Genomic DNA, 230,686 nt, shown 5'->3' on the forward strand with positions numbered 1-230,686 from the left:
CACGCCCCGAGATCGAGAACACGTCTTCGATCGGCAGCAGGAACGGCTTGTCGGTCTCGCGCGGCGGTTCCGGAATCCAGGTGTCGATCGCGTTGTACAGCTCTTCGAGCTTGGCAACCCATTCGGCTTCGCCGGCGATGGCCTTGGTGGCCGAGCCGCGGATCACCGGGGTGTTGTCGCCGTCGAAGTTGTACTTGGTCAGCAGGTCGCGCACTTCCATCTCGACCAGGTCCAGCAGTTCGGCGTCTTCGACCAGATCGCACTTGTTCAGCCACACCACGATCTTCGGAACGTTGACCTGCTTGGCCAGCAGAACGTGCTCGCGCGTCTGCGGCATCGGGCCGTCCACCGCCGACACCACCAGGATCGCGCCGTCCATCTGCGCGGCGCCCGTGATCATGTTCTTCACGAAGTCGGCGTGCCCAGGGCAGTCAACGTGCGCGTAGTGGCGGTTGTCGGTTTCGTACTCGACGTGCGAGGTCGCGATCGTCAGGATCTTCGTCGCGTCGCGACGGCCCTGGCTTTCCGACGCCTTGGCAACCTGATCGTACGGAACGTAGTTCGTGCCGTACTTGTCCGCCGACACCTTCGTCAGCGCCGCCGTCGTCGTCGTCTTGCCGTGGTCAACGTGGCCAATCGTGCCCACGTTCACGTGCGGCTTCGTGCGTTCAAACTTACCCTTTGCCATCGCGAAGTCTCCGTCTTGCTCAAATCACGTTGAAACTTAGGGCCCGACCACGGCCTCGAAAAAACACTCAGGCGCCGGGCGCGGCGCCTTGTCTGGTGCCCACCACAGGAATCGAACCTGCGACCTCACCCTTACCAAGGGTGTGCTCTACCGACTGAGCTAGGTGGGCGAAACTTTTTCAACAACCGCTACTGCGAATTCCGGTGCCCTCCGGCCCTCGCGCAAGCGCTCAGGCGTTCGGCTCGTGCAAAGCTTCGCTTCGCGCACAACACTCGCCTCACCCGCAGGAATCGAACCTGCGACCTCACCCTTGCCAAGGGTGTGCTCTACCGACCGAGCCAGGTGGGCGAAACGTCTCGGTCGTCTGGAGCGGGTGAAGGGAATCGAACCCTCGTCAGTAGCTTGGAAGGCTACAGCTCTACCATTGAGCTACACCCGCCTTGACCCACGACATCGACAGAGATTTTGGTGGAGGGAGGTGGATTCGAACCACCGTAGACGTTAGTCAGCAGATTTACAGTCTGCCCTCGTTGGCCGCTTGAGTATCCCTCCGCCACGGCCTCACCGGACCACGGGTCCGGAAAGGGCCGCGTATTCTCGTCGCCGAACTGCGCCCCGTCAAGAAGCTTGAGGCGATGATTTTGATGCTGCGCGTACTTGCAGCGGGCGCGCACCGCAATTGAGCCGATATTCCTCTTGCACGGGTGGAAAAATCGCGTTCTGCTACGGATGTGCGTCCTCCCGGGCGCCGACGTGAAATCTCAAAGAATCGCCCAAGGCGATCGTTCGGGGGAATGACCAATGCTGAATCCTGCACTGCGGCGCACAGCCGCCTTTTCGCTGCTGTGCGTCGCGACACTGTTGATGGCCGCCTGCGGCAGCTCGTCGTCGTCGAGCAAGCTCTCGGCTGGGGACTCCGCGCCGCCGCCCGAACAGGATTCGATCGACAACGAGCTCGGCACCTCGATGCTGACCGCCGGACGCTGCGATCCGCTCGATCCGCAGTACTGCCTGTTTCCCTGGCCCAACGACTATTTCTCGGTCGACGACTCCAGCTCCGATACTGGCAAACGGCTCGATCTGAAGCTGCTGTCGATGCCGAAGAACGTGCTGGCCAAGCCGATCACGCCGACCGAGTGGAACCGCAACGACGGCTTCTCGCCCGGCCAGCTGATTCTGGCGCGCGTTCCGGGGCTGGATCTGAAGCAAACCGGCGCGGTGCCGATCACCGATCTTGCAGATACCTACCGCAAGGATCAGCCGATCATCGTCATCGATGCCGACACTCTGGAGCGGCACCTGATCTGGGCCGAACTCGACGCCAACATCACCAAGTTCACCATCTGTGACAGCCCCAAGCCGGTCGAAGCGCTGACCAGCCTGCTCAGTGCCGACCAGCTCAACGGACTGCTGAGCGCGATCACCACGGTCTGCTCCGCCTTGCCTGTGCCGGACAACCCGCTCGCCGACCCTGGTCCGGCGCTGATGATCCGTGCCGGCAAGAACTACGAGGAAGGCCATCGCTACATCGTCGCGCTGCGCAATTTGAAGAATGCCGAGGGCGAGACGCTGGAGGCGCCGGCCGCCTTCCGCGTATTCCGTGACAACCACCGCAGCGATCAGGACGCCCTGAACGCGCGGCGGCCGCACATGGAGCAGCTGTTCGCGACGCTCGGGAAAGCCGGAATCGCCCGCGACTCGCTGTACCTGGCTTGGGATTTCACGGTCGCCAGCGAACGCAATCTCAGCGAACGCGCACTGCATATCCGCGACGATGCGTTCGCCAAACTCGGGGATGCGGCACCGACCTACACCATCGACTCCGTCACCGACCACACCGCCGCGGAGGACGCGGACATTGCCCGCGAGGTGACCGGCACGCTGACGATCCCGTCGTACATGACACTGCCGAACGGGCGCAGCGGCTCGCGTTTCTACTACGGGTCGGACAACAGCCTCGACGCCCTGCCGCAGGTCAACCCGCACAATTCGACGATGACTGCCCCGTTCACCTGCATGATCCCGCGCGCAGCGTTCGCCGACGCCGACAGCGCGGCAAACGCGACGCAGGCGGTGCCGGCCAGACCGTCTCTTTACGGCCATGGCCTGCTCGGCAGCCATGACGAAGTCGGTGCCGGCAATGTCCGCGACATGGCGCAGGAGCACAACATGACGTTCTGCGCAGTTGACTGGATCGGCATGGCCTCGGACGATATCCTCAACGTCGCCGAAGATCTGCTCGACATGTCGCACTTCCCGACGCTGCCGGATCGCGGCCAGCAAGGTTTCCTGAACTTCATGTATCTCGGCCGCCTGATGATCACCGCCGACGGCCTGTGCGGAAATGCCGCCTTCCGGGTCGGTGGCAAATGCGTCATCGATCGCAGCGAGCTCTACTACGACGGCAACTCGCAGGGCGGCATCATGGGCGGCTCGCTGGTCGCACTGTCGCCGGACATCCGCGCCGGCGCGCTCGGGGTGCCCGGCATGAATTACTCGACCTTGCTGCAGCGCAGCGTCGATTTCGACACCTACGCGGCCTTCCTCTACGCCTCGTACCAGAACTCGCTCGACCAGGCGATGGTGCTGTCGCTGATCCAGATGCTGTGGGATCGCTCCGAAGCCGACGGCTACGCCGCGCATCTGCGCGCTGACAATCCGCTGCCGAACACACCGGCCAAGCGGGTCCTGATGCACGTTGCCTTCGGCGATCATCAGGTCAGCATGTGGACGGCGGAAGTCGAGGCACGGACGATCGGTGCGCGAATGCACTGCCCGGCGGTGGTCGGCGGCCCCGATCCGCAGCGCGGCAACAAGGTGCAGACCGGTGTCAACGCTGCGGTGGCTGCCGAGATGGCGGCATATCCGGCGCTGAGCTTCGGCCGGCGCCACCCGGACGACGAGCCGTACTACGGCATCCCCTGTCTCGGCAGCGGCGCCAACAGCGGTTCCGGCCTGGTGATCTGGGACAGCGGTCCGCTCGTGCACGCGGACGGCTCGCCGTCCGACACCGGTGTCGCGCCGCCGCCGATCGACAATCGACCGCCGCGCCCGGAGCTCGGCTACGGCGCCGATCCACACAGTTTCCCGCGCTCGACCGCCGAGGCGCGCGCGCAGAAGTCGGAATTCCTCAAGCCGCAGGGCAAGATCGTCGACACCTGCGGCGGAAGGCCCTGCGCGACACGGGACTTCGACACCTCGCCGCCGTAATCGCCGCACTGCGGCCGTCGCGCACGTCCCTTGCGGACGTGCGCGACGCAGGCCGCTGTTTCAGCTTTCGCGCGCGATCGCGCGGTAGCCGATGTCGCGTCGATACTGCACGCCATCCCAGTCGATCGCCACGACCGCGGCATAGGCCTGCTGCTGCGCCGCGCGCACCGTCGCGCCGCGCGCGACCACGCATAACACACGACCGCCGCTGGTGACGACACTGCCGTCGTCGCGCAGCTGCGTGCCGGCGTGAAACACCTTGGCGCCGTCGCCGATCGCATCGAGTCCGCGGATCACGTCGCCCTTGCGAATCGGCCCCGGATAGCCCGCTGCCGCCATCACCACCCCGACACTCGGCTGCGGATTCCATTGCACCGGCGCGCGATCGAGTGTGCCGGCGACGGCCGCTTCAAGCAGATCGAGCAGATCCGAATCAAGCCGGAACAGGATTGGCTGGGTCTCCGGATCCCCCATGCGCACGTTGAACTCCAGCACGCGCGGCGCCCCTTTGGCATTGATCATCAGGCCGGCGTACAGAAACCCCGTGAACGGCGCGCCCTCGGCAGCCATGCCGCGCAGGGTCGGCTCGATCACCTCGCGGCAGGCGCGCGCGTGAACCTCGTCGGTGACGACCGGTGCCGGCGAATACGCCCCCATGCCGCCGGTGTTCGGGCCGATATCGCCGTCGCCGATGCGCTTGTGATCCTGCGAGGTCGCGAGCACCACATACTGCTGGTCGCTGGCAACGACGATGAAACTCGCCTCTTCGCCGTCGAGAAAATCCTCGACCACGACCCGCGCACCCGCCTGGCCGAGCAGGCTGCCGCCGAGCATCTCTCGCACCGCGGTCTGCGCCTGATCAACGGTCTCGGCGACCACCACGCCCTTGCCCGCCGCCAGGCCATCGGCCTTGACGACGATCGGCGCGCCGCGTTCGGCGATGTACGCCAGCGCCGCTTCGATCTCCGTGAAGACGCGGTACTGCGCGGTCGGGATCGCGTGGCGCTCCAGAAAATCCTTCGTGAACGCTTTCGAGGCTTCAAGCTGCGCAGCGGCGCGGCTGGGACCGAACACGCGCAGGCCGGCGGCCTGGAAGCGATCGACGACACCCAGCGCCAGCGGCGCTTCGGGCCCGACCACGGTAAAGGCAATGCCCTCGTCCTGCGCCAGTTTCAGCAGGCCGTCGATGTCGTCCACGGCAACATCGGCATTCCGGCATTTGCCTTCGCGCGCCGTGCCGGCATTGCCCGGCGCGACGATCACCTCGGCGACCCGGGCCGACTGCGCGAGCTTCCAGGCCAGCGCATGCTCACGGCCACCACCGCCAATCACCAGAACCTTGAGCACCTCGGCCATGAGCTGTCCCGCTGCAAAAAAGGGGCGCTAGGGTACCGGAAAGAAAAAACCCGCGGCAGCACCAGGGCCACCGCGGGTGAGGGAGTTTCCGATTGCAATCAGCGCGGCACGATCGTGTTGCCGTCGATGCGCACGCGCTCGCCGACCGTCAGGCCGCCGAGATCCGGCACGTTGATGACACGCGTACTGCCGGTTTCCATGCTGACCGTGACGTCATAGGCGGTGGTCGCGCGTATCTGCTGCTCGGCCATGTGCCCGCCGACCGCACCGGCCAGCGCACCGAGCACGGTCGCGGCATCGCGGCCCTTGCCCTTGCCGAACTGGTGGCCGATCACGCCACCGGCGACGCCGCCGGCGACGGCGCCGGCGCCAGAGGCCTGACCTTTCTCGCGCACCTCGGCGATATTGCTGATCGTGCCGCAGTCATAGCAGACCTGAGGCGGCGGCGGCGGTGTCGGTTCAACCGGCGCCGGACGCGGTTTCGGGCGCGGCTTGGGCGCCGGCGCAGGCGCCGGGGGCGGAACCGGCACGGGTTCGGCCGGAGCCGGCTGTTCGGCGGGGGCCGGTGCGGGCTGCTCGGCCGGCTGGGTCTGCGCCGGGTCGGTCACCGGTGGCGGTTCGGCCGGCTTGCTGCAGGCAGCGAGCACCATCGAGAACGCCATCGCCACGATGGCAGTACGCAGAATTCCGTTTTGCATGACCAAGGTCCCCTCAGCAATCACGTGGATGTTGCGGCGGACTCTAGAATCCGGCGCTGAGCCGAAACTGAATCACAGCCTGTGACAAGGATCGGCGCTCGGCGTTCGGCGCGCAAGCTCAGGACAGCGCCGACAGCCGCGCACTGGTCAACGACAGCCGGTAGATCAGCGTCTCGGTGAAGACCTTGTAGAAGCGCAGCTGGCAATCGCGCGATACCTGATCGAGCAGTCTTGCGTTGATCTTCAAAGCCAGAACCCGGCTGACGGCGACGACCGTCGCCGTGCGCTTCGCCATTGTCAGAAAACCGATTTCACCGACACAGTCGCCCTTTTCGAGCTGGTGCAGCAGCTTGCCGTTCTTCTGCACGCCCGCGGTGCCGAGCGCGATGATGAAGAACGAGCTGTCGAGTTCGCCTTCATACATCAGCACGTCGCCGGGCCTGTAGCTGACCATCTGGCTGGCCCCGAGAATCTCGTCGATCTCCTCGTCGCTGAAGCTGGCGAAGAAACGCAGACGCCGCAGCGAGTCGCGCGACTCCCTCGGCGTGATCGGCTTGTCGCCAAGCCGCAGCTGATCGAACAGGCGGCCGATGCAGATCGCCAGCTCGCGCCCGGATTCGAAGCGCTCGGCCGGCTCCTTGCGCAGCAGGCGCGCAACGATGTCGGCGACCGCCTGCGGCAATTCGGGTCGCAGCGCGCGCACATCCGGCGCCGGCACATTGCGGATTGCCCGAAACAGCAGCGGCAGCTCCTGGGCGTTGAACGGCGGCGCGCCGACCAGCAGCTGGAACATCACTGCCCCGAGCGAGTACAGATCGCTGGCCGGCCCCAGCGCTTCGCGCTTGATCTGTTCCGGCGACATGTACAGCGGCGATCCCAGCACGCTCTGCCCGGCCTGCGAGGTCGCACGTCCGGCCGTGCTGATCTCGGCGATCGAGAAATCCATCAGCTTGGGCACGCCATTGCGCGTCAGCATGATGTTGCTGGGCTTGATGTCGCGATGCAGGACGCCCTTGCCGTGTGCAAATTCGAGCGCCTCGGCGCACTTGAGAATGATCTCCAGCACCTGCGCCAGCGACGCCCGTTCGCCGCCGGCACGACAGAGCGGCTGCAGGGTTTCGCCGTCGACGTATTCCATGACGATGTAACTGATCTCGCCTTCGACGCCGGCGTCATGCAGCGCGACGATATGCGGGTGCTGCAACATGCCCGCCGCACGCGCTTCGGCGAAGAACGCGCGCTCGTGCAGGGCGTCGTGCCGGAACTCGGGATCGTGCAGGGAGAACTTCAGCGCCACTTCGCGCTGCACGAAGGGGTCGAACCCCTTGTAGACCACACCGCAGGCGCCGCGACCGATCTCCTCGCGCAGCTCATACTTGCCGATCTGCATCGGCATCGGTCCCGCTCCTGCGATATCCCCCGGCTGCATCGTCGTATCGGTCCAGCGCCCGTCCTGCGTCTCTGCAGCATAGCGAGCCGCCGCCCCGGCAACCAGCGGCCCTGCACCGGCAGTCAAGCGAGGGCGTCGTGAAACGCCAGGAATGCGCGCAAGGTGCGATCCGGCGCCTCCACATGCGGAAAGTGGCCGATTCCGTCGAGCAGCACGATGTCGGCTTGGTCAATCAGCTGTCGGTAACGCTCGGCCATCTCGCGTCCGGCAACCGGATCGTCGCTGCCGCAAATCAGGCGCAGGGGAATGCGCGCCCCGGCAAGCGCCTGCAGCCAGCGCGCGCGCTGGCTGCGCCGCTCCTCCACGAAACGGAACAGGGCGCCGAGCGCCCGTCGCCCGCGCTGCTGACCGATCAGGGTCCAGTAATCATGCAGCTCGATCAGACCGGGCTTGGTCTGCGCGCCGAACAAGGCCGAGAACACGCGACCGAATCGCCGCGGCCCCGCGAGCTGCAGGTACAGCGGCGCCAGCGGTCCAAGCAGCAGTCGCTGCATCAGCGACGGGTGATAGGCCTCGGGGAACAGCGCCGCGTTGAGCAGGACGCAACTGGTGATCGGCACGATGTCCGGCGGATCGCCCCGACCGCCCTGCCGCATTCGCGCCAGCAACTCCTGCGCGACGCAGGCACCGTAGTCGTGCGCGAGCAGCTGGACGCGACGGATGCCCAGCGCCGCGAGCAGTTCGGCAACCAGATCCGCCTGTTCGCGCACCGAATAGCGGTAGCCCGGCGGCTTGTCGGAAAACCCGAAGCCGAGCAGGTCGAGCGTGACCACGCGCGCAAAGCGCCGTGCCAAGCCCGGCCACATGGCCTCGAAATCCCAGGAGGCGGTCGGGAACCCGTGCAGCAGCAGCACGGCCTCGTCGCCCGATCCGGTATCGCGAATGAAGATGCGATGCGCTCGGAAGCGGAACTCACCCCCGGTTTCGCGCCACCGCGTCAGGCTCATGCCGGTTCAGGCCGCGTGCGCGTGGCGGACGATGAACCGGGCAATCTCATGCAGTGCTGCGTCGGCCTCGGGCATTTTGCCGGCGAAGATCTGCCAGACATGCCAGAGATTCCTTGCAACGCTCAGCTCGGCGCTTCCGCCGGCCGCCTGCACCCGCTCCACCAGGCGGCGGGAATCGTCGTACAGAATCTCGCCATCGGCGACCTGCACCAGCATCGGCGGCAAATCATGCAAGTCGGCAAACAGCGGTGAAGCCAGCACCTGTCGCGCGTCCTGCCCGCCCAGGTAGTCGCGAACGGCTTCTTCCAGCATAGCGGGATCGAGCAGGATTTCACTCGACGTGTTGTCCCGGATCGAGGCGCCGCTGAGCGTGAGGTCCGTCCATGGCGACAGCAGCACCAGAGCGGCCGGCATCGGCAAGCCTGCATCGCGAATTTTCAGTATGCAGGCCAGCGTCAGCCCGCCGCCTGCCGAATCGCCGGCCAGGACAATGTCGCGGGCGGCGATGCCACGCTCGAGCAAGCCGCGATAGGCATCCAGCGCGTCGTCCGGCGCGGCAGGAAACCGATGGTCCGGTGCCAGCCGGTAGTCGACGCATGCGACCCGCGCCTGCGCCCATTGCGCGAGACGCGCCGCGATCCCGCGATACACGCTCGGCGAACCGACCAGATAGGCACCGCCATGGAAATACAGCAAGACCCGCCGTGCCTGCTGGTGCGTGCCGACCGACCATTCGATCGGCACGCCGCGCAGCGTATCGGCGCTGACCTTGATGCACGGCACGACCGGCAATCGGGTCAGCGCCGCCACCCGCAGCAAGGCGCGGCGACGCACGATGATCGAACGGCCGGCACGGAAGATCGGGGCCAGCATCCAGCGGACCGATTGCCGGCAGGCCCGGGCACGCAGGGAGAGACGCGAATTCATGGCCGCAGCATAACCAAAAGACTGCGCGCTGCCGCGCTCCACGGCGAATTCTTCGGATTCGCAGCAACGGCATAATAGACGCCCTTCGCCGTCAACCGCGCCGATTCGTCGTGAATAGTGCTGTCGTGTTCCAAGTCCGTGCCGCCGACCTGCGCGCACACCTGTACGAAGTCCGCTGCCGGGTCGCCGCGCCGAATCCGGGCGGTCAGCAGTTCCGCATGCCGGGCTGGTTGCGGGGCAGCTATCTGGTTCGCGACTTTGCCAAGCATGTCGTGCAGCTGCGCGCGGAAAGCAACGGCGTGCCGCTGACGTTCGAGCGTCTCGACAAGCGGTCGCTGCGCTGCGCGCCGAGCGACGGGCCGATCGATCTGATCTACAGCGTCTACGCGTTCGACGAGTCGGTCCGCAAGGCCTGGCTCGATATGCGTCGCGGTTTCTTCAACGGCAGCTCGCTGTTCTATTGCCCGGTCGGCCGCGAGCAGGCCGCGTTCGAGATCGAATTGCAGACGCCGGACGATCCGCTGGCCTCGGCCTGGCGCGTCGCGACCACGCTGCCGGCCGTGCAGGTCGACGCACGCGGTTTCGGCCGCTATCGCGCGCAGACTTACGAGGCGCTGATCGACCATCCGGTGGAGATGACCGACTATCAACGTATCGACTTCGACGTCGACGGCATTCCGCACGGGCTGGTGCTGTCCGGCCGCGTCGAGACCGATCTGCCACGCCTGGCGCGCGATCTCACGCGCATCTGCCACGTCGAACGCGAATTGTTCGGTCAGCAGCCGAAACTCGATCAGTATCTGTTTCTGACCAACGTCGTTGCCAGCGGTTACGGCGGACTCGAACACCGCGATTCGACGGCACTGATCTGCGGCCGCGGTGATCTGCCGCGCCCCGGCGACGACAAGCTGAGCCGCGACTACCGCAGCTTCCTCGGACTCTGCAGCCACGAATATTTCCACCTGTGGAACGTCAAGCGCATCACCGCCGCGAAGTTCCTCGAGTCGGATCTCGGCAGTGAGGCCTACTCGCGCGATCTCTGGCACTACGAGGGCATCACGTCGTATTACGACGATCTGTTCCTGCTGCGTGCCGGCGTGCTGGACGCAGCCGGCTATCTCGATGTCGTCGCGGAAAATGCGACGCGCCTCGAACGCAGCCCGGGTCGGCACCGGCAAACGCTGGCCGACGCCAGTTTCGACACGTGGATCAAGTACTACCAGCCGGACGAGAACACGCCGAACAGCGCGGTCAGCTACTACGTGAAGGGGGCACTGGTGGCACTGTGTCTCGATTTGATCCTGCGACGCGACAGCCATTGCACGCTGAACGACGTAATGCGCGCGAGCTGGGCGCGCTGGGGCGCCAGCGGCAGCGGCGTGCCGGAAGGCGGACTGGAGGCCCTTGTGCAGGAACTTTCCGGGCTCGATCTGCGCGCATTCTTCGATACCGCACTGCGCAGCACCGATGAACTGCCGCTGGCGGAACTGCTGGGCGACTTCGGCGTGCGTGCACAACGCCGCGCCGCGATTTCCGACGCCGATGCCGGCGGCTGGGTGTCCGGTGAAGCGCCGAAAGCCTGGAGCGGGCTCAAGCTGCGCGCCGGCGATACCCGCGTGCAGCATGTGCTGAGCGACAGCCCGGCGATGCGGGCCGGCATCTCGGCAAATGATCAGCTGATCGCCATCGACGGGCTGCGCATCACGGCCGCCAACTGGCCGGCACGGATCGCGGCGCTGCACGCGGGTCGTCGCTACGTCCTGCAGCTGTTCCGCAACGACGAACTGCTGTCGGTCGAAATGGAACCCGGCGCGCCGCCGGCCGATACCTGGAGCCTGACGATGACGGATGCCGATCCGGCCATCGAGGCACGGCGCAAGGCCTGGATTGGCGCATGATGGCGCGTACGCTCACGGCCCGAAACAGACAACACGCATGATCGACCTGATCGTCAAAACCCTGCTCGCCTATCTGCTCGGCAACCTGATGGGCGGCCAGTTGATGGGCTGCCTGCGTGGCGGCATCGATCTGCGCACGGTCGGCAGCGGCAACGTCGGTGCGACCAACGCCTTGCGCACCCAGGGCAAGGGCTTCGCGCTCGGCGTACTCGCGATCGACGTGCTGAAGGGCGTGATCGCGGCGCTGCTGCTGCCGCGCCTGCCGTCGTTGGGTACGCTGCTCGTGACAGCCCAGGAGCAGGCTTATGCCTGCGGCGTTGCGGTCGTGCTCGGGCACTGCTATCCGGCCTTCGCCGGCTTTCGTGGCGGCAAGGGCGTGGCCACCCTGGCCGGCGTATTCGCCACACTGCTGGGCGCCGCGCTGCTGTGGATGCTGCTCGCCTTCGTGCTGGTAATCCTGCTCAGCGGCTACGTCAGCCTCGCAACGCTGACCGCCGCTGCAACCGCGATTGCCTGGCTGGCGATTTGCGAACCGCAGCAGCTGTTCGCGGCGACCGGCCTGTTCGTGCTGGCAATGGCGGTACTGGTCACCTGGAAGCACCGCGAAAATATCGTGCGCCTGGCGCGTGGCGAAGAGCACCGCTTCGAAAAAGCACGAGTACTGGGCCGATGGCTGCAGCGCTAAGCGAGACCGAGCTGCTGGCACTGGTCGACACGCTCGCCGACGGCGAGTGGCATTCCGGCGAAACGCTGGCAGGCGGCTTCGGAATTACGCGCGCCGCGCTTTCGAAGCGCATCGAACGACTGCGCGAATGGGCCATCGATGTGGAATCGCGTCAGGGACTCGGTTATCGCCTGGCGGCAGCACTCGAGCGCCTCGACGCCGATCGGCTTGCATCCGCCGCGCCGATGCAGATTTCGGTCGCCGCGGTCGTCGACTCCACCAACACGCGGTTGCTGGACAGCAGCGCCGATCACGACCCGCAGGCACTGCTCGCCGAGATGCAGACCGCCGGCCGTGGCCGGCGCGGACGCGATTGGGTGTCTCCGTTCGGCGCCAATCTTTATCTCTCGATCGCCTGGTCGTGGCCCGCCTGGCCAAGCGAACTGAGCGCGCTGTCGCTGGCCGTCGGCGTGGCCTGCGCGAACGTTCTGGAAGCGCATGGCGTCACGGATGTCCGCCTGAAGTGGCCAAACGATCTGCTGGTCGATGATCGCAAGCTCGGCGGCATCCTGATCGAGCATCGAGGTGAAGCGGGTGGCGCCTGCCGCGTCGTGATCGGCCTCGGCCTCAACCTGCAAATGGCGGCGGGGCAGGCGGACGCCGTGACGCAAGCCTGGATCAATCTCGACGAAGCGCGTGCACGACACGGGCTTGCGCCGGTCGGCCGCAACGCGTTCGCGGCCGCATTGCTGCGCGAACTTCACGGCGCGCTGCAGGCCTTCGATCGCGCCGGCTTTTCCGGGGTCGCCGACAACTGGGCACGCTTTGATGCCACGCGCGACACTGAGGTGCGCATCCTGAATGGCGAGCACATCCTTGTCGGCGTTGCGCGCGGGGTCGACGGCAGCGGCGCGCTGCTGGTCGACGCCGGCGATGGTCGGCATCGCATTCATGCCGGCGAGGTCAGTCTCCGTCGCGCATGAAGCTGCTGATCGACATCGGCAACTCGCGCGTGAAATGGGCATTTGCGACCGGCAATGTGTTAGTTGACGCGGACGCGCTGGCGCATGACGGCCGGCCGGCGCTGACGCTTGAACGGATACCGGCACACCCCGTGCAGGCGATCTGGCTGACTCACGTTACTGGCGCCGCTCACGAAGCAGCGATCGTCGACATTCTGCGGACGCGCTACGGCGTGCAGCCGCAACTCGCGCGCGCCGCCCCGCACTGGTGTGGGCTTCACAATGGCTACCGCGAGCCGGAACGGCTCGGCGTCGATCGCTGGCTGGCGATGATGGCGGCATGGCGGGAAGCCCAGCCGGGCGCGCAGGCCAGCTGCGTCGTCGATGCCGGCACGGCACTCACCGCCGACGTGATCGCCGGCGATGGCCGACATCTGGGCGGTTTCATCGCCGCCGGCCTGCAAACCCAGCAACGCGCGGTGCTCGGTGCCACACGCTTCGCGACACGCGAGACCGAGACGCCGTTCCTGAGCGGCCTCGGCATCGATACCGAGAGCTGCGTTCGGCAGGGCGCCCTGCTCGCCTGCCTCGGCGCAATCGAGCGTGCGGCGAGGCAAGCCGGCGCCAGCGCGCGTTGCGTCATCACGGGCGGCGACGCGCCGATCCTGCTCGCACACCTGCCCGCGCACTGGAAACACGATCCGAATCTGGTGCTGCACGGGCTGCGGGCCTTGTCCGAAGCGTCCTGAGGCCTCACTGTTCATCGGCCGGACGCCACCGCTGGGCGGCGCTGGCCTTCAGCAGCACGGCAGGCTGCCATGCTGGGGCGTCGAACTTTCCGGGGGATGGGCATGCACCGCACGAGCAATCGCTATCGCAAACAGCAGGGCGCGACAGCCGTGTTCGTCGCCATCACTCTGGTGCCGCTGTTGATCGCGACGATGTTCGCGATCGAAGTCGGGCGCGTCTATTACGCACATCGTGGATTGCAGAAGCTGGCGAACCTTGCCGCATTGGATGCGGCCAGAGTCGTGAGTGGCTGTGACAGCCAGAGCCTGCCAACACAAGCAGACCTGAATGCTGCCGCTCAAACCAGCATTGCGAACAACGGTGCCACCGGCATTGTCCAGACCGTGACCGTGGAGCCGGGCGTCATCACCACCGACAAACTCGCCGGCTCGGGAAGCGGTGTCATTCGCTATCTGACCCCGGTCAGCGCAACGAATACGACCGCCATGCAGGACGCGCACGGGGTGCGCGTGACACTGACGCGAAAGTTTCCGACATCGTTGACCCCCTTCCTGTCGAAAAATGGCTCGACGATGATCGCGTCGGCCACCGCGGAGCAGCCGGCACTCGCCAGCTTTCGCCTGGGCACGACGCTGCTGACACTCGATCAAGGCGGCCTCAATCAGCTCTTGACGGCCCTGCTCGGAACCAACGTCAATCTGTCGCTGGTCGGCTACCAGGGAATCGCGCAGGCGCGTGTCAATATTGCGAACCTGATGGTCGCAGCCAACGTCACCAACGTGAACGATCTGCTCGCCCTGAAGACCAATCTGCCGGGCGCATTGAAAATCCTCGGCAATGCGCTGTCGCTGGCGAGCGATGCCACGTCGGGAACCGCCGGCGGCCTGATCAGCGGCCTGGCGACGCAAAGCTTCACCGGATCGAGCCCGGTTACCAATTATTTCGGACAGGCACTCAACGGCCTCGGAAGCGCACTGAATCCGACCGTCTCGACAACCCTGAGCGCGATCCCGTTCGTCGACGGCCTCGGTTTGCTGACCGCGCTCGGGACCACGGCCAGCAAGGGCAACACGATCCAGGTTCCGGTGACAACCACGGTGCCCGGCGTCGCCTCGCTCGGCGTGTTCCTGAAGGTGCTGCAGCCTGAACAGCCGTCCAATCTTCCCGGACGGGCAGGTTACAGTTCGTCCGGCACGCCGTTCACGACCGCGTCGTCGTCGCAGATCGTGACGCAGATACGGATTCTGCTGAACGGCATCGATCTCGGAATCATTTCACTGGCGAATGTTCGCCTGGCCATTGATGTACAGGCGGCCAATGGCAATTCGATACTGACACGCGTCAGTTGTCCATACGCTGGCAATCCGGCGAGCGCCACGATTCAGACCACTGCGTCGCTGTTGACGGCGACCGTCGGCACGTTCAGCGGTTCCGCTACCGCACAACCGGTCAACGGGCCATCGTCAGGCGCCGTGATCACCGCCGTCAACATCCCCCTAGTCCTCAGCCTGAGCATCACGACAACCGTCGGCACGCGAACCTTTGGCACGACGGTGACCCAGACCGGCTCCGGCCCCACGTTCCCGGTGGCGCTGCCTACGATCTCCAGCGCCCAGAACCTGACTACAGTCGTCAGTTCGCTGCTGTCATCCAATCTGAGTATCACGCTGAACGTGCTCGGCCTTCCGATCAGTCTTTCTGTCGGCAACATTCTTTCGGCCATTTTGACTCCGGTCGTGTCGCTGCTCGACGGCGTGCTCGACCCGCTACTCAACGCACTGGGCGTCAAGACCGGCGTTGCCGGCGTCACGCTCGATTCCATCACGACCGCGCAGCCACAAATCGTGACGACGGCATTGCCGGCAGGGCAATAGCGCCGCTCGGCTTCCGCGCCGCGTGGCAATTCCAGGCCGAGTCGGGGCGGGCCGGTGTTTGTAGAATGTGCGGCCGCATTTCCAGCCGCGATCACCCATGCGCCCGCCTCTGCCGCCGCTGCCGGTTCTCGAAAGTGTCCGCGCAATCCGCGAGGCGCTTGCCGGAAAAGGGTGTGCGGTTCTGTCTGCCCCCCCTGGTTCCGGCAAGACGACGCTGGTGCCGCTGACGCTGCTCGACGAACCGTGGCTGGCTGGCAAGACGATCATCATGCTGGAACCGCGCAGGGTCGCAGCACGCGCGGCGGCACGGCGAATGGCGTCACTGCTGGGTGAGGGCGTTGGTGAAACCGTCGGCTATCAAATTCGCTTTGAGCGCCGCATCTCGAATGGAACGCGGATCGAGGTCATTACCGAAGGCTTGTTGACGCGACGCCTGCAGGCCGACGCCGAGCTTCCCGGCGTCGGCCTGGTGGTCTTCGATGAATTTCACGAACGCAGCCTGGACACCGATCTTGCCTTGGCCTTGACGCTCGACATGCGCGCCACGCTCAGGCCGGAGCTTCGTGTGCTGGTGATGTCGGCCACGCTCGACACCGACCGTGTGCGCATGCTGCTCGACGACGCCCCCCTGATCGAAAGCGGCGGCCGTCTGTTTCCCGTCGATATCCGCTACGGCTCATCTGCCGCATCGAGCAACGCACACGGAGAAGCCGTGGCGGCCGGTGCGCTGCGTGCTTTTGCCGAGACGGGCAAGGACATTCTCTGCTTTCTGCCGGGTGCGCGCGAGATCCGCACGGCACATGGCCGGCTCGCGGAGCGCCTGTCCGGACAAGCCGTGATCCGGCCGCTGTACGGCGAGCTCGCTTCCGACGAGCAGGATCTGGCCCTGCGGCCCGACGCTGACGGACGGCGAAAGATCATCCTTGCAACCAATATTGCGCAGACCAGCCTCACCGTCGAAGGCGTTGATACCGTCGTCGACGGTGGCCTCGTTCGGGTTGCACGCTTTGATCTCAGTGCCGGTGCCAACCGACTCGAAACCCTGAACGTCTCACGTGCTTCTGCCGACCAGCGTGCCGGTCGCGCGGGACGACTCGGGCCCGGCGTCTGCTACCGCCTGTGGACGCGCGATCAGCACACCGGTTTGCAGGCACACGACCAGGCCGAGATGGGATCGGTTGACCTGAGCCGTTTTGCATTGGAGCTGTTTGCCTGGGGCGCGCCCCGCCCCGACGTTCTGCGCTTTCTCGATCAGCCGACACCGGCGCACTGGCGCTATGCAGTGGATCTCCTGCTCGAAATCGGCGCGGTCTCGCCAGACGCTCGCATCACGGAACACGGCAGAGCGCTGCTGCGTTTGCCGGCGATTCCGCGCATTGCGCACATGCTGCTGACCGCCAAAGACGCCGGCATCGGCAATACGGCGGCCTGGACTGCCGCCGCGCTGGAGGAGCGTGACGCGTCCGGCCGTCGTGATCTCGCGGAATTCATGCGGCAGCTCGCGCAGGGCAGGGCGGACGCTGCACAAGTCCGTCGCGCGGCAGAGTCTGCGCGCCAGTTCCTGCGCGCGGCGGAAATGGGCACGGCCGGTGGATTGTCGCCCGAAGACGTGGACGTCGCACGCTGTGTGGCCTGGGCCTACCCGGAACGCATCGCGATGCGTCGCGACGGCCTCCGCGAAAGACAGGAAACCGCATTTCTCTGCGCCGACGGCGTCGAAGCGCGAATCGACGAACGGGATCCCGCCGCCGTTTCGGAATGGCTCGCCATTGCGCACTGGGATCCCGGCCCACCACGCCGCATACGCTCCGCGATCGCGCTGACGCGCGACGAGGTGCTGCGCGATCAACATCATCGCCTGCAGTGGCAAGACGTGGTCCGCTGGAGCGACAAGGACGAGATGGTCGTTGCCGAACAGCAGCGCCGTCTCGGGGCCATCGTCGTCGAGCGCAGACCGCTGTCGATTCATCAAGCCGGCCCCGCGATCACGGCTGCCATGCTCGAGGGCTTGCGTTCGATCGGCATACAGGCCTTGCCGTGGACTGGCGCCGCACGTCAGTTGCAAGCCCGTGTCGAGTCGCTCCGCCAGTGGCGCCGCGATGAGGACTGGCCGGACTTCAGCGACGAAGGGCTCTGGCAAAGTCTGGATCTGTGGCTCGCGCCGAGCCTCGCCGGCATCTCGCGCCGCGACCATCTCTCACGACTCGACGTGGCGGCGCTGCTCGACGCGCAGCTGACATACGATCAGCAACAGCGCTTGAACAAGCTGGCCCCCACGCATCTCGTGGCTCCGACCGGCTCGCGCATTCAACTGGAATATCGGCCACCTGAACCGCCGAATCTGGCAGTCAAGCTTCAGGAGATGTTTGGCTGCCAGGAGACGCCGACAATCAATGCAGGTCGTACGAAAGTGGTCCTGCATCTGCTGTCGCCGGCGCAACGGCCGCTTGCGATCACTCAAGATCTGGGCGGCTTCTGGCAGAACAGCTATGCCGACGTGCGCAAAGACCTGCGCGGTCGCTATCCGCGTCACCCATGGCCTGAAGATCCGGCGACGGCCGTCCCCAGCAGACGCGTCAAACCTCGCGGCCAGTAAGTCCCGGCTGCGCAATCGCGAACGACAAAAAACCCCGATGCTCGCGCATCGGGGTTCGTTGTGTTTAAGACCCTGGCAGTGTCCTACTCTCACATGGCAGCTGCCACACTATCATCGGCGCTGAGTCGTTTCACTTCCGTGTTCGGGATGGGAACGGGTGGTTCCAACTCGCTATGGCCGCCAGGGAAACTGGCTGACAAAACGCGCATCTGCGCGTTTCATCGAATTCGGTTTGTAGTTGAACACTGAAGCATTTCAATGCCTCAGATACGTAACGGTAAAAATGCTTGAGCGTTATATGATCAAGCCGCACGGGCAATTAGTACGCGTTAGCTGCACTCATTACTGAGCTTCCACATCGCGCCTATCAACCTTGTGGTCTACAAGGGCCCTTCAGGGGACTCAAGTCCCGCGAGATCTCATCTCAAGGTGGGCTTCCCGCTTAGATGCTTTCAGCGATTATCCCGTCCGTATATAGCTACCCAGCGATGCCACTGGCGTGACAACTGGAACACCAGAGATACGTTCCACCCGGTCCTCTCGTACTAAGGTGAACTCCTTTCAAATCTCGAACGCCCACGGCAGATAGGGACCGAACTGTCTCACGACGTTCTGAACCCAGCTCGCGTACCACTTTAATCGGCGAACAGCCGAACCCTTGGGACCGACTACAGCCCCAGGATGTGATGAGCCGACATCGAGGTGCCAAACACTGCCGTCGATATGGACTCTTGGGCAGTATCAGCCTGTTATCCCCGGAGTACCTTTTATCCGTTGAGCGATGGCCCTTCCATACAGAACCACCGGATCACTTAGACCTACTTTCGTACCTGCTCGACTTGTTTGTCTCGCAGTCAAGCTAGCTTATGCCTATGCACTCAAAAGCGCGATTTCCGACCGCGCTGAGCTAACCTTCGCACTCCTCCGTTACTCTTTGGGAGGAGACCGCCCCAGTCAAACTACCCACCATACAATGTCCCTGTCCCGGATAACGGGACGAGGTTAGAACTTCAAGTTTATCAGGGTGGTATTTCAAGGTTGGCTCCACCACAGCTAGCGCCATGGTTTCAAAGCCTCCCACCTATCCTACACAAACAAACTCAAAGTCCAGTGTAAAGTTATAGTAAAGGTTCACGGGGTCTTTCCGTCTTGCCGCGGGAACACTGCATCGTCACAGCGATTTTAATTTCACTGAGCCTCGGATGGAGACAGTGGAGCCATCGTTACACCATTCGTGCAGGTCGGAACTTACCCGACAAGGAATTTCGCTACCTTAGGACCGTTATAGTTACGGCCGCCGTTTACTGGGGCTTCGATCAAGAGCTTCGCCTTGCGGCTGACCCCATCAATTAACCTTCCAGCACCGGGCAGGTGTCAGACCCTATACGTCCACTTTCGTGTTTGCAGAGTCCTGTGTTTTTGATAAACAGTCTCAGCTCCCTCTTCACTGCGGCCCGCTTGCGCGGGCGTGCCTTCTCCCGAAGTTACGGCACTAATTTGCCGAGTTCCTTCATCCGAGTTGTCTCAAACGCCTTAGGATACTCTCCTCGCCCACCTGTGTCGGTTTAGGGTACGGATTCTTGGTGCCTGAAGCTTAGAGGTTTTTCTTGGAAGCGGGGTATCAGGTACTTCGCCGCAAAAGCGGCTCGTCATCACCTTTCAGAATTGACCTCCCGGATTTGCCTAAGAGATCTTCCTACGGGCTTAAACTGCCATCCAACAGACAGCCACCCTAACCTTCTCCGTCACCCCATCGCAGCACCAACAAGTGCAGGAATATTAACCTGCTTTCCATCGACTACGCCTCTCGGCCTCGCCTTAGGATCCGACTCACCCAGCGCCGATTACCGTTGCGCTGGAAACCTTGGGCTTACGGCGAACGGGTTTTTCACCCGTATTGTCGTTACTCATGTCAGCATTCGCACTTCTGATACCTCCAGCAAACCTTACAGTTCACCTTCACAGGCTTACAGAACGCTCCTCTACCACGCACATTGCTGTGCATCCGCAGCTTCGGTACACCGCTTGAGCCCCGTTACATCTTCCGCGCGGGCCGACTCGACCAGTGAGCTATTACGCTTTCTTTAAATGATGGCTGCTTCTAAGCCAACATCCTGGCTGTCTTAGCCTTCCCACATCGTTCACCACTTAGCGGTAATTTTGGGACCTTAGCTGGCGGTCAGGGCTGTTTCCCTTTTCACGATGAAATTTAGCTCCCACCGTGTGTCTCCCGTGCTGAACTTGCAGGTATTCGGAGTTTGCAACAGTTGGGTAGGAACTTGTGTTCCCCCCAGACCGTAACAGTGCTCTACCCCCTACAGTTATACACGAGGCGCTACCTAAATAGCTTTCGAGGAGAACCAGCTATCACCCGCCTTGATTAGCCTTTCACTCCTATCCACAGCTCATCACCGTCTTTTTCAACAGACGTGTGTTCGGACCTCCATTGTGTGTTACCACAACTTCATCCTGGCCATGGATAGATCGACGGGTTTCGGGTCTACTCCCAGCAACTAATCGCCCTATTAAGACTCGGTTTCCCTACGGCTCCCCTATACGGTTAGCCTTGCTACTGAGAAGTAAGTCGCTGACCCATTATACAAAAGGTACGCCGTCACCCTTGCGGGCTCCGACTACTTGTACGCATCCGGTTTCAGGTTCTATTTCACTCCCCTCTCCGGGGTTCTTTTCGCCTTTCCCTCACGGTACTGGTTCACTATCGGTCGACAACGAGTATTTAGCCTTGGAGGATGGTCCCCCCATATTCAGACAAGGTTTCACGTGCCTCGCCTTACTCGATTTCATTCTCTACGCCTTTTCGCATACGGGGCTATCACCCACTATGGCCGGCCTTTCCAGACCGCTTTGCTAAAGCGTAAAAAACTTAAGGGCTGCTCCGCGTTCGCTCGCCACTACTTGCGGAATCTCGGTTGATTTCTTTTCCTTCAGGTACTTAGATGTTTCAGTTCCCTGAGTTCGCTTCCGCAACCTATGTATTCAGTTACGGATACCGCCGAAGCGGTGGGTTGCCCCATTCGGAAATCCGCGGGTCAAAGCTTGTTTGTCAGCTCGCCGCGGCTTATCGCAGACTACTACGTCCTTCATCGCCTGTTGTCGCCAAGGCATCCACCAGATGCGCTTATTCACTTGATCATATAACCTCAAACATTCTTTCGAATGACGAAGTTACGACCTCGACAATCTCTTACATTCGCCGTTAAGCACCTTTGGCATTGATTCAACCAGCTTTCGCCAATTGACTAATGATTACAGTGTTCAACTACAAAACCGTATTGTTAAAGAACAGATCCACTAATCGTGGATTCGGGAAAACATTCACGAGAATGCTTTCCTGAATCGCGTGGTGGAGCCAGTCGGGATCGAACCGACGACCCCCTGCTTGCAAAGCAGGTGCTCTCCCAGCTGAGCTATGGCCCCGGATACCCGAACGAACTGCTCAAAGTGGTGGGTCTGGCTGGATTTGAACCAGCGACCCCACGCTTATCAAGCGTGTGCTCTGACCAGCTGAGCTACAGACCCCCAGGTTGAAACATACCTGACTCGGGCAGAGCTGACGCTCTCGCGCAGCTCTCGATTGTTCTAGCAAGTGACTTGTGTTGGATGCTCCCGTAGCGCTTAAGAAGCGTACTTGAAAGGAGGTGATCCAGCCGCAGGTTCCCCTACGGCTACCTTGTTACGACTTCACCCCAGTCATCGGCCACACCGTGGTAAGCGCCCTCCTTGCGGTTAGACTACCTACTTCTGGTGCAACAGACTTCCATGGTGTGACGGGCGGTGTGTACAAGGCCCGGGAACGTATTCACCGCCGCAAATGCTGATCGGCGATTACTAGCGATTCCGACTTCATGAGGTCGAGTTGCAGACCTCAATCCGGACTACGAACAGCTTTTTGGGATTAGCTCCACCTTGCGGTTTGGCGACCCTCTGTACTGCCCATTGTAGTACGTGTGTAGCCCTGGGCATAAGGGCCATGATGACTTGACGTCATCCCCACCTTCCTCCAGTTTGTCACTGGCGGTCCCTTTAGAGTGCTCAACTAAATGGTGGCAACTAAAGGCAAGGGTTGCGCTCGTTGCGGGACTTAACCCAACATCTCACGACACGAGCTGACGACAGCCATGCAGCACCTGTGTCTAGGTTCCCTTGCGGGCACTCCCTCATCTCTGAAGGATTCCTAGCATGTCAAGCCCAGGTAAGGTTCTTCGCGTTGCATCGAATTAAACCACATACTCCACCGCTTGTGCGGGCCCCCGTCAATTCCTTTGAGTTTCAACCTTGCGGCCGTACTCCCCAGGCGGAGAACTTATCGCGTTAGCTACGACACCGACTTGCAGAGCAAACCGACGTCAAGTTCTCATCGTTTACGGCGTGGACTACCAGGGTATCTAATCCTGTTTGATCCCCACGCTTTCGTGTCTCAGTGTCAGTACAGGCCCAGGTGGCTGCCTTCGCCATTGATGTTCCTTCCGATATCTACGCATTTCACCGCTACACCGGAAATTCCACCACCCTCTACCGTACTCTAGTCATTCAGTCTCGGAAGCAGTTCCCAGGTTGAGCCCAGGGATTTCACAACCGACTTGAATAACCACCTACACACGCTTTACGCCCAGTAAATCCGATTAACGCTCGCACCCTCTGTATTACCGCGGCTGCTGGCACAGAGTTAGCCGGTGCTTATTCTTCAGGTACCGTCAAGACTTCACGTATTAGGTGAAATTTTTTCTTCCCTGCTTAAAGTGCTTTACAACCCGAAGGCCTTCTTCACACACGCGGCATTGCTGGATCAGGCTTGCGCCCATTGTCCAATATTCCCCACTGCTGCCTCCCGTAGGAGTCTGGACCGTGTCTCAGTTCCAGTGTGACTGATCGTCCTCTCAGACCAGTTACTGATCGTCGCCTTGGTGGGCTATTACCCCGCCAACTAGCTAATCAGACGTAGGCTTCTCTTAGAGTGCAAGGCCTTGCGGTCCCCTGCTTTGGTCTTTCGACATCATGCGGTATTACTCCAAGTTTCCCTGGGCTATCCCCCGCTCTAAGGCAAATTCCTACGTATTCCTCACCCGTCCGCCACTAGGTGTATTGCTACACCTCGTTCGACTTGCATGTGTTAGGCATGCCGCCAGCGTTCAATCTGAGCCAGGATCAAACTCTCCACTTTAAAGGTGTAAAGCTAGATCCAAAAATGCCTCGACGTGGCTAAACGTCTTCGGCATCGAAGAGTGATCTTCGCTCGCTCAAAATAAATTGGCTTACGTTGATACTCTCGTGTTGCGTTGGCTTCGCCACGCACACGGGAGCACCCACACAAATCACTTGCTTGTTCTTAAAGATCAGGCTGTTCGGGCTTCGCTTTTTGCGTCGGCGCCGTGCAGCGGGGAGGCGAATAATAGGGGTTTTCAGAATCGGGTCAACGACTTTTTGCGGGTCATTTATCAAGTCAATGAATTGAAACGTTTTTTAGTTTGAAACAGATACCGCGAATGGGGCGTGATGCGCTGGAATTGATTGATTTATAGCCAAATTTCGGTGATTTTTTGACCCCGCTGCGCGACTGCCACGATCCGAATCGAACCGCTCGCCGGCGACAGGCGCAAAAAAGGCGGGGAATCCCCGCCTCTTCGTCACCATTCGTTCAGACCTGCTGGTCACCACCGACAACCGGCTCGACGCGAGCGTACCTTCGGGAACCGACCTGCAGCAGATACTGCCGGCCGGGCAGCAGCAACAGGCCGCGATCCTCTACCCGCTCCTGGTCGACCCTGACCGCGCGCTGTTCGATCATGCGATTGCCTTCGGCGTTGCTGGACACAAGGCCCGCCTCCCTCAGCGCCCGCGCGATCGCCAAGCCGCCCTCGGCCGCGATCCCGATGCGGATTTCCGGGATGTCGTCCGGCAGCGCACCCCGCGAGAACTGTGCGACGAAGGCGGCTTGCGCCGCGTCACCGGCCTGCGTCCCGTGAAAGCGGCTGACGATCTCGACACCCAGCTGCATCTTGATGTCGCGCGGATTGGCACCGTCGGCGACCGCCGCTCGCAGATGGGCGATCTCCGCCAACGGCCGAAACGACAGCAGGTCGTAATAGCGCCACATCAAGGTGTCTGACACCGACATGAGCTTGCCGAACATTTCGCCCGGGGCGTCGTTGACGCCGACGTAGTTGCCAAGACTCTTGGACATCTTCTGGACGCCGTCGAGTCCTTCGAGAATGGGCACGGTCAGGATGCATTGCGGCTTTTGCCCGGCAGCGGACTGCAGATGCCGCCCGACCAGCAAGTTGAATTTCTGATCGGTACCGCCCAGCTCGACGTCTGCCTGCAAGGCCACCGAGTCGTAGCCCTGCAGCAACGGGTACAGAAATTCGTGCACCGCGATGGGCTGGCCACCGGCATAGCGCTTGGCAAAATCGTCCCGTTCCAGCATCCGCGCGACGGTATGCTGCGCCGACAGACGAATCATTCCCTCGGCGCCCAGCTTGTCCAGCCAGTGCGAGTTGAACGCGATCGTGGTCCGTTCCGGGTCCAGGATCTTGAACACCTGCTCACGATAAGTTCTTGCGTTTTCCTCGACTTGCTCTCGAGTCAGAGGCTTTCGCGTCTCATTCTTGCCGGTCGGGTCGCCGATCATTCCGGTGAAGTCACCGATCAGGAAGATCGCTTCATGCCCAGCTTCCTGAAAGGCACGCAATTTGTTTAGCAATAGCGTGTGGCCAAGATGAAGATCTTTGGCTGTCGGGTCGAAACCGGCCTTGACCCGCAGACGACGACCTTCCCGGCGAGCTTGAGCAAGCCGGGCGCGAAATTCCTCTGCAGGAATGATCTCTTCGGTGCCGCGTTCGATTTCGGTGAAGTCCATAGACGGCGGAGGCTGAGCGATGTCGGGAAAAATGGAAGGAAAGTCGGGCAAGCTGTCGCTTGCAATGCCCTGGAAACTATGTTTCCTTTACACCTTCAAGCGGCACACAAATTAATACGGCGACAGCACCGCGTCGCTGCTGGACCGCGCGACACAGCGCGGCCTGAACATGTATTTCGGGTTGAGAAGATGAAGATTGATTATAGCCCAGCCGAACTGGCACCCCGCCGTTCGGCTCGCCGCTCCGTATGGCTTGCCACCGCCTGCATTACCGTGCTGTCCGTCGTGGCCATGCGCGAAGGCATCGCGACCCGCCACAGCGCGCTGCAGGATGCTGCCGGCAACGAGGTCGCCTCGGCATTCACGCCAACCACGGAAAATGCCTTTGACGCTGCCGTGCAGGGCGCAGCGGCTGACGACAGTCTGGCGACACCGGCTCCGAGCGAATGGACGACGGTCGTCGTTCGCCCCCGGCAAACGCTTTCGGACATCTTCGCCGAAGAAGGCCTCGGCTTCTCGGACGCAATGGCGATCGCCAATCTCGGCGGCGACGCCTCGCAGCTGAAGACGCTGCGGCCCGGCGAGAAGATCAGCCTGCGAAAGACCGATGACGACGATCTCGACGAACTGAACTACGAGATCGATGACACGCACACACTGCAGGTTCGCCGCACCGATTCCGGGTTTGATGCCGTCACGATCGAAGCCGAGATCGAGCGCCGTCCGACCCAGCTGACCGGCACGATCACCAGCTCACTGTTTGCCGCAGCGCAGAAGGCCGGCCTTTCGAATCGTCTGGTGATGGAGATGGCAGACATCTTCGGCTATGACATCGACTTCGCTCTCGACCTTCGCGACGGCGACCGCTTCTCGGTGGTCTACGACCAGCTCTACAAGGACGGCAAGAAGCTCAAGGACGGCGACATCGTCGCAGCCGAGTTCATCAACCAGGGGCACACGTATCGCGCGATGCGTTACGTCGACGCCGACGGCAATGCCACCTACTACACCCCGGATGGCAATTCGCTGCGCAAGGCCTTCATCCGTACACCGGTCGCGTTCACGCGCATCAGCTCCGGCTTCACGACCGGTCGCCTGCATCCGATCCTGAATGTCATTCGCGCACACAAGGGCGTCGATTACGCAGCACCGATCGGCACCCCGGTCAAAGCCACCGGCGACGGCATCATCGAGTTCGCAGGCGTGCAGCACGGCTACGGTAATGTCGTCGTGATCCGCCATGGTCCGAAGTACTCGACGCTCTACGGGCATTTGTCGCGCTTCCGCAAGGGTCTGAAGGTCGGCGCTCGCGTCCGCCAGGGACAGGTCATCGCTTATGTCGGCATGACGGGTCTGGCGACCGGGCCGCATCTTCATTACGAATTCCGCATCAACGGCGTGCACCAGAATCCGGTGACCGTCGCCCTGCCACGTGCCAATCCGCTGCCGCACAGTGTGGTGGCCAGCTGGCGGGCCGCCAATGCCGACGTTCTGGCTCGTCTTGACGCCGTCTCGAACTCGCGCACCGCGATGGCCGACCCGAACGCAGCAACCGTACCACCGCCGGCGCTGCACGACTGATCGGCAGCGTGGTGCCCGGCACCCTCTGCATCGGCTTGATGTCGGGCACCAGCATCGACGCGATCGATGCCGTGCTCTGCGAATTTGATGAGGAGGGTCGCCCGCGCGGCGTGCTCGGCACTCATAGCGCACCCTATCCGGACGCCCTGCGACTGGAGCTGCTGGACCTGCAGCGGCGACCGGACGGGGCGATAACGCTTCGCGATTTCGCGCGGCTTGACGGGGCTGTCGGGGACCGTTTCGCCCTCGCCGCAAATGCCTTGTTGCGGAAGCTGCAAGTTACCCCGGAACGCATTTGCGCCATCGGCTCGCACGGCCAGACTGTCTTCCACGATCCGAACGGCATATCGACCAGTCTGCAGATCGGCGACCCGAACCGGATCGCCGCGCAAACCGGCATCCTGACCGTCAGCGACTTCCGGCGTGCCGACATGGCGCGTGGCGGCCAGGGTGCACCCCTGGTTCCTGCATTTCACCACGCCGTATTCGCCGCGAGCGAGCACGCGCGAGTGGTACTCAATATCGGCGGCATCGCCAATCTGACGATCCTTCCCGGCCTCCACGGTGAAGCGGCGAGCGGCTTCGATACTGGACCGGGCAACGCCCTGCTCGACGAATGGATTCAGCGCTGCAAAGGTGAAGCCTACGATCGCGACGGGCAGTGGGCAGCATCCGGCCAGGTACTGGCGCCGCTGCTGTCGGCCTGCCTGACCGATCCTTATTTCGCCGCGGCAGCCCCCAAAAGCACCGGTCGCGACCACTTCAATCTCGACTGGCTGTTCGCCCGTTTTCCGGGGCTCGCCGCGTGCGCGGCCCACGACGTGCAGCGTACGCTGCTGGAGCTGAGCATCGAGAGCATTGGCAGAGCGATCGAGTTGATCGCACGTCCCGGAACGATCGAACTGTTCGTGTGTGGCGGCGGCGCCCGCAATGCCCGCATGATGGCCGGTCTGGCCACGCGCCTGCCAAGAATGCAGGTGCGAACCACTGAACACCTGGGCGTCGATCCGGCCTGGGTCGAAGCCAGCGCCTTTGCCTGGCTGGCCTGGCAGACCGTACATGGCCGCCCCGGCAATCTGCCTGCGGTCACTGGTGCCAGCCGTGCCGCCGTGCTCGGCGGCCTGTACAAAGTCTAGGGAGAAGGGCGGCCAGCCGGTCCGGCTCGACGCAGACCGGCGCCCTTACACCGAGAACGAGTTGCCGCAGCCGCAGGTCGTCGATGCGTTGGGATTGCGTATCACGAATTGAGCGCCTTCGACACTTTCCTTGTAGTCGATCTCGGCGCCCATCAGATACTGCACACTCATCGGATCAACGAGCAGGGTGACGCCATTGCGGGTCACGACGGTGTCGTCCTCTTCCTGACTCTTGTCGAACTTGAAACCGTACTGGAAGCCGGAGCAGCCGCCGCCAGTGACGAAAACACGCAGCTTCTGCTCGCGATCATCCTCGTCGTCCAGCAGCTCGCGGACCTTGTCCGCGGCCGCCGCCGTGAAGATCACCGTTGCTTCCTGCTCGACCGTTTCGACATCCGCCATGACACTTATCCGTTGGTGAACCCTTTCACGCGCCGGGCCTCGCTCAGCTCGTCGAACTCGCTGCCGCCCGATGCAAGATCAAGCGGCTGCGCCAGCGACGGATTGGCTTCATGCACCAGTTGCCCGTTGACCTGCGCGCCGCCTTCCATTTCGATGATCTTGTAGTACACGTTGCCGATCACGCGGGCCTTTGCCGCGAGCGTGATTTTTTCCGACGCGTGCACATCGCCGATCACCGTCCCGTTCAGCACGATATGGGGCACGCGCACGTCACCTTCAATAGCGCCGCTCTCGCTGACCGACAGCGAGGACGACTTCTCGCTGGACGTCAGCACCTTGCCCTTGATCTTGCCGTCGACATGCAGGCCGCCGGAAAAACGCACATCGCCGAGAACTTCCGTCTGTCGTCCGATCAGGGTATCCACGCTGGTGCTCGCCGTTGTGCCTTTCGTAACGTTATTGCCGAACTTCATGAGTTTCCACCCCGTGGTCGATGATGCGTTGCCATTCGAAACCTTCCTCGGTTTGCGGCGCGCCGTCCGATGCAGGAATCAGGCTGACGACGACCCTCTGCGGCACGAAACCTTCTGGCAACTGGAACTGACCGCTGAATTCTTCAAAGTACTTCAGGGAAAATAGCAGATTCTTGGCAGCATCAGGGGCGATGTCGCTCAGCGCCAGTTTGCGCACCGTCGCGCCACTATGCCCGGCGATCGCGATCTCGATGCGACCGCCAACCCGTTTTTCCTGGCGAACGGACTGAATCAGCGTCAGAAAGAATCGGTAGCTGTTCCTCGCGCTGGTCACCCTCGTCAGATGAATTTCCTGCACGCGGACGCCGGCTCGCGCCTGGTCCGGCGCCGCAATACCGCGATAGAACGCCACCTGCTCGCGCAGTTCGGAGGTTTCCGCCTGCAGGTCGGTCAGCGACTTGCGCACCGTGTCGCAAGCCTGCGAATCGATTTCGGTCGAACGTTTGGTGTAGACCACCTGCGCCTTGAGCTGCTCGATTTCGGCATGTGCGGCGCGCAGATCATGCGAAAGCTGCCGCCGATCCGCACGCAGCCGCTCCACTTCCGTCTGCGTGCGTTCGAAATCGCTGACCGTCGTCGCCCGCGTGAAGCTGTACAACGCCCAGGCGCCAAGCGCCAGCGCACCGGTGATGGCAGCAATCAACGCCGGCCTCAACCACGGCCGATGCCGATGAATGACGATCTTGTGCTGCATCGGTCCGTGTCGGCGCCAGGCTTAGGGCGCCAGCGGCAGCGCCTGCAGTCCAGCCTGCTCGTCGAGGCCGAACATCAGGTTGAAATTCTGCACCGCCTGCCCCGAGGCGCCCTTGACCAGATTGTCGATCACCGACAGGACGATCACCGTCCTGCGATCCGGTGCAAGGTGAACCGCGATCCGGCAGGTGTTGCCGCCGCGCACGCCGCGCGTCTCGGGGTGATCCCCGGCGGGCGCGACATCGACGAACGGCTCGCTCGCGTAGCGCTGTTCGAACAAGGCCTGCAGGTCGACTCCAGGCGTGGTCAGCCGCGCGTAAAGCGTCGCGTGTATCCCGCGCACCAGTGGCAGCAGATGCGGCACGAAACTCAAAGCGACCGGCTTTTTTGCAATGTCGGCGAGACCCTGTTCGATTTCCGGCAGGTGCCGGTGACCGGCGACGCCATACGCCTTGAACGAATCGGAGACCTCGCTGAAGAGTGAGCCCACTTTCGCCTCGCGGCCGGCACCGCTGACGCCGGACTTGCAGTCGGCAACAATGCCTTCGAACTCGATCACGCCCGCTTCCAGCAATGGCAGCAAGCCGAGTTGCACGGCCGTCGGATAGCAGCCCGGATTGCCGACCACACGCGCCTTGCGAATCGCGTCCCGGTGTACTTCGGGCAGCCCGTAGACCGCTTCGTCCAGCATGGACGCCGCGCTGTGATCAAGTTTGTACCACTGCTTGAAGACGCCACGATCGCGCAAGCGAAAATCAGCCGACAGATCGACGACCTTGACTCCCTTGTCGACCAGCGATGGCGCCATCTCCATAGCGGTGCCATGCGGGGTCGCAAAAAAAACGGCATCGCAGCGTGCCAGCGCAGCCGCATCCGGTTCGCTGAAGCTCAGATCGCAGTGTCCGCGCAGATGCGGGAACAGCGCGTCGGCGCGCTGCCCGGCCTCCTTGCGGGATGTCAGCAAGCTCACTTCAGCCTGCGGATGCTGCGCAAAAAGCCGCAGGAGTTCGGCGCCGGTGTAACCCGTGCCGCCGACAATACCGACCTTGATCATGGTGCGCCTGTCATGTCGTCAATCGCTTGGGGCGGCGATAATAGGCCGATCCGCCGCAAACGCAAACGCGGTCTGCCGTTGTCAACCGGTCCCTGCCATGCTCTGGTTAAAAGCGCTGCACATTTTCTTCGTCGTCGCCTGGTTTGTCGGCTTGTTCTACCTGCCACGCCTGTTCGTGTACCACGTCGATGTCGTCGAACAGAGTGCACATCAGCGATTCTGCGTGATGGAGCGCCGCCTCTACACGATGACGACGATCGGCATGATCGGCACCTGGATTTTCGGTCTGGCGACGCTGATGGCCGCCCCGGAGATCTACATGAAGTCCGGCTGGCTGCATGCCAAGCTGCTGCTCGTCGTGCTGCTGTCGGGCTATCACGGCTGGCTGAAGACGCGGCTGCGGGCATTCGCCGAGCAGCGCAACAGCAAATCGGAACGCTTCTATCGGGTGATGAACGAGGTTCCGACCGTGTTGCTGCTGGCGATCATCATCCTGGTTGTCGTCAAGCCATTCTGAGCCGCGGAAAAGCCCCGCACCGCGGGGCTTTTCCGGCCCGGCGTTCACGAGCCGCCGATTTCGCCCATGCTCGATTGCAGATAATTCTGCTCGCCCAGCTTCTCGATCAGGCCGAGCTGCTCCTCGATCCAGTCGATGTGTTCCTCTTCGCTCTTCTGGATATCGACCAGCAACGCCCGCGTCACGTAGTCGCCGACCGATTCACAGTACGCGATCGCATCCCGATAGATCGGGTGCGCTTCCTTTTCGCGCTTGAGATCGCACTCGAGCACTTCCTTGACATCCTCGCCGATATACAGCTTGCCGAGATCCTGCAGATTCGGCAGCCCCTCGAGAAACAGGATGCGCGCGATCAACCTGTCCGCGTGCTTCATTTCGTCGATCGATTCGTCGTATTCGTGCTTTTCCAGCCGCTTGAAGCCCCAGTGCCCGAGCATGCGGGCGTGCAGGAAGTACTGGTTGATCGATGTCAGCTCGTTCTTGAGCCCGAGATTGAGAAATTCGAGGACCTTGGGATCGCCGCGCATGTCAAATCTCCGTTTTCTGGACGAATGCCAGTATAGGGATGGACAAAACGCTGCGGCGAAAAATGGCGGGCGCCGCCATTCAGGCGGCCTGATGCGCCTCGACAGCCGCTGCAAACGCCGACAGGCTGCGGGCCGACGCGAGCGTTTCGCCGAGCAGTTCCCGGGCTTGCGGCACGCACTTGCCGCAGCACGTGCCGACACCATGCAATCGCGCCAACTCGCGCAGACTGGTCACGCCGTCCTCGCGCACGGCGCGGCGAATCTGGCGATCGGAAACCGCTTTGCAGACGCAGACGAACATGGCCGCATCCTAGAACTTAATGAGAATCCCTGTCAACTGGATAGAACTCTCGTTCTCGAATGCAATGCGCGATTCAGCCGTCGCGAGGTTCAGCACGCCGCTTCGGTCCCTGCATGACCGACAACAGCGGTGCCAGTTCCCGCAACGCCGCGTTGTAAACCTCCCGCTTGAAATCGACGACCTCGTCGAGCGGTAGCCAGTAATCGACCCAACGCCAGCCGTCGAATTCCGGCTTGTCGCAGGCATCGAGCTTGATCGCCGCTTCAGCGGCCGTGAGTCGCAAGGCAAACCATTTCTGCTTCTGGCCGACGCAGACCCGACCGCGGGAACGACGCAGGTAACGCTGTGGCAGGCGGTAGCGCAACCAGCCGGACGTAACGCCCAGTATCTGCACATCTTCCGGACTCAGGCCCAGCTCTTCGTTGAGTTCGCGGAACAGGGCCTGCTCGGGCCGCTCGCCGCGCTGGATGCCGCCCTGCGGGAATTGCCAGGCCTGCTGGCCGATTCGCTTGGCCCACAGCAGCTGACCGTCTGCATTGCACAGGACAATGCCGACATTCGGACGAAAACCATCGGCGTCAATCACTTGGGATGACAGGTGAACAAGGTTTGAAATGATTGTTTCACAGCCATGGCGCGTCCAGCAACGCGAGCCGGGACACCGCTGCTATTCTTCGCGACCTTTTGCTCGCAACCGTTCCTGAATCGCCATGCGCCGCCTCGCCGTCTTCGATCTCGATCACACCCTGCTCGCCGACGACAGCGATCATCTCTGGGGCTGCTGGATGGTGGAGCAAGGGCTCGTCGATCGCGACCGCTACGCGCGCGAGAACGAGCGCTTCTACGGTCTCTATTCGGCCGGCACGCTCGACATCCACGAATACGCCGCGTTCAGCATGCAGGTGCTCGTCGAGCAACCGCCGGCCAGGATGCTGGCGCTGCGCGAGCGCTTTGTTGCCGAACGGATCGCACCGATCGTCGCGCCCGGCACGCCCGCACTGCTCGAGCGGCATCGTGCGCAAGGCGATGTGCTGCTGATCACCAGCGCGACCAATCGCTTCATCACCGAACCGATCGCGGCGCTGCTGGGCATCGACCACCTGCTCGCCACTGATCCCGAACAGCGGAATGGCCGCTACACCGGCAGGATCGCCGGCATTCCGAATTTCCAGGGGGGTAAGGTGCACCGTCTGCGCGAGTGGCTGGCCTCGCAGGCGCCACCATTCGATCACCTGACGGCCTACAGTGACTCGCGCAACGATATTCCGCTGCTCGAAGAAGCGCACACGGCGATTGCCGTCGACCCGGATCCGGTGCTGCGTGCCACCGCCGGAGCGCGCGGCTGGCAGATCATCAGCCTGCGCTGACCGATCAGGCCAGTGCGAGTCCGGCGAAGGCGTCGTGCAGGCGACCATTGGTTGCCAGGACGGTACGCGTATCAAGCGTCAGCTCGCCGCCGTTGAGATCGCTGAAGCGGCCGCCCGCCTCGCGCACGATCACCGCCAATGCAGCAATGTCGAGGATGTTGACGTCGGATTCCACGACCGCATCGAGCTTGCCGGCCGCCAGATAGTGATAGTGCACGAAGTCACCGTATCCGCGAATGCGGTGCAGCTGCGGAATCAGGCGGCCGAGTTCCGACCATTGCGGTGATCGCGCAAGCGTCGCGATATTGCCGGTCGACAGCGTCGCCTTGTCGAGCCGTTCCGTCTGCGAGACGTTCAGCCGCTCGAACTCGGCAAGCGGCGTCTCGAGCAGGCCGCGCCAGGCCCCTGCATCCTGCTCGGCCCACGCGATCTCGCCCAGACCCTCGTTCCAGCACGGTGCGCAGGACAGACCGAATACCAGCTTGCCGCGCCGCATCAGCGCGATCTGCACCGAGAAGATCGGATAGCCGCGAACGAACGCCTTGGTGCCGTCGATCGGATCGACCAGCCACAGATGCTCGGCATCCGCATGGTCCTTGCCGGTCTCCTCGCCGTAGAAACCGTAGTCCGGAAATGCGGTACCGAGCGCCGCCTTGATGGCGTGTTCGGCGGCGATGTCCACCTCGGTCACCGGACTCGCGTCGGCCTTGTAATCGACCTGGAAGTTGCCGCGATACGCCTTGCGGATGATGTCGGTGGCGGCGCGGGCGGCTTGCAGCGCGGCGCTCAGGTGCGGACTGGCCATCGTCTGGACTCCATAAGGGGTGCGCATGATAGCTGCGCCGCGGCGGCAATCGAAGCGTCGCGGCCTGCCCGGCTTGCGAACGCCGCAGTCCGCCGCGATAGTGCCGAGCCCGCCACCATCACCGGAATCCACGCATGGGGAACCGACTCAGCAAGATCGTCACACGGACCGGCGACGCCGGCACCACCGGCCTCGCCACCGGCGATCGCGTTGCCAAGACGCACCCGCGCGTCGCCGCCATGGGCGATCTTGACGAGCTGAATTCCCATCTCGGCGTGCTGCTCGCGCAGCCGTTGCCGGAGCGCTTCCGTGACGCACTGGGCGTCGTCCAGCATCGCCTGTTCGACGTCGGCGGCGAACTGGCGATGCCCGGCCACGTCGCCATCGCCGACCGGCACGTCGAGCAGCTGGAAAGCTGGGCCGAGGCCTTCAATGCCGATCTGCCGCCGCTCAAGGAATTCGTGCTGCCGGGCGGCAGTGCGGTCGCCGCGCAGGCTCATCTGACGCGTGCCGTCGCACGTCGCGCCGAACGCAGTCTGTGGAACGTGCACGCCGAGACGCCGCTGAACCCGGCGGCGCTGCGCTATCTGAATCGTCTGTCCGACCTGATGTTCATCATCGGCCGCCTGCTGGCGCGAGCGGATGGCGGCGCCGAAGTCACCTGGCGCCACGCCTGACGCGATCGAGTCCGGCGCAGAGTTCGGCAATGCCGTCGAGCACGCGCGGCGACTGTCGCGTCAGTGCGTTCGCATCGACCGTCACCTGTCGCGCCGGATCGGCTGCGCGCGCCGGCGCCAGCCGCGCCCAGTAGGCCGCCATGCCGCGCCTGTCTTCGTCGCTCGTGTAGACGACGACGTCCGGATCGGCGGCAAGCACCGCCTCGGGGCTGACAATCGCCGACAGCGAAGGCAAGGACGCGAACACGTTGTCGGCGCCGCAGAGATCGAGCGCAGCGCTGATCGGGCTGTCGCCGTTGACGGTATACGCGGGCCCGGTTTCGATCTGATAGAACGCCCGCAGCCGTGGACGATCCCGATAGCGGGCACGCAGAGCGTCGAGCCGCCTGCGATAGTCCGCGGCCGCCGCCTCACCATCCGCCGCGTGTCCAAGCTCCGCGCCCAGGCTTTCCAGCGCAGGCGCGATCTCGTCGAGATCGCGAATCGCGATGCTCTCGACCGGCAGGCCAAGCTCGCGCAACCGCGCAATCGTGGTTGCCGGCGTGCCGCCATCCCAGGCCAGTATTCGCGTCGGCTGCAGCGCCAGAACCGCTTCGGCGTTGATCGCCATGGCGCTGCCGACCTGAGGCAGGCCGGCCGCTTGCGGCGGCGCGTCGGTATAGGCGACGACGCCGACCAGGTCCGTACACGCATGAACTGCGCAGACCAGTTCCGCCAGATGCGGCGCAAGCGTGACGATGCGCTCCCGCGCCCAAGCCGCGTTGGCACATCCCAGCAGCAGCATCGCCGCCACCAGCCGCCGTGTCATCAGAACATGCCACCGGTCGCGAATATGGCAAACAGCGCCAGCAGGATCAGCAGGGCACGCCACTGCATGCGCAGCACTTCGCGCAGCGCCGAGCCGAGATTGACGGCCTCGGTCGCACCGTCGGCGCTCTCGACCCGCAGGGACGCCACGGAAATTTCTGCGAGCAAGGCCCAGGTATGCGAGCGCCAGCCATGCTGCGGCTGCCGCAGCAAGCCGCGCCAGGCCAGCATCGCGTCGTCGAGACTGCCGGCAAGACCATAGAGCAGTGTCGTGACGCGCACCGGCACCCAGGCCAGCAGACTGTGCAACCAGTCCGCCGTGATCTCGGCCATCGAAGCCGGCGCCGTCTCGCGCATCAGCCGCGGCAGGCGGCTGGCAATGCGGTAGGCAACCGCTCCGGCCGGACCGAAGATGAAGAAGAACAACAGCACGCCGAACAGCTTTTCGTGCGACTGGATGAACAGCGTGCCCATCAGCGAGCGATGGCTTTCGTCCGGCTGCGGGCCGCGCTGCAAATTCCGCGCGATCTGCTGCACGCGCGCGATGTCCCCGGCTTCACGTGCCGCCAGCAGATCGTGCACGTCTTCGGCCAGATCGCGAGGGCCGAGACACAGCAGCAGGACGGCCGCGGACGCAAACAGCGCGAGCAGCGGACTCCAGATCTGGCCGTAGGCCCACCAGACCAGCGCGACTGGTGCGGCGACCACTGCCAGTGGCAACAGCGGTGATGCCCAGATCACCGCCGGGACCAGGGCGCGCAGCATGCGCATCAGTGACAGAAAGATCACCGGCCGCCCCCAGCCAGGAGCGTGGCCAAGCACTCGCTCGAGTCCGAGCGCGATCAGAATGCCGATCAAGGTCATGCGCGTGAGTGTGCAGGAGCCGACAGCGCAGCGCGATAGCGGAGCCAGTCGAAATGCGGGCCCGGATCGGTCTTGCGGCCGGGCGCGATGTCGGAATGGCCGGCAATGCGCTCCGGACGCAGCCGCGGAAAGTGCTGCAGCAACTGTCGCGTGACCGTCACCAGCCGCTGGTACTGCCGCTTGGTGAACGGTCGATCGTCGCAGCCTTCCAGCTCGATGCCGATCGAGAAATCATTGCAACGTTCACGTCCGCCGAAGCTGGACACGCCGGCATGCCAGGCACGCGCCGACAACGGCACGTATTGCGTCAGGCGGCCGCGCCGATCGATCAGCAGATGCGAGGACACGCGCAGCGCGTGAATGCCGACGAAGTACGGATGCGCCGCCGGATCCAGCGCGTTGGTGAACAGCTGGTCGATGTAGGGGCCGCCAAAACGCCCCGGCGGCAGGGAGATGTTGTGAATCACCAGCAGCGAGATGTCGCGCACATCGGGGCGGGCATCGCAGTTCGGCGACCGGCAGACGCGCACGCCCCGCAGCCAGCCGTCGGCAGCGATCACCGGCATGGAACCTTTGCGTTGCACAGGCGTCTGTTCAATCATCGCTTCGTTCCGCTTACTGCTTTCGGGGATTCAATGAAACGTCTCGTCCTGGCCGCCTGCGCCGCAGTCGCGTTGCTGGCGGTCGTCGCGCCGGTCGCCGCCGACACCGATGCATCGGCCTTTGGTGATGTCCGCATCCCTTATCAGCGCTTCGTCCTGTCGAATGGCCTGACGCTCATTATCCACGAGGATCACAAGGCGCCGGTGGTTGCGGTGAATGTGTGGTACCACGTCGGCAGCAAGGATGAGCCGGCCGGCCTGCATGGCTTTGCGCATCTGTTCGAGCACCTGATGTTCAACGGTTCCGAGAACTACAACGACGAGTTTTTCCGGCCGCTCGAACCGGCCGGTGCCACCAAGATGAACGGCACCACCGCTTACGACCGCACCAATTACTTCGAGAATGTGCCGACCAGCGCGCTCGACCGCACACTGTGGCTGGAATCCGATCGCATGGGGCATCTGGTCGGCGCGATCGACCAGGCGCGGCTCGACGAACAGCGTGGCGTCGTCCTCAACGAGAAACGTCAGCGCGAAAACGAGCCCTACGGCAAGGTGGACGACTTCATCGCCCGCGAAACCTACCCGGTCAGCCATCCGTACTCGTGGACACCGATCGGGTCGGAGAAGGATCTGAACGCGGCCTCGCTGACCGACGTCAAGAACTGGTTCAAGACACACTACGGCGCCGCCAACGCGGTACTGGTGATCGCCGGCGATGTCGACACCGCGGCGGTCAGGAAAAAGGTCGAGCTCTACTTCGGAGACATTCCGTCGGGTCCGCCGCTCGAGCACCAGGGCGCCTGGGTAGCCAAGATGCATGGCGTCAAGCGCGCGACGATCCAGGATCGTGTCCCGCAGGCCCGTATCGATGAAGTCTGGAATATCCCCGGCTTCTGCGATCCCGAAGCCAACCAGCTGTCACTCGCGGCAGCGGTGCTCGGCGACGGCAAGAACAGCCGCTTGTACAAGCGTCTGGTGTATCAGGACCAGAGCGCGACCGACGTCCAGGTTGATGTCGCTCCGACTGAAATCGGTTCGCAGTTCAGTGTTTCGGCCACCGTCAGGCCGGGCGGCGATCCGTCCGCCGTCGAGCGGGCGATCGATGACGAAATGCAACGCTTCCTGCGCGATGGCCCGACAGCGACGGAGCTGACGCGCGTCAAGACCGCGGTATTCGCCTCGGCGATCCGCGGTCTGGAACGCATCGACGGCTTCGGCGGCAAGTCCGCCCAGCTCGCCGAGTACCAGGTCTATTGCGGAACGCCGGAACGCTACACCGAGGAATTGCAGGAAGTGCGTGACGCCACCCCGAAGAGCCTGCGCGACACCGCGCGCAAGTGGCTGGACGACGGCGTCTTCAAGCTGGAAGTCGATCCCTTCCCGGACTATCAGGCCGCGAGCAGCGGCGCCGATCGTTCGCATCTGCCCGCGCTCGGCAAGCCGCCAGCGCTGACACTGCCGCCACTTCAGCATGCGACGCTGTCGAACGGCATGAAGATCGCCCTGGCGGAACGACATGATGCGCCGGTCGTCCAGTTCAGCCTGATCGCCGACGCCGGCTACGCCGCCGATGCCGACGTCAAGGCCGGCACCGCGAAGCTGACCCTGAACATGCTCGACGAAGGTGCAGGAAAATATGACGCCCTGGCGCTGGCCGCCGCCGAGGACGATATCGGCGCCGAGATCAGCAGCGGCTCTTCGCTCGACACCTCGTTCATCGATCTCGATGCGCTGAAGGCCAAATTGCAGCCGAGCCTGGCCTTGTATGCGGACGTGATCCTGCACCCGAACTTCCCGGCTGCGGAGCTCGAACGCGAAAGGAAGATGCAGCTCGCCGCGATCGAGCAGGAAAAAGCGCAGGCGGTCGGCATCGCGCGGCGGCTCTATACGAGGCTGTTGTACGGCGAGCAGCACCCGTACGCGAATCCGGCGTCCGGCAGCGGCACGCCGGCGAGCGTCGCCAGCCTGCAGGTCGATGATCTGCGGGCCTTCTACCATCGCTGGCTGCGACCGGACAACGCGACATTACTGATCGTCGGCGACACCAGCATGGCCGAGATCCGGCCCCTGCTCGAAAAGCAGTTCGGCAGCTGGCACGCACCGGACACGCCGCTGCCGCACAAGGATCTGGCGACCGTGGCACTGCCGAGCGCGCCACGCCTCGTTCTGATCAACAAGACCGGCGCCGAGCAGTCGCTGATCATGGCCGCTGAACTCGCGCCGCCGAAATCCGATCCGGACGATCTGGCGATGCAGCTGGCGGCAACCACGCTGGGCGGCAACTTCGTCTCGCGCCTCAACATGAATCTGCGCGAGGACAAGCACTGGAGCTATGGCGCGTTTGCGGCCATCGGCGGCGCCAAGGCGCAGCGTCCGTTCTTCGCTTATGCACCGGTGCAGACCGACAAGACTGCCGAATCGATGACGCAGATCGACCAGGAGCTCGAAGATGCCCTCGGCAAGAAGCCCGTGACGCCGGCCGAGCTCGACTTCGCACGTGACAGCGTGGTGCTGTCGCTGCCCGGCGACAACGAAACGGCATCCGGATTGGCCGCCTCGTACACCACGGTGCTGACCTACGGTCTGCCGGACAGCTACTGGAACGACATCGTGCCGAAGTCCGAGGCGCTGGACGTGCAAGCCGTCAACGCCGCGATGCACAAGCTCCTGCACCCGCAGGCGCTGACCTGGATCGTGGTCGGCGATCTGGCGAAGATCGAAGCACCTGTCCGCAAACTTGCGCCCAGCCTCGGCATCTCCGACATCAGCGTGCTCGACGCCGACGGCGTGCGCCTGCGCTGACGATCGCGTCACGCGCAAACGACAACGCCGGCAATTGCCGGCGTTGTCGTTTGCAGCGTCGGGTCTGAACCCGTGCTATTCGAGATCGCCGAGCGGCCGGCTGAACGTGAACTGCGCCGGGGCGACGATCAGCTTGCGCGCAGGATCCGCCGGCGGTTCGCCCTGCACGACCGACAGCGGCAGCTGCAGCACGAACAGGCCGGTACCGAGCACGGTGGCAACCAGACCGAGCGGTCGCACGATCAGCAGATCCGCGGCCATGGCAACAGCCGACGGCGACGTATCGACGTCCTGCGTGACCTGCGCATGCGCGCTGCCGATGGTCATCGCCAGCACGGCGGCGACGGTGAACGAATGGAGACGCGACATGAAACCCCCTCAAGCTTGCGACCGCGAAACGGCAGCGTAGGCGGCACCCCGTCGTGTGTCAACGCATGCCGCATCGTCGCAGGCGCGAGGAACTCCATACAATCTGACCACATGCACACCGTCTATGCCGCCGCCGATCCGATCGAGGCCGAGATTCTGCGCAGCTATCTGGCGGAGCATGGCATCGTCGTGCAGATCTTCGGTGCCGGCATCTGGGGTGGTCGTGGTGATTTGCCGGTCGACGCCTGGCCGCGTCTGGTACTCGACGACGCAAGCCAGCTCGACGATGCGCGCGAGCTGTTGCGCCGCTATGAACACCGCCGCCACGCACAGGCCTCGTGGCCCTGCAGCTGCGGCGAGCGTTCGCCGATCCACTTTGAAATCTGCTGGGCCTGCGGCAGCGAACGCCCGCCTGCTTGAGAACCGATGATCGAAGTCGCCCTTTACCAGCCGGAAATTCCGCCGAACACCGGCAATGTCATCCGGCTCTGCGCGAACACCGGCGCTGCCCTGCATCTGATCGAGCCGCTCGGCTTCCGCATCGACGATGCGTCGGTCAAACGTGCCGGACTCGATTACCACGAGATGGCCCGTGTCAGTCGGCACGCATCGCTGGACGCCCTGCGCGCCGCGCGGCCGGAGGCACGCTGGCTGGCGTTCTCGACGCGCAGCAGCGTCCGCTATGACGAGTACCGGTTTCGCGACGGCGACATCCTCCTGTTCGGCCCGGAAACGCGCGGCCTGCCGCAGGACGTACTCGACGCCATCCCGCCGGACCAGCGACTGAAGCTGCCGATGCGGCCGGGCAATCGCAGCCTCAACCTGTCGAACACGGTCGCGATCGCGGTATTCGAAGCCTGGCGGCAATCCGGCTTCGCCGGCGCCGCGCCGATCAGTCCGTGATTTCGGCGCGCGCCGGGCGCGTTGCCAGCACGCGCACCGCCTCGACCGCCGACAACTGTCCCGACAGGACGCCGTTCACCGCCTCGGTGATCGGCATGTCGACGGCAAAGCGCTGCGCCAGACGCCGCACTTCCGGCGCCGCCTTCACGCCCTCGACAACCTGACGGATTTCGGCGATCGCTTCTTGCACGCTGCGGCCCTGCGCCAGCAACAGGCCCATGCGCCGGTTGCGTGACTGGTTGTCGGTGCAGGTCAGCACCAGATCGCCCATCCCGGCAAGACCCATCAGGGTTTCGGCCTTGCCGCCCATGGCGATCGCGAGACGCATGATCTCCGCGAGTCCGCGCGTGATCAGCGCCGCGCGCGTGTTCGCACCCAGCGACATGCCGTCGGCGATGCCGACACCGATCGCCATGACGTTCTTCGCCGCGCCGCCGATCTCGACGCCGGTCAGATCTTCGCTCCAGTAGGCGCGAAAGCCGTCGCCGTGCAACAAGTGCGCGAACTTCTCGGCGAACGGTTCGTCGGCCGACGCGATCGTCACCGCGGTCGGCAGGCCGAGGCCCAGCTCCTTGGCGAAGGTCGGCCCGGACAGCACACCGAACGGTCGATCGTGCGCGAGTACTTCCTCGATCACTTCGTGCACGAGCTTGCCGCTGTGCGGCTCCAGGCCCTTGCACGCAGCGATGATGCCTTGCCCGTCGCGCAGCAAGGGCTTGAGCTGCTCGAGCGTCGCCCGCAGCACGTGCGAAGGGGTCGCGATCAGCAGGTCGTCGGCGTCGCGCACGGCGGCAGCGAGATCGGCGTGCGCATGCAGCTTCACCGGAAAGTGACAGCCCGGCAGGTATTGCGCGTTCTCGCGAGCCGCCTCCATTGCGGCCAGCTTGTCGCCGTCACGCCCCCACAGCAGCGTCGGCGAACCACGGCGCGCGAGCTGGATCGCCAGCGCCGTGCCGAACGATCCCGCACCGATGACGGCGGCGGCGCTGTTCATCGGTGGATCGCTTCGGACGAGTTGAACATGGGCATACGGCGGCGCGAGGCCGCCGCCGCTTCAGTTGACGCTGTTCGACGCCGGGCCGTTCGCGCCGGCCGCCTGCGCGCGAGCACGCTGGACGTGTTCCAGATACAACGCGTCGAAGTTGATCGGTTGCAGCAGCAACTGCGGAAAGCCGGCGCGCTGCACCAGATCGGCGATCGTCTCGCGCACGAACGGAAACAGCAGGTTCGGGCAGTACGCGGCGGCAACCGCGGCGCGCTCTTCGTTCTGAACGAAGCCGCGCACCGAGAAAATGCCCGCCTGCTGGACTTCCACCAGAAACGCGACGTCCTCGCCGAGCTTCGCGGTGACCGTCACGGCCAGGAGCACCTGCAGCGCGTCGCCTTCCAACGCCTTGGCTTCGGTGTTGACCTGCACGTCCATCTGCGGCTGCCACTGGCGCGTGAAAATCTGCGGCGCCAGCGGCACTTCCAGCGACGCGTCCTTGACGTAGATCTTCTGCAGCAGCACCTGGCGCTGCTGGGCATCGTTGCCGGCGGCCGGCGCTTCAGGTGTTTCGATATCGCTCATAACAGGTGAATACTCGTTCTTGAAATCGGTTCAATCCCGCAACAGGTCGTCGAGCTTGCCGGCGCGATCAAGCGCCTGCAAGTCGTCGCAACCGCCAACGTGCGTGTCGCCGACAAAGATCTGCGGCACGGTGCGGCGGCCTGTGGCCCGCATCATTTCGTCACGCCGCGCAGCGTCCTCGTCGACCCGCACTTCTTCGACCGTCGCGCCCTTGATGTTCAGCAGACGCTTGGCCATCACGCAGTACGGACAGACCCGCGTCGTATACATCAGTACCCGTTTCATTTGCTGGTCACGGGCAGGTCCGCCATCGTCCAGGCGTTGAGGCCGCCGCGCAGCGGATAGACCTCGGCAACGCCGGCCTTGCGCAGCTTCTCGACGATCGCCGTGCTGCTGCTGCCGAGCGCGCAGTAGACGATCACCGGTCGCGATTTGTCCTTGCTGATCTGCCCCAGGTAGTCGTCGAATTTTGAAGCAGGGGCATGGAACGCACCGAGCAAATGGCCGCGCTTGAATTCGGGCAAGGGCCGGATATCGACGACCAGGGGATCCCGGTCATTGATCATGCGGACCGCTTCGGCCGCGGACAGGCGCTTGCCACCGGTCAGATTGCCGTGCAATTCGTTGCCGATGAACAGCGCAATTACCACCGCTAGCGCGATGAACAGGCCGACATGCGCCTGGAAGAATTCAAGATACTGGGACATTGACCGTCGAACCGACCTGAAAGCAGCAAATCAAGGAAACAAACGGCTAGCATTATCGCATGTTCCGCCGCCCGCTCCTTCGTGCCATGCTGATCGCCGCCGTGCTGGCGACCGCGGTGACAGGCGCTGCGCGGGCCGATGATGCCGCCCTCGACAAGAACCAGAAGGCGCTGGCCGAGGTCCGCTCGCGCATCGGCGATCTGCAGCAGAAGGTCGAGGCCGACCAGAACGAACACGACGCGCTGGCGCGGGAGATGCAGACCGTCGAGCGCAAGATTGCCAGCGCCACGCAAGCAATACGCAGCATCCAGCGCAAGCTCGACGAGCAGCAGCGCAAGATGCGCGACACGCAGGCCGATCAGAAGGAGGCGCTGGCGGCGCTCGATGCAGGCCGCGCCGGCCTGGCGCGCCAGATCCGTGCCGCCTACGTGCTCGGCCGCCAGGGCGAAACGCAGCTCTTGCTCAATGTCGACAATGCGCAGACGGTCGGCCGCATGCTGACCTACTACGACTACCTGCAGAAGGCCCAGCTCGCGGCAATCGCGGCGATCCGCGCCCACGCGCAGGAACTGGACGAGCTGGCCGACCGCCTGCAGGAACAGCAGTCGCAGCTGGAACAACTGCGCAAGGACCAGCAACAGACGCTGTCCGACCTCAAGGACCAGCGCGCGCAGCGTGCCGACGTGCTCCAGCAGCTCAAGGCGCGTCTGTCGGGCGAAACCGACAACCTCGCCCAGCTCAAGGAAGACGAGCGCAACATCCGCGAACTGATCGAGTCGTTGAAGAAAACGCTGGCCGATCTGCCGCCGGATGTCTCGCCCAGCGACAAGCCGTTCGCGACTCTGAAAGGCAAGCTGCCGTGGCCGGTGCGCGGTGCACTGCTGGCACACTACGGGGAGGCCAAGGCCGGCGGACGCCTGAGCTGGAACGGTCACTGGATTGCCGCCGGGGACGGCGCAGCGGTGCACGCCGTCGCTCACGGTCGCGTGGTGTATGTCGGCTGGATGCACCGCTATGGTCTGATCGTGCTGCTGGAGCACGAAGACGGGTATTTTTCACTGTACGGGCATTGCCAGACCGCTACCGTGCAGGTCGGTGACAGCGTGCGCGCCGGCCAGACGATCGCCGGCGCCGGCACCACCGGCGGCTACGACCAGTCCGGCGTCTATTTCGAGATTCGCAAGGGCGCCGACGCGATCGATCCCGACCGCTGGCTCGCGCACTGAAATACCGTCCATGAACGACCGCAAGGGAACTGACGCTTTGATGCGCAGTCCTAGCCTTGCTATCGTGCTGTCACTTATCCGCGTTCGACTCCGAAAAATGCCCCGTTCCTATCGTGTTCCGCTGGCGCTGGCCGCCGGCGCCCTTATCGGTGCCTCCATCACGCTGACTCAGGGGGTCTTGGCCGACAAGGCCAAGCCGACCGCCGACACCCTGAACTTCAAGGACCTGCAGACTTTCGTCGAGATTCTCAATCGCGTGAAGTCCGACTACGTCGAACCGGTCGACGACAAGACCCTGATCGAGAACGCCGTGCGCGGCATGCTCGGCGGCCTGGATCCGCACTCGGCCTATCTCGACAAGGACGAGTTCAAGGACATGAACGTGATCACGTCCGGAAAGTTCGGCGGGCTCGGCATCGAGGTGCAGATGCAGGACGGCTTCGTGCGCGTGGTCTCGCCGATCGACGACACACCGGCGGCCAAGGCCGGCGTCAAACCGGGCGATCTGATCGTCAAACTCGATGACACGCCGGTGAAGGGCCTGAGCCTGTCGGACGCGGTCGACAAGATGCGCGGCGATCCCGGCACCAAGATCAAGCTGACGATCGTCCGCGAAGGCGAAACCGCACCGCTGGTGCTCGACCTGACCCGCGAAACGATTTCGGTGGCGAGCGTGCGCGGCCACATGATGGACAACGGCCTCGCCTATCTGCGCATCAGCAGTTTCACGACCGAAACGGCAGCATCGCTGGACAAGGTTTTCGCCAAGCTCAAGAAAGACAGCAAGGGCGACATCAAGGGTCTGGTCCTCGACCTGCGCAACAATCCGGGCGGCGTGCTCGACGCTGCGGTCAAGGTCGGCGACGACTTCCTGACCCAGGGTCCGATCGTCACGATCAAGGGCCGCGATCCGGACGCACAGCGCGAATTCGACGCCACCGCCGGCGACATCCTCGATGGCGCGCCGATGGTCGTGATGATCAACGGCGGCTCGGCCTCGGCCTCGGAAATCGTCGCCGGCGCCCTGCAGGACCAGCATCGCGCAGTGCTGGTCGGTTCGCGCTCGTTCGGCAAGGGTTCGGTGCAGACCATCCTGCCGCTGTCGAACGAAGGCGCGATCAAGATCACCACGGCGCGCTACTACACGCCGTCCGGACGGTCGATCCAGGCCGAGGGCATCCAGCCGGACGTGCCGATCCAGCCCCTGAAAATCGCCAAGGCGGATGACAGCGACACGCCGAGCTTCGACCCGATCACCGAAGCCGACCTCAAGGGCAGCCTCGCGAACAAGGACGACAAGACGTCCAAGGAAGAACTCGAGAAAGCCCAGGCAGAGCGCGAGCGCCAGGCCAAGGACGCGCAGGCACTGGCCGAAAGCGACTACGGCCTGTACGAAGCCTCCAACATCCTGCGCAGCCTGACCCTGACCGCCAGGCAGCGCTGAGGCCGGACGCCGACATGCGCAGTCGGGGGCGACTGCTGCTGGCCCTGCTTTGCGGGTTCGCCGCCGTGCCGGCACATGCCGGTGCGGCGGCGGCGATCGCCATCGTCATCGACGATCTCGGCGATCGGCCCGCCGAGACGCGTCTGGCGACCGAGCTGCCGGGCCCGGTCGCCTGTGCGTTCCTGCCGGAATCGCCGTACACGCGCGCGTTCGCCAATGCCGCGCACGCGGCCGGCAAGGAAGTGCTGCTGCATCTGCCGCTGCAGCCGATTGCCGGCAAGGCCCACCCGCTGACGCTGGTCACCAGTGCAGCCGACCCGGCCCGCGATGCGGCGCTGGACCGCCTGCTGGCGTCGGTGCCGCATCTCGACGGCGTCAACAATCACGAGGGCAGCCTCGCGACTTCCAGCCACTCGGCGATGCACTGGTTGATGGGCGAGCTGGTTGCGCACCGCGTGGGCTACTTCATCGACAGTTACACCAGCGCGAGCAGCGTCGCCTATCCGATCGCGCGCGCCCACGGGCTGCCGACGACACGGCGTCGCGTGTTTCTCGACAACGACCCCGGTACGGCGGCGATCAATGCCCAGTTCGACGAACTGCTGCGACAGGCGCGCATTCACGGCTACGCGCTCGCCATCGGCCACCCGCATCTGACGACGCTCGCTGTATTGCGCGAACGCTTGCCGCAACTGGCGGCGCAGGGCGTCGTCCTGCTGCCACCGTCGCAACTGATCGCCCGCTATGAACCGAAGTCGTATCTGATGCCCGTGCGGCTGCAGCTCAGCGAGCAACTGGGCAGCGCCCGCACGCTGAGCGCATCAGCGGCGGCGCAGGGCGCGCCACAGGCAAACTGAAGACACCAGCGCCGCGGCGATACCCAGGCCGTGCAGGCCGAGCAAGCGCGAGTCGGGCTCCGCAAACCAGGCCGCCATCGCGACCGCCGCCAGGCCGAGCGCCGCCAGCATCTGCAGGATGCGCTGGTTTCCGGCGCGGATTTCCTCGCGCAGGGCGTCCAGCTCGCGGCGGCTGTGGCCGAAACCTTCTCCACGCCGCAGCTGCTGCAGAGCATGCTCGGCGATTTCAGGCAGCGAAACCGCCAGTGACGGTGCCTGCGCGCGCATCCGCTCCAGCGTGGCCGCCGGACCCAGGCGCGAACGCATCCACTCTTCCATGATCGGCTTGGCGGTTTTCCACAGATCGAGGTCCGGATTGAGCTGCCGCCCCAGACCCTCGATCTGCAACAGGGTCTTCTGCAGCAGCACCAGCTGTGGCTGCACCTGATAGTTGAACCGTCGCGCCACCTGGAACAGACGCAACAGGAAGAAGCCGAAGGAAATCTCCTTCAGCGGTCGCTGGAAGATCGGCTCGCAGATGGTGCGGATCGCCGCCTCGAAATCCTCGACACGCGTGCCTTCCGGAATCCACTCGGACTCCAGGTGCAGTTCGGCGACGCGCTTGTAGTCGCGATTGAAGAAGGCGTAGAAATTCTCCGCCAGATAGCGCTGATCGGACGCCGTCAGTGTCCCGACAATGCCGAAGTCGACCGCCAGATAGCTCGGCCGTTTCGGATCGGACACATCGACGAAGATGTTGCCCGGATGCATGTCGGCATGAAAGAAATTGTGGACAAAGGTCTGCTTGAAGAAGATCTCGACGCCGCGCTCGGACAACACACGGAAATCGACATCGAGCGCCCGCAGCTTGTCGAGTTCGCGGATCGAGATGCCGTAGATCCTTTCCATCACCAGCACCCGCGTGCGCGTGCAGTCCCAGAACACCAGCGGGTGGTAGATCAGATCCGAACCCAGCCAGTTGCGGCGCAGCTGGGCACAGGAGGCGCCTTCGCGCATCAGGTCCAGCTCGTCGAGCAGCACCTTCTCGTATTCGGCAACCACCTCGCGCGGCCGCAGCCGGCGCAGGTCGGCCGAGAAACGTTCGGCGAGTGCGGCCAGCGTGTGCAGCAGTTCGATGTCGCTGCGCATGATCGCGTCGATGCCCGGACGCAGCACCTTGACCACCACGTCGATCGTCTCGCTTTCGCCTTCGACCCTGAGTCGTGCCGCGTGCACCTGCGCGACCGAGGCCGACGCCATCGGCACATCCTCGAATTCGGCGAATACCGCGGCGATCGGTTTGCCGATTTCCGCTTCGACGATCGCGCGCGCCTCGGTCGACGGGAACGGCGGCACGCGATCCTGCAGACCGGCCAGTTCGCTGGCGATGTCGGCCGGCACCAGATCAGGTCGCGTCGACAGCGCCTGGCCGAACTTGATGAAAACCGGCCCCAGTTCCTCCAGCGCCAGCCGCAGGCGTTCGCCGCGCGGTCGCGGATCGTTCGCCGGTTTGCGGCCGGCGAACTCGTACAGGCCGTAGCGTCGGGCGACGCTACGAATCTGCCAGATGCGACGCAGGCGACCGAACGAGATCATGCTGCCGACCCGCGCGATTCGAGGCCCTGCAATCGCGCCTCCAGCCGTTCGACGCCATCGCGCAACTCGTCGACCGCGTCGGCCCAGTCGGCGACATCGGCGGCTCGCGCCAGATCGCGCGTTTCCTCGCGCAGGTATTCGGCGGCATCGAGCGCCAGCGTGTCGGCGCTGCGCCGCCCCCAGCCGAACAGCGTCTGCAAGCCCTGATGGAGCCGGTGCGCGGCGGCGTCACCGATGAAGCGTGCGGCAAACTCCTCGGGATCGAAGCCGACCCGTGCCAGCAGGCGGTTGAAGCGCTGCAGCAATTCGACGTCACCGTCGATCGTCAGCCCCTGCGGAATCCCGGATTCGCTGCGACTCACCGTCCACGCCAAACGCATCAGGTTCGTGAGCGTGCCGCGCACGCTGACATCGGCGTCGAGCATGTCGTCAGCCAGCACGCGCACGCCACCGCCGTGAAACTCGACGACAAAGACCCAGGCCGGCGCCTCGACCGCAAGCGCGATGCTGCGGCCACCCAGGGCCGCGCACTCGGCGAGGGCGTCGGCTTCGAGACCGAGATAGCGATTGAGCGCGACTTCCAGGGCTGCGGACAGCAGTGGCGGCGTGCTCACGGCCACACCATCAAAACGTCCGATCGCGGTGCCGCGCGCGCGGACAAACGCCGTGTCGGCGCGCGCACGGCGACACCGTCATTGTTGCTGCGGGGCTGGTCGGGTGCCGTGAGGGAGCACGCCTCCCGTACCCATTGTTCGCGCGGTTGCACGAACAAACGCCGTGTCGGCGCGCTCATTCCAGGCGAAAGCCGCGATGCACGGCGACGATGCCGCCGCTCAGGTTGTAGACCTGCACGCGCGCCAGTCCGGCGTTCTCCATCATGCCCTTCAGCGTCTGCTGGTCCGGATGCATGCGAATCGACTCGGCGAGATAGCGGTACGAATCCTCGTCACGCGCGACCACACGCCCCATGAACGGCAGCAACTTGAACGAATACTGATCGTAGGCCTTGCCAAGCAACGGGTTCAGCGGCTTCGAGAATTCCATGACCAGCAACCTTCCACCGGGCTTCAGGCAGCGCGTCATCGAGCGCAGCGCAGCGTCCTTGTCCGTGACATTGCGAAGACCGAAGCCGATCGTGATGCAGTCGAAGCTGCCGTCCTCGAACGGCAGCTGCTCGGCATTGGCCTGCACCAGCGGCACGTTGAGCAGGCCGTGATCGACCAGCCGCTTGCGGCCTTCGCCCAGCATGGCGGCATTGATATCGGACAGGATGACCTGCCCCTTCGGGCCCGCCGCCCGGGCGAATTCGCGCGTCAGGTCGCCGGTGCCACCGGCCACGTCGAGTACCCGTTCACCGGCGCGCACACCGGCGAGATCGACCGCGAAGCGCTTCCAGACACGGTGCACGCCGAGCGACATCAGGTCGTTCATCAGATCGTACTTGTGCGCAACCGACGTGAATACGCCGGCGACGCGGCGGCGTTTGTCGCCGAGCGGGACCTGCTCGTAGCCGAAGTGCGTATAGCTGCCGTCGGCGGAATCTTTTCTGGTTTCGCGAGACATATGAGGCCGTTGCGTTCAGCCGGCATTGTAGCCGCAAGCCACCGGCACGCGGCGTCCTCGCCACCGCAAGTCGGGCGCGCCAGCGCGCGCTGGTCGGCCCACAGCTGCCCACCATCCCGCTCGACAAAACCCTATCATCGCGCTTCGGTACTCTGGCCGAATGCCGAACGCCGACCGCCCATCACGCCTCGATATGCCGCCGACCCACCCTTCAGACGCCGTACCTGCTGCAAATTCCCTGCTGGACGCGCTCGACGGTCACGGTCAGGGTCTGTGGGACTGGAATCTGAGCAGCGGCGAGATTTCATACTCGCCGGAATATCGTCTGACGCTCGGCGGCCGGGACGGCAGCGCCGTCGTCAGCGAACCGGACTGGCAGGCACGCCTGCATCCGGACGATCGGGCGGCGGCGCTCGAGCGCCTCCAGGCACATTGCCGCGGCGAGTTGCCCTTTTTCTACAGCGAGCATCGCCTGCGGCGCGACGACGGCCGCTACTGCTGGGTTGCAGCGCGTGGCCGCGTCATCGCCCGCAGCGAAAACGGCACGCCGCTGCGAATGCTCGGCAGTCTTCTCGACATCGACGCCAACAAGCTCGATCAGTCGGCGCGCAACGAAGGTGAACGCCGCTTTCGCCTGCTGTTCGACAATGCTCCGATCGGCCTGTCACGGCAGTCGCTGCAGCGGCGCCTGCTCGACGTCAACCAGGCGTACTGCGAATTGCTCGGCTTCAGCAAGGCGGCACTGCTGAACATGCACTCACACGAGTTCACTTTCGCCGGCGACCGTGGGCAGGATGAGCTGACACTTCGCGCCCTGATGAATGGCACCGCACGCACCATTCGCCAGCAGAAGCGCTACGTCGCGGCGGACGGCAGTCTGGTGCCGGTGCAGGTCGATGTCTCGCTGGCCCGTGACGAGCATGGCGAGCCGCAGTATTTCATCACCCAGGTTCAGGACGTCCGCGAACGGCATCGCCACGAGCGGGAACTGCGCGAGGCGCAGGAACTCGCGCAGACGACACTGGCCTCGATGACCGACGCCGTGCTGCGCATCGACATCGACGGTCGCATCGATTTCTGCAACAACGCCGCCCTGCGCCTGCTCGGGCACGAACGGACCCGTGACATCGAAGGCCGGCAGTTCGGCGAGGTCGTCGCCCTGTTTGCGGAGCACAGCGCGACACCGCTGGCCGATCCGGTGACACAAGTCCTGCGCGGCAACGGTGACACCCTGCCGCCCGTGGCACATCTGCGCAATCTGCACGGCGATCGGCTGCCGGTCGACTGGTCCCTGTCTCCCCTGCGCACCGATGACGGCCGGCTGCTTGGCTGCGTCTGCGTCCTGCACGACCTGTCGCACACGCGCCTGCTGTCCGAGCAGCTGATCCATCAGGCCAGCCACGATGCCCTGACCGACCTGCCGAACCGGCGTGAACTCGAAGCCGAACTGGCGCACTGGCTCAGCACCGCGCGGCTCGGCGTGAGCCGCCACACGCTGCTGTATCTCGACCTCGATCATTTCAAGCTGATCAACGAAACCGCCGGGCACAGCGTTGGCGATCGTCTGGTTCGCGAGCTGGCCGGGCAGCTGCGCAGGGCGCTGCCGAATCAGGCCGTACTGGCGCGCACCGGCGGCGACGAATTCGCCGTACTGCTGCCGAACTCGAGCCTGGATGACGCGCGGCAGATCGGCAGCGAGTTGCTGCGCACGATCGCAGCCGCGGACTTCGAACACAACGGGCGCAGTTACAAACTCGCCGCGAGCATCGGCATCAGCATCATCAACTCGGAGACTGTCGACGCCAACACCGTCCTCGCGGAAGCCGACACCGCCTGCTACATCGCCAAGCGCCACGGCGGCGATCGCTGCCAGATCTACGCGCCGGGCGATGCCGCCGTACGCCAGGCGTTCACCGACAGCAGCTGGGCGTCACGGGTCCAGCAGGCCCTGGAAGCCGGCGACGTCCTGCTCTACGGCCAGCACATCGAGCCGATGCGCAGCGACGAACGACCCGGCGTCGAAGTCCTGATTCGCGTCCGCGATGCCGCCGGCGCCTTGCAGCGTCCGATCGAGTTCCTGACCGCAGCCGAGCGTTACGGCTTGTCCGGGCATGTCGATCGCTGGGTCGTCGAAAACACCCTCGCCGCACTGGCTGCCGGCTTGCAGCGGCGGGGCGAACTGCCGTTCGCCTACGCGTCCGTCAACCTCACCGCGCACAGCGCGTCCGATCCGGCCTTTGCGGACTTTCTGTTCGACGCGCTCGCCCGTCACGCCTTTCCGCCGCAGCAGCTGCGCTTCGAAATCACCGAAGGCACGGCACTGCGCAATTTCAGCGCGGCGCGCACCCTCGTGGCACGCCTGCGCGCCTACGGCTGCCGCATTCTGCTCGACGACTTCGGCAGCGGCTTCACGTCGTTCGATTATCTGCGGCAGATGCCGGTCGACGGCCTGAAGATCGACATGGCCTATACCGATCGGCTCGCCGACGATCCCTTGAATCAGACCATCGTCGAATCGATCTGCCGCATCGGCAAGGCGCTCAAGCTGGAAATCATTGCCGAAGGGGTCGAGGAAGCCTCGACGCTGGAGACCTTGCGTCGCCTCGGCGCCGACTACGCGCAAGGCCACCTGTTTCACGCCGCCTCGCCGCTGGACGCCCTGCTCGCCGGCTGATTCCCGCGTACCTCAGCGCTTCGGTGGTGGCGTGTAATGTCCGACCAGCGCCGCCAGCTTGACGACATCGCGTTCCCGCGACATGCCGACCTCGGCGAGCCGCTGCAGGTATCGCTGCCAGTTCGCGCGGTATTCCCGGGCGAGCTCGTCGAACGCGTCCCAGGAGTAGAGACCGCTGTCGTGGCCGTCGTCGAATACCAGCCGCACGGCGTAGTTGCCGACCGGCTCGATTCGGGCGATGCCGACCTCGCGCTTGCCACCGATCAGCATCGGCTCCGGCAGACCGTGTCCGCGCAGTTCCGCACTCGGCGAAAACACACGCAAATACTCGCAGGGCAACTCGACCCGGCGGCCGTCGCCCCAGCCGAGTTCCAGTACCCGCGATTTGCGATGCAGGCGGATCAGCGTCGGCGCAGTCGTTGCCATCAGAGGATGTAGCGACTCAGGTCTTCGTCGCCGGCAAGCTTGCCGAGCTTGTCGTTGACGAAGCCCTGGTCGATCGTCAACTCCGAACCGGCTTTGTCCGGCGCATCGAACGCGATGTCTTCCAGGAGACGCTCCATCACCGTGTGCAGTCGCCGCGCACCGATGTTCTCGGTCTGCTCGTTGACCTGCCAGGCGATCTCGGCAATACGCTTCAAACCGGAGTCGTCGAATTTCACGGTCACGCCTTCGGTTTGCATCAGCGCCTTGTATTGCTCGGTCAAGGCATAGCTCGGCTCGGTCAGGATGCGCAAGAAGTCCTCGGACTTCAGCGCGTCCAGCTCGACGCGGATCGGCAGGCGGCCCTGCAGTTCCGGCACCAGATCCGACGGCTTGGCGAGATGGAAGGCCCCGGACGCGATGAAAAGCATGTGATCGGTCTTGATCGTGCCGTACTTCGTGCTCACCGTGCAGCCCTCGATCAGCGGCAGCAGATCGCGTTGCACACCTTCGCGCGACACATCCGCGCCACCGGCGTACTCCCCGCGCTTGCAGATCTTGTCGATCTCGTCGATGAAGACGATGCCGTTTTCCTCGGCATTGCGAATCGCCTCGGCCTTGATCGCCTCCTCGTCGACCAGTTTTGCCGCCTCTTCCTCGGTCAGCTGCCTGAACGCGTCCTTGATCTTCATCTTGCGCGCGCGCGTCTGGTTCTGGCCGAGATTGGCGAACATGCTCTGCAGCTGCTGGGTCATTTCCTCCATGCCCGGCGGTCCCATCAGCTGCATGTTGGCGGTCGGCGCGGAAACCTTGAGCTCGATCTCCTTGTCGTCGAGCTTGCCCTCACGCAGCTGCTTGCGGAACACCTGGCGCGCCGCGCCGCTTTCGCTCTGGCGCTGGCTGCTGGCTTCACCGAAGTCCTTCGGCGGCGGCAGCAAGACATCGAGCACGCGTTCCTCGGCCGCAGCCTCGGCACGATCGCGCAACTTCTTGATCGCCTGTTCGCGGGTCATCTTGACGGCCGTGTCGACCAGATCGCGGACGATCGTCTCGACATCCTTGCCGACGTAGCCGACCTCCGTGAACTTGGTGGCTTCGACCTTCACGAACGGCGCATTGGCCAGCTTGGCGAGCCGCCGCGCGATCTCGGTCTTGCCGACACCGGTCGGCCCGATCATCAGGATGTTCTTCGGATGGATTTCGCCGCGCATGGGTCCGTCGATGCGCGAGCGTCGCCAGCGATTGCGCAGCGCAATGGCGACGGCACGTTTGGCGCCGGCCTGGCCGACGATGTGCTGGTCCAGTTCCTGGACGATTTCACGCGGCGTCATCACCGAGGTCGTGGCGGGGGAAAGATCGTTCATGCCGTTCTCGAAAGCAGGAGCCCGCACGCCTCAGGCGCGCAAGGTCTCGATCGTCAGATGGTGATTGGTGTAGATGCAGATGTCGGCTGCGATATGCAGGCCTTTTTCGACGATCTCGTGTGCGCCGAGCGACGTGTTCTCGACCAGCGCACGGGCTGCCGCTGCCGCAAAGCTGCCACCCGAGCCGATCGCCAGCACGCCATGTGGTTCCGGCTCCATGACATCGCCGTTGCCCGACACCATCAACGTCGCCTCGGTGTCGGCGACGATCAACAAGGCTTCAAGCCGACGCAGATAGCGATCGGTCCGCCAGTCCTTGGCCATCTCGACGGCGGCGCGCACCAGCTGTCCGCCATGTTTTTCGAGCTTGCCTTCAAAGCGCTCGAACAACGTGAACGCATCGGCCGTGCCGCCGGCAAATCCGGCCAGCACGCGGTCGCCGTACAGGCGGCGCACCTTGCGGGCATTGCCCTTGACGCGCGCGTTGCCCATCGAGACCTGGCCGTCACCACCGAGCGCGACCTCGCCGTCGCGGCGCACCGCGAGGATGGTCGTGCCATCGAACTGTTGCATGGGGATTTCCGGAATGGCGGAGATTCCGCGATGGTGGGGACGCGCAGCGCCGCTTTCAAGGCACGCCCCTCGGTACAAAAGAAGAAGGCGCCTCGCGGCGCCTTCGTCACACAGCTTCTGGCAAAGCCCGGCTTACTGCGCCGGAGCCGGCGCCGGCTCGGCCGGGGCAGCAGCCGGAGCGTCCGAGTCCATCGCGGCCGGAGCCGGATCGCACTTGGCCTTCGGATCGGCCGAGCAGTCGCAGGTGGCGGTTTCGCCCGCCGCGCACTGGATCGTCGCCGTCACGCCGTTGCCGCAATCCTGCGTGCACGACTGCGCAGCGGCAGCCGCGTCGGCGGCCTGCTGTTCGGCAGGTGCAGCGGCATCCGGCGCAGGCGCCGCGTCCTGCATCGCCGGCGCTTCGGCCGGAGCTTCTTCGTTCTTGTGGCAGCCAGCCATGGCGAGGGCGGCGGCGAGGCCCATCGCGATCAGTACATTGCGCGTCATTTTCAACTCCCGGGGTAAATTTTCATGAACAGTCTCTGCTTGTTGAAAGCGGCAAGGCTTCCTTCAAGGCGGCTCATGATACTGCCTTTCCGGCACCATACAAGCGTGTTCATAACGCGTTCAGACGGCATTCAGAGCCGATTCATGCGCCCGGAAATCCGGCACCGAAAATCGGGAATTTTTCCGAAATGAGGCACGTTCACGATATCGCCACGAAACACCCGGCCTTTTTCAGCGCTCCGCTACTTTCCGGCTTTGACCGGCGCAGATTTACGGCGCGCCCGCGGATGGCTGTCATCATAAACTTTGGCGAGATGCTTCCAGTCCAGATGCGTATAGATCTGCGTCGTGGAGAGGTGCGCATGCCCCAGCATTTCCTGCACCGCGCGCAGATCATGACTGTTTTCGAGCATATGCGTCGCAAAGGCGTGGCGCAGGCGATGCGGGTGCAGGTGCACACCGAGCGCATTGCGTCGAGCCCAGTCGCGTACGCGAACGGCGATCGTCGCTCGCGACAGACGGGTGCCGCGACGCCCGACAAATAGTGCATTTTCTCCAGCCGCGGCATGGTTCGGGCGCAGCTTCAGCCAGGCCGCAAGCGCGATGCGCGCCTTGCCGCCGAGCACCGCGACCCGTTCTTTGCTGCCCTTGCCGCGCACCGTGAAAGACGGCTGACGCTCGTCGAAGACATCGACATCCAGTTGCTGCAGCTCGGCCAGACGCAGGCCGGCGGAATAGAACAATTCGATGATGGCACGATCGCGGACCGCGAGATCGTCGTCCGCCGAATCATGGTCAAGCGCCGCGCCGAGCGTGTCGGCATCGACGGTGGCCGGCAGCTTGCGCACCAGCTTGGGCGCACGCACGGCAGTCGCCGGGTTGGCGGCTACGCGCTGCTCGCGCAGCAGATGACGGAACCAGCCGCGCAAGGTCGACAGATAGCGATGCAGGCTCGCAGGCTCGCGGCCGGCGCGACGTTGCCTTCCAAGCCAGTCGCGAATCAGATGTGCGTCGATCTGTTCAAGCCGGGCAACATGGGCAGCCGCGCAATATTCGGCGAATTGCTGGAGATCGTTGCGCGCGGCACTGACCGTGTGCGCCGAGTAGCGCTTCTCGTCGCGCAGATAATCGAGGTAGCCGGCGATCAGCGGCGCCAGCAGCGCAGGCGTCGCCGAAGCGCCCGGATTCACGTGCGTGCGCGCACCGCGGCGGCGACCAGATCGGCCGTCAGCTCGAGAAACAGCTTGCCCTGGCGTGGCGCGAAGCGTTCCGGATCACGCGAACCGAGCGCGACGAAACCCAGGCTTTTTTCCTTCTCCAGCGGCACGATCGCCGCCGAACGAATGCCGTCCGCCTTGGGAAACAGCAGCTGCGCCCTGGCCGCCTCGATCGGACCACACTCGATCAGGCGGGTGCGGAAGAAGTCCTCGAACGCGAGCGCCAGCTTGCCCTTGGCGTCGATTGCGACGATGCCGTCGATGTCATGGTGCTTGTAATGGCTCGCACCGATGCCGATCAGCGCTGCGTCGATGTCGAAATCCTCGCGCATGCACCTGGTCAGCCCGGCGGCGACCCCGGCCAGCGACGGCGCCCGGATCAGGGTTCGCGCGAGACGATGGACGTTGTCCTGGCGGCGCTCGTTGTCGCGCGCCGCTTCGAGCAGACGCTCGAGCCGGTCTTCGAGGCGCTGCCCTTTGGCGCGCAGCAGTTCGACCTGCTTTTCGATCAGCGAAACCGCCGAGCCACTGCGATGCTTGAGCTCGATGGTTTCGAGCAGGTCCGGGTGCCGGGCGAGAAAGTCCGGATGCTGCTTCAGATAAGCGACGATCTCGCGCTCATTGAGTTTCGGCGCCGCTGGCTCTTTGCTTTGTGTACTCAATTCGGCCATTCGATATCCCCCTCGAAGACGGTTACTGCCGGTCCGGTCATCAGCACCGGCTGCCCTTCGCCCGCCCACTCGATCGTAAGCTGCCCGCCGCGAACCTGCACGTCCACGACCGGGTCGAGTTGACCCCAGAGCCGGCCGACGACCACCGCCGCGCAGGCCCCGCTGCCGCAGGCGAGCGTCTCGCCGGCGCCGCGCTCGTAGACGCGCAGACGCACATGGCGCGGATCGACGATCTGCAGGAACCCGACGTTGACGCTCTGCGGAAACGCCGGATGGCTTTGCAACGCCATGCCGAGCGTCGCGACCGGCGCGGTGTCGACGTCGGCGACCGCGATCACGGCATGCGGATTGCCCATGCTGGCGACGCCGATTTCCAGTGGCGTGCCTTGCGCCAGCGTCAGCGTGTAGCGCTCGGCGCGGGCGGCTGCCGCGAACGGCACGGCGGCCGGCTCCAGCTGCGGCACGCCCATGTCGACCCGGTAGCGATCGCCGTCGACGTGGCGCAACTCCAGCACGCTGGTCTGCGTGCGCACGCGGATCACGTTCTTGTCGGACAGGCCGCGTTCGCGCACGAAGCGCGCAAGGGCGCGCGAGCCGTTGCCGCACTGCCCGACTTCGCTGCCGTCGGCATTGAAGATCCGGTAATCGAAGTCGACGTCGGGCGTCGACGGCGACTCGACGACGAGCACCTGATCGCAGCCGACGCCGAAGCGCCGGTCGCTGAGGCGTGCGAGCAGCGCCGGCAGCGGCTGGAAACGGCGCGCGGTCGCATCGATCACGACAAAATCGTTGCCGGCGCCATGCATCTTGGTGAAGTGCAGCTTCATCGGTGTATTGTAAGCCGGGCGTGGGCCGACAGCGGCGCGCAGGGGAAATCGTGAACCGAAACATCCATCACATCGGCGGCCGTCGCGCAGGCTTGCGCGCCGCCGCAGGCAAGGGCCGGCGATGAACGGCGTCTACGCGATCGTCACCACGCCGGAAATCCAGGCCTGCTGCGACTTCTATCGCCGCGCCTTCTCTGCGCGCATCGTGTTCCGTGCCGACTGGTACGCCCATATCAGCTTCCGCGACTGGGAGCTCGGCTTCATCAAACCGCATCAGGACACCCGGCTGCCGGTGTTCCAGCACACCTCGACGACGCGCGGCCTGTGCATCGCCATCGAAAGCAGCAACGTGCAGGAGGACTACGACGCGCTGATCCAGCGCGGCCTCGCACCGCTGGGACCGATGCGGCAGTTCGCCAACGGCGAGCGCTCGTTCGCCCTGCTGGACCCGGCCGGAACCGTCATCAATTTTCTCGAACACCGCGCCGACGTGGTCGACGGACCGCTGTTCTGAACCTGCGCGACCGCCGGCTCGGCGCTTTGTCTTTTCGAAAACCGCATGCTATTGATTCGGCTGCACAGGCGCCCGGACACGGGCCCGACCACGCAAGGGGCAGCATGTGAAAGTACTGGGCGCAGATATCGGCTTCGGCTACACCAAGGCAAGCGACGGCCGCCAGTCTCAGGTTTTCAAGTCCGTCGTCGGTGAAGCGACCGAAGTCCAGTTCAGCGAGAGCCTGCTGCCCGGCGCGGCGACACAGCCGCGACATTTCATCATCGGCAACGACAGCTATTTCATCGGCGAGCTCGCCGAAGCGCAGTCGCGTGGGCGCGGTTTCACGCTCGACCAGACGCAGTTTCTCGCCAAATACGCCAAGACCCTGGCGCTGGCCGCGCTGACGCCGTTCGCCGACAGCGGCGAGCCGATCCGCCTGGTCACCGGCCTGCCGATCAGCTTCTTCCGCAAGCACAAGGATGCGCTGACGGCGATGTTGCAGAACCGGCACGCGCTGACCGTCGTCAAGCCCAACGGCGAGCGCGAAGAAAAGACCCTGCACATCGAACGCGTGCGGGTCGTGCCGCAGCCGTTCGGGTCGATGTTCAACCTGATGCTGAACGACATCGGCAAGGCCGCCAGCCAGCGTTTCATCTCAGAGAAGATCGGCATCATCGACATCGGCTTCCGGACCGCCGATTACACGATCAGCGAGAAGACCAGGTATTCCGAGCGTGGCTCGCAGAGTTCCGATGCCGGCATTGCCGCTGCCTACCAGGCGATCGCCAACGTCCTGCATGAAAAGAGTGGCGTCAGTGTCGAGCTGTATCGGCTCTACGACGGGGTCAGCCGCGGCTCGATCAAGATCAAGGGCAAGCGCTACGACCTGACCGGCATCGTCCAGGCCGCGTTCCAGCAGCTGGCCGGGCGCATCGCGCAGGAAGTGAACCGACTGTGGGCCGACGACTGGGATATCGACGCGATCGTCATCAGCGGTGGCGGTGGCGCGGTGCTTGCGCAATACCTGCAGCCCCTGCTGGAAGGCGAAGTGCTGCCGATGCCGGCCGATCAGGACGCGCGCCTCAACAACGTCCAGGGCTACTGGAAGTACGGCACCCATCTCTGGCCGGCCTAGGGCCTGTTTGCGCGGCAGCGTCGCCGTGGCGCGACTGCTGCCGATCTTCCGGCGTGGCCGCTATTCGCCGTCGCCGCCGAGCTGCCGCTCCAGATCGGCCAGCGCCTCGCCGGCATACACCGACAGGCGCTGCATGCTCGGCAGCGCGTCGCGACAGCCGGTGAAGCCGACATTGAATTGCCCGGCATAGCTGACCGCGGTGATGTTCAAGGCCTGACCGTGCGCCAGCAGCGACACCGGATACATCTGTTCCATCTTCGCACCGTTGAAATACAGCACGCGATCGGGGCCGGGCACGTTGGACACCGTCAGATTGAACATCGGCCGCAGATGGCCGCCGAGCCCGGACAGCAGCTGCGCCATGAACGGCGCCATGAACAAGGCCGTGTAGTTGTCGATATCGGCCTTCGGCAGCTGCTGCAGATGATGCTTGGCACGCTGCGCCGAATCGTGGATTGCATGCAGGCGCTGCAGGGGGTCGGCGATGTGCGTGTTCAGATTGGCGATGATGAAGCTGATTGCGTTGCCGGCTCCCTGATCGTCGGCCGGACGCACCGAAACCGGCACGCCGGCGGTCAGCGGCTTGTCCGGCAAGGCCTTGATCTCGTCCAGATAGCGGCGCATCGACGCCGCGCAGATTTCGAGAAACACGTCGTTGACGGTGACATTGGCGGCCTTGGCGATCTTCTTCACCCGGTCCAGCGAATAGTGCTGTGTGGCGAAGCGGCGCTGGCCGGAGACCTTGCCATTGAACGCCGAGCGCGGGCCGGTGAACGGCAGCGCCCAGTCCTTGTCCTCCTGGCGCAAGGCTTCCTTGAAGATGTCGCCGAACGCGCGCGCCACGCCCGGCACGGTCTTGAGCTGCGTGCGCACGCCGTCGATCGCCGTCTGCAGCGGCGTCGCCACCTCGCCCTCGGGCCTCGGTTTGCGCGCCCGTGCACCGACCGCCCACGGCGGACGCTGATCGCGCGATGTCGGGTCGGGCGAGAGCATGCGGGCGAGCATGCGCATGCCGCCGATGCCGTCGACCAGCGAATGATGCATCTTCATGTACAGCGCGAAGCGTCGGTCCTCGAGACCCTCGATGAGATGGCATTCCCAGAGCGGGCGATTGAAGTCCATCGCGTTCGAATGCAGCCGCGAGATCAGCACGCCGAGTTCACGTTCGCCGCCGGGCAGGGGCAGCGCCGAATGGCGGAAGTGATATTCGAGGTCGATCTGCCGATCCTCTTCCCAGGCCGGCAGCAGGAAACGGAAGCGCGGCGCCGTCAGGCGCAGATTGAACGGATACGCGAAATCGCGCGTGGCGCGGAATTTCTCGACCAGCTTCTTCAGGAACTGCGGTCCGGCTTTCGGCGGCAGCGAGAAGATCGCCAGACAGCCGACCTGCATCGGCGTCTCGCGCGTGTCGACGTACAGCCAGGCGGCATCCAGCGGCTTGATCGGTGTCATGCGTCCCCTCCGGACGGCTTCAGGCGTCCTTGTTGTCCGTGCAGTGTAGGTTGCGCCGGTGCCGCGTGACAGCGCCGCAAGTGGCAGCCCACTTGTCGCATCGGTCAAACGGGTAGTGCCCTGCCCCGCCGGGCGCCCTATACTCGGCAACAAACCGGGCGTTCAATTCCTCCCGGACGAGATCCTCAATCGGACTGATCTGGAGCGCAGCTCATGAACACTGTCGTGTCTTTTCTGCCGAATGCCGGTGGCACCCAGGCCGCTGCCGGCGACGACATCCACCGCGCGTTTGCCGCCCAGCACGAAACCGCGCTGCGCCTGCGCACCTCGACCGCGAAGGAGCGCATCGCCAGGATCCAGCGCCTGCTGGATGCCGTGCTGGCGAACCGCGAGGCAATCTACGAAGCTGCCTATCAGGACTTCAAGAAACCGCCGGCCGAAGTCGATCTGGCCGAGATCCTGCCGGTCGTGTCCGAAGCCAAGCACACGATGCGCAGCCTCAAGGGCTGGATGAAGCCGAAGGGCGTCTGGCCGTCGCGAATGACGATCGGCACCAAAAGCTGGGTGCAGTACGAACCCAAGGGCCGCTGCCTCATCATCTCGCCTTGGAACTATCCGGTGAATCTGACGCTGGCGCCGCTGGTCTCGGCGATCGCCGCCGGCAACACCGCAATCCTCAAACCGTCGGAAATGACGCCGCACCTGTCGGCGCTGATGACGCGCATGATCCGCGATCTGTTCCCGGCCGATGAAGTGGCGATCTTCGAGGGCGATGTCGCCGTTTCGACGACTCTGCTGTCGCTGCCTTTCGATCACATCTTCTTCACCGGCGCACCGGCGATCGGCAAGGTCGTGATGGCTGCCGCCGCCAAGCATCTGACCTCGGTGACCCTGGAACTCGGCGGCAAGTCGCCGACCATCGTCGACGCGAGCGCCGACATCAAGGGCGCCGCGCGCACGATCATGTGGGGCAAGTTCACCAACAATGGTCAGACCTGCATCGCCCCCGATCACATCTACGTGCACGAAAGCGTCAAGGACGCGTTCGTCGGCGAATGCATCGCAACGCTGAAGACGAGCTACGGCAGCACCAAGGCCGAACAGATGAAGAGCGACAGCCTCGCGCGCGTCGTCAACCAGCGACACACGCAGCGCATCGGCGGCCTGTTGCAGGATGCGACCCAGCGCGGCGCGCGTGTGCTGTTCGGCGGCGAGACCTCGGAGAACGACTGCTTCATCCAGCCGACGCTGCTCGACAACATTCCGGACGACGCCAAGATCCAGAGCGAGGAAATCTTCGGACCACTGCTGCCGGTGATCGGCTACCGCGATCTCGATCAGGTGATCGCCGCCATCAACGCCCAGCCAAAGCCGCTGGCCCTGTACATCTGGAGCAAGAACGAGCACAACATCGAACGCATGCTCAAGCGCACGTCGGCCGGCGGCACCTGCATCAACCACGTCGTCATGCACTTCGCCCAGGGCAATCTGCCGTTCGGCGGCGTCAACAACTCCGGCATCGGCTCGGCACATGGCGAGTACGGTTTCAAGGCTTTTTCGCACGAGCGCGCCGTGGTGCGTACGCGCTTCAACATCGCCACGCTGCTGTTCCCCCCGTACACCGGCATGACAAAGCGCATCCTGAACATGATGGTCAAGACGCAGTAGCGCAGAGCGGCAAGCCAAAAGGCCGGGCGATGCCCGGCCTTTTTCGTTGGTGACGCGGCGCCGTTATAGTGCGGCCATAGCAACACATTAGACAGGGGAGAAACATGAACACGATCCGGTTCGGCATCGCCGCAGTCGGCCTTTTCGCGCTCGCCGCCTGCGGACAGAGTCATGTCGTCGGCAGCACGGCCGGCAGTGGCAGCAACGGCGATGGCCACTACGACGTCAGCATCACCCGCACCGAGATGGGCGTGCCGCACATCAAGGCCGCCGACTATCCAAGCCTCGGCTACGGTTATGGCTACGCATTTGCCGAAGACAACCTCTGCGTGCTGATGGACGACCTGGTGACGATACGCGGCGAGCGCTCGCGCTATTTCGGACCGGACGGCAGTTATTCGATACCGGCAGTGCCGGTCACCGCCAACAACGTCGACAGCGATTTCTTCTGGAAGCTGATGGCGACCGATGCGGTCGTCGCCAGACTGAAGGCGGCGGCGCGTCCGGAAGTACAGGAACTGACGACCGGCTACGTCGCCGGCTTCAACCGCTACATGGCCGAACTGAAGGCCGGCGAACATCCGGGCCGCCACGCTGCCTGCGCGAACGCCGACTATCTGCAGCCGATCAGCGAAGCCGATCTCTATCGCCGTTATTTCCGTCTGTCGGTCATCGCCTCGTCATCGGTGTTCACGACCGAGATCGCCACGGCGACGCCGCCGGCGCTGTCGCTCGGCAACACCATGCCGGACGCCGCTGCGGCCAAGGCCGCCCTGGTCGCGCAGCCCGGTCCGTTCGCGTTCTTCAGCCGCGAGAAAAAGCTCGGCAGCAACATGTACGGCCTCGGCGCCGACGCCACTCAGACCGGCCAGAGCATGCTGTTCGGCAATCCGCACTTTCCCTGGGAAGGCACCGAGCGCCTGTACATCGTCCATCTCACCGTGCCCGGCAAGATGGACATCATGGGCGCCTCGCTGTACGGCGTGCCGCTGGTGCTGATCGGCTTCAACGACCAGCTGGCCTGGAGTCACACGGTTTCGACCGCGTATCGCTTCACGCTGTATCAGAATCCGGTCAATCCGCTGAACCCGATGCAGTACTACTACGACGGCAAGGCCACCGATGTCACGGCCGTGCCGTTGAGCATCGACGTGCTGCAGAGCGACGGCAGCATCAAGCAGCAGAGCCGCACCTTGTACCGGACACAGTACGGGCCGGTGCTGGAACTCAGCGTCAGCGGGCTGCCGGTGCTCGGCTGGGATCGCACACGCATCTATTCGATGCGCGATGCCAATGCCGAAAACGATCGCCTGATGAACCAGTTCTTCGCATGGAACACGGCGCCGAATCTCGGCGAGTTCAAGGCCGACCACGCCAGGGTACTCGGCGTGCCCTGGGTCAACACGGTCGCCACCGGCCCGAACCAGAGCGTCTACTACGGCGATCTCAGCGTCGTGCCGAACGTGCCGGACAGTCTGGTCAGCAGCTGCAAGGCACCGCTGCTGTCGCCGATCATCGGCAGCGTCGCGCCCGGCCTGCCGGTGCTGCAGGGCAATCGCGCCGACTGCCAGTGGCTGAACGACGCCGACGCGCCACCGGGCATCTTCGGCGCCAGCCACTTGCCGAAGCTCGAACGCAGCGACTGGGTCGCCAACATGAACGACAGCTACTGGCTGACCAATCCGGCACAGCCGCTGACCGGCTACGCGCGCATCATCGGCGACGAAGGCACGGCGCGCACGCTGCGCACGCGGCTCGGCATCCTGCAGATCCAGCGCCGCCTCGACGGCAGCGACGGCCGTGCCGGCACGAAGTTCAGCTACGACCAGCTCAAGGACGTCGTCCTGTCGAGCCATATCTACAGCGGCGAGCTGGCGCAAGGCGCCGTGCTCGGTGATCTCTGCGCCAACGGCGGCAGCAGCAACACATCACAGGCCTGCGCGGCGCTGGCCGACTGGAACGGCAGCGCTAATCTCGACGCGACCGGCGCCCATGTCTGGATCGAATTCTGGGAACGCGTCAACGGCGTTTCGAATATCTGGAAGACGCCGTTCTCGGTCGACGATCCGGTCAACACGCCGAATACCCTGGACACCTCGAAAAGCGGCGTCCAGCAGGCACTGGCCGATGCGCAGACCGCGATCAGCGACGCCGGCCTGCCGTTCGACGCCGCCTTCGCCGATGTCCAGCACTCCGGCGTGCACGGCGACAATGGCCCGTCGATCTTCGGCAGCGAAGGCAGCATCGGCGCGTTCACCGTCGCCGACAGCGATGGCCTGACGCCGACCGGCTACCACGTCAATTACGGCAACAGCTATATCCAGGCCGTCACCTGGAACGACGGCAAGGTCCACGCCGAAGGCTTCATCACCTACTCGGAATCGACCGATCCGGCCAATCCGCACTTCAAGGATTTCACCGAACGCTACTCGCAGAAGCAGTGGCTGCACTTCCCGTTCAGCGCCAGCGACATCAGCAGCGACGCGATCAGCACCCTGCATCTGAGCGAGTAGTCCGGCCGCGTGTGCCGGCCGCGCGTTCAGGCGCCGGCGCGATCGCGCCGCTCCATAATGGCGGCATGAGCCCGATCAGCCGCGAATCCGTCCCCGTTGCCGACAACGGGCGGCTGCGCGTGCTGACGCTGAACATCCAGGTCGGCCTGCAGACCGCGCATTATGGCCACTACGTCACCGGCGCCTGGCGTCATGTGCTGCCGTCGCGGCGTGTACGCGCCAATCTCGACCGCATCGCCGAGCTCGCCTCCGGTTTCGACCTGGTGGCCTTGCAGGAGGCCGACGCCGGCAGCCTGCGCACGGCGCAGCTCAATCAGGTCGAGTATCTGGCGCGACAGGCCGGCTTCACGCACTGGCAGGTCGCGGTCAATCGCAACCTCGGTCCGTTCGCGCAGCACTGCCTGGGCTTTCTTTCGCGGCACCCGCTGCACGACGTTCGCCATTACGCGCTGCCCGGCCGCGTGCGCGGGCGCGGCGCCCTGACGGCGACGATCATCCCGCCCGGCAGCGCGGCGCTGCACGTGATCGTCACGCACCTCGCGCTGAGCCGGGCTTCGCGCCAGCGCCAGCTCGATCATCTGGCGCGTATCGCCCCGGCCGGTGTCGAACTGCTGATGCTCGGCGATCTGAACTGCGAAGCCGACGAGCTGCTGCAGCACGCGCTGCTGCGCGAACGGGCGCTGCAACCGCTGCGCGGCGCGCCGACCTTCCCGAGCTGGAAGCCGCAGCGCCGTCTCGATCACATCCTCGCGACGCCCGGCCTGCACATCGCCCGCAGCCATGTCGTGCCGACGCCGCTGTCCGATCACCTGGCGGTTGCCGCCGAACTGCAGCTGCCGCGCGCATGAACGACGTGATCGGCGCGGCGCGACAGCTGTTCGCCGGAATCCACCTGTGGACGCTGCTGCTGGCGCTGTGGCCGCTGATCGCGCTCGGCACCGCCGGGCATGCGCTCATGACCAAGCGCGATGCACGCGCCGCCTGGGGCTGGATCGCCGTCTGCTGGCTGTTTCCGTTCGCCGGGCCGGCGCTGTACTACGTGTTCGGCATCAATCGTCTGCATACGCACGCACAGCGCTTCGCGATCGATCGCAGTGGTCGCCACATCGGCTCGGCACATGCCACCGACATCCGCAACCGGCCACCGACATCGCCGGCCGTGCCGGGCTGGCTCGACGAAGTCGCGCGCACCGCCGATGTGCTGACGCGGCGACCGCTGCTGGGCGGCAACTCGGTCACGCCACTGCACAACGGCGAGCAGGCGTATCCGCGCATGCTCGCGGCAATCGCCGCCGCGCAGGACACGGTCTGGCTGGCCACCTACATCTTCGACAACGACGAAATCGGCCAGCAGTTCGTCGCTGCCCTGGCCGCCGCGCAGGCGCGCGGCGTGCAGGTCAAGGTGCTGATCGACGACACCGGCGAGCGCTATTCCTGGCCGCGCATCGGCCGCTCGCTGAATGCCGCCGGCATCGCCTTCGCCCGCTTCAATCCCCTGCGCCTGCTGCCGCCGGCACTGCATCTGAATCTGCGCAATCACCGCAAGTTGCTGCTGGTCGACGGCTGCATCGGCTTCACCGGTGGCATGAACATCGGCGCTCGCCATCTTGCCGAAGATCCGCAGAATCGCCGGCCGACGATCGACCTGCACTTCGAACTGCAGGGCGTGATCGTGCGACAGATGGCCGACGTGTTCGCCGAGGACTGGGCGTTCGCCGCGCACGAGAAGATCGGCGTGCCGGAACCGCGCACGATCGGCGGCGGCACGGTGATCTGTCGCGCCATCACCGACGGCCCGAACGAAGACTTCGAGCAGCTGAATTTCGTCCTGCACGCCGCGATTGCCGCCGCACGCCGCGAGATCCTGATCATGACGCCGTACTTCCTGCCGTCCGCCGAGCTGATCGCCGCCTTGCAAGGCGCAGCGCTGCGCGGTGTGCGCACGGTGATCCTGCTGCCCAGGCACAACAACCTGCCGTACGTCGGCTGGGCGGCGCAGCATTCGCTGGCGCAACTGCTCGAGCGCGGCGTGCGCGTGCGCTTCCAGCCCGGCGCGTTCTGCCACAGCAAACTGTTCGTCGTCGACGGCATGTACGCGCTGATCGGCAGCGCCAACTGGGACCCGCGCAGTCTGCTGCTCAACTTCGAGCTCAACGTCGAAATCTACGACGCGGCCGTCGCGCAGGGCCTGGCCGCGCATTTCGCTGCCAGCTGGCAGGAGTCGGACGAATTATTATGGCGCGATGCCCAGCACCTGCCGTTCTGGCGGCGCCTGCGCAACGCCCTGTTCTGGCTGTTCTCGCCCTATCTCTGAACCGATGCGCATCCCCTTCCTCGACGGCTTTCTCGCCTCGATGCTGATCGCGATCGCGATCGCGCTGCTGATGCCGCAACTCGGCGCCAGCGGCGGCGTGCTGCATCTGGACACGCTGACGCACATCGGCGTCGCGCTGGTGTTCCTGCTCAGCGGCGCCGGGCTGTCGACCGAGCGGCTCAAGGCAGGTGCTGCCAACTGGCGTCTGCATCTGTTCGTGCAACTTTCGACCTTCGCGGTGTTCCCGCTGGTCGGCCTGCTGGTCAATCTCAGCGTCGGCCACTGGCTGCCGCGCGAACTGATGCTCGGCTTCTTCTATTTGTGCGCGCTGCCGTCGACGGTCTCGTCGTCGATCGCGATGACGGCGATGGCGCGCGGCAATATTGCCGGCGCTGTCTTCAACGCAACGCTGTCGAGCCTGATCGGCATGCTGCTGACACCGCTCTACGTCAGCCTGTTCCTCAGCGCCGCCAGCCATGGCGCGCCGCTGCTGGATCAGTTCATCAAGATCGGAGAGCAGCTGCTGTTGCCGTTCGTCGTCGGCCAGTGCCTGCGACCGTGGATCGGCGACTGGATCACGCGCAACAAACCACATGTCGGCCTTGTCGATCGCGCCGTGATCGTGATGATCGTCTTCAATTCATTCTGCGACGCGACCCGCGCCGGCGTCTGGACGCAATACGGCGCCGGCCCCCTGCTGATCACCGCGCTGCTGACCGGCGCACTGCTCGCCTTCGTCCTGACGCTGACGCATTTCATCGCAACCCGCTTGCGCTTCGCCGTCGACGACGAAATCGCCGCCGTGTTCTGTGGTTCGAAGAAGAGCCTCGCAGCCGGTGCGCCGATGGCGGCGCTGATCTTCGGCAGCGGCGGCGCGCTGGGATTGATCATGTTGCCGATCATGATTTATCACCAGTTGCAGCTGATCACGTGTTCAGTGATCGCGCGGCGCTATGCGCGGCGGCCTGCCGAGATCGGGGAGCAGGCAGCTCATTCTGCATAGGGCTTTACGCCTGATTCGATCTTTGTTTCGCCTGACAGGGCGAAACAAAAGGTCAGACCAGGCCACCAAGCGCGAGCCAAACAACAACACCGCTACTCCGCGCCCGATATCCGCACCAAGGTTCTCCCCGTCACCGTGCCCGCAATCAGATCCGCACACGCCGCCGGCAACTCCTTCAACGTCACCTCGCGCGTGACGATCCTGTCCAGCACGCGCGGCTTCCATTCGCCGGAGAGCCTGGCCCAGATATCCTCACGCCAGGCGCGCGGGCATTCCACCGAGTGGATGCCGAGGATCGAGACGCCACGCAGGATGAACGGCATCACCGTGGTCTGCAGTTCGTGCGACTGCGCCAGGCCGATGCTGGCGATGTTGCCCCAGGATTTGACGGTGCGCGTCAGCATCGCCAGCGTGTCGCCGCCGAGATTGTCGACCGCGCCACCCCAGGTCGCCGATTCGAGCGGCTTGTTGCCGATCGTCAGGGACTGACGCGAAATGATCTCGTCGGCACCGAGGCTTTTCAGATAGCCGTCGGCCTGTCCGGCCTTGCCGGTGATCGCCTGCACCGTGAAGCCGGCGCGCTTGAACAGATCGATCGCGATCGAGCCGACGCCGCCGGTCGGCCCGGTGATCGCGATCGGGCCCATCGCAGGCGCCTGGTGATTTTCCAGCATGCGGCGCAAGGCAAACGCGGCGGTGAAGCCGGCGGTGCCGATCGCCATCGTCTCGCGCAAGCTCAGGCCATCCGGCTTGCGGATGATCGAATCGGCGGCGACGCGTGCGAACTCGGCGTAGCCGCCGTCGAACACTTCGCCGATGTTGCAGCCGGTGACCAGTACTGCATCGCCCGGCCTGTAGCGCGCATCGCTGCTCGATTCGACATGCCCGGCGAGATCGATGCCCGGCACTTTCGGATAGGACTTGAGGATACGACCCTTGCCGGTGACGGCGAGCGCGTCCTTGTAGTTGATGCCACTCCACGCCACGCGCACGACGACGTCGCCAGGCGACAGCGCCTCGACATCGAGCCGCTCGAAGCGTGCCTCGGTACGGTTCTTCTCGGGCGAATGGACGCGCAGGGCTTCGAAGCTCGACATGGGGTTCTCCGGTCTGTGGGATCAGCCGTCGCCGACGGCGGTTTGCGGCGATGGCCGAAAGCGGGACAATGCCGGAATTCTGCCAGAGGGCCGCGCCGGCCACCGCCCATGCCGCAATTCGATGCCAACCCGCCGCTCGATATCGACGATCTCGATGCCGATCCGCTCGCGCAGCTGCAAGCCTGGCTTGACGATGCGATCGCTGCCCCGATGCATGAGCCGACCGCGATGACCTTGGCGACCGTCGATGCGCAGGGCCGACCATCGGCGCGCGTGGTGCTGTTCAAGGGCTTCGTCGACGGCGGCCTGACGTTCTATACCAACTACGACAGCCGCAAGGGTCGCGAGCTGGCCGACAATCCGAATGTTGCGCTGGTGTTCTGGTGGGACAAGCTCGAACGTTCGGTCCGCATCGAGGGGCGCGCCGCGAAGGTCTCGCGCGAATTGTCGGAACGCTATTTCCATTCACGACTGCACGACTCGCAGGTCGGCGCGGTCACGTCACGCCAGAGTGCCGTCGTGCGATCACGCGCGGTGCTCGACCGGCGCTTCGCTGACGCGCAGACCCGTCATGCCGATGCTGAAGTACCGTTGCCTGACTTCTGGGGCGGCTATGGCGTGATGCCGGAATCGATCGAGTTTTGGCAGGGTCGCCACGGCCGCCTGCATGACCGGCTGCGCTATCGCCGCGAAGGCGATGGCTGGATCGTCGAACGACTGGAACCCTAGAAGTGGCCGAATAAGCTGCTGCGCCCGACATCTCGCACGCGGGCGTTGCTTGCACTGCTCATGTGCTGATGTACGTTGCGCTTTCCGCGCTCCGTCTTCGCGCGATCTGCCTTCGCTCGCAACGCTTCTTCGGCACTTCTACAACCGGAATGCTGATTTCTTTTTCTTTGCAGGAGCGCACACCATGTCCGTCACCTTCGACTACCGCGGCAAATTCGTCTTTGTCGCCGGCGGCACCAGCGGCATCAATCTCGGCATCGCCCATGCGTTCGCACGCTGCGGCGCGCGCGTCGCGGTGCTGTCGCGCTCGCAGGACAAGGTCGATGCGGCGGTCGCCGAACTGAAACGCCATGGCGGCGATGCGGTCGGCTTTTCCGCCGATGTCCGTGACTACGCGAAGACCGAAGCGGCGCTGAAGTCGGCGCACAGTCGTTTCGGCGACATCGATGTGCTGGTTTCCGGCGCGGCCGGCAATTTCCCCGCGCCGGCGCTCGGCATTTCGTCGAACGGCTTTCGCGCGGTGATCGAGATCGATCTGCTCGGCACGTTTCATGTGCTGCGCGCCGCCTACCCGCTGCTGAAGAAGCCGGGCGCGAGCGTCGTCAACATCTCGGCGCCGCAATCGGTGCTGGCGATGGAAACCCAGATGCATGTCTGCGCCGCCAAGGCCGGCGTCGACATGATCACGCGCGTCGGCGCGCTCGAATGGGGTGCGTCCGGCGTGCGCGTCAATTCGATTCTGCCGGGACCGATCGAGGACACGGAGGGCATGGCGCGCCTGGCACCGACGCCCGAACTGAAGCAGGCGACGATCGACTCGGTACCGATGCAGCGTTACGGCAGCAAGCAGGACATCGCCAATTGCTGCCTGTGGCTCGCGAGCGACGCGGCGAGCTACGTCAGCGGTGCCCTGATTCCGGTCGACGGCGGTTGGGCGCTGGGCGGCGCGTCGTCGATGGGCAGCAACATGAAGAAGCTGCTGGCCGGCTGAAGGCCGTTGACGCGACGCGTGACCGGCACGCGTCGCGCAGCGATCTTCAGCGGGCCAGTCCGAGAAAATTGCGCAGCGGAGCAATGCGCCGCAACAGCAGACGCTCGCCGAACAGCACGGCGATCAGGGAAGCGCCAAGCAGCGGCAGCAACAGGCTGAAAAGCAGGACGAGCACGATCAGTCCGGCGCCTGGGCCGGCATCGCCGACCACCGCCGGCGCGCCCAGCTTGCCGTGTGGCCGACGCTGCCACCACATCGTCAGCGCGCTGAGGCAAAGCGTGATCAGACCCAGAGCGGTCAAGAGCCCGAGCAGCTGATTGAGCCAGCCGAACAGCTGACCTTCGTGCGCAGCGACGCCGGTGCCGATGATGCGATCGAGCAGCGCACGCTGCCCGAACGCGGTGCGCTGCAGCAGCGTGCCGCTGTCACCATCAAGCACCAGCTCGACGCGTCGCGGCCGGTTCTGCGTATCGGAGCGCGCCGTCCAGTGCGTCGCGGCCGCCGACGGTGGCGCGATCAGCACCGGCGGCGGCAATTGCCGGGCCGCAACGACCGGCACCAGACGATCGAGCGCCGCCGCATCGAAGCCCGGCCGCATCGTCGCCGACATGCCGATCATGCCCGGTATGTCATGCGCGCCACGCACAGCATGCATGCGCATCTCGTGTCCGGCGTGCCCGGACAGATCGACGCCCGGTTCGTCGCGTCGGGTGTTGCGCGCACGGTTTCGCGCCGCCTCGTCGGCCGATCCGGTGGTCCAGTCCTGCTGCGCCGGCGCCGGTGCGAGCAGGCTGCGCACGGTCTTCAGATTGCCGCCCCAGAACGTCGCCCACGGCAAACCGCTGACCAGCAGGAACAATGCGAATGCCGACACCCAGACACCGACCACTGCGTGCAGGTCGCGCCAGAACACACGCCCGCCGCGGCGCAGCCGCGGCCAGGCGACGCCGGCCAGTCCCTGCGCATCGCGCGGCCACCACAGATACAGACCGCTGATCAGCATGACGATGGCCCAGGACGCCGCAAGCTCGACCAGCATCGAGCCGCCGCGCCCGAGCAGCAGTTCGCCGTGCAGACGGAAGATCAACCGCGTGAAACGCCGCTCCTCCTCGACGTGGCCGAGCACCTGCAGGGTTTGCGGATCGACGTAGACCCGCGTCACGGTGCTGCCGTGCCCGACCAGCACGCGCACTGCCGCACGCGGGGTGCGCGGCAGCTCGTAGGCATTGAGTACCGAACCCGGTTCGCTCGCCAGTGCCGCGGCGACCTGTGCCGACGGCGCCGCGCGCGGGCCGTCGAGCCGCAGATGGTCATATGAACGTTCCAGCCACGCGTCGATCTGCGGCTTGAACAGATAGATCGAGCCGGTGCTCGCCAGCCACAGCACGAACGGCATGCAGAACAAGCCGGCGTAGAAATGCCAGCGCCAGATCAGGCGACGGCGCGGGTCGAGCGCGGGTGGAGACGGGTTCGTCATCGTCGATCTCCTCAGAAGCGCAGGCGCACGCCGCCGTAGTACAGGCGCGGATTGCCGGCGTAGATCGCGCCGCCGCTGCTTGCGAGGCTGGCACGGGTCGAGTCGAGTCGGTCGCCGAGGTTCGACGCCGAACCGACATACGTGCGATCGAGCAGGTTCTGCACCGCCAGATAGAAACTGACGCGCAGCGGTGCCGGCGGATCGTAGTGCAGGTTGAAATTGACCAGGCTGTAACCGGGCGCCTGGATCAGATTCGCGTTGTCGAGCCAGAAGCCTTCGCGTGCATTGAGCTCGACGTAGGCGCCGAGCCCTTGCAGCGCGCCGCTCGGCTGATCGTAGGCCAGGCGCGCATTGACGGTCTGCGGCTGCACGCCCGGAATCTTCTGCCCGCCGCGATCGAAGACCTGGCTGTCGCTGCTGTTGCTGATGCGTTCGTCGTAGCGCCTGTAGATCTGATCGTCGCAGGTATAGGCGAGCGAAATCCTGGCGCCGGGCAGCGCCTGCGGCAGCGGCCGCCAGTCGACACCCAACTCGACGCCGCGATGTTCGGAGCGCGGCGCGTTGAACGTGTAGTTCTGCCTGCCGACGCCGGGCGACTGCGACACCAGCTCGTCGCGGAACCATTCGTAGAAGCCGGTCAGCTCGACACGCAGCGTGTCGTCGAGATGCCAGTCGGCGCCGAGATCGACCCCGTAGTTGCGCTGCGGATCGAGGCCGGTGTTGTTGCCGGCGTTGCCGTCGGCATCGACGAACAGATTGCCGATCTGCGGCGTGCCATAGCCGCCGGCGACGCGCAGGTGCAGCAGCCAGTTGTCGTCCGGTGCATAGCGCAGCGCCGCTTCCGGAGCGACATCGAAGAATTCTCGCCGTGCGGCGACGCGCGCCAGACTCGGCGTGGCCGCCGACGGATACGCGTAGGCCGTACTCTGACCGCTCAGCCGGGTGTACTCGCCGCCGAGGCCAAGCACGCCGGTCCACTGCGGCGCCAGCTGCAGCTCCTCGCGCAGACGCAGACCGCCGTTCAGATGCCGGCCGGTCATGTGCTGCGTCACGGCGCCGCGCGCCGCGTGTCCTTCCGGCGTGACGTTGAAGACATCCGAGTTCTGCTCTTCGTCGTTGTAGAACACTCCGGCCGCCGAACGCGCGGCGAGACCGAACAGCGTGCCGTCGTGGAACAGATCGCCGCGCAGGTTGAAGGACGGATAAGTACCGTCGTAACTCGCCGAACCGGTCGGCTGCTTGATGTCGCGGTTGTCGAACACGAACTGCGTCTGCATGCGCGTCACGGCGTCGAAGACGTGCTCCCAGCGCGCGCCGAGGATGGTACGGCGATCATGACGGCCCAATCCGGCCTGCGCCGGCGTCAGCGCCGTACGGCCGTCGTCGGCGTTGTAGCCGTTGTCGAGCAGACTGGTCGTCGCGCAGCCGTTCGCGCCGCTGGCATCGCAGCCGTGCTGATACGGGTTTTCGCGGAACTGGGCGAGCGACAGGCGCAGCGGCAGATCGGCGTCGAGCTCGTTGTCGATCAGCTTGAACGTCAGACGGTCGCGCGCGCTCGCCTGGATGCCGGCGATGATGTTGGCCGTCGTCGTGATGTAGTTGCTGTGCGCGGTATGCGAAGCACCGCGGGCATTGCTGATGAAGGCGGTGTAGTCGTAACGGGCACCGGCATCGCCGGCCAGCGCGTACGCGTTCAGATAACCGTAGCTGCCGGCGTCGAGCCCGCTTTCGATGCCGCGAATATCGGCACCGTCGCGCAGACGAAAGTCGATCGCGCCACCGCTCGCATAGTTGCCGAACCACGCCGACGACGGTCCGCGCAGGACATCGATGCTGCCGTAGGCATGCGGGTCCGTCAGATCGGTGCGCGACAGGCCATCCGGCTGGGTGACGTCGAAGCCGTCCTCGAACACCTTGATGTTGCGCACGCCATAGGTCTGGCGGTTGCTGGAGCCGCGCACCGATACCGCGACATCGCGCGGCCCGTTGCCCTGCACGAAGCTGACGCCGGGGCTCAGCGACAGCGCTTCGGCGATCGACGTGCCGGGCTGATATGCGAACTGCGCACGATCGACACGGGTCGCGGTCTGCGCGGCGGGCGCCTGCGGATGGGCCGTGACGACGATGGTTTCGAGCCCGTCGCGCGGCGCGGCGCTGGCGCCTGCCGGGTCGGTTTCGGTAGCCGTTTCCGGCGGCAGCGCGTCGAGCCGACGCAGTTCGGCATCGATGCGTGCGCGCTCCTGCAGCAGCGCGGCGCGACGCGCGGCCGCGGCGCCTGAATCGCCCTCGGCGGCGAATGCAAACGAAGGGGACAGCGACAGCAGACTGGCGCCAAGCAGCAGCCATGACGAAGCTTGCGGCGCAGCGAAGCACCGCGAACGCGGCGAGATGCGAGACATTGAAAACTCCTGGGGGTCGCGTAGCGACCATGCGGGATTCCGCGCAAGGCGGATCGGACCGTCAGCGGCAGGCCGCGACGGCGGGGCGCATCAGGAGGACTGCGGCGGCCCCTGCGACGGCGGCGGCCGCGTGGCGCGCGGGATCACCGTGGCGACTGCGGCGAGCGGCAGCACCACGATCGAGCTGCGCAGCAGCAGCGGCAGCTCGATGACCGGCGATACCGCCAGCTGTGCGGCGTGCAGGCTGGCACAGATCGGACAGCCGGCTTTCAGCGGATGCTGGCTCTGGCTGACGTCCGTATCGGCCTGCTGCGGGCTGACGGCCAGCTGCTGCCGCAACACAGCGAGTCGCTGCGGCGCGACTTCGCCGCAGAACGCCGCGTACAGCGGATTGCCGCTGCGCTGCGCAAGATTCTGCGCATGCACCGTCGGCAACATCAGCTGCCCGATCAGCGCGAAGACGCCGAGGTAGACGAGCAGCCAGCGGTGGGCAAGGGAGCGGGGCACGGCGTGCATTCTGCCAGTCCAGCGATACGCCGACGATAAAAAAACCCCGCGTATCGCGGGGTTTTTCAGGCTCGCCGGAACCGGCGGCGCTTCAGCTCTGGACCGTCACCTTCTCGGCCTGCAGCCCCTTCTGCCCCTGTGCCACTTCAAATTCGACCTTCTGTCCCTCGGTCAGCGACTTGTAGCCTTCTCCCTGGATCTGGCGGAAGTGCACGAACACGTCTTCCTTGCCTGGGCGCTGAATGAAGCCAAAACCTTTGGCGCTGTCGAACCACTTCACGGTGCCGGTCTCGCGGGTAGCCATCTGTCAACCTTCCTTTGTCTCAGCGGCCTGCCAGCCGCAACGATGATCAGCGAAGTCGTGCTTCGCCTGCCACGGACTGGAGGGCCTCGCGGCGCAGCGGATGCCTTCCCTGGCACGCCATGTCGCGGGTCTGCAGCCCGTTCCTACTGTACCCGAACGGCGGTCGTCGACAAGTCGTTTCGGGTGTCATCTTCTTTTGACTATGATCGTCGGCCCATGGCCCTGGAATCGCCGATGAATCGCCGCCTGCTGACGAGCTGCGCCGCCTTGCTGCTGAGCGCCTGCGCGGTCTCACCGACCGGGCGCCACCAGCTGCGCCTGGTCTCCGATTCCGAGGTTTCGCAGATGGGCGTGACCGCGTTCCAGCAGCTCAAGGACAAGACGCCGGTCACCAAGGACCCGCGCGAATCGGCGTTCGTGCAATGTGTGGCGCACGCACTCACCGCGCAGGTGCCGAACTCGGCGCTGACGCCGGCGAGTTGGGAAGTGCAGGTGTTCGACTCCAAGGAGATCAACGCCTTCGCGCTGCCGGGCGGCAAGATCGGCGTCTACACCGGGCTGCTCAAGGTAGCGACCACGCAGGCGCAGCTCGCGGCGGTGCTCGGTCACGAAATCAGCCATGTGCTGGCCGGCCACTCCGCCTCGCGCGTTTCCAACCAGATGGCTTCGCAATTCGGCGCCGTGCTGATCAGCGCCGGCACCGGCCTGCCGGCCGATGCAATCGGCGCCGGCGCCCAATACCTGGTGCTGCTGCCGTTCTCGCGCGGCGACGAATCGGAGGCCGATATCCTCGGCATGGACCTGATGGCGCGTGCCGGCTTCGACCCGGAGCAGGCCATCACCCTCTGGCAGAACATGTCGAAGCAGGCCGGCCAGACGCCGCCGGAGCTGCTGTCGACGCATCCGTCGAACGCCACGCGCATCGCCGATCTGCAGAAGAACCTGCCCAAGGACATCCCGATCTACGAGCAGGCGCGGGCCGCCGGCCGCAAACCGAACTGCGGTTCCACCTGAGGCGCCACACGCTGCCGCGGCGGCGCGCGAGAACGCGGAGTTCAGCCGGCAGACAGTCTGCCGCGACATTTCCTGACGTAGCGGCAACGTAGTGTGCGTGGCCTGGATCGATGATGGACTCGCCATCACCGACAGGAGTATTCCGATGCGCAGGTTCAGAACGTCTACCAAGCTCGTTGCCGCCGGCCTGCTGGCCGCCACCGCCACGCTGGCCATGCCGTCGGCTTTTGCCGACGACCACTATCGCGATTCGGACCGCGGCCAGATCCGGCAGCAGCCGTCTCATGCCGATGATCACGATCGGGACCGCGGCCGCGGCAACGACGACCATCGCGGCCATGACAACGATCGCCACGACTACCGCGCTCACGACCGCCACGGCTACACGCAGACGCAGTCCTGGCATGACAGCCGCGATCATGGTCGCGTCGTCTACACGCGCCAGCCGGTGTTCTACCGCGGCAGTTCGATCCCGGTCGGCTATCGCCACGCGATCCAGCCGATGCCGGCCGCCTACCGCTACCGGGCGCAGGTCGTGCCGCGCGGCTATCGTGTCGGCTACTACCAGGGCTACAGCGTGGTCTATGACCCGGGCACGTTCCTGATCCTTTCGGTCATCGACCTGCTCGCCAACAACTGAGCTCGGCCCGGACCGTCGGCATGCGACACGCGCCGACGGTCCGGCTCAGTAGAATGCGGCCATGAATCTGATCATGGTCCTTCTGGTCGCCGTTGTCGGCGCATTCGTTGGCGGCGCCCTCGCCACGCTGCTGCGGCGCCCCGCGGATGCCGGCAAGGCGTTCAAGGCCGAAGCCGAACGGCTGGAACGCGCGCTGCGCGACGAAGCCGCACAGACGCGCCGCGATGCCGCCGAGCTGACGCGCGGCCAGCGCGCCGAGCTGACGGCAACGCTGACACAGTTCGGTCAGCAATTGCAGCAGCAACAGGAAAGCCTGCGCGCCACGCTCGCCGACACCCAGCGCCAACTCGCCGAAGATGCGCAGAAGGCACGCGGCGAACAGGCGCAGACCCTGGCACGCTTCGGCGAACAACAGAGTATCGCGCTCAAGACGCTGGTCGATGCACAGATGCAGGCCGCCGAAAAGCTGCGCGCCAGCGTCGACGACAATCTCAAGACTCTGCGCGGCGAGAACGCCGAAAAGCTCGAACAGATGCGCCGCACGGTCGACGAGAAGCTGCACGAGACGCTGGAGAAGCGACTCGGCGAATCCTTCAAGCTGGTCAGCGATCGCCTCGAACAGGTGCACAAGGGACTTGGCGAAATGCAGACGCTCGCCAACGGCGTCGGCGATCTCAAGCGCGTGCTCAGCAACGTCAAGACGCGCGGCGGCTGGGGCGAGGTGCAGCTCGAAAGCATCCTCGAACAGATTTTCACGGCCGAGCAGTTCGCCAGGCAGGTGGCGACCAAACCCGGCAGCCGCGAGGTCGTCGATTGCGCGATCCGCCTGCCCGGCCGCGGCGAACACGACTCGACCGTGTGGTTGCCGATCGACGCCAAATTTCCGAGCGAGGACTATGAACGCCTCGTCGATGCGGTCGAACGCGCGGACCTCGAGGCGATCAAGATCAGCGGCGCACAATTGCAACGCACGGTGGAGATCCAGGCCAAATCGATCGGCGACAAATACATCGCGCCACCGGACACCACCGATTTCGCGGTGATGTTCCTGCCCACCGAAGGGCTGTACGCGGAAGTCATCCGCCGACCCGGCATCGTCGAAAAACTGCAGCGCGAACATCGTGTCGTGCTTGCCGGCCCGACCACGCTGACCGCGCTGCTCAACAGCCTGCAAATGGGCTTCCGCACGCTGGCGATCGAGAAGCGCACCAGCGAAGTCTGGCGCGTGCTCGGCGCGGTCAAGACCGAGTTCGGCAAGTTCGGCGAGGTGCTCGACAAGGTCAGCGAAAAGCTCGATCAGGCGCAGAAGCAGATCACGCAGACCGGCGTGCGCTCGCGCGCAATCACGCGCCAGCTGCGCGAAGTCGAGGCCTTGCCGGCCAGCGACACCGACAAGCTGCTCGGCAGCGTCGGCGATGACGAAGCGGCGGATTGACGCATGGAATGGTGTGCCGGCTCGACATGGAAAAATCCCTTCATCGCGAGACCGCGAAGCGCTCGCGGCGATCCGGATGCGCCTTTGGCGTAGCGCAGAACCGGATTGCGTCGTCACCTTCGGCTCCTCGCACTGACTGAACAGGCGCAAGCACTCGAATGAACGGACGATCCGCTCCGCTGTGGTCGCGACTTGGCGTCGACCATCCGATCATCCAGGCACCGATGGCCGGCACCTCGACTCCGGCGCTCGCCGCGGCGGTCTCGAATGCCGGCGGTCTCGGCTCGATCGCGATCGGCGCGGCGAGCGTCGAACAGGCGCACGACATGCTGCAGGCGACTCGCGCGCTGACGCAGCGGCCGTTCAACGTCAATGTCTTCTGCCATCGTCCCGCGCAAGCCGACGCAGCGCGCGAGGCGGCCTGGCTGGCCCACCTGCAGCCGCGGTTTGCCGAGTTCGGCGCGCATCCGCCGCCGCGGCTGCACGAGATCTATCGCAGTTTCGTGACCGATGCGGCGATGCGCGATCTGCTGCTCGCCGAGCGGCCCGCCGTCGTCAGTTTCCATTTCGGTCTGCCGCCGGCCGCCAGCATTGCGGCGCTGCAGCGCGCCGGCATCGTGCTGCTGGCAACGGCAACCCGCCCCGGCGAAGCACGCGCCGCCGAAGACGCCGGCATCGACGCGATCGTGGCGCAGGGCGCCGAGGCCGGCGGCCATCGCGGCGTGTTCGATCCGGCGGACGATCCGCGAATCGGCACGCTGGCGCTGACGCGTCTGCTGACCGCACAGACGTCGCTGCCGGTGATTGCCGCCGGCGGCATCATGGACGGCGCCGGCATTCGCGCGGCGCTGGCACTCGGCGCGGCCGGCGTCCAGCTCGGCACTGCCTTCGTCGCCTGTCCGGAATCGGCAGCGGATGCGGCTTATCGCCGCGCACTGCTCGCCGCGGATGTCGAAACCGCGATCACGTCGGTGATCTCCGGGCGGCCGGCGCGCGGCATCGTCAACCGCTTCATGCGCGAAGCCGGCGCGACCGGCCATCCACCGGTTCCCGACTATCCGATCGCCTACGACGCCGGCAAGGCCTTGCACGCCGCTGCGCGGGCGCGGGGCAATGCGCAGTTCGCCGCGCAATGGGCGGGCCAGGGCGCGGCGCTGGCGCGCGCCATGCCGGCCGCCGCGCTGTTCGCCGCGCTGCTCGCGGAAATGCAGTGACCGCAGGCGGCGGCTTGCGATCGCAGGACGAGACGTTAGACTCGCGCCCCGCTTTTTGACGCAACGGACCCGCGCGGTCCGCGCGACTCGCCATGACGCCTTACGCCGCCATCGATTTCGGTACCTCCAATTCCGCGGTCTGTACCGGCTTCGATACGCATTGCTCGCTGGTACCGCTGGAAGCCGGCAGGGACACGATGCCGACCGCCGTGTTCTACAACGCCGACGAGCGCACGACCGTGTTCGGCCGCCAGGCGATCGGCGAATATCAGGCCGGTTTCGATGGCCGCCTGCTGCGCTCGCTGAAAAGCCTGCTCGGCAGCGAACTGCTGTCGGAGACCACGCTCGTCAACGGCCGGCCGCTCGCCTACCGCGAGATCATCGCCGGCTTCCTGCACCATCTGCGCGAGACCGCGCAGACACATTGCGATCACGCGCTCGACCGCGTCGTGCTCGGGCGGCCGGTGCGCTTTGTCGACGAACACCCGGAGCGCGACCGGCTCGCGGCGACGACCCTCGCCGACATCGCGCGCGACGTCGGCTTCGAAGACGTGCATTTCCAGTACGAGCCGATTGCCGCCGCGCTCGATTACGAAGTGACGCTGGACCGCGAAGCGCTGGTGCTGGTCGCCGACATCGGCGGCGGCACCTCGGACTTCTCGCTGATCCGGCTCGGCCCGCGGCGCACCGGACGCGTCGATCGCAGTGCCGACGTGCTGGCGAACTGCGGCGTGCACATCGCCGGCACCGACTTCGACCAGCAGCTCAGCCTTGCCGCGGCGATGCCGGCGCTGGGGCTCGGCACGTTCAGTCCCGGAGGCAAGCCGGTGCCCTCGCATGTCTACTTCGAGCTCGCGACCTGGCATCGCATCAATTTCCTGTACACACCGCGCGCACTCGCCGAGGCTGAAACCCTGCGCCCGTTCTTTGCCGAACCGGCGCTGCACGATCGTCTGATGTCGGTGCTGCGCGGCCGCGAGGGTCACCGCATCGCCGGCCTGATCGAGGACGCGAAAGTCGCCGTCGCCGATGGCGGCACGATGGCGCTGGACCTGTCGTTCATCGACACGGCGCTGCGTGTGGCGGTCGACGACGCCCTGCTGCATCGTGCGATCGGCGCGCCGGTCGAGCGCATCGTCGCCGCCGCGTTGCAGACCGCAGCCGATGCCGGCCTGTCACCGGGCGCGGTGGACGCGATCTATTTCACCGGTGGCTCGACCGGCGTCCGCTTCCTGCGCGAGGCGATCGCGACCGCGTTCGCCGGGAGCGTGCCGGTCATGGGCGACAAGTTCGCCAGCGTCGCGCGCGGCCTCGGCGTCTACGCCGGCGCGCTGTTCGCCTAGGAATGCTCTGCACGGCGTAGCGAGCGGCTGTCTGGCACTCGCCCCGAAAAGTGCCGCAAACGCCGTCCGGACGCGGTTTCGGCAAACCGCTAGAATGCGCACCCTTCGCTGTCACCGCCTCTGCCGTCCATGGCCCGTACGCCCGCCGCCCGCCGTTCCGCCGGCGCCGCCAAGAAACCCGCCGCCCCGAAAGTCGGCTTCGTCTCGCTCGGCTGCCCGAAGGCGCTGGTCGATTCCGAGCGCATCCTGACGCAGCTGCGCGCCGAGGGGTACCAGACCACGCCGACTTATGACGCCGCCGATGTCGTCGTCATCAACACCTGCGGCTTCATCGATGCAGCAGTCGAGGAATCGCTGGACGCGATCGGCGAGGCGATGGCGGAGAACGGCAAGGTCGTCGTCACCGGCTGCCTCGGCGCCGGCCCGAAGAGCAACATCATCCGCGACAAGTTTCCGGACGTGCTGTCGGTCAGCGGCCCGCAGGACTACACGTCGGTGATGAATGCGGTGCACGCCGTGGTGCCACCGGCGCATGATCCGTTCCTCGATCTGCTGCCGCCGCAGGGCATCAAGCTGACGCCCAAGCACTACGCGTACCTGAAAATTTCCGAAGGCTGCAATCACAAGTGCAGCTTCTGCATCATCCCGTCGATGCGCGGCAAGCTCGCGTCACGGCCGGTCGGCGAGGTTCTGCGCGAAGCCGAAAAACTGGTGAAGTCCGGCGTGCAGGAACTGCTGGTGATCTCGCAGGACACCTCGGCCTACGGCGCCGATCTGAAATACGCGAAAGGCCAGTGGCGCGACCGCGATTACGAAACCCGCATGCTCGGCCTTTGCGAAGGCCTGTCGGACCTCGGCGCGTGGGTGCGTCTGCACTACGTCTACCCGTACCCGCACGTCGACCACATCATGCCGCTGATGGCCGAAGGCAAGGTTCTGCCCTACCTCGACGTGCCGTTCCAGCACGCCTCGACGCGCGTGCTCAAGGCAATGAAGCGGCCGGCGGCCAGCGAAGACACTCTCAAGCGCATTCGCGCCTGGCGCAACATCTGCCCGGACCTGACGATTCGCAGCACCTTCATCGTCGGCTTCCCCGGCGAGACCGAGCAGGATTTCCAGTTGCTGCTCGACTGGCTCGACGAGGCACAACTCGATCGCGTCGGCTGCTTTCAGTACTCACCGGTCGAAGGCGCGACCGCCAACGCACTCGCCGATCACGTGCCGGCCGAGGTGATGGAAGATCGTTATCACCGATTCATGGAAAAGCAGCAGGCGATCAGCGCCGCGAAACTGCAGCGCAAGATCGGCCAGACCATCGAAGTGCTGGTTGACGAGATCAACGAAGACGCGGCCAGCGTCGGCCGTTCATGGGCCGATGCGCCGGAGATCGACGGCAAGGTCTACATCCAGGGCAAGCTCAAGCCCCTGCCCGGTCAGCGCCTCAAGGTGAAGGTGGTCGACGCCGACGAATACGATCTGTTCGCAAAGCTGGTGTAGCAAGTCGCCGCTTGCGCGGCTCCTGCAGAATCCGAGCCGCGATCCTCGTCACGGCAAAACAAAATTCCACAGCGGCACGGTGATGAAAGCCAGCAAGGTGCCGGCACCGAGCAGGGTGTTGGCGACCGGCGGATCGAGCTTGTACTGATCGGCGAGGATCGTCGCCGACACCATCGGCGCCATCGCCGCCTGCAGCACCGCGATCGTCAGCGGCAGGCCGTGCATGCGCAGCAGCGCGCCGATGCCCAGCACCACGGCCGGAATCAGGACAAGCTTGTAGAGCAGGCCACCGCCCACCGCGCTGATCTGGTCGCGACCCAGATGCAAGCGAAAGCGCAGGCCGACGACGAACAGGGCGATCGGCGTCAGCGTGCCGGCGATGCGGCCGAGCAGCGCATCGGCGAGCGGCGGCCAGCCACCCAGCGCGCCGATGATGATGCCGCTGACCAGGGCAACGAAGGCCGGAAACATCAGCACGCGACGCACGATCTGCGCCGGATGCGGTTTCTGGCCGGAATAGACCGACGCGACGATGATGCCGCCGACCGCCAGGGCGATGAAGCAGCCGCCCTGATCGGCGATCACCGCGTAGGCAAGACCCTCCTGTCCGCGCAGCGCCTCGATCAGCGGATAGCCGATGAACGAGGTGTTGCCGAGTCCTGCCACCAGCGTCAGCGCACCGATGCGCGCGCGCGACCACTGCAGGCGCCGGCCGAGGCCGGCGAACAGCAGCCATGCAGCGACGAACACCAGCCACTGCGACATCGCCAGATACAGAAGGTGCAGATCGAAATGCAGGCGCGGCACCAGCTGCACGACCATCGCCGGCAGGGCGATATTGATCAGCCACCAGTTCAGGCCGGGCGCCAGGCCGATCGGCGGATGCGCGTAACGCGCGATCAGCATGCCGAGCGCAAGACAGACCAGCAGCAACAGGAACGATTCCACGCAAAAACCCGATCGCGCGTCCAGACTTGGAGCGGCGGCGATTGTACGGGGTCCGGCCGGCGCCATCACCGCCGGCGCTCGGACAGCCATCGTTCAGCACACGGCGCCGGTGACGCTGAACTTTATGCGGTACCGCCGGCCTAAAGTTTCAGACGGCGGATCGACGGCCCCGCAGCGTGACGAGGGGTCCCTTGAGGTCATCGCGGATCGGCCGTTCTCCGGGAGGTGCGACCGGGTCGCGCCTCCTCTCTCGCACCCAAGGAGATGGACATGGCCAGGAAGCCGTCGCAGACCGAACAGAAAGTGGACACGATGCTGGAAGGGACCTTCCCGGCCAGCGATGCGCTGTCATGGGGCGGCAGCGGGGCGGAACGCGAGCGCCGCGCGCGCAACAGCTCGTCTGCCGGCCGCGCGCTGCGCAAGACCGGCGGCCTGCACGGCAAGACCTTTGCCATCCTCGCCACCCACGGCTTCGAACAATCCGAGTTGATGAAACCAAGACAGGCCTTGCTCAAGGCCGGCGCCGAGGTCGAGATCGTCTCGCTCGGCAAGAAGCCGATCAAGGGCTGGAAAAAGCAGGACTGGACCGAGGCCATCGAGGTCGATCTCGATCTCAATGCGGCCAGCCCCTCACGCTACGACGGTCTGGTTCTGCCGGGCGGCACGCTCAACGCCGACACACTGCGCAGCGAGCCGCGCGCAATCACCTTCATCAAGGATTTCTTCGACAACGGCAAACCGGTCGCGGCGATCTGCCACGCGCCCTGGCTGCTGGTCGAAGCGCGCGTCGTCGACGGTCACCGGCTGACCTCGTGGCCGTCGCTGAAGACGGATGTGCGCAATGCCGGCGGCGAATGGCTGGACGAGGAAGTCGTGGTCGACGATCAACTGCTGACCAGCCGCAAGCCGGACGACATTCCGGCGTTCACCGACGCAATGATCGGCCTGTTCGCACAGCACAAGCGCCGCGACAACGCGCGCACGACGATCGGTCCGACCGACGTCTGAGTCGCGCGCATGACGTGTCCCGCGTCGCGGCCCGGCCAGCGCGAGAGACCGCGCGGAACCGGTCCTACTGCGCAGCGTGCTCGCGGGCGATCAGCTGATCGGCATTCTTCAGCAGGTCCTCGCGCGTCTTGCCCTTGACCAGATACTTGCCGTCGATGACCAGCGACGGCGTCTGGCGCACCTGGCTCTGCATCATGAACTGATGCGCCTTGTTGACCTGCGCGTCCACCGTGAAGCTGCTCATCAGATCCTGAAACTGCGCCGGGTCGGCGCCGTACTTGGCATAGAACGCCGCGATCTTCGCCGGGTCCAGCGTCATGCCCTCGCCCGGCAGCGTGTGTTCCTCATGAATCGCCGCGTAGACCGCCTCGTGCGTCTTGTCGACCAGACCGAGCGCATCGGCCGCGTAGTACGCACGCGCGTAAGCCTTGAAGTCGGGTCGGAAATCCGCCGGCACGTAGACGACGTGCACGTAGGCCGGCAACTTCTTCTTCCATTCCTGGAACATCGGGTTGAAGCCGGCACAGGCCGGGCAGACGTAGTTGAACACCTCGGCGACCTCGACCTTGCCGGCGCCGGTATCGAAGGGCTCGCCGCCGCTGATGCTGACGTAATCATCGCCGGCAACCAGACTGCCGGCCGGTGCCGAGCCGTCCTTTTTCGCCGCAGCCGACGTCTCTGCCGGTGCGGGTGCGGGTGCAGGCGCCGCCGCTTCGGCCGGCGCCGGCGCGGTTTCGGCATCGTCGGCGGCTGGTGCATTCGCACTGGTGTCGGGCACCGGCGCTGCCGTGGCCTCGGCCGGCGCGGGGGTCGACGCGGGAGGTGTCGCTTCGTGGGACTTCGAACAGGCGCCCAGCATCGACAGCAGACCCACGGCCAACAGATAACGCAGCTTCATTTCAGGCTCCGGAAACGGGCGATCCGGCCACTGCCGTGGCGGAACCGGCGACGCGCGCCGAGCGCGCTCAGTACGGGAAAAGTGGACCCGGCCGCGGCCCGACCACCGCCGCGCAACCGGGGCCAAAGTCTGGGACAAGGCGGCGGCGGACGCAATTGCAAACGGCAGGCGGCGGCGCAGCGGCGCCGCGATGAGCGCATCTGCGGCCAATGCACATCCGTGCGGAACCGCTAGCATGCCGACGTACTCGAAAGAAGCCCGACGAGAATCCGCCATGGCCATCGTGAATCGCCGTGCAAAAGCCAAGGTCGCGGCACCGCTGCCCGCCGAGACCGAGAACTTCGCGTTCGCTGCCGAAATCCCGGTCGGCGAACGCGAGCCGCTCTGGAAACTGCAGCTGCAGGTGCACAGCACGCCGCAGGCCGATGGCGAACACACGCGCCTGCGCGCGCATCTGCAGACCAACCTCGGCAGCGCGCTGCGCCCGGCGCTGGCTCGGTCGGCGCCAGATGTCGCCGCACTGCCGCGCCCCGATCCCTCGTCTGCCACGTCAGCACGCGCACTGCGCCTCGCCGAGCGTGCCGGTCATGCCGCGCAGAATCTGGCGCAGCGCGCGCTGCGCGTACCCGTGCTGCGGCGTCTCGCCGAACCGCTGCTGCAACTCGACTTCAACACCTGGATCGAAATTCAGGCCTCGACCGCCTCGCTGGACCGCGGCAGCCACAGCCTGCTGCCGCAGGCAGAGCGTCTTCACACGCTCGGCATCCGTCCCAGGCGCGCGGGCGACGAGCCGCTGGCCGAAACCTGGGCCGGCGAAGCGCCGGACGGTTACGCTCAGGTGTCCGTGCTGCAGATCGACAAGCGCCATTTGCCGGAGCGGTTGCTGCGCCTGCTAGGCAATCGCCCGTTCGGACTGGCTGCGACCATCGTCAACACGGTGCAGCAGAAGAAGGCCCAGGGCCATTAACGCCATGGACGATCGCTGCGTTGCTGCCAGCAATCACGCCAGGCAAGGCAGGAGCCGCAGGGCTTGGTGGCGCCAAGCGCAAGGCTCGTAACGTCGCATGGCGCGATTTCTGGCGCCACCCGAATGGGGCGGGGCTTCCCCGTCAGACCGCGAGCGCCGCGCGAATCCCGGTCACGAGGCTGTCGCTGTCATGTGCGACGAGCAGGCCCGCCCGATGTTCGGCCCGGATGAAGCCCTCGCCGACGGCGTGGTCGAGGAAGCCGAGCAGACCGTCGTAGTAGCCGTCGACGTTGAGCATCGCGCAGGGCTTGCGGTGCTGCCCCAGCCGCGCCCAGGTCCAGATCTCGAACAGCTCTTCGAGCGTGCCGAGTCCGCCGGGCAAGGCGACGAAGGCATCCGCCAGTTGCGCCATCAGCGCCTTGCGCTCATGCATGGAGTCGACCAGATGCAGCTGACTCAGGCCGTCGTGTGCGAGTTCGCGATCGGCCAGCGCGCGCGGCATCACGCCGATGACCTCGCCGCCGCGCGCCAGCGCCGCGTCGGCCAGCGCGCCCATCAGTCCGACCGAAGCGCCGCCGTAGACGATCGCGATATCGGCGTCGGCAAGCTCCGCACCGAGTCGCGCCGCCGCAGCCGCATGCAGCGGCCGTGCGCCTGCGCTCGAACCGCAGTAGACGCAGATGCGCATCACAGCCTCACGGTCAGCAGCTCGCGCGAGCGGCGCCACATCCAGACTACGACGCCGCAGGTCACCGCCGCGCCGGCGATCACCGACGGCACCGTGCCGAGCAGCCTGGCGGCGAGTCCGGACTCGAACGCGCCGAGTTCGTTCGAGGAACTGATGAAGATGCTGTTGACCGCCTGGACGCGGCCGCGCAGGTGATCGGGCGGCACCGACTGCATGATCGTGTTGCGGATGATGACGCTGACGCTGTCGAACGCACCGGTTGCGAACAGGGCGACGATCGACAGCCAGAACAGCTTCGACAACGCGAACACGAAGGTCGCGAGACCGAAGCCGGCGACCGCCAGCAGCAGGTTGCGCCACGGCTTGTCCAGCGGCGGACGGTAGGCGCAGATCATCACCGTCAGCAGCGCCCCGATCGCCGGCGCGGCGCGCAGCACGCCGAGACCTTGCGGTCCGACCGCGAGGATGTCGTCGGCGAACACGGGCAACAGTGCGACCACGCCGCCGAACAGCACCGAAAACATGTCCAGCGAGATCGCATAGAGAATGATCCTTGCCTTGAACACGTAGTCGATGCCTTCGCGCAGGCTCGCCCACAGATTGCCGGCGTTCGGATTCGGCAGCACCGGTCGCGGCTTGACGAAGGAAATCAGCACCAGACTGCCGCTGAACATCACGACCACCACCAGCAAGGTGCCGGACAGGCCGCCGATTCCAAACAGCAGGCCGGCCGACACCGGACCGAGGATCGCGCCGGTCTGGAAAAACGTGCTCGACCAGGTCGCGCTGTTGCCGTAAATCTCGCGCGGCACGAGAAACGCCCGCAGCGAAGAGGCCGCCGGCGCATAGAACCCCCGCGCGAAACCGACCAGGCTGATCAGGCCGTAGGCGCTGAGCAGCCAGACCTGCGGAGCCAGCCGTGCGCGCAGCGACGGCCATGACAGTGCTGCCAGCACCACGGAACCGAGCAGCACGACGGCGATGGCCTTGCGGATGATGCCGCGCTTTTCGCGGCGATCCGCGAGATGTCCCCCGAACAGTGCCAGCGTGATGAACGGCAGCGCTTCGGCGAGACCGATCAGGCCGAGCGACAGCGGATCGTGCGTGACCTGATAGATCTCGTACGACAGCGCAACTTCCTGGATCAGCAGCCCGCAGCTGAGCAGGAAGGCAGCGAACGCCAGCGCCCGGAATTCCGGGTAGCGCAGCGCCGCATAGGGGTCATGCCGCGCCGGCAGCGGTGCTGCCGGCTCCGCCTCAGGCATAGGCCGGAACCGCTTCCAGGCGGGCGATGACATTGCTGGCGATCAGCTCGCGCGCGCGCGCGACGATCTCTTCCAGGGCCGGGCTGCGCGCGAAACGGCGGCGCGCGTGGCGATAGAGCTGATCGAGGCTCGGCAGTTCGGCGTGCACGTTCTGCAGCAGCTGCTCGCGGCGGACCACGAGCTGCTCGGCCCAGTGCCGGCGCCAGTCGGCGATCGCATGGCCACGATTCAGTTCCACCCAGCGCTGCTGCATGCGGCGCACGATGCGATCCGGACAGAAACGGTGCGCCACCGCCTGTGCGATACGCTCCTTGATCTCGGCCGAGGTCGGGCGGCTGCCGTCGAGCACGTGTGCCGGCGGCGCGCGCAGTTCGGAAACCACGCCGATGCGGTCCAGCCCGCACAGCGCGTAATAGGTGATGTCCACTTCCCACCACTTGAAGCCCTGGCGCGCCGAGGCCATGTAGTAGTGGTGGTTGTTGTGCCAGCCCTCGCCCAGCGACAGCAGCGCGAACAGCCAGTTGTTGCGCGAATCGTCGCCGGTCAGATAACGCTGACGGCCGAGCACATGCACCAGCGAATTGATGCAGAACGTGGCGTGCCATAGCAGCACGGTGGACCAGACGAAGCCGATCACGAGCGCCTGCCAGCCACCGATCGCCCAGACCGCAACGCCGAGCACCGCACCGGGAATCCAGTGGTGCTTGTCGAGCCAGCGCAACTCCGGGTACTTCGAGAAATCGGCGATGCGCGTGTAGTCGGCGGCTTGCGCCTGCTTGTTGAAGATCCAGCCCAGGTGCGCGAACCAGAAGCCGTACTGGCGCGGCGAATGCGAGTCCAGCGGCGTATCCGAATGGCGGTGATGGGCGCGGTGCTTGGCCGCCCACCACAAGGCACCCGACTGGAACGAGGCCTGCGCGATCCACGCCAGCACGAACTGGAAGACGCGGCCGGTCTTGTAGGCCTTGTGCGAGAAGTAGCGGTGATAGCCGGCGGTGATGCCGAACATGCGCACGCCGTACAGCGCCAGGCACAACGCGAACGTGCTCCAGCTGATGCCGGTCCAGATCGCAGCGAAGCAGGCGATGTGGAAGGCCGCGAACAAGGCCAGCATCGGCCAGTTGGCGGGATCGAGACGGCGGCTTTGCAGCGGCTTTTCCATGTTGCGGTTCTTCCGGTCCGGCGCGATTGCGCCCGTTGTCGATTGCGTGCGGCGCTTCCTACTGGACGCCGTGTTCGCGGGTTTCAAGAAAACGCACGTCCGGGAAACGCTCCCGTGTCATGCTCAGGTTGACGGAACTCGAGGCCAGATAGACCAGCTGGCCATAATGATCGTGCGCAAGCCGGGTGTCGTTCTTGTCGCGGAATTCCTTGAGCTTGCGCGCATCGTCGATCTCGACCCAGCGCGCGGTATGCACCTGCACCGGCTCGAACACCGACTCCACCTTGTACTCGTCGCGCAGGCGGTACTGCACGACGTCGAACTGCAGCACGCCGACCGCGCCGAGAATGATGTCGTTGTTGGTGATCGGTCGATACACCTGGGTCGCACCCTCTTCGGAGAGCTGATCGAGGCCCTTGTTGAGCTGCTTGGCCTTGAGCGGGTCCTTGAGAATCACGCGGCGGAACAGCTCCGGCGCGAAGTTCGGGATGCCGGTGAAGTTCAGCGCTTCCCCTTCCGAGAACGAATCGCCGATCGAGATCGTGCCGTGGTTGTGCAGGCCGATGATGTCGCCGGGATACGCCTCTTCGACCGATTCGCGGTCGGCGGCCATGAACACCAGCGCATTCGACACCCGCACATTGCCGTTGAGGCGCACGCTGTGGATGTCCATGCCCTTGCGGTAGACGCCGGAGCACACGCGCAGGAAGGCAACGCGGTCACGATGCTTGGGGTCCATGTTCGCCTGGATCTTGAACACGAAGCCGGTGAACTTTTCCTCTTCGGGCTGCACGTCGCGTTCGCTGTCGCCGACCCGCGCGTGGCGATGCTGCGGCGGCGGCGCCCACTGCGTGAAGCCGTTGAGCAGCTCGCGGACGCCGAAGTTGTTGATCGCCGAACCGAAGAACACCGGCGTCTGTTTCGCCGCCAGATACTGCTCGCGATCGAACTCGGTGCCGGCCATCTGCAGCAGTTCGATCTCGTCGCGCAGCTGCTGGTACACGCGGCCGAAGCGCGCCTCCAGGCCGGGCGACAACAGACCGTCGACGGTCTCGATGTCCGACACGCGGTGCTTGTCGCCGCTGTACAGATAGAAGCGGTCTTCGAGCAGGTGATAGACGCCCTTGAAGTCGCGGCCCATGCCCAGCGGCCAGGTGATCGGCGTGCACTGCAGGCCGAGCACTTTCTCGACTTCGTCGAGCAGCTCCAGCGGCGGCCGGCCTTCGCGATCGAGCTTGTTGATGAAGGTGACGATCGGCGTGTCGCGCAGCCGGCAGACTTCCATCAGCTTGATCGTGCGCGCTTCGACGCCCTTGGCGGCGTCGATCACCATCAGCGCCGAGTCGACCGCGGTGAGGGTGCGGTAGGTGTCTTCGGAGAAGTCTTCGTGACCCGGCGTGTCGAGCAGATTGACGATCTTGTCGTTGTACGGGAACTGCATCACCGAAGTGGTGATCGAGATGCCGCGCTGCTGTTCGAGTGCCATCCAGTCCGAGGTCGCATGACGGTCCGCCTTGCGGCCCTTGACGGTGCCGGCGAGCTGGATCGCGCCGCCGAACAGCAGCAGCTTTTCGGTCAAGGTGGTCTTGCCGGCGTCGGGATGCGAAATGATGGCGAACGTGCGGCGGCGCGCCGCGCGCTCGGCGATGACACTCATGTGGTCCTCCGGGGTGGCGCGCATTGTACCCGCTGGCCCTGCCGCTGCGGAGGCCCCGGCCGGGCCGGGCGCCCCGTCGGCACGCTTTTGTCACCGCGCGGAGAAGCGGGACCGGAGGCAGAATCCCGCGGCGCGGACCGGCACGGTCGCGTCGCAGGCCCAGCTTCGGGAACGATACGGCGAGGCGAAGCAGGAGGCTGCTGCGGACGCTTCAGGCAGCCAGCACACCAGCCTCGTAGGCGCGCAGCCATTCGAGAAACTGCTCCTCGGGCATCGCGCGGCTGAAGTGGAAGCCCTGCATCAGGCGGCAGCCCAGTCGCTGCATCAGCAGCACATCGTCCGAGGTTTCGACCCCCTCGACGATCAAGGTCATGTCCAGCCTCGCCGACAGCGCCACCATGCTGCGGACGATCTCCTGCGCACGTTCGCTCTCGCAGGCGGCGCGGGTCAGTACCGGGTCGATTTTCAGACCGTTGACGTCGAAACGGTACAGGTGCGCCAGCGAGGAATAGCCGGTGCCGAAATCGTCGAGCGCGAGGCGCACACCGAGCGCGCGCAGGTCGGCGAGCACGACGCCGACGTCGTCGATATTGCCCATCAGCGCCGTCTCGGTGACTTCGGCACACAACAGTTTCGGATCGATGCTGCTTTGCTCCAGGGCTTCGCGCACGATTTCCAGCACGTTGCTGGACAGCAGCTTGGTCGACAGGTTGAACGACAGGCTCAGCGCATGACCGCGGTCGTTCCAGCCGGTGAAGGTCTTGCAGGCACGCGCCAGCACGGCGCGCGTCATGTCGGCGATCAGGTCCGAGCCTTCGGCCACGAAGATGAATTCGCCCGGCAAGGTCACCCGGCCGTCCGGCTGGCGCCAGCGGGTCAGGGTCTCGGCACCGTAGACCTTGCGCCGCGCGACATCGACGATCGGCTGGAAGTACGGCACGAACTGCCCTTGGCGCAGACCGTTGCGGATCTGCTCGGTCAGCGCCAGATGCCGGCGCAGGCGATGCGTATGGCCGCGCTCGCCGAAGCGCAGATGGCCCGGCCCCTCGCTGCGCGCCAGACGTTGCGCTTCCATGCAGACATTGACGTATTCGTCCGGATCGCGGGCGTCATCCGGATAGATCGCGCCACCGACGCTGGCGGCGAGCAGGAAGCGCTGCTCGTCGACCTCCACCGGGCGCGTCAGGCGCTGCAGGATCTCGGCGGCGATGCGCTTGAGGTCGACACGCGTCACCGCTTCGCTGTTGCCGCGATCGATCAGCACCGCGATCGTTTCGGCATCGATGCGGAACACCATCGTCGGCAGCACATCCAGTTCGGCGAGCCGTTCACCGGCGGCGCGCATGGCCGCTTCGGCGAGGCGGCCACCGAAGCCGCTGCGGATCGCGACATAGGTCTCGATGCCGAGCAGCAGCAAACCGTGGGTACCGTCGATCGGCCGCAGGCGCCGGACTTCGCGCAACTCCGCTTCGAGACTGTTGCGATTCGGCAGATTGCTGCCCGGATCGAGATAGGCGATGCGGCGAATATGCTCGGCCTGCGCCTGGATGCGCCGCATCGCTCGGACGATGTCGCCGAACTCGTCTTCGGTCTCGACCACGTTGGCGACCGGCTGGCGACCGGTCAGCACCGCATTCAGGCTGCCGGTAACGGCGCCGAGCGGCCGCAGCAGGCGCCGGTATGCGAACACCGACAGAGTCAGCGACAACAGCAATGCCCCGAGTACGGCGCCGATCGCGACCCCGAGCCGGCTGTGCAGACGGGCGAATTCGGTCGTCGTGTCGCGCAGGCCCTGGGTGTTGTCGCGTTCCAGCTGCGCGGACAGCTGCTGCATCGCACGGGCTTCAAGGCCGCGGGCAGTCGCGACGATCGCCGTCGCGCTTTCGCTGTTGATCGGCGGCGTGAGCAGCGTGTCGAAGCGGCCGTCCTCGGTCGCGACGAATGTGCGCAGGGCTGCAACCGTTGCGTCGTCGCGTACCGGCAGGAAAGCGAGCTGGTTGCGGACGATCGCCCGCGCCGACTGCAGCGCCGCAACCGCCGTGGCCGGGTCACGACCGGATTCGACCGCCTGCTCGATGGCCACGGCCGCGCGTGGCATGTCGACCAGTCCGCGCTGCAGGACCACGGACATCGAAATGCGGTTCGTGCGACCAAGCAGATCCGACTCGAGTCCGCGATCGACATCGAGCGAAGGCGCGATCACCAGCCCCGCCAGCACGATGGCGAGGTTGACCAGGATCATGACCGCCAGCAGTTTTGTGCGAACGCTCATCCGGCCCATACCGCTCGTTCCATAAGCCTTGTTCAGACACCTTGCCTGATTCTACGCCGCATAAAAAGGTCCGCCACGATCAATGGTTACTATTCTTTACAAAGCGCATCGCATCATTGCAGAGCCCGGCCGTATAACGTGTTCGTCACATCCTGTGGCTTTGCAATCGGAGTCCGCATCATGAAACTCACCGTGAAAATCGCCGCGCTGGCCGCCATCCTGGCCGCCGCCGGCGTGCAGGCCGCCACGCCGCAAGGCGCAGCCGCCGCACCGCAGCAACTCGCCTGGAACGGCCCTGCCGACAACGACCGCGGCCCGCCGCCGGGCGACGACGAAGGTCCGGGCAACCATCATTTCCGCGGCCCCGGCATGCACCGCGGCGGCATGCACGGCTCGCCGCTGATGCACGAGCTGCATCGCCTGAATCTGAGCGACGCGCAGAGCGATGCGGTCGACGCGATCATGGTCAAGCATCACGCCGAGCAGCGCGATCTGTTCAAGCGTCGCCGCGATCTGCACCGCGGCTTCGCCGCGCTCGACCCGACCGCCACGGACTACGCCAGCCAGAGCAGCAAACTGGCCGATCAGACCGGCAAGCTCGCGCACGACGAAGTGCTGCTGCGCAGCCGGATCGCCGGCGAGGTGATCGCGACACTGACGCCCGAACAGGTCCAGCAGCTGAAGGCGGATCGCGCCGAGCACGAAGCACGCCGCGAGCAGCATCGCCGCGGCCCGGCGGCCGATGACGCCGGCTAGGCCCGTCGCGCAAACGGAGCGCCCTCGCGGCGCTCCGCTTTTTGTTGCGGCCACCACACGAATGCGGCGGCCTGCGTAAAGTGACGGCATGAATCCCGAATCCGAGCAGATCCAGGTGTTGCTGGCGGACGACGACGTCGGCTTCTGCGAGCTGCTCAGCGAATACCTGCGCAATCAGGGCTTTGAAGTGAGCGCCGTACACGACGGCCTGGCGGCGATCGAGCAAGCCGAGCGCGGCATCTACGACGTGATGGTGCTCGACGTGATGATGCCCAAGGCGGACGGCTTCCGCGTGCTGGAACGCCTGCGCGCCAACCAGCGCATCCCGGTCGTCATGCTGACCGCGCGCGGTGAAGACATCGACCGCATCGTCGGCCTCGAACTCGGCGCCGACGACTACGTGTCCAAGCCCTGCAATCCACGCGAACTGGCGGCGCGGCTGCGCGCCGTGCTGCGCCGCTCGCAGCCCAACAGTGCCGAACAGACCAGCCTGCGCTGCGGCGACCTCGAACTGCTGCCGGCGTCGCGCAGCGTGCGACTCAACGGTCAGGCGATCGAGCTGACCGGGGCCGAATTCGACGTGCTGCGCACCCTGATCGAAGACGCCGGCCAGGTCATCGCCAAGGAAGACCTCTCGCGCCGAGCGCTCAACCGCCGTCTCGGCGCGTTCGACCGCTCGATCGACATGCACATCAGCCGCCTGCGCCAGAAGCTCGGCGCGCATGCGGACGGCACGCCGCGGGTGCGCTCAGTGCGCAACCGCGGCTATCTGTACGTCGCGATCGAATAGCCATGCGTCTGCGCACGCGTCTGGTGTTGTGGTTCGTCGCGGCGATCGTCGTCACCGTGCTGATGAGCTTCACGCTCGGCTCCCAGGTCTGGCGGCTGTTCTACCGCGACTACGACGCCGCACAGGACGCGCACGCCGCGGTGGTGGCGTGGCAACAGGGTGGCAGCGAGCAGCTGCGCCACTGGTTGCACGAACGCCGCCGCGAAGACGGCCTGTTCGGCATGCTGCTCGACGAACAGGGCGAGTCGCTCGCGGGTCGTGGCCGCGAGGGCGGCCCACCACCACCGCCGCGTCTGCGTGAAGCAATCGCCGCCGCGGAAGCCGGCAATCACCTGGTCCTGCTGCCGGGCGGCGGGACCCTGCGCACAACCGTTGTCGTCAGCAATGACGGCCGACGCCTGCGATGGGTGGCTGTGCTGCCGCCACCGGGCGGACCGGACGTGCGCCGCATCGATACGCTGATGCTGCTGGCGATCGGCGTGATCGTCGTCAGCCTCGCTGCGTGGCTGATCGCCCGCCGCATCACGCGGCCGATCGCCGCGCTGCAGCAGGCCAGCCGCGCCGTTGCCGAGGGCCGCCTCGACGTGCGCGTACCGGAGGAGACCAGCGTGCGCAGCGACGAGATCGGCGCGCTCGCCCGCGACTTCAATCACATGGCCGAACGCCTGCAGCGCCTGCTCGAAGCGCAGCAGCAGCTGCTGCGCGACATCTCGCACGAGTTGCGTTCACCGCTCGCGCGCCTGCGCATCGCCACGGAACTGGCGCGCGACACACAAGCCGTCTCGCAATTCGACCGCATCGAGCTGGAAGCCGACAAGCTCGAAGACCTGATCGCGCAGCTGCTGCTGATCGCCCGTCTCGAACACCGCGAGACGCCGCTGACCAGCGAAGTGTTCGCACTCGACGAAATCGTCGAATCGGTGTGCGAGGACGCGGGCTTCGAAGCGCAGGCGCGCGGTATCGCCGTGCACAGCGAACTGACACCGGGCTTGCAGATCCGCGGCCAGCCGACGCTGCTGCACAGCGCGATCGAGAATGTCGTGCGCAACGCCGTGCGGTACACCGGCGACAACAGCACCGTAACGGTCCGGCTCGTCGCACGCGGCACGCACTGCGCGGTCGCGGTCGAAGACCGCGGCCCCGGCATTCCGCAGGATCGACTCGAAGCGGTGTTCCAGCCGTTCGTGCGCATCTCCGAGGCCCGCGACCGCGCAAGCGGTGGCTACGGTCTCGGCCTGGCCATCGCCCGTCGCGTCGTCAATGCCAGCGGCGGAACGATCCGCGCCCGCAATCGCGAGGGCGGTGGCCTGCAGGTGAGCATCGAACTGCCGCTGGCAAACGCCTGAATCGGCTGCGGCAGAAGGCACGCTTGGATTAAGATGGCGGCCCGCCGCGCGGGCCTATAGCTCAATTGGTTAGAGCAGAAGACTCATAATCTTTTGGTTCCAGGTTCAAGTCCTGGTGGGCCCACCAAAATGTCGCAACTCATTGTTTTTAATGAGTCGTTACCCATAAGTTAGGCGGAAAACTCAGCTTATGGGTGAATAGACGATCGGGCGGTTTATGGGTGAACGGACAAAGTAAGTCTTGGCGCACATGGCACCGTTCTATGCTTCCAGCACAGCATGATGTGTGGCCGACGACCGAGTATCGTCTGGCCACCATCCCGATCAGCGTGTGGCAGATGCCTTCCGCCGCCTCGTCAAAGCTGCCGGTGCTGTCGGTTTGCCCCGCCCCGACTAAGCCGGGGCGACGAAAGCTCACAAAGCGCTGGTCTGTCACGAAGGGAGCCCCGGATTCCAAATCCGCCTGCTACTGAACACGGGGGGACGTCGGGTAGGCCGTAATGACGAGGGCACAGTGCATGACGCGTACTGAGGGGCTGAGGAATAGCCTTCCCGTAAAGTAACTTATTTGTTACCATAGACAATGAAGATCAAGGTTGAGGAGTACATCCGGCCCGACGGCCGCTCGCCGTATGCCGAATGGTTCGACGACCTTGATGTGCAGGCCGCCGCCAAGGTGTCTGTGGCCAAGCTGCGCATGGAGATGGGCAACACCTCCAACGTGAAGTGGTTTGAGGGAATCGGCGAATGCCGGATCGACTGGGGTCCGGGTTACCGCATCTATCTCGCCCACTATGGAGAAACGCTCATCGTGCTGTATGGCGGGGGCACCAAGCGAACGCAGACCAAGGACATCGCTACAGCGAAGACGCTGCATGCGGAGTACAAGGCCCGGAAACAGGCAGCGGCAAAGCCTAAGGCCAAGCCCGGCAGGACGAGGTAAAAGCGATGGCACTCACACGAGACTTCAAGCAAACCGTGGTCAGCCGCGTGCAGCGCGATCCGAAGTTCGCCAAGGCACTGCTCGATGAAGCGGCAGGGCTCATGCTGAGTGGCGAGCCTGAAACCGCGCGACTCGTCCTGCGCGATCTGGTCAATGCCACCATCGGCTTTGAAGCACTGGCGAGCGAAACCCACAAGCCGGCCAAGAGCCTGCACCGCATGCTGTCAGCACATGGCAACCCCAGCATGGACAGCCTCTCCGCGATCTTCTCCGCGGTTCAGCAGAAGATCGGGACGAAGGTACGCGTCGTCCACGTGTAAGCAGCAAGCAGGGAATCCCGTCCGCGATCCGGCGCTGCCCTGTTCTTCTCGCAAAAATTCCCTATTAGGCCGAATAGGGAATTTCTTCGCAACCCACGGTATTTATTTAATTTTTTGACGTGGCCGCACGTTGGAAGAGCCGGAATCGCTGGAATTCCCTGTTTATTTCCCTGTTAGCAGCGAATTCCAGCCGAGCTGGGTTCGCTGAAGACTGACAACACCACCACTCAATCGTCGCCAAAGGCCGACGCTTGCGGACAACCAGGGCTTGATACGCGAGCATTCGCGGCTGGAAGCAACGATGGCGCCGGCAACACGGTGATCAGCGGTCGCGTCGGCAGCGCGCCACCCCATTCCGACGGCGGTTTCGTTGCGACCTGCCCGGACAATCTATACATTATGTATTCCATTTGCCGCGTGCATGGACGTCGACGCGTGCACCCCGCAGCGGCGATGCGCATCGCCGCCCCGTGCTTCTCAAACCCGTTTCTGACAAATCGCAAACGACCATGCAAAGACTGATCGCCTTCCTGTTCGAGCGCCTGTTCCGGAAAGTCCGCCTCGCGTGGTGCAGCAGCATCGAGGCAGCTGCGGTTCCGGGCATCGGCGGGATTGCATTCGTCGGCGACAGCATCACCCACAACGGTCGCTGGGATCTGATCTTTCCGCACGCCGCCACGCGCAACTTCGGCATCAACGGCGACCGCACCGACCAGGTGTTGAGCCGGCTGGACCCGGTGATCCGCATCGATCCGAGCAAGATCTTCGTGCTGATCGGCACCAACGACCTCGGCCAGGGTGTGGACATGGAGACCATCGTTGCCAATCTGGAGCAGATGCTCGAGAAGCTGGGGACGGCCCTGCCTGATTGCACGATCTACCTGCAGACCGTCATGCCGCGCGCCGCGAAGTTCGCGGCCAGGATCCGGGCCCTCAATGCCCGTTACGCGCAGATCGCAGAGCGGCGCGGGCTGGTCCTCGTCGATCTGTACCCGGCGTTCGACGACGGCGGCGGCAAGATGCGCAGCGAATTCACCTACGACGATCTGCATCTGAATGGCGCCGGCTACACGCACTGGCGCGACGTGCTGGCGCCGCATGTACCGGATCGGCGCTGAGAACGCTCAGTCGGCGGCGCGCGGGAGCTGTGTTTCGTTCCAGCAGGTGACGGCAAGTTCGCACGGCGATATCGGTCCGTGCGGATCGGTCACGATCACGTCCCGCACTTCGCCGGCTCGCAGATCGAAGTAGTTGTCGCTGTACCGCATCCCGGGGCGCTCGACGACAAGCTGGACAAACAACAGATAGGCGTCGGCGGCAAGCCGGACATGCAGGCTGCAGGGTCCGGACTGCACGACGTCGAGCCGGGGTTTCGCGCCGGCAGCAAGCTGAAGCGACTTGATCGGCGCCAGCATCAGGCGGTTCGCCGGGAACAATCCGTCCGGCGAGTGCACACACAGGGCGCGGTCGCGCGCGCCGGTCGGCGCGTGACCGCGCCAGACCACGGTGCTGCAGTTCGCCGGCACGTCGACCTGCAGCGACACGGACGCTTCGCAAGCGCCCTGCAGGCGAACCAAATCGATCTGCACCGCCCCCGACACGGCGGACAAGCCGTCGTTGACGATCCACAGCTCCGCGGTGTCGTCGGCCAGCGGCTTGAACGAGGCGAGCACGGGCGCGTACGCACGCGCGACGGCGTGGAATCCGGCCTTGCCGGTGCCGTCGTAGTCGATCAGGCTCCAGCTCACGCAGGGCCAGCAGTCGTTGTACTGCCAGATCAGCGTGCCGGAGCAATGCGGTTTGCGCCGACGGAAATGTTCGAGCCCGAACTTCAGTCCTTCGGCCTGCGTCAGCATCGTGAAGTCGACGTATTGCTGCAGCGTCGCCGGCATACCGACAAGCGGCTCCATCAGCGCATCGATCTTGTTTTTCGGATCGTCCTTGATCCGGTTGAGGAAGGCCGCGCTGTCCAGGCGCAGGTCGTCTGCATCCAGCCAGCGTCGCAACGTGGTCATTGCCGGTCCGGCGTGGATGCCGAATTCGCTGATGAAGCGCCCGCTGTTCTCCGCGTAGCGTCGGTAGTCGACACCGGAGGGGCTGCGATCGATGCGCCCGGCAAAGTCCCGGTCCGGCACCGGCGGCAGACCGTGCCAGACGGTCCAGTCGTGCACATCGCCGGCACGCATGCTGTTGGCACTCGGCCCGCCACTCGGGCTGCCCGGCCAGTACGCCGTATGCGGATCAAGCTCGGCGAGCGCTTCGGGGAGCAGTCGGTCGTAGTACAGCGCGCCGGGCAGCGGCGCAACACGGCCGCTGATGTGATCCGCCATGAACTGGAACAGCTGACACTCATTGTTGCCGCACCACAGCGCCAGCGACGGGTGGTGGCGCAGACGTCGTACCTGGTCACGCACTTCCTGTTGCACGCTTGCAACGAAGCGCGGATCGTCTTCGGGATAGGCGGCGCAGGCGAACATGAAATCCTGCCAGACCAGCAGCCCCAGTTCGTCGCAGAGCGAGTAGAACGCATCGTGTTCGTAGATGCCACCACCCCAGACGCGCAGCATGTTCATGTTGGCGCGCAGCGCGGATTCCAGCAGCTCGCGATAACGGGGCGGCCCGAGCGTACCGACGAAGGAGTCGGCCGGAATCCAGTTCGCGCCGCGCGCGAAGATCGGCACGCCGTTCAGCACGAAACGGAAGAAATCGGTACCGGCTTCCTGCGCGTCGGCTGATGTATCGAGCGTCAGGGTGCGGATGCCGACCGCGCGCTGCTGAACGTCGAGCCGCGTGTCGCCGTCGAAGAGTTCGGCCTTCAGCGTGTAGAGCGGCTGCGCACCGAGATCGCTCGTCCACCATCGCTGTGGCGCGGTCACGATCAGAACCGCCTCTGTTGCCTGAACAGGGTCCAGCGTCCGGCGTGCCGCCAGCGCACCGTCGGGCGCCAGCAGCTGGAGTTCGCAGCGCAGCACGGGAGATCCCGGCGCGCATGAAAGCTCGAAGCCGGCGCTGACCTCGGCCAGCGCCTCGCTCGCGGCCAGCGTGGCAAAGCTCAGCGCCTCGATCCGCGCCTTGCGCCAGCGCTCGATCCGTACCGCCTTCCAGACACCGACCGTCGGCAGGTTCGGCCCCCAATCCCATCCCCAGCCGAACTGGGCCTTGCGCATGAGATTGCGCTTCATGTCCGCCATGCCGGTGAACAGCTGGCCCCAGTTGTTGAGCTCGCGCGCCGGAACATCGGCCGGCGAGAAGACCACGGTCAACACATTGCGGCCGTCCTTCGACAGATGGCGGCCGACCTCGAAGCGGTAGCGGCGGAACATGTTGTCGCAACACCCCAGCCGTTCGCCGTTGAGGTGAATCGTCGCGAAGGTATCGAGACCGTCGAACACGAGTTCGACCTGTTCGCCCGGCTCCGCTCGCGGACAGGTGAAGGTGCTGCGCCACCACCACTCGCGCGTCGCGACCCACGCCGCGTCGCATTCCTGGTTTCCGCGGAACGGGTCGGCGAGCCGGCCGACGGCCATCAGGGCCGCGTGCGTGTCGCCCGGCGCGGAGGCGGTGACCCAGCCGGATTCGGTCGTCGGCGCGGATATCGCGCACGAGGCAGCACCGGCGCCCGGATCGAAATCCCTGATCCGCCACTGCTCGAGGGCTTCGGTCTGCATGCGATGGCGGCGTCGTCGGCGCAGGCCGCCTCAGGCCTTGCGGGGCCTGAAGGCGATGCCGTTGAACAAGGCGACGAGATCGCCGGCCTTGACGATGTGTCGCCGGGTCTGGAATTCCACCGTCGACAGACCGTTGAGATGTGCGACGACATGCGAAGCGATGATCTCGGGCGTGGCGCGCAGACGATCGCCGGGATCGAGCCTGGACGCGCGGATCGCGTCGGCGAAATCCTTGATGATCTCGTCGGCCCCCCTGCGCAGCTTTTCGGCAATGTCGGGACGACTCAGGGCGATCACCTGCACGACGTAGAAGAGACTTTCTGCTCCGTGGCCTGCGTCGCTGTGGGTCGACACCAGCCTGGCGAGCTGCTCGAGATTGCGGCGCAAGGAAACGTTCGGCCGGATCACGCCGAGCATCGTCTGCTTCAGCTCCGTGACGAACGTGCGGCTCAGTTCGTAATAGAGATTCTGCTTGTCGCCGAACAACGAATTGATCGGCATGCGCGAAATGCCGGCCTGCTCGGCCACGCCTTCCATGGTGGCCGACTCGTAGCCCTTTTCGCAGAAGACGATCCAGGCCGCCTCCAGAATCTGCGCAGTGCGGACCTCCCGCTGCTGTGCGCGATTGAGACGGGTCCGCTTCTTGATGGCGCTCTTGAACATGCTGCTCGAAACCGGTCGCGATGGTCGGCGCACTATAGGTCACGAAAAAACAATACACAATGAATAAATATCGGATTCGTTTGTATTTCGCCTTGCCGGTATTGCGTGCCGAGACAAACATGCGCTATAGATATAAATACAAAATGTATAAATACCGATTTCGTTTTTTTGCGACGGATCGGCATGAGCGGCAGGCGAGGAGAAGCCATGAAGTCGATCGTCGGGGTACTGTTGCGTGTGGGCGGTGCGATTGCGCTGCTGTCGTCGAGCGCGGTCGCGTGGGCCGGCCCGGATCCGGCCGGCTCTGCCGGCGATGCCTCGAGCGCGGAAGCGATGCCGTCGGCCGACCCCGCGGCGCCCGTCGGATCGCCGACGTCCGCAGCCCCGACGGCGGTGATCGCGGTGCCCGGGCCACAGACCCAGACCGCGGAAGCGCCGCAAGCCGCAGCCGCGTCGGCGGTGACGCCCTCGGGCAGCGAAATTCCGGAAGTCATCGTGACGGCGAACTTTCGTGCCGAGAATATCCAGGACGTCAGCGGCAGCACCCAGAGCTTCAGCGGTGCCGATCTCGACAAGTCCGGCGCCGCCGGCATGCAGGACTACCTGTTGCAGGTGCCGAGCGTCTCCCTGCAGCCATCGGGCAACGGCATGATGAAGATCGCGATGCGCGGCGTCTCGAACATCAACGCCACCGATCTCGGCTTCAATGACGGCTCGCCGACGGTCGGCGTCTACCTCAACGACGTCGCCATCCAGGGGTCGGGCGTTTTTCCAGATTTGCGCATCTTCGATCTCGACCGCATCGAAGTCCTGAAGGGGCCGCAGGGTACGCTGTACGGCGAAGGGTCGATGGGCGGCGCGATCAAGATGGTCACCGTGGCGCCGGACCCGAACAACTGGGCGTTTCGCACCGACGGCATGTATTCGTGGACTGCGGGCGGCGCACCGAACCACGAGCTTCGCGCCGCGGTCAACGTCCCGCTGATCAACGATACCCTCGGCGCCCGTATCGTCGGCACGACCCGCCACGAAGGCGGCTTCGTCGACTACACCGACCTCGATCGTCCGGACGCGAACGTCGACCGCTCGGACTCGCTGCGCAGCATCCTGAGCTGGAGCCCCCTCGACGGCCTCGACCTCGGTTACATGTTTCTCTACAACTACGACGACCGCGACCAGTTCCCGGTGGTGGACGTCGGCAGCCAGAAGGAGATGACGAATTCCCAGCCCGAGAACCAGTACGCCCTCACCCGCTTCACCATCAATTCGCTGACCGCCAAGGTCGAGCTTCCGTTCGCGAGCCTGGTCTCGGTGTCGTCGTTCTTCCAGACTTTCCGCGACGACCAGCGCAAAGTGCCGTTCGTGCAGACCCTGATCGACCAGGAGTTCGGCATGCTGAACCTGACGCCGCCGACCCTGTTCGGCAATTCGCCGACACGCATCGTCACCGACCTGCATTCGTTTTCGCAGGAGTTGCGCCTGGTATCGAGCGGTGAGCACACGGTCGACTGGATTGCCGGCGCGTTTTTCCGCACTCGCAAGCAGGATTTCGAGCTGTGGGAATACGAGAACAGCATTCCCGACGTCAGCGCGCTCGACAATCTGCTCGCGCTGACCGGACTCGAGGGCCTGAACCTGCTGTCGCCGCTGCAGGAGCATGGCGTCGGCTCCGAGAAGTTCCGGCAGATCGCGCTGTACGGCGAGGCGACCTGGAACCTGATCCCGTCGGTCCTGACCATCACCGGCGGCCTGCGCTTCTATCGCGAAGTGTTCGACTTTGCCGACGACACGCAGTACTACGGCATCCAGGCCCTGCTGATCGGCCTCAGTCCGCAGAACATCGACCTGAGCGACGGCAGCATCAGGACCGGTCTCGACACCACGCTGATCGCCAGCGGCGTGCTGCCCAAGCTGTCCATCGGCTGGCACGTCACCGACGATCAGCTGCTCTATTTCACCGTCAGCCGCGGCTTTCGTTCCGGCATGGCGAACACCGGCGCGGGCTCGGACAACGGGCCGCCCGTGGTACAGCCGGATACGGTCTGGAACCGCGAGCTCGGGTACAAGGGAACGTGGCGCGAGCAGGGCCTGATCACCAACCTGTCGCTGTTCGACATTGCCTGGGACCAGCTGCAGGGCACGCTGGAAGGCAATGCCAAGTTCGGCCCGGTGTCGGTACCGTTCCCCTACGTGGCCAATGCCGGCAACGCGAGGATTCTCGGCGCCGAAGCGAACGTCACCTGGGCCGCGACCTCATTCATGATCCTGTCGCTCAACGGCGGTTACAACTACGGCGTACTCACCGATCCGAAGGACGGCAGCAATGCCGTACCGCACAGCCTCATACCCAACACACCGCGCTATACAGGCAGCGGCACGGTCACCGTGAACTACCCTTTGCCGGATGATCTGGCGCTCGATTTCTCGACCACCTACACCTATACCGGCAAGCAGCTCACGACGTTTCGCGTGCGTACCACCTCGACGCTGGGCAAGGTCGAAGACAGCGACGGCCTGCCGATCGATGCCTACGGCCTGTTGAAGGTCTCGCTCGGACTGAGCCGCGGCACGTTTCACGCACAGCTGTTCTGCGACAACCTGAGCAACCGTCACGCGATCATCGGCATCTCGGCGCCCATTCCGCAGTACACCATCGTGACGCCACGCGTCGTCGGGCTTCGCGCGAGCTACGACTTCTGATGACCGCGCTCCCGCTGGGTGAATGGGAAATCCTCGATCTGCCTCCCGGCGCCGGCGTGTGCGCGGAGCTGGCCGGGCGCCCTGACGGCTGGATCCGCTGCCCGGCGCCGGGCGACACCTACCTCGCGCTGCACGAGGCCGGCCGCCTCGCGCATCCGCTGGCCGATGAGAACGAGGTGGACTGCGCCTGGGTCAAGGACCGGGAGTGGTGGTGGCGCACGACGTTCGCCGCAGCGCCGGCCGCCGCGAACGAACGCGTGCTGCTCGATTTCGCGGGTCTCGATACCTATGCCGACATCTGGCTCGACGGCGAGCGGCTCGGCAGCAGCGACAACATGTTCGTTGCGGCACGCTTCGACGTCGGCCGGCATCTTCGCGACGGCGCGCAACATGTGCTGCTCGTGCGTTTCACGCCGCCGGCCGTGGCGGCAGCCGACAAGTCGATGCCGTCCTGGCCGATTGCCGATCCGATCCGGGAATCGAAGCGGAACTTTCATCGCAAGGCACAGTTCGGCTGGGGCTGGGACTGGGGCCCGCAGCTGCCCACCGTCGGCATCTGGCAAGCGGCAAGGCTGATCCGCCAGCGCATCGCCGCCATCGACGACGTCGGCTTTTCCACCATCGCCGCGGATGCCGATGCCGCGGAAGTCGCTGTCACGGTGTCGCTCGATGTCTTCGCCGCGGGCGCCGCAGCGGTGACCGTGCACGCCAGGCTCGTCGCGCCCGATGGCAACTGCGTCGCCGAGGCCAGGCTCGACGACGGCGATCGACATGCGACGCTTCACGTCGATCGGCCGCAGCTGTGGTGGACCCCGGAGCTTGGCGCGTCGGTGCTGCATCGCCTGGAAGTGACGGCGTGGTGCGGCGACGCCCTTGTCGATTCGAGCGTTCTGCAGGTCGGCATCCGCCGCATCGAACTCGACACCTCGCCGGACCCGGGCGAGCCGGGATGCGACTTCTTCCGCTTCGTGCTGAACGGCGTCCCGCTGTTCGCGCGCGGCACCAACTGGATTCCGGCGAGTTCGTTCGTCGGCGCGGTCGGTGCCGCGGATTACACGGCACGGTTGCAGTCCGTCGTCGACGCCAACATGAACATGGTGCGCGTCTGGGGCGGCGGCGTCTACGAGGGCGACGCGTTCTACGAGACCTGCGACCGGCTCGGCCTGCTGGTCTGGCAGGACTTCATGTTTGCCAGCGCGCCCTACCCCGATCACGACGAGGATTTCGTTCGCAAGGTTCGCGAGGAGGTGGCGCACCAGGTCCGCCGCCTGCGCCATCACGCCAGCCTTGCCCTGTGGTGCGGTAACAACGAATGCCAGTGCGCGCACGAGCTGCTGGACTACATGGCCGGAACCACGACGCCCTACGCTGGCGAGTCGCTGTTCGCCGAGATCATTCCCTCGATCCTGCAGCGGCTCGACCCGGCGACGCCGTACTGGCCGAGCAGTCCCTATGGCGGCCCGATGCTCAACAGCATGCGCAGCGGCGACGTCCACAACTGGACGGTCTGGCACGGCCTGCCGCCGATCCCGGACGACACGCCGGTGGGCGAGTTCAAGCGATCGCCCGCCACGGTGCAGTACTCGCGCTACGCCGAAGACCGCGCGCGCTTCGTCAGCGAGTTCGGCATCCAGGCGAGCCCGGCGCGCAGCACGCTGGCGCGATGGGTTGCACCCGAACGCCTGTCACTCGACAGCCCCGCGTTCCTCAATCGCATCAAGGATCACCCCAAGGACAAGATCAACGCGATGCTGCTGCCGATGACCGGCCTGCCGGCCGATCTCGACCAGTACGTCGAATTCACCCAGCTCGTGCAGGCGGAGGGGCTGAAGTTCGGCATCGAGCACTATCGCCGGCGCAAGCCGCATTGCTCGGGCACCCTGATCTGGCAGCACAACGACTGCTGGCCCGGTGTCAGCTGGAGCCTGATCGACCACGACGGCGTGCGAAAGGCGAGTTGGTATTACGTTGCCCGCGCCTATGCGCCGCTGATGGCGGCGTTCAGGCCGCTTGACGGCGGCGAGGTCGAGCTGTGGGTGACCAACGACACGCTTGGCGCGGTGCAGGTCGAAGCGACCGTATCGCTGCTGCGGCTCGACGGCATACCGCTGTGGCGGCGCGAGATCGCCGCCACGGTAGCCGGCAACGCCGCGGGCATGGTCTGGCGCATCGACCGTGCGACGCTCGCCGCGTCGGCCGAGCATGTTCTGGTCGTGCGCAGTCCGCAGTTCCCCGCGAACCGCCTGCTGTTCGCACCGTTCAAGAACCTTGCGTTGTCGCCGGCCGATCCGACGCTCCGGCTGCGACCGCTCGCCGGCGGCGGCATCGAAGCCGTGCTCGAGGGCCGCGGCTACCATCATTTCGTGCACCTGCTCGTGCAGGACGCAAGCGCCCGCTTCAGCGACAACTATTTCGATCTGTGCGCCGGCGAGACGCGAACCATCGAGATCACCGCGCAGCACCCCTTGCACCTCGACGACGTCTGCCTGCGCGCATTCCACCCCAAGGCAGGGGGACCATGAGCGACGAGATCGCTGCGAGCCGCACCCGGATTTCCGTGCCCGTCAAGCTCGCCTACGGGCTGGGCTCGGTCGCGTTCGGCATCAAGGATCATGGCTTCAGTGCACTGCTGATGCTGTACTACAACCAGGTCATCGGCCTGCCCGCGTCGTGGGTCGGCGCGGCGATCATGGTGGCAATGATCGTCGATGCCGTCGTCGACCCCCTGATCGGACACTGGTCGGACTCGTTTCGCTCGCGCTGGGGACGGCGCCATCCGTTCATGTACGCCTCCGCGCTTCCGCTTTCACTGGCCTATCTGCTGCTCTGGTCGCCGCCGTCCGTGGACCAGGGCATGCAGTTCGCCTACCTCGTGGTCATGTCCATCCTCGTGCGCATCTCGATCAGCTTCTTCGAGATCCCCAACACGGCGTTGATGAACGAATTCACCAAGGACTACGACGAGCGCACGAGTCTGGCGACCTATCGCACAATGCTCTATGCGATCGGCATGGTCGGCATGGGCGTCGTGACGTTCAAGCTGCTGCTGCGCCCGGATGTCGCCGGCACCGTCGGCCAGCTCAATGCCGCCGGCTACATCGGCTACAGCCATGTTGCCGCGGCCCTCATGCTTGCCTGCGTGATGCTGTCGAGCTGGGGCAGCCACCGGCACGTCGCACGCGTGGCATCGGACATCCCGGCGCAGGAACGCGTCGGCCTCATCGGCTTGTGGCGGGGCCTCGGCGCGATCCTGCTCGATCGCGTCTATTCCAGCGTGCTGCTCTGCTGCTTCTTCTTTGCCGTCGCCACCGGCATGAACACCGCGCTCGGCACTTACTTCAACACCTACTTCTGGCGCATGAGTGCCGACCAGATGGGCACGCTGGCCGCTGCCGCATTCGTCGGCATGCTGCTGGCGCCGCCGACGGCGATGCTGGCACGGCGCTTCGGCAAGAAGAAGGTCGCGATCGGCCTGCTGCTGGTGGCCCTCGCGGCCTGCACCGGCCCGATCGCCATCGTGCTGGTGCTGGGACTGCAGCCGAGCGGAAGCCGCCTGATGGGCTGGCTGATCGTGCAGAGCGTCTTCAGCGTGCAGTGCATCCTCGCGGGCATGATCCTGCTGACCTCGATGGTGGCGGACGTCGGCGAGCATCTGCAGCTGAAGACCGGCCGCCGCATGGAGGGCCTGATGTTCGCGGCGCTGATCATGCTGAACAAGGCGGTTTCCGGGATGGGCGTGTTCACCGCCGGTCTGATGCTTTCCGCCATCCATTTTCCGGAGAAGGCACGACCAGGCGAGGTGGCGGTTCCTCTCATCCACCAGCTCGGCTGGATCTATATCGTCAGCCTGTCGGTACTCTGGCTGCTCGCGGTCCTGTGCCTGCGCTTCTATCCGATCACGCGCGAAGCGCACCTGCGCATGGTGGAGCGGCTTGAGAATTCCTGAGCCGACATCGCTGCACAGCGCCGCGCCGTTCACCCTCGCACTCGACGCGGCGGCCTCGCGACTCGACGGCATCGAACGATTTCCGGCCGCCGAGCTTGGCAGCGCCGGCATCGTGCGGCTGAGCGTGGCGACGCCGACGCGTCGCACCCGCGGGCGTCGCCGCCGTTACCCGCTGCTGATCCTGCTGGACGGCGAAGCGATCTTCGGCTCGGCCGTCGAGATGTCGCGCCTGATGGCGCAAACCCGGGAGCTGCACGAATGCATCGTCCTTGCGATCGACTGCGCCGCTGACGAACGCGAAACCGCTCGGCGCGTGCACGAGCTCCTGCGCTGGAGCGGTGAACGCTATCGCATCGCGGGAAACGACGTCGCGCTGTTCGGCGCCGGGCGTGCCGGCGGGCATGCGATCCACGCGCTGCACCACGTCGCCGGACTGGCGGCGGCGATCGCATCGGCGCCGGCGCATTGCGAATCCGCCGAGCAACAACCGGCGGCCGACGCGCAGACGCGGCGCCTGTTGTTGTACGCGCCCATCGGCTCGTCATGCCGTGCCTTGATCGACGGCATGAACGCCGAGGTGGCAATCAGCCATGCGGCGCCCGGCTGGCCGGTGGCGGACCTGGTGCGCGGCCTGCGCACGCTGTGGAGCACCGGCGTGCAGGGCGGCAAAGGCTACGAGGTCTTCGGCCGGGCCTGGTTGCGCCCGGTGCTGCTCGCCGCGTCCGCGCCCCTGAGCCTCGCGCGGAAATGGCAGGGTCGGCCGCCGAGCGCCGGCAACCCGCACCGTATCCGCTCACGATCACTGGAGCGCGACTTCGAACTGCTCGCCGTACTGCCGGAGCCGCGCGCCGTCGGCCACAGGCATGCGCTTCCGGCGGTGCTCGTGCTCGACGCCAATCTCGAATTCTCCACCGCCGCGGAAGCGGCGCACGCGCTGGCGGCCGCCGGCGTCAGCGACGATGCCGTGGTCGTCGGCATCGGGGTGCCGCGCAGCGAAAGCACCGCCGAGTTCGCGTTTCGCCGCTTCGAGGAATTTTCGCCGCCGTTGGACGGCTATGACTTCAGCGACGGCATGGGCCGCATCATGCGCGGGCTGTTCGCGCTGCGCGGGCAGGACGCACGCGAACGCCTGGGCAAGGCACCGCTGCTCTATCGCTTCCTCTGCGACGAGGTGCTGCCGCTGCTGCATCGGCACTATTGCATCGACCCGCAACGCATCAGCCTGCTCGGCCATTCCGCCGGCGGCGCGTTCAGCTGCTATGCGCTGCTGCAGCAGGACTCGCCATTCTCGGGGTATGCCGGCATCAGTCCGGGCATCGGCATGAGCGGTTTCTGGCTGCGCCGGCAGCTCGCCGCCGGCGCCGCGCCGGCGCCGAGCGCGCGCACGATTGTCCTGTCCATCGGCGAGGAAGAGGACGAGGGCGAGTCGCAGGGCTCGGGCATTTCGCAAACCGCGGAGTTCGCGCGGCAGCTGCGCGCGCGGGCGCGCGCCGAGATCAGCTATCACTGCTACGACGGCGAATCCCATGCCAGCACCTACCCTCGCGCCGTGACGCAGGCACTGCGCAAGCTGCTGGGAAGAGCGGGCGACTGAAGGCCGGCCGACGCCCTCAGGGCTGCGGCGCGATCTTGACGAAGCTGTCGGCGCGATCGAAGAGATCCGAACGGATCGAGAACAGGTCGAGCACGGTATCGAAAACATCGGGCTGGTGATATTCGACACGATCGACGATGTCGATCGGAACCGAGGCCTTGACGATGAGCGGAATGTGCGCCTGCTCTTCCGGCAGCGACACGCCGGGCGGCATGCCATGGAACATCACGCCGTTCTCCATCAGCGACTCGCCGTGGTCCGACAGATACAGAAAGACGTATGGCGCGCCGGAGCGGTCGAGCGTGTGGATGATTTCGCCGACGACATGATCGACGTAGAGAATGGTGTTGTCGTAGGAGTTGTAGATCTGCGCCAGGCTGCACTTGTCCGCGATGTCGGCGTCATTGCAGGTCGGTTCGAAACGCTGGTATTCCGGCGGAATGCGGTCGCGGTAGACCGGTCCGTGACTGCCGCCGCCCAGATGCAGGACCACGAACGAGTATCCCGAGCGATACGTCTGCAGCCTGTTCGCCAGCATGGGGATGACGTCCTCGTCGTAGCAGTGCCCGCCATGTCCGCAGTGATCGACGGGCGTTTCGCCCACCGACGCACAGTTGTCGTACAGGGTGTAGTTGACGTAGCAGGCCGTCGGGATTCCGGCCTTCGAGACGATCTCGGGCAGCGTCACACGGTTCTTGCGCAATATCTCCGGCAAGGCGTAGAGCGTCGAGCCGATGCGCGCCACGCCGTTCAGAACATGCAGTCCGTTCACCTGCCGCAGCGTCGGCGTCGTGTCGTTCCGCTGATAGCCGTAGATGCCGAAATTCTTCTGTCGCGACGACTCGCCGATGGCGAGAACAACCACGAGATTGCCCGGCGACGCGACGGTGGCCGAGAACGTCGGCGGCGCGCGATGAAAGCTCAGGTACGGCGCCAGCGCCTTGCCGGCGGCGCCGATCGCGCCTGACACCACGTTCACCGGAACCAGCGAATAGACGATGTACTTCCTGGAGACATTGCCGGCACGCTGGATGGGATTGCGGTTCAGGTAGAGGCAGGCGGTCGCCAGCGGCAGACTGATGCCGACGATCATCAGCGACGCGATCAGGTAGCGGCCGGAAGACGGAAAGCCGATGTCCGCGCGCAGCACGATCAACACCGGCACGAACACCAGAAACACCGCATAGGGAATCATCTGCGGCGACAACAGCTGCCCGACCTCGGTGCGGTCCGTGTGCCACACGTTCTGGACCATCGAGCTGTCGATCGCGACGTTGTACTTGGCGATGAAGTAGGTCGCGACGGCACTGGCGACCGTCAGCACGATCGCCACCGGCTTGATCGTCCAGCGGTGCGCCAGCAGGGTGAAGAATGCCGTGAACAGGCACAGTCCGGCCAGCAGGTAGGCCGCCAGCGGCAGATAGTCCACACCGCTCCTCGCCGGGAACCACCTGGCGATCTTGTCGATGTTGATCGCGTTGCAGCCGACGTAAAGCGTCGCCGGATAGACGACGCAGAAGGCGGCATGCGAAATGTTGTACTTGCGGTAGAGGCGCGTGGCCATGCTTGTCATCTGCGGTTCCTGCCGTCACTGCTGTGGCGCTGGCAATACGTCACCGGCAGACGATGGTTTCGCCGCCGGCCATGCATCCTTTTCCGCACCGCGGCGCCGGCGCCACCAGAGTCCGCGCAGCAGGGCCAGCCCCCAGACGTAGCTGGCCCAGGAGAATCGCTCCGCCGCGCTCAGCGACGCGTCCAGGTTCCAGAGCATCACCGGCACGGTGGCAATGGTCTGCCAGCCGCTCAGGCTTCCGGCCGGTGGACGCAAGGCCACCACGCTTGTCGCCTGCCTGCCGTCGCGGTGCAACTTGTCTTCGATGGCGCGCGCCAGTTCCGGCGGACGCATGCCCTGCCAGCCCGGCAAGCTCATCAGCGTCCACGCCGCTGCGGTCCGACCCCAGCCGTGATTGTCGGACGCCGCCACCAGCGCAATGTTCATCGTGTCCGCCCATGCCATCAGCGCGTCATGGTACTGCCGTGACTGGCCGAGACCCCGGGGACTGGCATCGCTGATTTCGATGGCCGTCAATCCGGGGATGTCCGGCGGCAGCCGGCTCCGAAGCTCCCGGACGGACTCCGGAACGGTGTAGATCAGGGTCGCGGCACGATGATCGGCGGCGGCGATCGCGGCAAGCGCCGTGCGGTCCAGCTGGCCGCCGCGGAGCGCCGACGCGTAAGTCGACTGCGGCCCCAGCGCGATCACACGCGTGTGTCCGATGCCTGCTTCCATCGCGCTGAGCAGGACCGTGCCGCCGGCGCCCGCAGGCGTTTGCCGATCGGCATCCTTGATGGCGTTCCAGCTTGCGTGGTCGGAGACATAGGCCGCATTGAACCCCGCTGCGGCATGCCATGCCCGGTTGTGTCCGAGGTCGAAGCCCGGCCGGCCGTCGTGCGAGGCGCTGGTATGGCTATGGAAGTCGATCTTCAGAACGTCGGGCGCGTCGACCGCGAGCGCCAGCATCGGCCGTGGTGCCAGAGCGCCGGCGAAGTAGGCGAGCGCAACGGCCAGCGCGGTGATCGCCGCCGGGCGCCGGGCATGGCGCCAAACGGACATCCGGTGCTGCCGCCGGGCAGCGAACAGTGCCCGGAGCAGGATGCCGGCCAGAAGGGTCGCGCACAGCGCCAGATGCTGCGGCAGCGTCAGCAGCGACACGGTATCGAGCAGCCGGCAAACCGGGTCGAGAACCAGGTACGCGGTCGGCAGCACCAGATGAACGCCGGCGCCCACCACAGTCGATGCATCGAGACGTTCGAGCGGGACACGGGTGTGCAGGGCGCCGACGAGAAGCAGAGCGCTGACGGCAGTCGGGACGAGCAGCCCCTGAAGGAACGTCCCCTGCACCCGCAACCGCTGGTCCGGGACCTCATCGTCGGCACTGCGCGCCGCATTCGGCAGGACGATGTCAGGGCGTGCGGCGGACGAATCCGCCGAGCCGGGGCCGACCATGAGCAGCGGCCGGTGCGCACCCCGTGCGAATCTTCGTATGGCCACGATCGGGGGAATGAACAGTAGACGACGGCAGTCGATGGAAGGGCGCGTTCCGCCGTCGCCGGCGTGACACCCCTGCGCCGCGGCAGCAGCCGCGAGAACCGCAGGTCGACGCACGGTAGCGGGCAATACTTAGGGAATACTTATGGCGGCGCCGAAACGCCGCAGTCGACTCCGCACGAGGATCACCGCCTGGGTGCGCCGGGCATTGCCGTCGACCGACGCGCTGCCCCACGGGCTGGCGGCGAAGGGGTTCGCCGGCGCGCAAGATGTTCTCGGCGCACGCGCGGTTGGCACGCGCGCCGGGAGCCACGCCGGTCCTCGACGGCCCGAGGCGGCCGACGACGTCGATCTTGCGGAACGGCAGCGATGGACGGTCGTTCGGCCATCGGCCGCCGTCGCGGCACTCGCGGGTCGACCGACAAGGCGTCGGCTAGGGATCGGCTCGTGAAGACCGCTGCGGCTTGAATGCGGCCGCCAGGAAGATGTCGGCGACATCGCGCTGCTTGGCGAACGACTTGCCGGTCTGAAAACCGACGGTGGACATGCCATTGAGGTGCGCAATGATGTGCGAGGCGATCACTTCCGGCGTCGCGCGCAGGCGGTCACCCTTGTCGAGTGCCGAGCTGCGCACGATGTCGGCGAAATCCGCGAGCACCTCGTTCGCCCGCTGTTTCAGACGCTCGAAGATGTCCGGCCGGCTCAGGGCGATGGTCTGCACGACGAAGAACAGGCCTTCCGGCGCCAGCGTGCTGGCCCTGGGCGGCGTCGGCGCCGAAACCGCGGTCGCGGCCAGCTGCTCCAGCTTTTCGCGCAGCGTCGCCTGCGGACGCAGCGGACTGCGCAAGGCCATGCTCAGATCATCGATGAACTTGCACCAGAGCGCGAAGTAGAGATTCTGCTTGTCGCCGAACAGCGAGTAGACCGGCATGCGCGAAACCCCGGCATACGCGGCGACGTCGTCGATCGTCGTCGCCTCGTAACCCTTCTCGCAGTAAACCGCCCAGGCGGCTTCGAGCAGCTGCCGCGTTCGCGCCTCCCGCTGTTCCGCACGGTTCAGACGCGGCCGTTCCCGCTTCCTCGCATTTGCCTTGAATGTAGGCTGATTCATACAAATTGTATGCGTCCAATGATGCTACATAACCAATTGATCCCGCCAGGCCCGCGAAATCGTAACGTCGCGGAAAATCCTGTCCGCAGGCTGAGCCTCTTGGAGTCGCTCAGGCCATATGGCGCGCGGCGCACGACTACGGGCTGCCAGGAATCCAGCGCGGTTCCCCGGAGATTCAATCCCGTTGCAACTGCCTAAATTCGAACACAGAGACAGGTCCTCCAATGCCGACTGGAATCGTAGAATCGGCACGGCCCTTCCACTGTGCCAGACGCTTGTCCCCGTCGAGCGCACGGCCGATTAAATTGTTGCGGGGCATCGCTTGATACAAAATTTCGATCTGGTTGCTGCCCTCACGCACGAGCGCAGTGATATCGACGTCGCCGGGCGGAATGCTCGCCGACCCAGCCGGCTTGCCATTCACGTTTACACTGGCAACACCGGGCACCAGCCCCACATCCAGGTGATACTCGAAACCTGCATCGATGTGGTCCAGGTTGATCGTCGCCCTGTAGATCGCAACTGATCCGAAATAGCGAAGTGCAGGGTCTGCTCGCCAATCGAAGAGCGGTCCGACCCTCTTGATCTCCCCCGCTTCGAGACTCCACCGGTCGATGGTCGAGACCTTTACTTGCGCTGCGCCGGCAATCATCGACGACGCTGCAGGTGGGCCGAGCGAGTCAGGCATTGGCTCGCCGACGATCAGAAAGCGCGATTCATACGGCCGAAGTTCGAGCGTGATTCGCCGTCCTTCCGATGGCGGGACTGGCGATGCAGTTCCCGTCAAGGCATCAAACCACCACATGCTTTCGTGACTCGGGACTTCCAAGGCGACCTGATTTGTTGCTTCGCGGAGATTCGAGAAGAATTCAATGCTGCTACCTGAGTCGAGGATCCGCTCGATGCGCCGAATGTCGCTTCCATGGGAAAACCGGACTCGGCTGGATTGCGCAGCCACGATGTCGTCCACCAATTCGGCAACGTTTGTCTCTTCTTTACGCCGCCTCAGCAACCTGGATACCGAATCGCGCACCCGAACATCGCCGATCTTTGCGTCGAGATAACCCGGCTGATGATCCGGAATTTTTCCGAAAAAATGCACTGGAATTCCTTCAGCGGCGAGGCGCTCGGCCGCCGCGATATCGTCCGGCCTCGCGGCATCAGTCTCTGCAAATAGAATCGATCCGTATTCCGATCCCCCGCGAGTGCGGCCATTCGGCAAGAGCTGATTCCGAAGTCCGTCCGGATTCACCCATTGCCACGTAACGCCCCGACGATCCAGCTCCGCGATGATGGGTTTCAATTTTCCCAACCATTGCTTCAGCGGATCACTATCGGGGGCGACATGAATCAGCGACCTGAATCCGGCACTCGGGTCGGTCAGGGGAAAGTGCCCTTCCTGCAAAGGCTCTGACGGCACCTCGGAAAACACCGGTGTCGTGACGCCAAACGCAGGGTAATAGATGAGAACATCGGCCTGTAGCTTGCCCTGCCTCAGCAGGTTCTGCGCGCGGGCCACATACAAATTGATGCCCTTCATGTCCGCCCAGAGCGGAACGCGCGGGGAGTAGTTTTCGGAAAAAGTAAGATCGCCCGCACCAGCAAACGGTTGCCAACCTTGTGGTCCCAGACGATCCAGGTGACCCGCTGGCCGCCAGTTGTAGGGAAATCCGTGATACACAAGTTGGTTGATGCCATCGAGGAAGAGCAGGTCCGCCGAAGCCTTCATCTTGGCTGCGTTGGTGGTGTATTCGGCTCCTGGAAAGCCCATGCTCTCGGCGCTGACGATATCCTTGCCGTACAACAGCGCGGCCGACGTTGCGGTCTTTAGAAACGTCGAATCTCCACGGCTTTCCAACTGCTCCGTTTCCGGAATGTCCGCGATGCCTTCGGCTTTGATGACATCCAGATCGAATCCATAAGGCTGTGCTCTGGATTGCAGACCGTGCGAGTGCGCCCAGTTGGTCGTTGTCTCGAAGAAGCGCTCGATCATCAAATCCGACAGCGTCTGTTGATAGTCGTGCCGGATTCGACTGTCTGCTGCAGTGAGGTGGAATATTGGGCGATCCGCCAATCGTTTCCCGATATAGGTGTTGTCTGCAGCATCCAGAAAGATCGCTGGAAGCAGCGGTCGCAAATCATATCCCCGCCGTTTCTGGAACTCGTCCAGAATGTCCGCAGCGCCCAGCCTGTCGGCCGTGAATTCAAGGCTGTCGTTGAAAATGGCGCGAAACGGACCGCCATAGTACTCACTGAACCTGGTCCGATCACCGAAGACGTAGTTGTATTCGGCTCGCACTCGCGCCGAATCGACTGGATTGACCGCGTACGCAGGCGACGGGAATGCAGCGCCGACCGGACGTTGACCCGAAGGCATCAACCAAAACGTGAGCAGCACCCAATTACCGGCAGGGGCATCCCAGGAAAACCTTCCATTGCGAACGCTCGCATCGACAACGCGGATGCTTGCCGTATTCAGCCTGAGCGGACCATCGATAGACAATTGCGCACTGCTTCCACCGACGGGCACGGCGACAAGAGCGCTGAGAAACGTCGCGGGGCTCGCGTCAAACTCCGCAAAATTCGACTTGGCAAGCGAGCTCAACAAACCGCTGGCGAGCGCATTGATGCGCGGGCAGGGTCGAGGAAGATCAATATCGATATGCCTTCCGCCACTGAATGTTGCCTGGCCCCAAACAACATTCTGAAGGCCGTCTGCGGCAGATACGGCAGGGCTACCGCCCGGCCACCCGCTGTAGTGGGTCAGGTCGATCTGCAGGCCGAGGTCCTTTGCAGTGGTCAGTGTGCTGCGAACGGCTGCAAGGTAGGTTGGCGAGTCAACCTTGTACACTCTGGCATGCAGGGCAGCATCATCGCCTATTACATCGCTGGTCCCGGCAGCGAATGGCTGAATTTCAGCACCGCCAAATCCGGCATCATGAAGTTGCTGCAATTCCCGATTCAATTCGGCCGATTGCACATCGGCGCCAGGCCACCACCAGCGAATCCACGGCATTGATGTTCGTGGCGGATTCGCGATCTGATTCCAGGAGAATTGGGAGGCAATGGCAGCCGGTTTGATCACCGGATCAGGTTCGGCGGCATACGACAGCAGAGCACGTTGCGGCTTGTAACCGGTAGGCTCCAGAGTTGTTTGAATCCGGGTCCAGAGGAAGGTCGCTCCGACCGCGATTGCCAGTACAAGTAACAGCGCGACGACCAGCGCTATCCGTAGCAGCGTGCGCGACAATCTCCTCGCAACCTTTGCGCCTGATCCTGCGCGAGCATTCATGACGTTCTCCGCCGATCTGACTGGATGCGACCGTTGCCATAGGCCACCTGGCAGTCCGTTTCTGGCTTTCCCGAACGTTAGCATTGGAGCACCGGCTTTCCACCCTCCGAAAGATGGGGGCGTTCTGTCGCGCGCAGTTTGAACCCCCGGATCGATTTCACGGCGACCAATCTGCTCGACAGGCAAGTCCTTGCTTTGCGCGTCAGGCGGGATCTCGCTACGGATGCCACCTGCACTTCATCGCCCGCTTCAATGGCAATTTCGAGGTTCCGAAACCGGAGATTGTGCACGCAGCGCCGGCCAGGCGCTGCGTGCACCCCTACAAAACGACAGGTTTGCCAGCGCCGGCAATCGTCTATACGTGGGGTATTGACCAGACTTGTGCGGCACGGCTTCGTCGTGTCTCACGAGATAATCCAGCGTGGAGGCCGGATAGTGCGAACATTCAGACGGATCCTGATGTGGCTGTTCGGCAGCGTCGTCGTCACGCTCGTGGCACTCGTGGGCTATGCCATGTCCACCGACACGTTTCGGCAGACGGACCCGCAGCTGCTGCTCGGCATTCCGCGCGCAATGTGGTCCATGAGCAAACCGACGCCGACGTTCGCCGAGCTTCAGGCGCAGGCATCGGACGTTCGTTACACGGAGAAATTCATTCCCGGCATGGCGGGCGATCCGTCGGTGCGCATCATCATCGTCGATCCCGGGCATCCAGCCGCTGGACGACCCGGAATGCTCGACATGCATGGCGGCGGCTACATGTACGGCTCGCCGGAGCTGAGCATGTCCTACCTTGGCAAGTGGGTCGGCAAATACGGGTTTACCGCGGTGTCGGTGGACTATCGTTTGGCGCCGGGCACCCACTATCCGGGCTCGCTGCACGACAACTACGCCGCACTCAAATGGTTCCACGACCACGCTGCGGAAATGGGCGTGGACCCGGCGCGCATCGCGATCATGGGCGTCAGCGCGGGTGGCGGTCACGCAGCGGCGCTCAGCATCTTCGATCGCGATCACGGCGACATCCCGATCCTGTTCCAGATGCTGATGTGTCCGATGCTGGACGACCGCACCGGCTCGAGCTTCGAGCCAGGCGCCTCTCTTGGGCACCTGGTGTGGACGCGTGAGGACAATCGAAAGGGCTGGACGGCACTGCTCGGCATGCCGCCCGGCGGGGCGGACATTCCCGACGACGCCGTGCCGATGCGCGTGAAAGATCTTTCCGGCCTGCCGCCGACTTTCATCTCGGTCGGCTCGATCGATCTGTTTTCAGTCGAGGACGAGCGCTTTGCGCAGAAGCTCAAAGCGGCTGGCGTCCCGACCGAACTTCACGTCTATCCCGGCGGCTTCCACGCCTTCGAGCTCATCGTTCCCGACGCGAAGATCTCGCAGCAGGCAATGAAGGCGGAAGAGGACTACCTCGTGCGCGGCTTCGAATTGCCCGCGATGCCGTAGCCGATCGCGACAACATCGGCAACCGAAAGCGCGCGGTGACGCAAGCGTCGCCGGCCTTTCCGCGCGGGCGCTGCTCCCCTTCAATCGGCAATTCCCTTCCCGGACCCGACCCTCACGGTAGGGGACAGTCTCCTTACACATTCCTAGCCTTGCACCGAGATTGCCGAAAACGGCAGAAGATCGTCGCCCGTCGTCGACCCCATAGCCGACAGTGGCGTCGTCGAATAACTATTACGGTGAGGAGCAGCAGGTGAGGAAACACGATCGGACACGCTCAAGGGGGCTACCCTTTTTCCTGCCTCTGGCAACGGCACTGTACTTTGGGAATTCGGCGCCGTTGCTGGCGCAGGATACGCATCCCGAACCCGGAACCGCGCCTTCGCAGGCGCGGGAAAACCCGCCCTCGGATCCGCAGGGTACCGATGCGCCGCCACCCCCAGCGCGCGACGTATCGAGCGACTCCCTGCCTACGATTCCCGTGACGGGAGATGTCGCGACCGCCCCTCCGGTCGCGGCGTCGAAGCCGCATGAACAGATCGCGGAGATCATCGTGACTGCCACCAAGCGTGAACAGGCTTTGAGGGATATCCCGGCCAGCATTACGGCGCTCTCGGGGGAAGACCTTGAAAAAAGCAACGCACAGGGCATCGAGGACATTGCCAGACTGGTACCCGGCCTCTCGACCACGACACCCGGCGACAGCGGCACCCGCGTCACCATCCGCGGCATCGCCGCACCGGCGGCGACGAATTCGACAACCGGCGTGCTGTTCGGCGACGTGTCGTTCAATGATTTCTATCTGCCATTGGTCGTTCTGGATCCCAATCCCTTCGACATCAAGTCGGTTGAAATCCTGAAGGGACCGCAAGGCACGCTGTTCGGTGCCGGTGCGCTCAACGGAGCGGTGCGTTACGTCCCCGAGCCACCGAAAATGGACGAATGGGAAGCCCGGTACTTTCTGCAGTACACGCGCGTCGACCACGGAGACACGGCGCCCATCTACGGCGCCGTGGTCAACGCTCCGATCCTCGATGACGACCGCGCTGCAGTGCGCATCATGGGATTCAAGCGGCACTCGCCAGGCTACATCGACAATGGTCAACTCGGACGAGACGTCAATCGTGTCGATCAGAAGGGCATTCGCGCGATCGCGGCCTGGAACCCGGACGAAAATTTGGAGACGACGCTGACGTACGCCTATCAGGCGACCGACAACGCAGACACCAGCGTCGCCGACAACGACGCCGGCGAACTGAATACCGACAACCGGCCGCGGCACAGTCCCCAGAAAAACGACTATCGACTCGCCGATCTGGCCATCAAATGGCACCTGAACTGGGCCGATCTGGTGTCGGATTCGGCGTATGTCGGCAAGCACAGCGACTCGTTCTTCGACGCATCGTCCCGCCTGCCGGGCAACGGTCAGACCCCGCTGCAACTGGCACAGATCTCCGCCGGACACTCCGACACGTACAGCCAGGAGTTGCGCCTCGTCTCTCCGCCGAATCCGGACTCGCCGTGGCGATGGCTGGGTGGCGCGTTCGGCTGGCGGCAGAAGATCGATGTGGAAACCGCCATCCCGCTTTCGGCGGCCCTGCCCGGTGGCCTCAACGACCTGCCGCCTGTGCTGGGCGGCCTCCTTGACTCGATCCTCCCTGGCGCAAGCGGCATCATCGACGAGCAGGGTCAGATCAATCTGGCTGGTGGAGCGTCTAACGTCCGTATCGAGGAGCTGGCGTTGTTCGGTGAAGTGACGCGCGAACTCGGTGAGAACTGGGAGCTGACGATGGGCGGACGCCTGTTCCAGACCCGCTCCGGTGGCACGAAACTGAGCGACGGCGCGCTCACCGCGGCAGCGAGTCAGCAGCTTCAATCGAGCTACACCGCTGACATAAAGCAGCAGGGTTTCAATCCCAAGCTTTCGCTGCTGTGGCATCCGAACAAGATCGTCACCACCTACGCCGCCGTTTCGAAGGGCTTTCGCGTCGGCGGCCTGCAGCCGGGCGCCAAGGTCCTTCCCGGCGGCCAACAGCCGCCCAAGGCGTTCAAGTCTGACTCGATCTGGAACTACGAAACCGGTGTCCGAACGAACTGGTTCGGCGGCGCCATGCATTTCGACGTCACGGCCTATTACCTGGACTGGAAGAACCCTCAGGTCTTCCAGAACGGTGCAGACGGACTGACGATCTACGTCGACAACGCCGGCGGGGTCGCAAGCAAGGGGATCGAGGCGGCGCTGCAGACGCTGCTGCCGTACGGATTCCTGTTCAACTTCGCGGGTTCCTGGAGCCGGACCGTCACGACGTCGCCGTTCACCGCGTCCGACGGCAGCGACGTGGCCTCCGGCCGTCGGTGGCCTTTCGCACCGAACCAGCAATATGCGATGACGCTGGGACACATGGCATCGATCGGGAACTGGTCTCTCGACACGAGTCTGACCTATACCTATCTTGCCAAGGCGACCACCGATCTCAGCGAAAAGCTGTCGCAGAACATCTTCGACTTCGCACAGGCCGATCTGCAGATCGGCCTCGAGAATCCGGCCCTGCGCTGGCTCCCGGACATTGGCTTCGTCGTCAACAACCTTGCCGACAAGCGTGGCGTCACGAATCGTTTCGTCGGCAATCTAGAAGGCACCGTCCCTCTCTACGAGGACGTGACCTACATCCGACCGAGAACCTACACCCTTCGACTGAGCGGCAGCTTCTAGCGGCGCCGTGGCGTGGGCAGACTCGCGGCTGCGGCAGCAACCGTCACGACGGCGAATCCATCTGGTGACGTTCGGGTCGTGCAGACCCGCTCGGGTCCTGCATCGTCTTTCCAGGGCACACAGCGACGCCCTCGGCCGACCCCGTCAGCCGATCATCGTGCGTGTGGCGCGTCCAGGTCGCGGATGCGACAGGCGACCTCATCCGTCATCTGCAGGGTTTGCCGGGAAAGGGGCAGCTACTGGATGTAGACCGGTCCCTGCAATGCGACACCGAGGGGCTTGCCACCCTCGCTGCTCAGCGCCGGATCAATATGTACCGTGTAGCGTCCCGGCGTCACGCCCTGGTAAACCAGAACATAGGGATTGCGACCGACGGACCAGAGGCCATTCGCGCTCACGCCTTTCTCGTCGAGAACGCGAATGTGCTGCGCAGCGGCGCCTGCGTCGGCAAGGCTCTTCGAGAAACGAATCACCATGGCATCGGCATGGCTTGCCTGACCGACATACTGGACGCTGAAACCGCGGGCGGCGGGTGACTGCCACCACGGCTGCAGTGCGTCGATCGCCGCCGGCGGTGGTTCGCGCACCGCAGAGCGCGGCTGTGAGTGCTTCGGCGAGGGGGGTGGTGCCACACGACCAGCATCCGCATCCCGCGTCGCGGCATCGGTCGAGAACGGCTCGTCGACGATGGCGCTGGCTGTCGGCTCGGCAGTCGATGCGACCTGCGGCGCGACAGATGCATCGTCAGTGTTCGCGAAAGCACGCGTCGCGAATCCGTTGTCGGACTGCACCGCAACACTGGTCGCCGATGTCGATGCGTCCACTGCTGTATCGACCGATGATGCCTCGACGGAGGGCATCACCGCTGTGTCCGTCCGGCTGGCACCTGCCGGCGGCGGCGTGGCCGGCGCGTCTGCATGCGCCACGAGTGCCACTGCTGGTTGCTGGCTGACAGGCGCCTGGTCCGCCGGTGCGCTCGCCTCGGAAACGAGGGCATCCGTACCGGACTCCGCGGGCAAGGTATGCGCGTCTGCGGACGTCGCCGCCGTACCCGGCCGCATCATGAAGGTGATCGCCGCGGCGAACACCAGACCGATCACGCCGAGAATGACGAATCTCAGCTTGCCGGGACCGGAGTCCATCATCAGTTGATTGCTCATTGCCACTCCTTCGAGTTCGTGTCTCGATCGCTACCCGTGTCGCGTTGTCGGCTGATCGAAAAGCCGCTCGGGACGACGAGTTCCGTGTCTGAATGCGCCTTGCCCGTGAAGCCGACCCCGGCAACGGACGGACGGGATGTCGACGATCACGGCTGGCCCGAGGTGCCCGGAGCCGTTGCCTTGGGACCCGGAACGGATTTGCCATCCGACGCCGGCGCAGGCGGAACCGGAAGCGTGGCCATCGCAGCGTCGGGCTCGGACGCCGGCGCATCGTCGGACGCAGGACCGGTGCCGGCCGTCGCGGAGGCACCGCTGCCGACGATCTTCAACTCCACCCGCCGATTCAGCTCGCGGCCTGCCTCGTCGTGGTTGTCGGCGATCGGTTCGATTTCGCCAAACCCGCGGGTCGTCATGCGTTCACCCGCCACGCCGCGTTCAACCAGATACTGCATCACTGCGTCGGCGCGTTGCTCGGACAGAGCCTGGTTGTAGGCATCGCTGCCACGCGAGTCCGTGTGCCCGTCAATCTCGACCTGCAGATCCGGCGACTTGCCGAGCGCATCGGCGACGCCGTCGAGGATCATTTTTGCGTTCACCGTCAGTCGTGCGCTGTTGTCCTCGAAGTTCACGCCGCGCAACAGCACGCTGTCGCCGACACCGCAACCCGACAGATCGACACGCTGCCCGGCCTCGGGCGGCTTGCACGGCGGCGGCAGCGGGCAACCACTCGCATCGACCTGTGCGGTCGCCGGCGTCTTCGGGCACTGGTCCTGCGGATCGGCAACACCATCACCATCGCTGTCGACCGGCGAGGCAACGGGCACGACCACTGGCGGCGGCGCCACGGGCGCCGGTTCCGGCGCCGCTGCACCGAGCGGAATCTGTACGCCGAGATTTGCAACATAGTCGGTGAATCGAAGCGTGTTGCCGGCACCAAAATCATCGGGACGATGATGCTCGCTATACCGCGCAAGGACTTCGGCGCGAATCGCGAAGCGGTGGCCGGCGACATTGAAGCCGAACAACTGACCAAACCCACCTTGCGCATACATCGCATTGAAGACATCGTTCGCGACGCTGGCGCCGGGCGGTAGCAGTGGTCCGTTGGGATCGGCGACTGCGCGCGCGTAGTCGTCGGCATGCAGCATGCCGACACCGCCGATCGCGTAGAAATTCGGTGCAAAATCGAACGGCAAGACCAGAAGGTTGGCGCCGATGCCGCCGGCGACTGTACTGCGGTTTCCGGTCGAAGCGCCGAGCACGGCCAGCGAAGCCTGCACTTCGGCGGCCAGCATGCCGGCGCGATAGCCGGCAAACAGCACAGCACCCGGCCCATTGTTCGCGTGCCAGTGATCATCGGCGACGACGTAAGAAGCCATCGGGCCGGCATACCAGCCATCCAGCGCATCGGACTGCGAGGCATCAGCAGCAGCTTGCACAGTCACACCACCGCCGGCAAAGCAGACAAGCGCGATCAGCAGAAACCGCACTGGCAAGAATCTCATCCCTCTCCTCCTGGAAAATTGCAGCCGCAATCTAGTTATGGGCACGCCGAGCGGCGACGCTCGCAATTCAGGACACCGCGTCGGCCACGCTCGCCGCACGACTTCCCTGCACGTCATCCCGTCGTGCGGAACAGTCCTTGCAAAGCGATCGGTGTAAGGGTGCCCGTCGGACGATGTCGAGTGACTGACGGCGCGCCGCCGCGCACATCAATGATTGCGACGTCGATTGCAAGCAAGGCAACAGCTGCGCGACGTGCGATCGTGCGGCAAGCTAGCGGATGCCGCCGGCACAGAGCAGCGTCTCGCCGCTGATGTAGTTCGATTCCGGGAAACAGAACAATGCAACCGCGGCCGCAGCTTCCTGCGGCGTGCCGGCGCGACCCAGTGGAATCTGTGATTCCGCCGCCTTCAGGAAATCGGGATTGACCCCGACCTTGATTTTGCGCCCCTCGATGTCGACCATCGCTCCCGAACCGGCCGGCGCCTCCGTCAGGCGGGTCTTGATGAGGCCGAAGGCAACCGCGTTGACGTTGACCTTGAAGCGCCCCCATTCCTTGGCCATGGTCTTGGTCATGCCGAGCACACCGGCCTTCGCGGTGGAATAATTGATCTGCCCCGCGTTGCCGCTGGTGCCGGCGATCGAGGAGATGTTGACGACTTTGCGGAAATTCTCGATGCCGGCTTCGGCTTCCTTCTTCGACGCTTCGCGGATGAATCCGGCGGCGGCGCGAAGCACGCGAAACGGTGCCGTCAGATGCACGTCGATCATCGCGTACCACTGCTCGTCGCTCATCTTCTGCACAACGTTGTCCCAGGTATAGCCCGCGTTGTTGACGATGATGTCGATCCCGCCGAATTGATCGAGGGCGCACTGCGTGAAGCGTTCTCCGAAATCCGCTTCGGTAACGCTGCCGACACAGGCGACCGCCTTGCTCCCGAGCGCCCGGATCGCGTCGACGGTTTCCTCAGCAGGGCCGGCATCGAGATCGTTGACGACCACGACGGCACCCTCCGATGCCAGCTTCAGCGCAACCTCACGGCCGATGCCGCGGCCTGATCCCGTGATGAGCGCAACCTTGCCTTGCAACTTTCCCATTCCAAATTACTCCTGATTGCTGTTGAAGCCACGAAACGCAACCCGCCCGGATCCCCGCGGTCTGGCATCCGGCATGATCTGCATTCTCTCTGTCTGCTTCGACCGACTGCCCTGCCCGAAAAGGGAGGGGTTGACGCCCGAAACTTTTTGGCGTCGCTGCGATGCAGAACCGTCAATCGCGGCGGTACATCGTCACCACGCAAGCGCCGCCCAATCCGAGATTGTGCTGAAGGGCGACATTCGCACCTTCCACCTGGCGGTGCTCGGCTACACCACGCAACTGCCAGACGAGCTCGGTACATTGCGCAAGCCCGGTCGCTCCGAGGGGGTGTCCTTTGGACAGCAGGCCGCCCGAGGGGTTGGTCACGACCTTGCCGCCGTAAGTGTTGTCGCCATCCCAAATGAATTTCTCGGCGCCACCTTCCGGACAGAGCCCCAGTCCCTCGTAGGTCAGCAGTTCGTTGGCGGTGAAGCAGTCGTGCAATTCGACAACGCTGACATTTTCGGGCCCGATGCCGCTGGCTTCATAGACCTGCCGCGATGCTTCGCGTGTCATGTCGAAGCCGACCATCTTGATCATGCTCTGCTCGTCGAAGCTGCTGGCGTAGTCGGTGGTCATTGCCTGAGCGGCAATGTAGACGGGCTTTGAAATTCCCTGCTTCTTCGCGAATTCGTCAGAACACAGGATCGCGGCGCCGGCGCCGCAAGTCGGCGGACAGCACTGAAAGCGGGTCAGTGGATCGAAAACTTCTTCGGACGCCATGATTTCGTCCAGGCTCAGTCTCTGGTTGAACAGGGCGTAAGGATTGCGGCTGGCGTGATCGCGAGCCTTTTCGGCAATCTTGCCGAAGGTTTCCTTTCTGGTGCCGTGCTGGAAGCGATATTCGCGACCGGCGCCACCAAACATCTGCGCCGCCGGCGGTGCGCTGTTCATGCCCTGCACGTCGAGCATCACCTGCACATGACGGCTCATTGGCGTCTCGCGATCGTCATACTTGTTGCCCAGTGCGCCGCGCGACATTTTCTCGAAGCCGAGTGCCAGCACGCACTCCGCCGCACCGCTCTCGATCGCCTGACGCGCCAGCCACAGCGCCGTGGAGCCGGTCGAGCAATTGTTGTTGACGTTGACCACGGGAATTCCCGTCAGCCCGAGCTCGTATACCGCCCGCTGTCCGCAGGTCGAATCGCCGTAGACGTAGCCGACGTAGGCCTGCTGCACATCCTTGTAGGCGACGCCGGCATCGCCGAGAGCCTTGCTCCCGGCTTCCTTCGCCATCTCGTGGTATTCCGGGCTGGCGCCGGGCTTGGCGAACTTGGTCATGCCGACACCAATGACATTGACGCGACGTTTCATTTCGGGTTCCTCGATCTTCGGTTGGTGAAACGGCTGGACAATGGCGCGGGTCGCTCAGATCAGCCTGTCGAACATCGTCAGCTGATACGCAAGTCGCACATCACCATCGACGCGCAAACGGCCGCGCTGGTAGAGATCACGAATGCCGGCCTGACCGGTGGCCAACGCGACCAGATCGTCGTCGGCGATGCCGAAAACCGCCTGCGCTGCATTGCAGGAACCTGGTTCGATCATCGGCGTCTTGCCGGAGAAATCCACGAACCAGCTGGCCGCTGGCGCTTGCAACTCGAATCTGAGGGCCTGCCCCTGGAGGCCGTCGGCCGCTTGCGGATCGCGGCTCAGGCGCTTGCGCAGTGCATCGAAGATTTCGCCTGCACGGCCAGGCTTCGGAGCTTCCGATGGCACGTCGATGGCCTGCGCGGGCGCGCCGCCCTGCCCCAGCCGGGCCTGCACCACTTCGTCGATCAGCCCGGCTTCGAGCTTCTGCAGAAAGCCGAGCTTCTGGGAGGCCATGACATTGCCGCTCACTTTCATCTTGCCGCCGAAGTACAGCTTGTTGGGGTCGGCACGTCCGGTGGACATCGCGACGAAGTCGTTTTCATTGAGCTCCAGCGTCACGTCAGCGCTACCCTTGATGCCGGACACGACGAGGCCGTCGCCGGATTTCATGTCGAGCGTCCAGGCGCTCTCCGGCGATTTCAGCTTGAATTGGAAGACCGTCTTGAGCTGATCGCCGAGACCTTTGCTGGTTGCGAGGTATCGACCGATCGCGGCGAAGATGTCCGCCGCGATCGGTCCTTTCGTGGGCGTCGCGCTTTCGCCGGTCGCTGCGCCGCTCGTGGCCGGCAGAGGGATCTGTTCGAACAGCTCGACAGCAGCGTTACGGATCACCACCTTGTCCCGCTCCTTGACACGCACTTCGCAGACGATGCGCAGCTCGGACTCCTTCCACATGCGCGTCTCAAGCGTCTCGCCCGGAAAGACGGTCTCGGCGAAGCGCACCTTGATGCTCTTGAACTTGCGCGGGTCGTTGCCACAGAAGGCCTTGACCACTTGCCGGCCGAGGATGCCGTAGGTGCATAGTCCGTGAAGGATCGGCCGGTCGTAGCCGAAGGCCTTGGCAAATGCCGGATCGGCATGCAGCGGGTTCCAATCGCCGCAAAGTCGGTAGAACAGGGTCTGGTTCGGCAGCGTTTTTTCTTCGATCACGAAATCCGGATCACGCGGCGGCGGCTGGTTGATATCGCCGCTCGGGCCGCGATCGCCACCCCAGCCGCCGGCACCGCGCACGAACGAAGTGGACTCGTTGTACGCGATCTCCTGGCCGCTCTCATCGGTTGTCGTGATCGAAGTCACCACAACGGCGTGCGGATTCTTGTCGTAGGCAGCCTTGAGTCTGAACGTGTGCTTGAAGCGACCACGACGCGGCAGCGGCCGCCTGATCTCCGTGTACTGCTCGCCATGCAGCAACCGGTCGAAGCCGAAATTCAGACCAGGCAGCGGCAACTTGCCGTCCTTGCTCATCGCCAGCATCACGTTCGACGGCGGCATCACGGCGTAGGTGGGCAAGGCCGCGAACTGCTCGTCAAGTTCATAGACGTATTTCAGTTCGTCGCCGTCAACCGGGTTTCGCGCTGCGCCGACGCCGAGCGCATACAGCGCCAGATCGTTTTCGTCGTAAGCCGACTCCAGCGTGTTCTCGGCGGCGTAAGCCACGTCCAGATCGAGAAACTCGTTGCCACCGTAGCTCCTGGCATTGAGCGCCGTCATGATCGCGGAGACCGTGTCGTTGACGGACTGCGGGTGTTCGGCATCGTCGAAGTCGATGACCTTGGGCCACTTCGCCGCCACCTGCTCGACGTCCCACTTGAGCCCCTGGCCAAAGGTGTGCCCACGGGTTCTCTCCCAGCGCAGCTTGGCCATGTAGCCGGCACCCACCTCGAAGAGTCCGCCGGTCTCCGTGCACTGCTCGTGGCAAAGCCAGCCGACCAGCGGACTGATGTAGTCGGGTTTGAGAACGGCCAACAGCTCTGCCGGCATCACTGTCTCAGTGAGCCGCGAGGCCGCGATCGGCGCGATGGTGTTGACCAGGATGTTTCGATTGCGGCCTTCCAGCGTCAGGGTGTTGGCCAATCCCAGCAGTGCCAATTTGGCTGCCGAATAGTTGGCCTGACCGAAGTTTCCGTAAATGCCGGCACCGGAGGTCGTGAAGATGATGCGGCCGTAACCCTTGTCGCGCAGGTACGGCCAGGCGGCATGGGTCACCGAGAACGCACCGTTGACGTGCACTTTCATGATCAGGTCCCAGTCGTCCCGGCTCATCTTCTGGAAACTGACGTCGCGAAGGATGCCCGCGTTGTTGACGACGATGTCGACGGTCCCGAATGCGTCGATGGCGGTCTGCACGATACTGGGCCCGTCTTCGACGGAATCGTGATTGGCGACCGCTTCGCCACCTGAACGCCTGATTTCCTCCACGACTGCGTCGGCGGACGCGGAGGATTTGCCACCGCCATGGGCGCCGCCACCGAGATCATTGACGACAACCCTGGCGCCTCGCGCAGCGAACATCAGGGCGTGCTGGCGGCCGAGGCCGTTGCCGGCGCCGGTGATGATGACGACTTTGCCGTCGAATCGAAGTTGTTCGCTCATATGAGTATTTCCGTGTTCTCGAATGTCAGGCTCAGATCGACATCGAACGCGCGATGAGTTCCTTCATCACTTCATTCGATCCGCCAAAGATGCGCGTCGGCCGGCAGTCGACGTACGCGCGCGCGATGGGGTACTCGAGCATGTAGCCGTAGCCACCATGCAGCTGCAGACACTGGTCGACGACGCGACAGTACAGATCGGAGCACCAGTACTTCGCTGCTGCGGCGTCTTCAGGGCTCAGCTGCCCCTTGAGCAACAGCTCCAGGCAGCGATCGACGTATACACGGCCGAGGCCGATCTCCGTGTTCATCTCGGCAAGGCGAAACCGGGAGTTCTGGAAACTGGCGACCGACTGCCCCATCACCTTTCGGCTTCGCGTGTAGTCCATCGTGTTCTCGAGCGCAGCCTCTGCTCCGGCGATCGAGCCAATCGAGATGATCATCCTTTCCCAGGGCAATTCCTTCATCAGCGCGACGAACCCCTTGCCGGCGGCGCCAAGCAGGTTCGCCTTCGGCACCTCGACGTTCTCGAAGAACAGCTCGCAGGTGTCCTGCGCCTTCATGCCGATCTTCTTCAGCGGAGCCCCCTTGCTGAAGCCCTTGCGGTTCGCTTCGACGATCAGCAGAGAGATGCTGTGTGCGCCTTTGTCAGCCTCCGGTGGATCGGTTTTTACTGCGACGATCGCCATGTCGGCGAGATAGCCGTTGGTGATGAAAGTCTTGGAGCCGTTGACCAGGTAGTGGTCGCCCATGTCGAGCGCGCGTGTCTTGATGTTCTGAAGATCCGTGCCGACCGCGGGCTCGCTCATTGCGATCGCCGTCACGATTTCCCCGGTCGCCATTCTCGGCAGCCATTCGAGCTTCTGCTCGTGGCTGCCGAAGTTGTTGAGATAGTTGGAGACGATATCGGTGTGCAGCGAAAAACCGAGGCCGCTCGCGCCCGCCCGCGACTGCTCCTCGATCAACACGGCGCTGTAAAGCCGGTCGGCACCGCCACCACCGTATTCCTCCGGCATCGTGATGCAGAGCAGGCCGAGCTCCCCGGCGCGCTTCCAGATGGCACGATCGACCTGGTTCTGTGCCTCCCAGGTGTCGTGTTTCGGAACGACTTCCTCCTGCATGAAACGCCGCACGTTGCGACGGAACTCCTCGTGCTCGGGCTGGAACAACGCTCTGGGTATCATCGAAATTTTTAGGACACGGCATGTGGCTGGACTTGCCTTCAAGTTACCGGCAGACCGCCTGGCCCGGACCTACCGCCGCGGTAGGGTGCCGTGGAACGTGCCCCTCCAGACCTTGCGGGTCTGACTGCGCGCTACGGTCTGCGGCGTTAATCCGCGCCGACCGGGCGCACATTGCAGAAGCGCCCATACGCTGCGATCCCGCCATAGCACAGGAACGGCACCAGGAGCGCCGCACGAAGTGTCGAGACATCCGCTACGGCGCCGGCGATGACCGGCACGATGGCACCGCCGACGATCGCCATGCAGATCAGTCCGGAACCGCCGGGCGCGCGATCCCCGAGCCCCTCGGAAGCCAGCGAGAAGATCGTCGGAAACATCACGGAGTTGAAGAGACCGACCGAGATCAAGGCCGCACCCGACAACGCACCCGTGCCGAACCCCGAGAGCAGCAGCAGGCCCATCGCACCCAGCGCCGCAACGGTGAGCACTTGCGGCGGACTGAAGCGGCGTAACAGTTCTGCTCCTGCAAATCGGCCGAACAGCGCGCCGCCCCAGTACAGCGCGACGCGCTTGCCGGCAGTTTCGGCTGTCAGCGCCATGGTGTCGGCCTGCATCAGATAGCTGACCAGCATGCTGCCGATCGCCACTTCGGCACCGACATAGACGAAGATGCCGAGGGCACCCAATGCCAGGCGTGGTCGGCGCAGCAGGGTCAGTGCGCCGGACAGCCCCGAGCCGGACTCGTGATTTTCCGTCAGGCGGTTTCTTTGCAGCCACACGACTGCAGCCACCAGCAGCAGGAACAGCGCCAGCGCGAGGTAGGTATGCGACATCATCGCGGCCTCTGCAGGGTTGAACGCACCCTCCGCAGCACTCGCTGCCGGCGCGCCGTCGGCGAGCGGACGGAGGATCAACAAGGCGCCAAGGTATGGAAACAGCGTAGTGCCCAGCGAATTGAACGCCTGCGCGAAGTTGAGCCGACTATGCGCGGTTTCAGGGGCGCCAAGCACACAGATCAGCGGATTGACGACGACCTGCACGATGGTGATTCCCGACGCCAGCACGAACAGCGCAACGAGGAACGCGGCGTAGAGCCCATAGGCGCAGGCTGGAATGAACAGCAGGCACCCGAGCGTCATCGTCATCAGACCCAGAACGGCGGCGCGCAGGTACCCGATCCTTTGAATGAGCGCACCAGCTGGCGCGGAAACAAGAAAGTAAGCGAGGAAGAAGGCAAACTGCACCAGCATTGCTTCTGCGTAGTTGAGAGAAAACAGACTTTTAAGCTTTGGAATGAGAACGTCATTCAAGCTGGTAATGCCGCCGAAAACGAAGAAAAGGGCGAACACGAACGGACGCAGGCCGGGCGCCGAGGAGGCGGCCTTGGGCTCTCCGAGCGAGGAACTTCCGGAAGCGATTTGCATGTCTATCCCTCAGTTGATTGTCTGGTGGGCGATCCCGACGCGTGCTCGGTGCCCCTGCGCTCAGGGGTCTACGACCGGTCGGTAGGCCGGCGCGACACCGGCATTCGCGATGATCTGGCGGTAGACAGGTACCGCTGCCGTCGGAATGCGGGTCAGCGCCGGATCGGTCAGTACGTTGACGGTGTACAGGCCGAAGCGCGGTGAATAGCTGCCCCATTCGAAGTTGTCGGTCAACGACCACACCATGTAACCGACGACGTCGATGCCGTCGGCGCGCGCGCGCTGCACCCAGTACACGCTGTCGCGCAGGGCATCCTCGCGTCGCACGCCGTCACGACGCGGCGCAGCGTTGTCGGTCGCCATGCCGTTCTCCGTGACCAGCAGTGGCAAACGCGGATAGTGTCGAGACAGCTCGTGCAGTGCGCGATAGAGCCCGGCCGGCTCCTGGCGCCAGTCCCAGTCCTTGCCGGCCAGACCGCTGATGTCCGAGGTGTAGTAGTCGAGCCCGATATAGTCGATGCGGTCCGCGATCTGATCGAGGAACGCCCAGTCCAGAAGCTTTTCGACGAGCCGGCTCGCGAAGGTGTCGCCCGCCCAGGCGATATTCGACGACACCATGGCATCCGGCTGCAGGCTGTGAATCAGTTCGTAACTGCGGCGGTGCGCGTCGATCAGGTTGTGGCGGATTTTCGCGGCACCGCCGAGACCGTGGCCGGCACGGGCGGCGGCGGCAATCATGTACAACGAGGTTTCGTTGAAGCTCAACCACCATCGGACATCGGGGTCGTAACGCTCGACGATCAGTTGGACATAAGCAAGAAAGTCGTCGACGGTCCGCGGATTGCCCCAGCCGCCCTGATCCGCGATCCATCCCGGCTGATCGAAGTGCTCCAGCGTGATCAGCGGGCGAATCCCGGCGTCTTTGAGGGCGCGAATCACATCGTCGTAGTACGCAAGTTCCCGCGTGTCGATCTGACCTTTCCTTGGTTCAACACGCGCCCAGCTGACTCCCAGGCGAAAGGTGTTGACGCCCAGATCGTGCGCGAGTGCGATGTCATCGCGATATCGATGGCGAAAATCGACGGAATGACCGAGCGGGTCCTCGGGGTTTTCGGCAGCTGAGACGGCTTTCCTGTTCAGGCGCAGAACAGCCGAATCGACGGAGCCGCCTTCGCTCTGCACGGCGGACGACGATACCCCCCAGATGAACCCGACCGGCAGCGGCTTGGCAGCCGCGACGTCGGGCGCCGCTGGCAACTTCAGCCAAAGCCAGAGGCTCACGACGAGGGCAAGCACGCCAACCAGGATAGCGGCTGTGATCTTCAGGAAGGTGCCCATGACGTGACTCGATTTCCAGGTGCGGCCAGCAAGGCATCGCGGCAACGTTCGCGTACGGCCTAGAAATGGCCACTCAGTCGCAGGCTGATCTGGCGGGGCTGAATGAAGGTCAAGTCGTCAAAAGGATTGGCGCCAGCCGAAACGTTGTGGTTCACGAGGCCGCGTTCATCGAGCAGGTTGCTGACGGTCAGCGTCAGTTCCGGCATCCAGCGCCAGGACTTGCTGTCGAGACTGACGTTCGCGTCCCACTGCTGGTATCCGAAAATCGGCAACTGCTGCTGGAGATTGTTGACGGCCTTGCCGAGGTAGGTATGCGTCGCCGCACCGTAGACGCTCCAGTCGCCGATGTCGCGTGTGTACGCCAGCGTGGTCGCGGTCTGCCAGTGCGGCGCGAACGGCCATGGTGTGCCGGCCGGTGCGGTGCTGCCATCCGGGTTGTCGAACGGCTTGGTCGTCACGGTATCGGCGTAGCTGCCGGACACGCTGAACATCAGGCCGCGCACCGGCAGCAACACTTGCAGCGCCGCCTCGGCACCGACGCTCTTCACGCCGCCGACATTGGTCATGAAGGAATTGAGTCCCAGGTTGTCGAACTCCTGGTACTGCGGATCGCTCCAGCGTTCGTAGAACCCGGTGACATCGAAGCGCAGAGTGCGATGGAACCATTCGGTACGGACGCCGCTTTCATAGTTCCAGATCGAGTCAGACTTGAAAACGGGCGGCGGTGCTGCCTCTCCCGGCAAAGTCGAGCCGGTCTGGAGCCCGCCGACCCGGAAACCCTTCGACGCCGCGACATAGGCCATGAATTCCGGGGTGACGTGCCAGCTCAGCGAGACTTTGGGATTGAATCCGGTTTCGCCGACAGCACCGGATCGCTTCTCGACCACTTGCTGGTTTTCCGCGACGCTGGCGATCACCAGCGGTCCGTATGCGACGCCGTTGCCCGAGGACTTCGTGTTGTAGAGACGGCCACCCAGCGACAGCTCGACTTCCTTCCACAAGCGCCGTGTGACGTCTGCGAACAGCGCCAGCTCCCGCACCTCGGCGTCTACCGCCGAATGCTCGCCGTTGACGATGCCACCCTGCGCCTCCCCGCCCGTGATCTGCGGGAAGAACTGCTGGATCAGCGGCAGGAGATCACCGAACGGAATGGATGCATCTCCGATGGGCGTGTCGAGGGATGTCACGGCATGCTGGCGTGAGCCGAAGACTCCGGCCACCCACCGCCAGGGGGAATCCTTGTCGTCCGGGGACACCAGCCGGAATTCCTGGCTGATCGTGTTCGAATGTGCGTTGACGACCAGCGCGATCAAGGGAATCGAGCCGTCCGGAATGATGTCGGGCGCCAACCCCTCCAGACGATTGGATTCCTCGGAATAGAGGTAGCTGCGCTTGTGAACGTAAGCCGTGTCGGAGACGAGGCGCGCGAACCCGAGATTGAAGCCGGCGTTCAGATCGGCCAGTGAGTAGCCGACATGCGTCGGACTTGCTCGCGGATTCACCGTGTTGTCGAGATTGGCGTCGGTGGCGACGGCGGTGTCGGCGACGTGGGTATTCTGCCAGGCGTAGGTGAGCTTGACGTCGATATCGTCTTGCGGTTGCCAGCCGAGGATGGCGCGCGTGCCGTCCTGATCGGTCCTGTTCGCGGCATCAACGCCCGTGCGGGTATTGTTGATCCATCCCGGCGCATGACGATCGAACCCCATGAAGCGCAGCGCCAGCGTATCGCCGATCGGCACATTGACGACCGCGCCAATGTTCGGCTTCCAGTCGCTGTCCACGTAGCGGCTGTAGCTGGCGTAGTAATTGAACTGCCACTGATCGAAATGTGGCGGCTCCGGCACGTAGCGAATGGCGCCGTTCAGTGCGGATGCGCCGAACAGGGTACCCTGCGGCCCCTTGAGCACGTCGACGCTCTGCAAGTCGAAGGGATTGGGGTCGAGTGCCGAAACCGGGATGTATTCGTCGATGAACGAGACATCGCCGAACAGCACGCCGGTCGTGAAGCCGGTGCTCGGGGCCGCCGAAATGCCGCGCACCGTGATATGCCCCGGCGTCACTGCATCCTGTGTGTAGTTCACGCCAGGCACCAGCTTGACGATGTCCTGCATGTTCTGTGCATTTCGCTGTGCCAGCTCTTCGCCCGGAATCGACGTGATGCTGGCCGGAATGTCGCGCAGCGATTGCTTGCGCTTGGTTGCCGTCACGATGACCTCGGGAATTTCTGCCCGAGAGCTGTTGGTCACCTGCCCTGCCGACGCATCCGGAGCCTGCGCCGGCGCCGCCACGTTCGAATCCGACGGCGTTGCCGGCCCGGCCTGTGCGATCGCAGGCGACTGTTCCTGCGGCCCCTGTGCATCATCGGCTCGCGCGCAGACGCACACCGACAGCCCGAGCGCGACGACAACAGCGGCCACCGCACCGCAGCGCTGACGCGGATTCCCGACTTGCTGATGCCGCATGTGCTCTCCTCGGCTTGTGTCCGCTGCACGGATCTTTCGGGTGATGCGCACCGGCATCACGATGAGGAGGAATTCTAGGTTTCCGGACTTGTCCTTCCACCTACCGCGAAGTAGGGGATTCCGAGGGGGCGGCGGACGCGAGAGGCGGCATTCACCGATCTGCCCCGCGCCAACTCGCGTCACTGCAGGATGTGCAGGCTCCGGGCTTTCGACAATGCCTCTTCGCGCGAGTTTGCACCGAGCTTGCCGTAGACGTTCCGCATGTGCCACTTGACGGTGCCAACACTCAGGTCCAGCGAGCGCGCGATCGTCTTCGCGGACAGCGCACGGCTCAACAGTACAAGTATCTCGGACTCGCGCGCCGAGAGAATTTCGGTCGTCGCCGTCGGCAGCAAGACTGCCGATGCCGGCGGCCGCCGCTCGTTCCCGTCATGACGCCCGAGCTCGGCCTGCGCCGATTCGAGCAGCGTCCGTCGCCCGACGTCCCGCTCGCCATCGAGCAGCCGATCGACCATCGGCAGTACCGACACACCGATATCCGGTAGCACGCGCCGCATGCACTTTACAGCAGCGTCGTCCAGCGCCTGGCGCGCTTCGTCAAGTGCGGCGTCGACGCGACCGCTGCGATGAAGGACAAGCGCACGCATCAAGACCAGGCGCGTTACCGACAGTTGCCGACGATTTCGTTGCGCCGCCACCAATGCCGCTTCGATCGCGGCCCGGGCCGACACATCACTTTCCAGCGCGCAGGCTGCATTCGCGCGTGCCAGCAATGCAACCAGGCCGATCTCTGCCCGGGCACAGTCCACGCAATCCGCGTAGCGTTTCCCGATTTCCTGCAAGCGTGCCAGCAGATCCGGAACGGCCGCGTGCTGCTTGACGTGCAGTGCGATTTCGATCCGCTCGTGAAGTGACCAGGCAATCAGGCGGTCGAGCTTTCTGCGGTAGCCGAATTCTTCAATCAGCGACAGCGTCTTCTCCGCCGCGACGACCTCGCCACCCAGCAATTCAATGCGAGCGCGCACGCGGTAGGCGTGGAGAAGCCCGTTGTGATTGCCGACGGCGTCGATGGCATCGATATGCTGATCGAGAAGATCGCGCGCCTCCTGGATTTCGTTTTCCTGATACAGAGCTTCGAGCAGATATCCGGAAAACAGACCAACAGCGTCGAAGGCAAATTCGGTGTGCGGTTCGATGTCCTTGATGAAGGCCGTCAGTGCCGTTTTCGCGATCGCGATATTGCCTTCGATCAGATGACTGAATCCGTCGACGACATCGATCAATGGACGGGGCCGATCGGGACGGCCGCGGATGTCGATCTGGCGGCGCAGCCGCGCAACCTCCCGTGCGCGCTCGAACTGCCCGGCATAGACCAGACAAATGCTCGTGATGTTGCTGGCGATCAGGGTCTGAAATGGATTCAGTCCGCTGGCGTCCTGCTGTGTCTGCTCGAGTATCTCCAGGGCCGCAGCACCGTCATCGGTGGAAATCAGGAAATACGCGCGCAGCAGCCTGGATTCCGCTTCGGCGCTGGCGGTCTCGCGGCCAGGATGTGCGGCGATGGTCGACATTGTGCGTTCGAACTCGTCGATACGCCCGCAGGACAGCTGGGCCCAGGCCATGCACAGCAGAACATTGAGCTGACCGGCCAGGCTTTCAGGCGGCAACGCATCGCACCACTTCAGCAGTTCGACGAAATTCGCGCCATTCACGAAGCGCCGCGCCGTGCGATCGACCAGGGTGACGGCGAACGCAGTGTCATCCGCCAGCATGGCATGACGCATCGCTTCGATCAGCAGATCGCGACCCGCGAACCAATGACTTGCGCGTGTATGGATACCGGCAATTTCCGTCGCGCCCAGGCGCGCCAGGCGCCGATGCAGGAAGGTCGCGAACAGACGGTGGAAGCGGTACCAGGGCTCAGCGTCACTGGTGTCGATCGGCAACAAGAACAGGTTTTCCCGCTCGAAGCGCTCAAGCAGTCGGCCCGATTCGGCATTGCCGGTCACTTGTTCACAGAGCTCGCGATTGAAACGTCGGCAGGCGGAAATGCGGACCAGGAAGCTCAGCTCGTCGGCACCGAGATGCTGGTTGACGGTGCTCTCCAGATACTTTTCCAGAGAATCGACGCGCGACACCAGCAGGCCGGGCTGGTCCTCGAAGAATTGCTCCGGGCTTTTGTGCTGACGCAGCGAATAGGCAAGCAGCTGCAGGCCCGCAGCCCACCCATCGCTCATTTCATGCAGACGCATCTCCTGCGCGCTGCTGAGTCCAGCCAGGTTCTGCGACCTCAGGAAGTGGCGCGTCTCGTCGAGGCTGAAGCGCAGATCGCTGAACTGGATTTCGGTCACGCCATCAGCCATGCGCAGGCGCCCGAGTTGCAGCGGCGGACTGGTTCGCGAACCGAGCACAAGATGAAAACGCTCCGGCGCCATTCCGAGCCAGACGTCGAGCATCTGCAACAGCCTGAACGACGAGATGTGGTGCAGATCGTCGATGACGACGAAGACATCGCGATCTTCGTCGAACAGGTCGTCGATCAGGGACGAGATCAGCGGGCGCCACGCCTTTCCGCCCGAACGTCGGTAAGCCTGCAAGGCCTCGGTATCGATATTCACTTCGGCCTGCATCAGGCCTTCGATCAGGTATTCGATCACCAGATCGTCACTGTCGTCGGCCGACGCGTTGTACCAGGCGACCTTGGCGCCTTGCAGCGCAAGACTCTTGCGCCATTGCGTGAGCAGCATGGTCTTTCCGCAGCCGGCCGGCCCGGTCACCAATGTCAGGCTGCGGCTGCGCTGGCTCTCCAGCCGCTGCAGCAGAGACTGACGCGGCACCGGAGAACTGCCGATGCGCGGAGGAGCGAGTTTCGTCCTGATCAGCGGCAAATCGCTGTGAATCATGTCCGACTGCTCTCCTCCACGTCTTCTGCCTCTTCGGCCTTTTTCGGCTCTTTCGATATTGCAGGATTACAGACTACCAATCGCGTTCTGCAACGTCGACGCGAGGCCGGCAGCCCGGAGTTGCAAGAAACGGTCACCGCCGCAGGCCGCCACACGTACGGCGAGGGCAGCGTTCAAATGCCCGCATCGCCGCCGTCCGGCGATTTGTCTCGCCGCGCGCGACCATACTGCAATAACGGTCGAGGTGTGTCCCCTACCGCCGCGTGGGGGCGCCGCGCGATCCGAAGGCGGAATGGTTGCGCCGAACGTGACGCCGGCGATCGAATCCCTCACGAAATGGTAGGGGACAGGTTTCGCGCCCCGGCACAGACTGCCGACGGTGCGCACCTGCGAATCGTGCCGCGCATTTTCGATGTGGTCGCCGCACGAACGCGTCGCGTTCCGGCGCGAGTCCGTTGCGTGCGCAACGGGTCGAATCGGTCAGAGGGTTCACGGTCACCGGAACCCGCAACAGAGGGGGAACAAGCATGACCCGTCAAACTAGCCGCTGGATCTTTGCGGTGCTCGCCGGGGCCCTCGCCGCGTCGAACGCCGTCGCCGGCGACGTCGATGCCAAAGGCCGCGATGCCGCTACGCTCGACGTCCCGGCCATGCAGGTTCCGTTCTCTGTATATGCCAGCGCTGAAGCAAGAGCCGCATTCCTCCACAATCTGCAAACGCGGAACGACGCACCGCCGCTGGGCGGCGACATCGCGGCGTCGCGCGCGTACTACGACAAGTACAACCGCGACCTGCTCGAAAAGGCGCGCCGTCTTTATGATGTGAAGATCGAGCATCGCCGGATCGGCGGCGTGGAAACCGATGTGGTCACGCCTGCCGCCGGTGTTGCCGCCGCGAACCGTCATCGTGTGCTGATCAATCTGCATGGCGGCGCCTTCCTGTGGGGTGCTGGCGCCGGAGGTCAGCTCGAGGCCACCCCGATCGCGGCACTGATGGGTGTCGAGGTCGTGACCGTCGACTACCGCGAAGGTCCGGAGCACCATTACCCGGCGGCCAGCGAAGACGTGGCAGCCGTCTACCGGGAGTTGCTGAAGACGCACGATGCCAAGAGCATCGGCATCTACGGTTGCTCGGCCGGCGGAATCCTCACGGCGGAATCCGTTGCCTGGCTTCGCCACGTCGGTCTGCCGACACCAGCGGCGATCGGCGTGTTCTGCGGCGCCGGCGGCGGCATCGACGGCGACTCCCTGTACATGTCTGCGCCGCTGCTCGGGGCGCCACCGGTAGCGCCTGGCAACCCCATGTTCATGCTTGGCAATTGGCCGTACTTCAACGGCGCCTCCGTGGATGATCCGCTGGTGGCGCCAGTGCGTTCGCCGGAAACCCTGCGCCACTTTCCACCGACCCTGCTGATCAGTGGCACCCGCGATTTCATGATGAGTGCGGTGATCCATCAGGACAACGAACTGGTGAAGGCCGGCGTCGATACCGAGCTGCATCTGTGGAACGGCATGTGGCACGCCTTCTTCATGGATGCCGACCTGCCGGAGTCGCGCGAAGCCTACGCCGTGATCGTGACGTTCTTCGAGCGTCATCTGCGCTGAGATCAGGCAGGACGTGCCGGACACACCGGCGGCATTCCAACCCGAGGAGAATGAAATGCGGAGAACCACAGCCACTACCCTGCTCGCACTGGCGGCAGCCGCCAGCGTCCTGCCGGTCCGAGCGAGTGTCGTGCCCGATCTGCCGGTTGTGACAACCGAGGAAGGCCAGCACGTCGCATTCGACGAATACACCTGGAAACGACGCGAGCTCGACAAACGGCTGCCGATCGAACAGCCGTGGCCGTCGGATGCCGATATCGACACCGCGTATGCGAAGCTCGGCCCGAGGTCCGCTCCGCCGTTCCTGACAGCGCCATCGCGCATCCTGCCCGATGTCTATCTCGTCAATACCGAGCCGAATCTCAGTTATGTGATCGACGCCGGCGAGGCGGGCCTGGTGCTCGTCGACCCGGGCATGACCAATACGGTCGAAAGCGAACGCGCCAACATCGCCAGGCTCGGCCTCGGTAATCGTCGCGTGCGCTGGGTACTCAACACGCATGCGCATTTCGATCATGCGATGGCAGACGAGGAATTCCGCAAAACCGGGGCCGAAGTCATGATCGGCGCAGGCGACGCGGACGCCATCGAGAAAGGCACCGCGGTCACGGCGCTCTACCTGATCATGCCGAACCAGCCCTATCCTTATACCAAGGTGGGCGACCGCCTGGCAGACGGCGAAATCCTGCATCTCGGCAACAAGACGATTTATGTCATCGCAACGCCGGGACACACGCCCGGCTCGTCATGTTTCCTGCTGCAGGTGGGCGGACGCAACGTACTGTTCGGCGGCGACACGGCTCTCTACGACAATCGCCTCGGCAACCAGAGCACCTCGTTCACCGACAATCGGGAATACTTGGCCTCACTGCGCAAGCTCGCCGGCTTTCATCTCGACCCGCGTCTGCCGTTTCAGTGGGACGTGCTGTTGCCCGGCCACGGCGCGATCGTGATGGATCATGCTTACATGGATGTGGAGAAGGATTTCCGCACGACGCAGATCGATCTTCTTGAGGGCTACCCGATCGAAGCGCTGCCCTTCGCGACACCGCTCTACCGCAAGATGATGGCCGGGCGGCCTTGAAGCCGACACTCGCGTTTACCGTGTGTCATGGACATCGCGCTGCCCCCGGGCGCCATTCAGGGCGCGCGCAGGATAAAGGCGACGGCTCCGCTGTCCGCTGACTTCGCCTCCGGAACAGGCGCCAGCATCCAGTCGTGGAACATGTTCGGAACTTCGCGGTAATCCAACTGCGCACCGTCGTGACGGGCTTTTTCCACAAGTTGCCGCGCATCGGCATTGAGCAGATCCATCGTGCCGCTGAACAGCAGGATCGGCGGCAGGCCGCGAAGCGACCCGAGTACCGGACTGATATGCGGATCGCCCAGCGGGGTGCCGTTTGCCCATTGCATCGCCGCCCACTCCAGCCCGACCCGCGACAGGGCCGGATCTCTTTCTTCGAGCGCGGCCTGCGCCGGATTGTCTTGCACCAGGTTCAGCCACGGCGACATCAGCACGAGACCACCCGGCATCGGCTTGCCCTCGTCCCGCAGCGCCTCTGCAAAGCCCAGCGCGAGGCCGCCGCCCGCCGAATCGCCGGCGATCGTGATCGACGAGGACGGTCCGTCGGCCAGTAGCTGCGCGTACAGATGCCCGAGCATGGCATATGCCGGTTTCCAGTCGTGCTCGGGAGCCAGCGGATATTGAGGCAGCACGATACGAACGCCGGTCCTTTCACCGATTTTCCCGACGAAGTTCCAATGTCCGTCGTTCGTGGCGCCGCAGTACGCGCCACCGTGGATGAAAATCAGGCTGCGTTCCGGGTTCGGCATCGCGCGCGGCACAAGCGTGTAGACGGCGCCGCCATCGAGCGCTTGCCGTGAGATCAGATACCGACGCCGCAGTGCATCCGGTGGCGGCGCTTCACCGCGGCGGCGGTCCTCTGCAACTGCGGCCTCGAAGGCCGTCACCGTCTGCATGCTGTGCCTGGCGCCGATTGCGCGCAGCAGCAGAACGATCGCGCGGGCCTGCATGCTCTGCCCTTCGTGCACGCTCGAAATCCACAGCGCGAAGATCGACAGCACGACGAGCCCACACAGACCGCCCAGAATGCGCCATCGCAGGCGCCGGAACATGAAAGGAATTTTCATAGTGCCCTTGTCATTGATGGCGAGACGCAATGGGATCGCAACCGATCCAGCCAATGCTCACTGAGCGACGTCGGTGCAGCGAAAATTTTCGGCAAGGTCGGTGCTGCCCACGCCGGTCCAGCGCGCCACCTGCGGATAGGGGCATAGCGGGCGCGAGCGCAGCCGTTTCGCCTTCTGAGGCGCAAAGAACGGCTGGATATCGTCGTCGTACTTCGTCGCGATGATCGCGTCGGGCGCGGATCCGTTTTCAACCCAACGCTCGAGCGCGGCTGCCATGTCGCGATGCGGATCGGCGCCGGCAGCCGGCGGCATCGTGCCGAAAAAGTTCGGTCCCGGTCCGCCGACGCAATGTTGCATCCCAGGCACCATGTAGAGGCGCGCGAAGTCGGCAACTTGCTCGGCACCCATGCGTTCGCGCACGCTCTCGTAGAAATCCACCGTGGTCTGCGGCGTGACCGCCGGATCGCTCCAGCCCTGATAGAGGATCAGCTTTCCGCCGCGCGCCGCAAACGCGCTCAGGTCGGGATCGCTCGCGTCTGAGCCGTACTCGATGCCCTTGTTCAGCATCAGTGCACTGTCGCGGGAAAAATCGAAGCTTTCGAGACTCCAGCTCGCATCGCCGTAGACGGTATACCGATAGAAGTCCTGCACGTAGGCATACTCGAAGTTGTCACCGGGCTTCTTGCCGGTGATCCAGGTCAGCCAGCCTCCCTTGTCGCCCAGTTCGCCCCCCGGCTCGAACCCGTGAAAGCCTGCTCCAGGTCCGCTGTAGATATCGCGCAGCGACTGCACCTGGCCCGGCGTCAGACAGTCAGCCCTGTCGCCAGCCTTGCATTGCAGTATCGCCGGATCAAAGTGGCAACGGCGCGGGTCATCAATGATGCCGTCGGTCACGCCGTCGCGAGCGTCGCAGGCAGCGAGCGTCGCGGCGGCGACGGTCGGAATCTTCTGCGGCGGTATGAAAGCCCCCGCCCGCTTGATGCGCAACTGGATCCACGCCCAGGCAGGCAGGATGTTCAGGCCCGGCGCGCCAGCCATGATCCCGTCGTAATCCTGTGGAAAGCGCTCCGCCTCAACCAGCGCCTCGCGACCGCCGCCGGAACATCCGGTGAAGTAAGCATGCTCGGGCGGGCGTCCGTAGTACGCCTGGATGAGCGACCTGGCGACAACGTTGGATACGTGGACGGCACGCCACGCGAAGTCTTTCATCTTCTCCGGATGCCCCAGCGCCCAGGTACCGTCACGATCGTTGCCCTCGTGCCCGGTGTCCGTGCCGACACCGACACTGCCGTTCTCGAGCGAGAAGCGCAGACTGGTCGTATCGATGCTGCCCCCGAAGCCACCGACGCCGACGCCCTGCAGGCGTCCGTTCCAGTGTTCAGACGGCAACCAGACCGCGGTGCGGATCTTCGAATCGGCACTGGGCGTCAGTTCAAGCTCGACGCGACAGGACGCGGGCTCATGGAAGAACGGTCGGCCGAACCAGGCGCCGGCCAGCGAGAACTCGCGGCCGCCGCGGTGCGGTTCGGCGGCGACCACGCGCGCATGGTCGAGCGGCAGTCCGGCCAGCCGCTCGCAGCGTTCGGCGACGTCCTTGCTGACGCAGCCGACGAGTGCTGCCAGCAAGGGCAGCAGCAACATTCCCAGATTTCTCGCCTTCACTTTTCACTCCCTGTCTGCCAGGCCACGCGTAACCCGGCTTCGCGCCAGCGACCAGTGCTCCTCGCCGCATCGCCGTCTGCGGACATGCGCGACTCACATCGCGCGCGCGATGAGCTCCAGCATGACTTCGTTCGCGCCGCCGAATATGCGATGCACGCGAGAATCGACATACGCGCGCGCGATGGGGTACTCGAGCATGTATCCGTTGCCGCCGTGAAACTGCACACAGCGATCGACGACGCGCCCGAGCAACTCCGAGCACCAGTATTTGGCGATCGCCGCATCGTCGGGCGCGAGCCGGTGTTCGAGCAGCATGCCGATGCACTGATCGACGAAAACACGACCGATCGCCACTTCGGCCTTGAGCTCGGCGAGCCGGAAGCGCGTGTTCTGATAGTCCGCCAGGGGGCTGCCGAAGATCTTGCGATTGCGCGCGTACTCAAGGGTGCTGCGCAGCGATTCTTCCGCACAGGCGATGCCGGCAATGGCGATGGTCAGGCGCTCCCACGCAAGCTCCTTCATCAAAGCCTTGAAGCCTCCGCCCTCCTCGCCGAGCAGGTGGCTGCGCGGCACGCGGACGTTCTCGAAGAAGAGCTCGCATGTGTCCTGCGCCTTCCAACCGACCTTCTTCAGCGGCTTGCCCTTAGAAAAGCCCGGCGAATTTGCTTCGACCAGCAACAACGAGATGCCCCTGGCCCCGTCGCCGACAGCGCCGGTCTTGGCGGCGACGACGACCAGATCACAGAGATAGCCATTGGTGATGAACGTCTTCGTGCCGTTGAGAACGTAGTGGTCACCGTCGGGCACCGCCGTCGCTTTGATCGCCTGCAGATCCGAGCCGGCGCCCGGCTCCGTCATCGCGATCGCGGTGATCAATTCGCCGCTGGCCATGCGCGGCAGCCACTGAGACTTCTGCCGGTCGTTGCCGAAATGGTCGATGTAGTTGGCAACGATGTCGCTATGCAGGGAGAAACCCACCCCGGTCGCGCCTGCCTTGGTCAGTTCTTCGAGCATGATCGTGCTGTACAGGCGATCCGCTCCGGCGCCGCCGTAGGCCTCGGCCATGGTGACGCAGAGAAAGCCCAGCTCGCCGGCACGCGTCCATATCTTCCGGTCGACGTGCTGATCTTCCTCCCACTGCGCATGAAACGGCACGATTTCCTCGTCGACGAAGCGACGGAACGAGCGACGGAAATCCTCGTGCTCGGCACTGAACAGGCTTCTTGGTATCACAAGCATCTCCACTGTAAGGGGTTCACGAGCGCCGCCATCGGGCCGGCGACATCGCGGCTGCGCCACTCGCGCGGAAAGCGGTGCCGCGACGAGCGCTGGCACATGCCGCGCGACGTTCAGTCAGGTCTTCTCGCGTCCGCGCTCGTAACCGCTTGCACGCGCAGGCTCCCCGCCTCCTGCGCCAATCGGACTTTGGCGAGGACGGCCGGCGGCAGTTGCGAGGTGTCGACTGGATAGCCGTGCACAAGCAGGTTGTGCAGGTGGCCGATGGTGTGCAAAGCGTGTGCGTGCTGCAGATATTGGCGCCGCCCTTGCGCGTCCTGCGCGGCATTGATCGATTCCTTCATCAGCTTCAGCGAGAACAGCGGCTTGGCGGCAATCGTCTTCGCCAGCTCCAGTGTCGCTGCCGACAACTCCGCACGCGGCACGACGCGATTGACCATGCCGCAGGCTCTCGCCTCCTGCGCGCTCAACCAGCCACCGGTGAACGCCCATTCCTTGGCGCGCCGCACGCCCATCTCGTAAGGATGCATCGCGAACTCGGTGCCGGGAACGCCAAGTTCGGCACCGGTGTTGTCGCGGAATTTCGCATCGTCGGACGCGACGATGAGATCGCAGGCCCATACCAGCATGTTGCCCCCGGCGATGACGTTGCCCTGCACCTCCGCAATCAACGGCTTCGGCGCATTGCGCCAGCGTTCCGTGATGTCGACGTAGATCTCTTTCTCGCGTCCGTAGAAGCCTTCCGCCCCCGGCGCCGCGAACTGCCCCCAGAGTCCGTTCGTCGATTCGGCGTCGGTGTGCTCGTTGAAATCCTCGAGACCTAGATCATGCCCGGCGTTGAAGTGCTCTCCGGCACCGGCGAGGATGATCGCGTGTACGCCGTCGTCGAAGCAGGCCCGTTTCAAGGCGGCGTCCAGTTCGTATATCAGCGTGATGTTCTGGGCGTTCCGCTTCTCCGGCCGGTTCATCAGGATACGCACCACCCGGTCGGCCGCGCGTTCGTAGACGATATGACGATAGTTCGTGTTCGTATTCATCCGTGGAGCCTCGCTCAGTGCGTCGACGTCGCGTTGTTCGCGGCAAGATGCTGCTCGAAGAAGCGCGCCTGCAGTTCGAAGGCTTCCCTGGACTCCGGCAGATCGAGGTAGGCCCAGTGCGCATGCATCATCCCCTCGAACACGACCAGCTGCGCATCGTCGCCGGCCTTGTACATTGCCATCTGCATCATGATGGTCTGGCTCAGCAGCAGATCGCGAGTTCCCGACATCAGCAGCGTTGGCGGCAGGCCGGCGAGATCGGCGAACAGCGGCGACAGCATCGGGTCCTTCAGATCGTTGCCTTGCGCGATCAGGTCCTGCTTGCCCTGGGCGAGATCTTTTTCCGGCGGCGGCGGGATCAGCGGGTTGAGTCCCATCATCGACTCGCCGTAGCGGGAGAAATCGCTGATCAGCGAGAACATGCCGAGCGCGGCGGGCATTGGCAGACCGTCTCGCTTCAGTCGCACCGCGAGCTGCGCGGTCATCGTGGCGCCGGCCGAAGTGCCGTAGACGATGATGTTCCGCGGCTCGTAAGTCTCGAGCAATTTCTTGTACACGGCCATCGCATCGTCGATACCGGCCGGGTACGGGTGCTCCGGCGACAATCGATAGCGCACAGCGACGATCTTGCGGCCGGTCAGTGCGGCGATCGGGATGTTCTCGGTCTGCGATCCGGCATCCAGCGTGAAGCCGCCGCCGTGCAGATTCATCAACACCTGGTTCGGTTGCTTGAGCGTCGCCGGTTGTACGATCAGTACCGGCACACCGGCCATCTCGGAAGCCTGCGTCGTCACATCGGCCCCGTACTTTTCCTTGAGTTTGGCGCCGAATTCGTCCTGATACTTGTTGATGGCGATGCGTTTGAGCGTCAGCGGCAGCGCGTCCATCGATACGAAGGTGTGCGGTGGATGCGCGTAGAACTGCTGTGCCTCCGGGCTGATGGTGTCGACCACGGTCACTGGCGTCACCGGTGGTTTGCCGCCGGTCGGCGCGTGCGTGCACCCGACGGCCAACAGGCCGCTCATCAGCGACAGGCGCACTGGGATCTTGAGTTTCACGTCGGGGCTCCTGGTGTTGAACTGTTTGCATCACCGGTGCGACTCGCGGGAGGACGTGCACCGCCTGCGCTGCTGCCGCAGTGCGGATAGTCGTCGAGCAAAGCGGCGGTCACACCGTTGGTCCAGCCGAATCCGTCCTGCAAGGGATACTCGCCGCCACCCGCGGGGGCGCCGCTCTCGAGGTTGTATTTCTCGACGAGCTTGTGCTCGCGCTCGTAGTTGCGGCCAACCGTGGCAAGCCAGCGGCAGGCGATGTCGCGTGCCAGATCCGGCTGCTGCCGCGCCCGCAGGCCGACCACGGCAATCCACTGCAGTGGCGCCCAGCCATTCGGTCGATCCCATTGCTGCCCGGTCGCCACGGTCGTGGTGGCGAGCCCGCCCGGCATCAGCAGGCTTCTGCGGACGGTCCCGGCGACGGCCGCCGCCTGACGGGTGTCGGCAACACCGACGAACAGCGGGAACAGTGTCGCCGCGCTGAGACGCTGCGTCGGTTCATGCTTGCGCCACTGATAGTCGTAGAAGCAGTGGTCGCCGGTATTCCACATCCAGGTCTGGATCGCGGCTCGCCGTTGTGCGGCACGTTGCGTGTAGAGGTGAGCGCAGGCCTGTTCGCGTCGGTGCCGGCACCCGTCGGCGATGGCGCGCTCCATTCCGTAGAGCAGACTGTTGAGATCGACCGGCACGATGGCCGTCGTCTCGATCGTTGTCAGATCGTGACCGTCGGCGAACCAGCGCGAACTGAAGTCCCAGCCGCTTTCCGCTGCCGATCGCAATTCGCGGTACAGGATTTTCGGCGGACGAGACGAATGCGCTGCCAGCGCGACGTCCTCCACATAGGATTCATCGCGCGGGTGATCGTCGGCATCCCAGTACCGATTCAGCAGAGCCCCATCCTGCATGCGCACGACATGGCGTGCAGCGTGGCCTCGCCGGAGCCCTTCTGCGCCGCGCATCCACCAGGCATATTCAGCCTGCAGGGCCGGCAGATAGCGGGCGTAGGCGACGGCCGGATCCCGCGGTGAAAGCAGCCCGACCATCAGATAGAACACCGGTGGCTGCGATCGGCTCAGATAGTAAGTTCGAGTACCGTTTGGGATGTGTCCGTAGCGGGCGATCAGACCGGCGAAGCCGTCGACCATGTCCTTCGCCAGATCGGCGTGCCCATCACGAACGACGCCGAGCAGGCTGAAATAGCTGTCCCAATAGTAGAGTTCCCGGAATCGGCCGCCAGGCACAATGTGACGAAAGTCCACGTCGAGCGCGGACGAGCCCGGGCTCGATTCCTGCGCGGGTCGTACGAGCTGTGGCCACAATGCGCTGATGTGACGACGCAGCGGCAGCGTCGGGCCGGCAGGCGCTGTCGTGTCGGGCGTGCCCGGAATGTCGAAATGCGCTGCGACGAAGTCGGCCAGCGCCTTGTCATCTGCCGGACGCTCGCGATCAAAGTCGGCCAGGATCGAGCCTGGCGTCTGCTTCGGGATCGCATCGGCGAAGGTCTTGCTGTCCGGATAAAGTCTTGCGTTCTCGACGCGGACGAACAGGTCCTTCCAGAGCGTGCTCGGCGTCGGCGGCGCCTCCGCGTGCGCGAGCCCGATGCTTGCCAGCAGGCAAATTGCCAGCCAGGCCGTCCGCACGCCTCCCCCTCTCCGCGAAACGCGCATGGGCGGCTCAGCCAACCTTGCGTTGTTGCGTGCGCCAGTGCGGCTCCCTCAACGTGTTCTTGAGAACCTTGCCGGCGCCGGATAGCGGCAGCGTGTCACGAAATTCGACACTGCGAGGACACTTGTAGCCGGCGATCAGCTTCCCGCAGTGTGCGCGCATTTCTTCCAGCGTCGGTCGTGCCACGCCGGCATGGCAGACGATCACCGCGTGCACGGCTTCGCCCCAGAGCGCGTCCGGGATGCCGATCACCGCGCAGGCCGCGACTGCCGGATGCTGGGCGACCGCATTCTCGACTTCGGCCGAGTACACGTTTTCCCCGCCACTGACGATCATGTCCTTGACCCGATCGACGATGTAGAGAAAGCCGTCTTTGTCGACGTAGCCACCGTCGCCCGTGTGCATCCAGCCGTCGCGCAGGACTTCGGCAGTGAGCTCCGGCTTGCCCCAGTAACCCTGCATGACACCGGGACTGCGTGCGACGATTTCGCCGACCGTGCCAATCGGCACTTCCCGGCCGTCGGTATCGACGATCTTCAGTTCGACGCCGGCCATCGGTCGGCCGGCAGAACGCAGACGACCGGCGCTGCGCCCCTCCGCACCATGCCAGGATGGTGCGAGAAACGTCACGCTCGGCGACATCTCGGTCTGTCCGTATGCCTGCATGAAACTGACGTTCGGCAATCCATGCATGGCGCGATCAAGCAGCGCTTCGCTGATCGGCGAAGCGCCATAAACCACGGAACGCAGCGAGTCGAGCCTGAAGCTGGCGAACTGGGGATGATCCACGAGCATCTGGATCATGGTCGGCACCAGCAGAATCGACGACACGCGCTCCTGTTCGATGGTCCGCAGCACGGCTTCCGGCTGGAACATCGGCAATACCACCTGCGTACAGCCGTACATGAACGAGACGATCGCGTAGAAGCCATCGGCCAGATGAAACATCGGCGCGACGTGCAGCACGACTTCGCCGTCACCCGACACACCCTCGGCCATGCCGCTCAGCGCCGTCGCGAACAGGTTGGTATGCGACAGCATCACGCCCTTGGGGAAGCCGGTGGTGCCACCGGTGTAGAAGACGCCTGCCAGATCGCCGTTGGCGCGTTCGGCGTCGGGCACTGGCTCGTTTTCCGCGATCAGTTGCTCGATCGGGAACATGCCGCTGCGAGCCTCGCCGTTGCCGAGGTACACGAGCGTCCGAAGCGAGCGTGAATGTTCGGCGAGGGCCGGCACGACATCCGCGAACGTGTCGTCGACCGCGAGGATCTGCGTGTCGCAGTCGTCGAGCGAATACGCGATCTCGCGCGGATTCCAGCGTGTATTCACAGGGTTCACTGCGCCGCCGCCCCACCAGACGGCGAAATACAGTTCGAGGAAAAAGTCCGAATTCAAGGACAGGATGCCGACGCGATCGCCAGGCCGCATTCCCAGCTGCTGCAGGGCGCCAGCCAGACGTGCGACCCGCTCGTGGAACTCACCGAAGCTGCGGCGGCGATCACCGCATACCGTCGCCAGCCGCTGCGGGAACTGCCGCTTGGCGCGGTGCAGCGCCTGGGTCAGATTCATCGTGCTCATGGGCTCCCCGTATTTGGCCGGCCTCCATCTGGATGGCCGATCCGGTTATTCATCCGTCGACGACAGCTTAGAAGAGCAAGCAGCACGGCAACCCTACCGAAACGTAGGGCACCGGCATCCGTTGTCGCTCATATCCGGCGCCCCTCGCCCAGGCAGGGGACAAGAGGGTACGACGCGTCTATGTTGAGACCCTCAGGGAAGATGGATCGCCAAAGGATGTGCGATCGCAATGCATCGAATCGCAATCGACCACGAACACGCCGGCGATCCCCCGCGCGTGACGGAGACCGAATCATGAACAGCCAGAGCCGGCACCTTGTCGACCCGGAACTGTGGAGCCTTCTGGACACCCTGCCCGACATTTCATTCGGGGCAGAAGTCCTCGGTGCGCTGCGCGAAGCGCCGACGCCGGCGTACCCGATGGATACCACGGCCGTGTCGGTCGACGTCCGCTCGTCGATCGAGCATGCACCCGGTACCGGGGACGCGCCGCCGGTGGCGGTCCGCATACATCGGCCGATGGCGGTGGAGCGTCCCGTGGGCTGCCTGTTCCACATTCACGGTGGTGGCTTTGTGCGCGGCAACTCGGAGGCGCACGTCGAACAGCATCGCATGCTGGCAGCGACGCTCGGCTGCGTGGTCGTGTCGGTCGATTACCGCCTCGCGCCGGAAACCGCGTTCCCCGGCAATCTCGACGACTGCTTGGCGGCGCTGTCGTGGGTCTTCCGCGATGCCGAGGCATTGTCCGTCGATCCGGCGCGCATCGGTGTGGCCGGCGAAAGCGCCGGCGGCGGTCTGGCGGCCTGCCTGTGTCTGGCGGCGCGCGATCGCGGCGAGATCCGGCCGGCCTTCCTGCACATGATGTATCCCATGCTTGACGATCGCACCTGTGTCGAAGCCGAACCCAACCGTTATGCCGGTGACTACGTCTGGAACCGCACCAGCAACCGCTTCGGCTGGTCGTCGCTGCTCGGCGCCCCACCCGGAGCGGATGGCATCTCGCAATACGCCGCCGCCGCGCGGGCAGACGATCTGGCTGGCCTGCCGCCGACCTTCATCTGCACTGGATCGCTGGACCTGTTCGTCGACGAGAACCTGGAATTCTCCAGGCGACTCATGCGTGCCGGCGTGCCAACCGAGCTTCACGTCTTCGCCGGCGCCGTACACGGCTTCGACTACCATCCGACCGCGAAGATTTCCGCCGCCGCACGCCGCGCAAGTCTGGCGGCGCTCGGGGCGTTTCTGGCCTAGAACCGAGCGGCAGTGGGGTATACCCGGCCATCCCGGTAGGGACGAAGACGGCACCTGGCGCGCCAGTTTTGTGATCCTGGCGTCGGAACACATGTGAACGGCGGCCGCCCTGATCCATCAAGACAATCGGGTGTGTCTTGGCGTAGATCTCAGACGCTTCTTATTGGAGCTGGACGCATACTATTGTTCCTTTTCAAGGCTGACTCCGAACAATAAAATCCGTCGATAGCGACAGCGCAACTCATTGAAAATATTAGCCTCGACATTATCGACAGTTTTTGCAAAATCTGTCGAAGATTTCGACGAAAATCGACGTGCTAGCCCTCTACCGCCAGCCGTCGTCCCTGACAAACCAGCCAGACCGCACGACATGCCGAATCAGGCACACGGCGTTGCGCGCTTGACGCTGGTCGAACATTCCCCTTGCATAGAAGTCGACAGCATGTAGCGAAGCACGACAACCGCTCAGCCTCTCGAAGGCGTGCCGTCACGCATAATTCATCAGCTTCCGTTCCCACTATGTTTTTGGGCGCGGGTCACGCGTAACTTCCGTACCAGCCGCGCGCTGCTGCATACCGACAGAGACCCACGATGCTCTGTACGCCCAGATAGATGCCGGCGAAAGTGCACTGCGGTATTGACACTCACTTGTCGCTATAGCCGACAACTGCTATCGTATTCACGGAATTTAATGATTCCAAAAAGTTGTCGGTTAATTCCGGCGACGCACACTACGAGAGTAGACCACAGCCACCGTCAGGTGGCTGTTTTCTTTTGGGGGCCAGCCAGGTGACTGATCCGACTTGGCGCAGCAAACGAAGTCTAGTCGATAGACTTTGCCTTCGATCGCATTGCCTCTGGTCGCGCGCTCAAGTGCCTGGCCATTGCCGAGCATGTCAATAAGATAGTAAGCGCGACCTAAGGTATCGTCACGCGCAAAGCGTCGTAAGCGTCTGCCGCGGTCACCTTGAAGCCGGATTGACGCTTAATTAGCCCGTTTTGTCTGGCGACCGTCAGCGATGCGGCAGCAGCTCACCGATGCGGCGATTGAGAAGGGCCGGCAGACGCGTGAGCACGTCCGTGAACAAAGCGTGCGGATCATGGCCGTTGGCCTAGGCGGCTGCGATCATGCACATGATCGCAGCCGCGCGCCGGCCGGCCGATTTGGAGCCGGCAAACAGCCGGTTCTTGCGGCCGAGCGCAATCGGCCAGATCGCGCTTTCGATCGGATTGTTGTCAGTCGGGTAACGGCCGTCGTCGAGATAGCGGGTCAATGCCGCCCAGCGCCGCGGGGTGTAATCGATAGCCTTCGTCAAATCCCTCTGGCGAAGGGTGGACTGTTGCAGATGAATCAACCAGTCCTTGAAGGTCGCCAGGTGCGGCGCGGCGTGTTGTTGGCGCCAAGCCTGTTTGGCTTGTACATCCAAAGCGCTGATGGCGTCCTCGATGCGGTACAGTGCACCGATCCCGGTGATGGCTTCCATCTCGCCGTTCTCCTCGTCTGTGGGTGAGAACAGCGCAACTCGGAAGGTGTCTACGACAGACGCTTACGATATACGCGCCCTATGAATGTTCGTTGTGAATTCGAGACATCCGGCGCAATGCTTTTCGGTTATTTCGCCCTACGGCTCCGGCGGGCGCAATCCCGTCAGCTCGACCCGATCGCGGGCTACGAGTCCCTATTAAGATACGAGCGAAATAATCGATAAATAGCGAACACCCCGGCCAAATACACAATCCACCCAAAAATCGTGATCGGCGACAGCCACACCGTAGTTGCTTCTAGGACCCTCACGCCTGATCTCGCGCAAGCGTTTAGAAGCAGCCACCAGACGACGAATGATGTCACCGCCGCCGCAAGCAAAGTAGTTAACGTCCTCATAGAATAGCTCAGGGCTAGTGATTGGTCGCTGGAGAATTTGGCGTTCCGTTGCCTAGCGGAATTCCCAACGGATTCACACTCGGATATCGGATGGGTGAAACGCCGCACTGGCTGTAGCACTGCTTGTGATAGTTGTCGATTGTCGAATCTGTTGGCGCGGTGTAGCAGTTCTTTCCAGAACTATCACAAAACGTCCCAACTTTACTTGGGTCTTTGCGCGCATTCTGGTCCGAATCGATCAAGCAACTTCTAACGTTGTCCACTTTATCCTGCGGCACCCCCCACAGCAACGGGCTGGCGTATGGGTAGTTGCACATCATGGGAGCCGTGTAGCAGTAGTAACTCGACTGACCGTGGCTCGCTGAGCAGGCTTGGCTGTAATATGCGCATTGTGTTGCTAGACCTTCTGGGTCCACGAAGCTCAGCGGATTGCCCTGGACATAGGCATAAGTGTTGATTCCGCCCTGCAGGCCGATCGGATCTGATTCGATATATCGACCTAGGGCTGGATCATAGTCCCGCGCGCCGTTATGGAATAGTCCGGATTCAGAATCATAGTATTGGCCCGGATATCGAAGATTCCAGGTAAATTTGAAGAGCTGACCATTCGGCCGTTCATTTGGCGCACCACCGCCGAAGGGAACGGGGTCCCAGGCCCAGACTGCCTTCTTATTCGCATCGTCAATCTGCCGCGTCGCGTTGCGCCAGTCTGCATGGATGGCATAGACAAGATTGCCCACGGACAAGACCACGGGCATGTCACCCAGATAGATAACCTCGGCGATGATCGTTCCTGAGCCGTTGTACTCAGCGATGAAATGACCTTCGCTGTCGTAGACGTAGTGGCTCGTGCTTCCGTCCAGCACCTTCTCCACACGCTCTCCCAGGCCATCGTATTTGTAACTGGCACTGTGGCTGCTTGAAGTAAAGGCCGACAACCGGCCGCCGGCATCGTAGGTATACGCGCTTGACCCAGAGCTCGACGCGCTGCGACTGCCGTTGCTGTCGTAGGCGTAGCTGAGCCCCACACTTTCAATCACGGCCTGGCCAACTCGGTTGCTGTTCGATTCAACCGTAAAATTCGTTGTTATGCCTGCAACCGTCTGTTGATCGCGGTTTCCGTTCGCATCGTACGAATAGGCAAAGTTACCAAGTGGATCGGTATAGCCCGTGACGCGATCCAATGCGTCATAGTCCAGCGTGTGCGAGTCCGTCAGTACCGAAAGGTTCCCGAGTGAATAGCCGGTGATTCGCGAACCGGCGTCGTACGTAATCGACGAATCGACCGGATCTGATGTGATGCGTCCATCCAAATCATAGCTGCGCCCAGTGGTTTCTCCGTTGGCGTGCGTCCAGGTTTTCGGGCCTCCGAACGGTTGGTATGCAATATTGCTGACAACAGTTTTTGTCGTTGATCCGCTCTTGAGCGACAGGCCAGTTATCTGCCCTTGGCTCCACCCGTAAAGAACGACCTTCCCGGACGGGAGCGTCATCGAAACCAACTGTCCCGTCACCGCATCGTAGCTCCAGCTCATGCTCGACGAAAAACTGCCGAGGACAAGCGATTTCTTGACGACGCGGCCGTGCTCGTCGTAGGCGAAGTCGAGCGTAGACCCACTCAAGCTGTCGACGACACGCGTCAGATGACCGATCCCCAGCCCGTGCGCGGAATCATGCAGATCCCACGTCAAGCTTACGGTACTGCCGTCAGCACGTGTGACCAGCACGAGACGATTCAGAGCGTCGTACTGATAGTTCGTGAGTTGGCCCTTGGCATCCTGGCGTTGCAGCACATTGCCGGCGCTGTCGATCTGCCCCTGCGTTGTGATTCCGGTGTCCGGACTATTGATCTGGCCGACACTGCCGAACGCATCACGCGCGTAGCTCGTATTCAAGCTGCGCGGATCGCTGATTCCGGTGATCTGGTCCAGGGCATTCAACGCATACGCGGTATCGTTCTGGCTCGGATCAGTCACCCGATTCAGTCGATTCAGCGCGTCGTACCAGTTGGTCGTTTGATGCGAAAGCGGATCGCTGACGGTCTTTCGATTTCCGTTGGCGTCATACCCGAGAACCGTGGTTTCCCCGCTGTATGCACCAATGTCCTTCCACAGCCGATTCAGCGCGTCAAAGAGCTGCTGGTGGGTTTGTACCAACACACCGCCGGCATCATGCACGTCCGTCTGCACGGCATTTCCCATGCTGTCCAGGGTGTAGTTGATGTGGTTGCCGAGCTGATCGCTGATCTGAGTAACGTGATGCGCGGAATCGTAGATGTAGCTGATCGCGCTGCCGTTAGGGAAGCTGATAGTCTTCAGATCGCCGGTCGGCCAATATGCAAGACTTGTCGTTTCAGAGGCTACCTGGATCGATTTAAGCCAGCCCCTTGGCCAGTAGGTCAGTTGTGTCACGACCCCGTTGGGATCGGTAACCATGGTCGGCCGGGCACCGTCGTCGTAGCTGTTGAAGGTCGTGACGTGCCCAAGCGCATCGGTGAGAGCGTGTAGCTGACCCGACTTGCCGTCGCCGGCTACGATCGGATAATAGCTGCGCGTCGTGACGTCGGCGACATCAGTGCGCGGACCATCGGTGATTTGCGCCTCACCGAAAGACGTGTAGTTTGAATACGTCGAGGTACGGCCGGCCCCTGTAGCCGTATCCGTTACGGCCTTGCTCACCAGATTGCCGTCCGAATCGTACTCGTAAGTCGTACTGCGACCAGGTTCGTTGATGATGTGCGGCAGTCGGAAATTCGCGTCCCAGATCGTGGTGATTTCGCGCTGCTGAGGCGTGCCGAATGCCTCGATTCGGCTGGTCTGAAGTTGCCGGTCGTAGTCCCAGTCATACTTCGTAACGTTGCCGTTGAAGTCCGTGCTTTGGGTCATCAGGCCGTACTGGCCCAGGGTACGACTCTTGATTCCGGGCCCACACTCCTGGCACGGCTTGTCCACGGCCTTCAACACGAATCCGCTGGCGCCGGTGTCTTGATAGGTCAGCGTACGCTGAGTGCCTTTTGGATCGGTGACGACGATGCTCTCATCGCTCGCATAATCGAAAAGGTAGTGCGGCGGCGTCGATCCAGACTGTGATCCGAGCTGAACGCTCGTTACTCGTCCTTGCGCGTCGTATGTCCAGGCCCGATACAGATCGCCATTTTGGTCGTAATAGGCGGTCGGCTTATCAGGGTTTTGGGAATCTGCGTAGACGTATTTTGCCGCGGCGCCATCAGGTGACGTGAAAGTTTCGTTCATTACGCCATCGACAAAGGTAATGGCGTCCGAGTAGTCACCGCCACCACCGGGGTACGTAGCTGTCGTGGTCCAGCTATTTAACGTGTTGGTCTGTGAATCAATGTCGATCTCGCTATCGAATAACATCTCATGGCCAGCGCCGTCTTCGACCTTGGTCAGCGTCAGGAGTGACGCGCCGTCGGGGCTCGGGGCCCACGAATAGTGGAGACTTCGCCCGTTCTGGGCGCGATATAGAATCATTGCGCCACGGTCGTCGAATTTCTCCACCGAGCCATCGATCGCGCTCAAGATATAAGTGGCGCCGTCACTATCGGGCGCAGCCAAATGTTCAAATGTGGAGCTAATGTTCGCAGGAGCGATCCACTGTGCCGTTCCGCCGCTAAAGTCAGGTGCGCCGAATGTCACGACGCCGCCATCTGGCCAGCACACATCCCATTCGACCCAATCCAGATGTCGACCTGGACCTCGCGCTGCGCACAGCCTCGGAAGCGTCGGCAAGGGCCACGCCAGATATCCTGTTGCCTGCATGATATTTGGCTGAAATGACGATGACCCGAGTGGAAGGTCGACGTCGGCCACAGCGGACTCGTCGCCGTTGTTTTGCCTGACGCATTTTGTACAGTCGGTTCCCGGAGTTTCAGGAAGCACAGTTAACTCAATGTGATGCTTCTCAGCCACGCAGTCGCCGTTTGCCGGGGCGAAGGTCACCGTCACAGTCGATGTCGCCCCTGCCTGTGCATCGGGTCCAGCAAAAAAATCGACGTGGCCGACACCATCTGGCACCGGAATCGGATTCTGGTCTACCGTGTAGTGGACGCCCGGCGGAAGACCACCATCTACAACGACGGACACTGGGCCACAGGTACCGCCATCCGATATTCCAATTGTGCCTCGCGAGTTAAAGGCGTCCGTATTTATCGGAATTCCATAGGCTTCATTTACTTCGTGGAGCCCCGATTTTGCGGTCGTTCTGCGTACCGCCGTTGACGCTATTGATCCTGCGTGCGGGTCGGATACTCGCGTGCCGATCAGTTCCGGCATTGGCTGTACATACTTGCCTAGCGAGGTAGCGGCAATTAATACGCCAATCGACTGATCGGAACGTTTCTCCACCTTGGAGACATCATTATCGGTTTGCGAACAACCCGAAGCAGCAATAAAAAGCAAGGCGGTAAGCAGCCGACAGGCTTCGCGAGCGGTCAACATGCGGATCATCCTCAGATCAGGTGCCGCATTGTCATGACTCGTCGAATGCAGTGTGTCCGGAAGCGGACAAAAGGCGGGTAAGCGTCTGACGGCCGGCTCAGTAGCTCCCCTGGGACCTTGCCGTCGAATCAGGAGGGGGTCAGCTTTCAACGAGCGGAGAGAACATTATCTACGTCAGCTTCTTACAGGCGCCATCTCTGCTCACAAGAGGCCGAACAAAACAGCCCGCACTAATCAACCTCGCACGGGCATCAACACTTAATCGCTATTCAGCTTCTCCAACAAGAAGAAGCGCTGCCATCCCGATCCCCTTTGTGATCTATGTCACGCTGAACCGAGCCTTTATCCAGGCTATTCGACTGGCTCTTAAGCATCTATGACATGGTCTCGTTTGCGCTTAGCAACGAGCAATTGCCGGGCGCGGCCCTGTAGACCTGAAATACTAGAGTCCCCGCGGGGTGAGTGCCGACGATGGGTCTACTTGCACTGAGGCCGTGAGCGGCGCTCGGGCAGATCGGAGAGGGATATGGATATGGATAACTGTGGCGACCGTCGGACATCGGAGCTATTCAGGGAGTTCCTGGACAACGTCAAAAACACCAACGAACTGAAACAAGGCGACGTCACTGCAATCCGCTTCGGCATTTTTGGCGAGGTCGGCGGCATCGTGGCGACCGCCAAGAAACTGCGCCGCGACGAGAAGGCCTTACCAGGCCCTCGGGAGGCTGCGATCGAAGAGTTTGGCGACGCGCTCTGGTACGTTGGAGCGCTCTGCCTCAACCGTGATGTTGGGCTTGACCAGGTATTCAGCGAGGTCATGCACGTAATTAACGAGTCGTACACCTTCGCAGGTTCTGCCGCACCGACCCCGAGCGCACGAGACCCTTTGCTCGTCGCACTGGATGCTCGCGACGAATCCTTGCTCACACTAGGGAAGGCCGCCGCTGACCTGCTCAATGTTGGCGAGGATCGCGAGGCCGAGCTGCGGCACCTACGTGCCTTTGGCTGGGCCTACGCTGGCGCCCTGAGTTCCTGCGAACTCAATTTCGAGGTAGTGGTTCGGGAAAATATAGCCAAGACCAGCGGCGCTTTCGGCAAACCTGTCTTCAAGAACCTTCCCCGTTTCGATAATGATTACCCCGCGCACGAGCAGCTGCCCGACGTCATCGAGATCTGGTTTGTAGAGCACGACAGTGGCGTCAGCTATATGAGCTGCAATGGCGTGTTCGTCGGCGACCCGCTGACTGATGCCATCGAAGACGAGGACGGCTACCGTTTCCATGACGTTTTCCACTTGGCTAACGCCGCCTTCCTGAATTGGTCGCCCGTCACGCGGGCCCTGCTGAAACGAAAGCGCAAGAGCAAGAAGAGCACCGATCGCAATCAGGACGGCGGACGCGCGACGGTCGTCGAAGAGGGCCTAACGGCTTGGCTCTTCGCCAAGGCCAAGAAGCTCGAGTTTCTGCAAGGCCAGAACAAGGTCGCCTACGACATCCTCAAGACGATCCTCGACTTCGTCACTGGTTATGAAGTCGACAAGGTCCCGCTCAAGCAATGGACCACGGCCATCCTCGAGGGTTACGCGGTGTGGCGTCAAGTCCATGCCAATCAAGGCGGTATCGTCACTGCGAATTGCCGCGATCGAACGCTCACTTATCAGCCCCTGCCCCCAGACAGAGTATCTAAGTAGATGAATTTAAAGTGTCTTTTAAAGTGATCACCGTTTGGCGGAAGGTCGTTGCGGTTTGTTCGATTTTCGAACAAAATGACTTCAGTTCGTTAGAATGCCTAACGGGGAGGCCCCATGGATGCGATCAATGAAGGTGAACTGAAGCGGATGTTGGGTGACCACTGGGATTGCGAGATGGGAAAAACCGAGGACGGCGAGGAATCACCGTTCCCAGTCGACAGCGGGATGGACTCGGTGTCGGCCGTACATGTCTTGGCCAAAGTCATGGAGCACAGTGGAGCAAAAAAGATTCCGGTGACGGTGATACGCAAGGGCGGTTACGTAGACAAGGATGACTTCGTGTCGACGCTTTCAGCGTCGTTGATGACGTTCTTTGCCGGTACGAAGAAGCACTAATCCCAACCGGAGCAGGCGATGAGCACCAATGAACAGAGCGAGCGGGTCACGCTCGGCCAGCGAATCAAGGAGACCCGTGACTATCTTGGGTTTTCGCAGGACGAAGTAGGCGAGGTTCTGGGGATTTCGAGATCCGCCGTGTCACTGATGGAGAGCGGGCAGCGGAAGACGGATGCACTAGAACTGCAGCGTCTCGCTAAGCTGTTTGAGCGGCCGATCTCTTTCTTCACCGGGGAGGATCTCGCCATGGAAAGCCGGAATGTCGCGATTCTGGCGCGCATGGCCGGGAAACTAGAGCCAAGCGACCTAGAGGAACTGCGCAAATTCGCCGAGTACCTTGAGGCGCGCGCGCAGGCCAAGGGTAAGGGCAAAAATGGCTGATACCCGATCGGCGGAGCTGCAGGCGGCGGAACAGGCGCGACTGATCCACGATCAATACGACACGCGCAAACGTCTCGTCCACAGCTACGGCGGCCTGGATGTGTACCGACTGGCCGAGGATCTGGACCTACCGGTCCGCTTCACCAAGCTCAAGGGGCTGCTCGGGTTTTATATGAACGAGCCGATACCCGGTATCGGCGTAACAACGGAACGTCCACCAGCGGTCCAGCGCTTCACTTGTGCACATGAACTTGGGCACCACTCTCTGGGGCACGAGACGGTGCTGGACGTTGAAGCCAACATCGCCTTTGGTCGTGGTGCGCCGGCCGCCAATGACATAAAGGAATACCAGGCCAACGTGTTCGCGTCGCATCTGCTGATGCCGAAATGGCTACTGCATGATCGCGCCAAGGATCTATTGAAGGCCGGCCTGCGTATTCCCGACCCGCTTGCGGTCTACCAGCTTGCCTTGCGCCTAGGCACCAGCTACCAGGCAACCGTGAATACACTGTTCTGGCGCAATCTCATCACGCGCACGCACCGCGCGAACCTTTTCGCGATCCAGCCGAAGGAGATTAAGCAGAATATCCTTATTGACGTGGCTCTCGCAGGAGACTGGCACCGCGACGTGTGGTTGCTGACACCGCACGATGACGGCGGGGAAGTGCAAGCGCGCAGCGCCGACTTGATCGTCATGCGCGTCCCCGAACTAGCCGCTTCCGGCTACGTCAACGACTTCCGCGTCAGCGATTCGGCGAAGGTGCTTCTCACCCGTACAGAGGCACCTTCTGGGGCGGCAGAGCATATCGGCGGCGCCCTTGAGTACACGGCGATCGCCAATCTGGAGTTAGCCGGCAAGTCGGCGATGACGGTCCGCCAACGCCGGCCATGGGAGCCCGCCGAGAATGCGTCCGTGGCGATGAGCCTGAACGTAGATGTCGCGGCAAAGATTGCCGGCGGTATGTCTCACGATGCCCGAGTGGCCCGCATGAAAGAGGCATCGGCGCTCTGATGATCACTGCTTGTGTAGACCACTCCAGCAGTCTCGGCCCGGTACGCGACCAAGGCAGCCGTCCGACCTGCTTGGCGATCGCCGCCAGTGATGCACATGGTCGCCTGATTCCGCCCGGCACGATCCTGAGCCCTGAATACGCGTTTTACTTCGCGGCCGAGCGCCAGAAGCCGATGGCGTACTTCCGAGGCCTACATGCCCCGAAACTCTACGAGGCGATCGCACACGACGGTCAGCCAGCGGAATCAGCATATCCCTACCAAGACCGAGTGTCGGCATACGCCAAACTGGTGTTACCCCAGGTCGCCGCGAACGCGCCGATCTACCGGAGATCCGCGATACCGATGGCGCTGGCGGACCTTAAAACCCGCCTGATGGGCGGCATTACTCCGGTGCTGCACCTGGAGACGACGGAGGGCTTTCGCGACATCAACCAGCACGCCGGTGTTCTGGAGTACTCGGCCAACGATCCCGTCGTGGTGCGACACGCCGTCGTCGCCGTCGGCTTGGGCAAGAATGCCGCTGGTGGCGAGTACGTGATGGTCCGCAACAGCTGGGGCTCCGGCTGGGGGCTGAACGGCCACGGCTGGTTGTCCGAGACGTATCTGAAACACCGCTACAAGGGCGGCGCGTACTACACGCCATGAGTGAACTCTATAAAGTCGAATCGGTCGCGGAAGCTTGGCTCACTGGAGTTCGGCACCTGTTGAATAGTCCGGGCCACACCGATTACAACGTTATCCTCGAAATCTCAGCGCCGATGAAGGTCAATGACGGCGAGGCGATGGTCTTTAAGTCCGTTGACGCCATGCTGAAGACATCAGGTAACCAGACGCTGGAGACGGTTGCCAATACGATCTTTCCGCACGGCCTCTACCGACGCCACGGCACGCCGGCGTTCTACGACATCTACAAGAAAGAGGTCTATCCGGCTATCCGGCAGCTCCGCGAAAACCGCTGGGGAACGTATGCGCATCGCCTGATGCATCGCGAGGCCCCCAAGGGGAACATAGTCAATCCGGTCGACGTGATTATCCACCGGATCAAGACGGAGACGCGGGGTGTGCAGAAAATGCGCTCGCGCTTCGAACTGAACATGGTCGATCCTTTCATCGATCTCAACCTTTCGGATCCTGGGCTGCCTGGCGATACCTACCGGATGGGCGGCCCGTGCCTCAGCCATCTAAGCTTCAAAATGCGCGAGGACGGCCAACTGGCCCTGACAGCGTTTTATCGTTCGCACTACTACGTCGAGCGCCTGCTCGGAAACCTGATGGGCCTGAGCCACCTGATGTCGTTCGTCGCCAAGGAAGCAAATGTTGCGCTCGGGCCGCTGACGGTGATTTCGTCCTATGCCCTTTTGGACACTGGTAAGGAACGCGGGATCGCGGAGTTGCGCAAGCTAGTCAATCAGTTCCAGCTGTGATGCCAAAGCGCCAGTCCTGTTGGCGGCGCAGTGCTCCGAATAAATGCGGCGCAGGCCGGCGACGAAGTCGGCCTGTCCGCCATAGCTGGGATGACGTACATAGGAGCATGGCAGCCCCGCGTTCGCCAGAGCGACATGCGCATCGTTGCCAATCGCCACGAAGTGACGCGGCTTGAGGACGTCCACCAGTTCCATGTTGAACGACCAGATCTGCGACAGCTCGCCGCGGGTATGGCTGCGATTGCTCAGCGGAGCCTTGGCTTCGTGTGGGTGCAGGGGAAACGCATTCCACATGAAGGGCAGCTGGCCGATCTCCTCGACCATGCTCCAGACTACCGTCGCGGTGCGCTCGATCACCATTTCGCTCGCGGTGGCCTTCCGAATACCCCGCGTATGGAGACGGGCCGCCAGCAGCGGCAAATGCTTCTCGTCGGTCAGCGCGATGCCAGTACGGCGCCCGCCACGGTGGCCAAGATCGCGGCCAAACCAGATCGAATCGACGCCCTGCTGGACGGCAAGTGTCAGGTAGGCGCGCAGGCTCTGCAGCCTGATCTGTGCCGACTCGGCATGATCGTGGATTGGGCAGATGTCCCGATACGGGTTGAAGACGTTCTCAAGTTGGACCGCCGCCAGGCGCGCGAGGAATCGGTCGATCGTCTTCATGCCTAGTCCTTTCAATAAAAATCGTCGCTACAGCAATGACAGTTGCTCCACATTCTGCGACGGGTGATCCCGCTCTGTCCTCAGGCGCGTCGACAGCCGAACCACCATCAGAGGATCAGCTTCCCGTGCCCCTAAAGCCAGCGCTTTGGCGCGCATGGTATCCGTGATGTCGTAGTGCGGATACTTGGTATGCCATTGGTACCACTCCGCCTTCAGTCCCAACCGCCTAGCGAACCGATGCAGCTCGCCGAGCGAATCCGCCAAGAGATGGCACCAAAGGCGTCCCCGCCATTCCCAGGCCGCATCATCGACGTATACCGTCACGCTGAGCTTTCGGATAAGTTAGTATGTATGAATTGTATCATACAATTCATACGTTAATCAGCATTTATGCCCAAACGGGATGGCGTTTTTCGTTCCACGTACTCGTTGCCACCGGATATCGGCGAGCGCATCGACGGATTGCGTAAAAGGGCCGCCCGCCACGATGCGCTCTTGAACAACAGCGAAATCATCCGTGCCGGCATTGCCGCGCTCGAGGAGGCGACGGACTCCCATTTCAAGCAGCTGGCCAAAAGCGTCGTCAGGCTGACACCGGGCCCGGCGCCCAAGCGTCGAACCGCGATGCGCAAATCGGGATCATGATTTGAGCTAGGGGCGGGCTAGATTGTTGGGCTATCGCGAAAGCTCCGCTTTCGCGGGTGGTTTCATGCTCGCGTAGTGCACGGCAGGAAACGGTGTTGGCACACATGAAGATTTCATCGGTTCTGGCCTATGCCACTCCCGCTCCTGAGACCGGTGACGGCACGCGTAAGGCACCGGCGCCGTTTAAGTTCTCCAGACAGCCGATGGCCGATGGCCAAGCGCGATGCCGCAGGCGAGCCAGCGTGGCGGTTCATCAGCGATGGACGCCGAGTGGGCGAGACGCGCAGCGGCTCAATCGAGCGCTTGCGCGAGACGACGTAGCGCCCGGATGCAAGATTCTTGAAATTTTACCGGCCATCCACATGAAGAATTGCCAGACCGATCTGCAGTGAAAGACTCATCGCGCTTTGGCCTGCAACACTCACAATGATTACAAGGTCAAAGGACAGAAGATGAATTTCAGTCAGAAGCAAAGAGTTGTCAGCACTTTGGTGTGCCGAGAAGCCAAGTTCAAGAAACACTTCGAGACGTTCAAGGAAATGCTGCTCATCGTCGCGAAAGAGCCGAGCAACCGTCTTCCCTTCAACGAAGACAGAGATATCAACGGAACCCTGCAGATCACACTTGCGGGACGAGACTTCCGTATCAAGATGCAATCACCGCGTCTGGTTGCCGGAGAGGTTGAAGACAGCTTCAAGATCGTCGCCGAGCACATCACGTCGGATCTAAATGGTCAGCTGCAAGGAAAACTCGTGATCGAAGTAGCCGTTGACACGCTGGGCAACCTGCGGATGACACCGGACGGACAGTTCTCGGAGCACGTCAATCAGCCGGCCCCGGCGGTTCAATTCCTGACGACGGCGCTGTTCAACACGATCGAGGCGGCCAACTAAGGTCGTCGATCGCTACAGTAGAAGAACGCCGTCGCCGGCGGCGAGAGCCGCCGTCATTCAAGGCGAGGAGGCAAAAACGGCGCTTGCGATCCCGCAGCATGTTGTACAGCTTGGTGAATTCGCTCTTGAAGGCTGGCGCGAACGCCCTAGTAGAGCGCGTCCTGGGGATCGCCGTGGAGCGGCCGGAAGTGTTGTCATCAATGGAGCTTTCAATGCTGCGCGCTTCCGTAATCGCGTGTCGAGAGATGCCTGGACTCGTCTGAGCCACCTGGCGATCGGGCAGTTTCGTATCCGCAATCTTGATGTCGAGCGCGAACTTTCCGGACTGCTGGATGAACACGCGATGGCGCTCATCGAAAGATTGAAGGTCAATCCCACGGCGGAACCCACCTGACGCTACGCGCCTTCACGCCACTTCAGATAGGCGCTGCGCAACGCCTGAGCGTCGCTGTATGCGTTGTGCCGTGCAACGGCCTGCTGTGCACTAAAGAAGGTGTCCATGCTCGTCGACAGGCCCGGAAGATCTTCCAGAAGGATCCACGGGGTTCCGGACGGCGCAACGGGATCCAACAGCCATGCGTCACCGGCCCAGTCGACCGCGAACGCCGGCAATTTGCCCGTCGCTTTGCTTCGCGCCCGCAAGTAGTCAGTCATAGCTTCCCCAAGCCCTTTTGGGGCGTCGAACCGTACGGTCGACGCGACAGCGTCCAGGTGCAGAAGAACTTCGTCGGTAACGAACGATGAGCAGACTCTCCGAATCTGCGGTGTCAGCCGCCGTGTTGCGTAGAACACCAGCGGCTCGACGCTGTCGAGCGCAGTGATGCCGACTGACAGTAACTCCACGGAACGCGCCCAGTCCCAAATGCCTTCATGCCGGTGAGGCAACCGACTGAACTCAGTATCGACAAACAGGACGTCGTAATCGCGACCCAGATCACGATTCGGCGCCAAGAACTCGCGACGGGTCACGGGCACCGTTGGACTCCTGGTCGAAACAGTCGCCCTCCGAAATCCATCATGCTAGGGTCGCTCCGGACCGCTGTCGCTCCAGATCGCCTACCTCCGCGCGGAAACGCAGCTGAGCTGACATGCGGGTGAAACCCCCATCGAGGGCGCCCCATACATGCATCGTCGGCGCTTTGCATTGATCTATTTCGAGGTCTTCTTTCGGTTCGAATCTTTCCGTTCCCCCGGAGTATCGTCCCATCCCTGATTGGGCCATTCCCGCCCAACGGCAGGCATGCGCTCCCATTCGATCATGTCCGGCGTTCGCTGTAACTTCCGGCGGCTGACTTTCAGTAGCTCGTCGAGCGACTTGTTGCGCTTTTTCATGCCATTTTCACTCCAAGCTGAGCCCGGCAATACGCACAGCGAACAGGCGGAGGGTGACCGATGAGAGCTCATCTCAGGCCGCGAGATTGCCGGTAGTGCTAGTCACCATCAAAACGATTATGCGCCTCGATCAGGCTTCGAGCGGTCCGCTCCTTATGCTTCTTGATCGACACAACCTTGCCAACGGCATCCGTCTTCCCGCGCTGCTCGGCGGCGAGCCGCCAGCCGCTCCGTTCTTCCGCGGTCATCGACTTTTCCAGCATGTGCCGCGTCAAGACATTCAGCTTCTGGTCGGCGGTCGCGGAGCCCGCCTTCGGGGCCGAGTCCTGTCGCAGCTCTTCCGGGCAATGCAGGTCCAAGCGCCGCGTGGATCTCCATCCGGCGCCATCTGCGATCTCATGGATCGCCTGGATGTCACTGCGCGCTGAGGCGAATGCCCGTGAGTGGAACGCGTCCCGCACGTGCTTCATCGTGATCGCCTTGGAAGCTGACTCCCTGGCGATCTCATAAGCGATGCCCAGCAGCCGATGCAGGTTCCGCGGCAGACATCCGCTGAGACGACCAAGCTCGGCTGCCTCGCTTTCCGCGTCAAACCGGAGGTATGCCCGCAAAACCGATCCTGTTCCGTTGACGATCAGCCGCCAGCCCTCTGATTCTGGCCGCTCCGGGGTTAACACCGTCACTCGCGCGAGCAGTCGATCCCGGTCTTCCTGCGGGCGCTCCAGGAGCCGATGAATCAGGCTGAAATTACAGGCGTATGCCACGGGGATGCCGGTCGCCCGCGCCGTCAGCAACAGGCTCGTCACACGAGAGTTAGCGGCGGACAGGGTACCGTGCTGGAACTCATCAAGATTCAGGCCGGCGACGCCGTCTCGGTATCCAATCTTCTTCAGCTGCGCCATCAGCCGCTCAACGTGGCTGCGGGCATCGGCTTCGATATCGAGCTGCTCGGCGATTCTGGCCAGCAGCCGACGATCCGAATCGCCCGGAACGACCGTGGTGGAAATAAATCCCCGAATCACCAGCGGATCGTGGGCATCGTCCAGTTGCGTGGTGCGGTCGTTGCCAATCAGCCTCTCCATCGCCCGGAACAAGGCTGACTTGCCGATGCCGGCGAGACCGACGATGCACATCGGCGGCGAGATGGGCACCTCCAGATTCTTGTCGTAGCATTTTCGAAGGAATGCACGCCGATCGAAATACCGGGCGTCGGAGGCCGCTGCGGCATTCGCCCCCAGCGCACTCAAAACCGCAGCCGTCTTCGGCGTCACAATGAACAGCCGATCAAGTGCAATCCGTATCCGCTCCGCTGCAACTGCGGTGTTCACGGCATCTAGGTCGCTGACGGGCCGAGGAATATGCTGGGCTATACGGACGATTTCATCGAGATCATCAAATATGATGAACCGGCTCAGCCACGGATTGTCGGAACGATCGTTCACCGTCCCTCCGCGACCTTGCCGATGGCCCGGGTCTCGGCTCGCGCGTCCGTTGTCCTGACTTTCGCCCGCCCTTGTTGGCGGACTCTCGTTTCGGCGGCGCGCCCGAACACCGCTTCAAATCGTTCGTCCAAGTCGATGGCGACCGCGTCCTGATGTTCCCGCAACGCCGCCTCGTCGCTCTGATTGCGGCGATGCAGGGACTTGAGCTCCTCGAGCGTAAGGTAGGTTTGCGCCTCGCCGTCATCGAACGGGAGCGACCAGGTCACTTCGATGAGCGCCCCCTTCCATTCGATCCAAAATTGCCGGATGCACATCGGCATCACGTAGGCGGTGACGGTCAGCCTCCCCTCTGCGGCCGCAACATCGAGGATGCCGGAAGCCCACAGCGCCGGCGCCCGAAAGATCTCCCCGTAGTACTCGATGCCGCTTGCTGTGCAAGGCACCTCGACCTTTGGCAGCAAGCGAATCGCATCCCACTCGTCGACGCTGCAGCTTTCTGTGCGACCGTACCGCTCAAGATACGTCCAGACGCCAATCGGCGTAGGCAGCACGCCTTCGGCCACCATTCTCGGGGTTCGTTTGACCTGGACGCTGCGGTTGGCAACCAGAAGCTTCTTGATTTCCTCGACCGCGAGTTCGATCGGCGACTTTGTCGAGCGCAAATAGGAGGGAGCACCGGAGAGCTTGTCGCGGCGGCGATGGCTGCTTTCGATGATTGCCTTCGACTGGCCCGCGTAAGCGGGCGCCAGCTCCGAGAAAGCAATTTCTTCGAGGTCTATGAGCGAGCCTGGCCCTCGATCCACAACATGACGCGCCGGCCATCCTCGGGATGGCCACTCCGCCGGCGAGATGATGAGTCCGAGCCAAGCGCAATACTTGACCTTGTCGATGGCCATGCAAGCCAGTGCCATCTGATAGGCCGCTGCTCGTTCGCTGTTAAGGCTGAATCCAATACCAAGAAGCATGCGGCTGACCGAGTCGATGATTCTTACGACAGTGAGCTTCGGAAGCAGCGCTCCGGTGATCCCGGTCGGATGGACCTCCAACACGTATGCGTCGGCTTCCACACACTCGAGCAGATTACCGAGATGTTCGGTGAACCGCATCGGACAAGTGCTCCGTGCAGCATGGAAGCAAGTGTCAGGCTCAGACCTAGTCTTACTCTCTTCCGGTAGGGATCAACGGTTGATCAACCTTTTTGAAATGGTCACGATCTGACTCCTTCTGTACGGATTTTCTAATGTCGAAGGTACTAGGGGGGAATGTGTGCCTGAACTGAAGCGGTCCCAGATCCGAGCTATCGAGGAAGCCATGGGCTATCCCCGCGGGTATGGATATGTCCTCGATTTTTCTGATCGCACCCTTGAGGAATTCTTCGATGAAGAATTTGGCGTGGAAATCTTTGCGTCTGAAAACAAGATCAACGGTGGTTCCAAACGAAATTGCCTGACCACATTCTTGGTCCAGGCGGATTCCCACTTGGCACTTCGAGTGCTTCGCGCCTTGTGGGACCGGCGTGAGGGACTTCTGGAATCAGCACCGAGTTCGGAGGAGGCGGCAGCGGCACGTACTAAATCCCCGGCGTTCCAGGACGTAATTTCATCCCTCCAGGGCGATCCGGCACCACTGACTACCGCCGGAGTCGAAGCATTTGCCAAAGACCGCACGCTTGAAGAACTGGTCGCCGATATCGAACGGACACTGGCCGCGAACAAGCCGGAGGTCGCCATTGATCATCTGCACACCTACTGCATGAAGAAATTTGCGCACCTGCTCGAAGTTCGCGGTGAAACGTGCGAGAAAGATGAACCGCTCCATTCCCGTTTTGGCCGCTATAGAAAATGCTTGGAAGCGGAGCAAGATCTTCACGAATTCACGACGCGCGCACTCAAGACGTTTATCAGCCTTTTGGACAGTTTCAACGACTTGCGCAACAACCATTCCTTGGCACACGACAATCAATTGCTCGCGCCGATGGAGGCCAGGTTTATTTTCAGCAGCATCAGTTCAATCTTGGTTTTGCTGCGTGCGCTCGAGGCTGGCCGATATGGCGAATAGAAAAAGTCAGGCGATGGGTGCTTCCGCCGTGGGACAGTCCTGCTGCGAGGGTGGCTGTCGCAGACGGGGATTAGCCTTCTGCGATTCCGTTGTCTCGTGGATGACTTTCGGACGTATTCGGATCAATCGCTGCTTGTTTTGCGATGCAAGGTTGAATCCTGGCAGCTCCGAACATGTATTTCTTAGTGCGCTCGGGGGGCGGCTGGAGACGAAGCAAGCCCTCTGTGGGATTTGCAACAACCATTTCTCCTCATCTGCGGGCGATAACGTTGACAACGAGCTCGCCGCGGCATTCATAGCGATGCGTTGTGCATTGCGTATTTGGACGGGCCGTAAACAACCGCCGCCGACGATTCAGCGAGCCGGAACGATGGCTGACGGGAGTGAATTCGACCTTGCCCCCGGGTTTGTTCCAATTCTGCGTCCCGGAAAGGTCCCGAAGAACATCACTACGGGGCCAACGACGCTGGTGGCAAGAGATGCTGACGATGCGAAGCGACTTATAGGAATCTTGAACAAGCGCGGATTGAAGGCGGAGCAGCTGACCGCGCGGGCTGTTAGCGAGAAAGCTCCGGAGACACGGCTACGCGTGATGTTCGATGGGCCGAAGATCACCAGAACGTTGGCCAAGACAGCCCTCACCGCAGCGTGCGTGCTCTATGGAAACGCAATGGTTCGCCGAAAAGCCGACTGGTGTTTGTGTTTGGCAGTGAAATCAGGAACGCCAGATATTAACGACTATGCTGGCTGGGACTATTCACAGGGGTGGCCAACGAACATTTGCTGGGTTCCTGCTGAGCAATGCATAGACAAATCAATGTCAGGATTTGAGCATGCTGTGATGTTTTCAGACGTCGGGGACGACTGGGTCGCCTATGTGTCATTGTTTGGTGATTTTAGGTTCTCGGTGAGGCTAGGTAAGAAGTCTGGTCTCCCACCAGAAGGGCTGGCCATTAATCCACGAGGAACCAAACACTCAAGGCTGAGCGGGACATTCACCGTCTCTGAACACTTTGAACGGCACTGGAACGGCCGATTTTCGGCGGAACATGCGACCGTCTCTGCCGGCGTAACTGGGGCATTCAATAGCGTGCTCAGTAGATGGCAGGCAGAGTCCAGGTCGGAGTTGGACGAGAAACGCGATCAAGAACTAGGACAAGCCCTATCTGCGGCCGGACCTGATCCAGGGGATATAGAGAAGGCGACTGCGCGCCTGCTTGGGAAGTGGATGACAATTGAACTTGGCGATCGTTGGGAAGAAGATCTGGATCCCGTGTCCATCGACAAGAAATAGTGCTCCAAGGGACTCAGTTCTGCGCTCGAGCGACAGGCCGTCGTGCTGGCGACAGCCTCTGAATGTCTGAAGCTGTCGCTTAGGCGACCTCGCGGGATACTTGAGCCTGACTGACGGACTTCCTGAAAGCGGACGTTCGCAATGGACCGCTAATGGCACATTCCTGCCTTTCTGCGAGAAGCTCCCTAGCTGGTCTGATACGAGATCAAGCAAGCTCAGTCGCATCTACCGTCATACGGCCGTGCACTCGCCATGTTCTCTCTGCGTGTTGGCAGAAAATCCAACGCTGTTTTTACAACTTCTTGATGGCGTTCTGATTTTTTGCGAAGCCCGAGCTTCGACCACGACGCCGGACGCATACTAATGTTCTTTAACATTAAGAAACAATAACTTAGGTACCACTTCCGGACACATATTAATGTGTCTGGACGCATACTATTGTTCCTTTTCAAGGCACACCGAACTCCGGAGCCTTACTCCACGGTGACCGACTTCGCCAGATTGCGCGGCTGATCGACGTCGGTGCCGCGCAGCACGGCGACGTGGTAGGCGAGCAGTTGCAGCGGTACGGTATAGATCAGCGGCGATTGCAGGGCTTCGATGTGGTCGGGCATGGTCATGACGTCGACGCCGTCGGCCGGCTCGATGCCGGTGTTCGGATCGGCGAACACGAACAGTTGGCCGCCGCGGGCGCGGACTTCCTGCAGATTGGATTTGAGCTTTTCGAGCAGGGCATTGTTCGGCGCCACGGCGACCACCGGCATGTCGTCGTCGACCAGCGCGAGCGGGCCGTGCTTGAGTTCGCCGGCCGGATAGGCCTCGGCGTGGATGTACGAGATTTCCTTGAGCTTGAGTGCGCCTTCGAGCGCGACCGGGTAGCTGGGTCCGCGGCCGAGAAACAGCGCGTGGTGCTTGTCGGCGAAGCGTTTTGCCCACTCGCGAATCTGTCCGTCGAGCTTGAGCGTGTGTTCGACCAAGGTCGGCACCTGCGCCATCTGGCGTGCGTAGAGCGCGACCGTGCGACGATCAAGACCGCGACGCTGCGCGATCGCCAGACCGAGCATGCCGAGCGCGGCAAGCTGCGTGGTGAAGGCCTTGGTCGAGGCCACGCCGACCTCCGGCCCGGCGCGGGTCATCAGCGCCAGATCGGCTTCGCGGACGACCGATGATTCGGCGACATTGCAGATCGCGCAGGTGCCGACGTAGCCGAGCTTCTTTGCCTCGCGCAGCGCGGCGAGCGTATCGGCGGTTTCGCCGGACTGCGAGATTGCGAGAAACAGCGTGCCGGGCATCACCACCGGATCGCGATAGCGGTATTCGCTGGCGACCTCGACGGTGCACGGCACGCGCGCACCCTGTTCGAGGTAATAGCGCGCGACAAGGCCCGCGTGGTAGCTGGTGCCGCAGGCGACGATGTGCACGCTCTGCACCAGCGGCAGGATGCGTTCCGCGGCCGGACCGAGCGCAGCTTCGAGCACATGATCGCCGAGCAGGCGTTCGGACAGGGTATCGGCCAGCGCACGCGGTTGCTCGTGGATCTCCTTGAGCATGTAGTGCGCGTAGTCGCCGCGCTCGACGGCGTCGGCCGACAGCGAGGACTCGTGTACGGGCCGTTCGATGCGCTGGTCGTGCGCGTCCCAGATCGTCACGCTGTCGCGGCGGATTTCGGCAACGTCGCCTTCGTCGAGAAACTGGAAGCGGCGCGTGACCGGCAACAGCGCCTGCACGTCGGACGCGACATAGTTGCCGCCGTCGCTGCCGAGGCCGATCACCAGCGGGCTGGCGATGCGCGCCACACAGATGCGATCCGGCTGCTGCGCGTCGAACACGACGATCGCATACGCGCCCTTGAGGCGACGCACGGCACGCTGCACGGCGGCGGTCAGATCGCTGCCCTCGCGGGCGAAGTCGTGAATCAGGTGCGCGATGACTTCGGTATCGGTTTCCGAGGCGAAGACATAGCCCTTGGCCTGCAGCTCGGCGCGCAGCTCGACGTAATTCTCGATGATGCCGTTGTGGATCAGCGCGATGCGCCCGCCCGAGACATGCGGATGGGCATTGGCTTCGGTCACGCCGCCGTGTGTCGCCCAGCGCGAATGCGCGATGCCGATCCGGCCGGCGCACGGCGACTCGCGCAGCTTTTCTTCGAGCTTGACGACCTTGCCGACCGCGCGCCGCAACTGCAGCACGCCCTTGTCGTCGAGCAGCGCCACGCCGGTCGAGTCGTAGCCACGGTATTCGAGGCGATGCAAGCCGTCGATGAGAATGGGGCTGACATCACGCGTCGCGATGGCGCCGACGATTCCGCACATGAGGCGAGGTCCGAAGCTGGGAACAGTCGTCGATTTTAGCGGCAGACCCCGTGCGGCGTACGGCGGCCCGTGGCGACGGCTCTAGGGTCTGTTAACGCGATGGACGATCGCTGCGTTGCTGCCAGCAATCGCGCCAGGCAAGGCAGGAGCCGCAGGGCTTGGTGGCGCCAAGCGCAAGGCTCGTAACGCCGCATGGCGCGATTTCCGGCGCAACCCGAATGGGGCGGGGCCGCCGTCGCGCAGGGCGGCGTTGCCAGCCGCTTGCCTGGCGCGACCAGGCGGCGCGGCTGGCGCCTTGCCCTGCGCCAAAACGACCTCCGCCGCAGCGATTGCCATCGCGTTAACAGGCCCTAGTCCCCTTGGGGCAGCCTCGCCGCCGCCAGTCGGTATACGATCAGGCGCAGGAAAGACGCGCATGCCGGACACCGGGGAGAACGCGCAGCGATGAACACCGCCGTATCGCATGAACCAGCACGCCTGCATCCGGCCGCGGACACCGTGTTCCGGCTGATCGGCGTCGCGCTGCAGATCGCCGCAACCCTGGCGCTCGCACACACGCTGACGATCGGCGATACCGGCCTGTTCTTCCAGGGTTTCGTCGTCACCATCGCCGGTGCGACTTTCATGCGCGCCAAGTTCGACCTCTATATCTCGCGCCACATCGTCGGCCGCCTCGAACGTGAAACCGGCCTGTCGACGGCCGACGTACTGCAAGTACTCGGCCGCCGCTTCATGACGCGTTGCTGCATCATCTGCGCGGTCTTGCTCGTGATCGCGGCCGATCTCGATGTCACCTCGCAGTACCTGAAGCCTTATCTGCAGACCTTCGTGCCGTTCGTGATCGCCCTGCCGCTGGCCGGGTACGCGACCATGATCAGCTCGGCAATGCGCGCCGCCAATCGCTGGCTGCAGAGTCTGGCCTGCACGGCCTACGCGATGAACAGTGCGGTCCTGCTCGCGGTGCTGCTGGCGCCGCAGCCGACGCTGCAGCTGTTTTCCTGGACCTTCCTCGTCGGCAGCGCGCTCGGCGCGGCGCTTGCGTACGGCTTCGCGCGCCAGCAGTTCGGCAAACCCGGGCAGACCGCCGATCACTGCGCGCGGCAGAAGGCCTGGAAGGCAATCAATCGCAGCATCCACGACGACGCGGCGATCGGCCTTGCCAACACCGCGCTGACCTGGGGGCCGCTGTGCCTGCTGGTGGTGCTGGCACCGTCCAGCGAAATGGCGCTGTACGCCATCAGCACGCGGACCGCGCAGCTGCTGATCTACGTGATGCCGGCGATCGCGCACCTGGTCGCGCCGCGCCATGATCGCGAACTCGAACTGCTCGGTGGCCGCCACGGACGCGCGGCATTGCGTCTGTCGCTTGGCGGCCTCGCGATCCCGAGCATCATCGTCGCCGTCGCCCTGGTCGCGAGCGCGCGCTGGAGCCTCGCACAATACGGCGAAGCATACGAAGCCGGTTTTGCGGTGTATCTGGTGCTGATCCTGGCCGAAGGCTTCGGCGCGACGATCCGTCCGCTGTTCCGCTATCGCGCCGCGAACTGGGACGCCACCATCGCGCGCCAGACGCTGTACGCCGCCAGCGCCACCGCGATCGTCATCTGCCTGGCCGGCGTTGCCATCCAGCCGGCACTGGCCGCCGCCGTCGCCTTCCTTGCCGGTCAGATCGTCGCCGCCGCAATGGGTTTGCGCGCACTGCAACGCCCGGAAGCGACATCGATGTCCTCGACGCGCTAGCGCGCGCCGCCGCGCGAAGCGGTTCCGGCGCGATCCGCAATCCGCCGCCACGCCCCCATCCAGCGGGCACCGATGCCGGCGATCGGCACCGGCACGGCGCGCGCCATCGTCGCAAGCGATCCTCCAGCAAGCAGGCAAATGCCGCTGCGTCTGCAGTCAATTCGCGTCGGTCTGCGCTCGTCAGAATCGATGACAGCTGCACCACAAAACGAGGCCGCGCGCAGATCTTCGAAGCCGCGGCCCATCACGAGTGAGGAGAATCAGCATGAACAAGCGCGTACTCGCCGCAGCGGTGACGTCGATCGGCAGCCTGTGCCTCGGATACGGCGCGGGCGCGGCAGCACAGGACAGTGATGCCGCGGCCGACACCGCAGCCACGTCGACCACGCAAACGCCGGCCGCGGACGGCACGGCGCAGGACACGCAAGCTGCCACGGCCGCCGCCGGCGACGACCAGATCGCGACCGTGCTGGTGACGGCGCGGCGCCGCGAGGAAAAGCTGGAGAAAGTCCCGACCTCGATCACCGCGCTCGGCGCCCAGCAGCTGACACAGCAGGGCATCGTGTCGCAATCCGACCTGCAATCGGCCGTGCCGGGTCTGACCGTGCGCCAGACCCAGGGCTCCAACTCGCTGACCTTCTCGATCCGTGGCCAGACCGTCGACGCCTTCACCGGCTCGCGTTCGGCCGTGGTGCCGTATTTCGACGACGTGCAGCTCAATTCCGGCGGCGCGTCGACCTTCTTCGACCTGGAATCGGTACAGGTGCTGAAAGGTCCGCAAGGTACGCTGTTCGGCCGCAACACGACGGGCGGCGCGGTGCTCTATACCTCGACCAAACCCAAGGACGAACTCGGCGGCTACGCCAGACTGCGCGTCGGCAACTACGGCCTGAACGAAGGCCAGGGCGCGTTCAATGCGCCGCTGTTCGATCACAGCTTGCTGGTACGCCTTGCCGCCGATGTGACCTATCGGGACGGCTGGCAGAAGAATCTCTATGACGGCCGCGATCTCGGCGAAATCTCGCGCCAGAGCGGCCGCCTGAGCGCGCTGTGGAAGCCGAACGACGCGCTGCAGAATCTGACCGTGGCCGAGGTCGATCACTCCGGCGGCAACAGCACGGCGACGCGCCTGAAGACCGTCAACCGCTGCGGCGACAGCAACAACGGCTATGCGCTGAACTGCGCCGCGGACTACTTGTTCAATCCGAACACGCCGGTCGGACCGGACGCCTGGGCCAACTATCTTGCGCACAACCCGCATGCCGATCCGGACGGCATCGCCGCCTATCTCGACAATGTGTCGCCGCATATCGGCTTCTGGAAGGCCAACGAGATCGCGCCCGTCTTCCATCAGGAACAGGACTACTTCGCCGCCAATACCACGACCTACCAACTCAACGACGATCTGCTGCTGAAGAACATCGCCGGGTTTTCGACGTCGAACACGCATGATCTCGGCAGCTCGGTCGGTGCGCCCGACCCCGTCTTCTATTCGGCGACGCTGGCCAGCGATGGCGCCGGTGGCTTCCTGACCGACGCCAACGGCCAGTACCTCTACGACAAGAAGGGCAATCACGTCGAGGACCGCACCTACTCGAACGAACTGCAGTTGCAGGGCAAGGCGCTCGAGCAGGCCCTGACCTACATCGTCGGCGCCTACTACCAGTACGAGGACGCGCGCACGCTCTTCCCACAGGTGTACTTCAACCTCTACCAGCCGGGCGCGTTCCTGCCGGCCAATGCGACCAGCAACTTCCAGATCATCGACGAAACACCGGCGGCGTTCGCACAAAGCACCTACGACTTCAGTTCGATCGGCCTCAGCGGCCTGAGCTTCACCGCCGGCGCGCGCTACACCTGGGAGTCGGTGAAGATCCATCAGCTCGAAGGCTCCGACAATCTCGCCGGTTCGACCGCCGACGCGGAGCTGCCGGCCAGCCAGAGCAGGCACTACAGCGATCCGAGCTGGACGCTGGGTCTGTCCTACCAGGCTACCGACGACCTGCTGCTGTATCTGCAGGGTCGCCGCAGCTGGCGCGCCGGTGGCTTCAACGGCACCGCGCCGGCCGCGATCAATCCGGGCGATGGCAGCCCGGTGATCCAGAACACCAACGTGTTCAAACCCGAGCACACGAATGACGTCGAGCTCGGCACCAAGTTCGCCGGCAACGTGCTCGGCCGTCCGCTGCGCATGAACCTCGCGGTCTACAACCAGTGGATCAAGGACGTGCAGCGCGCCGAGTTCCCGGACCCGCCGGGCCCCGCACAGTCGATCGCGTACACCGTCAACGTTCCGGAAGCACGCGTCACCGGTGCCGAGTTCGATCTGACCTTCAAGCCGGCACGCTGGCTTGAAGCCGGCGTGACCGGCGCGCTGACGCACGCGCGCTTTGTCAGTGGCAAGGACACCGCGGAAGTGTTCGGCACGACCTACCTGTTCGGGCCGTACGCCGACGTGCCGAAACGTTCCGGTTCGGCCTACGCAACCGTCTACCTGCCGACGCCGTCGGAGATGGGGCTGATGGACGTGCGCGCCGACGTCTACGGCCAAAGCAGCATGTACTTCTCGAACAGCGACAAGTCGATCACGCCGGATACGAAGATCCCCGGCTACGGCCTGGTCAACCTGCGCTACGAGTGGCTGGAAATCTGCGGCACCCAATATTCGGTCTCGGCCTTCGTCCGCAACCTTGCCGACAAGGAGTACTACACCGGCGGCTTCGCGCTGACCGGTTCGCTCGGCGTGAATTCGGTGGCGGTGGGCACGCCGCGCATGTTCGGCGCCGAGATTTCGTACGAGTTCTGAGTCGCCGACGCGACCGCCGGCCGTCGGCACGCCTTCAACGGCGCGCCGACGAAGCTTCGCTGCATCAGGTCTTTTTGCGCGGACGCTGCCAGTGCTTCACTGTCTTCTGTTCGCGCGCGCGCGCGATGGTCAGGCCGCCGGCCGGCACCTCGCGGGTGATCGTCGAACCCGCGCCGATCGTTGCGCCGTCGTGCACGGTGACCGGCGCAACGAGTTGCGTGTCGGAGCCGACGAAGACATCGTCGCCGATCGTCGTCAGATGCTTGTTGGCACCGTCGTAGTTGCAGGTGATGACCCCTGCACCGATGTTGGTGCGTGCACCGACCTTCGCGTCGCCGACATAGGCGAGATGATTGGCCTTGGTGCCGGCGCCGAGCGTCGCGTTCTTCACTTCGACGAAGTTGCCGACATGCGCGCCGGCGGCCAGCGTGGTCGTCGGCCGCACGCGCGCAAACGGACCGATCACGCAATCCGCGCCCGTTTCACAGCCCTCCAGAACCGAGTGCGCATTGACGGTCGTGCCGGCGGCGAGCTTGACGTCGCGCAACATGCAGTACGGACCGACGCGCACGTTGTCGCCCAGTTCGATCTCGCCTTCGAACACGCAGCCGATGTCGATCATCACGTCACGGCCGTGACGGAGCGTACCGCGCAGATCGAAGCGCGCCGGATCGGCGAACGAGACGCCTGCCTGCATCAGCGCATCGGTTTGGCGCAGTTGCAGTCGGCGTTCGAGACCGGCGAGCTGCGCACGGTCGTTGGCGCCCTCCACTTCGCGCGCATCGGCGTTGACGGTCGCGATCTTCAAGCCGGCCTTGGCGGCCATCGCGACGATGTCGGTCAGGTAGAACTCGCCGTTGGCGTTGTCGTTCTTCACCTTCGCGAGCCAGCCGCGCAGACGTTTCGCCGGGCCGCTCATCAAGCCGGTGTTGACCTCGCGAATCGCACGCTGCCGGACACTGGCGTCCTTTTCCTCGACGATGCCGGTCACCAACGCCTGCCGGTTGCGGACGATGCGTCCATAACCGCGCGGCTGTTCGAGTTCGACGGTCGCCAGCGCCAGGGTCTGCGTGCCGGCCGAGAGCAGTTCGCGCAGCATGGTCGCCGACACCAGCGGCACGTCGCCGTACAGCACCAGCACCTGCGCGGTATCCGGCACCTGCGGCATCGCCTGCTGCACGGCGTTCGCGGTGCCTTTCTGTTCACCCTGCAACGCCCAGTGCAGCGCCTGTGCCGGGTATTCGCGATCCGCCCAGCGGCGCACGGCGTCACTGCCATGGCCGACAACCACGTGCACAGCGGCAGCGCCGAGTTCGCGCGCGGCATCGATGACATGGCCAAGCATCGGCTTGCCGGCAATCGTGTGCAGGACTTTCGGCAGCGCGCTTTTCATGCGCGTGCCCTGTCCGGCGGCGAGGATGATGACGTGCAGCGGTAAGGGCTTGCTCATCGACGCAGTGTAATGGGCTTGCAGGCCGTTGCGCGCTAGGTCCGGAGACCGACGACGACGCCGACCGCTGCGGCGGCAAGGGCGAACGCATAGACGGCGGCGACGATGGCGACACGCAGCGCGGTTCCGAGCCGGCTACTGCCGTAGACGCGGCGCAGCGCGAGATACAGATAGCCCGCAAGGCCGACATTGATGAGGTCGTTGACGATGTCATGCAGCGGCTGCGGCCAGGGCACCAGGCCGGCGAGCAGGATCAGGAATGCGAAGCTGTGAAAGTGCAGCGCGAACAGCAGGTGTTCGCCGTAGTAGCGCTGGCGATACAGTGCAGCCAGCAATGCCGCGAACAGCGGCACCAGCACGAACATCGCGCGCGGCGCGTTGTGCAGCATGCCGTCGCGCAGCACGTGCTGCTGGCGCTCGTCAGGCAGGGTTCCGAACTCGGCCACGCGCGCGTCGATCATCGCCACGCCGGTGTCCGCCGTGATGCCGGACTGCGGCGCCGCAAGCGTGACGATCTCCAGCGTCCAGCCGAGATGAATGCGAATGCCGGGCACCAAGCCCAGCATCAGAAAGAACATGACGCTCACCGCGACGTAGAGATTGAGCGGCTTCAGATAGCGCGCGCGTCGGCCTTCCAGATAATCCGCCGTCAGGCCGCCGGGACGTGCGAGCAGGACTTTCAGGGTCAGCGGCAGTCGGCCCTGCAGCGCGAACAATTTGTCGGCGAACTCGGCAGCGAAGCCACGTACCGTCGGCATGCCGGTGCCGGCCGGCTGCGCGCAATGCGGGCAGTAGAGATCGGCGTAGCCCGTACCGCAATTCGGACAGCGCACTTCGGCCGTCGCCGCATCCTGCTGTGCTGAAAGGGGCCCGGGCATCGTGATCTCCGACCTCGTCGCGCGCCACGATCATAGCGTGGAGCCCGGCCCGCAAATGCAAAGGGCGCCTTGCGGCGCCCTTCGTGACCCGGCAGCGACGGACTTCAGTGATGCCCGGGTGCGCGCAGCTTGCGGACGAACTCGAGGCGCGCCGCGGCTTCGACCAGATCGGCCTGCGCCTTGGCCATGTCGGTTTCCGTGCTCGCACCGGCCAGACGATGCTCGGCATCGGCCTTGGCGGCCTGCGCGGCAGCTTCGTCGACATCCTTGGGATGCAGCGCGGTGTCGGCGAGCACCGTCACCAGATGCGGCTGCACTTCGAGGATGCCGCCGCTGACGAAGAACGGCAGCATCTGGCCGTCCGGCGTCTGCACGCGCAGGGTGCCCGGCTTGAGCCGGGTCAGCAGCGGTGCGTGGCGCGGCGCGATGCCGACCTCGCCCATTTCCGCCGGCGCGAACACCATCTGGGCTTCGCCCGAATGGATGTGGCCTTCGGCGGAAACGATGTCGACGTGAATTTGCGTCATGTAGGAACTCCGGGTCGATCGCGGCGGGCCGCGATCAGAGCTTCTTCGCCTTTTCGACGGCTTCGTCGATGGTGCCGACCATGTAGAACGCCTGCTCCGGCAGGTGGTCCATCTGGCCGTCGACGATGGCGCGGAAACCGCGGATCGTTTCCTTCAGCGAAACGTACTTGCCCGGCGAACCGGTGAAGATTTCGGCGACGTGGAACGGCTGGCTCAGGAAGCGCTGGATCTTGCGCGCGCGGGCGACGGCCTGCTTGTCGTCTTCCGACAGCTCGTCCATGCCGAGGATCGCGATGATGTCCTTCAGCTCCTTGTAGCGCTGCAGCACACCCTGCACGTCGCGGGCGGTGTTGTAGTGCTCGTCGCCGATCACGTTCGGATCGAGCTGGCGCGAGGTCGAGTCGAGCGGATCGACGGCCGGGTAGATACCCAGCGAGGCGATTTCACGCGACAGCGTGACGGTCGAGTCCAAGTGCGCGAAGGTCGTCGCGGGCGACGGGTCGGTCAAGTCGTCGGCCGGCACGTAGACGGCCTGGATCGAGGTGATCGAACCCTTCTTGGTCGAGGTGATGCGCTCCTGCAGCACGCCCATTTCCTCGGCGAGCGTCGGCTGGTAACCCACCGCCGACGGCATACGGCCGAGCAGGGCCGAAACTTCGGTGCCGGCCAGCGTGTAGCGGTAGATGTTGTCGACGAAGAACAGCACGTCGCGGCCTTCGTCGCGGAAGTATTCGGCCATCGTCAGACCGGTCAGTGCGACGCGCAGACGGTTGCCCGGCGGCTCGTTCATCTGGCCGTAGACCATCGCCACTTTCGAATCGCCGAGGCTCTTCTCGTTGACGACGCCCGATTCCATCATCTCGTGATAGAAGTCGTTGCCTTCACGGGTACGCTCACCGACGCCGGCGAACACCGACAGACCGGAGTGCGCCTTGGCGATGTTGTTGATCAGCTCCATCATGTTGACGGTCTTGCCGACGCCGGCGCCGCCGAACAGGCCGACCTTGCCGCCCTTCGCGAACGGGCACAGCAGATCGATGACCTTGATGCCGGTTTCGAGCAGCTCGGTCGAGCCGGCCTGGTCTTCATAGGTCGGCGCATCGCGGTGGATCGACCACTTGGCATCGGTTTCGACCGGACCGACTTCGTCGATCGGCTCGCCGAGCACGTTCATGATGCGGCCGAGCGTACCCTTGCCGACCGGCACCGAAATCGGCTTGCCGGTGGCGCGCACGACGAGGCCACGCTTGAGGCCGTCCGTCGAACCGAGCGCGATGGTACGCACGACGCCGTCGCCGAGCTGCTGCTGGACTTCCAGCGTCAGTTCGGTGCCGTCGATCTTGAGGGCTTCGTAAATGGCCGGAATCGCGTCACGCGGGAATTCCACGTCGATGACGGCGCCGATGACCTGCACAACCTTGCCAGTGCTCATTTGATGACCTTCTCGCTATCCACGTTCTCGCGCCGCTCGCACGGCGTCGAGGATTTCAAAAGTTTCAGACAGCGGCTGCGCCGCCGACGATTTCCGCCAGTTCCTTGGTGATGCTGGCCTGGCGTGCCTTGTTGTACTGCAGCTGCAGCTGGCTGATGATCTTGCCGGCGTTGTCGGTCGCCGCCTTCATCGCCACCATGCGCGCCGACTGCTCGGACGCCGCGTTCTCGATCACCGCCTGATAGACCTGCGATTCGACGTAGCGTTGCAGCACCGCGTCGAGTAGTTCGGCCGCATCCGGCTCGTAGATGTAGTCCCAGTGTTCGAGCAGGCCTTCGCTCTGCGTCGCGACCACCGGCAGCAGCTGCTGGGCTTCGGCCTTCTGCGTCATGGTGTTGACGAAGGTGTTGCCGACCACGTAGACGCGATCGACAGAACCGTCGCGGTAGGCGTCGGACAGCACCTTGATCACGCCGAACAGCTGTTCGAGCTGCGGCTTGTCGCCCAGATGCGCGGTGCTCGCCAGCACCTTGCCGCCGACGCGCTTGAAGAAGCCGACCGCCTTGTTGCCGACCAGCACGAGGTCCGCCTCGACGCCCTTGGCCTGCCATTCACGGATCGAGCGGATCGCCGCACGGAACGCGTTGACGTTGAGACCACCGCACAGACCGCGGTCGGTCGACACGACCAGATAGGCGACGCGCTTGACTTCGCGCTCGGTGATGAACGGGTGCCGGTATTCGAGATTCGCCTGCGCCAGATGACCCAGCGTGCGGCGCAGTTTCTCGGCATACGGGCGGGCCGCCGCCATGCGTTCCTGCGCCTTGCGCATTTTCGACATGGCAACTTTTTCCATCGCACGCGTGATCTTCTGCGTGTTCTTCACGCTCTTGATCTTGGTGCGGATTTCCTTGGCGCCGGCCACGGCTGGGCTCCGTTTAGATAGCGGACTGCTGCTGGTAGGCGTCCATCGCCGACTTCAGACCCGCTTCGAGCGTGTCGTTCCAGTCGCCGGTGTCGAGCTTGGCCAGCAGATCCTTGTGGTTGCTGGCGAGGCTCTGGTGCAGACCTTCTTCCCAGGCCAGGACCTTGTTGACCGGAATCTTGTCGATGTAGCCCTTCTCGACCGCGTACAGCGTCGCACCCATCTGGCCGACCGACAGCGGACGGTACTGCTTCTGCTTCATCAGCTCGGTGACGCGCTGGCCGCGTTCGAGCTGCGCACGCGTTGCCGCGTCGAGGTCGGAAGCGAACTGGGCGAACGCCGCCAGTTCACGATACTGGGCAAGCGCGAGACGCACGCCACCGCCGAGCTTCTTGACGATCTTGGTCTGTGCGGCGCCACCGACGCGCGACACCGAGATACCGGCGTTCATGGCCGGACGGATGCCGGCGTTGAACAGATCGGTTTCGAGGAAGATCTGGCCGTCGGTGATCGAGATCACGTTGGTCGGCACGAACGCCGACACGTCGCCGGCCTGGGTTTCGATGATCGGCAGCGCCGTCAGCGAGCCGGTCTTGCCCTTGACCGCACCCTTGGTCATCTTCTCGACGTATTCCTCGTTGACGCGCGCGGCGCGCTCGAGCAGACGCGAGTGTAAATAGAACACGTCGCCCGGGAAGGCTTCGCGGCCCGGCGGGCGGCGCAGCAGCAAGGACACCTGACGATACGCGACGGCCTGCTTGGACAGATCGTCGTAGATGATCAGCGCGTCTTCGCCCTTGTCACGGAAGTATTCGCCCATCGAGCAGCCGGAGTACGGCGCGATGAACTGCAGGGCAGCGGCTTCCGAGGCCGAGGCGGCAACCACGGTGGTGTAGGCCATCGCGCCGTTTTCCTCGAGCTTGCGCACGACGTTGGCGATCGAGCTGGCCTTCTGGCCGATCGCGACGTAGATGCATTTGATGCCCGAGGTCTTCTGATTGATGATCGCGTCGATCGCCAGCGCGGTCTTGCCGGTCTGGCGGTCACCGATGATCAGCTCGCGCTGGCCGCGGCCGACCGGCACCATCGAGTCGACGGCCTTGTAGCCGGTCTGCACCGGCTGGCTCACCGACTTGCGGGTGATGACGCCCGGCGCGACCTTTTCGATCGGGCTCATTTCGGTGGCGGCGATCGGGCCCTTGCCGTCGATCGGACGACCGAGCGCGTCGACGACGCGGCCGAGCAGCGCTTCGCCGACCGGCACTTCGAGAATGCGGCCGGTGGTCTTGACCGTGTCACCTTCCTTCAGGTGCTTGTAGTCGCCGAGCACGACGGCGCCGACCGAGTCGCGCTCGAGATTGAGCGCCATGCCGAAGACGTTGCCCGGGAACTCGAGCATTTCGCCCTGCAGCGCATCGGACAGGCCGTGCACGCGGACGATACCGTCCTGCAGGGAGACGATCTGGCCGACGTTGCGCGCCTCGGAGGCGGCATCGAAGTTCTTGATGCGCGCCTTGATGAGGTCGCTGATTTCCGAAGGATTGAGTTGCATATGAACCGATTCCTGAGAGTTCTGCCTGAAGGCCCGTTAACGGGCTACTGCGGTCTTGAGCCGCTCGAGTTCACCGGACACCGAACCGTCGATCACCAGATCGCCGGCACGGATCACCGCCCCGCCGATCAATGACGCGTCGGTCTTCCAGCTGATCGCCACATCGCGCGTGAGGCGCTGCTTGACGGCGGCTGCGAGCTTGTCCTGCTGGGCCGCTTCGACCGGCACGGCCGAAACGATTTCGACTTCAACGCGGCGTTCCGCCTCGGCACGCAGGGCTTCGAACTGTTCGGCCACCGCGGCGATCGCGTTGAGCCGGCCGTTCTCCACCAGCAGCCGCACCAGCGACACGGCTTCGTGGGCGACCTTGCCGCTCAATGCCCCGGCGAGCACGTCGGCGAGATCGCCGCGCGTCAGCGCCGGGTTGGCAGCCAGCGCTGCGACATTGCGGTCGCCAAGCAGCCCGGCAACGGCGCGCAGCGAATCGTTCCAGGCCTTGTAGTCGCCACTTTCGCGGGCGAGTTCGAAGACTGCCTTGGCGTACGGGTGAGCCGTCGTGCTGAAGTCCGCCATGGCGTCAGATCTTCGTTGCGAGTTCGTTCAACACGTCGGCATGTGCCTTGGTGTCGATTTCGCGCTTGAGGATCTTCGCGGCGCCGGCCACGGCCAGTTCGCCGACCTGCTTGCGCAGATCTTCACGGGCATGGGCCACTTCGCGGGCGACGTCGTCGTGCGCCTTGGCGACGATGCGGTCGGCTTCGACCTGCGCCGTACCCTTGGCCTGCTCGACGATCTGCGAGGCCTGCTTGTTGGCGGCAGCGAGAATGTCCTGCGCCTGCGCGCGGGCCGCGTGCAGCGCTTCCTCGCTCTTGGTCGAGGCGTCCTGCAGGGCGCGCGCGCCCTTTTCGGCGGCCGCGAGCCCGTCTGCGATGCGCGACTGGCGTTCGTTCATGGCCTTGAGAATCGGCGGCCAGACGTACTTCCAGGTGAACGCAACGAAGAGCAGGAACGCGATGCTCTGGAAGATCAGAGTAGCGTTAAGGTTCATCGTTCAAGCCCCTTTGCGGGGAACCGGTGGTGGTGAGCGGAAAGTGACGGGACCGCGGCCTTAGCCGCCAGCCGCCGCCTTGACCGCTGCCGCGAACGGATTCGCGAACGTGAAGTACATGCCGATACCGATGCCGACGAACGTCACGGCGTCGAGCAGACCGGCGACGAGGAACATGCGGCCGGTCAGCATGCCCGCCATTTCCGGCTGACGGGCAACGCCTTCCAGCAGCTTGCCGCCGAGCAGGCCGAAGCCGATGGCCGTGCCGGCGCCGCCGAGGCCGAGGATCAGGCCGACCGCGAGGACGGTAGAACCGTTGACTTGGGCGAGCAGGTTTGCGATTTCCATGTGGGTCTCCAGTAACTCTCTTCAAAAACTGCGTGTTGGGATGAAAGGGGTTTGCAGCATCAGTGGTCGGCGTGCGCTTCGGCAGCCGCGCCGAGGTACACGACGGTCAGCACCATGAACACGAAAGCCTGCAGGGTGATGACCAGGATGTGGAAGATGGCCCAGCCGATCTGCAGCAGCACGCCGCCACCGGCGAGGATCGCACCGGCGATACCGTTGAACGCCTGGCCGAGCATCAGCGCGATCAGGATGAAGATCAGCTCGCCGGCGAACAGGTTGCCGAACAGTCGCAGCGCCAGCGACACCGGCTTGGCGACGTCCTCGACGATGCGCAGCACGAGGTTGACCGGGAACAGCCAGGGCCCGAACGGGTGCGTGAGCACTTCCTTGCCGAAGCCGAGCACGCCCTTGAACTTGAAGTTGAAGATGTACATCAGCACGAATACCGACAGCGACAGGCCGAAGGTGATGTTGACGTCGGTGCTGGGCACGACCTTCAGGTACGGCACGCCCGCCAGGCCGGCCGCGTGCGGCAGCCAGTCCACCGGCACGATGTCCATGAAATTCATCAGGAACACCCACGCGAAGATCGTCAGCGCGAGCGGCGCGACCAGCGAGTTGGCGTGCGGGAAGATCTCGTGAACCTGGTTCTGCACGAATTCGACGACCATCTCGATCGCATTCTGGGTCTGCGTCGGATGCGCGGCATTGGCCTTGCGCGCGACTTTCCAGAACACGAACGCGAAGATCAGGCCCAGCAGCACGGAGAAGATGCAGCTGTCGAGATTGAGGACCCAGAACCCGGCATTGCGCGGATCGTTGGCCGTCAAAATCGTCATCGACTGCAGATCCAGCCTGAGATTGGTCAGGTGGTGCAGTACGTAGCTGCCGGTATCGTGGTGACCCTCTTCGGCTGCCATAGGCTTTCGTCTAGTTACCGTCGTTACGCTTGTCGAATCCGACCCGAGCCAACACCAGCCACCAGGCCAGTTGACAGGCTGCGAAGGTCACCAGCAGGGCGAGAAATTGCCCGGCAAACAGCATTACCCCAAACCAGAACAGCACCGCGGTCAGGGCGATCTTGCCGATCTCCCCCCGGAACACCGCGCCCACAACATCGGCCGGCGTTTCCTGCGGGTGGCGCGCCAAGGCGCGCCAGGCGAAGTACATCGTGGGCACTACCGCTGTCAGCCCGCCCCAAAGCGAGGCGATCGCGTATGGCATACCGTAGTAGCCCCCGCAAGCTACGGCTGTCAGCGCAGCGATCCCAAGCTGCGCGAGACATACCGCTCGCGCCTGAACCGGACCGCTCAATGTTTGCCCTGTCCACGCACGTCGCGACGACTTCTTCGCATCGGCGGGTTCCTCAAACGGGCCGCGATTGTAAGGTCAGCTTTGGGGCAGGTCAATCTCGATTGCTGCGCCGAATTGGCCAGCGACACTGATCAACGCCGCTGTCATTTTCGCCGCCGCTGCGGCTCGAGCATGACGCGCGCCGCCATCCGCGCAACCCAGCTGCGAGGCAGCAGGCGCGGGAACTGCGCGGCCAGCTTGTTGAGCGCGCCGGGCACCACCACGCTGTCGCCGCGCGACAGTGCGCGCAGGGCCGCGGCCACCACGGCATCGGCCTGCATCATCATGGTGCTCGGGATCGCATCGCGCAGCGCGGCGTCGCCGGCGGCCGCGAAAAAGCCGGTATCGACCGGCCCCGGACACAGCGCCAGTACGTGCACATTGCGGGCCCGGCACTCGGCCCACAGCCCCTCGCTGTAGGACAGCACGAAGGCCTTGGTCGCGCCATACAGCGACATGTACGGCGCCGGCTGGAACGCCGCCATCGACGCGACATTGATCAGACCGCCATGCCCGCGCGCCAGCATTGCCGGCACGAAGGCATGGGCGAGATCGACCAGCGCCGCGCAATTGAGCGCGATCATGCGCTGCGCATGCGCCGGGTCTTCGTCGACGAACGCGGCGGCGCTGCCGAAGCCGGCGTTGTTGACCAGCAGATCGATGCTCAGGCCGCGCTGCGCCGCGGTCGCCGCCAGCGCCGCCGCCGCACCCGGCAGACCGAGATCGGCCACCACCACGTCGACACGGCGACCGTGCTGCGCGCGCAATTGCGCCGCGAGTGCTTCGAGCTTGTCGCCGGAACGCGCGACCAGCAGCAGTTCGCTGCCCTGCGCGGCCAGCGCCTGCGCAAACGCGGCGCCGATGCCGGAGGACGCACCGGTGATCAGTGCCGTGCCGTAAGTCGAGGTCATGGTCCTGCTCCGTGTCCTGTCGCGCGAGGCGCCCCGGCAACCGCGCCGATTCAGCCGAGCCGCGCGAGCAGCGCCTTCAACTCGGCGGCATTCCGGAACGAGACCGTCAGCCGGCCACGCCCGGTGTCGTTCTGCTGCAGGCGCACCGGCAGGCCGATCTTCTGCGTCAGCTCCTGCTCCAGCGCCGGCGCGCGCGGCCTGGCCGGTCGCGGCTTGTCGTGCGTTTCGGCATGCACCAGCGCCTCGGTCTGGCGCACCGACAGCTGGCGCTCGACCGCGAGCTTGGCGAGCGACGATTGACGGGCCCCTTCGGCGCCGAGCAGGACCTTGGCGTGGCCGAAACTGAGATGCCCGTTGCGCACCAGCTGCTGCACATCATCATTGAGTTCGATCAGACGCAGCAGGTTGGTGACATGCGTGCGCGATCGGCCGACCGCGGCTGCGGTCGCTTCATGCGTCAGCCCGCAGTCGCGGATCAGCTTGTGCAGGGCCTCGGCTTCTTCCAGCGGGTTGAGGTCGGCGCGCTGGATGTTTTCGACGAGCGCCACCGCCATCGCACCCTGCTCGTCCAGGGTCTTGACGACCGCCGGCACGCTTTTCAGGCCGGCCTGCCTGGCGGCACGCCAGCGCCGTTCGCCGGCGACGATCTCGTAGCGGTCGGCGCCGACCGCGCGGACGACGATCGGCTGCACCACACCCTGCGCACGTATCGATTCGGCGAGCGAGTCCAGGGCAGCGCCGTCGAACTGGCGGCGTGGCTGGTGGCGGCCGGCCTGCAGCTGATCGACGGCGATATCGCGCAGCTGGTCACCCGCCTCTTCGTCGACGGTGTTGGCGACGCTGCTCAGCAGGACATCGAGTCCGCGACCGAGGCCTCTTTTTTTCACACTCACTGCCGGTTCTCCGAAAGCCACGGACCTGGCGGCCGCGGCGGATTTCAAGGCTGCAATTCGCCCAATACTTGCACGAAAGCCCGCGCGAAGGCGTGCACGTCACCGGGCCAGCGCGCCGACACATAGTGGCCGTCGCGCACGACGAAGGCGGGCCGCGCATCCTGCTCGCTGTCGCGAAACAGGCCGCTGGCCTTGCGCCAGTGCTCGGCGTCGTCGGCCGGCACATCGAGAAAATCGGCAGGGCAGGCCAGCGCGCGCGTGACCTCCTGCTGCACGCCGCGATAACCGGACGACTCGCCCGGCTGCTCGGCATAGGTGCGGTAGTAGCCGCTGTCCCAGAACCGCGCCCAGTAACGCGTCAGGTCCCAGGCGCTTTTTTCGAGCTTCCAGGTCAGAGCCGTGGTCTTGCGGCCATGCAGCACCGAACGCCCGTTGCGCCGCGACACGCTGCGCGCCGCGAGCACGACACCGTGGCAGATCGCCGCGACCGGCTTGCCGGCATCGAAAAATCCGGCGATGTGTGCTTGCAGCAACTCGCTTTCCAGATAGTCGCGCATGCCCTTGGCATGACCGCCGGGCAACAACAGCGCGTCGAACGCGGCCGGATCGACGGACTCGTAGCGCAACGGCGCGCGGAAGGCGGCGTCCTGCAGCAGCGCATCGTGCGCGGCGCGGGCGTCGCCGTTCGCGCGCAGCGCCAGGCCGATCAGGCGCAGCTTGCGCAGGCCCGGCACGAAGCCCCAGGCATCCAGCCCCTCGCCGCTGAGCATCAGCGGATCGGCGCTGGCCGGCGCGCCGTCCGGGGTCGCGAAACGGACCGCGTGTCCGGCCGCGCGCAGCGCGCGCCAGCTGACGGCCACTTCGCTGGGATCGTAGTCGCGCCGCGGCAGCGGCAGCAGGATGTTCATCGACGCGGCGCCGGCATCAGGCCGGCAGGCGCAGCTGGCCGCCGTCGTGGCGGCGCAGGACCTCACCGGCCAGCGCCAGATAGGCCTTGGCACCGGACGAGGCCGGGTCATAGCTCATCACCGGCAGACCGTGGCTCGGCGCCTCGGCCAGCCGCACATTGCGCGGCACCAGCGTGCGATAGACCTTGTCGCCGAAATGCTGGGTGAGCTGGCCGGAAACATCGTTCGACAGGTTGTTGCGCGGATCGAACATGGTCCGCAGCAGGCCTTCGATCTCCAGCTTGGGATTGATCACGCGCTTGATCTTCTGCACGGTATCGATCAGCGCCGACAGGCCTTCGAGCGCGTAGTACTCGCACTGCATCGGGATCAGCACGCCGTCGGCGGCGACCAGCGCGTTGACCGTCAGCTTCGACAGCGCCGGCGGACAGTCGAGGATCACGTAGTCGTACTGGTCGGCGACTTCGGCAAGCGCCGATTTCAGCGCGAAATCGCCGGCGGCGACATCGCGCAGCTTGATCTCGGCCTCGGTCATGTCGCTGTTGGCCGGCAGGATCGAGAGATTGAGTTCGGACAGGAACAGCACGGCATCGCGGATCCTGCACTGTTCGAGCAGCACGTCGCGCGTGCTGTGCGCGAGCTTGCTCTTGTCGACGCCGACACCCATCGTCGCATTGCCCTGCGCGTCGAGATCGACCAGCAGCACGCGGCGCCTGGTCGTCGCCAGCGAAGCGGCAAGGTTGATCGAGGTCGTCGTCTTGCCGACGCCGCCCTTCTGATTGGCAACCGCGATGATGTGGCTCATGGCTTCAAGTGTGCGACGACCGCGTGGCGCTCTTCATCGAGCCCCGGCACCCGCAGCCGGCGCGTCTCCCGGATGTCGACGGCGGCCGGGACGGCCGCCAGCTCGGCGGCGTCTAGTTTGCCTTTCATCGCCACCCAAACACCACCGGCGGCGAGCAGGGACCGGCTCGCGGTGAAGAAATCGGCCAGCGAGGCGAACGCTCGGCTGACGATCAGCTCGTACGGCGCGGCCGGCGCATGCGCCTCGACCCGCGCTTCGGCGACCTCGACATTGGCCAGCGCCAGGGTGCGCTGCACGTGCCGCATGAAGCGCGCCTTCTTGCCGTTGCTGTCGAGCACCGTCACCGCCAGTTGCGGCGCAGCGATCGCCAGCGGGATGCCCGGCAGCCCGGCACCGGCGCCGACATCGAGCAGACGCAACTGCGGAAAGCCGGCAAGTGCCTGCAGCACGGGCAGCAGTACCAGCGAATCCAGCAGATGGCGGATCACCATGTCCCCCGGCGCGCGAATCGCGGTCAGGTTGTAGGCGCTGTTCCAGCGCGACATCTCGTCGAGATAGCGCAGCAGCTGCGCCTGCGCCTCGGCCGGCAATTCGAGCTTGATCGAACGCAGGCCGCGCTCCAGCGCGACGGCAAGCGGATGTGCGCTCATCGCGATTGTCGGCCGCGCAGGCCCGCGGCACGCAATGCCGGGCGCAGACGCGTCGGAGCAAGGCTGTCAGGCATGGACGAGGACCGGCAAAGGGCCGCGCAGTATACCCGCGCCGCTGCGGCGACCGGGCGGCCCCGGCGTCGCGATTGTCGCGCGCCGGTCTTGCCGCCCGCGGCATCGTCCCCTAGGGCTTCGGGTGATCGCGCAGGAAATCGAACAGGTCGACGGTTCGCGACGACGGCCAGCGCAGGTGATTGACGGTACCGATCGCGTAGCCGGGAAGGTTGGCTGCGTAGCCGCCCGGCGCGTCGAGGCCGGCGTAGTTCGCCAGCGGGTCGGTGCCGCACAGGGCATTGCACTGCGCGACATCCTTGAGGCTCGCATCGATGATGTGATCGTCGATCAGGGTCGCGCCGGCGCTGGCCAGCGAGTCGCGCAGTTGCAGGCTGTTCGGGCACAGCCCGGCGATGTCGCAGGCATTGTGCATGTGATAGATCGGCAGCTGCGGATTCAGCAGCTGCAGTTCGGTGTCGTCCTTCGGCTTGCCGACCACCGGCTGCTGCACGCAGGGATCGTTGAAGGCGCCGAACGGGTCCGGCGACGAATAGACCGCCGCCGCCGCGATCTGCGGCCGGTTCAGCGCATACAGCGTCGCCATCGCCGAACCGTTCGACCAGCCCATGATGTAGATGCGCCTGCGATCGACCTTGCCCTGCGCGAGCACCAGCTGCAGGTAATGATCGATGGCGGCGGCATCGACGTTGGCGGCGTAGGTCGTGCCGTTGACGCGACGCTCCTGTCCGTCCGGCAGCATCTGCCGATACCAGTTGTCCCAGCCCGGTGAATAATCCTGATCCGGCAAGGGGTAGTAGCGCGTGCCGACACGGCCGTACGGCGCGAGCATGATGAAGCCGGGCCTGTCCGGATCGCCGCTGAGATCGGCGGTTTCCAGCTGACTCCTGATATTGGTGACATCGAGCGACAGGTCGGTACCGACCAGCGACGGGTGCAGGTAGATCAGCAGCGGCAGCGGGTGCGCGGTCGACGCGGCGGCCGGCTCGAACAGGCAGGCATCGCGCATCGTGCCGTCGCTGTCGGCCCAGCGTTCGAGCTTTTCGCCGCCGGGTTCGCAGCTTGGATTCAGGGCACCATCCAGCGCTGCCTGCACGACGCTGGGCGCGGCGCCGAACGGCGTGCATGCCGCACGCGTGACCGGGATCGTCGAACTCAGCGTGCTCGGATTGAGCACCGCAGCACCGGTTTTCGAGTCGCCGCTGCTGCAGGCTTGCAGGGCCGCCAGCACCGCCAGCACCACCAGCAGACACGCTGCCCGCCGCAGGATCGTGCTCGGCATTGGCGTCTCCTCCTTGTGAACTGCTGCGCGACATCCTAGACGCATCACCGGTGACGCGCAGCAAGTCGGCACGCTGGCGCCGGCGGTCAAGCGCGTCGCCCGGCGAGTGCCTAGTGTCCGTGTCGACAATCAATATCAGGCCGGGGAGAAGACCGATGTCGTCAGGTGAATGGTCGAGCGATCGCGCGATCGGCGCCCTGCGCCGTCTACGGCTGGTCGCGATGCTTGGCGCCGGCCTGCTGGCCGCCTGCGGCAGTGGCAACGGTGGCAAGGACACCGGCAGCGGCGACGCCGCGGCGTCGCCGGCCACGACGCTGAGCTTCCTGCATGTCGGCGCGGCCGGCGGCCCGGCAAACCTGCCGCAGATCGTCGACGCACGCGGCCGCAGCGTGCTGCTGCGCGGCATCAATGTCGTCGGCATTCGCGACGATTACGTCGACAGCGATACGCCGCTGGTGCCGCAGTATCCGGTCGATCCGGCCGCCTACGCCGACGGCAAGTGCCCGCAGCCCGGGCCCGGTTTCACGCAGCTCGCGATCTGCGAACCGGACGCGGCACAGCTGCGCTCCTACGGCTACAACGTGGTGCGCCTGCCGGTCTCGTGGTCGCTGCTGGAGCCGCAGCCCGGCTCGATCGACCCGACCTACATCGAACGCATCGCGCAGGTCGTCGCCTGGTTCAAGCGCGCCGGCATCTACACGGTCATCGATCTGCATCAGGACGCCTGGAGCAAGTTTGTGTTCACGGCGCCGGGCGCGTTCTGCCCGCCGCCGCTCGGTGCGGTCACCGGCGCCCACGAGGCCGACGGCGCACCGCAATGGGCGAGCCACTACCTGACGCCAGCCTGCACGATCGCCGACACGCGCGAACTCGATCTGGCCGTCGAGGAAGATTTCACGCGCTTCTGGCTCAACCTGCCCGGCCCGGACGGCGTCGGCCTGCAGGATCACTTCGCCGCCGTGGTGCTGGCGCTTGCGCAGCGCTTTCACGACGAGCCGGCGGTCGCCGGCTACGAGCTGTTCAACGAACCGCTGCCGGGTCTGGAAGTGGTGCCGGAACTCGTCGATCTGACGTCGAGCTTTCCTTTCTACGCCAAGGTCATCGACAACGTCACCACGCAGATCAGCGGCTTCAGCCAACTGTTCTTCATCGAACCCGATGCCCTGCGCAACGTCACCGACCAGCGCAGCGCGTTCACGCCGTGGTCGCTGTACAGCCGCTACCCGAACGTGGTTTACGCGCCGCACGTCTATACCAACGTGTTCACGCTCAACGCCATCCTCGGTTCGACCTTGCCCGGACTCGGCACGGTGCTGAATCCGCTGTTCACGATTCCCGCGAGCTATGCCAACGCGGTCGGTGACGCCAGGGCGCTGGGTCTGCCGTTGTGGGTCGGCGAATTCGGCAACAACGTCGCCGACGACGACAGCCTGCTGCGCGACCACTACACGCAGAATGACCAGTACGCGATCGGCAGCGCGCTGTGGAACTGGAAGGTTCTGCAAGCCAGGGACAGCACGTTCTGCTACTGCGATCTGCAGGGCCCGGCGCCGGACGATCTGGTGCCGTTTGCCAGCCGGCGCAAGTTCAGCTCACGCGTCTATCCGCTGTACACCGCCGGCACACTGCAAAGCCTGCAGTATGACCCCGATAACGCGAGCTTCGAGCTGCAGGCGACGACGCCGACTGCGGTCAGCGTCGGCGACCGTGATCACGCCACCGTCCTGTACGTGCCGGCGGCCGTGGCCGGGCCGATCGGCGCCGAAGGCGCGCAGTTGCAGACGATCCAGCGCGACGACGGCGCACGCGAGGTCTATGTCTATCCGGTCGGCGGCGACTATCGCGTGCACGGCTGACGCACCGCGCACCAGCGCCGCTCAGCGCTTGCTGAGCGAGCCGAGAATGCCGCGCAGCAGCTGGCGGCCGACTTCACGGCCGATCGACGACGCGGCACTGCGCGTCACGCTCTTGATCGCCGACTCGACGACGGTGTCGCTGCGTCGCGCCGCCGGATGCTGCGCACGCGGTGCGGCCGGCGCATTCGCCGGCGGCGCGCTGCCGCGATCCCACCAGCCGGTATCGCCGTCGGCAGCTGGGCCAGGCGCCGGCGCCGGCGCCGGCGCGGCGGTGTCGACCGTGCGTACTTTCAGCTTTTCGTAGGCCGACTCGCGATCGACCGCGGTGTCGTAGCGGCCCGCAACCGGACTGCGCGCCATGATGGTCTTGCGCTCCTCGCTGCTCAGCGGCCCGATGCGCGAACGCGGCGGCGCGATCATCGTCTTCTCGACGATGCCGGGCACGGCGTTGTCACCCAGCGTCGACACCAGCGCTTCGCCGACGCCGAGCGTCTGGATGACCTCGGCGACATCGAGCCTGGGGTTGGCGCGGAACGTCTGCGCGGCCGCTTTCACGGCTTTCTGATCGCGCGGCGTAAACGCGCGCAGGGCGTGCTGCACGCGATTGCCGAGCTGGCCGAGCACGCTGTCCGGCAGATCCAGCGGATTCTGCGTGACGAAGTAGACGCCGACGCCCTTGCTGCGAATCAGGCGCACGACCTGCTCGACCTTCTCGACCAGGGCCTTCGGCGCGTCCTTGAACAGCAGATGCGCCTCGTCGAAGAAGAACACGAGCTTGGGCTTGTCGGCATCACCAGCCTCCGGCAAGTGCTCGAACAATTCCGACAGCAGCCACAGCAGGAACGTCGCGTACAAACGCGGCTTCTGATAGAGCACGTCGGCCGCGAGCACATTGACGATGCCGCGCCCGCCGAGATCGACGCGCATGAAGTCGTTGAGATCGAGCGCCGGCTCGCCGAAGAAATGTTCGGCACCATCGGCTTCAAGCTGCAGCAGGGCGCGCTGGATCGCACCGACCGAGCCGCTGCTGACCAGGCCGTAGTCGCTGCCCAGCGACTTGGCGTTGCTGCCGACGTAAGTCAGCACGGCGCGCAGATCCTTGAGATCGAGCAGCAGCAGTCCCTGATCGTCGGCGTATTTGTAGACCAGCGACAGCACCGCCTCCTGCACGTCGGACAGGTCGAGCAGACGCGACAGCAGCAGCGGGCCGAGATCGGAAATCGTCGCGCGCACCGGATGGCCGCCGGTTCCGAACACGTCCCAGAACATCGTCGGACAGGCGGCCGGCGCCCAGGCCTCGACACCAACCGCGGTCGCGCGTTCGAGCAGCCTGGGCTTGGCTTCACCCGCCGCCGCAATCCCGGACAGATCGCCCTTGATGTCGGCCGCGAACACCGGCACGCCCATTTGCGAAAAGCCTTCGGCGAGCACCTGCAGCGTGACGGTCTTGCCGGTGCCGGTGGCGCCGGCGATCAGGCCATGCCGGTTCGCGTATTCGCCACGCAGAAGCTGCGGCGTGTCATCGCCCTTGCCGATCAGGATTGCGGCGCTCATTGAAGCCCCCTTTTGCATTCGCAGAATGACTGCCCCCGACACCACAAGATCGGAAGAAAATCCCGGGCAAGGGTAGCGAGCGAAGGCAGGTTGCGCGAGGACGGCGCGCAGCAGGCGCAGCGTACATCAGTACGCGAGCATCGAGCACCGCTCGCGCGCAGAATGCCGAGCGCAGCAGCTTGCTCGGGGTCTTCTAGGCCACGCGCGACAGCTCGCCCGATGCCTCGATCGCCGCCGCGGCTTCGGCGGCGAAGTCGCCGGCGAGATATTCCTTGCTGAAATCGTCGGTGAGGATCACGTCGTAGCGCGCGTCGTCGTAGGCGCGCGCCTGCTCGGCTTCGTCGCGCGTCAGCAGATTGCGGCGGACTGCATCATCGAGACGCTCGGCCACCGTGTCGCCGCTGATCTCGCCATGATTCGCGAGCTTGTAGTACTTCACGTAGGCCGCCTCGGTCTTCAGGCCGATCTTCCAGGCCTTCTCCATGCGGCCGATCGGATCGTGCTCGCCACCGTTCTTGAAGATCAGCCACGACAGGCGCTCGCGCACGTCGCTGTGCTCGAGCAGCAGATCGGCGACACGCGCATTGCGGCGGTCGCTGACCGGATGGAAGGAATTGCCGAGCGGCATGATCACCAGCCGCAGCAGGACGCGACCCCAGGCGACCGGGAAGTTGCGGATGAAGCCGTCGAAGGCATGGCCGATCTCGTACAGGCAGGTGTCGAGCGCCCAGCGCGCGTGCGCGCGTTCGGCATCGCTCTTGCTGCCTTCGAGATAGAACTTGAGCACGGCCGAGGCGATGTAGAGCTGCGAGAGCACATCGCCGAGCCGGGCCGACAGGCGCTCCATGAATTTCAGCTTGCCGCCGACCGCGCCCATCGTCAGGTCGGAGGTGAACGCGAGCGCCGACGACATCCGTTCCAGCTTGCGGAAATACGGTGCGAGTTCGCCGTCGACCGGAGAACGCGCCAGCATCGAGCCGCTGATCGCCAGCGTGAACGAACGCACCGCGCGATTGATCGCGAAGCCGACATGACCGATGACCAGCTTGTCGAACTTGACGAGATCGTTTTCGCGCGCCGCTTCCATTTCCGGGAACACGTACTTGTGGCAGCGGATCGCGCCCTGGCCGTAGATCATCAGATTGCGCGTCAGGATGTTCGCGCCTTCGACCGTGATCGCGACCGGCGTCGCCTTGTAGCCGGTCGCCATGAAATTGCGCGGCCCCTGCTGGATGCCCTTGCCGCCGAGCACGTCCATGCCGTCGGTGATGATCTTCCGCATCAGTTCGGTCATGTGGTACTTGGCGATCGCGGTCGTCACGCTCGGCGCGCAGTGATCGACAGCCGACGCGGTCAGCACGCGCAGCGCTTCCAGCGTGTAGGCATGTCCGGCGATGCGCCCGGTCGCTTCCTGCACGCCTTCGAACTTGCCGACCGACACCTTGAACTGGCGGCGAAAGCGCGCGTAGACGCCGGTCATGCGATAGCCGAGCTGGCCGGCGGCAGTCGACAGCGCCGGCAGCGAAATGCCGCGACCGGAAGACAGGCATTCCGACAGCATGCGCCAGCCTTTGCCGGCCATTGCCGGGCCGCCGATGATCGCGTCGATCGGCACGAACACGTCGCGGCCGACGATGGTGCCGTTCATGAACGCCGCACCCGGATAGTGGCGGCGGCCGATGTGTACGCCCGGATGCGCGGCCGGCACCAGCGCGCAGGTGATGCCGTAGTCGACCTTGTTCCGGTCGCCCAACAGGCCATCCGGATCGCGCAGCTTGAACGCGAGGCCGACGACCGTCGCCACCGGCGCCAGCGTGATGTAGCGCTTCGAGAACGTCAGCTTCAGACCCAGGGTCGGCTTGCCGTCGACTTCACCGTGGCAGACGTAGCCGACGTCCGGCATCGCCGTGGCGTCCGAACCGACTTCCGGACCGGTCAGGCCGAAGCACGGAATCTCGCTGCCGTCGACCAGCCCCGGCAGCCATTTCTTCTTCTGCTCGTCGGTGCCGTAGTGCATCAGCAGCTCGCCGGGCCCCAGCGAGTTCGGCACCATCACCGTCACGGCCAGCGTGATCGACTTGGTCGCGAGCTTGGTGACGACCGCCGACTGCGCGTTCGCGGAAAAGCCCAGCCCGCCGTATTCCTTCTTGATCAGCATCGAGAAGAATTTCTTCTCGCGAATGTAATCCCAGGCTGCCTTCGGCAGATCCTTGTCTTCGTATTCGATCTTCCAGTCGTCGCAAAGCTTGCACAGCGCCTCGCATTCGTTGTCGAGGAAGGACTGTTCTTCTTTGGTCAGCTTCGTGTACTTGAAGCTCAGCAGCTTTTCCCAGTCCGGGCGGCCGCGGAACATTTCCGCCTCCCACCAGACATCGCCGGATTCGAGCACTTCCCGCTCCGTCGACGACATCTCCGGCAGCACCTTCTTGAACACTGCGAACGCGAAGCGCGTCAGCACTGCGCGCCGCAGGGGCAGCACATTGAGCAGCAGACCGACGCCGGCAATCAGCACTGCGGCGATCGCAAAAGCCGTCAGCGACATCGCCCCGGCCAGCCACAAGGCCACAGTCAGCGCGGCGGCACCGAGCGTCCAGACCAGCAAGGGAACGCCGACGAACGCCAGCACCCAGGCGGTCAGCAGTGCGAGCAACACGATGAACAGGCTCATCTTCAGTCTCCCGTGGCGCCACTGGATACCGGATCGGCACTGAACGACGGATGATCCTGCCCCGCAACCGCGCTGGCGGAACGCGGGATCAGGGTCTTGATCATCAGCTTCACGTACTCGCTGAACTCGGCGTCGGTCGGCATCAGATCCGGCGTGTCGCGACCGATCTGCAGATTGCCCATGAAGGTCGCGTAGGCGAAACGCGCCCAGTGCCGCGCCAGCGCCGGCGCGAAGCCGAGCGCGCAATAGCAGTCATAGAGATAGTTCATGCGTCGCTCCGATACGCGCCGCACGAAGGCTTGCACCACCGGCTTGTCCTCGGCCGCGGCGATCGCCAGATACAGGCGGCCGGCCCGGTAGCTGGCATTGGCGGCCTTGAACAGCTTGACGATGCGCGCATACGGATCGGGCTCGGGCCCGATGCGCGCCACGATGTCATCGGTCTCCGCCTGCTCCCAGCGCGCCAGCGCCGCGCGCAGCAGCGCGTCGCGATTGGCGAAGTGCCAGTAGAAACTGCCCTTGGTGACGCCGAGGCTGCGCGCGAGCGGTTCGACCGCAACCGCATCGAGGCCGCCGTTGGCGATCGCATCCAGCGCCGCCTCGGCCCACGCCTCGGCGGTGAGATTCTGTTTTGCCTCGACAGCACTCGCTGGCATGAGAGACCACGGCCCGGAAATGAGGCGACCAGTCTATCCATACGCTTGCGTATGGATCAAGGCAAGCGAGGAGCCGGCACTCGCTAGCCGCCGCGGCGCGATCGCCGGCGACACATCGCCGCAGGACAGCGCGCCGCGGGTCTTCGCGGCCTCCCGTCCGGCTGCCTCACCTGGTGAAATGCAGGGCGAACGCGAGCTTGTCCGCCTCCTCGTCGATCAGCTTGCCGATCGGCTTGCCGCCACCATGGCCGGCATTGGCGTCGATGCGGATCAGGACCGGCTTGCCGGTCGCGACGCCGTCACTCGATGTCGCCGCCTGCAGCGCCGCGGCGTACTTGAACGAGTGGCCGGGCACGACGCGATCGTCGTGATCGGCGGTCGTCACCAGCACCGCCGGGTACGCGGTCCCAGGCCGGATGTTGTGATACGGCGAATAGGCATACAGCGTGCGGAAGCCTGAAGCGCTGTCGGACGTGCCGTAGTCGCCGGCCCAGGAACTGCCGATCGTGAATTTCTGGTAGCGCAGCATGTCCATCACGCCGACGGCCGGCAAGGCCGCCGCGAACAGTTCCGGATGCTGGTTGATCTCCGCGCCTATCAGCAGACCGCCATTCGAACGACCGCGGATCGCCAGGTGCGCCGGCGCAGTCCATTGTTCGCGGATCAGGTACTGCGCGGCCGCGGTGAAATCGTCGAATACGTTCTGCTTGCGCGTCAGCGTGCCGGCCTCGTGCCAGAGCCGACCGTACTCGCTGCCGCCACGCAGGCTGGCCTGTGCGTAGACACCGCCGCCTTCCATCCAGGCCAGCGCCGGCACCGAGAATTCCGGCATCTTGGCAATGTTGAAACCGCCGTACGCGTGCAGCATCGTCGGGTTGCTGCCGTTGCGCTTCGTGCCCTTGCGATAGCTGATGAACAGCGGAATCCGGGTGCCGTCCTTCGAACGGCAGAACACCGCCTCGGTAACATAGTCGTCGGGATCGAAGCTCAGCGTGACCGTTCGAAACGGCCGCGCCGACGACTTGTCGAGCGTGTAGACGTACGGCGTCAGGGGCTGGTTGAACGAGGTATAGCCGTAGAACAGTTCCGGATCGCCGGCGTGCCCTGACAGCTGCACACCTCCCACGCTCAGGTCCGGAATGCTGCCGGTACCCGGCAGCACGATCTCGCCCAGGGGCTTGCCGTCCGGCGTGTAGCGCTGCAGACGCGAGGTGGCGTCGTGCATCGTCAGGGCGATGATCTCGTCGCCGGCGAACAGGGCCGACTGCAGGGTGTCGGGCTGCTGACCGACCACCGTCCGCCAGTTCGCCGGCTGCGGCTTCGCCGGATCGATCGCGACGATGCGGCCGCGTTCGGCGTCGAGGTTGGTGCGGAAGTACAGCGTGCTGCCGCGATTGCCGAGCAGCTGGTAGTCGGCGTTGAAGTTGTCGATCAGCTTGATGAACGGCGCATCCAGCTTCGGCGTCTCGGCGCCGCCGAGATCCTTGATCCAGACCGCGTTCTGCTCGCCGCTGTCCGGTGACACCGAGACCACCAGATAACGCCCGTCGTCGGTGACTTCGCCCGCCCACAGCCAGCGCGGCTGGGTCGGCATCTCGGCGATCAGCGGGTCGTCGGCCTGTGCGTCACCGAGCCGGTGATAGAACAGTTTCTGGTTCGCCAGCGCGTCGAAAGTGGCGTCGCCGTCGCCGGGCGGCGCCGCCGGATAGCGCGAATAGAAGAAGCCCTTGCCGTCGCGCGTCCAGGCGATGCCTGAAAACTTGACGCGCGTCAGCACATCGCCGGTGTCGACTCCATCGGCGACGCGGCGCACGCGCAGGACGTTCCAGTCCGAACCGGCCGCGGCCGTCGCGTAGGCCAGCAGGCTGCCATCGGGCGACGGCTGGTAGTCGGTCAGCGCAACGGTGCCATCGTCCGACAGCAGATTGGGATCGAGCAACAGCCGCGGCCTGGCGTCGGCGCTGTCCTGCACGTACAGCACCGATTGGTTCTGCAGGCCGTCGTTGCGACCGAAGAAGTACTTGCCGGCGCGCTTTTGCGGCAGATCGAAGCGTTCGTAGTTCCACAGCTGCTCGAGCCGCTTGTGCAGACCGGTGCGCTCCGGCAGGGCGGCAAGATACGGCAGGCTCAAGGCGTTCTCGGCCGCGACCCAGGCACGGGTCTGCGGGGCGTCGACATCCTCCAGCCAGCGGTAGGGATCGGCGACCTTGGTGCCGAAGTAATCATCGACAAGCTCGCTGCGCGGCGCATCCGGATAACGCAGGGGCTCGGCGCGCGCTTTCACGCCGAACAGCATGGCCAGTACCAGCAGCAGAACCCGACTTCCGTTTCGCACGACCGCTCCATTTGCGCAATCGCGGCCATGCTAGGCGGCCAGCCGCCGGGCGGATACGGGGAATTCCCGCAGGCAGGCAAGGAAACTTCGGCCGCTGTCGGCCCGGTCATCGCTTTTTGCATGACGAAAAGATTAAGGTTGGATTCAGTGCCCCGCCGCAAGATGCGCGGGTCACGCAAGGGAGCATGCAGTGCGCCACGTTGTCGACATCCCGGATTCGCGCATTGCGTCGCTTTCTTCAACTGTCCGACCCGAGGAAAGCAAAAAATGAGAATGAAATACAAGCTGATCGCCGTCGCGCTGATGGCCGGCACGGTGCAGGCCGCGCTGGCTGACGACACGCCGTACATGGGCCTGCAGGGCACCTATGGCTGGCAGGCCGACGCCCGCCACACGGCGAACGCGCTTGGTGGCACCTTGCTGTTCGGCTTCCCGACCAGCGATTACCTGGCACCGGAAATCAATCTGTTCGGCCTGCAGGCGGGCCGCGACGGCAGCTCCAAGCATGATTACGAATACGGCGGCGGCCTCGACTTCGCCATCTATCCGATGACGCGCTCGTCGGCGTTCTCGCCGTTCCTGCTGCTCGGTGGCGGCGGCCAGTACGAAGATCGTGCGGCCAACAGCCATGTCTACGGCTTCGCGAACGCCGGCGGCGGTTTCCTGATCAGCCTCAACGAGGCGCGCACGGTGGCGATCCGTGTCGACGCCAAGCATTACTGGGTGTTCGACAACGACAGCTCGTCGCACAGCTATCTGCAGGACACGCGGCTCAACGCCGGCGTGCAGTTCCTGCTCGGCGGAAAGACCGAGCAACCGGCCGCACCGCCGCCACCGCCGCAGCCCAAGGACAGCGATGGCGATGGCGTGATCGACTCGCTCGACCAGTGCCCCGGCACGCCGCCCGGCACCAAGGTCGATTCGCGCGGGTGCCCGCTGCCGCCGCCTCCGCCGCCGAAGGACAGCGACGGCGACGGCGTCTATGACGACGTCGACGCCTGCCCGAACACGCCGGTCGGTTTCAAGGTCGACGCCCGTGGCTGCGCGATCCGTGAAGCCAGGATCATCCTGCACGACATCAACTTCGAGTTCGACTCGTCGCGTCTGCTGGCGACCTCGAAGGCCGAGCTCGACAAGATCGCCGCCGGTCTCAAGGGTCAGCCGACGATGGGGCTGATCATCGAAGGCCACACCGACGCGACCGGCCCGGATGCGTACAACATGAAGCTGTCCAAGGCACGCGCCGAAGCGGCCCGCAGCTACCTGGTCAGCCAGGGTGTCGCGAGTTCGCGTCTGGAGGCGACCGGTTACGGCGAGACCAAGCCGATCGCGACCAACAAGACCAAGGAAGGCCGCGCCGAAAACCGTCGCGTCGAATTCAAGGTCACGCGCGAGTAAAAGGGCGGCAACGCTGCAGGCAATGCCCCGGCGATGAAAATCGCCGGGGCATTTTTTTGCCGCCGATCTCCGGCCGCTCGCCGGCAGCGAAAACTCAGAGCACCAGGCGATCGCGCATCGATGCCAGTTCGGTGATCGAGTACTGATACGCGCGGTCGATGATTTCATCGATGCGTTTCCAGTCGAACAGGCCGATGCGGCTGACCGGCATGCGCAGATAGCAGTCGGCACGCGCGGCGCGGGCGGCGATACCGCTTTCGCTGGTCAGCGTCGCGGTGCGGAACAGGATCGACAGCAGTCGCGGCGCGTTGTCGCCGCGCAGGCCGAACACCGCTTCGGGGTCGGGGCCGGGAATGCCGGGTGCGGCGATGCCGCCCTCGCTGCTGACGTTCGAGGCGACGATCGGACCGCGATCGAGCGCCTGCATGACGTCGGTCGGCAGGCTGTTGGCGACGGCACCGTCGGCATACAGCTCGCCGTTGTAGACCATGGGCGGCGCAACGCCCGGCACCGCCATGCTGGTGGCGATCCACAGCGACAGCGGGCCGCGATCGTGCGTCGCCGAGCAGCCCTTGGTCAGATTGGTGCTGACGCAGAAATACGGTCGGCGCAGCGACTCGATGGTCTGATCGCCGAAGATCCCGTGCAGGTGACGGACGAACTTGCGGCCGCGGATCAGCGCGACCGACGGCAGCACGTAGTCGTTCAGATAGTTGTGCTCGACGAAAGTGTCGCGCGCGATGCGGCGGATGTCCTCGATGCCGTGTCCGGACGACAGCAGCGCGCCGAAGAACGCGCCCATGCTGGAACCGCCGACGACGTCGATCGGAATGCGCAGATCGCGCAGCGCGTGCAGCAGACCGATATGCGCGAAACCCCGTGCGCCGCCACCGCCCAGCACGAGGCCGACGCCGCGCCCGGTCAGTTGACGCGCGACGCTGGCGTAGTCGTCCGGATGCTTGGGGCGCACGTAGAAGTGCGATCTGGCGCCGGTGCGCAGGCGCCAGCCGAGCACGTCCGGCGTCGCCACGCCTTCTCCGCGCACGATGATCAGATCGACCGGCGCACGCGCGCCGCTGGCTTGCAGCGCCTCGATCATTTCGCCGTGCGGCTCGGTGTCGCGGGCGTCGATCACCAGCAGGATGCGATCAGCCTGCGCCATGCAGCGTCGCGCCCAGCGTTGCAGGCCGCCGTCGGCGAGATAGATCGGCTGCACGTCCTGCGCTTCGAGCGCGTTCAGATATTCGATCAGGCGTCGTGCGGCAATCGCGTCGGCGCGCATCGCCTTGCGATCGTCGGCATCGAAGGCCTGCTCGATCAGGTTCATGTCGACCAGTTGCGCATCGCCGAGTTGCGACAGGCAGGCGTGCAGGCCTTCGGCAACCTCCCGCGCCGGTGCCGACGGGGTCGCCGGCACCACCGCCAGACTGTTGCGCCGGTGCACCTTGACCTGCGACTTCGGGCTGGCGTTCTGCCGCAGACGGCGGGCGATCAGGCGCGTCAGTCGCAGCAAGGCCTCCGGAAACTGCTCGAAGCTCTGCAGCACCGGTTCGCTCGGCAGGCGCACCAGCACGCTGTCACGCACCGCGTAAACGTCGGCGGAGTGCGCCTCGCCGAGCACGGCGCCGATCTCGCCGGTGGGTTGCAGGCGGGTGATGACATCAGTGGTGCGGCCATCGGCCAGCGTCGCACGCAGTCGCCCGGTGGCGACGATGTAGATGTGATCCGACGGGGCTCCGCGCGCGAACAGCAACTGCCCGCTGGTCACGTCGACCAGCGTCGCCTGCGCCGCCAGACGATCGAGCGCCGCCGCATCGAAGCCGGCAAACAAAGGCGACTGCTCGAGAATCTCGCGCGCGTTCATGGAGCCGCAGTCTAGGGCTTGTCGCCGCCGATGGCATCGCTGCCGCCGCCCTGGCCGGGTCCTATACTTGAGACCGATTTGCATGGCGGAGCATCGATGAAAATCCGATTGCCGGCGGCGCTGTTCGGGCTCGCCCTGAGCGCCTGCAGCGTCGCACCCCGCTTGCCGGCGAACGACGCCGCGTGGACGGCGGAGCGCTATGTCGCCGCGGTGTGGAATCTGCCGCCCGACGCCGGTCCGGCATCGCAGCTCGATACGCGCGGCTCGGAGATCGAACGCCTGCGCGCGCAGATGCAGAACCGCTACGTCGATCTGAAGCCGGCACTCGACGACGGCATCATCGGCCTGACCGCGGATGGCTTTGTCGCCATCCGCACACCGGACAGCGTGCCGTTCGCCGATCGCGCGCGCGTGCGCGCACTGGCCGCCAACGAGAATGCCGACCGCAGCGCGCTGTACCGGCAGATCGCCGTGCGCAACGACGAGCCGGCGTGGCAGGGTCCGCTGCGTGAAGTGTTCGCGCAACGCTGGATCGTGCGCGCCGCACCCGGCTGGTGGATACGCGCTGCCGACGGCAGCTGGCAGCAGAAGCCGGCCGTCTCAGTACAGCCCGCGTCCGAACAAGCGCCACAGCAAACAGAAACCGAGCACGACGAGCCCGCCCAGCAGTAGCCGGCGGCCGCGACGCGGCCCCGCGGCCGGCGGCACGCCGAGCCGCGCATCGAGATGCGCATCGAGCAGGCGCAGGTTGTACTGGTTGGACTTGAACATGAAATCGGCAAGGTCGCCGAGCACCGGCAGCAGACCGAGCAGCAGATCGAGCGCGATGTTGGCGCTCATGCGCACCAGCAGGGCGCGCGGCGCACGCAGGCGCGCCGCCTCGACGACGATCCAGCTGCCGAGCAGGGCGCCGGCCAGATCGCCGACGCCGGGGATCAGGCCGATCAGCGCCTCGATGCCGATCTGCCAGCGCGTGCCCGGCACGCCGATGCCGCTGTCGAGCAGCGTCGCATAGCGGCGCAGGCGCTGGCGCGTCGCCAGCAGCCGGTCGTCGGCGTGAACATCGACGATCGCCGGGCCAGTCATGTTCGCTTCCGGTAGACTTTTGCCATTGATTGGCGGACCTCGTACGGCCGAGCCCGCCTTGACGTGGCCCGGGCAGCGCAGCCCGCGATGACAATTCTATGCAAGGAGTCGCATGCGCGCTCTGCTGAACAGCGCCCTCTACAGTCTGGTGTGGTGGATGTTCCGTCCGTTCAACGGTCTGGTGCGCTACAAGAGCGCGCCGCAGCCCTTGCGCGAGACGCTGAAGATCGATCCGACCAAGCCGGTCGTCTACATCCTCGCGCAGCGCTCCTGGGTCGACATGTTCGTGCTCGCGCGCCTGTGCCGCGAGCAGGTGCTGCCGCGACCGAACCGCACCGGCTCGAACTTCCCCACCGTCGAACGCGCCGGTGTCGTCTACATGGATGCGCTGCTGGAGACGCGCCGCCACCCGACCGCGCTGACACGCCTCATCGAAACCGGTATCGCCACCAAGAGCTTCGAGGCGCAGCTGGTGCCGGTTTCGATCTTCTGGGGTCGCGATCCGGGCAAGGAAACCAGCCTCTGGAAACTGCTGTTCGCCGACAGCGTGCAGGCCGGCCGCGTGCAGAAGTTCTTCATCATGCTGTTCAACGGCCGCAACGTGCTGGCCAATTTCGGCCTGCCGTTCTCGTTCCGGGAATATGTCGAGCGCGGCCCGGACGCGGCGACCTCGATCCGCAAGCTGACGCGCGTCCTGCACTTCCACTTCCTGCGCGCGCGCACCGCCGCGCTGGGACCGACGCTGCTGCGCCGCGGCGTGGTGATCGACGGCCTGCTCAATGCCGAGAACGTGAAAAAGGCGATCGAGCGTGCCGCCGGCAAGAACGGCATGACACGCGACAAGGCACGCGCGCATGCGCGCAAGTGTGCGGAGGAAATCGCCGCCAACTACTCGACGACCAGCATCAATTTCCTCGAACGCTTCCTGTCGATCGTCGTCTTCAAGCGCGTGTTCGCCGGCATCGATGTGCAGGGCCTCGAACGCATGCGCGAACTCGCGCAGCAGTACGAGCTGGTCTACATGCCCTCGCACCGCTCGCATGCCGACTATCTGCTGGTCTCGTATTCGCTGTATCACGCCGGCGTCGCGCCGCCGCACATCGCTGCCGGCGTCAATCTCAACTTCTGGCCGATCGGCGGCCTGCTGCGCCGCTGCGGCGCGTTCTATCTGCGCCGCAGCTTCTCCGGCGACGCCATCTACACGGCCGTGTTCCGCGCCTACGTCGACGCCCTGATCCGGCGCGGTTACGCGATCGAGTTCTTTCCGGAGGGCGGCCGCAGCCGCACCGGCCGCCTGCTGCAGCCGAAGACCGGCCTGCTGTCGATGGTCGCCGAAGCCGGTCTGCGCCAGGACATCCGGCGCGTGGCGATGGTGCCGGTCTACATCGGCTACGACCGCGTCTGGGAAGTCGGCAGCTACACCAAGGAGTTGCGCGGCGGCGCCAAGAGCAAGGAATCCGCCGAAGGCCTGCTGAAAGCCGGCAAGATCCTCGGCAAATCCTACGGCAAGCCCTACATCAATTTCGGCGAGCCCATCGTCCTGCAGTCGTATGCCGACCAGTATCTGCCGGGATGGCGGGACGCGGTCGCCGCCGACAGCGAGGCCATGCCGGACGCCTTCAAGGGTTTCGTCGCCAGGCTCGCGCTCGAGAACAGCCGGCGCATCAATGCCGCCGCCGTCGCCAACCCGTCGAGCCTCGCGGCGATCGCCCTGCTCGCCTCGCCGCAACGGGTGGTCGCGCACGAGGAGCTGGTCGAACAGATCGGCTACCTGATCTGGCTGCTGAAGGGCGAGCCCTACAGCCCGTTGCTCTACATTCCCGAAAGCGCGCCGGCGGCCGTCGTCGACTGGAGCGGACCGATCGGACAGATCGCACGCGTGCCGCATCCCTGGGGCGACCTGCACGGCGTCGCCGCGCGCGATGCCGTCGCACTGACCTACAACCGCAACAACATCCAGCATCTGTTCGCGATTCCGTCGCTGATCGCCAACCTGTTCCGCACGCGCCTGCTGCTGTCCGACGAGGCCGTGATCATGGGCGTGCGCGCGCTCTATCCGTTCCTGCGCAACGAGTTCTTCCTGCGCTGGGAGCCGGAGGAGATCGAGAGCGTGGTGAAATCGTGGCTGACGGTGATGACCGGCCTCGGCCTGCTGGCACGCGAGCAGGACCGCCTGCGCCGGCCCGATGCCAACCAGCCGGCGTATTCGACGCTGGCGATGCTCGGCCGCGTGCTCGGCGAAACCCACGAACGCTACTGCATGACCGCCCTGCTGCTGGCCGAGGAGCGCCGCACCGTGGTGCCGCTCAAGCGCGAGAAGTTCGAGGACGACTGCCGCCTGCTCGCCGAGCGCATGGCGATCCTGACCGGCCGCGACGCGCCGGAGTTCTTCGACAAGGCGCTGTTCAAGGGCTACCTGAACACCCTGATCGAAATCGGACTGGTCAGCGTCGCCGACGACAAGACCCTGAACGTCGATCCGCGCATCGACCGCATCGCCGAACGCTCGCAGGAACTGCTGTCGGACGAGGCGCGGCAGATGCTGCTGCAGCTGCTGTCGCGGCGCCGCGCGGCCGAATCCGCGGCCGCCGAATCGCCCGTCGCAAGCCCCGCGGCAGTCACCGAAGCATCACGGGAAAAGCCGCTATAATCGCCCGCGACCGGCGCACTCGCGCCTTTTTTTGCATCTGGAAACCTCTCGATGAAGAACACGCTACGCCTGCTGGCCCTCAGCCTCGCCGCCACCGCGTTGATCGCCGGTTGCGCCAAGAAGGACGACAAGTCCGCCGCCGCGCCGGCCGCCGCCGGCACCGATGCGTCGCTGCAGACCGACGCACAGAAGTTCGGCTACGCGATCGGCGTCGATCTCGGCAAGTCGCTGCAGCCGGTCAAGGACGACACCGACGTCGCCGCCCTGAAGGCCGGTCTCGATGACGCGTTCGCCGGCAATGCGCCGAAGATGGACGACGCCGCGCGCGAAGAGATCAAGAACACGGTCGCCAAGAAGATGCAGGAACGCCAGCTCAAGGATCGCGAGGAGCAGGCCAGCAAGAACAAGGAAGAAGGCGCCAAGTTCCTCGAAGACAACGGCAAGCGCGACGGCGTGAAGACCACGGCCTCGGGTCTCGAGTACGAAGTCATCACCGAAGGCAAGGGCCCGCATCCGAAGGCGACCGACACGGTCACCGTCAACTACAAGGGCTCGCTGATCAGCGGCGAAGAGTTCGACAGCTCGTACGCGCGCGGCCAGCCGGTCAGCTTCCCGCTCAACAACGTGATCCCGGGCTGGACCGAAGGCGTGCAGCTGATGACGCCGGGTTCGAAGTACAAGTTCTACATCCCGTCCGAGCTCGGCTACGGCGAGCGTGGCGCCGGCGTGAAGATCGGCCCGAACCAGGTGCTGGTGTTCGAGGTCGAGCTGCTGTCGATCGGCGAGCCGAAGGGCGACAAGGACGCGAAGTAGGCGTCTCGAGCTGCAGGAAAACGGCCCGCCCAGTGCGGGCCGTTTTCGTTTGGTGCGCCCGTTTTCAGTGCGACGCTGCGGGGCCGTCGAAACGGCGGCGCAGGCGCACGCCGGCCGCGCCATCCTCGTAATATCCGACCAGCCGCGCATGCAGTTGATAGCCAAGCGCGTCGTACAGACCGCGTGCCGCGAGATTGTCCTTGCGCACTTCCAGCGACAGCCCGACACAGCCGAGTCGGCGTGCTTCGCGTTCGGCTGCGATCACCAGACGCCGTCCGAGCCCCTGGCCACGCGCCTGCGGGCTGACGACAACCGAATAGAGCCGCGCCCAGCGGCTGTTGCGTCGCGTCAGCAGCACCAGCGCCCCCAGCGGCGCGGCGACCGGGCCGGCAATCCACAGATGCGCACTGGCACTGCCGAGCAGATGGCGGATCGCGCGACGGCTCATGCGGTCGCCGGGGAAATGCTGCTCCAGCGCCAGCAGCGCATCGATGTCGTCGGCGTGTGCGCGCCGGATGCGGGCCGGCGCGCTCGTCATGTGCGCGTGCGCGCCTCGAGCCGCTTGAGGAAGTACGCCATGATCTTCTGGTAGATCGCGTCCTTCAGCACCAGATCCTCGACACCGTGATCGATGTTGGGATTGTCGTTGACCTCGATCACCTTGACGCGCTTGCCGAACTGCTTGAGATCGACGCCGTAGAGGCTGCTGCCGACCGCACGCGCGGCCTGCACGGCGACGCTGAGCACGGCCGCCGGTACGTCCTTCACGTCCAGCGTCTCGTGTCCGCCTTCGACGATCGCCCCGTTGCCGGCACGCTTGACCACCTGCCAGTGATCCTTGGCCATGTAGTAGCGGCAGGCATACAGCGGCTGACCGTCGAGCACGCCGATGCGCCAGTCGTAGTCGGTCGGCTCGTACGACTGCGCGATGATCAGGTCGGAGCGTTCGAGCATGTCGCTGGCCTCGCGCCGGAATTCGGCCTCGTTCTCGACGCGGATCACGCCTTTCGAGAACTGCGAGTCCGGCTGCTTGAGCACGCACGGAAAGCCCAGCTCGCGACCGGCGATCTTGACGTTGCGCGAATGCAGCAGCACGGTCTTCGGCTGCGGAATGCGGTGCCGCTCCATCAACTGCGCAAGAAAGACCTTGTTCGCCGCACGCAGGATCGAAGTCGGATCGTCGACGACCACCAGACCTTCGCGCGCAGCGCGGCGCGCGAAGCGATAGGTGTGGTGATTGACGGCGGTGGTCTCGCGGATGAACAGCGCGTCGAACTCGGCGACGTGTCCGTAGTCGGACTTGTCGAGGAACTCGACCTCGAAGCCGAGTTCCTCGGCGGCGCGCTCGAATGCCTTCAGCGCACGCGGATTCGACGGTGGCTCCTTCTCGTCCTCGTTGACCAGGATCGCCATGTCGTAGCGCGAGGATTCGCGTCGCGCACGCGGCGCACGGCGGCGCGCGAAGTAGTCGCGCGCGGCATCGTACAGCAGCTCGTGATGCGAAGCCGGCACCTCGCCGAGCGCGATCGGGCCGAAGGTGTCGACACGCCACTCGTCGCCGCGATAGATGAACTTGGCCTGCAGCAGCGGCGCCGGGAACTGATTGAACAGCGCCCGCGCGAGGCGCGCGTGGCGCTTGGCGATCGACTGGCCGAAGTAGACATTCATCACGTACTCGGCCGAGCCGATGCGCGCCAGCGATTGCTGGATCAGCTCCTCGACCTCGTCGTTGAGGATGCGCGGCGATTCGGCGAGCTTGAGATCCTGGATCGTGGTGATTTCCGGCAGCGGCTTGTGGCCGCGCGCGCCGGCCAGCAGCGAGACGTAGTAGCCGGTGGTCTGGTAGCCGAAGGAGCGGCACAGGTTGTAGACGCGGATGCCGCGCGTGCGCGTCAGCTCCTCGCGCGTCAGGTAGTCCCAGGCGGTGACCACCTCGATGCCCGGCAGCTCGACCGGCCAGTCCGCGCGCTGGTCGACGACGACGATGCCGCTCACGTCAGGCTGCGGCGCGAGGCGCCGACCGGCAGCAACTCCACAGGTTCATCGGGCATGCGCGTGAGACTTCCACAGGAAAATCGCGGCGCATGCTAGCACGCAGGCCGCCGCGAACCGCAGTGCTTTGCTACGCTTCCGGCCATTCCGGAAAAAGGTGGAAACGATGCGAGTCAGGCGCGCCGCGATCGGCTTGCTGCTGTTGCTGTCGGCGACGGCCCAGGCCGCCGATCTCGAAGTGACGCGCATCGAGAACGGCGTCAGCGTGCGCCATGCCGACGGCAGCAGCGCAGCGCTCGGCAGCCGCGATCCGCTGGCCGTCGGCGACACGCTCAGCACCGAGGCCCAGGCCCATGTCAGCCTGCGACTGGCCGGCAGCGGCAGCCTGCTGCTCGGCGAGCGCGGCCGCCTGCAGCTCGATGGCAGCGAGCCGCCGGACCCGCCGGGTCGCGCGACGCTGGCACGCCTGACTTTGTTGAGCGGCGCCCTGCACGTCGACGCCCGCAAGTCCGAACAGGGCGCGCCGGCCGACGTGCGGCTGACGCTTGGCGCCCTGCGGGCGCGGCTGTACGGCGCCGAGGCCTGGGCCGAGCATTCGCTGGCCGGCGACGAACTCTGCCTGGTGTCGGGCGCGGCCGAAATCGACACGCCGGGCCCGCATCAGCGACTCGACTCGCCCGGCGAATGCCTGCGCTGGACCACCGCCGGCGCGCAGCGACTGAGCGCGGCCGAAGCCGGCACCCTGCTGCCGCGGCTGGCGGCAACCAATTTCAGCGACGACTACGCGACGCGTTACGCGGCGCAGCAGGCACTCAAGGACGGCAATGTGCGGCCGACATTGGCAGACAGCGTGGTCGCCGCTCCCGCAGGCGAGCGCGAGGCACCGCCGAACGCGATCGGCGAAGCCGCCCCGGCGCCGCAGCCGGCGGCGCCTGCCGAATGGCGCATCGTCCTCGGCAGCTTCGCGGACCGCGCCAGCGCCGCGCGCTCCGTCGCGCAGTGGCAGAAGCGCAAGCTGAGTGCCGACATCGCGCCCGCTCGTCACCAGGGCCGCAACGACTTCGAGGTGCGTTGCGGGCACTATGCGAACCGCGAACAGGCCGAGCAGGCGCTCGCCCGCTTGCGCACGCACCCCGGCTACGAACACGCGCGAGTCACGTCGCTGCAGTCGCCGGTCGCGCCGCCCACGGCGGCGCGGGCAGAATCCGGAACCGCCGCGACACCGGCGGCAATGGTCCCGGTCTGGCGCATCTCGCTCGGTTCCTTCGTCGAACACGCCAATGCCGAACGCAGTGTCGCCCAATGGCGGGCACGCGATCTGCGCACCGATATCGAACCGATCCGACTCAAGGGCTTCGATGCCTATCGCGTGCTGTGCGGGCACTACGACAGTCGCGAGCAGGCCGAGGCTGCGCTGACGCGCCTGCGCGCCAGACCCGGCTATGAATCGGCGCGCGTCCTCAAGGTGCCGGACGGCCTGTCGAAACGCTGAGCGCCCTCGGCTGCCGACGCGCCGTTCACCAGGCGCGCTGATACTGCGGAGGCGCGTCGATCTTCTGCCGCAGTTCCAGCGCCGCGCGGCGCGGCCAGTACGGATCGCGCAGCAGCTCGCGCGCCAGCAGCGTGACATCGGCCTGTTGCGTACGGATCAGATGATCGGCCTGTGCCGGGGCGGTGATCATGCCGACCGCGCCGGTCGCGACACCGCAGCGGCGACGAATCTCGGCAGCGAACGGCGTCTGGAAGCCCGCACCCACCGGAATCTTCGCCTTCGGCAGACTGCCGCCGCTGGAGACGTCGATCAGATCGACGCCGTCGGTCTTGATCGCATCGACCAGCGCGCAGGACTGTTCCAGATCCCAGCTGTCGCCATCGCGATCCGGCTCCGCCCAGTCGGTTGCCGAAATGCGCAGCCACAGCGGCAGGCGTTCCGGCCAGACGCCGCGCACCGCCGCGATCACGCGCTTCAGCAGACGGATGCGATTGGCGAAGCTGCCGCCGTAGTCGTCATCGCGCCGGTTCGAGATCGGCGACAGGAACTCGTGCAGCAGATAGCCGTGCGCGCCGTGGATCTCGATCAGCTCGAAGCCGGCGTCGAGCGCGCGGCGCGCGGCGGCGGCGAAAGCCAACACCAGCGCGTCGATGCCGGCCGCATCAAGCGCCTCCGGCACGATGCTGTTGTCGTCGAACGCGAGTGCCGATGGCGCGGCCAGCGGACGCCAGCCGCCCTGCTCGACGTCCAGTGCGTCGCCGCCCTCCCAGGGCCGCGCCGTGCTGGCCTTGCGCCCGGCGTGCGCGAGCTGCACGCCGGCAACCGCACCCGCGTCACGCACGAACCGTGCGATCGGCGCCCAGGCCTGCGCCTGCGCATCGTTCCAGAGCCCCGTATCACCGGGCGAGATGCGGCCCTGCGCCTGCACCGCCGTGGCTTCGGCGATCACCGCCGCAGCGCCGCCGATCGCGCGACTGCCGAGATGCACCTGATGCCAGGGCGTCGGCCGCCCTTCCTCTGCCGAGTACTGGCACATCGGCGACACGACGATGCGATTCTTCAGCGTCAGGCCACGCTGCACGAGTGGAGAAAACAGACTCATCGGGACTCCAGGCTGGGTATTCCGCCGCGGCGGGCGAACGGCGCGATAGCGTAGCGAAAGTTCGTGAACGGCAGCGGGCGGCATGCCGATTGCGGGCTGATTCTGCGTGCCGGGAGCGGGCCGCGATTTGCGTCCGCACCGCCAAGCTCCCTATGGTCCGGTCTGAACGCCGCAAGGATTCCCTCGATGCGCATGCCCCGTCTCAGTCTCGCCTGGCAGATTCTCATCGCACTGGTGCTCGGCATCATCGCCGGCAGCGTGCTGCACGGCGCCGCGCCGGACACCCGCGACTGGCTGATCACCAATGTGCTGACGCCGGCCGGGCAGATCTTCATTCACCTGATCAAGATGATCGTCGTGCCGATCGTGATCTCGTCGCTGATCGTCGGTATCGCCGGCGTCGGCGATGCGAAGAAGCTCGGCCGCATCGGCCTCAAGACCATCGTCTATTTCGAGTTGATCACCACGGTCGCGATCATCGTCGGCCTGCTGCTCGCCGACACGATCCAGCCCGGTGCCGGCATCGACATGCATCAGCTGGCGACCAGCGACATCTCGCAATACCAGAAGACGACCTCGGAAGTGCAGCACGGCCCGCACAGCCTGGTGACGACGATCCTCAACCTGATTCCGTCGAACGTGTTCGCGGCAATCGCGCACGGCGACATCCTGCCGATCATCTTCTTCTCGGTGATCTTCGGGCTCGCGCTGTCGTCGCTGGTGCCCGAGCATCGCGATCCGCTGGTGCAGACCTTTCGCAGCATTGCCGAAACCATGTTCAAGGTCACCAACATGGTGATGCGCTATGCGCCGGTCGGCGTGTTCGCACTGATCGCCGTGACCGTCGCGACCTTCGGCTTCTCGTCGCTGATTCCACTGGCCAAGCTGGTCGTGCTGGTCTACGCGGCGATCATGTTCTTTGCGCTGGTCGTGCTCGGCGGCGTCGCGCGACTGTTCGGCTTCAACATCTTCACCCTGATCCGCCTGCTCAAGGACGAACTGATCCTTGCCTACTCGACCGCCAGCTCCGAAACCGTGCTGCCGCGCATCATGGAAAAGATGACGGCCTACGGTGCGCCGCAACCGATCGCCAGCTTCGTCATTCCGACCGGCTATTCGTTCAATCTCGACGGCTCGACCTTGTACCAGAGCATCGCGGCCCTGTTTCTCGCGCAGCTGTACGGCATCGATCTGTCGATCACGCAGCAGATCGTGCTGGTACTGACACTGATGGTGACGTCGAAAGGCATCGCCGGCGTGCCCGGCGTCTCGTTCGTCGTGCTGCTGGCGACGCTCGGCAGCGTCGGCATTCCGCTCGAGGGCCTGGCCTTCATCGCCGGTGTCGACCGCATCCTCGACATGGCGCGCACCGCGCTCAACGTCGTCGGCAATTCGCTGGCGGCGCTGGTGATCGCGAAGTGGGAAGGACAGTACGATGCCGACAAGGGCGCACGTTACGAGCGGCAACAGCTCGCAGGTGCTTCCGCCTGAGCCGGACGTGAAAAACAAAAAGGCGCACCGAAGTGCGCCTTTTTGTTTTGGCCGGCGACTCAGTCGTCGCGGCCGGAGCGCTTGCGCTCGTGTTCCTTCAGGAACTTCTTGCGGATGCGGATCGATTCCGGCGTCAGCTCGACGAGCTCGTCGTCGTTGATGAACTCCAGTGCCGGTTCCAGCGCGAACTTCACGGCCGGCACGAGGATGACGTTTTCATCCGAGCCGGACGCACGCATGTTGGTCAGCTTCTTGCCCTTCAGCGGATTGACGACGAGGTCGTTGTCGCGCGAGTGGATGCCGACGATCTGGCCCTCGTACACCTCGTCGCCCGGCTCGGCCATCATGCGGCCGCGCTCCTGCAGATTGAACAGCGAGTACGCGAGGCACTTGCCCATGTCGATCGAGATCATCACGCCGTTGCGGCGCTGACCGATGTCGGTCGCCTGCGTCTTCGGGCCGAAATGGTCGAAGTTGTGGAACAGCAGGCCGGTGCCCGAGGTCATCGTCATGAACTGCGTCTGGAAACCGATCAGGCCACGCGACGGCACGATGTATTCGAGACGCACCCGGCCCTTGCCGTCCGGCACCATGTTCTGCATCTTGCCGCCGCGTTCGGCGAGGCCCTGGATGACGCCGCCCTGATGCTGTTCCTCGACGTCGGCGACCAGGGTTTCGTACGGCTCGCAGAGCTGGCCGTCGATTTCCTTGACGATGACCTGCGGACGCGACACGGCAATCTCGTAGCCCTCGCGGCGCATGTTTTCGAGCAGGATGCCGAGGTGCAGCAGGCCGCGGCCGGAGACACGGAACTGGTCGCCGGTGCTCATCGGCTCGACGCGCAACGCGACATTGGTCTTCAGCTCGCGCTGCAGGCGGTCACCGATCTGGCGCGAGGTGACGAACTTGCCTTCCTTGCCCGCGAACGGCGACTTGTTGACCTCGAAGATCATGCTCATCGTCGGTTCGTCGACCTGCAGGGTCGGCAGCTGCTCCGGCACCTTGGCGTCGCAAATCGTCTCGGAGATGCCGAGTTCCTCGATGCCGGTGACGGCGATGATGTCGCCGGCCTGGGCTTCCGGCACTTCGACCTTGTCGAGGCCCATGAAGCCGAGCACCTGCAGCACGCGGCCCTGACGGACGCTGCCGTCACGGTTGACGACCGACACCGGCGTGTTCGGCTTGATGCGGCCACGCTTGACGCGACCGGTGCCGATGACGCCGACATAGCTGGAATACGCGAGCGAGGTGACCTGCATCTGGAACGGCTCTTCCGGATGAACGTCCGGCACCGGCACCTTGTCGATGATGGTTTCGAACAGCGGCGTCATGTCGCCTTCGCGAATGTCGGCCGAGTTGCCGGCGTAGCCGTTCAGGCCGGAGGCGTAGATGAACGGGAAATCGAGCTGCTCGTCGGTCGCGCCGAGGCGATCGAACAGTTCGAAGACCTGATCGACGACCCAGTCCGGACGCGCGCCCGGACGATCGATCTTGTTGAGCACCACGATCGGCCGCAGGCCCATGTTGAAGGCCTTCTGCGTGACGAAACGGGTCTGCGGCATCGGGCCGTCGACCGAGTCGACCAGCAGCAGCACGGAGTCGACCATCGACAGCACGCGCTCGACTTCCCCGCCGAAGTCGGCGTGTCCCGGCGTGTCGACGATGTTGATGCGGTATTCGGTGCCGCTGCGCTTGTCGGTCCAGCGGATCGCCGTGTTCTTCGACAGGATGGTGATGCCGCGCTCGCGTTCGAGGTCGTTCGAGTCCATCACGCGCTCGCCGAGCTGTTCGCGCGCGTCGAGGGTCTGCGACTGGCGCAGCAGCTTGTCGACGAGCGTGGTCTTGCCATGGTCGACGTGAGCGATGATGGCGATGTTGCGAAGATTCTGAATCACAGGGACAACCCGGTAGGGAGCGCAAAGCGGGGCGCGGATTGTACGCGGCGGCCGGTTACAGCGATAGGGCAAGTTTTGCCCACGGTGCTAGAATCGCGCGCTTTCGCAACCGCCCCAGACCCCTGATGAGTGTGCTGCCGAGTGTCCGGCGCCTGGTTTTCGGCAAGAAGCTGGACCCGTTCGACCCCAAGACCCGCAAGCACATCGTGCTGATTGCGCTGCTGGCGTGGATCGGCCTCGGTGCCGACGGCCTGTCGTCGTCCTGCTACGGACCGGAGGAGGCCTTTCTCGCGCTCAGCCATCACACGCCGCTGGCGCTGTATCTGGCCGGCGCGACGGCACTGACCGTGTTCATCATCTCGCTGGCCTACAACCAGGTCATCGAGCTGTTCCCGTCCGGCGGTGGCGGCTACAAGGCGGCAACCCAGCTGATCGGACCGTATGCCGGACTGGTGTCCGGCTCTGCGCTGATCGTCGACTACGTGCTGACGATCGCGATTTCCGTCGCCAGCGGCGCCGATGCGATGTTCAGCCTGTTTTCGCCGCATGCGCAGGTCTACAAGCTGGGCGCCGAGATCGGCATCATCGCCATGCTGATCGTGCTGAACCTGCGCGGCGTCAAGGAATCGATCATGGTGCTGGCACCGATCTTCCTCGGCTTCTTCATCACCCACGCGTTCCTGATCATCTACGGCGTCAACTATCACGCCGCCGCGCTCCACGAGGTCGTGCAGTCGACCTGGAGCGAGACCCTGCAGCTGTCGAAAAGCTCCGGCTGGATGTTCACCGTCGCGCTGTTCCTGCGCGCCTATTCGGTGGGCGCCGGCACCTATACCGGCATCGAGGCCGTCTCCAACAACGTCAACATGCTGGCCGAACCGCGCGTCCGCACCGGCCACTGGACGATGTTCTACATGGCACTGTCGCTGGCGTTCACGGCCGGCGGCATCATCCTGCTTTACCTGCTCTGGCACGCCTCGCCGACCGAAGGGCAGACCCTCAACGCCGTCACCTTCCGTCTGGTGCTGAACAGCCTGTCGCTGAGCGGCGCGCATGTCGACACTGCCATGTGGATCGTGCTCGCGCTTGAAGCCGGCCTGCTGCTGGTCGCGGCCAACACCGGCTTTCTCGGCGGCCCGGCCGTGCTCGCGAGCATGGCGACCGATCACTGGGTGCCGCGTCAGTTCCGCCAGTTGTCGAGCCGCATGGTCACGCAGAACGGCGTGCTGGTGATGGGCATTTCCGCGCTCGCCATCCTGCTGCTGACGCGGGGGCAGGTGCGCCTGCTGGTGGTGCTGTACAGCATCAACGTGTTCCTCACGTTCTCGCTGTCGCTGTTCGGTCTTTGCAGCCACTGGTGGGAACGACGCCTGTACCAGCTGGACTGGAAGATCAAGTTCGCGACCGCCGCGATCGGGTTCATGGTCTGCGCGGCGATCCTGCTGGTGATCCTCGCCGAAAAGCTGATGCTCGGCGGCTGGGTCACGGTCCTGATCACCAGCGCGGTGGTCGGCTTCTGCCTGATCATCCACGGCCACTACGACCACATCCGCGATCTGATGCAACGCGTCGACCAGGTCTACGCCGTGAAGCCGGACTGGGACGAAGACGTCGTCGCGAAAACCCCGGACCCGGCGCACGAGACCGCGGTGATCCTGCTCGGCAACAGCCGCGGCGCCGGCATGCATGCACTGCGCTGGGTGCTCGACACCTTCCCCGGCCGCTTCACGAATGTCGTGTTCGTCTCGGTCGGCGAAGTCGACAAGGAAGCGTTCAACAGCGAGCGCACGCTGAAGTCCCTGTGCGCCCGCATCGAGAACTCGCTGAACTACTTCACCAGCTACTGCGCCAGCCGCGGCCTCGCGGCGACCAGCTACCAGACCTACGGCGGCGATCCGCTCGGCGAACTGATGGGCCTGCTGCCGAAGGTGTTCGCGGACTTCCCGAAATGCGTGGTGTTCTCCAGCAAGCTGGTGTTCGAACACGAGACCCTTCTGACCCGCTGGCTGCACAACCAGATGCCGCTGGCCGTGCAACAAAGGCTGGAAGCCGGCGGCCATCCGACCCACGTCGTGCCGCTGCCGATTCCGAAACCGGCCGCACCGCCGCCGCGCATCGACATCCGCTGATCGCCATCGCCGCGGCGGCGCCGGTCCGCCGCCGTCACGGCCGCGCCGCTTGCGCGTGCTCACGCAGGGGATGCAGGCAAACTCCCACGGCGACTTCGGGAATCGGCTGAGTGCCGCCACGCTGATCGGCCCGTTTGCTGCCGTTCGGCGTCGTCGCGCACCGGGGCCCGGTCGAGCTGTCTATGCTGCGGCGGCCATGCAATCCCTGCCCTTGTCCCGCTATCGCCGCCTGCGCAGCTGGCTGCCGTTCGATCGTCTTGCCGACAAGTTCTACGGCGTGCTGGTGCTCGCGAGCATGACGCCGCTGCTGGTGATGATCGGCTTCCTGCTGTTCGCGCCGCAGAACTGGCAACCGGAACGTCTGCTCGGCTGGACCACGGCCGCGACCCTGCTGGCACTGGGCCTGTCGATCTGGCTGACCCATGCGCTGCTGGCGCCGGTCACGCTCGCGCGTCTGGCACTGCACGCCTACCGCCGCGAGCAGCGCCTGCTGCCGCTGCCGCTCGATCTCGATGGCGAAGCCGGCGGCCTGCTCAACGATCTGCGCGCGACGATGGAAACCTGCGAACGGCAGCGGCAGATCTTCGCCGAACAGGCCGACTGGGCGTTCCGCGAAAAGTCCTCGCCGCTGCTCGACGGCCAGGGCGCGCCGCGTCGCCGCACCGGTGGGGCGACCACCGCACCGCTGTTCTGATCCGCGTTTCGCCGGCCCCGGCGAGCTTGCGCCCACCGTCGATCCAGACCCACCTTTCGTCTGGCGGAACGAGGAAATTCGGCGGCCCTGTGTAGTCTTTATCTGACAAACACCTGGGGATATCTCGCCATGTACCTCTCGACGACGGCCGCACAGGCGCCGCATCAGTTGCGCCGCATCAGCTGCATCGGGTTTGACTGGCGGGCCGAGGTATCGCTGCGCGAAACCCTCGCCCTGCTCAACGGCCGCACCACCGATCAGTGGCAGTACACCGACGAACCCGTCGCCGATGTACTCATCTACGACAGCAGCAATGCGCTGGCACAGGCCGTCGTGCGCCGCACGACGGCCGACCAGGCCAGGGCCTGCATCTGCTTTCCTTCGAACAACCAGGATCAGGGCGAACTCGCGCTGCGCTATCCGTTCGGCGCCAGCCGCCTGATCCGTTGCCTCAATCACGCCTCGCAAAGCCTGGCGGGCCACGGCGGCAGCGCGGCGGACCGCGAAAGCCTGAGCCAGCGCCTGGACAATGCCATGGCATTGCCGCGCATTGAAGCCATCGCTCTGCGTGTCGGCCGGCATCAGGGTCTGCTGTATCCGGCCAGTCGCCGCATCGCATGGCCGGTCGCACTCGATATCGACGAGATCGCCGGAATGCTCGGTGGCGACGTCGAATTGACCGCGCTCGGCAGCGCCGACCGGGCATTGCACGATGCGATCACCGCGCAGGCCGTCGTCGAAGGTCCGGCCGAAGCGCTGCTGTGGGCGATCGGCATGACGCGCTCGGGCGGCCAGCTCCTGGGCCGCATCCAGACCCGACAGGCTTATCGACTGCGGCGCTGGCCGGACTTCGGCGTCATGGGCCGCCGCAGCGCCGATCTGCGCTGCACTGCCCTGCTCATGCAGCGCGCGCTGAGCGTCGGTGAACTGACGCAGCTGTCCGGCCTGCCGTCGGCGGTGATCACGGCCTTCCTCAACGCCGCGTCCCTGTGCGGCTTGCTGGTCGCCGATACCGCGTCGCGCGCACCCGAACGAATCCTCGCCGGCAGCAACTCGCGCTTCGGCGGCGTGCTGCAACGCATCCGCACTGCTTTCGCCCTGCACGACGCCGCCTGATTTTTCGCGCATGAGCCGCGAATACAAATTGCTGTTCGCGGGCCCGATGGGCGCCGGAAAGACCACGGCCATCGCCGCGATCAGCGACAGCGCACCGATCTCGACGGAAGCCAGGAACACCGACATCGCCCAGCACAGCAAGGCGCAAACCACGGTCGGCTTCGACTACGGGGAGGTCGCGCTTGAAGGTGGCGACCGCCTGCGCCTGTACGGCATGCCCGGCCAGTCGCGTTTCGACTTCATCTGGAAGGTCGCGAGCGCAGGCGCGCTCGGCGTCGTCATGCTCGCCGACAACTCGCGGCCCGATCCGCTGGCCGACCTGTCGGCCTGCATCGACGCTTTCACCGAGCTGGCTGCCGCGCACGCAATGGTGGTCGGCGTCGGCCGCGGCGGCGAAGGCCGCCTCGGCATCGACGACTACGGCGAGTGGCTGGCGGCGCGCGGTCATGTCGCGCCGGTTTTCAGCGTCGATGTGCGTCGTCGCGACGACGTGCTGCTGCTGATCGACGCGCTGCTGAATCAGATCGAAACCCGCGAGTTGCTGGCCGGCACCACCGAATCCCGAGCCTGAATGACCTTGGACACTCCCCTGATCGGTGCGCCCGGTCTGCACGAATCGGCGCTGACCGAACTGCTCGAACTGCTGCCGCAGGCGCACAGCGTCGTGCTCGCCCAGACCGACGGCTTCGAAGTCGCCAGCGCGATGCGCCGCGCGGTACCCGCCGCCCGTCTGGCGGCGCTCGCCAGTTCGATGCTCGCGCTCGGCGCGGCGGCGCTGCGCGAACTCGGCATGGGCGGACACGGCAACGTTCTGATCGAGGGCACCGACGGCAAGCTGCTGCTGCTCGAAGTGCCGCTGGCCTCGCAACCGCTGGTGCTCGCGGTCGTCGCCGGCGAAGACGCCATTACCGGATCCCTGTTGTGGGCTGCACGTCAGTGCGTGCAGCGAATCATCAATCATCAATGAACGAAAGGAAGCATCAATGAGCAATGTCCAACAATCCCTCGACAGCATGCTGGGCCTCGACGGCGCAATGTGCTGTGCCCTGGTCGACGCCAACAGCGGCATGATGCTGGGCCAGGCCGGCAGCGGACTCGACCTCGAACTCGCCGCCGCCGGCAACACGGAAGTCGTGCGCTCCAAGCTCAAGACCATGTCGTCGCTGAAGATCGCCGACAAGATCGAGGACATCCTCATCACGCTCGGCAAGCAGTACCACATCATCCGCCTGGTCGCGTCCAAGCAGGGCCTGTTCCTGTACTACGTGCTCGACAAGTCGCGCGCGAATCTCGCCCTCGCCCGTCGCAAGGCTGCCGAAGTCGAGACCGAACTGGCGCTCTGAGTCCCGCGCCGCGACAGCGGCACCCGGCCAGCGCATCGTGGCCGTGCACCCGCACGGTCACGATGCGGCCGCAGCCCTTCGCTTATGCTTGAGGCCCCTGTCCGCGGGCACGCGCATGAGCGATTCCATCATCGATGTTCTCGAAGGCCGCGTGCGCGACCTCGGTGACGGCGACACCGTACGCCGCGTGCTGCCGATCGGCCATCGCCTGATGGTCGGCCCTTTCATCTTCTTCGATCACATGGGCCCCTGGAACTTCGCGCCGGGCCGCGGCACCGACGTGCGCCCGCATCCGCACATCGGCCTGGCCACCGTCACCTATCTGTTCGAAGGTGCGATCGATCATCGCGATTCGCTCGGCAGCGTGCAGACCATCGTGCCGGGCGATCTCAACTGGATGACCGCCGGGCGCGGCATCGTTCACTCCGAACGCAGCCCGGCCGCCGCCCGCGAGCATGGCGCGCGCCTGCACGGCATCCAGTCCTGGGTGGCGCTGCCGGACGATGCCGAGGAATGCGATCCGGCGTTCGTCCACTATCCCGCCAGCGCGCTGCCGGGCCGGGACGCCGACGGCGTGCGCCTGCGCGTGATCGCCGGCGCCGCCTGCGGCTTGCAATCGCCGGTGCACTGCGCCTCGCCCACCTTCTACGTGGAAGCGCATCTGCGCAGCGGTGCCACGCTGAGCCTGCCGGATGACTACCGGGAACGGGCGCTGTATGTCGTGAGCGGCGGCATCGAGATTGCCGGCCGCCGTTTCGCCGAAAGCGCGATGCCGGTCTTTGCCGAAGGCGCCGCCGTCAGCGTGCGCGCCGTGGCCGACACCCATCTGATGCTGCTGGGCGGCGAGCCGCTGGGCGCCCGGCACATCTGGTGGAACTTTGTGTCCGGTCGCCCCGAGCGCATCGAACAGGCCCGGGCCGATTGGGCCGCGCAGCGTTTTGCGCAGGTACCCGGCGAAACCGAATTCATTCCACTGCCGGAGCGGCGCTGATCGCGCTCGCGGCTCGCGCACGCTCCTGCCAAGGCGTGCACATGCGGCAGGAGCGGCGCGAGCGGCGATGATTCGTGGCCACAACAGGCGGCGCCGTCGGTGTTCATGCGCTGCCGGGGCGGTTCGCCGGCGCAGCGGCCGGAATCGGCGACCGGAGCGGCGGCTGTCATCAGGCGGCGGCCGTCACAGGCTACAGTAGGCCGGAACCCGAAACCGTGAGGTAGCGCCATGATTGTCGTCACCACCGAAAACGTCGCCGGTTATCGCGTCAGCAAGACCCTGGGCCAGGTATTCGGCGTCGTCGTGCGCAGCCGCGGCATCGGCGGCAATCTGATGGCCGGCCTGCGCTCCATCGTCGGCGGCGAAATTCACGAATACACGGCGATGCTCGAAGAGGCACGCCGCCACGCGGTCGATCGTCTCGTCAAGAACGCCGACGCCATGGGCGCCGATGCGGTGATCATGATGCGCTTCGATTCGGCCGAGATGGCGCAGACCATGAGCGAGATCGTCGCCTACGGTACCGCCGTCAAGCTCGAAGCGCTGAACTGAAGCGGCAGCGACGATCGTGCTCAGGAAAGTCCTGCTGACCATCGGCGTGCTGCTGCTGCTCGCGGCCGCCGTCTGCGCGGCGATCGGCTTCTATCCCATCCTGCCGCATCTGCTGTTCGCCGGCCTGCTGCTGACCGCCGGCATCGGCTACGAGCGCTGGCGTTACAAGGCCGCGCGGCCGGATGCCCCGGACCCGCGCTGGCAGGCAACGGGCGAGCGCTTCGTCGATCCGGAGAGCGGTGCGCTCACCGAGGTCTGGTACGACCCGCGCAGCGGCGAGCGCCACTACGTGAAGCTGCCGTCGCGCTGAGCGCGGCAGCGTTTCAGTCGGCCAGCTTGAGCGCCGCCGCCGCGCGTCGCGCCTTGGCACGTGCCGCATCGACGGTCTCGTCCAGCGCCAGCGTCACCGCCATGCGGCGCTTGCCGACGATCTCCGGCTTGCCGAACAGGCGCAGCTGCGTGTCCGGCTCGGCGAGCGCTTCGGCGGCGCCGGCATAGCGCGGCGCCTTGCGATCACCCTCGAACAACACCGCACAGCTGGCCGCCGCGCCGCGCGTGCGAATGTTCGGAATCGGCAGGCCGAGGATCGCCCGCGCGTGCAGCGCGAACTGCGAAAGATCCTGCGAGATCAGCGTCACCAGACCCGTGTCATGCGGCCGCGGCGACAGCTCGGAAAAGATCGCCTCGTCGCCGCGGATGAACAGCTCGACGCCGAACAGGCCACGGCCGTGCTCGCCACACAGCGCATCGACGACCTTGCCGGCGATGTCCTGCGCATGCTTCAGCACCGCCGCGCTCATCGCCTGCGGCTGCCAGGACTCGCGGTAGTCGCCGTCGATCTGCAGATGGCCGACCGGCGCGCAGAACGACACGCCGCCGGCATGCTTCACCGTCAGCAGCGTGATTTCGTATTCGAAGGGCACGAAGCCTTCGACGATGACGCGGCCCCGGCCGGCACGGCCACCGGCCTGTGCGTAGTCCCAGGCCTTCTGCACATCGGCGGCATTGCGTATCACCGACTGGCCCTTGCCGGACGAGGACATCACCGGCTTGACGACGCAGGGCATGCCGAGCGCGGCGACCGCATCGCGATATTCCTCGACCGTAGCGGCGAAACGGTAAGGCGAGGTCGGCAGGCCGAGCTCCTCGGCGGCCAGACGACGGATGCCTTCGCGATCCATCGTCAGCCACGCGGCGCGCGCGGTCGGAATCACGACATGGCCTTCGCGCTCCAGCGCCTGCAGCGTCGGCGTGTGGATCGCCTCGATTTCCGGCACGATCAGCTGCGGCTTTTCGAGTTCGATCACGCGCCGGATTTCGTCGCCGTCGAGCATGTTGATGACATGACTGCGATGCGCGACCTGCATGGCCGGCGCATTGGCATAGCGATCGACGGCGATCGTCTCGACACCAAGCCGCTGCAATTCGATCACGACCTCCTTGCCGAGTTCGCCGGAGCCGAGCAGCAGGACCCGCGTTGCGCCTGCCGTCAGCGGCGTACCGAAAATCGTCATCGAGATTCTCCGAAACTGTTTTGCGTGCGGCGCTGCCGGCGACGCGTCATGGGCATAAACTGATTGTATTCGGAGAACTTCAAAAACCATGATCCGTCGCACGAAAATCGTCGCCACCCTGGGGCCCGCCACCGATGACCCCGCCGTCCTGAACAAGCTGCTCGCCGCAGGTGTCGATGTCGTGCGCCTGAATTTCTCGCACGGCAAGGCCGAGGATCAGCAGCGCCGCGCCGCACAGGTGCGCCGCGCCGCGCAGGAACTGGGCGTCGATGTCGGCATCCTCGCCGATCTGCAGGGCCCGAAGATCCGCATCGAATCGTTTGCCGCCGGCCCCGTCGATCTGCAGGAAGGCCAGCGCTTCACGCTCGACACCGCGCTCGGCGCGCAGGCCGGCGATGCCGATATCGTCGGCTGCGCCTACGAGGAGCTGCCGCGCGATGTCGTTGCCGGTGACGTGCTGCTGCTCAATGATGGCGCGATCACGATGCGCGTCGACCAGGTCACCGGCACGCGCGTGCATTGCACGGTGCTGATCGGCGGCGTGCTGTCGAACCGCAAGGGCATCAACAAACAGGGCGGTGGCCTGTCGGCCGCGGCTCTGACCGAAAAGGACAAGGCGGACCTGCGCACCGCCGTCGCCCTCGATGTCGACTTCATCGCCGTCTCGTTCCCGCGCGCCGCCGCCGACATGATCGAGGCACGGCAACTGGTCGAAGCGGCCGGCGGGCATTGCGCACTGGTCGCCAAGATCGAGCGCGCCGAGGCATTGCCGGTGCTGCGCGAGATCGTCGCCGTCAGCGACGTGGTGATGGTCGCGCGCGGCGATCTCGGCGTCGAGATCGGCGACGCGGAGCTGCCGGGCTGGCAGAAGCGCATCATTGCCGAGGCGCTGGAGCAGAACAAAATGGTCATCACCGCGACGCAGATGATGGAGTCGATGATCAGCAACCCGATTCCGACCCGCGCCGAAGTGCTCGACGTCGCCAATGCCGTCATGGACGGCACCGATGCGGTGATGCTGTCCGCCGAAACCGCGGCCGGCAAATATCCGGTGAAGACCGTCGAGGCGATGTCGCGCGTTTGCGTCGGCGCCGAGGCTGCATCACCGGCGACGCAGCGCCGCGGCCTGACGTTCGACACGCATTTCGCGCGCACCGACGAGGCGATCGCGATGGCCACGGCCTGGACCGCGCGCCACATGCATGCCCGCGCGATCGTCGCGATGACCGAGTCCGGCGCAACGGCGCTGATGATGTCGCGCAGCGAAAACCAGATTCCGATCTACGCCCTGACGCCGCAGGAAAAGACGCGACGGCGCATGGCGCTGTGTCGCGGCGTCTACCCGGTCGCGTTCGAGACCCACAACGAGGCGGCGCCCGGCCTGGTCAAGACCATGGAGGCGATCGCGATCCTGAAGTACCGCGGCGCGGTTGCCGATGGCGACCGCGTGCTGGTGACCAAGGGCGACGGCGTCACCGCCGGCGGCACCAACACGATGAAGATCATGAAGGTCGGCGAGACCTGAGACGCGGACGCGCCGCAAGCCAGCCGACGAAGCCCAGGAGAACGCGCCATGAATGATCCCGCTTCGCTCACCGTCATCGGCCATCGCGGCGCGCGCGGCCACGCGCCCGAGAACACCCTGCTCGCGCTCGACACCGGCATCCGCCTCGGCGCGCACTGGCTGGAGTTCGACGTGCAGCTCGCCGACGGCGAGCTGTGGCTGATGCATGACCTGAGCGTCGATCGCACCACCGGCGGCCGCGGCCTGCTCACGGAAATGGACTGCGCCGAGATCCGCGCCCTGCGCACCGGCGGCCAGGACGTCCCGACGCTGCGCGATGCGCTCGACCTGATCGAGAACCGGGCCGGCGTCAACATCGAGCTGAAGACCTGGAACGGCTGCGCGCAGGCAGTAGCCGGCGTGCTGCGCGAATATCTCGCCGACGGCTGGCCGGTCGAACGCTTCTGCGTCTCGTCGTTCCACCACCCGGAACTCTGGGAATTCCACGCCCTGCTGCCGGACGTGCCCATCGGCGCGCTGATCTGCGGCGTCCCGCTGGACTGGGCCGGGCCGGCCATCGAACTCGGTGCCAGCGTGCTGTCGATCTCCAGCGAATTCGTCGACGAAAAGCTGATTGCCGACGCCCACGAGCGCGGACTCAAGCTCCACGTCTACACCGTCAACGAGCCGGACGAGATGCGTCGCCTGATGTCGCTCGGTGTCGACGGCATCTTCACCGACTACCCCGATCGCGCCCTCTCGCTCCTGTAGGAGCGTCGCCAGCCGCGACCAGCGGTTTCGACGACGCCTGCAGCCACAGCGCGCTTCAGCCGCCGAGCAACTGCCGTACCGCCGGCTCCATCGCCCGCAGGCCCGCTGCACGGCCGATCTCCAGCGCCGCGTCGACGCCCATTTCGTCGAGCTTGGCCGCCTTGACCGCAAACAGCGCGCCGACGCGATTGCTGCTCGCGCAATGCACGAGCGCCGCGCCCTGGATGTTCTCCAGCGCGATCGCCAGCTGACGCGCGTTGTCTTCGTTGAGGTCGGCGGCGCCGGCAACGGGAATGTTGACGTATTCGAGCCCGAGCTCGCGCATCAGCTCCGCCTCGTCATACGCGCAAGGCTCGGCCGGAGGACACAGATTGATGACGCGCGTCACGCCGCGCTGTTTGGCCAGCAGGAAATCGTCCGGCGACGGCCGGCCAGCGGTCGAGACCTGCGGGAACGGCTGGCCGGCATTCGGCAATTCGGGGAGCAGCATGACGGTGACTCCGGCGTGAAAACAGGGCGGCAAGCTTAGCGCCTGCTCCCGGCCTCGGCGATTGCCGTGCCGCCGCGCGGCTGTGCACGGACGCCGGCATCGAGGCCGCACGAACGTCGGCCGTCGCACGGCCCGTATTTCAGGCCCACCCTTCGCACGGCCGGTACAACCGTCGTTGCCCGATCGCATTGACGTGCGAGAGGATCGAGTGCCGACAGCGCGATCCAGTAGCGCCGCGGTACCCACCGCCCCGACCGCGGTATCCGATCAAACCGGGCCGCGGTCGCCTGCCCGGTGCGCGGCCCACAGGCCCTCGAAGAAGCTGCGCGCGTTCACGCCCAGGGTGCGCGTGCGGTAGCCACCTTCCTGCACGATCAGCGTCGGCAGACCGAGCGCGCCGATCAGCCGGCCATTGCCGTCGAAGTCCTTCGCGATCAGCGGCCAGCTGCCGGTGGGATCGGCCTTCGCGGTATCGAGGCCCAGGCACACCACCAGAAACGC

190 protein-coding genes, 7 tRNA genes, 3 rRNA genes and 1 pseudogene (1 of these 201 cut by a window edge) are annotated in these 230,686 nt (G+C 64.6%); 82 read left to right on the plus strand and 119 right to left on the minus strand.

What is annotated here, in order from left to right:
- From G7Y85_RS11965 to G7Y85_RS11985, 5 genes are all read right to left on the minus strand, one after another.
- Window positions 1–688 (minus strand): GTP-binding protein (locus tag G7Y85_RS11965; protein ID WP_166257110.1); only part of this gene is annotated, 688 nt, incomplete at its 3' end.
- Window positions 689–781: 93 nt separating this feature from the next.
- Window positions 782–857: transfer RNA gene (locus tag G7Y85_RS11970), tRNA-Thr, on the minus strand.
- Window positions 858–964: 107 nt separating this feature from the next.
- Window positions 965–1,034, minus strand: a tRNA-Ala gene (locus G7Y85_RS11975).
- A gap of 19 nt (window positions 1,035–1,053) precedes the next feature.
- Window positions 1,054–1,127, minus strand: a tRNA-Gly gene (locus G7Y85_RS11980).
- Between the two features lie 27 nt (window positions 1,128–1,154).
- Window positions 1,155–1,240 (minus strand) — tRNA-Tyr (locus G7Y85_RS11985).
- A 249-nt stretch (window positions 1,241–1,489) separates the two neighbouring features.
- On the opposite strand from G7Y85_RS11985, the gene G7Y85_RS11990 reads away from it, so the two are divergent.
- Window positions 1,490–3,898 (plus strand): hypothetical protein, encoded by a 2,409-nt coding sequence (locus G7Y85_RS11990; RefSeq protein ID WP_166257113.1) that lies wholly within the window; start codon window positions 1,490–1,492, stop codon window positions 3,896–3,898.
- Window positions 3,899–3,958: 60 nt separating this feature from the next.
- Here the strand turns inward: G7Y85_RS11990 and purD are convergent, their stop codons facing one another.
- The 5 genes from purD to G7Y85_RS12015 form a co-directional block, all read right to left on the minus strand.
- Window positions 3,959–5,254: a phosphoribosylamine--glycine ligase gene (gene purD / locus G7Y85_RS11995; RefSeq protein ID WP_166257118.1), complete on the minus strand. Its 1,296-nt coding sequence runs from the start codon at window positions 5,252–5,254 to the stop codon at window positions 3,959–3,961.
- A gap of 98 nt (window positions 5,255–5,352) precedes the next feature.
- Window positions 5,353–5,952 carry an outer membrane lipoprotein gene (locus G7Y85_RS12000; RefSeq protein ID WP_166257121.1) on the minus strand — a complete coding sequence of 200 codons (600 nt, stop codon included), beginning with the start codon at window positions 5,950–5,952 and terminating at the stop codon, window positions 5,353–5,355.
- A gap of 118 nt (window positions 5,953–6,070) precedes the next feature.
- On the minus strand, window positions 6,071–7,348 hold the full coding sequence (locus G7Y85_RS12005) for a serine/threonine-protein kinase (RefSeq protein WP_241696151.1): 1,278 nt from the start codon (window positions 7,346–7,348) through the stop codon (window positions 6,071–6,073).
- A 116-nt stretch (window positions 7,349–7,464) separates the two neighbouring features.
- Window positions 7,465–8,349, minus strand: a complete 885-nt coding sequence (locus G7Y85_RS12010; protein WP_166257127.1) for an alpha/beta fold hydrolase — start codon at window positions 8,347–8,349, stop codon at window positions 7,465–7,467.
- Between the two features lie 6 nt (window positions 8,350–8,355).
- The gene (locus tag G7Y85_RS12015; protein ID WP_166257130.1) at window positions 8,356–9,318 is read right to left on the minus strand and encodes an alpha/beta hydrolase; all 963 of its coding nucleotides are present in this window, start codon (window positions 9,316–9,318) and stop codon (window positions 8,356–8,358) included.
- A gap of 68 nt (window positions 9,319–9,386) precedes the next feature.
- Here G7Y85_RS12015 and G7Y85_RS20655 point away from each other — a divergent pair, with 68 nt between their 5' ends.
- The 6 genes from G7Y85_RS20655 (at window position 9,387) to hrpB (ending at window position 18,020) form a co-directional block, all read left to right on the plus strand.
- Entirely contained in the window at window positions 9,387–11,174 is a 1,788-nt protein-coding gene (locus tag G7Y85_RS20655; protein ID WP_166257133.1) for a M61 family metallopeptidase, read from the plus strand.
- Between the two features lie 37 nt (window positions 11,175–11,211).
- Entirely contained in the window at window positions 11,212–11,859 is a 648-nt protein-coding gene (gene plsY, locus G7Y85_RS12025; protein WP_166257136.1) for a glycerol-3-phosphate 1-O-acyltransferase PlsY, read from the plus strand.
- Entirely contained in the window at window positions 11,844–12,821 is a 978-nt protein-coding gene (birA, locus tag G7Y85_RS12030) for a bifunctional biotin--[acetyl-CoA-carboxylase] ligase/biotin operon repressor BirA (protein ID WP_166257139.1), read from the plus strand. The genes plsY and birA overlap by 16 nt, the downstream gene beginning before the upstream one ends.
- Window positions 12,818–13,549: a type III pantothenate kinase gene (locus G7Y85_RS12035; RefSeq protein WP_166257143.1), complete on the plus strand. Its 732-nt coding sequence runs from the start codon at window positions 12,818–12,820 to the stop codon at window positions 13,547–13,549. Before birA ends, G7Y85_RS12035 begins: the two co-directional genes overlap by 4 nt.
- A 102-nt stretch (window positions 13,550–13,651) precedes the next feature.
- Entirely contained in the window at window positions 13,652–15,424 is a 1,773-nt protein-coding gene (locus tag G7Y85_RS12040) for a pilus assembly protein TadG-related protein (RefSeq protein ID WP_166257147.1), read from the plus strand.
- A gap of 97 nt (window positions 15,425–15,521) precedes the next feature.
- Complete coding sequence (gene hrpB / locus G7Y85_RS12045) at window positions 15,522–18,020, plus strand: ATP-dependent helicase HrpB (RefSeq protein WP_166257909.1); 2,499 nt, start codon at window positions 15,522–15,524, stop codon at window positions 18,018–18,020.
- A gap of 70 nt (window positions 18,021–18,090) precedes the next feature.
- Here hrpB and rrf read toward each other — a convergent pair.
- The 6 genes from rrf to tyrS form a co-directional block, all read right to left on the minus strand.
- A 5S ribosomal RNA gene (rrf, locus tag G7Y85_RS12050) occupies window positions 18,091–18,205 on the minus strand.
- 113 nt (window positions 18,206–18,318) lie between these two features.
- Window positions 18,319–21,173 (minus strand): 23S ribosomal RNA (locus G7Y85_RS12055).
- Between the two features lie 209 nt (window positions 21,174–21,382).
- A tRNA-Ala gene (locus tag G7Y85_RS12060) sits at window positions 21,383–21,458 on the minus strand.
- A gap of 25 nt (window positions 21,459–21,483) precedes the next feature.
- Window positions 21,484–21,560 (minus strand) — tRNA-Ile (locus tag G7Y85_RS12065).
- Window positions 21,561–21,672: 112 nt separating this feature from the next.
- Window positions 21,673–23,202 (minus strand): 16S ribosomal RNA (locus G7Y85_RS12070).
- The 16S, 23S and 5S rRNA genes sit together here with 2 tRNA genes alongside, the layout of an rRNA operon.
- A 474-nt stretch (window positions 23,203–23,676) precedes the next feature.
- On the minus strand, window positions 23,677–24,861 hold the full coding sequence (gene tyrS, locus G7Y85_RS12075; RefSeq protein WP_366514966.1) for a tyrosine--tRNA ligase: 1,185 nt from the start codon (window positions 24,859–24,861) through the stop codon (window positions 23,677–23,679).
- Between tyrS and G7Y85_RS12080 the strand changes: the two genes are divergently transcribed.
- Together G7Y85_RS12080 and G7Y85_RS12085 are read left to right on the plus strand one after the other, a co-directional pair.
- On the plus strand, window positions 24,757–26,478 hold the full coding sequence (locus G7Y85_RS12080; protein WP_366514967.1) for an OapA family protein: 1,722 nt from the start codon (window positions 24,757–24,759) through the stop codon (window positions 26,476–26,478). The genes tyrS and G7Y85_RS12080 overlap by 105 nt on opposite strands.
- 11 nt (window positions 26,479–26,489) lie before the next feature.
- On the plus strand, window positions 26,490–27,614 hold the full coding sequence (locus tag G7Y85_RS12085; protein ID WP_366514968.1) for an anhydro-N-acetylmuramic acid kinase: 1,125 nt from the start codon (window positions 26,490–26,492) through the stop codon (window positions 27,612–27,614).
- 45 nt (window positions 27,615–27,659) lie between these two features.
- Here G7Y85_RS12085 and erpA read toward each other — a convergent pair whose 3' ends face one another.
- Genes erpA through argC form a run of 4 tightly spaced genes read right to left on the minus strand, consistent with a single transcriptional unit; the run spans window position 27,660 to window position 30,296 of the window.
- Window positions 27,660–28,016 (minus strand): iron-sulfur cluster insertion protein ErpA, encoded by a 357-nt coding sequence (erpA, locus tag G7Y85_RS12090; protein ID WP_166257153.1) that lies wholly within the window; start codon window positions 28,014–28,016, stop codon window positions 27,660–27,662.
- 5 nt (window positions 28,017–28,021) lie between these two features.
- The gene (locus G7Y85_RS12095; RefSeq protein ID WP_194241175.1) at window positions 28,022–28,489 is read right to left on the minus strand and encodes a bactofilin family protein; all 468 of its coding nucleotides are present in this window, start codon (window positions 28,487–28,489) and stop codon (window positions 28,022–28,024) included.
- A complete protein-coding gene (locus G7Y85_RS12100) occupies window positions 28,473–29,243 on the minus strand; it encodes a DUF6776 family protein (RefSeq protein ID WP_166257156.1) in 771 nt (256 codons plus the stop codon). Before G7Y85_RS12100 ends, G7Y85_RS12095 begins: the two co-directional genes overlap by 17 nt.
- Window positions 29,244–29,264: 21 nt before the next feature.
- Window positions 29,265–30,296 (minus strand): N-acetyl-gamma-glutamyl-phosphate reductase, encoded by a 1,032-nt coding sequence (argC, locus tag G7Y85_RS12105; protein WP_166257159.1) that lies wholly within the window; start codon window positions 30,294–30,296, stop codon window positions 29,265–29,267.
- Between the two features lie 97 nt (window positions 30,297–30,393).
- On the opposite strand from argC, the gene hemJ reads away from it, so the two are divergent.
- Entirely contained in the window at window positions 30,394–30,813 is a 420-nt protein-coding gene (gene hemJ, locus G7Y85_RS12110) for a protoporphyrinogen oxidase HemJ (RefSeq protein WP_166257162.1), read from the plus strand.
- Between the two features lie 44 nt (window positions 30,814–30,857).
- On the opposite strand, the gene bfr is transcribed toward hemJ, so the two are convergent.
- From bfr to G7Y85_RS12125, 3 genes are all read right to left on the minus strand, one after another.
- Window positions 30,858–31,340 carry a bacterioferritin gene (gene bfr, locus G7Y85_RS12115; RefSeq protein ID WP_166257165.1) on the minus strand — a complete coding sequence of 161 codons (483 nt, stop codon included), beginning with the start codon at window positions 31,338–31,340 and terminating at the stop codon, window positions 30,858–30,860.
- 79 nt (window positions 31,341–31,419) lie between these two features.
- The gene (locus G7Y85_RS12120; protein ID WP_166257168.1) at window positions 31,420–31,641 is read right to left on the minus strand and encodes a bacterioferritin-associated ferredoxin; all 222 of its coding nucleotides are present in this window, start codon (window positions 31,639–31,641) and stop codon (window positions 31,420–31,422) included.
- 73 nt (window positions 31,642–31,714) lie between these two features.
- Window positions 31,715–32,227 carry an RNA pyrophosphohydrolase gene (locus tag G7Y85_RS12125; protein ID WP_174839771.1) on the minus strand — a complete coding sequence of 171 codons (513 nt, stop codon included), beginning with the start codon at window positions 32,225–32,227 and terminating at the stop codon, window positions 31,715–31,717.
- Between the two features lie 124 nt (window positions 32,228–32,351).
- On the opposite strand from G7Y85_RS12125, the gene G7Y85_RS12130 reads away from it, so the two are divergent.
- Complete coding sequence (locus G7Y85_RS12130; protein ID WP_166257171.1) at window positions 32,352–33,008, plus strand: histidinol-phosphatase; 657 nt, start codon at window positions 32,352–32,354, stop codon at window positions 33,006–33,008.
- A gap of 4 nt (window positions 33,009–33,012) precedes the next feature.
- Here the strand turns inward: G7Y85_RS12130 and G7Y85_RS12135 are convergent, their stop codons facing one another.
- Complete coding sequence (locus tag G7Y85_RS12135) at window positions 33,013–33,813, minus strand: inositol monophosphatase family protein (protein WP_166257175.1); 801 nt, start codon at window positions 33,811–33,813, stop codon at window positions 33,013–33,015.
- A gap of 134 nt (window positions 33,814–33,947) precedes the next feature.
- Between G7Y85_RS12135 and G7Y85_RS12140 the strand changes: the two genes are divergently transcribed.
- Window positions 33,948–34,490 (plus strand): cob(I)yrinic acid a,c-diamide adenosyltransferase, encoded by a 543-nt coding sequence (locus G7Y85_RS12140; RefSeq protein ID WP_166257179.1) that lies wholly within the window; start codon window positions 33,948–33,950, stop codon window positions 34,488–34,490.
- Here G7Y85_RS12140 and G7Y85_RS12145 read toward each other — a convergent pair.
- The 3 genes from G7Y85_RS12145 to ampD are packed head-to-tail and all read right to left on the minus strand — an operon-like array spanning window position 34,471 to window position 36,727.
- Complete coding sequence (locus G7Y85_RS12145) at window positions 34,471–35,298, minus strand: helical backbone metal receptor (RefSeq protein WP_166257182.1); 828 nt, start codon at window positions 35,296–35,298, stop codon at window positions 34,471–34,473. The two genes, G7Y85_RS12140 and G7Y85_RS12145, sit on opposite strands and share 20 nt — an antisense overlap.
- Complete coding sequence (ampE, locus tag G7Y85_RS12150; protein WP_166257185.1) at window positions 35,298–36,161, minus strand: regulatory signaling modulator protein AmpE; 864 nt, start codon at window positions 36,159–36,161, stop codon at window positions 35,298–35,300. The genes G7Y85_RS12145 and ampE overlap by 1 nt, the downstream gene beginning before the upstream one ends.
- The gene (ampD, locus tag G7Y85_RS12155; RefSeq protein ID WP_166257188.1) at window positions 36,158–36,727 is read right to left on the minus strand and encodes a 1,6-anhydro-N-acetylmuramyl-L-alanine amidase AmpD; all 570 of its coding nucleotides are present in this window, start codon (window positions 36,725–36,727) and stop codon (window positions 36,158–36,160) included. The genes ampE and ampD overlap by 4 nt, the downstream gene beginning before the upstream one ends.
- A gap of 69 nt (window positions 36,728–36,796) precedes the next feature.
- Here ampD and G7Y85_RS12160 point away from each other — a divergent pair, with 69 nt between their 5' ends.
- Entirely contained in the window at window positions 36,797–39,568 is a 2,772-nt protein-coding gene (locus tag G7Y85_RS12160) for a M16 family metallopeptidase (protein WP_166257191.1), read from the plus strand.
- 75 nt (window positions 39,569–39,643) lie between these two features.
- Here the strand turns inward: G7Y85_RS12160 and G7Y85_RS12165 are convergent, their stop codons facing one another.
- Complete coding sequence (locus tag G7Y85_RS12165; protein ID WP_166257194.1) at window positions 39,644–39,937, minus strand: hypothetical protein; 294 nt, start codon at window positions 39,935–39,937, stop codon at window positions 39,644–39,646.
- 111 nt (window positions 39,938–40,048) lie between these two features.
- Here G7Y85_RS12165 and G7Y85_RS12170 point away from each other — a divergent pair, with 111 nt between their 5' ends.
- The gene (locus G7Y85_RS12170; RefSeq protein ID WP_166257197.1) at window positions 40,049–40,357 is read left to right on the plus strand and encodes a putative signal transducing protein; all 309 of its coding nucleotides are present in this window, start codon (window positions 40,049–40,051) and stop codon (window positions 40,355–40,357) included.
- Between the two features lie 6 nt (window positions 40,358–40,363).
- On the plus strand, window positions 40,364–40,840 hold the full coding sequence (locus G7Y85_RS12175) for a tRNA (cytidine(34)-2'-O)-methyltransferase (protein WP_166257200.1): 477 nt from the start codon (window positions 40,364–40,366) through the stop codon (window positions 40,838–40,840).
- Here the strand turns inward: G7Y85_RS12175 and G7Y85_RS12180 are convergent.
- Genes G7Y85_RS12180 through G7Y85_RS12195 form a run of 4 tightly spaced genes read right to left on the minus strand, consistent with a single transcriptional unit; the run spans window position 40,830 to window position 43,117 of the window.
- Complete coding sequence (locus G7Y85_RS12180; RefSeq protein ID WP_166257203.1) at window positions 40,830–41,834, minus strand: NAD(P)H-dependent glycerol-3-phosphate dehydrogenase; 1,005 nt, start codon at window positions 41,832–41,834, stop codon at window positions 40,830–40,832. The genes G7Y85_RS12175 and G7Y85_RS12180 overlap by 11 nt on opposite strands.
- A gap of 60 nt (window positions 41,835–41,894) precedes the next feature.
- The gene (secB, locus tag G7Y85_RS12185; RefSeq protein WP_166257206.1) at window positions 41,895–42,410 is read right to left on the minus strand and encodes a protein-export chaperone SecB; all 516 of its coding nucleotides are present in this window, start codon (window positions 42,408–42,410) and stop codon (window positions 41,895–41,897) included.
- A gap of 30 nt (window positions 42,411–42,440) precedes the next feature.
- Window positions 42,441–42,695: a glutaredoxin 3 gene (gene grxC, locus G7Y85_RS12190; protein ID WP_166257209.1), complete on the minus strand. Its 255-nt coding sequence runs from the start codon at window positions 42,693–42,695 to the stop codon at window positions 42,441–42,443.
- On the minus strand, window positions 42,692–43,117 hold the full coding sequence (locus G7Y85_RS12195) for a rhodanese-like domain-containing protein (protein ID WP_166257212.1): 426 nt from the start codon (window positions 43,115–43,117) through the stop codon (window positions 42,692–42,694). The genes grxC and G7Y85_RS12195 overlap by 4 nt, the downstream gene beginning before the upstream one ends.
- A gap of 59 nt (window positions 43,118–43,176) precedes the next feature.
- Between G7Y85_RS12195 and G7Y85_RS12200 the strand changes: the two genes are divergently transcribed.
- From G7Y85_RS12200 to G7Y85_RS12210, 3 genes are all read left to right on the plus strand, one after another.
- Entirely contained in the window at window positions 43,177–44,343 is a 1,167-nt protein-coding gene (locus tag G7Y85_RS12200) for a murein hydrolase activator EnvC family protein (protein ID WP_166257215.1), read from the plus strand.
- Between the two features lie 97 nt (window positions 44,344–44,440).
- A complete protein-coding gene (locus G7Y85_RS12205) occupies window positions 44,441–45,787 on the plus strand; it encodes a S41 family peptidase (RefSeq protein WP_166257218.1) in 1,347 nt (448 codons plus the stop codon).
- Window positions 45,788–45,801: 14 nt separating this feature from the next.
- Window positions 45,802–46,644, plus strand: coding sequence for a divergent polysaccharide deacetylase family protein (locus tag G7Y85_RS12210; protein ID WP_166257221.1), 843 nt, complete (start codon window positions 45,802–45,804; stop codon window positions 46,642–46,644).
- Here the strand turns inward: G7Y85_RS12210 and ubiB are convergent.
- The 3 genes from ubiB to ubiE form a co-directional block, all read right to left on the minus strand.
- The gene (gene ubiB, locus G7Y85_RS12215) at window positions 46,609–48,219 is read right to left on the minus strand and encodes a ubiquinone biosynthesis regulatory protein kinase UbiB (protein ID WP_166257224.1); all 1,611 of its coding nucleotides are present in this window, start codon (window positions 48,217–48,219) and stop codon (window positions 46,609–46,611) included. The genes G7Y85_RS12210 and ubiB overlap by 36 nt on opposite strands.
- The gene (locus G7Y85_RS12220; RefSeq protein WP_166257227.1) at window positions 48,216–48,833 is read right to left on the minus strand and encodes a ubiquinone biosynthesis accessory factor UbiJ; all 618 of its coding nucleotides are present in this window, start codon (window positions 48,831–48,833) and stop codon (window positions 48,216–48,218) included. The genes ubiB and G7Y85_RS12220 overlap by 4 nt, the downstream gene beginning before the upstream one ends.
- Window positions 48,834–49,008: 175 nt before the next feature.
- Window positions 49,009–49,782: a bifunctional demethylmenaquinone methyltransferase/2-methoxy-6-polyprenyl-1,4-benzoquinol methylase UbiE gene (gene ubiE, locus G7Y85_RS12225; protein WP_166257230.1), complete on the minus strand. Its 774-nt coding sequence runs from the start codon at window positions 49,780–49,782 to the stop codon at window positions 49,009–49,011.
- Between the two features lie 193 nt (window positions 49,783–49,975).
- Here ubiE and G7Y85_RS12230 point away from each other — a divergent pair, with 193 nt between their 5' ends.
- Complete coding sequence (locus G7Y85_RS12230) at window positions 49,976–52,456, plus strand: PAS domain-containing protein (protein WP_166257233.1); 2,481 nt, start codon at window positions 49,976–49,978, stop codon at window positions 52,454–52,456.
- 12 nt (window positions 52,457–52,468) lie between these two features.
- On the opposite strand, the gene G7Y85_RS12235 is transcribed toward G7Y85_RS12230, so the two are convergent.
- The 7 genes from G7Y85_RS12235 to dapF all read right to left on the minus strand — a co-directional run bounded on the left by G7Y85_RS12235 (window position 52,469) and on the right by dapF (window position 58,017).
- Window positions 52,469–52,882, minus strand: coding sequence for a gamma-butyrobetaine hydroxylase family protein (locus G7Y85_RS12235; protein ID WP_166257236.1), 414 nt, complete (start codon window positions 52,880–52,882; stop codon window positions 52,469–52,471).
- Window positions 52,882–54,243, minus strand: a complete 1,362-nt coding sequence (hslU, locus tag G7Y85_RS12240) for an ATP-dependent protease ATPase subunit HslU (protein ID WP_166257239.1) — start codon at window positions 54,241–54,243, stop codon at window positions 52,882–52,884. The genes G7Y85_RS12235 and hslU overlap by 1 nt, the downstream gene beginning before the upstream one ends.
- A 30-nt stretch (window positions 54,244–54,273) precedes the next feature.
- Complete coding sequence (gene hslV / locus G7Y85_RS12245; protein WP_166257242.1) at window positions 54,274–54,816, minus strand: ATP-dependent protease subunit HslV; 543 nt, start codon at window positions 54,814–54,816, stop codon at window positions 54,274–54,276.
- Window positions 54,817–54,948: 132 nt separating this feature from the next.
- Entirely contained in the window at window positions 54,949–55,302 is a 354-nt protein-coding gene (locus G7Y85_RS12250; protein WP_166257245.1) for a hypothetical protein, read from the minus strand.
- Between the two features lie 242 nt (window positions 55,303–55,544).
- Window positions 55,545–56,492 (minus strand): tyrosine recombinase XerC, encoded by a 948-nt coding sequence (locus G7Y85_RS12255; protein ID WP_366514960.1) that lies wholly within the window; start codon window positions 56,490–56,492, stop codon window positions 55,545–55,547.
- Window positions 56,489–57,190 carry a DUF484 family protein gene (locus tag G7Y85_RS12260; protein WP_166257248.1) on the minus strand — a complete coding sequence of 234 codons (702 nt, stop codon included), beginning with the start codon at window positions 57,188–57,190 and terminating at the stop codon, window positions 56,489–56,491. The genes G7Y85_RS12255 and G7Y85_RS12260 overlap by 4 nt, the downstream gene beginning before the upstream one ends.
- On the minus strand, window positions 57,178–58,017 hold the full coding sequence (gene dapF / locus G7Y85_RS12265) for a diaminopimelate epimerase (RefSeq protein WP_166257251.1): 840 nt from the start codon (window positions 58,015–58,017) through the stop codon (window positions 57,178–57,180). Before dapF ends, G7Y85_RS12260 begins: the two co-directional genes overlap by 13 nt.
- 121 nt (window positions 58,018–58,138) lie before the next feature.
- Here dapF and G7Y85_RS12270 point away from each other — a divergent pair, with 121 nt between their 5' ends.
- Window positions 58,139–58,531: a VOC family protein gene (locus tag G7Y85_RS12270; protein ID WP_166257254.1), complete on the plus strand. Its 393-nt coding sequence runs from the start codon at window positions 58,139–58,141 to the stop codon at window positions 58,529–58,531.
- 106 nt (window positions 58,532–58,637) lie between these two features.
- Window positions 58,638–59,648, plus strand: coding sequence for a ParM/StbA family protein (locus tag G7Y85_RS12275; RefSeq protein ID WP_166257257.1), 1,011 nt, complete (start codon window positions 58,638–58,640; stop codon window positions 59,646–59,648).
- 60 nt (window positions 59,649–59,708) lie between these two features.
- On the opposite strand, the gene G7Y85_RS12280 is transcribed toward G7Y85_RS12275, so the two are convergent.
- Window positions 59,709–61,100: a WS/DGAT/MGAT family O-acyltransferase gene (locus tag G7Y85_RS12280; RefSeq protein WP_166257260.1), complete on the minus strand. Its 1,392-nt coding sequence runs from the start codon at window positions 61,098–61,100 to the stop codon at window positions 59,709–59,711.
- A gap of 213 nt (window positions 61,101–61,313) precedes the next feature.
- On the opposite strand from G7Y85_RS12280, the gene G7Y85_RS12285 reads away from it, so the two are divergent.
- The 5 genes from G7Y85_RS12285 to G7Y85_RS12305 all read left to right on the plus strand — a co-directional run bounded on the left by G7Y85_RS12285 (window position 61,314) and on the right by G7Y85_RS12305 (window position 68,598).
- A complete protein-coding gene (locus G7Y85_RS12285; protein WP_166257263.1) occupies window positions 61,314–62,768 on the plus strand; it encodes an aldehyde dehydrogenase family protein in 1,455 nt (484 codons plus the stop codon).
- Between the two features lie 104 nt (window positions 62,769–62,872).
- On the plus strand, window positions 62,873–65,281 hold the full coding sequence (locus G7Y85_RS12290; RefSeq protein WP_166257266.1) for a penicillin acylase family protein: 2,409 nt from the start codon (window positions 62,873–62,875) through the stop codon (window positions 65,279–65,281).
- 65 nt (window positions 65,282–65,346) lie between these two features.
- A complete protein-coding gene (locus tag G7Y85_RS12295) occupies window positions 65,347–66,129 on the plus strand; it encodes an endonuclease/exonuclease/phosphatase family protein (protein ID WP_166257269.1) in 783 nt (260 codons plus the stop codon).
- Window positions 66,126–67,595, plus strand: a complete 1,470-nt coding sequence (locus G7Y85_RS12300; protein ID WP_166257272.1) for a phospholipase D-like domain-containing protein — start codon at window positions 66,126–66,128, stop codon at window positions 67,593–67,595. The genes G7Y85_RS12295 and G7Y85_RS12300 overlap by 4 nt, the downstream gene beginning before the upstream one ends.
- A gap of 4 nt (window positions 67,596–67,599) precedes the next feature.
- Entirely contained in the window at window positions 67,600–68,598 is a 999-nt protein-coding gene (locus G7Y85_RS12305; protein WP_166257275.1) for a bile acid:sodium symporter family protein, read from the plus strand.
- A gap of 92 nt (window positions 68,599–68,690) precedes the next feature.
- Here the strand turns inward: G7Y85_RS12305 and G7Y85_RS12310 are convergent, their stop codons facing one another.
- A complete protein-coding gene (locus G7Y85_RS12310; RefSeq protein ID WP_166257278.1) occupies window positions 68,691–69,695 on the minus strand; it encodes an acrylyl-CoA reductase family protein in 1,005 nt (334 codons plus the stop codon).
- Window positions 69,696–69,803: 108 nt separating this feature from the next.
- Here G7Y85_RS12310 and pdxH point away from each other — a divergent pair, with 108 nt between their 5' ends.
- Together pdxH and G7Y85_RS12320 are read left to right on the plus strand one after the other, a co-directional pair.
- Window positions 69,804–70,424: a pyridoxamine 5'-phosphate oxidase gene (gene pdxH, locus G7Y85_RS12315; RefSeq protein WP_166257281.1), complete on the plus strand. Its 621-nt coding sequence runs from the start codon at window positions 69,804–69,806 to the stop codon at window positions 70,422–70,424.
- Between the two features lie 184 nt (window positions 70,425–70,608).
- Window positions 70,609–71,415 (plus strand): SDR family oxidoreductase, encoded by an 807-nt coding sequence (locus tag G7Y85_RS12320; RefSeq protein WP_166257284.1) that lies wholly within the window; start codon window positions 70,609–70,611, stop codon window positions 71,413–71,415.
- A 46-nt stretch (window positions 71,416–71,461) separates the two neighbouring features.
- Here G7Y85_RS12320 and G7Y85_RS12325 read toward each other — a convergent pair whose 3' ends face one another.
- From G7Y85_RS12325 to G7Y85_RS12340, 4 genes are all read right to left on the minus strand, one after another.
- Window positions 71,462–72,892 (minus strand): PepSY-associated TM helix domain-containing protein, encoded by a 1,431-nt coding sequence (locus G7Y85_RS12325; protein ID WP_166257287.1) that lies wholly within the window; start codon window positions 72,890–72,892, stop codon window positions 71,462–71,464.
- 11 nt (window positions 72,893–72,903) lie between these two features.
- On the minus strand, window positions 72,904–75,291 hold the full coding sequence (locus G7Y85_RS12330; protein ID WP_166257290.1) for a TonB-dependent receptor family protein: 2,388 nt from the start codon (window positions 75,289–75,291) through the stop codon (window positions 72,904–72,906).
- A 90-nt stretch (window positions 75,292–75,381) separates the two neighbouring features.
- The gene (locus G7Y85_RS12335) at window positions 75,382–75,798 is read right to left on the minus strand and encodes a DUF2946 family protein (protein ID WP_166257293.1); all 417 of its coding nucleotides are present in this window, start codon (window positions 75,796–75,798) and stop codon (window positions 75,382–75,384) included.
- Window positions 75,799–75,889: 91 nt separating this feature from the next.
- Window positions 75,890–76,102: a cold-shock protein gene (locus G7Y85_RS12340; protein WP_166257296.1), complete on the minus strand. Its 213-nt coding sequence runs from the start codon at window positions 76,100–76,102 to the stop codon at window positions 75,890–75,892.
- A 234-nt stretch (window positions 76,103–76,336) separates the two neighbouring features.
- On the opposite strand from G7Y85_RS12340, the gene G7Y85_RS12345 reads away from it, so the two are divergent.
- The 6 genes from G7Y85_RS12345 to rimO all read left to right on the plus strand — a co-directional run bounded on the left by G7Y85_RS12345 (window position 76,337) and on the right by rimO (window position 83,245).
- Window positions 76,337–77,116 (plus strand): M48 family metallopeptidase, encoded by a 780-nt coding sequence (locus G7Y85_RS12345; protein ID WP_206675567.1) that lies wholly within the window; start codon window positions 76,337–76,339, stop codon window positions 77,114–77,116.
- A gap of 145 nt (window positions 77,117–77,261) precedes the next feature.
- Window positions 77,262–77,756 (plus strand): hypothetical protein, encoded by a 495-nt coding sequence (locus tag G7Y85_RS12350; RefSeq protein WP_166257299.1) that lies wholly within the window; start codon window positions 77,262–77,264, stop codon window positions 77,754–77,756.
- Window positions 77,757–77,817: 61 nt separating this feature from the next.
- Window positions 77,818–79,191 (plus strand): DNA recombination protein RmuC, encoded by a 1,374-nt coding sequence (locus G7Y85_RS12355; RefSeq protein WP_166257302.1) that lies wholly within the window; start codon window positions 77,818–77,820, stop codon window positions 79,189–79,191.
- A 158-nt stretch (window positions 79,192–79,349) separates the two neighbouring features.
- Window positions 79,350–80,405, plus strand: coding sequence for an NAD(P)H-dependent flavin oxidoreductase (locus G7Y85_RS12360; protein WP_166257305.1), 1,056 nt, complete (start codon window positions 79,350–79,352; stop codon window positions 80,403–80,405).
- A gap of 92 nt (window positions 80,406–80,497) precedes the next feature.
- Window positions 80,498–81,748, plus strand: coding sequence for an Hsp70 family protein (locus G7Y85_RS12365; protein WP_166257308.1), 1,251 nt, complete (start codon window positions 80,498–80,500; stop codon window positions 81,746–81,748).
- Window positions 81,749–81,877: 129 nt separating this feature from the next.
- Window positions 81,878–83,245: a 30S ribosomal protein S12 methylthiotransferase RimO gene (gene rimO / locus G7Y85_RS12370; RefSeq protein ID WP_166257311.1), complete on the plus strand. Its 1,368-nt coding sequence runs from the start codon at window positions 81,878–81,880 to the stop codon at window positions 83,243–83,245.
- A 48-nt stretch (window positions 83,246–83,293) separates the two neighbouring features.
- Here the strand turns inward: rimO and G7Y85_RS12375 are convergent, their stop codons facing one another.
- Window positions 83,294–84,193, minus strand: a complete 900-nt coding sequence (locus tag G7Y85_RS12375) for an AEC family transporter (RefSeq protein WP_174839773.1) — start codon at window positions 84,191–84,193, stop codon at window positions 83,294–83,296.
- 414 nt (window positions 84,194–84,607) lie between these two features.
- Here G7Y85_RS12375 and G7Y85_RS12380 point away from each other — a divergent pair, with 414 nt between their 5' ends.
- Complete coding sequence (locus tag G7Y85_RS12380) at window positions 84,608–85,201, plus strand: type 1 glutamine amidotransferase domain-containing protein (protein ID WP_436286637.1); 594 nt, start codon at window positions 84,608–84,610, stop codon at window positions 85,199–85,201.
- A 64-nt stretch (window positions 85,202–85,265) separates the two neighbouring features.
- Here G7Y85_RS12380 and G7Y85_RS12385 read toward each other — a convergent pair whose 3' ends face one another.
- The gene (locus G7Y85_RS12385) at window positions 85,266–86,099 is read right to left on the minus strand and encodes a thiol:disulfide interchange protein DsbA/DsbL (RefSeq protein ID WP_166257314.1); all 834 of its coding nucleotides are present in this window, start codon (window positions 86,097–86,099) and stop codon (window positions 85,266–85,268) included.
- A 274-nt stretch (window positions 86,100–86,373) separates the two neighbouring features.
- Here G7Y85_RS12385 and G7Y85_RS12390 point away from each other — a divergent pair, with 274 nt between their 5' ends.
- The gene (locus G7Y85_RS12390) at window positions 86,374–87,066 is read left to right on the plus strand and encodes a hypothetical protein (protein WP_166257317.1); all 693 of its coding nucleotides are present in this window, start codon (window positions 86,374–86,376) and stop codon (window positions 87,064–87,066) included.
- Window positions 87,067–87,208: 142 nt separating this feature from the next.
- On the opposite strand, the gene G7Y85_RS12395 is transcribed toward G7Y85_RS12390, so the two are convergent.
- From G7Y85_RS12395 to G7Y85_RS12415, 5 genes are all read right to left on the minus strand, one after another.
- Window positions 87,209–87,754: an LOG family protein gene (locus G7Y85_RS12395; RefSeq protein WP_166257320.1), complete on the minus strand. Its 546-nt coding sequence runs from the start codon at window positions 87,752–87,754 to the stop codon at window positions 87,209–87,211.
- Window positions 87,754–89,019 carry an MFS transporter gene (locus tag G7Y85_RS12400; RefSeq protein ID WP_166257323.1) on the minus strand — a complete coding sequence of 422 codons (1,266 nt, stop codon included), beginning with the start codon at window positions 89,017–89,019 and terminating at the stop codon, window positions 87,754–87,756. Before G7Y85_RS12400 ends, G7Y85_RS12395 begins: the two co-directional genes overlap by 1 nt.
- Window positions 89,012–90,181 carry an acyl-CoA desaturase gene (locus G7Y85_RS12405; protein WP_241696153.1) on the minus strand — a complete coding sequence of 390 codons (1,170 nt, stop codon included), beginning with the start codon at window positions 90,179–90,181 and terminating at the stop codon, window positions 89,012–89,014. Before G7Y85_RS12405 ends, G7Y85_RS12400 begins: the two co-directional genes overlap by 8 nt.
- A 58-nt stretch (window positions 90,182–90,239) precedes the next feature.
- On the minus strand, window positions 90,240–91,838 hold the full coding sequence (locus G7Y85_RS12410; protein ID WP_166257326.1) for a peptide chain release factor 3: 1,599 nt from the start codon (window positions 91,836–91,838) through the stop codon (window positions 90,240–90,242).
- Window positions 91,839–92,049: 211 nt separating this feature from the next.
- On the minus strand, window positions 92,050–94,110 hold the full coding sequence (locus tag G7Y85_RS12415) for a putative bifunctional diguanylate cyclase/phosphodiesterase (protein WP_166257330.1): 2,061 nt from the start codon (window positions 94,108–94,110) through the stop codon (window positions 92,050–92,052).
- A 180-nt stretch (window positions 94,111–94,290) separates the two neighbouring features.
- Here G7Y85_RS12415 and G7Y85_RS12420 point away from each other — a divergent pair, with 180 nt between their 5' ends.
- The 7 genes from G7Y85_RS12420 (at window position 94,291) to G7Y85_RS12450 (ending at window position 99,383) form a co-directional block, all read left to right on the plus strand.
- Window positions 94,291–94,866: a Spy/CpxP family protein refolding chaperone gene (locus G7Y85_RS12420; RefSeq protein ID WP_166257333.1), complete on the plus strand. Its 576-nt coding sequence runs from the start codon at window positions 94,291–94,293 to the stop codon at window positions 94,864–94,866.
- Between the two features lie 88 nt (window positions 94,867–94,954).
- Entirely contained in the window at window positions 94,955–95,656 is a 702-nt protein-coding gene (locus G7Y85_RS12425) for a response regulator transcription factor (protein ID WP_166257336.1), read from the plus strand.
- 2 nt (window positions 95,657–95,658) lie between these two features.
- Window positions 95,659–97,002, plus strand: coding sequence for an ATP-binding protein (locus G7Y85_RS12430; RefSeq protein ID WP_166257339.1), 1,344 nt, complete (start codon window positions 95,659–95,661; stop codon window positions 97,000–97,002).
- A gap of 50 nt (window positions 97,003–97,052) precedes the next feature.
- A tRNA-Ile gene (locus G7Y85_RS12435) sits at window positions 97,053–97,129 on the plus strand.
- A 456-nt stretch (window positions 97,130–97,585) separates the two neighbouring features.
- Window positions 97,586–97,945 (plus strand): type II toxin-antitoxin system RelE/ParE family toxin, encoded by a 360-nt coding sequence (locus G7Y85_RS12440; RefSeq protein WP_166257343.1) that lies wholly within the window; start codon window positions 97,586–97,588, stop codon window positions 97,943–97,945.
- A 5-nt stretch (window positions 97,946–97,950) separates the two neighbouring features.
- Window positions 97,951–98,265 (plus strand): helix-turn-helix domain-containing transcriptional regulator, encoded by a 315-nt coding sequence (locus G7Y85_RS12445; protein ID WP_166257346.1) that lies wholly within the window; start codon window positions 97,951–97,953, stop codon window positions 98,263–98,265.
- Between the two features lie 509 nt (window positions 98,266–98,774).
- Window positions 98,775–99,383, plus strand: a complete 609-nt coding sequence (locus G7Y85_RS12450; protein WP_166257349.1) for a GDSL-type esterase/lipase family protein — start codon at window positions 98,775–98,777, stop codon at window positions 99,381–99,383.
- A gap of 6 nt (window positions 99,384–99,389) precedes the next feature.
- Here G7Y85_RS12450 and G7Y85_RS12455 read toward each other — a convergent pair whose 3' ends face one another.
- Window positions 99,390–101,933: a beta-mannosidase gene (locus G7Y85_RS12455; protein ID WP_166257352.1), complete on the minus strand. Its 2,544-nt coding sequence runs from the start codon at window positions 101,931–101,933 to the stop codon at window positions 99,390–99,392.
- 30 nt (window positions 101,934–101,963) lie between these two features.
- Window positions 101,964–102,596: a TetR/AcrR family transcriptional regulator gene (locus tag G7Y85_RS12460; protein ID WP_166257355.1), complete on the minus strand. Its 633-nt coding sequence runs from the start codon at window positions 102,594–102,596 to the stop codon at window positions 101,964–101,966.
- Window positions 102,597–102,803: 207 nt separating this feature from the next.
- On the opposite strand from G7Y85_RS12460, the gene G7Y85_RS12465 reads away from it, so the two are divergent.
- The 4 genes from G7Y85_RS12465 to G7Y85_RS12480 are packed head-to-tail and all read left to right on the plus strand — an operon-like array spanning window position 102,804 to window position 110,836.
- Window positions 102,804–105,296 (plus strand): TonB-dependent receptor, encoded by a 2,493-nt coding sequence (locus G7Y85_RS12465; RefSeq protein WP_166257358.1) that lies wholly within the window; start codon window positions 102,804–102,806, stop codon window positions 105,294–105,296.
- A complete protein-coding gene (locus tag G7Y85_RS12470) occupies window positions 105,296–107,818 on the plus strand; it encodes a glycoside hydrolase family 2 protein (RefSeq protein ID WP_166257361.1) in 2,523 nt (840 codons plus the stop codon). The genes G7Y85_RS12465 and G7Y85_RS12470 overlap by 1 nt, the downstream gene beginning before the upstream one ends.
- Complete coding sequence (locus tag G7Y85_RS12475) at window positions 107,815–109,242, plus strand: MFS transporter (protein ID WP_166257364.1); 1,428 nt, start codon at window positions 107,815–107,817, stop codon at window positions 109,240–109,242. Before G7Y85_RS12470 ends, G7Y85_RS12475 begins: the two co-directional genes overlap by 4 nt.
- Window positions 109,229–110,836: an alpha/beta hydrolase-fold protein gene (locus tag G7Y85_RS12480; protein WP_166257367.1), complete on the plus strand. Its 1,608-nt coding sequence runs from the start codon at window positions 109,229–109,231 to the stop codon at window positions 110,834–110,836. Before G7Y85_RS12475 ends, G7Y85_RS12480 begins: the two co-directional genes overlap by 14 nt.
- A 16-nt stretch (window positions 110,837–110,852) precedes the next feature.
- Here G7Y85_RS12480 and G7Y85_RS12485 read toward each other — a convergent pair whose 3' ends face one another.
- From G7Y85_RS12485 to G7Y85_RS12500, 4 genes are all read right to left on the minus strand, one after another.
- On the minus strand, window positions 110,853–112,409 hold the full coding sequence (locus tag G7Y85_RS12485) for a phosphoethanolamine transferase (RefSeq protein ID WP_166257370.1): 1,557 nt from the start codon (window positions 112,407–112,409) through the stop codon (window positions 110,853–110,855).
- Between the two features lie 15 nt (window positions 112,410–112,424).
- Window positions 112,425–113,843, minus strand: a complete 1,419-nt coding sequence (locus G7Y85_RS12490) for a hypothetical protein (protein ID WP_166257373.1) — start codon at window positions 113,841–113,843, stop codon at window positions 112,425–112,427.
- A 475-nt stretch (window positions 113,844–114,318) separates the two neighbouring features.
- Window positions 114,319–114,996 carry a TetR/AcrR family transcriptional regulator gene (locus G7Y85_RS12495; protein WP_166257375.1) on the minus strand — a complete coding sequence of 226 codons (678 nt, stop codon included), beginning with the start codon at window positions 114,994–114,996 and terminating at the stop codon, window positions 114,319–114,321.
- A 175-nt stretch (window positions 114,997–115,171) separates the two neighbouring features.
- Window positions 115,172–118,288, minus strand: coding sequence for a glycosyl hydrolase (locus tag G7Y85_RS12500; protein ID WP_166257378.1), 3,117 nt, complete (start codon window positions 118,286–118,288; stop codon window positions 115,172–115,174).
- A 459-nt stretch (window positions 118,289–118,747) separates the two neighbouring features.
- Between G7Y85_RS12500 and G7Y85_RS12505 the strand changes: the two genes are divergently transcribed.
- Together G7Y85_RS12505 and G7Y85_RS12510 are read left to right on the plus strand one after the other, a co-directional pair.
- The gene (locus tag G7Y85_RS12505) at window positions 118,748–119,743 is read left to right on the plus strand and encodes an alpha/beta hydrolase (protein WP_166257381.1); all 996 of its coding nucleotides are present in this window, start codon (window positions 118,748–118,750) and stop codon (window positions 119,741–119,743) included.
- A 337-nt stretch (window positions 119,744–120,080) separates the two neighbouring features.
- Window positions 120,081–122,453 carry a TonB-dependent receptor gene (locus G7Y85_RS12510; protein ID WP_166257385.1) on the plus strand — a complete coding sequence of 791 codons (2,373 nt, stop codon included), beginning with the start codon at window positions 120,081–120,083 and terminating at the stop codon, window positions 122,451–122,453.
- Between the two features lie 236 nt (window positions 122,454–122,689).
- On the opposite strand, the gene G7Y85_RS12515 is transcribed toward G7Y85_RS12510, so the two are convergent.
- The 10 genes from G7Y85_RS12515 to G7Y85_RS20290 all read right to left on the minus strand — a co-directional run bounded on the left by G7Y85_RS12515 (window position 122,690) and on the right by G7Y85_RS20290 (window position 139,530).
- Window positions 122,690–123,553, minus strand: coding sequence for a hypothetical protein (locus G7Y85_RS12515; protein WP_166257388.1), 864 nt, complete (start codon window positions 123,551–123,553; stop codon window positions 122,690–122,692).
- 206 nt (window positions 123,554–123,759) lie between these two features.
- Window positions 123,760–125,118 (minus strand): OmpA family protein, encoded by a 1,359-nt coding sequence (locus tag G7Y85_RS12520; protein WP_166257391.1) that lies wholly within the window; start codon window positions 125,116–125,118, stop codon window positions 123,760–123,762.
- Between the two features lie 271 nt (window positions 125,119–125,389).
- Window positions 125,390–126,214, minus strand: a complete 825-nt coding sequence (locus G7Y85_RS12525) for an SDR family NAD(P)-dependent oxidoreductase (RefSeq protein ID WP_166257394.1) — start codon at window positions 126,212–126,214, stop codon at window positions 125,390–125,392.
- Between the two features lie 172 nt (window positions 126,215–126,386).
- Window positions 126,387–127,568 carry a lipid-transfer protein gene (locus G7Y85_RS12530; RefSeq protein ID WP_166257397.1) on the minus strand — a complete coding sequence of 394 codons (1,182 nt, stop codon included), beginning with the start codon at window positions 127,566–127,568 and terminating at the stop codon, window positions 126,387–126,389.
- A 54-nt stretch (window positions 127,569–127,622) separates the two neighbouring features.
- Window positions 127,623–130,220: a peroxisomal multifunctional enzyme type 2 gene (locus G7Y85_RS12535; RefSeq protein ID WP_166257400.1), complete on the minus strand. Its 2,598-nt coding sequence runs from the start codon at window positions 130,218–130,220 to the stop codon at window positions 127,623–127,625.
- 31 nt (window positions 130,221–130,251) lie between these two features.
- Window positions 130,252–131,403, minus strand: coding sequence for an acyl-CoA dehydrogenase family protein (locus G7Y85_RS12540; RefSeq protein ID WP_166257403.1), 1,152 nt, complete (start codon window positions 131,401–131,403; stop codon window positions 130,252–130,254).
- A 146-nt stretch (window positions 131,404–131,549) separates the two neighbouring features.
- Window positions 131,550–132,827, minus strand: coding sequence for a sugar MFS transporter (locus tag G7Y85_RS12545; protein WP_166257406.1), 1,278 nt, complete (start codon window positions 132,825–132,827; stop codon window positions 131,550–131,552).
- Between the two features lie 60 nt (window positions 132,828–132,887).
- Window positions 132,888–134,165, minus strand: coding sequence for a glycoside hydrolase family 1 protein (locus tag G7Y85_RS12550; protein ID WP_166257409.1), 1,278 nt, complete (start codon window positions 134,163–134,165; stop codon window positions 132,888–132,890).
- Between the two features lie 59 nt (window positions 134,166–134,224).
- Window positions 134,225–136,627, minus strand: a complete 2,403-nt coding sequence (locus tag G7Y85_RS12555) for a TonB-dependent receptor (protein ID WP_166257412.1) — start codon at window positions 136,625–136,627, stop codon at window positions 134,225–134,227.
- A 179-nt stretch (window positions 136,628–136,806) separates the two neighbouring features.
- Window positions 136,807–139,530 (minus strand): helix-turn-helix transcriptional regulator, encoded by a 2,724-nt coding sequence (locus G7Y85_RS20290; protein WP_494546249.1) that lies wholly within the window; start codon window positions 139,528–139,530, stop codon window positions 136,807–136,809.
- 527 nt (window positions 139,531–140,057) lie between these two features.
- Here G7Y85_RS20290 and G7Y85_RS12565 point away from each other — a divergent pair.
- Both G7Y85_RS12565 and G7Y85_RS12570 read left to right on the plus strand, forming a co-directional pair.
- Window positions 140,058–141,134 (plus strand): alpha/beta hydrolase, encoded by a 1,077-nt coding sequence (locus tag G7Y85_RS12565; RefSeq protein ID WP_166257418.1) that lies wholly within the window; start codon window positions 140,058–140,060, stop codon window positions 141,132–141,134.
- A gap of 130 nt (window positions 141,135–141,264) precedes the next feature.
- Window positions 141,265–142,218, plus strand: a complete 954-nt coding sequence (locus G7Y85_RS12570) for an MBL fold metallo-hydrolase (protein ID WP_166257421.1) — start codon at window positions 141,265–141,267, stop codon at window positions 142,216–142,218.
- A 56-nt stretch (window positions 142,219–142,274) separates the two neighbouring features.
- Here the strand turns inward: G7Y85_RS12570 and G7Y85_RS12575 are convergent, their stop codons facing one another.
- From G7Y85_RS12575 to G7Y85_RS12605, 7 genes are all read right to left on the minus strand, one after another.
- Window positions 142,275–143,315: an alpha/beta hydrolase gene (locus G7Y85_RS12575; protein ID WP_166257424.1), complete on the minus strand. Its 1,041-nt coding sequence runs from the start codon at window positions 143,313–143,315 to the stop codon at window positions 142,275–142,277.
- 27 nt (window positions 143,316–143,342) lie between these two features.
- Entirely contained in the window at window positions 143,343–144,926 is a 1,584-nt protein-coding gene (locus G7Y85_RS12580; protein ID WP_166257428.1) for a tannase/feruloyl esterase family alpha/beta hydrolase, read from the minus strand.
- Between the two features lie 114 nt (window positions 144,927–145,040).
- Window positions 145,041–146,180, minus strand: coding sequence for an acyl-CoA dehydrogenase family protein (locus G7Y85_RS12585; protein ID WP_366514962.1), 1,140 nt, complete (start codon window positions 146,178–146,180; stop codon window positions 145,041–145,043).
- 116 nt (window positions 146,181–146,296) lie between these two features.
- Window positions 146,297–147,220 (minus strand): enoyl-CoA hydratase, encoded by a 924-nt coding sequence (locus G7Y85_RS12590; protein WP_166257435.1) that lies wholly within the window; start codon window positions 147,218–147,220, stop codon window positions 146,297–146,299.
- Between the two features lie 14 nt (window positions 147,221–147,234).
- Window positions 147,235–148,278 carry an alpha/beta hydrolase gene (locus G7Y85_RS12595; protein ID WP_166257438.1) on the minus strand — a complete coding sequence of 348 codons (1,044 nt, stop codon included), beginning with the start codon at window positions 148,276–148,278 and terminating at the stop codon, window positions 147,235–147,237.
- Window positions 148,275–149,912 (minus strand): alpha,alpha-trehalase TreF, encoded by a 1,638-nt coding sequence (treF, locus tag G7Y85_RS12600; RefSeq protein WP_206675568.1) that lies wholly within the window; start codon window positions 149,910–149,912, stop codon window positions 148,275–148,277. The genes G7Y85_RS12595 and treF overlap by 4 nt, the downstream gene beginning before the upstream one ends.
- A 34-nt stretch (window positions 149,913–149,946) precedes the next feature.
- Window positions 149,947–151,506: an acyl-CoA synthetase gene (locus tag G7Y85_RS12605; protein WP_166257929.1), complete on the minus strand. Its 1,560-nt coding sequence runs from the start codon at window positions 151,504–151,506 to the stop codon at window positions 149,947–149,949.
- A gap of 303 nt (window positions 151,507–151,809) precedes the next feature.
- On the opposite strand from G7Y85_RS12605, the gene G7Y85_RS12610 reads away from it, so the two are divergent.
- A complete protein-coding gene (locus G7Y85_RS12610) occupies window positions 151,810–152,766 on the plus strand; it encodes an alpha/beta hydrolase (protein ID WP_166257444.1) in 957 nt (318 codons plus the stop codon).
- Window positions 152,767–153,779: 1,013 nt separating this feature from the next.
- Here the strand turns inward: G7Y85_RS12610 and G7Y85_RS20750 are convergent.
- The 3 genes and pseudogenes from G7Y85_RS20750 to G7Y85_RS12620 all read right to left on the minus strand — a co-directional run.
- Window positions 153,780–153,866, minus strand: a pseudogene (locus G7Y85_RS20750) (hypothetical protein); the annotation flags it as partial.
- Between the two features lie 12 nt (window positions 153,867–153,878).
- On the minus strand, window positions 153,879–154,250 hold the full coding sequence (locus G7Y85_RS12615; RefSeq protein WP_166257452.1) for an IS66 family transposase: 372 nt from the start codon (window positions 154,248–154,250) through the stop codon (window positions 153,879–153,881).
- A 412-nt stretch (window positions 154,251–154,662) separates the two neighbouring features.
- Window positions 154,663–159,105 carry an RHS repeat domain-containing protein gene (locus tag G7Y85_RS12620; RefSeq protein ID WP_166257455.1) on the minus strand — a complete coding sequence of 1,481 codons (4,443 nt, stop codon included), beginning with the start codon at window positions 159,103–159,105 and terminating at the stop codon, window positions 154,663–154,665.
- A 526-nt stretch (window positions 159,106–159,631) separates the two neighbouring features.
- Between G7Y85_RS12620 and G7Y85_RS12625 the strand changes: the two genes are divergently transcribed.
- The 6 genes from G7Y85_RS12625 to G7Y85_RS12650 all read left to right on the plus strand — a co-directional run bounded on the left by G7Y85_RS12625 (window position 159,632) and on the right by G7Y85_RS12650 (window position 164,010).
- The gene (locus G7Y85_RS12625) at window positions 159,632–160,795 is read left to right on the plus strand and encodes a pyrophosphatase (RefSeq protein ID WP_166257458.1); all 1,164 of its coding nucleotides are present in this window, start codon (window positions 159,632–159,634) and stop codon (window positions 160,793–160,795) included.
- Window positions 160,796–160,909: 114 nt separating this feature from the next.
- Window positions 160,910–161,191: a hypothetical protein gene (locus G7Y85_RS12630; RefSeq protein ID WP_166257461.1), complete on the plus strand. Its 282-nt coding sequence runs from the start codon at window positions 160,910–160,912 to the stop codon at window positions 161,189–161,191.
- Window positions 161,192–161,209: 18 nt separating this feature from the next.
- Complete coding sequence (locus tag G7Y85_RS12635) at window positions 161,210–161,572, plus strand: helix-turn-helix domain-containing protein (protein WP_166257464.1); 363 nt, start codon at window positions 161,210–161,212, stop codon at window positions 161,570–161,572.
- A complete protein-coding gene (locus G7Y85_RS12640) occupies window positions 161,565–162,584 on the plus strand; it encodes an ImmA/IrrE family metallo-endopeptidase (protein ID WP_166257467.1) in 1,020 nt (339 codons plus the stop codon). Before G7Y85_RS12635 ends, G7Y85_RS12640 begins: the two co-directional genes overlap by 8 nt.
- 71 nt (window positions 162,585–162,655) lie before the next feature.
- A complete protein-coding gene (locus G7Y85_RS12645; protein ID WP_166257470.1) occupies window positions 162,656–163,231 on the plus strand; it encodes a C1 family peptidase in 576 nt (191 codons plus the stop codon).
- Window positions 163,228–164,010: a thymidylate synthase family protein gene (locus G7Y85_RS12650; RefSeq protein ID WP_166257473.1), complete on the plus strand. Its 783-nt coding sequence runs from the start codon at window positions 163,228–163,230 to the stop codon at window positions 164,008–164,010. The genes G7Y85_RS12645 and G7Y85_RS12650 overlap by 4 nt, the downstream gene beginning before the upstream one ends.
- On the opposite strand, the gene G7Y85_RS12655 is transcribed toward G7Y85_RS12650, so the two are convergent.
- Together G7Y85_RS12655 and G7Y85_RS12660 are read right to left on the minus strand one after the other, a co-directional pair.
- On the minus strand, window positions 163,987–164,673 hold the full coding sequence (locus G7Y85_RS12655; RefSeq protein WP_166257476.1) for a uracil-DNA glycosylase: 687 nt from the start codon (window positions 164,671–164,673) through the stop codon (window positions 163,987–163,989). The genes G7Y85_RS12650 and G7Y85_RS12655 overlap by 24 nt on opposite strands.
- A gap of 27 nt (window positions 164,674–164,700) precedes the next feature.
- On the minus strand, window positions 164,701–164,997 hold the full coding sequence (locus G7Y85_RS12660; RefSeq protein WP_166257479.1) for a DUF4031 domain-containing protein: 297 nt from the start codon (window positions 164,995–164,997) through the stop codon (window positions 164,701–164,703).
- 66 nt (window positions 164,998–165,063) lie between these two features.
- On the opposite strand from G7Y85_RS12660, the gene G7Y85_RS12665 reads away from it, so the two are divergent.
- A complete protein-coding gene (locus tag G7Y85_RS12665; RefSeq protein WP_166257484.1) occupies window positions 165,064–165,318 on the plus strand; it encodes a Rossmann-fold NAD(P)-binding domain-containing protein in 255 nt (84 codons plus the stop codon).
- 452 nt (window positions 165,319–165,770) lie between these two features.
- On the plus strand, window positions 165,771–166,211 hold the full coding sequence (locus G7Y85_RS12670) for a hypothetical protein (RefSeq protein WP_166257487.1): 441 nt from the start codon (window positions 165,771–165,773) through the stop codon (window positions 166,209–166,211).
- Here G7Y85_RS12670 and G7Y85_RS12675 read toward each other — a convergent pair.
- The 5 genes from G7Y85_RS12675 to G7Y85_RS12695 form a co-directional block, all read right to left on the minus strand.
- Window positions 166,186–166,551 (minus strand): hypothetical protein, encoded by a 366-nt coding sequence (locus tag G7Y85_RS12675; protein WP_166257490.1) that lies wholly within the window; start codon window positions 166,549–166,551, stop codon window positions 166,186–166,188. The two genes, G7Y85_RS12670 and G7Y85_RS12675, sit on opposite strands and share 26 nt — an antisense overlap.
- A 56-nt stretch (window positions 166,552–166,607) precedes the next feature.
- A complete protein-coding gene (locus G7Y85_RS12680; protein WP_166257493.1) occupies window positions 166,608–167,186 on the minus strand; it encodes a hypothetical protein in 579 nt (192 codons plus the stop codon).
- 174 nt (window positions 167,187–167,360) lie between these two features.
- Window positions 167,361–167,543: a hypothetical protein gene (locus G7Y85_RS12685; RefSeq protein WP_166257496.1), complete on the minus strand. Its 183-nt coding sequence runs from the start codon at window positions 167,541–167,543 to the stop codon at window positions 167,361–167,363.
- Window positions 167,544–167,641: 98 nt separating this feature from the next.
- Window positions 167,642–168,985: an AAA family ATPase gene (locus G7Y85_RS12690; RefSeq protein ID WP_166257498.1), complete on the minus strand. Its 1,344-nt coding sequence runs from the start codon at window positions 168,983–168,985 to the stop codon at window positions 167,642–167,644.
- The gene (locus G7Y85_RS12695) at window positions 168,982–170,091 is read right to left on the minus strand and encodes a TnsB C-terminal domain-containing protein (protein ID WP_166257500.1); all 1,110 of its coding nucleotides are present in this window, start codon (window positions 170,089–170,091) and stop codon (window positions 168,982–168,984) included. The genes G7Y85_RS12690 and G7Y85_RS12695 overlap by 4 nt, the downstream gene beginning before the upstream one ends.
- A 160-nt stretch (window positions 170,092–170,251) precedes the next feature.
- Here G7Y85_RS12695 and G7Y85_RS12700 point away from each other — a divergent pair, with 160 nt between their 5' ends.
- Window positions 170,252–171,043, plus strand: a complete 792-nt coding sequence (locus G7Y85_RS12700; RefSeq protein WP_166257502.1) for an abortive infection family protein — start codon at window positions 170,252–170,254, stop codon at window positions 171,041–171,043.
- A 370-nt stretch (window positions 171,044–171,413) separates the two neighbouring features.
- Window positions 171,414–172,337 carry a hypothetical protein gene (locus tag G7Y85_RS12705; RefSeq protein ID WP_241696155.1) on the plus strand — a complete coding sequence of 308 codons (924 nt, stop codon included), beginning with the start codon at window positions 171,414–171,416 and terminating at the stop codon, window positions 172,335–172,337.
- Between the two features lie 473 nt (window positions 172,338–172,810).
- Here G7Y85_RS12705 and glmS read toward each other — a convergent pair whose 3' ends face one another.
- Window positions 172,811–174,649, minus strand: a complete 1,839-nt coding sequence (glmS, locus tag G7Y85_RS12710) for a glutamine--fructose-6-phosphate transaminase (isomerizing) (RefSeq protein WP_166257506.1) — start codon at window positions 174,647–174,649, stop codon at window positions 172,811–172,813.
- A gap of 444 nt (window positions 174,650–175,093) precedes the next feature.
- Here glmS and G7Y85_RS12715 point away from each other — a divergent pair, with 444 nt between their 5' ends.
- Entirely contained in the window at window positions 175,094–176,389 is a 1,296-nt protein-coding gene (locus tag G7Y85_RS12715; protein ID WP_166257508.1) for a polysaccharide biosynthesis protein, read from the plus strand.
- Between the two features lie 265 nt (window positions 176,390–176,654).
- Window positions 176,655–179,195, plus strand: a complete 2,541-nt coding sequence (locus tag G7Y85_RS12720; RefSeq protein WP_166257510.1) for a TonB-dependent receptor — start codon at window positions 176,655–176,657, stop codon at window positions 179,193–179,195.
- A 64-nt stretch (window positions 179,196–179,259) separates the two neighbouring features.
- Here the strand turns inward: G7Y85_RS12720 and glmU are convergent, their stop codons facing one another.
- The 17 genes from glmU to G7Y85_RS12805 all read right to left on the minus strand — a co-directional run bounded on the left by glmU (window position 179,260) and on the right by G7Y85_RS12805 (window position 194,229).
- Window positions 179,260–180,645 (minus strand): bifunctional UDP-N-acetylglucosamine diphosphorylase/glucosamine-1-phosphate N-acetyltransferase GlmU, encoded by a 1,386-nt coding sequence (glmU, locus tag G7Y85_RS12725; RefSeq protein WP_174839774.1) that lies wholly within the window; start codon window positions 180,643–180,645, stop codon window positions 179,260–179,262.
- Between the two features lie 35 nt (window positions 180,646–180,680).
- Entirely contained in the window at window positions 180,681–181,523 is an 843-nt protein-coding gene (locus tag G7Y85_RS12730; protein ID WP_166257512.1) for a DUF3667 domain-containing protein, read from the minus strand.
- A gap of 104 nt (window positions 181,524–181,627) precedes the next feature.
- The gene (locus G7Y85_RS12735) at window positions 181,628–182,050 is read right to left on the minus strand and encodes a F0F1 ATP synthase subunit epsilon (RefSeq protein WP_166257514.1); all 423 of its coding nucleotides are present in this window, start codon (window positions 182,048–182,050) and stop codon (window positions 181,628–181,630) included.
- 34 nt (window positions 182,051–182,084) lie between these two features.
- A complete protein-coding gene (atpD, locus tag G7Y85_RS12740) occupies window positions 182,085–183,482 on the minus strand; it encodes a F0F1 ATP synthase subunit beta (RefSeq protein WP_166257516.1) in 1,398 nt (465 codons plus the stop codon).
- Between the two features lie 64 nt (window positions 183,483–183,546).
- Window positions 183,547–184,407: a F0F1 ATP synthase subunit gamma gene (gene atpG, locus G7Y85_RS12745; RefSeq protein ID WP_166257518.1), complete on the minus strand. Its 861-nt coding sequence runs from the start codon at window positions 184,405–184,407 to the stop codon at window positions 183,547–183,549.
- 13 nt (window positions 184,408–184,420) lie between these two features.
- Window positions 184,421–185,959 (minus strand): F0F1 ATP synthase subunit alpha, encoded by a 1,539-nt coding sequence (atpA, locus tag G7Y85_RS12750; protein WP_166257520.1) that lies wholly within the window; start codon window positions 185,957–185,959, stop codon window positions 184,421–184,423.
- Window positions 185,960–185,995: 36 nt separating this feature from the next.
- The gene (locus tag G7Y85_RS12755) at window positions 185,996–186,532 is read right to left on the minus strand and encodes a F0F1 ATP synthase subunit delta (protein WP_166257522.1); all 537 of its coding nucleotides are present in this window, start codon (window positions 186,530–186,532) and stop codon (window positions 185,996–185,998) included.
- Window positions 186,533–186,536: 4 nt separating this feature from the next.
- A complete protein-coding gene (locus tag G7Y85_RS12760) occupies window positions 186,537–187,007 on the minus strand; it encodes a F0F1 ATP synthase subunit B (protein WP_166257524.1) in 471 nt (156 codons plus the stop codon).
- 60 nt (window positions 187,008–187,067) lie between these two features.
- Window positions 187,068–187,355 carry a F0F1 ATP synthase subunit C gene (gene atpE, locus G7Y85_RS12765; protein ID WP_166257526.1) on the minus strand — a complete coding sequence of 96 codons (288 nt, stop codon included), beginning with the start codon at window positions 187,353–187,355 and terminating at the stop codon, window positions 187,068–187,070.
- A 59-nt stretch (window positions 187,356–187,414) separates the two neighbouring features.
- Window positions 187,415–188,275, minus strand: a complete 861-nt coding sequence (gene atpB, locus G7Y85_RS12770) for a F0F1 ATP synthase subunit A (RefSeq protein ID WP_166257529.1) — start codon at window positions 188,273–188,275, stop codon at window positions 187,415–187,417.
- Window positions 188,276–188,285: 10 nt separating this feature from the next.
- Window positions 188,286–188,669 (minus strand): ATP synthase subunit I, encoded by a 384-nt coding sequence (locus G7Y85_RS12775; protein WP_166257532.1) that lies wholly within the window; start codon window positions 188,667–188,669, stop codon window positions 188,286–188,288.
- Between the two features lie 143 nt (window positions 188,670–188,812).
- Window positions 188,813–189,619, minus strand: a complete 807-nt coding sequence (locus G7Y85_RS12780; protein ID WP_166257535.1) for an SDR family NAD(P)-dependent oxidoreductase — start codon at window positions 189,617–189,619, stop codon at window positions 188,813–188,815.
- Window positions 189,620–189,669: 50 nt separating this feature from the next.
- The gene (locus tag G7Y85_RS12785) at window positions 189,670–190,512 is read right to left on the minus strand and encodes a ParB/RepB/Spo0J family partition protein (protein ID WP_166257538.1); all 843 of its coding nucleotides are present in this window, start codon (window positions 190,510–190,512) and stop codon (window positions 189,670–189,672) included.
- Between the two features lie 44 nt (window positions 190,513–190,556).
- Window positions 190,557–191,420 (minus strand): type 1 glutamine amidotransferase domain-containing protein, encoded by an 864-nt coding sequence (locus G7Y85_RS12790; protein WP_166257541.1) that lies wholly within the window; start codon window positions 191,418–191,420, stop codon window positions 190,557–190,559.
- Window positions 191,421–191,436: 16 nt separating this feature from the next.
- Window positions 191,437–192,225, minus strand: a complete 789-nt coding sequence (locus tag G7Y85_RS12795; RefSeq protein WP_166257544.1) for a ParA family protein — start codon at window positions 192,223–192,225, stop codon at window positions 191,437–191,439.
- Entirely contained in the window at window positions 192,222–192,875 is a 654-nt protein-coding gene (gene rsmG / locus G7Y85_RS12800) for a 16S rRNA (guanine(527)-N(7))-methyltransferase RsmG (protein ID WP_166257547.1), read from the minus strand. The genes G7Y85_RS12795 and rsmG overlap by 4 nt, the downstream gene beginning before the upstream one ends.
- 184 nt (window positions 192,876–193,059) lie before the next feature.
- On the minus strand, window positions 193,060–194,229 hold the full coding sequence (locus G7Y85_RS12805) for an alpha/beta hydrolase family protein (RefSeq protein ID WP_166257550.1): 1,170 nt from the start codon (window positions 194,227–194,229) through the stop codon (window positions 193,060–193,062).
- Between the two features lie 155 nt (window positions 194,230–194,384).
- Between G7Y85_RS12805 and G7Y85_RS12810 the strand changes: the two genes are divergently transcribed.
- On the plus strand, window positions 194,385–196,085 hold the full coding sequence (locus G7Y85_RS12810) for a cellulase family glycosylhydrolase (RefSeq protein WP_166257553.1): 1,701 nt from the start codon (window positions 194,385–194,387) through the stop codon (window positions 196,083–196,085).
- A 21-nt stretch (window positions 196,086–196,106) separates the two neighbouring features.
- Here the strand turns inward: G7Y85_RS12810 and G7Y85_RS12815 are convergent, their stop codons facing one another.
- The 4 genes from G7Y85_RS12815 to G7Y85_RS12830 form a co-directional block, all read right to left on the minus strand.
- Window positions 196,107–197,639: a helicase HerA-like domain-containing protein gene (locus G7Y85_RS12815; protein WP_166257556.1), complete on the minus strand. Its 1,533-nt coding sequence runs from the start codon at window positions 197,637–197,639 to the stop codon at window positions 196,107–196,109.
- Window positions 197,640–197,832: 193 nt separating this feature from the next.
- A complete protein-coding gene (locus G7Y85_RS12820; RefSeq protein WP_166257559.1) occupies window positions 197,833–200,307 on the minus strand; it encodes an acyl-CoA dehydrogenase in 2,475 nt (824 codons plus the stop codon).
- A gap of 2 nt (window positions 200,308–200,309) precedes the next feature.
- Window positions 200,310–200,963 (minus strand): TetR/AcrR family transcriptional regulator, encoded by a 654-nt coding sequence (locus G7Y85_RS12825; RefSeq protein ID WP_166257562.1) that lies wholly within the window; start codon window positions 200,961–200,963, stop codon window positions 200,310–200,312.
- A gap of 166 nt (window positions 200,964–201,129) precedes the next feature.
- Window positions 201,130–203,298: a prolyl oligopeptidase family serine peptidase gene (locus G7Y85_RS12830; protein ID WP_366514963.1), complete on the minus strand. Its 2,169-nt coding sequence runs from the start codon at window positions 203,296–203,298 to the stop codon at window positions 201,130–201,132.
- Between the two features lie 267 nt (window positions 203,299–203,565).
- Here G7Y85_RS12830 and G7Y85_RS12835 point away from each other — a divergent pair, with 267 nt between their 5' ends.
- Window positions 203,566–204,696: an OmpA family protein gene (locus tag G7Y85_RS12835; protein ID WP_206675570.1), complete on the plus strand. Its 1,131-nt coding sequence runs from the start codon at window positions 203,566–203,568 to the stop codon at window positions 204,694–204,696.
- A gap of 94 nt (window positions 204,697–204,790) precedes the next feature.
- Here G7Y85_RS12835 and G7Y85_RS12840 read toward each other — a convergent pair whose 3' ends face one another.
- On the minus strand, window positions 204,791–206,560 hold the full coding sequence (locus G7Y85_RS12840; RefSeq protein ID WP_166257565.1) for a patatin-like phospholipase family protein: 1,770 nt from the start codon (window positions 206,558–206,560) through the stop codon (window positions 204,791–204,793).
- Between the two features lie 96 nt (window positions 206,561–206,656).
- On the opposite strand from G7Y85_RS12840, the gene G7Y85_RS12845 reads away from it, so the two are divergent.
- Window positions 206,657–207,232 (plus strand): DUF1318 domain-containing protein, encoded by a 576-nt coding sequence (locus G7Y85_RS12845; RefSeq protein ID WP_166257568.1) that lies wholly within the window; start codon window positions 206,657–206,659, stop codon window positions 207,230–207,232.
- Here the strand turns inward: G7Y85_RS12845 and G7Y85_RS12850 are convergent.
- Window positions 207,161–207,646, minus strand: a complete 486-nt coding sequence (locus G7Y85_RS12850) for a DUF4112 domain-containing protein (RefSeq protein ID WP_166257572.1) — start codon at window positions 207,644–207,646, stop codon at window positions 207,161–207,163. The two genes, G7Y85_RS12845 and G7Y85_RS12850, sit on opposite strands and share 72 nt — an antisense overlap.
- A gap of 112 nt (window positions 207,647–207,758) precedes the next feature.
- Between G7Y85_RS12850 and plsB the strand changes: the two genes are divergently transcribed.
- The gene (gene plsB, locus G7Y85_RS12855) at window positions 207,759–210,296 is read left to right on the plus strand and encodes a glycerol-3-phosphate 1-O-acyltransferase PlsB (protein WP_166257576.1); all 2,538 of its coding nucleotides are present in this window, start codon (window positions 207,759–207,761) and stop codon (window positions 210,294–210,296) included.
- A gap of 51 nt (window positions 210,297–210,347) precedes the next feature.
- The gene (bamJ, locus tag G7Y85_RS12860) at window positions 210,348–211,109 is read left to right on the plus strand and encodes a BamJ family beta-barrel-assembly machinery protein (protein WP_166257579.1); all 762 of its coding nucleotides are present in this window, start codon (window positions 210,348–210,350) and stop codon (window positions 211,107–211,109) included.
- 64 nt (window positions 211,110–211,173) lie between these two features.
- On the opposite strand, the gene G7Y85_RS12865 is transcribed toward bamJ, so the two are convergent.
- On the minus strand, window positions 211,174–211,647 hold the full coding sequence (locus tag G7Y85_RS12865; protein WP_166257582.1) for a GNAT family N-acetyltransferase: 474 nt from the start codon (window positions 211,645–211,647) through the stop codon (window positions 211,174–211,176).
- Window positions 211,644–213,104, minus strand: a complete 1,461-nt coding sequence (locus G7Y85_RS12870) for a RimK family ATP-grasp domain-containing protein (RefSeq protein WP_166257585.1) — start codon at window positions 213,102–213,104, stop codon at window positions 211,644–211,646. Before G7Y85_RS12870 ends, G7Y85_RS12865 begins: the two co-directional genes overlap by 4 nt.
- 163 nt (window positions 213,105–213,267) lie before the next feature.
- Between G7Y85_RS12870 and G7Y85_RS12875 the strand changes: the two genes are divergently transcribed.
- On the plus strand, window positions 213,268–214,593 hold the full coding sequence (locus tag G7Y85_RS12875; RefSeq protein WP_166257588.1) for an SPOR domain-containing protein: 1,326 nt from the start codon (window positions 213,268–213,270) through the stop codon (window positions 214,591–214,593).
- A 25-nt stretch (window positions 214,594–214,618) separates the two neighbouring features.
- On the opposite strand, the gene G7Y85_RS12880 is transcribed toward G7Y85_RS12875, so the two are convergent.
- The gene (locus G7Y85_RS12880; protein ID WP_166257591.1) at window positions 214,619–215,695 is read right to left on the minus strand and encodes an NADH:flavin oxidoreductase/NADH oxidase; all 1,077 of its coding nucleotides are present in this window, start codon (window positions 215,693–215,695) and stop codon (window positions 214,619–214,621) included.
- A 186-nt stretch (window positions 215,696–215,881) separates the two neighbouring features.
- On the opposite strand from G7Y85_RS12880, the gene gltP reads away from it, so the two are divergent.
- Window positions 215,882–217,186 carry a glutamate/aspartate:proton symporter GltP gene (gltP, locus tag G7Y85_RS12885; RefSeq protein WP_166257594.1) on the plus strand — a complete coding sequence of 435 codons (1,305 nt, stop codon included), beginning with the start codon at window positions 215,882–215,884 and terminating at the stop codon, window positions 217,184–217,186.
- A gap of 59 nt (window positions 217,187–217,245) precedes the next feature.
- Here the strand turns inward: gltP and typA are convergent, their stop codons facing one another.
- The gene (gene typA / locus G7Y85_RS12890) at window positions 217,246–219,081 is read right to left on the minus strand and encodes a translational GTPase TypA (protein WP_166257597.1); all 1,836 of its coding nucleotides are present in this window, start codon (window positions 219,079–219,081) and stop codon (window positions 217,246–217,248) included.
- Window positions 219,082–219,206: 125 nt separating this feature from the next.
- On the opposite strand from typA, the gene G7Y85_RS12895 reads away from it, so the two are divergent.
- From G7Y85_RS12895 to G7Y85_RS12935, 9 genes are all read left to right on the plus strand, one after another.
- Complete coding sequence (locus G7Y85_RS12895) at window positions 219,207–221,210, plus strand: APC family permease (protein ID WP_166257600.1); 2,004 nt, start codon at window positions 219,207–219,209, stop codon at window positions 221,208–221,210.
- A gap of 196 nt (window positions 221,211–221,406) precedes the next feature.
- Entirely contained in the window at window positions 221,407–221,904 is a 498-nt protein-coding gene (locus G7Y85_RS12900; RefSeq protein WP_166257603.1) for a hypothetical protein, read from the plus strand.
- A 129-nt stretch (window positions 221,905–222,033) separates the two neighbouring features.
- Window positions 222,034–223,020: a hypothetical protein gene (locus G7Y85_RS12905; protein ID WP_166257606.1), complete on the plus strand. Its 987-nt coding sequence runs from the start codon at window positions 222,034–222,036 to the stop codon at window positions 223,018–223,020.
- Window positions 223,021–223,030: 10 nt separating this feature from the next.
- A complete protein-coding gene (locus tag G7Y85_RS12910; protein ID WP_166257609.1) occupies window positions 223,031–223,591 on the plus strand; it encodes a GTP-binding protein in 561 nt (186 codons plus the stop codon).
- The gene (locus G7Y85_RS12915) at window positions 223,592–223,987 is read left to right on the plus strand and encodes a roadblock/LC7 domain-containing protein (protein ID WP_166257612.1); all 396 of its coding nucleotides are present in this window, start codon (window positions 223,592–223,594) and stop codon (window positions 223,985–223,987) included. It abuts the gene before it with no gap.
- Window positions 223,988–224,003: 16 nt separating this feature from the next.
- The gene (locus G7Y85_RS12920) at window positions 224,004–224,363 is read left to right on the plus strand and encodes a hypothetical protein (protein ID WP_166257615.1); all 360 of its coding nucleotides are present in this window, start codon (window positions 224,004–224,006) and stop codon (window positions 224,361–224,363) included.
- A gap of 115 nt (window positions 224,364–224,478) precedes the next feature.
- Window positions 224,479–225,354, plus strand: coding sequence for a pirin family protein (locus G7Y85_RS12925; RefSeq protein ID WP_166257618.1), 876 nt, complete (start codon window positions 224,479–224,481; stop codon window positions 225,352–225,354).
- 228 nt (window positions 225,355–225,582) lie between these two features.
- Entirely contained in the window at window positions 225,583–225,906 is a 324-nt protein-coding gene (locus tag G7Y85_RS12930) for a YbjQ family protein (RefSeq protein ID WP_166257621.1), read from the plus strand.
- A gap of 16 nt (window positions 225,907–225,922) precedes the next feature.
- The gene (locus G7Y85_RS12935) at window positions 225,923–226,216 is read left to right on the plus strand and encodes a hypothetical protein (protein WP_166257624.1); all 294 of its coding nucleotides are present in this window, start codon (window positions 225,923–225,925) and stop codon (window positions 226,214–226,216) included.
- Window positions 226,217–226,229: 13 nt separating this feature from the next.
- Here the strand turns inward: G7Y85_RS12935 and purT are convergent, their stop codons facing one another.
- Window positions 226,230–227,420 (minus strand): formate-dependent phosphoribosylglycinamide formyltransferase, encoded by a 1,191-nt coding sequence (gene purT / locus G7Y85_RS12940; protein WP_166257627.1) that lies wholly within the window; start codon window positions 227,418–227,420, stop codon window positions 226,230–226,232.
- 88 nt (window positions 227,421–227,508) lie between these two features.
- Between purT and pyk the strand changes: the two genes are divergently transcribed.
- The gene (gene pyk, locus G7Y85_RS12945; protein ID WP_174839775.1) at window positions 227,509–228,945 is read left to right on the plus strand and encodes a pyruvate kinase; all 1,437 of its coding nucleotides are present in this window, start codon (window positions 227,509–227,511) and stop codon (window positions 228,943–228,945) included.
- 48 nt (window positions 228,946–228,993) lie between these two features.
- The gene (locus tag G7Y85_RS12950) at window positions 228,994–229,695 is read left to right on the plus strand and encodes a glycerophosphodiester phosphodiesterase (protein ID WP_166257630.1); all 702 of its coding nucleotides are present in this window, start codon (window positions 228,994–228,996) and stop codon (window positions 229,693–229,695) included.
- 55 nt (window positions 229,696–229,750) lie between these two features.
- Here the strand turns inward: G7Y85_RS12950 and G7Y85_RS12955 are convergent, their stop codons facing one another.
- Both G7Y85_RS12955 and G7Y85_RS12960 read right to left on the minus strand, forming a co-directional pair.
- A complete protein-coding gene (locus G7Y85_RS12955) occupies window positions 229,751–230,185 on the minus strand; it encodes a protein tyrosine phosphatase family protein (RefSeq protein WP_166257633.1) in 435 nt (144 codons plus the stop codon).
- A 267-nt stretch (window positions 230,186–230,452) separates the two neighbouring features.
- A protein-coding gene (locus G7Y85_RS12960) for a histone deacetylase family protein (RefSeq protein ID WP_166257636.1) crosses the window boundary here: on the minus strand, window positions 230,453–230,686 show its 3' portion. Its footprint extends 1,521 nt past the window's final position; 234 of the gene's 1,755 nt are visible here — the last part of the coding sequence; its start codon lies off the right edge, out of view — the gene reads right to left on this strand; its stop codon occupies window positions 230,453–230,455.

Source organism: Solimonas terrae (assembly GCF_011067135.1).
Taxonomy (GTDB): Bacteria; Pseudomonadota; Gammaproteobacteria; order Nevskiales; family Nevskiaceae; genus Solimonas; species Solimonas terrae.

Coding starts and splice junctions, on each gene's coding strand:
- G7Y85_RS12835 (WP_206675570.1), top strand. CDS start 203,566: ATGAGAATGAAATACAAGCTGATCGCCGTCGCGCTGATGGCCGGCACG.
- G7Y85_RS20290 (WP_494546249.1), bottom strand. CDS start 139,530: ATGATTCACAGCGATTTGCCGCTGATCAGGACGAAACTCGCTCCTCCG.
- G7Y85_RS12475 (WP_166257364.1), top strand. CDS start 107,815: ATGAGCGACGAGATCGCTGCGAGCCGCACCCGGATTTCCGTGCCCGTC.
- G7Y85_RS12755 (WP_166257522.1), bottom strand. CDS start 186,532: ATGGCGGACTTCAGCACGACGGCTCACCCGTACGCCAAGGCAGTCTTC.
- G7Y85_RS12555 (WP_166257412.1), bottom strand. CDS start 136,627: ATGCGGCATCAGCAAGTCGGGAATCCGCGTCAGCGCTGCGGTGCGGTG.
- G7Y85_RS12950 (WP_166257630.1), top strand. CDS start 228,994: ATGAATGATCCCGCTTCGCTCACCGTCATCGGCCATCGCGGCGCGCGC.
- G7Y85_RS12395 (WP_166257320.1), bottom strand. CDS start 87,754: ATGCGCATCTGCGTCTACTGCGGTTCGAGCGCAGGCGCACGGCCGCTG.
- G7Y85_RS12955 (WP_166257633.1), bottom strand. CDS start 230,185: ATGCTGCTCCCCGAATTGCCGAATGCCGGCCAGCCGTTCCCGCAGGTC.
- grxC (WP_166257209.1), bottom strand. CDS start 42,695: ATGAAACGGGTACTGATGTATACGACGCGGGTCTGTCCGTACTGCGTG.
- G7Y85_RS12390 (WP_166257317.1), top strand. CDS start 86,374: ATGGCCATCGTGAATCGCCGTGCAAAAGCCAAGGTCGCGGCACCGCTG.
- G7Y85_RS12910 (WP_166257609.1), top strand. CDS start 223,031: ATGAGCCGCGAATACAAATTGCTGTTCGCGGGCCCGATGGGCGCCGGA.
- G7Y85_RS12705 (WP_241696155.1), top strand. CDS start 171,414: ATGGCTGACGGGAGTGAATTCGACCTTGCCCCCGGGTTTGTTCCAATT.
- G7Y85_RS12305 (WP_166257275.1), top strand. CDS start 67,600: ATGCGCATCCCCTTCCTCGACGGCTTTCTCGCCTCGATGCTGATCGCG.
- ampD (WP_166257188.1), bottom strand. CDS start 36,727: ATGCCGGTGATCGCTGCCGACGGCTGGCTGCGGGGCGTGCGCGTCTGC.
- G7Y85_RS12415 (WP_166257330.1), bottom strand. CDS start 94,110: ATGAGCGTTCGCACAAAACTGCTGGCGGTCATGATCCTGGTCAACCTC.
- G7Y85_RS12005 (WP_241696151.1), bottom strand. CDS start 7,348: ATGCCGATGCAGATCGGCAAGTATGAGCTGCGCGAGGAGATCGGTCGC.
- G7Y85_RS12035 (WP_166257143.1), top strand. CDS start 12,818: ATGAAGCTGCTGATCGACATCGGCAACTCGCGCGTGAAATGGGCATTT.
- G7Y85_RS12620 (WP_166257455.1), bottom strand. CDS start 159,105: ATGTTGACCGCTCGCGAAGCCTGTCGGCTGCTTACCGCCTTGCTTTTT.
- G7Y85_RS12000 (WP_166257121.1), bottom strand. CDS start 5,952: ATGCAAAACGGAATTCTGCGTACTGCCATCGTGGCGATGGCGTTCTCG.
- atpB (WP_166257529.1), bottom strand. CDS start 188,275: ATGGCAGCCGAAGAGGGTCACCACGATACCGGCAGCTACGTACTGCAC.
- G7Y85_RS12630 (WP_166257461.1), top strand. CDS start 160,910: ATGGATGCGATCAATGAAGGTGAACTGAAGCGGATGTTGGGTGACCAC.
- G7Y85_RS12410 (WP_166257326.1), bottom strand. CDS start 91,838: ATGAGTGTCATCGCCGAGCGCGCGGCGCGCCGCCGCACGTTCGCCATC.
- atpD (WP_166257516.1), bottom strand. CDS start 183,482: ATGAGCACTGGCAAGGTTGTGCAGGTCATCGGCGCCGTCATCGACGTG.
- G7Y85_RS12300 (WP_166257272.1), top strand. CDS start 66,126: ATGAACGACGTGATCGGCGCGGCGCGACAGCTGTTCGCCGGAATCCAC.
- G7Y85_RS12925 (WP_166257618.1), top strand. CDS start 224,479: ATGAGCGATTCCATCATCGATGTTCTCGAAGGCCGCGTGCGCGACCTC.
- G7Y85_RS12355 (WP_166257302.1), top strand. CDS start 77,818: ATGAATCTGATCATGGTCCTTCTGGTCGCCGTTGTCGGCGCATTCGTT.
- G7Y85_RS11990 (WP_166257113.1), top strand. CDS start 1,490: ATGCTGAATCCTGCACTGCGGCGCACAGCCGCCTTTTCGCTGCTGTGC.
- G7Y85_RS12080 (WP_366514967.1), top strand. CDS start 24,757: ATGAAGATCTTTGGCTGTCGGGTCGAAACCGGCCTTGACCCGCAGACG.
- plsY (WP_166257136.1), top strand. CDS start 11,212: ATGATCGACCTGATCGTCAAAACCCTGCTCGCCTATCTGCTCGGCAAC.
- G7Y85_RS12210 (WP_166257221.1), top strand. CDS start 45,802: ATGCGCAGTCGGGGGCGACTGCTGCTGGCCCTGCTTTGCGGGTTCGCC.
- ubiB (WP_166257224.1), bottom strand. CDS start 48,219: ATGATCTCGTTCGGTCGCCTGCGTCGCATCTGGCAGATTCGTAGCGTC.
- G7Y85_RS12470 (WP_166257361.1), top strand. CDS start 105,296: ATGACCGCGCTCCCGCTGGGTGAATGGGAAATCCTCGATCTGCCTCCC.
- G7Y85_RS12550 (WP_166257409.1), bottom strand. CDS start 134,165: ATGGGCACCTTCCTGAAGATCACAGCCGCTATCCTGGTTGGCGTGCTT.
- G7Y85_RS12540 (WP_166257403.1), bottom strand. CDS start 131,403: ATGATACCCAGAGCGTTGTTCCAGCCCGAGCACGAGGAGTTCCGTCGC.
- pdxH (WP_166257281.1), top strand. CDS start 69,804: ATGCCGCAATTCGATGCCAACCCGCCGCTCGATATCGACGATCTCGAT.
- G7Y85_RS12900 (WP_166257603.1), top strand. CDS start 221,407: ATGCAATCCCTGCCCTTGTCCCGCTATCGCCGCCTGCGCAGCTGGCTG.
- G7Y85_RS12095 (WP_194241175.1), bottom strand. CDS start 28,489: ATGAAGTTCGGCAATAACGTTACGAAAGGCACAACGGCGAGCACCAGC.
- G7Y85_RS12320 (WP_166257284.1), top strand. CDS start 70,609: ATGTCCGTCACCTTCGACTACCGCGGCAAATTCGTCTTTGTCGCCGGC.
- G7Y85_RS12865 (WP_166257582.1), bottom strand. CDS start 211,647: ATGACGAGCGCGCCGGCCCGCATCCGGCGCGCACACGCCGACGACATC.
- G7Y85_RS12350 (WP_166257299.1), top strand. CDS start 77,262: ATGCGCAGGTTCAGAACGTCTACCAAGCTCGTTGCCGCCGGCCTGCTG.
- G7Y85_RS12140 (WP_166257179.1), top strand. CDS start 33,948: ATGGGGAACCGACTCAGCAAGATCGTCACACGGACCGGCGACGCCGGC.
- G7Y85_RS12735 (WP_166257514.1), bottom strand. CDS start 182,050: ATGACGCAAATTCACGTCGACATCGTTTCCGCCGAAGGCCACATCCAT.
- G7Y85_RS12430 (WP_166257339.1), top strand. CDS start 95,659: ATGCGTCTGCGCACGCGTCTGGTGTTGTGGTTCGTCGCGGCGATCGTC.
- G7Y85_RS12235 (WP_166257236.1), bottom strand. CDS start 52,882: ATGGCAACGACTGCGCCGACGCTGATCCGCCTGCATCGCAAATCGCGG.
- G7Y85_RS12195 (WP_166257212.1), bottom strand. CDS start 43,117: ATGTCCCAGTATCTTGAATTCTTCCAGGCGCATGTCGGCCTGTTCATC.
- G7Y85_RS12665 (WP_166257484.1), top strand. CDS start 165,064: ATGCCCAAACGGGATGGCGTTTTTCGTTCCACGTACTCGTTGCCACCG.
- bfr (WP_166257165.1), bottom strand. CDS start 31,340: ATGCGCGGCGATCCCAAGGTCCTCGAATTTCTCAATCTCGGGCTCAAG.
- G7Y85_RS12715 (WP_166257508.1), top strand. CDS start 175,094: ATGAACACCGCCGTATCGCATGAACCAGCACGCCTGCATCCGGCCGCG.
- G7Y85_RS12795 (WP_166257544.1), bottom strand. CDS start 192,225: ATGAGCCACATCATCGCGGTTGCCAATCAGAAGGGCGGCGTCGGCAAG.
- glmS (WP_166257506.1), bottom strand. CDS start 174,649: ATGTGCGGAATCGTCGGCGCCATCGCGACGCGTGATGTCAGCCCCATT.
- G7Y85_RS12310 (WP_166257278.1), bottom strand. CDS start 69,695: ATGTCGAGCTTCGAAGCCCTGCGCGTCCATTCGCCCGAGAAGAACCGT.
- G7Y85_RS12670 (WP_166257487.1), top strand. CDS start 165,771: ATGAATTTCAGTCAGAAGCAAAGAGTTGTCAGCACTTTGGTGTGCCGA.
- G7Y85_RS12100 (WP_166257156.1), bottom strand. CDS start 29,243: ATGCAGCACAAGATCGTCATTCATCGGCATCGGCCGTGGTTGAGGCCG.
- G7Y85_RS12460 (WP_166257355.1), bottom strand. CDS start 102,596: ATGTTCAAGAGCGCCATCAAGAAGCGGACCCGTCTCAATCGCGCACAG.
- G7Y85_RS12895 (WP_166257600.1), top strand. CDS start 219,207: ATGAGTGTGCTGCCGAGTGTCCGGCGCCTGGTTTTCGGCAAGAAGCTG.
- dapF (WP_166257251.1), bottom strand. CDS start 58,017: ATGAAGCTGCACTTCACCAAGATGCATGGCGCCGGCAACGATTTTGTC.
- G7Y85_RS12400 (WP_166257323.1), bottom strand. CDS start 89,019: ATGCCTGAGGCGGAGCCGGCAGCACCGCTGCCGGCGCGGCATGACCCC.
- G7Y85_RS12505 (WP_166257381.1), top strand. CDS start 118,748: ATGTGGCTGTTCGGCAGCGTCGTCGTCACGCTCGTGGCACTCGTGGGC.
- G7Y85_RS12440 (WP_166257343.1), top strand. CDS start 97,586: ATGAAGATCAAGGTTGAGGAGTACATCCGGCCCGACGGCCGCTCGCCG.
- G7Y85_RS12920 (WP_166257615.1), top strand. CDS start 224,004: ATGAGCAATGTCCAACAATCCCTCGACAGCATGCTGGGCCTCGACGGC.
- G7Y85_RS12545 (WP_166257406.1), bottom strand. CDS start 132,827: ATGCAAATCGCTTCCGGAAGTTCCTCGCTCGGAGAGCCCAAGGCCGCC.
- birA (WP_166257139.1), top strand. CDS start 11,844: ATGGCTGCAGCGCTAAGCGAGACCGAGCTGCTGGCACTGGTCGACACG.
- hslV (WP_166257242.1), bottom strand. CDS start 54,816: ATGCAACAGTTCGATGGCACGACCATCCTCGCGGTGCGCCGCGACGGC.
- hslU (WP_166257239.1), bottom strand. CDS start 54,243: ATGAACGATCTTTCCCCCGCCACGACCTCGGTGATGACGCCGCGTGAA.
- G7Y85_RS12650 (WP_166257473.1), top strand. CDS start 163,228: ATGAGTGAACTCTATAAAGTCGAATCGGTCGCGGAAGCTTGGCTCACT.
- G7Y85_RS12580 (WP_166257428.1), bottom strand. CDS start 144,926: ATGTTGCTGCTGCCCTTGCTGGCAGCACTCGTCGGCTGCGTCAGCAAG.
- G7Y85_RS12565 (WP_166257418.1), top strand. CDS start 140,058: ATGACCCGTCAAACTAGCCGCTGGATCTTTGCGGTGCTCGCCGGGGCC.
- G7Y85_RS12325 (WP_166257287.1), bottom strand. CDS start 72,892: ATGACGAACCCGTCTCCACCCGCGCTCGACCCGCGCCGTCGCCTGATC.
- G7Y85_RS12345 (WP_206675567.1), top strand. CDS start 76,337: ATGAATCGCCGCCTGCTGACGAGCTGCGCCGCCTTGCTGCTGAGCGCC.
- G7Y85_RS12340 (WP_166257296.1), bottom strand. CDS start 76,102: ATGGCTACCCGCGAGACCGGCACCGTGAAGTGGTTCGACAGCGCCAAA.
- rimO (WP_166257311.1), top strand. CDS start 81,878: ATGGCCCGTACGCCCGCCGCCCGCCGTTCCGCCGGCGCCGCCAAGAAA.
- G7Y85_RS12465 (WP_166257358.1), top strand. CDS start 102,804: ATGAAGTCGATCGTCGGGGTACTGTTGCGTGTGGGCGGTGCGATTGCG.
- G7Y85_RS12915 (WP_166257612.1), top strand. CDS start 223,592: ATGACCTTGGACACTCCCCTGATCGGTGCGCCCGGTCTGCACGAATCG.
- G7Y85_RS12145 (WP_166257182.1), bottom strand. CDS start 35,298: ATGACACGGCGGCTGGTGGCGGCGATGCTGCTGCTGGGATGTGCCAAC.
- G7Y85_RS12285 (WP_166257263.1), top strand. CDS start 61,314: ATGAACACTGTCGTGTCTTTTCTGCCGAATGCCGGTGGCACCCAGGCC.
- G7Y85_RS12850 (WP_166257572.1), bottom strand. CDS start 207,646: ATGACTGGCCCGGCGATCGTCGATGTTCACGCCGACGACCGGCTGCTG.
- atpE (WP_166257526.1), bottom strand. CDS start 187,355: ATGGAAATCGCAAACCTGCTCGCCCAAGTCAACGGTTCTACCGTCCTC.
- G7Y85_RS12450 (WP_166257349.1), top strand. CDS start 98,775: ATGCAAAGACTGATCGCCTTCCTGTTCGAGCGCCTGTTCCGGAAAGTC.
- G7Y85_RS12160 (WP_166257191.1), top strand. CDS start 36,797: ATGAAACGTCTCGTCCTGGCCGCCTGCGCCGCAGTCGCGTTGCTGGCG.
- atpA (WP_166257520.1), bottom strand. CDS start 185,959: ATGCAACTCAATCCTTCGGAAATCAGCGACCTCATCAAGGCGCGCATC.
- rsmG (WP_166257547.1), bottom strand. CDS start 192,875: ATGAGCGCACATCCGCTTGCCGTCGCGCTGGAGCGCGGCCTGCGTTCG.
- G7Y85_RS12695 (WP_166257500.1), bottom strand. CDS start 170,091: ATGCGGTTCACCGAACATCTCGGTAATCTGCTCGAGTGTGTGGAAGCC.
- ubiE (WP_166257230.1), bottom strand. CDS start 49,782: ATGTCTCGCGAAACCAGAAAAGATTCCGCCGACGGCAGCTATACGCAC.
- G7Y85_RS12815 (WP_166257556.1), bottom strand. CDS start 197,639: ATGAGCGCCGCAATCCTGATCGGCAAGGGCGATGACACGCCGCAGCTT.
- G7Y85_RS12820 (WP_166257559.1), bottom strand. CDS start 200,307: ATGAGCCTGTTCATCGTGTTGCTCGCACTGCTGACCGCCTGGGTGCTG.
- G7Y85_RS12445 (WP_166257346.1), top strand. CDS start 97,951: ATGGCACTCACACGAGACTTCAAGCAAACCGTGGTCAGCCGCGTGCAG.
- G7Y85_RS12810 (WP_166257553.1), top strand. CDS start 194,385: ATGTCGTCAGGTGAATGGTCGAGCGATCGCGCGATCGGCGCCCTGCGC.
- G7Y85_RS12250 (WP_166257245.1), bottom strand. CDS start 55,302: ATGACGCGCAATGTACTGATCGCGATGGGCCTCGCCGCCGCCCTCGCC.
- G7Y85_RS12840 (WP_166257565.1), bottom strand. CDS start 206,560: ATGAACGCGCGCGAGATTCTCGAGCAGTCGCCTTTGTTTGCCGGCTTC.
- G7Y85_RS12135 (WP_166257175.1), bottom strand. CDS start 33,813: ATGGCCAGTCCGCACCTGAGCGCCGCGCTGCAAGCCGCCCGCGCCGCC.
- G7Y85_RS12385 (WP_166257314.1), bottom strand. CDS start 86,099: ATGAAGCTGCGTTATCTGTTGGCCGTGGGTCTGCTGTCGATGCTGGGC.
- G7Y85_RS12490 (WP_166257373.1), bottom strand. CDS start 113,843: ATGGTCGGCCCCGGCTCGGCGGATTCGTCCGCCGCACGCCCTGACATC.
- hrpB (WP_166257909.1), top strand. CDS start 15,522: ATGCGCCCGCCTCTGCCGCCGCTGCCGGTTCTCGAAAGTGTCCGCGCA.
- G7Y85_RS12720 (WP_166257510.1), top strand. CDS start 176,655: ATGAACAAGCGCGTACTCGCCGCAGCGGTGACGTCGATCGGCAGCCTG.
- G7Y85_RS12040 (WP_166257147.1), top strand. CDS start 13,652: ATGCACCGCACGAGCAATCGCTATCGCAAACAGCAGGGCGCGACAGCC.
- G7Y85_RS12500 (WP_166257378.1), bottom strand. CDS start 118,288: ATGAATGCTCGCGCAGGATCAGGCGCAAAGGTTGCGAGGAGATTGTCG.
- G7Y85_RS12730 (WP_166257512.1), bottom strand. CDS start 181,523: ATGCCCGGGCCCCTTTCAGCACAGCAGGATGCGGCGACGGCCGAAGTG.
- G7Y85_RS12825 (WP_166257562.1), bottom strand. CDS start 200,963: ATGCCAGCGAGTGCTGTCGAGGCAAAACAGAATCTCACCGCCGAGGCG.
- G7Y85_RS12905 (WP_166257606.1), top strand. CDS start 222,034: ATGTACCTCTCGACGACGGCCGCACAGGCGCCGCATCAGTTGCGCCGC.
- G7Y85_RS12625 (WP_166257458.1), top strand. CDS start 159,632: ATGGATATGGATAACTGTGGCGACCGTCGGACATCGGAGCTATTCAGG.
- G7Y85_RS12805 (WP_166257550.1), bottom strand. CDS start 194,229: ATGCCGAGCACGATCCTGCGGCGGGCAGCGTGTCTGCTGGTGGTGCTG.
- G7Y85_RS12130 (WP_166257171.1), top strand. CDS start 32,352: ATGCGCCGCCTCGCCGTCTTCGATCTCGATCACACCCTGCTCGCCGAC.
- G7Y85_RS12405 (WP_241696153.1), bottom strand. CDS start 90,181: ATGGAAAAGCCGCTGCAAAGCCGCCGTCTCGATCCCGCCAACTGGCCG.
- G7Y85_RS12610 (WP_166257444.1), top strand. CDS start 151,810: ATGAACAGCCAGAGCCGGCACCTTGTCGACCCGGAACTGTGGAGCCTT.
- G7Y85_RS12010 (WP_166257127.1), bottom strand. CDS start 8,349: ATGAGCCTGACGCGGTGGCGCGAAACCGGGGGTGAGTTCCGCTTCCGA.
- gltP (WP_166257594.1), top strand. CDS start 215,882: ATGCGCATGCCCCGTCTCAGTCTCGCCTGGCAGATTCTCATCGCACTG.
- G7Y85_RS12685 (WP_166257496.1), bottom strand. CDS start 167,543: ATGAAAAAGCGCAACAAGTCGCTCGACGAGCTACTGAAAGTCAGCCGC.
- G7Y85_RS12365 (WP_166257308.1), top strand. CDS start 80,498: ATGACGCCTTACGCCGCCATCGATTTCGGTACCTCCAATTCCGCGGTC.
- G7Y85_RS12485 (WP_166257370.1), bottom strand. CDS start 112,409: ATGACAAGCATGGCCACGCGCCTCTACCGCAAGTACAACATTTCGCAT.
- G7Y85_RS12605 (WP_166257929.1), bottom strand. CDS start 151,506: ATGAATCTGACCCAGGCGCTGCACCGCGCCAAGCGGCAGTTCCCGCAG.
- G7Y85_RS12655 (WP_166257476.1), bottom strand. CDS start 164,673: ATGAAGACGATCGACCGATTCCTCGCGCGCCTGGCGGCGGTCCAACTT.
- G7Y85_RS12205 (WP_166257218.1), top strand. CDS start 44,441: ATGCCCCGTTCCTATCGTGTTCCGCTGGCGCTGGCCGCCGGCGCCCTT.
- G7Y85_RS12875 (WP_166257588.1), top strand. CDS start 213,268: ATGCGAGTCAGGCGCGCCGCGATCGGCTTGCTGCTGTTGCTGTCGGCG.
- bamJ (WP_166257579.1), top strand. CDS start 210,348: ATGAAGAACACGCTACGCCTGCTGGCCCTCAGCCTCGCCGCCACCGCG.
- G7Y85_RS12525 (WP_166257394.1), bottom strand. CDS start 126,214: ATGGGAAAGTTGCAAGGCAAGGTTGCGCTCATCACGGGATCAGGCCGC.
- purD (WP_166257118.1), bottom strand. CDS start 5,254: ATGGCCGAGGTGCTCAAGGTTCTGGTGATTGGCGGTGGTGGCCGTGAG.
- G7Y85_RS12780 (WP_166257535.1), bottom strand. CDS start 189,619: ATGACCTCGACTTACGGCACGGCACTGATCACCGGTGCGTCCTCCGGC.
- erpA (WP_166257153.1), bottom strand. CDS start 28,016: ATGGCGGATGTCGAAACGGTCGAGCAGGAAGCAACGGTGATCTTCACG.
- G7Y85_RS12165 (WP_166257194.1), bottom strand. CDS start 39,937: ATGTCGCGTCTCCATTCGTTCACCGTCGCCGCCGTGCTGGCGATGACC.
- G7Y85_RS12425 (WP_166257336.1), top strand. CDS start 94,955: ATGAATCCCGAATCCGAGCAGATCCAGGTGTTGCTGGCGGACGACGAC.
- G7Y85_RS12170 (WP_166257197.1), top strand. CDS start 40,049: ATGCACACCGTCTATGCCGCCGCCGATCCGATCGAGGCCGAGATTCTG.
- G7Y85_RS12790 (WP_166257541.1), bottom strand. CDS start 191,420: ATGAACATCCTGCTGCCGCTGCCGCGGCGCGACTACGATCCCAGCGAA.
- G7Y85_RS12280 (WP_166257260.1), bottom strand. CDS start 61,100: ATGACACCGATCAAGCCGCTGGATGCCGCCTGGCTGTACGTCGACACG.
- G7Y85_RS12290 (WP_166257266.1), top strand. CDS start 62,873: ATGAACACGATCCGGTTCGGCATCGCCGCAGTCGGCCTTTTCGCGCTC.
- G7Y85_RS12845 (WP_166257568.1), top strand. CDS start 206,657: ATGAAAATCCGATTGCCGGCGGCGCTGTTCGGGCTCGCCCTGAGCGCC.
- G7Y85_RS12635 (WP_166257464.1), top strand. CDS start 161,210: ATGAGCACCAATGAACAGAGCGAGCGGGTCACGCTCGGCCAGCGAATC.
- argC (WP_166257159.1), bottom strand. CDS start 30,296: ATGATCAAGGTCGGTATTGTCGGCGGCACGGGTTACACCGGCGCCGAA.
- G7Y85_RS12295 (WP_166257269.1), top strand. CDS start 65,347: ATGAGCCCGATCAGCCGCGAATCCGTCCCCGTTGCCGACAACGGGCGG.
- G7Y85_RS12175 (WP_166257200.1), top strand. CDS start 40,364: ATGATCGAAGTCGCCCTTTACCAGCCGGAAATTCCGCCGAACACCGGC.
- G7Y85_RS12615 (WP_166257452.1), bottom strand. CDS start 154,250: ATGGAAGCCATCACCGGGATCGGTGCACTGTACCGCATCGAGGACGCC.
- G7Y85_RS12120 (WP_166257168.1), bottom strand. CDS start 31,641: ATGTTCGTCTGCGTCTGCAAAGCGGTTTCCGATCGCCAGATTCGCCGC.
- G7Y85_RS12270 (WP_166257254.1), top strand. CDS start 58,139: ATGAACGGCGTCTACGCGATCGTCACCACGCCGGAAATCCAGGCCTGC.
- G7Y85_RS12495 (WP_166257375.1), bottom strand. CDS start 114,996: ATGAATCAGCCTACATTCAAGGCAAATGCGAGGAAGCGGGAACGGCCG.
- G7Y85_RS12760 (WP_166257524.1), bottom strand. CDS start 187,007: ATGAACCTTAACGCTACTCTGATCTTCCAGAGCATCGCGTTCCTGCTC.
- G7Y85_RS12535 (WP_166257400.1), bottom strand. CDS start 130,220: ATGAGCGAACAACTTCGATTCGACGGCAAAGTCGTCATCATCACCGGC.
- hemJ (WP_166257162.1), top strand. CDS start 30,394: ATGCTCTGGTTAAAAGCGCTGCACATTTTCTTCGTCGTCGCCTGGTTT.
- G7Y85_RS12200 (WP_166257215.1), top strand. CDS start 43,177: ATGTTCCGCCGCCCGCTCCTTCGTGCCATGCTGATCGCCGCCGTGCTG.
- secB (WP_166257206.1), bottom strand. CDS start 42,410: ATGAGCGATATCGAAACACCTGAAGCGCCGGCCGCCGGCAACGATGCC.
- G7Y85_RS12180 (WP_166257203.1), bottom strand. CDS start 41,834: ATGAACAGCGCCGCCGCCGTCATCGGTGCGGGATCGTTCGGCACGGCG.
- G7Y85_RS12590 (WP_166257435.1), bottom strand. CDS start 147,220: ATGAATACGAACACGAACTATCGTCATATCGTCTACGAACGCGCGGCC.
- glmU (WP_174839774.1), bottom strand. CDS start 180,645: ATGAGCAAGCCCTTACCGCTGCACGTCATCATCCTCGCCGCCGGACAG.
- G7Y85_RS12330 (WP_166257290.1), bottom strand. CDS start 75,291: ATGTCTCGCATCTCGCCGCGTTCGCGGTGCTTCGCTGCGCCGCAAGCT.
- G7Y85_RS12420 (WP_166257333.1), top strand. CDS start 94,291: ATGAAACTCACCGTGAAAATCGCCGCGCTGGCCGCCATCCTGGCCGCC.
- G7Y85_RS12455 (WP_166257352.1), bottom strand. CDS start 101,933: ATGCAGACCGAAGCCCTCGAGCAGTGGCGGATCAGGGATTTCGATCCG.
- G7Y85_RS12640 (WP_166257467.1), top strand. CDS start 161,565: ATGGCTGATACCCGATCGGCGGAGCTGCAGGCGGCGGAACAGGCGCGA.
- G7Y85_RS12930 (WP_166257621.1), top strand. CDS start 225,583: ATGATTGTCGTCACCACCGAAAACGTCGCCGGTTATCGCGTCAGCAAG.
- G7Y85_RS12880 (WP_166257591.1), bottom strand. CDS start 215,695: ATGAGTCTGTTTTCTCCACTCGTGCAGCGTGGCCTGACGCTGAAGAAT.
- G7Y85_RS12520 (WP_166257391.1), bottom strand. CDS start 125,118: ATGAGATTCTTGCCAGTGCGGTTTCTGCTGATCGCGCTTGTCTGCTTT.
- purT (WP_166257627.1), bottom strand. CDS start 227,420: ATGACGATTTTCGGTACGCCGCTGACGGCAGGCGCAACGCGGGTCCTG.
- G7Y85_RS12230 (WP_166257233.1), top strand. CDS start 49,976: ATGCCGCCGACCCACCCTTCAGACGCCGTACCTGCTGCAAATTCCCTG.
- ampE (WP_166257185.1), bottom strand. CDS start 36,161: ATGACCTTGATCGGCATTCTGATCGCGCTCGGACTCGAGCGAGTGCTT.
- pyk (WP_174839775.1), top strand. CDS start 227,509: ATGATCCGTCGCACGAAAATCGTCGCCACCCTGGGGCCCGCCACCGAT.
- G7Y85_RS12360 (WP_166257305.1), top strand. CDS start 79,350: ATGAACGGACGATCCGCTCCGCTGTGGTCGCGACTTGGCGTCGACCAT.
- G7Y85_RS12530 (WP_166257397.1), bottom strand. CDS start 127,568: ATGAAACGTCGCGTCAATGTCATTGGTGTCGGCATGACCAAGTTCGCC.
- plsB (WP_166257576.1), top strand. CDS start 207,759: ATGCGCGCTCTGCTGAACAGCGCCCTCTACAGTCTGGTGTGGTGGATG.
- G7Y85_RS12260 (WP_166257248.1), bottom strand. CDS start 57,190: ATGGCCGAATTGAGTACACAAAGCAAAGAGCCAGCGGCGCCGAAACTC.